The organism is Thioclava pacifica DSM 10166 (assembly GCF_000714535.1).
Lineage (GTDB): Bacteria > Pseudomonadota > Alphaproteobacteria > Rhodobacterales > Rhodobacteraceae > Thioclava > Thioclava pacifica.
In genome coordinates this window covers 336,513-557,545 of the sequence record NZ_AUND01000023.1, presented here as the reverse complement: position 1 = coordinate 557,545, position 221,033 = coordinate 336,513, and the positions used below count along the sequence as shown (strand labels likewise).

Here is a 221,033-nt window from a genome sequence, read left to right as displayed (position 1 = left end):
ACGCGGAGTGATTCCGATCCAGCCGCGCCCCGCCGAGGGGCGACCCGCCCGGATTTCTCGGATGCGCGGGATGCCATCCTGAAGCCGCGTTACCCCGCCGCCCGACGCCGCGATCGCATTGGCGAGGGGTTCGGCGCTGGCGATGGTCTGTTCAAACTCGCGCGGGCTCGCCGGCCCCATCGCCACGACCCGCTCCAGATCGCCATCCTGCAGACGGTAAAGCCCTGCCTCCGGTGCGGTCCAGCGCGCGGTGAACCGCCCCGGTGCGGTTTCGCTCAGCGTGATTTCCTGCGTCGAGCCATCGGGCAGCGTGATCGTGACCGGGGGCACGCTCTCTTCCATCGAGCGGCGGATAATCTGCATCGAGAGTGAACCGGGGTTGATCTCGGCAAACAGCGCCTCTTCCTCAAGCTCGGGTTCCTTCATTTCCCAATGCGCGATGCGGCGCAGCAATTCGAGCTGCGGCCCGCCGCCGTCATAGCCGCGATCCCAGAGCCATGCGTGATCCGAGGCCAGAAGCGCCACGCGCCCCTTGCCTTCGCGCGAGAGCACCAGAAGCGGTTTGCCCTCGGCACCGGACATCACGACCTCGCCCGTCGGGTTGGCGAGTTCGATCTGGCGCAGCCAATGGCCCCAATGCGGGCCTTCATCGTCTCCTTCACCTTCGGGCTTTGGCGCGCCCTTCAGCCCCGCGGTCACGGGATGGCGCAGACCAAGATCGGTTGGGCGCGGCAGGAAGCTTTCCGAGATCACCCGGCCAGTCGGGCGTGCGGGCATGATATCCCCGAGGCTGGTCTGGAACAGGCTCTCGACGGTGGCGAATTCCGGTCCGGCAGCCACGAGGATCGCACCGCCGCGTTCGACGTATTCCTTGATATTGTCGAAATAGGCCGAGGGCAGGATGCCGCGCGCGCCGTAGCGGTCGAAGATGATCAGATCGAACTCATCGATCTTGTCGACGAAAAGCTCCTGCGTCGGAAATGCAATGAGCGACAGTTCAGACACCGGCACGCCGTCTTGCTTCTCCGGCGGGCGCAGGATGGTGAAATGCACCAGATCGACGCCCGCATCGGATTTCAGCAGGTTGCGCCAGGTCCGCTCGCCCGCATGGGGCTGGCCGGAGACCAGCAGCACCCGCAGCCGGTCGCGCACGCCGTTGATCTGCACGGTGGCCACGTTGTTGCGATCGGTCAGTTCGCCCTCGACCGGCGCAAGCGAGAACTGCACCACGTTCTGACCACCATGATCGAGCGTCAGCGGCAGTTCGAGATCACGGCCGGTGCGCACCGTGTAGCTCTTGGGGTCCTTGCCATCGATCGAGATGGTGATCTGGGCCGTGCCGCCGGTCGAGGCGGGTACATCGCCCATATCCTCGATCTTGAGCCGGATCGCGGTCTCCTCGCCGATGATGCCGAAAGCAGGTGCCGTCTCGATCAGGATGCGACGATCCCAGTCTGAGCGCTTGCCGGTCAGCAACACCTGCAACGGCGCGGGCAGCACAGGCGCGAGGGCCGCATCATGGGCCTGCCCGTCGGTGACCATCAGCGCGCCTGCCACCCGCGCACGCGGCTCTGAAGCAAGCGCCTCGGCCAGCGCCGCGCCAAGCTCCGACCCCGCATTGTCGGCGCCATCATGCACTGTGATGCGGCGGGTCTCGATATTGGGCATCGCGGCGAGCTGCGCCTGCAACGCGTTGACCGCCCCATCTGACTGATCCGCCCGGTCCGAGAGCCGCTGCGAAGCCGAACGGTCGTCGATCAACAGAACGATATCGGAGAGCGGCGCCGTCTCTTCGCGTTGCAGAGAGGGCTGCGCGATCGCGGCCAGCAGCACCAGCGCGGCCAGCGCCCGCAACGCCCAGCCGCGCAGGCCCCGCCACAGTGCCAGCGCCAGCAGCACCAGCGCCACCACGCCGGCCCCCGCGATCACGGGCCAGGGCAGAAGCGGTGCGAAGATGACCGATAGCCCGTTCATTGCCCCAGCCTTTCGAGAAGCGCAGGCACATGGACCTGATCGGATTTGTAGTTGCCGGTCAGCACATGCATGATCAGGTTTACGCCAAAACGATCCGCGATCTCGCGCTGACGCTCGCCCGTGCGGCCACGCCCGACCGGGAACATCGGCATGCCGCGCGCGTCGACCGCCCAGGCGCCCGCCCAGTCATTGCCGCCGATCACCACGGGCGTCACCCCGTCATTGAGATTGCGAAACGGCATCCCCTCGGCGCGCTCGGCATCGGCGGGCGGAGCCTCCACCCAGATCGTGCCATCATAGCGGCCGGGGAAATCCTGAAGCAGGTAGAATGTGCGGGTGAGCACGTGATCGTCCGGGATCGGCGCGAGTGGCGGGATATCGAGAGGTGCTGCCAGCGCCTGCAAGCGCTTGCCGGCGGGCGTGGCCTCGCCGAAGCCTGCGATATCTGCATCGCGCGTGTCGAACAGGATCATCCCGCCGCCGCGCAGGTAGCGGTTGAGCTTGGCATATTCCATCGGGCTCGGCGCGGGCTGATCTGCGGTGATCGGCCAATAGATGAAGGTATAGACGGCCAGATCGTCATTCTTGAGATCGACCATCATCGGCGCGGAGGGCTCGACGGTGGTGCGACGGTTCAGCACCTCCGAAAGCCCGGTGAGGCCCGCCATCGAGACCCGGTCGATCTCGGGATCTCCGGTGGGCATCGCGGCCAGAACGACGTTCGAGGCGGCCTCGATCGCGCGAGCCGGATCCATTTCCGCACGCGCCTGCGGAGGCGCGAGCCCCACGAGGACAAGCGCACCGATCATCGCGGCGGCTTTCATTGCGCGCGGCCCCCAAAGCTTGCCCGAGAGCGCGAGCGTCGCGAGGACATCGATCAGAAGCGCCGCGAGCGCCGCCGCGAGCAGCCACCCCTTGAGCGGCATCTCGCGTTGTTCCTCAGCCCCCTCGACGGGCACGCTCGCGGGCCATGTCGCCGGCGACAGCGCAGCATCGCGCGGCAAGGCATTGAGCGCCACGGACCGATCATCGGCGGTGTAGATGCCGGGGCGCAGCTTCGGCCCCGGAATGGCCTTGGCCAGATCTTCGCCCGGAATCCCCGGCGCATCGCCCGCATCCTGCAACCGCCCGAACCCGTCTAGCAGTTTCTGGGGCACCCAGGTCTGCCCTGCCAGATCGGCCGCTTCGGGGGCTGCCGGACGGGCCGAGACCGCAAGCCGTTCGAGCATCTGCGGGAAGAGCAATGAGAGCGGCAGGCTCGACCATTCGGCATTGGCGGTGACGTGGAACAGCACCACCGTGCCCTGCCCCATCTTCGCGCGCGTCACCAGCGGCGTGCCATCGGTCAGCGCGGCGATCGTGTGCTCAGCCAGATCGGGCGAGGGCTCGGCCATGACTTGCGCCTTGACCGTCACATCCTCGGGAATCGCGAGCCCCGCGAAGGGCGAACCCTCAGGGAAGGGCGCCAGCGCGCGCGGGTCGCCCCAGCTCATCGTGCCGCCCAGCGAACGCCCGCCTGCGCGCAGCTGCACCGGCAGAAGCGTATCGGCATCGAGATCGGAATTGGCCATGCGCGGGCCTGCAAAGCGGATCAAGAGCCCGCCCTTTTCAACCCATTCATTCAGCTTGGACTGCTCGGGCAGATCGGCCATGTCCGCAAGAATGATCACGTCCGGGTCGGCGGTGAGCACGTCAGCCAGCGTGCCCTCGATCAGGTCCGCCGTCGGGGCAAGGGCCTGATGCAGGTAATGGGTGGGCGAGAGCAGCTCCAGGCCTTCGCGGTCGCGTGCGGCCGAGAGGATCGCCACCTTTCGCCGCTTCACCGCGTCATCGGTCAGGCTGACGGCTCCCGCCGAGCGCGCGCCGGTGATTTCGATGCGGGAGATGCGATTGCGCAGCTCCGGCGGCAGATCGAAGCGCAGTTCGGCCTCGGTCTTGTCCGTGAAATCGAGCGGCGCGCGGGCGAGCTCCCGCTCGATCCCCGCCGGGTCGCGCCCGATAGCGGCCACTTCACGCGGGCTCGGCAGGGCGGCGGAGGCATAGGCGGGCACGACCAGCGCGCCATCCTCGATCCGGGCTGCGCCAAGGGCCAGAACCGGGAGCTGGGGCTGCCAGACCTTCACCGGGCCATGGCTTTCCAGCGCCTGCAGAAGAGAGGCACGGTCGTCGCGCGCGAGCCCGTCCGAGAGCCAGAGCGTCTCGAAGCTCCCCTCGGGCAAATTGGCCGCATCGAAGTCCTGCGGCGCCCAGGGCTGCGGTTTGAGCCCCGGTAGCGACTGCAACTCGGCCCCGGCATCGGTTAAACTGATCTTCGAGGGCGGAGGATCGGCGAGAGACATCACCGCCGCGGGACGCCCCGCCTGCTGTGCGTCTTGCAAAGCGGTCGTCATCCGCTCGATCCGGCGCGGCCAATCGCGCGCCGAGGCCCAGCTGCCATCGACCACGATCAAGAGCGGCCCCTGCCCCGGCACCGCACGCTGCGGGTTCAGGATCGGCCCGGCAAAGCCGATGATCGCGGCGGCGAGCGCCAGCAGACGCAGCGCCAGCAGCCACCACGGCGTGCGCGCGGCCTCGACCTCTTCATCCTTGAGCCCCAGAAGAAGCGCGACACCCGGGAACCGCCTGCGGATCGGCGCGGGCGGCACCGCGCGCAGGATCAGCCAGATCACGGGCAAGGCCATAAGCCCCAGCAACAGCCAGGGCGCGGTGAAGCCGATGGGGCCGAGCATCCACATCACCGCCCCCTCTCGAGCGCGGAATAAAGCCACAGCAGCGCGCCCTGCGCCGGATCGCCGGTGTGATGGGTCGAGAATTGCCAGCCCGCGCTGCGTGCCAGCCCCGCAAGCTGATCGCGCCGTGCCGCGAGCCTGTCGAGGTAGCGCGCGCGCAGATCGCCCGCCTTGCGCGTCTCATGCACCAGCGCGCCCGCCATCGACTGGAAGATCGTGCGCCCGTCATACGGGAAGGCTTCCTCGTCGGGGTCGAGCACCTGCATCATCACCCCCGACACGCCCCGGTCGGCAAGCTGGCCCAAGGCAGTCTCGATCGCGCCGAGATCGCCGAAGAAATCCGACAGCAGCACGACCCGCGCCTGCGGCGTGACGCCCGCGATCTCGGGCGCGCCGTAATCCTGCACGCCCTCGTCGCGCGACAGCAGGCCCGCCAGTTCCATCAGCTGCGCCCGGCCCGGACGCGGCGGGACCAGCGGCCCGGTCAGCCCGACGCGCTCTCCGCCCCGGATCATCAGCACCGCAAGCGCAAGCCCCAGAACCCGCGCGCGTTCGGATTTCGTCACCCGCGCGCCGCGCCCGCTCTCGGCCCCGGTGAAGCGCATCGAGGCCGCATCATCGACCCACAGATGCACCGATTGCGCGAGCTGCCACTCGCGTTCACGCACATATTGATTGTCCGAGCGCGCCGAGCGCCGCCAATCGACGAAGCGCAACTCGTCGCCCGCATGGGCGGGGCGGTATTGCCAGAATTCCTCGCCCGATCCCGCACGTCTGCGGCCATGCGCGCCCATCTGGACGGTCGCGGCCAGATGCTCCGCCGCGACGAGCAGAGGCGGCAGCGCAGAGGCTGCCCCCTCGGCCTCGCGGCGCAGCCCGAGCGCGCGCATGGGCCCGGAGGCCTCGGTATCGGGGCTGATACTCAAGCGGCGGCACCTGCCGCGCTCGGCCCGGTGATCTCGGCAACGGCGCGGTCGATCAGATCGCCCAGCGTCTCGCCACGCGCGCGCGCGGCGAAGCTCAGCGCCATGCGATGGATCAGCACCGGGCGCGCCATCGCCTGCACATCCTCGATCGTCGGCGCAAGACGGCCATTGATGAGCGCCCGCGCCCGCACCGTCAGCATCAGCGCCTGAGCCGCGCGCGGGCCCGGCCCCCAGGCCAGCGCATCACGGATGAACTCGGGCGCATCGGCCTCGCGCGGGCGGCAGGCGCGCACCAGATCGAGGATCGCATCGACGACCTTCTCGCCCACCGGCATCTGCCGCACAATTCCCTGCGCCTCGATCAGCTCGGCTGGGGTGAAGACGGTATGCGCCCCCTCGGCCACCACACCCGTGGTCGCAAGCAGGATCGAGCGTTCGGTCTCCCGGTCGGGATAATCCACGTCGACCTGCACGAGGAAACGGTCAAGCTGGGCTTCGGGCAGCGGATAGGTGCCCTCCTGCTCGATCGGGTTCTGGGTCGCCAGAACGTGGAAGGGCGGGCCCAGCGGGCGATGCTGCCCGGCGATGGTCACCTCGCGTTCCTGCATCGCCTGCAGCAGCGCGGATTGGGTGCGCGGCGAGGCCCGGTTGATTTCGTCGGCCATCAGAAGCTGGCAGAAAACCGGCCCTTCGAGAAAGCGGAAGGCGCGGCTGCCATCGGGCGCGGTTTCCAGCACTTCACTCCCGAGAATATCGGCGGGCATCAGGTCGGGCGTGAACTGGATCCGGTTCGAATTCAGCCCCATCACCGTCGAGAGCGTCTCGACCAGCAGCGTCTTGCCCAGCCCCGGAAGGCCGACCAGAAGCGCATGCCCACCAGAGAGCATCGCCGAGAGAACAAGTTCCACCACCCGGTCCTGCCCAATGAATCGCCGGTCGATCGAGGCCCGCGCCTGCGCGAGCTTGCCACCAAGGCGCTCGATATCTTCCATCAGCTTTTCGGGCTCGGCCATGACATTCTCCCCGTTGATGCCTATCTTTGCCAGCAAAGCAGATATCCACGCTCCGACCAACGGCAAAACTCGCATGACGGATCACAAACAGACAGTTTCCGCCCATTCCCCCACGGCAGACGGGCTGGCCGCCGCGGCGAAAAAGGCCAGCAAAAAAGGCCCGCCGCCCGTGCATCTGTGGAATCCGCCCTTTTGCGGCGACCTCGATATGGAGATCCGCCGCGACGGCACTTGGTTCTATCTGGGCACGCCAATCGGGCGCGAGGCGCTGGTGCGGCTTTTCGCATCGATTCTGAAACTGGAGGACGGGAAATATTACCTCGTCACGCCAGTCGAGAAGGTCGGTATTCGCGTCGAAGACGCGCCCTTCATAGCGGTCGATTTCACCGCTGAGGGCGAAGGAGACAGCCAGACGATTCGCTTCACCACCAATGTCGGCGATGAGGTTCTGGCCGATGCGGACCATGCGATCCGGGTCGAGCATAGCGAAGATGGCGAGCCCCGCCCCTATCTGCATGTGCGGCGCGGGCTCGAGGCGCTGATCGACCGCAAGAGCTTCTACCGGCTCGTCGATCTGGCGGTGACGCGCGAACATGACGGTCAGGACTGGCTCGGGGTGATCTCCTGTGGCAGCTTCTTCCCGATCCTGCCCGAAGCGGAGCTCTAGCGTGCCGAAATTCGCCGCCAACCTGACCTTTCTCTTCACCGAACTGCCCTTCATGGAGCGGTTCGCGGCGGCCAAGGCAGCCGGATTCGACGCGGTCGAGGTCCTGTTTCCCTATGAATTCTCAGCTCAGGAAATGCGCCACGAGCTGATCCGCAACGATCTGACCTTCGTGCTGATGAACGTGCCGCCTCCGAACTGGGCGGGGGGCGACCGGGGCTTCGCCGCCGTGCCGGGCTGCGAAGACCGCTTCCGGCGCGATTTCGACCGGGCGTTGCGCTTCGCCGATGTGCTCAAGCCCCGCCATATCCATATCATGTCGGGCAAGTCGGAGGGGATGGTCGCGCGAAAGACCTACATCGAGAACCTGACATGGGCGGCGGCGCGGGCGCCGAAACGCTCGCTCACGATCGAGCCGATCAACCCGATCGACATGCCGGGCTATTTCCTCAACAGCTTCGATCTGGCGGCGGAAATTCTCGATGAGGTCGGCGCGCCCAACCTGCATCTGCAATTCGACGCCTATCACGCGCAGATGCTGACCGAAGATGTGGCGGGCAGCTGGGCCCAGCACGGGCGCCGCGCGGTGCATGTGCAATTCGCCGATGCGCCGGGGCGCGGCGGTCCGGGCTCGGGCACGATCGACCTGGAAGCGTTTTTCGCGACGCTCGATGCGCAGGGCTATGCGGGCTATGCCTCGGCCGAATACACGCCGCAGGCGGAGACGCGCGAAACACTGGGCTGGCTGCCGAAACCCTGAGCCCTCAATGCGCCGGGTGATCGGCGCAGCCCAATGCCGCGTTTTCGGGCTCCAGCGTTGCATGGTGGATATCGAAGCGATGCGCCAGCATCTCCTTGGCGCGCGCGATGACCGGCGCGTAATCCTGCCCCTCGGCCAGAACCAAATGCGCCTCGACCGAGATCCGCCGCTCGTCGATCTGCCACAGATGCACGTGATGGACGCTCGCAACTCCCGCGATCTCGCCAAGCGCGCCGCGCACTTCGGTACAATCCTTCTCGGGCGGTGCGCCGAGCATCAGGATGCGCAGCACCGGTTTCAGATCCGAGAAGACGTGCCAAAGGATGAAAAGCGAAATCCCGATGGTCAGGATCGGATCGACCAGCCGCCAATCATAGAGCAGGATCACCACGCCGCCCACGATCACCGCGACCGAGGCCCCCGCATCGGCAAGGTTATGCAGGAACGCCGCGCGAATATTGAGGCTGTGCTTCGAGAGCGCATAGGTCAGCGCGGCCGTCGCAAGGTCGATCACCAGCGCCAGCGTCGCCAGCCACACCACGATCCAGCCATCGACCTGCGGCGGATGGATCATCCGGCCCACCGCTTCCACGATCAGCCAGATCGATATCAGGATCAGCGCGATGTAATTGACGAAGGCCGCGACAACCTCGGCGCGCGACCAGCCGAAGCTCATTGCCGCATCCGCGCCCCGGCGCGCGAGCTTACGCGCCCCGAAGGCCAGCACCAGCGCCGCGGCATCGGAGAAATTATGCACCCCATCCGCGATCAGCGCCATTGACCCCGCGATCGCGCCCCCCACGACCTGCGCCGCGGTCAGAACCACATTCACGACCACCGCCCAAAGCACACGGTTGTCGCTCGCACTCTCGTCGAGGTGATGATGGTGGTGGTGGTGATCGTGGGGCATGCGCGCCTTTCTTGAAACCTTTGCGCCAATGGCGCGGGCGGACGCTCCGCGGGGGATATTTGAAGCAGTTGGAAGCAGGGCGTGGTTTTTCCAACTGCTTCAAATATCCCCGCCGGAGGCTCCGCCAGTCTCACCACCGCGCGCCGCAGAGGTCAATGCGCCCGGTGGGCATGTTTCAATTGCGCAGCCTTACACACGGATCTGTGCGTTGCGCCGAGGCGGGGCGATCACCAAAATGAGAGCCAAACCTCCCCAAGACGACGAGGCCCGTCATGATCCCCGCACGATATTCGCATTTCGTCTTCAGCTTCTTCCTGTCGGGCACGATGTCGCTCCTGGTCTCGGGCATCGCGACCTATCGCGCCTCAGGGCTGCATGAAGGGTTCCATCTGCTCTGGGTCTCAAGCTGGCTGTCGAGCTGGCTGCTCGCCTATCCGGCAGTGCTTCTGGTCGCCCCGATTGCCCGGCGTGCGACCGCGATGGTGACGCGCTGAGGCTCAGTGCGCCTCGGCCCAGCTTGCCCCCTGCCCCGCATCGACGATCAGCGGCACCGAGAGCTTCACCGCCGGCTCGGCCGCGCTTTCCATCACCCGGCGGGCGACCGCGATCAGCTCGTCGACGGCATGATCGGCGACCTCGAAGATCAGTTCGTCATGGACCTGCAACAGCATCGCCGCGGGCAGGTGCATGATCTCGCCGGGCATCCGGATCATCGCCCGGCGGATCACGTCGGCCGCCGCGCCCTGGATCGGCGCGTTGATCGCGGCGCGTTTCGCGAAGCCCGCGGCCGGCCCCTTGGCGGTGATCTCGGGGGTGTGGATGCGCCGCCCGAACAGGGTTTCGACGTATTTGTGTTCCTTGGCGAATTCCACAGTGGCGTCCATGTATCGCCGTATCCCGGGGAAGCGCTCGAAATAGCGGTCGATGAAGCCCTGAGCCTCGGCCCGCGGGATGCGCAGGTTGCGCGCGAGGCCAAAGCCGGAAATCCCGTAGATCACCCCGAAATTGATCGCTTTCGCCTGGCGGCGAATCTCGGGTGTCATCTGCTCAAGCGGCACGTCGAACATCTCGGATGCGGTGGCAGCGTGAATGTCGAGGCCCTCCTTGAAGGCCTCGCGCATTTCCGGCAGGTCCGCGACATGGGCGAGGATGCGCAGTTCGATCTGCGAATAGTCGAGCGAGACGATCTTGCAGCCCTCGCGCGCCACGAAGGCCTCGCGGATGCGGCGGCCTTCCTCGGAGCGCACGGGGATATTCTGCAGGTTCGGATCGGTCGAGGCGAGCCGCCCGGTATTGGCCCCCGAGATCACATAGGACGTATGCACGCGGCCCGTCTCGGGGTTCACATGGGTCTGGAGCGCATCCGTATAGGTCGATTTCAGCTTCGATATCTGGCGCCAATCGAGCACGCGGGCAGCCAGTTTCGCCGCCTGCGGGTTGGTATCCTCCATCGTGGTCACGTCCTCGAGCACATCCGCGCCCGTGCCGTAAGCCCCGGTCTTGCCCTTCTTGCCACCCTCGACGCCCATCGTGTCAAAGAGGATCTCGCCTAGCTGTTTCGGCGAGCCAACATTGAAAGGCTGGCCCGCGATCTGGCCGATCTCGTCTTCGAGCTGCGCCATCTTCTGTGCGAACGCGTTGGACATGCGCGACAGCACCGCAGTCTCGACTTTGACCCCCGCCATTTCCATATCGGCCAGCACCGGGACCAGCGGGCGCTCGAGCGTTTCGTAAACGGTAGTGACCTGTTCGCGATGCAGGCGCGGCTTGAACATCTGCCACAGGCGCAGCGTGATATCGGCATCCTCGGCGGCGTAGCGCGTGGCCTTTTCCACCTCGACCTTGTCGAAGGTGATCTGGTTTTTGCCCGAGCCGATCAGCTCCTTGATCGGGATCGGCTGGTGGTTGAGATAGCGATCCGAGAGCGCATCCATCCCGTGGCCATGCAGCCCCGAGAACATCGCGTAGGACATCAGCATCGTGTCGTCGATCGGGGCCACGCGAATGCCGTGGCGGGCGAAGATCTTGAAGTCATACTTCATGTTCTGCCCGATCTTCAGGATCGCCGGATCTTCGAGTACGGGTTTGAGAAGCTTCAACGCCTCATCGAGATCCATCTGGCCCGCGACACGTTCCGAGCCGCCGAAAAGGTCGTCACCGCCCGAGGTATGCCCCAGCGGGATATAGGCGGCCTTCCCGGCCTCGATGCACAGCGACACACCGACCAGCTCCGCCTGCATCTCGTCCAGCGAGGTCGTTTCGGTATCGACCGCGACCCAGCCTTTCGCACGCGCCTCATCGAGCCATTTCGCAAGCTCCCCGGCATCGCGGATGCAGGTGTAGCTATCGGGGTTGAAGGGAGGCTGCTCAATGTCCTGCGCTTGCGCATCATGGCTCGCGGGCACATCCGAGACCTCGGGCGCGGGCGGCGGCTCGGCGCCGAATTTCTCGGCCACGCGGCGGGTCAGCGTGCGGAATTCCATCCGGTTGAGGAACTCCATCAGCTCTTCGGGGTTCGGCTCGCGGATTTCCAGATCGTCGAGGGTAAATTCGATCGGGGTCTGGTCGTCGAGCGTCACGAGCTGTTTCGACAGGCGGATCTGCTCGGCCTTCTCGATCAACGTCTCGCGGCGCTTGGGTTGCTTGATCTCGCCGGCGCGCGCCAGCAGCGTTTCCAGATCGCCGAATTCGTTAATCAGAAGCGCCGCGGTCTTCACACCGATGCCGGGCGCGCCGGGGATATTGTCGACCGAGTCGCCAGCCAGCGCCTGAACGTCGATCACCTTCTCGGGGGGCACGCCAAACTTGGCCTCGACCTCCTCGACCCCGATCGCGCGGTTCTTCATCGCGTCGAACATCTCGACCCCACCGCCGACGAGCTGCATCAGGTCCTTGTCCGAGGAAATGATCGTCACCCGACCACCGGCCTCGCGGCCCTGGCGCGCGAGCGTGGCGATGATGTCGTCGGCCTCGTAGCCCGCCAGTTCCTCGCAGGCGATATTGAAGGCCTTGGTGGCCTCGCGGGTCAGCGGGATCTGCGGGCGCAGTTCCTCGGGCATCTCCTCGCGATTGGCCTTGTAGAGATCGTAGAGGTCGTTGCGGAAGGTGTGGCTGCCCTTGTCGAAGATCACCGCCGCATGGGTGGGCGCGTCCGAGCCCTTGGCGTCCTCGATATATTTCCACAGCATGTTGCAGAAGCCCGAGACCGCGCCGATCGGGAGCCCGTCGGATTTGCGCGTCAGCGGCGGCAGCGCGTGATAGGCGCGGAAGATGAAGGCCGAGCCGTCGATCAGATGCAGGTGACAACCTTTGCCGAATGCCATTGCGAGGGCCCTCCTTCACGCGTTGGGCCCGGTTGTGCCACAGGGGGGTGCGGAGGGAAAGAGGATCGGGGGCGGCTTGGTGCAAAGGGCCGCGCCCGAGCCTCGGGTGGGCGCAATGATCCGCGCGTGGCCTGGCGCTTTATCTCAAAAGCCCGCAGGCCGCTTGAACTCACGAGACATCGCCAATGCGCCCTCCCGGGGGGAGTGTCGGGCGCGGCCCGGGCTAGACGCCCGTGCCAAAGGATGAGCGCAGAGCCCTTGCCAGCAGCCCTTAAATCCCCCATCTCAATCGCAACCGCAAAGGATCGAACCGATGGATTATTCCAAGATGGGCGGGGCGAAAGCGCCCAAGAACACGCCCAAGCACGCCGAACACAATGCCTATGGCACCGACAAGACGCCCTATGGCAAGAAAGACCCCAAGGCCGAATTGCTGAAACGGATGAAGGCGGCCGCCAAGAAGGGCAAGTGAGGCCGAGGGCTGCGCCCTGCCCTCAGACCTGCTCTTCCAGCGCCTCGACGCCGGCGATCATCTTCGCTGACACCTTGCTGAGAAGCTCGGTCCAATCGGCCTCCAGCTCGGGCGTCCAGAGATCGCCCAGCTTCGCCGCGATCCCTGCGATCACCGCCTCTGAGAGCCAGGTGTAGTACTCCGGCTCAGCCCCGAAGAGCACATGCATCTGGCCGAGACCCGGCAGTTCCAGTTCCTGTTCGTCAGGCGGGTCGAGGGTGGCAAGGATCACCTCCATCATCGCGGCATATTTCAGCTGCTGCCCGCCCTCGCTATTGGGCAGCACCTGATCAAGCTCGGGATGAATCGCGTAGAGCCGCGCGAAGGTGTCGCGAAACAGTGCCGGGTCCTCGAAATCGAGATGTTCGGCACTCGCACGCACCCGCGCCGCCCGCTCGGGCGGCAGGAGCGGTTCAGTGATCGTCATGCGCGTGGTCGCGGTCGATCACGTATTTCTTGTCGCAATAGCCGCATTCGACGAAACCGGTATCACGCGGGATCGACAGCCAGACGCGCGGATGGCCCAGAGCGCCCTCGCCGCCATCGCAGGCGACTTTCCAGGTGGTGACGATCTCGGTTTCCGGTGCCTCGGGGGCATTGGGCGAATGGGTGGCAGTCATGGAAGCTCCGTCTATATAAGGCACGAGAACCCGCGCCTGTCATTCAGGCGCATTCTAGCAATCGCGAAAGGCGGGGCAAGTTGGAACAGCAGGCAATCGAGGTCACCGGGCTGCGCAAGACCTATGCGGGCGGTAAGAAACAGGAACCGAAAGAGGCGCTGAAAGGGCTCGACCTGTCGATCCCGGCGGGTTCGATCTTCGGGCTTCTGGGACCGAACGGGGCCGGAAAATCGACGCTGATCAACATTCTCGCGGGGCTGGTGAAGAAAACCGAAGGGCGCGTGGTGATCTGGGGCTTCGATCAGGATGTGAACCCGCGCCAGTCGCGCGCGGCCATCGGGGTGATGCCGCAAGAGCTGAACATGGACCCGTTCTTCACGCCGCGTGCCGCGCTGGAAATGCAGGCGGGGCTTTACGGCGTGCCGAAATCCGAGCGCTGGACCGATGAAATCCTTGAACTGGTGGGGCTCACGGACAAGGCCGAGGCCTATGCGCGCAACCTCTCGGGCGGGATGAAGCGGCGGCTCCTGCTGGCCAAGGCGCTGGTGCATCGGCCACAGATCCTCGTGCTGGACGAGCCCACCGCAGGCGTCGATATCGAACTGCGCGCGATGCTCTGGCGCAATGTGCGCAAGCTCAACGAGCAGGGGATGACGATCATCCTGACCACGCATTACCTCGAAGAGGCCGAGGAGATGTGCGACGAGATCGCGATCATCAACCACGGCGAATTGATCATCCGCGACACCACGCCGAACCTTCTCAAGCGCATGGATCGCAAGGCGCTGGTCGTCGAGCCGCGCGAGCCGGTCAGCCAAGAGATCCGCCTGCCCGAGGGCGTGAAGATGGAAACCCGCGCGGGCGGGCAGATGGCGTTCTCCTATTCGCGGGAGCAGACCTCGGCCGAGGATATCCTCGACGCGCTGCGCGCTGCCGGGGTTGAGATCCGCGATATCGCGAGCGAACAGCCCGGGCTGGAGGAAGTCTTCGTCTCGCTGACCTCGAACCGTTAGAGCCCGTGGCTGCGGTCATATCGGTTGGGTGCGGGTGGCGCCCAGCCTTCGGGCGCTGACGCGGGGCGGTAGATCTCGACGCCCAGCGGATAACAGGCCGCGGTGTCCGAGCTGTGCTCCGAACTGCAATCCCCGCCCGGGCAGGCCGAGAGCACGCCCAGCAGGTCGATCTCGGCGAAGAATTCGAGGAAATCGCCGGGGCGCACGGGGCTCGCTTTCATGAAATACTGCCCCGTATCGCGGGTGAACCCGGTGCACATGAAGACGTTGAGCACGTCATGCACCAGCGCCTCGGCCTCGCGCGGCGAGAGATTCCGCGCCGCGGCCAGCGCGCGGGTCAGGTTCGAATGGCAGCAATGGTGATACTGCCCGCCATCCGAGAGCAGGCAATGCGTATAGGGATCGCAGCGCGTGCCGATCACGTCATGGACCGAGCCGCCGAACGCGTCGATCCCATACCAGTCGAGCGTATCCTCGGTGATCGTCGCCATGGGCCGCAGCGTGGGAAAGCCCGACCACATCCGGTCGCCCCGGCTCAGATGCGTGCCATGCAAAGCGCGGGTCTTGCCGGAATAGAACCGCTCGGACAGGTCCGCCGAGAACAGGTTCAGATCGCCCACCTGCGGGCCCTCGACCGAGGTGATGCGGAAGAAATGCCCGGCGGGAACCTCGAAAGCCAGCGCCTCGCGCGGGGGCACGCGCAGGCCCGCCACCTTCTCCCAACCCGCGCGCGCGGCCCGGTAGCTTGCCAGATCGGGCGCGGGCAGCGTCTCGACCGGGTAGCAGATCACCGGGGCGATGGATTTGCGCGTCTCGGCATCGTCGGGGGCGGCGTAGTCTGGCGTCGGGTGCATGCAAGGCTCCTGTCTTTCGCGCCATTCTGCCGCCTCGTGCGGGAAAGGGAAGCACCGACGCCGCCTCTCGGGGACTTCCTGCGGTCAAACGCCTCCAAGGCGACGCACAATTGCCTCGACCATTTCGGATTTCCCATGCTTGAGAGGGTCGTTCAGGCTCTCGGTCAGTCCGAACAGGGCAACCAGCCCCAGGACAGACGCATGAATCGCCACTGCGTCGCGCCGCCGAAGCTCCGCCTCCCCCTCGAGCCGGGACGCCAGTGCACCATAGAGCCTGTCGGTGACCGGATGGACCTGTTCCACAAAGACCTTCCCGCCTCCCTGCCCGCTCGCCTTGAGCGTCTGCGGCACGAGATACATCATGCGGAACCGGTCGATGTCCTGAAAATGAAAGTCCGCGACTGCCCGAACGAAGGTCCCTATCGCCTCCGGAGCGTCATTCGCCACGGCGAGCGCGGCATCAGCCACCTCCGCCTCAGCCTCCAGCCAGGGCAGGAACATCGCCCCCAGAAGCGCCTGCTTGGTCGGGAACCAGTAAAGCACCGCCTGTTTCGAACGCCCCAATTCGCGCGCGATCGCATCGAAAGAGACCGCGCCGAGCCCTTGGGTCGCCAAGATCTGGCGCGCGATCTTCAGGATCTGCTCGCTCGTTTTCGTCTCGGGCATCGCGAAACCTCTTGACCGACTTACCGATGGTAAGTTACGAATTTACCAATGGTAAGTAAAGGATTTCCTCTCCGCGCCACACTGCCCCGAAAAGGAGCACCACATGACCGAGCTCGACCTGAATACGCCCGCCTTCACGGCCTATGCCATCGCGGCTTCGCTCATGGTTCTCAAGGTGATGGGTCAGGGCGGGATGACCGTCTATCGCATGCTGAAAAGCAATTCGGGCCTCGCAAGTCCCGAAGATCTGCGCCCTGGGCTGATCAACCGCGCGCCAGATCCGGCACAGCTCGAGATCAATGACTATGTCGATCGCTCCCGCCGCATGCACCGAAACGATCTCGAGAACATCCCCGCCTTCTGGATCGCCGGTCTGCTCTTCGTTGCGACCGATCCGGGCCTTCTGCTCGCTCAGTTCCTGCTCTACGGCTTTGTTCTCGCACGCGCGGCGCATTTCTGGGCCTACGTCACGCAGCAATCTCATGAAACCCGCGCAACGTTTTACACGATCGGATCTCTGATCGTGATCTACATGGCGTTCCATGCGCTATGGAAGCTGCTGAGCTGAGGCCTCAACGGGCCCCGATTTGCCATTCGTTCAAAAAAGAACCCCGGCCAAAGACCGGGGCAGTCGCGACAAAATCGCCTTTCACAACAGTGCTCAGGCGGCGCTGTAATATTCGTACATAAGCTCGACCGCTTCGAGGCCGGTCTCCTTGCGCGGCTTTGCCGACGCAATCATCACGGGCGCGGATTTTTCGGGGGTGTAATAGGCCAGATGCTCTTCAGCGACTTGAACGGGTTGCGCCCCTTTCGGGAACTTGACGATTTCCACCATGGAACTCTCTCCAGTTGCGAGTTCCTCCCTGCGCAGAGACATAGGCTGTTCCACAGAAATTCAAACCCAAAATGCTGCATGCGCGATATGCAATTGCTGCAACGCAGCAAAAAGGGCGACTTGCGCCGCCCTTCTACAATCCATTGGGGCAGCTTATTTGGCCGCCCCTATATGCTCTTTGGTTTACACCACGCGGTTGACCTGCATCCGCTTGATCTCGGCGATCGCCTTGGCCGGGTTGAGGCCTTTCGGGCAGGTCTTGGTGCAGTTCATGATCGTGTGGCAACGATAAAGCTTGAAGGGATCTTCCAGCGCATCCAGACGCTCGCCGGTCGCCTCGTCGCGCGAGTCGATGATCCAGCGATAGGCATGCAACAGCGCCGCCGGGCCGAGATATTTGTCGCCGTTCCACCAGTAGCTCGGGCATGAGGTCGAGCAGGACGCACACATCACGCATTCATAGAGACCGTCGAGTTTCTTGCGATCCTCGATCGACTGGCGCCATTCCTTCTCGGGGCGGTTCGTCTTGGTTTCAAGCCAGGGCATGATCGAGGCATGCTGGGCATAGAAATGCGTCAGGTCCGGGATAAGATCCTTCACCACCGGCATATGCGGCAGCGGATAGATCTTCACGTCGCCCTTGATCTCGTCGAGCCCGTAGATACAGGCCAGCGTGTTGATCCCGTCGATATTCATCGCGCAGGAGCCGCAGATCCCCTCACGGCACGAGCGGCGGAAGGTCAGGGTCGGATCGATCTCGTTCTTGATCTTGAGAAGCGCGTCGAGGACCATCGGCCCGCACTTGTCCATATCAAGGAAATAGGTGTCGATCCGCGGGTTTTCCCCGGTATCCGGATCCCAGCGATAGATCTGGAACTTGCGGACGTTCTTGGCATCCGGCTTCGGCCAGGTCTTGCCGACGCGGATCTTGGAATTCTTCGGAAGCGTGAACTGAACCATGTGTGGTCCCCTTTCCGTCAGTACGAATAGAGCGGCCGCGTGGGCATCCGGCCGGATTTTCTGTAAACGCAGGCGTTGTAGGCCTCTGAGGGATCGCCCTGAACCGTGACGCCGAGATTGAAGTCGAGTTCCATCTTGGAATGGAAACCCTCATTCGTGATGCCCATGCCCGCCGTGCCGGTGATCGGCGCTTTCGGGGCATATTGGGCGTAGCACTGGCGTTCGGCCTGTTCGACCGGAATTGGACCGCAGGCAGCGAGGCCGAACCCCGCCGCCATCAGCCCATATGCCGGTCCGAGGCGCATCAGTAGACCCGCTTCTTCGGCGCGATCTTCTTCAGCTCGATGCCGCCATCGGCTTCGGGCGTCAGCGGATCGAGATGGACCGCGCGGAAGGTGAGTTTCACCTCGTTGCCGTCCACATGCATGATCGAGTGCTTGCGCCAGTTCGCGTCGTCGCGATCCGGGTAATCCTCGTGCGCATGCGCACCGCGGCTTTCCTTGCGAGCCTCGGCGCCGACGATCGTCGCCAGCGCGTTCGGCATCAGGTTCTCGAGTTCGAGCGTTTCCATCAGGTCCGAGTTCCAGATCAGCGAGCGGTCGGTGACCTTGAGATCGTCGAGCTTGGAGGCCACGGCCTTCATCTTCTCGACACCCTCGGCCAGCGTCTTGTCGGTGCGGAACACCGCCGCGTCCGCCTGCATCGTGCGCTGCATCTCGAGGCGCAGCTCGGCCGTGGGCGTGCCGCCATCGGCGTAACGCACCTTGTCGAAACGGTCGAAGATCGCGTCGATCTTGGCCTTCGGGATGATCGGGTTGGAACTGTTCGGATCGACGATCTGACCGGCGCGGATCGCGGCAGCGCGGCCGAAGACCACGAGGTCGATCAGCGAGTTCGAGCCCAGACGGTTCGCACCATGCACCGAGGCCGAGCCCGCCTCGCCCACGGCCATCAGGCCAGGCACGATCGCGTCGGGGTTGTCGGCGGTCGGGTTGATGACCTCGCCATGATAGTTCGTCGGGATACCGCCCATGTTGTAGTGCACGGTCGGCAGAACCGGGATCGGTTCCTTGGTCACGTCGACGCCGGCGAAGATCTTCGCCGATTCCGAGATCCCCGGCAGACGCTCGGCCAGCGCTTCGGGCGGAAGGTGGCTGAGGTTGAGGAAGATGTGATCCTTGTGCTCGCCCACGCCGCGACCTTCGCGGATCTCCAGGGTCATGCAGCGCGAGACAACGTCACGCGAGGCCAGGTCCTTGTAGGTCGGCGCGTAGCGTTCCATGAAGCGTTCGCCTTCGGAGTTGGTCAGGTAACCACCCTCGCCGCGTGCGCCCTCGGTGATCAGACAGCCCGAGCCGTAGATGCCGGTCGGGTGGAACTGCACGAATTCCATGTCCTGCAGCGCGAGGCCAGCCCGCGCCACCATGCCGCCACCGTCGCCGGTGCAGGTATGGGCCGAGGTGGCCGAGAAGTAGGCGCGGCCGTAACCCCCGGTCGCAAGAACCACCATCTTCGCGTTGAAGACATGCATCGTGCCATCGTCGAGCTTCCAGCAGACGACGCCCTGGCACTGCCCGTCATCGGACATGATGAGGTCGATCGCGAAATACTCGATGTAGAACTCAGCGTTGTTCTTCAGCGACTGACCGTAGAGCGTGTGCAGGATCGCGTGGCCGGTGCGGTCGGCAGCGGCACAGGTACGCTGCACGGGCGGGCCTTCGCCGTATTCGGTGGTGTGGCCGCCGAAGGGACGCTGGTAGATCTTGCCCTCTTCGGTGCGCGAGAACGGCACGCCGTAATGCTCAAGCTCGTAGACGGCCTTGGGGGCTTCGCGCGCGAGATATTCCATCGCGTCGTTATCGCCGAGCCAGTCCGAGCCCTTGATCGTGTCATACATGTGCCACTGCCAGCTGTCCGGGCCCATGTTGCCCAGAGACGCGGCGATGCCGCCCTGTGCCGCAACCGTGTGCGAGCGGGTCGGGAAGACCTTGGTCACGCAGGCGGTGCGCAGGCCCTGTTCGGCCATGCCGAGCGTGGCACGCAGGCCCGAGCCACCGGCGCCGACCACGACCACGTCGTAATTGTGGGTTTCGTATTCGTATGCAGCCATTTGCCTCGTCCCGTTATCAGTTGCCCAGCAGAAGGCCGATGAAGACCATCTTGCCGAGTGCATAGAGTGCGGTCGCCATGATCACGTAAGCCAGCGAATGCATCGCGATCTTGAGCGCCTTGCCGGCGGTGCCGTGCACGTAGTCTTCGATCCAGACTTCGGTGCCCTTCGCGAAGTGCTGCATGCCGACGATCACGATCAGCGCGGTCAGGATCGCCGGGAAGGGGCTCGCGAAGGTGGCGATCACGGTCTGCTGGTCAGCGCCCAGCGTGGTGCCGACGATGTAGAGCCAGGTCGGGATCATGAAGGCAAGCGCCACGGCGGATGCCGACATCCACCAGTGATGCTCGGTACCGGTGCCCGAGGCACCTTTGCCAACGGCGCGTTTGCGGTCGGTGAGGTAACGCATCTCGGCCTCCGTTACAGATGAATGATGATGAGGGTCAGCGCGGTCAGCACGACCGAGCCGATGATGCAGACCCAGCCGAGCATCTCGGCGGTCTTGATGTCCATGTAGCGGCCGGTATCCCAGATCAGGTGCCGGATCCCGGCAAGGTAGTGATACCAGACGCCCAGCAGCGACAGGGTGAAGACCAGATCGCCGAACCACGAGGTCGCGATCGCGTTCACGAAGTCGAAATAGGCAGGGCTGGTCGCGGCAGCGAGCAGCCACCAGACGAGCAGCAGCACGCCGACGATGATCCCGTTGCCGGTGATCCGCGTCATGATCGACGAGAACGACGTCATCTGCGGGCGGTAGATTTGAAGATGCGGGGAAAGCGGGCGCTCAACCTGTTTCACTTCAGCCATGATCGGTCCCTTTGTTCGCTGGGCTCGACGCAAGCAGCGCCCCTGAGCGGGGTCCGGGCTTGCGCGGAGCTGGCCGGAATTGGGTTTGTTACTAACGTAATTTTCCCCCAAGTCACGCGCTCAGAGCATGAAAAGCTGAGATTTGCGGTCAAACAGGGGTGAAAAATTCGCTTTGTGATCACATAAATTCTGAGCGTGATCACATGTTACCGCTCGCGGAGACCGCTGTCCCCGCGAGTGAGTCTCCCGCCGCGATCAGATCGGCATCAGTGCCCAGTAATCGAGATCGAGCAGCACTTCGGGGAGGTATTTTCCGTCTTCGCCCTTATAGGCGAACTCGCTCGCACCCTGTTTGGTGGCGACCAGCCGCAGCCGGATCGCCCCGACGCCGGGCACGCCGGTCTCGGCGCGGTCGAGCACTTCCGACCAGGCCTTGACGGTATCGCCCGAGAAGCAAGGATTGGCATGGGCGCCGCCATTGAGCGCCACGATCATTTGCGCGTTCGCCAGCCCGTTGAACGAGAGCGCGCGGGCCATCGAGATCACATGGCCGCCATAGATCAGACGTTGACCGTCTTCACGGAAGGTCGCATCGAAATGCACCTTGGCGGTGTTCTGCCAAAGGCGCGTGGCGATCATGTGCTCGGCTTCCTCGATCGTCACGCCGTCCACATGGTCGATCTTCTCGCCGATCTCGTAATCGCCCCAGCGATGCGGCTCGCCCGCGAGGTCGAAATCATAGCCCTCGAAGGTCAGCCCTTCCGGGATCACAAGATCTTCGGGGGAAACGACCTTCGCCAGATCGGGCAGCACGGTCTCGGGCGCGGGCGCATCAAAGTCGCCTTTGCGCACCATCACCCAGCGCACATATTCCAGCACGACCTCATCCATCTGGTTGAGACCGCGGGTTCGGACATAGACCACCCCGGATTTGCCGTTCGAGTTCTGCTTGACCCCGATCACCTCGCTTTCCGAGCGCAGCGTATCGCCCGGATAGACCGGCTTGATCCAGCGCCCCTCGGCGTAACCGAGGTTCGCCACCGCATTGAGTGAGACATCCGGCACCGTCTTGCCGAAGACGACGTGGAAGGCGATCAGATCGTCGAGCGGCGAGCCCTCGAGCCCGCAGGCAGCCGCGAACTCGTCCGAGGAATAGAGCGCGTGACGTGCCGGATAGAGCGCGTGATAGAGCGCGCGCTCCCCTTCCGCGACAGTGCGCGGCACGGCGTGGCGGATCACATCGCCCACCTTGTAATCCTCGAAGAAACGGCCCGGATTGGTCTTGCCCATCATTGCTCTCCCAGCTTCATGTCGGGGTGATATTCGCCCGCGATTTCCTTTGTGACGGCCTGCGCGCAACGCATCACGCCCTTTTCGGCGTCAAAGGCGTATTGAGGCTCGCCATACAGCGCCCAGCCCTTCGACAGCGCGAGGCTGACCTTGTGGCAAAAGGCCGAGGTGTCGTCTTCGGTGAGCAAGCGATAGATCAGCGCCATATCACGCCCCGAAGACCGGGTAGCCGAACCAGTAGTGGATGCCCGCGATCGCGCCATAGAGGATCAGCGTGCCGACGATCCCGCCGATCTCCTTGCCGATATTGACCTGCGGATTGGGTTTGGCGGGCTTCGACTGCTTGTTGATCAGGATCACCTCCAGCACGGCCCAAGCCAGAAGACCGCCGAACAGGATGATCCCCGGCAGGTTCGGATTGACCAGCAAATGCGCCAGCGCCCAGGTCTTCACCCCGGTCAGCTGCGGGTGACGGATCTTGCCGCTGAGCCACAGTTTCATGCCCGAGACCGCGAACAGGTACACTGCGAACAGCATCAGCAGGTTGTTGATCCCCTTGAGCGCGGCGTTCGGCGTCCAGAGGTAGAAAACCGGATCGGCGGCGCGCCAGCCGATGAACATCAGTACGACGCTGATCAAAACGAGTGCGGCGACCATCGGACGCTCGGCCCCTTTGAGCGCGCGCCGGAAGCCCGGAAAGATCCGTTTTGCCAGATGTGCCAGCGACCAGATCAGGACGCCGAGGATGAGAAGTGCCATTGCGAGTGCCTCTTAGCTGCCAAGCGCGGCAATCGCCTCCGCCTTGGCGAGGATCTGCCGCGCGGTGACGATATGCAGATTCTCGACGATCTTACCATCCACGACCGCAACCCCCTGCCCGGCGGCCTCGGCTTCCTCGAAGGCAGCGATCTGACGCTTGGCGAGGTCAATCTCGGCCTCCGACGGTGCAAAAGCCGCATTGCAGACCGCGAGCTGCGCGGGGTGAATCAGCGTCTTGCCGTCAAATCCCATGTCGCGGCCCTGATCGCATTCGACCTTCAGCCCTTCGTCATCCTTGAACGCGTTATAGACGCCATCGACGATGATCTTGCCATGCGCCTTCGCGGCCAGCAGGCACAGACCCAGCCCGGCCTGCATCGGCAGCCGGTCGGGGCGGAAGCGGCTCTGGAGTTCCTTGGCGAGGTCATTGGTGCCCATCACCATGCCCTCAAGGCGCGGATGCGCTGCGATCAGGTTCGCGTTGAGCATGCCCAGCGCGGTTTCCATCATCGCCCAGAGAGGGACATCGGGGATCATCCGCGCGACCGCATCGAGATCGGCGGGCGTCGAGACTTTCGGGATCAGGATCGCGTCGACCTTGGCGCCGTCCTTGATCGCACGCGCAAAGGTCGCGATATCCTCGGCGCCCCATTTCGTGTCGAGCCCGTTAATGCGCACGATTTTCATCCGCGAGCCGTAATCGGCGCCTGCCAGCGTCATCGCGAGCAACGAGCGGGCATGCTCTTTCTCTTCGATCGCCACGGCATCCTCGAGATCGAAGATGATCGCATCACAGGCCAGCCCCTGCGCCTTTTCCAGCGCACGCTCTTTTGAGCCGGGGATGTAGAGCACGGAACGGGTCGGGCGGGCCATTTGATTCTCCATCTCGCAATTTTCTTTCGCCAGATCGCACAAACGGGACAGAATCGGCAAGACTTGATTTGCCGCATCGCAGAAAAAGCGCTGCGTCGCAGGGGGGCGAGCTGCGCGGCGGCGCGGGGTGTTAACCGTATTTTCGCACCTTGTGGCGCAGGCTCGGGGCTTCGGTGATGAAAGGGCGCGTTATGCTGCACAAGATGATTGGCCTCTCTCTCGGCTTCGTCCTGGTGATCGCCCTTGCGCAACGTGCTCCGGCGGAAACCGCCGCCTGCGGCTTGCGCGCCGATCTCGTGGCACAGCTCCAGACCCGCTATTTCGAGACCCGCCGCGCCATCGCCTTGGCCGAAAACAATGCCGTTTTGGAAATCTTCGCCTCCGAAAGCGGGAGCTGGACGATACTCGTCACGCGCGCGAGCGGGCAAAGCTGCCTGATCGCCTCGGGCGAAGCCTTCGAGACGCTTGCTGAAACCCTGCCCCGTCAGGACACTGCGCTCTAGGTGGAAATCGACTGCTGGATCAGCTTGAGCGAGATCAGAAGCAGCGCCCAAATCACTGCCTTATAGAAGATCTCGGTCGGCATCCGCTTCACCAGCCAGACGCCCAGGAACACCGCCCCCGACGCCGGAACCGCGAGAATCATCGCCGTGCCCAGCGAATGCCAGTTCACCTCGCCCAGCGCGATGTAGGGCCCGAGCTTGGCAAGGTTCACATAGGAAAACAGCACCGTCGCCGTGCCGGCGAAGACCTGCTTGGGCAGGTTGAGCGGGATCGTGTAGGCTTGATAGGGCGGTGCGCCGGAATGGCTGACGAAGCTGGTGACCCCCGCGATCGTCCCCCAGAACAGCCCCGGAGCGACCTTAGCCTCCTGCCGCGCGCCGGGACGATGCCGAAACAGCGCATTGAGCGCGAACAGTGCGCCGATCACGCCCACCATCAGGGTCACCCAGCGCTCGGGCACGACTTCCGCCGTGGCCCAGCCGATACCAATCCCGATCGTCGTGGCCGGCACCATGATCGCGAGCACGCGCCGATCGAACTCCTTGCGATAGGCCCAGAGGCCGAACATGTCCGCGACGATATAGACCGGAAGCAAGAGCCCCGCGGCCGCGACCGGATCCATCACCATCGCCAGCACTGGAACCGAGATCGAGGCCGCCATGGGAATGCCGCCCTTGGACAGGCCGACCATCACGGCGGCCAGAAGCGCCAAGGCCCAACCCGTCACACCCAGTTCCAGCATGAAACGTCCTCCTCCCGGTCGAGAATCGCCCCCCGCGACCGTCGTCCCTGAGTTGCACGGGGGCGGGTCGAAGGAAACAACAGCCCCGCACAGAGTCTGTGTGCCGGAAGGCGAAGCATCCCGTTTTCGGCATACATTTGCATACATTTTTCGCTTACGAGCCCCGCCGCAGCGCAGCACCCTTGCCCTTTGGGAACCAAAGAGCTAGTTGAACCGCGTCAGATTTACCCAATCCACCCACCCGGAGGACCAAATGGCCAGACCCAAGATCGCCCTTATCGGCGCCGGTCAGATCGGCGGCACGCTCGCCCATCTCGCCGCCATCAAGGAACTCGGCGACGTCGTGATGTTCGACATCGCCGAAGGCACGCCGCAAGGCAAAGCCCTCGACATCGCGGAATCGGGCCCCTCCGAAGGCTTCGACGGCACCTTCAAAGGGACCAACGATTACGCCGATATCGCGGGCGCCGATGTCTGCATCGTCACCGCTGGCGTTCCGCGCAAGCCGGGCATGAGCCGCGATGACCTGCTGGGCATCAACCTCAAGGTCATGAAATCGGTCGGCGAAGGCATTGCCGCCCACGCCCCGAACGCATTTGTGATCTGCATCACCAACCCGCTCGACGCGATGGTCTGGGCGCTTCAGCAATTCTCGGGCCTTCCGGCCGAGAAAGTCGTCGGCATGGCCGGCGTGCTGGACTCCGCGCGCTTCCGTCACTTCCTGTCGGTCGAATTCGGCGTCTCGATGCGCGATGTCACGGCCTTCGTGCTTGGCGGCCACGGTGACACGATGGTTCCGCTTGCCCGTTACTCGACCGTTGGCGGCATCCCGCTGCCCGACCTGGTCGAAATGGGCTGGACCACCCAGGAGAAGCTCGACGCGATCATCCAGCGCACCCGTGACGGCGGCGCCGAGATCGTTGGCCTGCTGAAGACCGGTTCGGCCTTCTACGCTCCGGCCACCTCGGCGATCGAAATGGCGGAAGCCTACCTGAAAGACCAGAAGCGCGTTCTGCCCTGCGCGGCTTACGTCAAAGGCGCGCTCGGACTCGACGGTCTCTATGTCGGCGTGCCGACCGTGATCGGCGCCGGCGGCATCGAGAAGGTCATCGACATCAAGCTCAACAAGGACGAGCAGGCGATGTTCGACAACTCGGTCAACGCGGTGAAGGGCCTCGTGGAAGCCTGCAAAGGCATCGACAGCACCCTCGCTTGATCGAAATTCAAGCCTGATCCAGACTTGGGGCGTGCCTTCGGGCGCGCCCTTTTGCTTTGGAGAGTGCCATGCGTCGCCTGATCCTGCCTGCCCTTCTCGCCCTGATGCCTGTTTTCGTCAGCGCACAGGAAAGCACTCCGAAACTGCCGCAGGCCCCTGCCCCCGCCGCCGATCCGATCTCCACCGAGATCGTCGCGAAAGGGCTCGGCCCGGTTCTGGCCGCGCTCAAAGCGCGCCCCGATCCCGAACCAAAAGAGCGGTTCGCTATCGCCGGGCTCGAGTTCCTGTCGGGCATCGAGAGCACCCTGCGCTGGCAGGCGCAGGTCGGGGGCGCGCGCTTCCTGATGCCGTTCCTCGGCAATGTTCCGGGCGGCTTCACACCCAAGACCGAACAGCTCCCCCCCGATGCGATCAACCGCCAGAGCGAGGACCTGCTCGCCAGGATGGGCAATGTGACCGCGTCGCTTGACGGGCTCGCCGAGGGGCCGGAATTCGGGCTTGCGATCAATCTCGACGATCTCTGGTTCGACCTGAACGGCGATCAGATGCGCCAGCCGGGCGAGAGTGCGGTACCGTTGCTCGCTGGCGTCTTCATGCCGCGCGCGCCCTCCGGTTCCGCCGAGGTCACCCGAATCGTGCAGTTCGACAATGCCGATGCGGCCTGGCTCATGGCCTATGCCCATATGGTTTCAGGGAGTTCGGAACTGGTGCTCGCCTTCGATCCGGAACCCGCGATCGCGAAGGTGCTCGGCACCTATGCCCGCATCAAGGACGCGCGACAAAAGGCAATGCAGGACGGCGGCGTCGATATGCCTCTTGCGGGACCCTTCGACAGTTTCATCGACCCTTTCGCGGCGTTGCTCGACACCCTGCGCCATCAGCCCGATCCCACCCGCACCCGCGCCGCGCGCGATCACTGGCTCGAAATGATCGCGCAGAACCGGATCTTCTGGAAATTGCTCGATCAGGAAAGCGACAATCAGGCGGAATGGATTCCGAACGACCGCCAGGTACAGGCCCTCGGCGTCGACTTCCCGGACGGTCTGGGCGTGGTCTGGCTGGGGGTGCTCGACGATGGCGAGGCGCTGCTGACCGGCAAGCGCACCGCTCCGTTCTGGCGCGCGCCGATCGGAATCGATATCGGGGCGTGGTTCGAGAGCCCTGCCCCGCTCGACCTGACCGGGGTCGTGCAAGGCTGGTCACTCGAGCCCTATTTCTCCGACGCGCCCCTGGTCGACCCAGACAATTGGGCGAGGTTCGTCAATCTCGTCGGCGGTCGCACCGGGTTGATGATGTTCACGCTGAACTGACGAGCGGTTCCGGGTCGAAGCCGAACACATCGTGCAGACGCCCGATCAGCTCCGCCTCGTGGCGGATCAGCGCGCGATCGAAGCCTGCGGGACTCAGATCGACCGCATCGCCAAAAAGCGCGCGAGTCTCCTCGGCGATGTCCACCTGCGGGCGGATCAACAGATCATGCTCCGCAAGTTCCTCGGCCTCGTAATCGCGCACACCCTGCACATCCCACCATAGACGCATCAGCTCATGCGGGTCTTCGGCGCGCAAGGCCGCCTCGTTGAACTGTGCCGTGCGCGAATTGACATAGGGCACCGGCTGCCCTTTCACCTTGGTCGTCACCCGGCGCAGCATCTTGAGCAGAAAATGCAGCGGCGTGAGCCCGTCGAAATGCATCAGCCGTGCGTTATAGCTGGGCCGGTAAGGCAGATCGTTGATCGTGCTGTCCCAGTGACTGAGCGGGAAATGCACCCCGATCGCATAGCCGCGCCCCGAGCGCACCACCGGCTTGCCCGCGACATGTCCCGCGAGCCCCTTGTGCAGGTAACGCGCACGCAGACCGTAGAAGAGCAGCCCTTCCTCCGCGAAATCGTCCCAGCGCCGCCGGAAGGCGCCCGCGAAGATATCTGCGCCCGGCGTCTTGCCCAGATAACAGCGCTCGTCCACCTCGAGCCGCAGCCAGGCCTTCTGCTCGCCGGTCTTGGCGAGCTCCCATTCGAGCGGGCGCACGAGGCTCACGAATTCATCCGCATCGCAATGGATAAGCCAGTCGAGATCGGTCTCTGCGAGGGTGCGGGTCGCGTTGTATTTCTGTCGGCCCTGATGGCGCTCGGGCCGCTTCTTGCGCCAGCCGCGCGCCCAGCCATCCTCGCCCGAATGATGCACGAAGACGCCCTCGACCCCGCCGATCAGTGCCTCTGCTTCGGGATTGGGCCGGTCGAAGAACACGTGAACCTCGTTCGCCCCGATCGCGCGATGATGTGCGACATAGGCTGCGACGAGGGCTGCGGGCTCGTCCACGGTGGCCACGACGCCCCAGCGCGGCATCTCTTCACTCTGCGTCATGCGCCTGTCATGCTTCGACTGTTCCTTTCCCGCACCTGACTCGATTTTCGCGAGTCGTGCCAGTGCCCCGATGCCACAGTGCAGCATTTTGCCATTTGTGATCACACATTTTGAGCCTGTGATCACATATGTCGTTTTTTCCGCCCGAGCGAGGCGAAATGTCGCGATTTCGGTTTGTCCGAAGGCCCAAACCGCCTAGAACCCCTGCAAATCGCACCAGCATGGGGTATCCAAGGATGAATATCCACGAATATCAGGCCAAACAGCTTCTCAAGAGCTATGGCGCTCCGGTCTCTGACGGCCGCGTCGTTCTCAAGGCTGAAGAAGCCAAAACCGCCGCGAGCGAGCTCGACGGTCCGCTCTGGGTCGTCAAGGCGCAGATCCACGCCGGCGGCCGCGGCAAGGGCCACTTCAAGGAGCCCGAAGCGGGTGAGAAGGGTGGCGTTCGCCTCGCCAAGTCGGTCGAAGAGGCCGAAACGCTGGCCAAGCAGATGCTCGGCAAGACGCTGGTGACGCACCAGACCGGCCCGGCGGGCAAGCAGGTCAACCGCATCTACATCGAAGATGGCTCCGACATCTCGCGCGAACTGTATCTCGCGCTGCTCGTCGACCGCGTGACCTCGCGCGTCTCGATCGTTGCCTCGACCGAAGGCGGCATGGATATCGAAGAAGTCGCGGCAAACACGCCCGAGAAAATCCTGAGCTTCTCGATCGACCCGGCCACCGGCTATCAGGCCTTCCACGGCCGCCGCGTCGCTTTCGCCCTCGGGCTCGAAGGCCCGCAGGTCAAGCAGATGGTTGCGCTTCTGTCGAACCTCTACCGTGCCTTCGTCGAGAAAGACATGGAGATGCTCGAGATCAACCCGCTGATCGTGATGACCGACGGCAACCTCAAGGTTCTCGACGCCAAGCTCGGCTTCGACGGCAACGCCGTCTACCGCCACTCGGACATCGCCGCCCTGCGCGACGAGACCGAAGAGGACCCGAAAGAACTCGAAGCCTCGAAATACGACCTCAACTACATCGCGCTCGATGGTGAGATCGGCTGCATGGTGAACGGCGCGGGTCTCGCGATGGCCACGATGGACATCATCAAGCTCTACGGCGCCGAGCCCGCGAACTTTCTTGACGTTGGCGGTGGCGCCACGAAAGAGAAAGTGACCGAAGCGTTCAAGATCATCACCTCGGACAAGAACGTCAAAGGCATCCTCGTGAACATCTTCGGCGGCATCATGCGCTGCGACATCATCGCCGAGGGCGTGATCGCCGCGGTGAAAGAAGTCGGCCTACAGGTTCCGCTGGTTGTCCGTCTCGAAGGCACCAACGTCGAAAAGGGCAAGGAAATCATCGCGACTTCCGGCCTGAACGTCATCGCCGCCGACAACCTGTCGGATGGCGCAGAAAAAATCGTCAAAGCGGTGAAGGGCTAAGTATCATGGCAGTTCTCGTCAACGAAAACACCAAAGTCATCTGTCAGGGCTTCACCGGCTCGCAGGGCACGTTCCACTCGGAACAGGCAATCGCTTACGGCACCAAGATGGTCGGCGGCGTGACCCCGGGCAAAGGCGGCCAGAAGCACCTGGACCTGCCGGTCTTCAACTCGGTGCACGAAGCCAAGGCCGTGACCGAAGCGAATGCGACCGTGATCTACGTGCCCCCGCCGTTTGCGGCCGACTCGATCCTCGAAGCGATCGACGCGGAAATGGAACTGATCGTCTGCATCACCGAGGGGATCCCGGTCCTCGACATGATGAAGGTCAAGCGCGCGCTGATCGACTCCAAATCGCGCCTGATCGGCCCGAACTGCCCCGGTGTCATCACGCCGGACGCCTGCAAGATCGGCATCATGCCCGGCCACATCCACAAGCGTGGCTCGGTCGGCGTCGTGTCGCGCTCGGGCACGCTGACCTATGAGGCCGTGAAGCAGACCACCGATATGGGTCTGGGCCAGTCCTCGGCCGTCGGCATCGGCGGTGACCCGATCAAGGGCACCGAGCATATCGACGTGCTCGACATGTTCCTCGACGATCCGGAAACGCAGTCGATCATCATGATCGGTGAAATCGGTGGCTCCGCGGAAGAAGAAGCCGCGGAATTCCTCGCCGAGCAGCGCAAGAAGGGCCGCTGGAAGCCGACCGCTGGCTTCATCGCCGGCCGCACGGCCCCTCCGGGCCGCCGCATGGGCCATGCCGGCGCGATCGTCGCGGGCGGCAAGGGTGACGCGGAAAGCAAGATCGAGGCCATGAAATCGGCCGGGATCGTGGTTGCCGACAGCCCCGCCACGCTCGGCGAAGCCGTGATGAAGGCGATCAAGGGCGAATAAGCCCCTTTAAACAGGAAGCGGAGCCGCGTTCGCGCGGCTCCGGTCTTACGAGGAAAGGACCGGACCCATGCTGCTGCGACAGGCACGGCGCATCACCTGCCCGCTTACGGGGCTGGTCGTTTGCGCCCTGCTGGCAGGGTGCATGGAGAGCCGGTCCGCCTCGGTCGGCCCCGGTGGCACGCTCGCGCCCGCAGGCGCGCAGGCTTCCGATCTGACCGCACATTCCCCTGCCCCTGACGTGCCGCGCGACGAGCGCTCACATGGCATGTTCCAGTCGCTGACCGGCATCAATGGCGATGCGGTTGCCGCCGTTCAGCTCAGCTCGAAACCCGCCTATGTCTGGTTCGATCCGGTCGCTGCAAAGCCCGGCACCGTCGATCAGGCACCGACGCGGATCTGCGCGAAGCGCGGAAGCCTCGTTGAAAACTCCTACATCACGCGTCCGGAGGACAACGCTCCGGGCGTGCAGGTGCTTGTCGTGGAGTGCCTGTCATGATGAGCCCCGCGCAGAGCAGAAACCCCGCCATGCCGCGTACCGCTAACAGCCAGTTTCTCCCGATGGCGCCTGCCAGCCCCCTTGCGATCGCGCAAGGCGGCAACCACGTGACACCCGATATCGCACCCCCGCCCACTCAAGCGGCCCATCCCTGACCGGACCGCCACACAGTTTGATGTTCACCGCACCGAGGTGAGGAAAATGACAGACCAATCCCCCAACGACCAGTTCAATGCCTCGCAGTTCCTGCAAGGCGCGAATGCCGAGTACGTGGAGCAGCTCTACGCGAAGTTCGCCGAGGATCCCTCCTCGGTCGACACCGCCTGGGCCGCCTTCTTCGCTTCGCTTGGCGATCCTGATCAGGATGTGAAGAAATCCGCTTCGGGCGCGAGCTGGGAACGCGTGGACTGGCCGCCGGTCGCCGCCGATGACCTCACCGCCGCGCTGACCGGCGAATGGCCCGTGATGGCCGAGGGCAAGGCCGCCGGCGAGAAGATCAAGAAGAAAGCCGCCGAGGCTGGCATCGCAGTCGATGAGACCGCCGTCAAACGCGCGGTGCTCGACTCGATCCGCGCGCTGATGATCATCCGCGCCTACCGGATCCGGGGTCACCTGAACGCCGATCTCGATCCGCTGGGCATGCGTGAGCACGAGCATCACCCCGAGCTCGATCCCAAGAGCTACGGCTTCACCGATGCCGACATGGATCGCCCGATCTTCATCGACAACGTGCTCGGCCTCGAGGTCGCCTCGATGCGCCAGATCATGGACATCGTGAAGCGCACCTATTGCGGCACCTTCGCGCTGCAATACATGCATATCTCCGACCCCGAGCAATCGTCCTGGCTGAAAGAGCGGATCGAAGGCTACGGCAAGGAGATCACCTTCACCAAGACCGGCCGCCGCGCGATCCTCAACAAGCTGGTCGAGGCGGAAGGCTTCGAGAAATTCCTGCACGTCAAATATATGGGCACCAAGCGTTTCGGCCTTGATGGCGGCGAAGCGCTGATCCCCGCGATGGAGCAGATCATCAAGCGCGGCGGTCAGCTGGGCCTTGAGGAAGTCGTGGTCGGCATGCCCCACCGCGGTCGTCTCTCGGTGCTCGCCAACGTGCTGCAAAAGCCCTATCGCGCGATCTTCCACGAATTCCAGGGCGGCTCGTTCAAGCCCGAGGACGTGGACGGTTCGGGCGACGTGAAGTATCACCTCGGCGCCTCGGCCGACCGTGAGTTCGACGGCAACAAGGTGCACCTGTCGCTGACGGCGAACCCCTCGCACCTCGAAGCGGTCAACCCCGTCGCGCTCGGCAAGGTCCGCGCCAAGCAAGATCAGCTCTCCGATCAGGAGCACCGCACCAAGGTTCTCTCGGTGCTGCTGCATGGCGATGCGGCTTTCGCGGGCCAGGGTGTCGTGGCCGAGTGTTTCCAGCTCTCGGGTATCCGCGGCCACCGCACGGGTGGCACGATCCACATCGTCGTGAACAACCAGATCGGCTTCACCACCGCGCCGCACTTCTCGCGCAGCTCGCCCTACCCGACCGACATCGCCCTGATGGTGGAAGCCCCGATCTTCCACGTGAACGGCGATGATCCGGAGGCCGTCGTGCACGCGGCCCGCGTCGCGATCGAGTTCCGCCAGAAGTTCCACAAGGACGTGGTCATCGACATCTTCTGCTACCGCCGCTTCGGTCACAACGAGGGCGACGAGCCGATGTTCACCAACCCGGTGATGTACAAGTCGATCAAGACCCACAAGACGACGCTCCAGCTCTACACCGAGCGTCTGGTGGCCGACGGGCTGATCCCGGAAGGCGAGATCGAGGACATGAAGGCCGCCTTCCAGTCCCACCTGAACGAAGAGTTCGAAGCGGGCAAGGTCTTCAAGCCGAACAAGGCCGACTGGCTCGATGGCCGTTGGTCGGGCATGGAGCAGGAGAAGGGCGAATACGAGCCCGGCACCACCGCGATCGCGCCCGATACGTTCCAGGAAGTCGGCAAGGCGCTCGTGACCGCGCCTGACGGCTTCGCGATGCACAAGACCGTCGCGCGTCTGCTCGAGAACAAGAAGCAGATGTTCGAGACCGGTACCGGCTTCGACTGGGCCACAGCCGAGGCACTGGCTTTCGGCTCGCTGGTGACCGAGGGTTACCCGGTGCGCCTGTCGGGTCAGGATGCGACCCGCGGCACCTTCTCGCAGCGCCACTCGGCCTTCATCGATCAGAACACCGAAGATCGCTACTACCCGCTCAACAACATCCGTGAGGGGCAGGCGCGCTACGAAGTGATCGACTCGATGCTGTCGGAATACGCGGTGCTCGGGTTTGAGTACGGCTACTCGCTGGCGGAACCCAAGGCGCTCACGCTCTGGGAAGCCCAGTTCGGCGATTTCGCCAACGGCGCGCAGATCATGTTCGACCAGTTCATCAACTCGGGCGAGCGCAAGTGGCTGCGCATGTCGGGCCTCGTCTGCCTGCTGCCGCATGGCTTCGAAGGTCAGGGCCCCGAGCACAGCTCGGCGCGTCTTGAGCGCTTCCTGCAACTCTCGGCGGAAGACAACTGGATCGTCGCGAACTGCTCGACGCCGGCAAACTACTTCCACATCCTGCGTCGTCAGATCCATCGCGACTTCCGCAAGCCGCTGATCCTGATGACGCCGAAATCGCTGCTGCGTCACCCCAAATGCGTCTCGAAGGCCGAGGAGTTCACCACCGGCTCCACCTTCCACCGCGTACTCTGGGACGATGCCGAAATGGGCAATTCGGATCTCAAGCTGAAATCCGATGACCAGATCAAGCGCGTCGTGATCTCCTCGGGCAAGGTCTATTACGACCTGCTCGCGCAGCGCGACGAGCGTGGCCTCGACGATGTCTACCTGCTGCGTCTCGAACAGTTCTATCCGTTCCCCGCGCAGGCGATGACGAAGGAGCTCACGCGCTTCAAGGATGCCGAGATCGTCTGGTGCCAGGAAGAGCCCAAGAACCAGGGCGCCTGGACCTTCGTCGAGCCCTATATCGAATGGGTTCTGGCCAAGATCGACGCGAAACATGGACGTGCGCGCTATACCGGCCGCGCGGCCTCGGCCTCGCCCGCAACGGGTCTGGCCAGCCGCCACAAGGCCGAGCAGGACGCGCTCGTCAACGATGCACTGGAGGGTTGAACCGATGTCCACTGAAGTCCGCGTTCCCACGCTCGGCGAGAGCGTCACGGAAGCCACCGTCGCCACCTGGTTCAAGAAGCCGGGCGATGCGGTCGCCGCCGACGAGATGCTCTGCGAGCTCGAAACCGACAAGGTGACGGTCGAGGTGCCCTCGCCCGCCGCCGGTACGCTCGGCGAGATCGTTGCCGCCGAAGGCGAGACGGTGGGCGTGTCCGCCCTTCTCGCCACGATCGAAGAAGCGGGAGCCGCAGCTGCCGCTCCGAAGAAAGATGACAAACCGGCGGCTGAAACCGCCCAACCCCAATCGAATGAGGGAAAGATGGTCGATGTGATGGTGCCCAGCCTTGGTGAATCGGTCACCGAGGCAACGGTTTCGACGTGGTTCAAGAAGGTCGGCGACACGGTCGCGGCCGACGAGATGCTCTGCGAGCTCGAGACCGACAAGGTCTCGGTCGAGGTTCCTGCCCCCGCTGCGGGCGTGCTGACCGAAATCGTCGCTGCAGAAGGCACGACCGTCGACGCCTCGGCCAAGCTCGCCGTGATCTCCGAGGGTGCCTCGGCAGGGGCCGCAGCCCCCGCGGCCGCCGCTCCGGCTGAAGCCGCTCCGGCATCGGCTGGCGGCAAGGACGTGGAAGATGCGCCCTCGGCCAAGAAGCTGATGGCCGAAAAGGGCATCGACCCGGCCTCGGTTCAGGGCTCGGGCAAGGATGGCCGGATCATGAAGGAAGACGTGGCCAAGGCCGCCGAAGCCCCGAAACCCGCGACCGTCTCCGTGGCTCCGGCCCCGGCGCAGGCCCCGCGCGGTCCGGTCAATGCCGATGATGCCAGCCGCGAAGAGCGCGTGAAGATGACCCGCCTGCGTGCGACCATCGCCAAGCGCCTCAAGGACAGCCAGAACACCGCCGCGATGCTGACCACCTATAACGAGGTGGACATGTCGGGCGTGATGAACCTGCGCAACGAGTACAAGACCCTCTTCGAGAAAAAGCACGGCGTGAAGCTCGGCTTCATGTCCTTCTTCGTGAAGGCCTGCTGCCACGCGCTCAAGGAAGTGCCGGAAGTCAACGCCGAGATCGACGGCAACGAGATCGTCTACAAGAACTACGTCCATATGGGCGTGGCTGTGGGCACGCCGAACGGCCTCGTCGTGCCGGTCGTACGCGATGCCGACCAGCTGAGCTTCGCCACGATCGAGAAGCAGATCGCGGAATACGGTGCACGTGCGCGTGACGGCAAGCTCTCGATGGCCGAAATGCAGGGCGGTTCCTTCACCATCTCGAACGGCGGCGTCTACGGCTCGCTGATGTCCTCGCCGATCCTCAACCCGCCGCAATCGGGCATCCTCGGCATGCACAAGATCCAGGAGCGCCCGATGGTCGAGAACGGCCAGATCGTCATCAAGCCGATGATGTATCTCGCGCTGAGCTACGACCACCGCATCGTCGACGGCAAAGGCGCCGTGACCTTCCTGGTGCGCGTCAAGGAAGCGCTGGAAGACCCGCGCCGCCTGCTGATGGATCTGTAAAGACAGGAGCGAAGGCGGCCTCCCTGCCCCTTCTTCTTGATCCAAATATCTCCGGGGGGTCCGGGGGGCAGGCAGCCCCCCGGTCCGCCTTCTCCACCGGGAGCGCCCCATGACCCCCGAACTCACCACCCTCGCCCTTGCCCTGCTCCTGCATCTCGGCCTGATGGTCGCCTACTCGATCAAGGCCAATCGCGAGCTGGGCACGCGCTACCCGCTGTCGCCGCGCGACAAGACCGCGCCGGAGATGTCCCCCGTTCTGGGCCGGCTCCAGCGCACGGTGAACAACTCCTTCGAGGGGCTGACCCTGTTCACCCCGGCGGTGCTGATCGTAGCGCTCTCGGGACAGGCAAATCAGGCCACGGCGGGCGCGGCGGCCTGCTTCCTGATCGCGCGTATCCTCTACATCCCGGCCTATCTGATGGGGCTCGTGCCCTGGCGCTCGCTCGTCTGGGGCTTTTCGTTTTTCGCAATCCTGGCGCTGGTCGTGGCCGCGCTGATCTGAACACCCGCGCGGGTCTCCGCGCGCTAAAGACTTCTAAGGAGCAAGACCAATGGCAGACTATGATGTGATCGTGATCGGCGGCGGCCCGGGCGGCTATGTCTGCGCCATCCGCTGCGCGCAGCTGGGCCTCAAGACGGCCTGTGTCGAGGGCCGCGAGACCCTGGGCGGCACCTGCCTCAACGTGGGCTGCATCCCCTCGAAAGCTCTGCTGCACGCCACCCACGAGCTGCACGAGGCCGAGCACAACTTCGCCAAGATGGGCCTGAAGGGCAAATCCCCCTCGGTCGACTGGAAGCAGATGCAGGCCTACAAGCAGGAGGTCATCGACGGCAACACCAAGGGCATCGAGTTCCTGTTCAAGAAGAACAAGATCGACTGGCTCAAGGGCTGGGGCTCGATCCCGGCGGCCGGTCAGGTGAAGGTCGGCGACGAGGTCCATAACGCGAAGAACATCGTGATCGCGACCGGCTCCGAGCCCGCCTCGCTGCCCGGCATCGAGATCGACGAGAAGACCGTCGTGACCTCGACCGGCGCGCTGTCGCTCGGCAAGATCCCGAAGTCGATGGTGGTGATCGGCGCGGGTGTCATCGGCCTCGAGATGGGCTCGGTCTATGCCCGCCTCGGCGCGGAAGTGACCGTCGTGGAATATCTCGATGCGATCACGCCCGGCATGGATGGCGAAGTCGCCCGCAACTTCCAGAAGATCCTGTCCAAGCAGGGCCTCAAATTCGTCCTTGGCGCGGCCGTTCAGGGCGTCGAGGTGAAGGGCGGCAAGGCCACGGTGAAATACCAGCTGCGCAAGGATGAGAGCGAAGCCACGCTCGAGGCCGAGACCGTGCTCGTCGCGACCGGCCGCAAGCCCTACACGGACGGGCTGGGGCTCGAGGGCGTGGGCGTCGAGATGCTGCCGCGCGGCCAGATCAAGACCGACGCGCATTGGGCGACCAATGTGACGGGCATCTATGCGATCGGCGATGCGATCGTCGGCCCGATGCTGGCGCATAAGGCCGAAGACGAGGGCATGGCGGTGGCCGAGGTGCTCGCCGGCAAGCATGGCCATGTCAATTACGACGTGATCCCCGGCGTGATCTACACCACCCCCGAGGTCGCCTCGGTGGGCCAGACCGAAGAGGCGCTCAAGCAGGAAGGCCGCGCCTACAAGGTCGGCAAGTTCTCCTTCATGGGCAATGCGCGCGCCAAGGCCGTGTTCCAGGGCGAGGGCTTCGTGAAGCTGATCGCGGACAAGGAAACCGACCGCGTGCTCGGCTGCCACATCATCGGCCCCGGCGCGGGCGACCTGATCCACGAGATCTGCGTGGCGATGGAGTTCGGCGCCTCGGCGCAGGACGTGGCGCTGACCTGCCACGCCCACCCGACCTTCTCGGAAGCCGTGCGCGAAGCCGCACTGGCCTGCGGCGACGGCGCGATCCACGCCTGATCCCCCTTCTGGGAAACGAGAACCGAAAGGCGGCCTACGGGCCGCCTTTTGCGTCTCATAGCCGAGCCAATCCTGTGCACGGCCCCGTGATCGGCCACACGCCCGCAACAATCGCCGGATTCTGGCCGCATTTTGGTCCAGAACGACAACCATATTGGAAACCGCACGCAGCGCATTCTGCGCGCTTCTTTCACTTGGTTTCGGAGGCGATCATGCTGTCCAGAACACTTTCGGCGCTCTTGTTGCTGGTCCCACTGACCACCGGCGCATCCCAAGCAACAGCAGGCACGGGCCTGAGCGATACGCCCATACTCGAATTCATCGCGCCTACGCGCCTGCCTGCACCAAATGGCAACGGCACGATGGCCTTTTGCGCGCTCAAGACCGAGACGAGCCTCTTCGGCTTGCCCGTCTGGTACTCCCCCAAAGGCTACGCGCTCGCCGCGAACCGCTGCACGGCCACGCGGTTCGACGCGCTGAGTTCGGACAAGGTTCTCGCCGGTCAGATCGCGCAGGTCTTCCCGGAAAACCTGCCGGATGTGCCGCCTCTGACGCTGGTGCAGAAATTGACAGGCTATGTATCCTACGCGTTGGCGGCTGTTCTGCTGTTGCTCGTTCTACGCAGTCTGTTCCGCCTGCGTAGTGGCGCGAAGACCCGCGGCGCTGGCCCGCGTGAACTTTCGCTACTGGCGCGACGGATCATCGAAGTCGCCGCGAGCACCGCTATGGCCGATGGCGCGCTCACCGACGAAGATCTGACGCGGATTGCCGATGTCACGGCCCGTGTCACGGGCGAGCCCTGCGATCCGGCCGACATCGTCGACATCGCCGGAAAGGCGCGTGGCACGGTCAAAACGAAGGATTTCAAATCCTTCGCGAAAGGGCTCGACACTCAAAGCAAGGAACAGGTTTTGCGTGCCGCGATGATGGTCGCGATGGCGGACCGCTCGTTCCGGCAGACCAAGATCGCCTTCATCGCCCAGCTCTCCAAGGCCTTCAATATCTCGCCCGAGCGTCGCACCGCACTGCTGCATGGCTCTGCCGTACCTGCGTGACGCCATAGGTTCAGGCAGCGAAAAGGGCGGCCCCGAGGCCGCCCTTTTCGCTTGGAAAAACGATTTGCAGATGCCCTGAGGCTCAATCCTCGTCGTGATCGGCCGCCGCCGCCAGTTTCGCGGCGAATTCCCGGCGCAGCTCGCGGCGCAGTTCGGCCGCGCGCCAGCGGTGCTTTTCTTCCTTCGTCGCTGGTTGCAGCTTCGGCACCTCGGCGGGTTTGCCGCCCTCGTCCACCGCGACCATGGTGAAATAGCAGCTATTGGTGTGCCGCCGCGTGCCCGCCGTGATGTTCTCGGCCTCGACGCGGATGCCGATCTCCATCGAGGTGCGTCCGGTATGGTTCACGCTGGCGCGAAACGTCACCAGCTCGCCCACATGAATCGGCTGCTGGAAGGTCACCTGATCGACCGAGAGCGTCACCGCGTAGCGCTGCGAATAGCGCGAGGCGAGCGAGAAAGCGACCCGGTCGAGCCAGTTCAACAGCGCACCGCCATGAACCTTGCCCGAGAAATTCGCCTGATCGGGCGTCATCAGCACGGTCATCACGAGGCGCTTGCGGTCCTCGAAGCTCAGCGTTTCGGTCATGGATGTCCCTCGTTACTTTCGCGCGATTTGGCCCGAAGCGGGCGACCGGGTCAATCCGGGCAAAAGCGCGCAGTCATTTGCGGGGCTTGGCACGCAGAGTCGGGTCGGCCTCGCGCGGGTCTTCAGGCCAGGGATGTTTGGGGTAGCGCCCGCGCATGTCCTTGCGCACATCGGCATAGGAGCCTTCCCAAAAGCCCGGCAGGTCCATCGTCACCTGAATGGGTTTCTGGCCCGGCGAGAGCAGCGTGATCCGCAGCGGCAGGCGTTTCGGACCGACCGTGGGATGGGTCGTGACCCCGAACATCTCCTGCAGGCGGATCTCGATGCCGGGCGCCTCGCCCGCGTAGTCGATGGGCACGCGACGGCCCAGCGGGGTTTCAAAATGCGCGGGTGCGAGCCGGTCCACCAGCTGCATCTGCTCCCAGTCGAGCGCGGCGCGCAGCGCATCGGTGAGGTCCAGCTTGCGCAGATCGGCCTCGGTCTGGGCCTTGCCGAGATAGGGCAGCAGCCAGTCCTCGGCCGAAGCCAGAAGCCCCTCGTCGGAGAAATCGGGCAGATCGGCCCCCTGCCCGCGCAGCAGTTCGACCCGCGCCTGTAGACGGCGCGCGGCGGGTGTCATCGGCAGCCCGATCTGGCGCAGGCCGGCCAGCGCGCCATGGGCCAGCGCCTCGCGCGGGGCGTCCTTCCAGACGCGATCGTCGAGCACCAGCGCGCCGAAGCGCTCCTGCTTGCGGGCGACCACCCGGCCTTCGCGCTTCGACCAGTCGCAGACGTCAACCCACCCGATCTGATCGGCAAAGAGACGGCGCAGCTCGGCCTCGGAGATCGCGATGCCCTGCCGCACCTTCGCCTCGCGCGGATCGCCGTCGAGATCGCTCACCACGATCAGCCGCTGCGCGCCCAAGGGATCGCCCTCGGCGACCACCGCGCCCTTGCCGCCCGAGAGCACATAGCGCGGCGCATCGCCCTTGCGGCGCAGGCCCACGCGGTCAGGGTATGCGAGCGCGAGCTGCTCGGCGGGGGAATAGCTCTCGCGCGTGTCGGGCGCGAGACGGACGAGGCGTTTGGCCTCGGAGCGGATACGCTCGATCGTGCCGCGATGGGGCGTGTAGGGGTGGCGCACTTCGAAACGTCTGGGATCGTCGATGGCACTCAGGCGCAGCGTCAGATCGGCGGGCGCGCCGCGCAGCGGATCGCGCTCGGCCAGAAGGGCGGCCAGCGGCGCGGCCTCCGCACCCGCCGTCAGCAGCATATGCCCGAGGCGGGGATGCAGCGGGAGCTTCGCGAGCTTGCGCCCGTGGTCCGTAATCAGCCCGGATTTCAGCGCGCCCAATTCCTCCAGCAGCGCGCGCGCCTCGGCCATCGCGGGCGCGGGCGGCGGGGTCAGGAAGGCCAGATCGCCCCCGCCCGAGCCCCAGAGCGCCAGTTCCAGCGCCAACCCCGTCAGATCCGCCACCTCGATCTCGGGCGGGGCGAAAGCGGGCAGCGCGCCCTCCGCGCCCTTGGTCCAGAGCCGATAGCAGATGCCTTCGGCCACGCGCCCCGCACGGCCCCGGCGCTGCTCGGCCTCGGCGCGGCTCACGGGCTCGGTGACCAGCCGCGCCATCCCAGAGCTTGGGTCGAACCGCGCTCGCCGCGCGCGGCCGCCGTCGATCACGACGCGGATATCCTCGATCGTCAGCGAGGTCTCGGCGATGGCTGTCGCCAGCACCAGCTTGCGCCCCGAGGGCGCGGGCGCGATGGCGGCGCGTTGGGCGGCAAATTCCATCGCGCCGAACAGGGGCCGGATCGCGATGTCACTGGGCAAGCGGCCTTTCAGCAGCCCCTCGACGCGGCGGATCTCGCCCTCGCCGGGCAGGAAGGCCAGAAGGCTGCCCTCGCTCGCCCCGGCCGCCTCCACGATCAGCCCCGCCAGTGCCGCTTCGAACCGCATCGAGCTGTCGACCGGACGATCCAGCCAGCGCGTCTCGACCGGATAGGCGCGCCCCTCCGACACCACGATCGGCGCATCGTCGAGAAGCGCCGCCACCGGTTCGGCATCGAGCGTCGCCGACATCACCACCAGCGCCAGATCGGGCCGCAGCGCGCCGCGCACTTCCCAGGCCAGTGCCAGCCCCAGATCGGCATTCAGAGAGCGTTCATGGAATTCGTCGAAGATCACGCAGCCGATGCCCGACAGCTCCGGGTCCGATTGCAGCACGCGGGTCAGGATACCCTCGGTCACCACCTCGATCCGGGTGGATTTGGAAACCTTCGCCTCGCCCCGGATGCGGTAGCCGACGGTCTCGCCCACCGTCTCGCCCAGTGTCTCGGCCATGCGCTCGGCCGCCGCCCGCGCGGCCAACCGGCGCGGCTCGAGCATCACGATCTTGCCCTCGACCTGATCCAGAAGCGCCAGCGGCACGCGGGTCGTCTTGCCCGCGCCCGGCGGCGCCATCAGCACCGCGCGGCCATGCGCCGACAGCGCCGCCCGCAGCTCGGGCAGCACCGCATCAATCGGAAGGGAGAGGTTATCCTGGCTCACCCGGCCCTTATCGCCGAGTGAGACGGCCTTTTCCATAGATCGTGTCGGTTTCGATCCGGTCGACCTGCAAACCGCCCTTCGGGCTCGGGTCGTAATAGAGGGTGAAGGCGAAGCGGCTCTTCTCCTTCATGTCCTTCTCCGAAAAGCCCTCAAGGCGGCGATACTCGCCCGAGCAGACCAGCCCCTTGCCATCGGGCCTGGGGTTGAACAGACGCACCTGAGACCGCCGCGCCCCGTCATACATCTTCACGTCAAGCTTGCAGGCCTCGTCGCGCGGCACGTCGCGCAGCACCGCATAAAGCGCGGTCAGCGGGTCGACCGTGCCGCCCTGTTTCGCCGGATCGACATCGCGGTCCTTGGGCTTGCGCGGCGGCACGCGGCTGACTGAAACCGGGGTGCCATTGTTGTAGATGATCTCATGGCGGGAATCGCGGTTCGGCGCGTCATCCACCTCGGTATATTTGAGCGGAGTGAAGCGGCCATTCGAAAACAGTCCCGAAACGCTCGCGGTGAACTTGATCTTGCGCAGGAAGCCCACGAGCCCCGCTGTCTGCAACACCCCGTTCGCGCCATAGGCGCCCTCGGTGATCTTGCCATTGATCGAAAGTTCGCCCGCGCGGATGCCCTTGAGCTCCACGTCGAAAACGATCCGGTCGCTCTGATCGGCGCGCGCCGGCACGGCGGCAATCGGCGTCGCGAGCATGGCGGCGGCCACGACACCGGCGAGCGGCCGGGAGATGCGGGTCAGAAGAGAGGTCATTGCTTTGTTCACCTCGGGAATTTTCCATTCGCTCTGGACATAGGTCGCAGGGTGAAGGCAAGTAACCGATAAGTCTTCACGTCTCATGTCAGTTTTGACACGAAAGCAAAAAATCAGCGAAAGCCCGCCGATGAGTGACCAAAGCCCCGCCGATCTCGCCACCCGCATCCTCGCCGCAGACCGCAGGGCCCTTGCCCGCGCGATCACACTGGTGGAATCGGGACGCTCCGAGCACCGCGCGAAGGCCACGGTGCTACTGGACGAACTGGCTGGCGAAGGGCGCCAGGCGCTGCGCATCGGGCTTTCGGGCACACCGGGCGTCGGCAAATCGACCTTCATCGAAGCTTTCGGGATGATGCTGACGGCCAAGGGGCTGCGCGTCGCGGTGCTGGCGGTTGATCCCTCCTCGGCGCGCTCGGGCGGCTCGATCCTGGGCGACAAGACCCGGATGGAGCGGCTTTCACGCGATCCCAACGCCTTTATCCGTCCCTCGCCGAGCCAGGCCCATCTGGGCGGCGTCGCGCGCCGCACCCGCGAGGCTGTCAGCCTGTGCGAAGCGGCGGGTTTCGACGTGGTGCTGATCGAGACCGTGGGCGTCGGCCAGTCCGAGACGCTGGTGGCGGAGATGGTGGATCTCTTCGTGCTGCTGATGGCGCCCGCGGGCGGCGACGAGTTGCAAGGGGTCAAGCGCGGCATCATGGAGATGGCCGACCTGATCCTCGTGAACAAGGCCGACGGCGATCTGAAACCGGCTGCAATGCGCACGGTGGCCGATTATGCGGGCGCGCTGCGCCTGCTGCGCAAACGCCCGCAGGACCCGGAAGGGTTCCCCAAGGCGCTGCCGGTCTCGGCGCTCGAGGAAAACGGGCTGGAAAAAGCTTGGGACGAGATGCAGACCCTTGCAGAGTGGCGCCGTGCGAATGGGCATTTCGACAGTCGCCGGGCCGAGCAGGCGCGCCACTGGTTCGAGGCCGAGGTCCGCGAGGGGCTGCTGGCACGGCTGCGCGAAGACCCGCAGATCCGCGCGAAGATGACCGAGCTGGGCGATGCGGTGGCCGATGGGCAGAACGCGCCTTCGGCTGCTGCGGCGACGATGCTGGAGCTGCTGCACGGCTAGGCCGCGCCGAGCTTACATATCGCTTTCGGATTTATTGAGTTGCGGATCGCCATGGGTGATCTCGCCATGGGTCATGCCGCCGTGGCTGATCTCGCCATGGGTGACCGGATCGTCCTGCATCATGTCCTGACCGCGTTCAAGATCGACCGGCACATCGAGCACCATCGTCCCCGCCTTCTCGAAAACCAGCGTCAGGCGCACAAGATCGCCCTGATGGATCGGGTGGCGCAGCCCCATCATCATCACATGATCCCCGCCACGGGCCAGCAGATGCTCGCCATGGGCGGGGACCGGGAAGCCACCCTTCACCTCGCGCATCTGCATCTCGCCATTGGGGCCGACCTGATGGGTATGCAGCTCGACCCGCGCAGCGATATCCGAGCTGGCCGAGACAAGCCGGTCGTCGCGATCGGTGGTGTTGCGGATATCCATGAAGGCCGCAGCCGATTTCGAGACCGGGCTGGAGCTGCGCACATAGGCATCGACGATTTCGATCTCGTCGGCGAAGGCGGGCATGGCGATCGTGCAGGCGGCCGCCAGCATCAGGAATTTGCGGATCATCGGGGTGTCCTCCTCATGGCCCCTCCTCTGCCGGGAGGTGGCCGGTTCGCGCGTCGTCTTCAAGCTAGCGCGTCACGAGCGCGAAGCAAAGGCGGGTCCGGCGCGCCGATGGACGGGACCGCCACGAACGGCAGAAAGCCCCGCAGGAGGCTCCCGCGGGGCTTTCGCAATCTTCTCGGATCACGAGGATCAGGCGGCAGCCTGAGCCTTTTCGATCGCTTTCTTGATCTTCAGCGCCTTCGCCGACAGCTCTTCGTTCTTCGCCTTGGCGAGGAACGCGTCGAGACCGCCGCGATGGTCGACCGAACGCAGGCCGGCCGCGGAGATACGCAGCTTGAAGCTCTGGCCCAGGACGTCCGAGATCAGGGTGACATCGTTCAGGTTCGGCAGGAAGCGGCGACGCGTCTTGTTGTTCGCGTGGCTCACTTTGTTGCCCGTGGTCGGGCCCTTGCCGGTCAGTTCGCAAACGCGCGACATGGCATTCTTCCTTCGTTTCTTTCCCGGCCAGCCCACGCGAATCGCGCTCCGGCCCCAACATCAAAGGGCGCCGACTGGCAGCGCCCGAAAATCTGTTGGCGCGGAATACGGCCAAACCCGCCCCGCGTCAAGTCGTTCAAGCCGTTTTTATGGGGGCATGAGGGGCTTTGATCGCCCTGTTTTACCAGCCCCGCTGCGCCAGATGGCGCAAACCCTGCGTCACATCGGTGCGCACGGCCAGCCGGAGCGCGGGTTCGTCCCCCGCCCTGAGGGCTGCGAGAATCATCCGGTGATGGCGCGGCGGTTCGTTGCGCTGCACCTTATTGTAGAGCGCGCGCATCGTGGGACCGAGCTGCAACCAGACCGTCTCGATCACCGCCAGCATCGCGGGCGCCTGGGCGCGCAGGTAAAGCGTGCGGTGAAATTCCAGATTGGTGCGGATATAGCCCACCGCATCCTGTTTCGCGACGGCCTCGGCATTGGCCACGTTGATCGCGCTGAGGCGGTCGATCAGCGCAAGGTGTGCGCGCGGCAAAGCCCGCGAGGACAGCTCCGGCTCGATCAGCGCGCGCAACGAGGCCAGCTCCTCGATCCGCTCGTTCGACAGCTCCGGCGTGGTCACCCGGCCCGAGCTCGAGAGCGTCAGCGCCCCTTCCGCCACAAGCCGTCGCAGCGCCTCGCGCGCGGGCGTCATTGACACGTTATATTGCTTGCCCAACCCGCGCAGCGTCAGCGCCGTGCCGGGGAGAAGCTCACCCACCATGATCTGCTGGCGCAGGTTCCGGTAGAGCCGGTCATGCGCTGCGGTTTCGATCGGACGGGTGGTAATGGTCGTCATGGCACTTTTGTGATCACGTTGATGGCCTTCCGTCAATCACGAAACCGGATCGCATGGAGCGCGGAGCCCTCGCGCTTGAGCCAGGCGCGCTCGGTCTTGAAGCCCGGCCGCAACCCCGCCACGACGCGCCAGAAGGCGGGTGAATGGTTCATCTCGGCGAGATGCGCGACTTCGTGGGCCGCAACGTATTCCAGCACCTCCGGCGGCGCCATGATCAGCCGCCAGCTATAAGACAGCGCGCCCGAGGCGCTGCATGAGCCCCAGCGCGACCGGGTGTCACGCAGGGTGATCGAGCTGAACGGGCGACCAAGCTGATCCGCATAGCGCTCGCTCGCCGCTTGCAGACGCATCCGCGCGGCATGTTTGAAAAAGGTTTCGAGCCGCACGCCGAGGCGCGCCGGATCTTCCGGCGCGATCAGCCGCTCGCCATCGATGCGCGGCGCGCGCAGAGCGGCGGGTTCGACGCGCAGCGCGCGCCCCTCGAACGGGATCTCGACACCGAATCGCACCGGGCGTGCCGGCGTGATCTCATCGAGCGCCTTGCGCAGCCAGTCGGTCTGCGAGCGTGCGAATGCCAGCGCCGCGCGCTCGCTCGCGCCGCGCGGGATCGTCAGCGCCACGCGCCCGTCGACCCGCGAAACCCGCAGAGAGAAACGCCGTGCCTTGCCTGAGCGGCGCAGCACCAGCTCCAGATCGGGCAGCTCGGGAATGTGCGGTTCGCGGGACAATGTCTCTCCCTTGGGCGGGTCGCGCGGTCGCAGCCCTGAAAAAACGCACGAAAAGGCTTTGACACCCAGCCTGTGCTGTGGCAGTTGGCTGCGACTCTGCTGGATAAGTGTGCAGGAGAATTCCATGCCGAAAGAGGAATGGGGCGTCAAGCGTCTCTGCCCGCATTGCGCGAGCCGCTTCTACGACCTGAACAACGACCCGATGACCTGCCCGGTCTGCAACAACACCTTCACGCTGGAGGCGTTGAACGCCGGCAGTACGCGTACGCTGGTCACCGACAAGACCGCGTCGCAGAAGGAAGAGGAGATCGATCTCGAAGATGACGATCTCGACTCTGACAGCGGCGACGTGGATCTCGACGATGATCTGCTCGAGGATGACGATGACGACAACGTCTCGCTCGATGACATCGCCGATGTCAGCACCGAGGACAAGGAAGACAACTGACCGGGTTACCCCGGACGGGTTTTGATCAAGGCGCGAGGGCTCTCCTTCGCGCCTTTTTCCATGGCCGATGTCCTCCGCCCATGCCGTCTTCCTGACGCCTGGATCCCGCTCCCACGTCGTTTCCTGCCCCCTGCCGCAAGGGAATAATGGAGGACGCGGAAAATCCGCGCGGCGGGCGCAAAATTCCTCTTGCGCCCATCCGGCGCTTTGCCTATACGCCTCCCCACGCAGCCGGGTACGCCCGCGCTGGACCTCCGGTGGGGCCATAGCTCAGTTGGGAGAGCGCTTGAATGGCATTCAAGAGGTCAGGGGTTCGACTCCCCTTGGCTCCACCAATTCTCCTCGAGAGATGAAACGAAGACGACGCGCAAGCTGCAAACTTGCGCGTCGTCTTCGTTTGTCGCGGAATGAACCCGGGTCGAGGATCAGCTTGGCGTGCCTTCGCCGCCCCCTGCCCCCCGGCGCTGTTTCCAGCCGAGCGCGCCGAACAGGCCAAGGCCCGCCAGCATCATCCAGACGCTCGCGGGCAGCGGGACGGTTGCGGGCGTCTCGACCATCATCGCAATGTCATCGAGCGAGACGTTCATTTGCCAGGTTTGCGCTTCAAGGGCGAATTGAACGCCCAGCGTCTGCCCCTGATTGGCCTGCAGCAACGTGGTCAGATCGAAGCTCAGCGTGCTCGCGGTGCCATTGCCGAGCTGAACGCCGCCGGTCGCGGTGGCATAGATCTCCTGCACCACATCGCCCAGTTGATCGACCACCGAGACGCGGAACTGGTGGTCGGGGTCCGAGTAAAGCCCGAACAGCCCCACCCTTGCCGTGAATTCGAACGTTGCGGAGATCACCTCGTCGGGCACGGTGAAGAACTGCGTCAGGGTCGCTACGCCCGAATAGGTCGGCCGGAAAAGCGTGTCATAAAGGCCCGAAATCGGTGCGATGCTACCGCCCCGCGCCTCCGAAGAATTACTGATCGTATCGAGCTTGCTGCCAAGTCCCGGCGGCGGACGGAAGGGGATCCCCTGCGGGTTGTTCACCGGGGTTCCGTCATTGAGGACGAAGGTCTCACCCGCCGAATTGCCGGTCGTGGACCAGCCCGACAGCGTGCCGCTCTCGAAGCCGCCGTTGGTGATCAGGTCGACGCTCAGCGCTTGGGCCGCGCCAGCGGACAGGACGCTTGCCGTAGCAAGCGCGATCACCGCTTTCCAAAGACGTCCCAATGCCATCGTCCCAGTACCTTCTGCTCTGCCTCGGATCGAATCGCCCCAGTTCTTTGCCGGGTACGTGTTCTGCTTAAGGGAGAGTTAACGAGGCAAATCGGGAGAGATTTGGACCGGCTCGGGACAATATGGCGGCGCCGGGACGCTCCGCGCCACAATGTTTCCAAAATCAAAACGCCGCCCAAGAGGCGGCGTTTGATTGGTCAGGCTATGGAAACGCCGGTTTTCAGCGCGCCCAATCCCAGGGAACGGTGAATTCGCCCAGCTTGTGCACCAGCGCCTCCTCGTCACAGGCTCCTTTCGTGGCGAGATGGGCGACGAGGCCGCGCTTCTTGTCCTCGGTGACCGAGATCACATGGGCGGCAATCCCGGCCAGCTCCAGCTCGGCGTTGAGAACCCGCATGATCGCCATCTTGCGCAGATCCGGCTTGAAGATCTTGCCAACGGCCGTTTTCGGCAGTTCGTCCATGACTTCGAGATGTTTGGGCACAGCCGCGCGTTCGTGGATGTTCTTCTTGGCGTGTTCGAGAAGTTCATCGGTGGTGACCGACGCCCCCGCCATGAGCTCGACATAGGCACAGGGCAGTTCGCCCGCGAAACTGTCGGGCTGTCCGATCGCACCGACAAAGGCCACCGCCGGGTGCGAAAGCAGCGCATCCTCGATCTCGGCCGGGTCGAGATTGTGCCCGCCGCGGATGATCAGATCCTTCGCCCGGCCGGTGATCCAGAGATAGCCATCAGGATCGATGCGGCCCAGATCACCGGTGCGAAGGAAGCGGTTCTCGGCAAAGAGGTCGTGGTTCTTATCTGCTTCCGTGTAGGTGGAGCCCTCGAACACGCCGGGGTTGGCCACACAGATCTCGCCCACTTCGTCGCGTGCGCATTCGTCGAAGCTGCCATTGCGCTTCTTGAGGATGCGTACATGGGTGTAAGGCAGCGGGATCCCGACGGAGCCCACCTTCTTCTCGCCATCGACCGGGTTCACCGACACCAGACAGGTCGCCTCGGTCAGGCCGTAGCCCTCGCAGATCTCGACGCCGGTCGCCGCCTTGAAGCGGTTATAGAGCTCGATCGGGAGCGGCGCGGAGCCCGAGATCGCCGTACGCAACGAAGAGATATCGGCATCCACCGGGCGTTGCATCAGCGCCGAGATCGCGGTCGGCACCGAGATCAGGAAGGTCACCTGCCAGCGCTCGACCAGCTTCCAGAAGTTGTCGAACACGCCATCGCCACGATAGCCCGCAGGCGTCGGGAAGACGACATGCGCGCCGCTCGCGATCGCCGACATCAGGATCGGATAGGCCGCGAAGACGTGGAACAGCGGCAGCGGGCAGATCATCACGTCGGTCTCGTCAAACAGCAGCCGGCCGCCAAGCCAGCCATTGTAGATCATGCCGGAATACTTGTGCTGCGCGACCTTGGGCATGCCCGTGGTTCCACCGGTATGGAAATAGGCCGCAACCCGGTCTTCCTGCACGTCCTCGAACATCAGCCGGTCGCCCGGAAGTTTCGCCGCCTCGGCGTTGAAGTCCATCACCTTGGCATGGTGCTTGGTCTCCACCTTCGGGCGCACGAAGGGCACGATCCAGCTTTTGGGCGGGGTCAGGTAGCGATTGAGATCGATCTCCAGCACGGCTTCGACATTGGGCGCGAGACGCACGGCCTCGGCCGCTTTCTGCGCGACATCGGTCTTGGGGAAGGCCTTGAGCGTGACCAGCACTTTCGCCTTGGTCTCGCGCAGGATGCCCGCGATCTGCTCGGCGTCGAGCAGCGGGTTGATCGGGTTCACGATCCCGGCGGTAGAACCCGCGAGCAGCGTCACCGCGGTTTCCAGCGAATTGGGCAGCAGGTAGGCGACGGTATCATTCGGGCCAACGCCGAGATGGCGCAGCAGGTTCGCGGCCTGCGTGACCTTGGCATGAAGCTGCGACCAGGTCAGCGTTTCCGCCTTGTCCTTGGGCCCCGAGAGAATCTGGAACGACAGCGCGGGGCGGTCGCCATGGGCCGCCTTTGCCTCGCTCAGGAACCCATAGATCGTGGCGGGGCGGTTACGCGCCTCCCAAGGTTTTTCCGCCTCGACCGCATCACGGTCGGCAACTGTCGCGAATTTTTGCATTCTTATCCTCCCCAGAGCCGCCCGCTCCTCCGTGTGCGACCCGGAGATTAGGATGCGGCAAAACCGCCACGCGCGGCAAGGGGCGCGCCCTCGCGAAACGTCACGTCATGGCGTTTTTGACGTGGGGAAACGAGGCGCATTCTTCAAGGGAAAGGGCGCCCCGAAAGGCGCCCCTCCGCGTCATGCATCCTGCCCATTCACACTTTGGGAATGCGCAGCACCTGACCGGGATAGATCTTGTCGGGATGTTTGAGCATCGGCTTGTTCGCTTCGAAGATCGCCTGATATTTCGACCCGTTGCCCAGCGTCTTCTCGGCGATCGCCCAAAGCGTGTCGCCCTTCTTCACGGTGTGGAAGGTGGCATCGGCGGTATCGGCATCATCCTCGGTCTCGACGCTGGCCACGCCATCGACATTGCCCACCGCGAGGATGATCTTTTCCTTCGTCTCGGCATCGACCGCCTTGCCCTTGACGATGACCTTGTCGCCCTCGACCGCGAGATCGACCCCGCTGGCGTCCAACCCCAGGTCCTTCAGCTCGGCCTTGAGCGCCTCTTCCTTCGGTGCCTCGCCCGCCTCGGCCTCGCTGCCGAACAGGGACTTGCCCGCATCCTTCATGAAACTCCACAGACCCATGTCACTCTCCTGTCGCAACGGCCGGATCAGCCCCGGCCCTGCCGAAAGGATGCGGCAAGCGCGGGACGGAAGACAGGGGAAAACGGGTGGGGAATTCCACCAGAGCGGGCCGCCCCGCAACGGCGCCGTGACTTAGGCGCCGTCGGTGAATTGCAGCTTCGCCAGCTCCGCATAAAGGCCACCCTCGGCCACGAGGCTGTCATGCGTGCCTTGCGCCACGATCTTGCCCTCGTCGAAGACCACGATACGGTCAGCCTTCTTCACGGTCGCCAGACGGTGCGCGACGATCACCGTGGTGCGGGTCTTGGCCAGCTGATCCACCGCCGCCTGCACCTCTCGTTCCGAGGCCGCATCGAGCGCCGAGGTCGCCTCGTCCAGCAGCAGGATCGGCGCGTCGCGCAGGATCGCCCGCGCAATCGCGATGCGCTGCTTCTGCCCGCCCGAGAGCATCACCCCGCGCTCGCCCACATAGGTGTCGAACCCGTCGGGCAGCGCTTCGAGGAAGTCATAGGCATGGGCCGCACGCGCCGCCTCCTCGACCTCGCGGTCGGAGGCTTCGGGCCGGCCAAAGCGGATATTCTCGCGCGCCGAGGCCGCGAAGACGACCGGGTCCTGCGGCACCAGCGCGATCGCCTGACGGAAATCGTGCCGCGCCATGTCGCGCAGGTCGTAGCCGTCGATGGTGACCTTGCCCGTCTCGGGGTCCCAGAACCGCTGGATCAGCTGGATCACCGTCGTCTTGCCCGCGCCCGAGGGCCCGACCAGCGCCACCGTCTCGCCCGGCGCGATCTCCAGATCGACATGATCGAGCGCGGAGGCCTGCGGCCGCGAGGGATAATGGAAGCTCACATCCTCGAAGCGGATCGCGCCCTTGGCGGGCAGCGGCAGCGGCACGGGATGCTCGGGGTCCTTCACCTGGTCTTCGCTTTGCAAAAGCTCCACCAGACGCTCGGTCGCGCCCGCCGCGCGCTGCAACTCCGACCAGATCTCCGACAGCGCGCCGACCGAGCCCGCCACCATCACCGCGTAGATCACGAACTGCACCAGCTCGCCCACGCTCATCAGTCCTTCGCGCACATCGCGTGCGCCGACCCAGAGCACGCCGACCACGCCGGCAAAGACGAGGAAGATCACGATCACGGTCATCACCGCGCGCGTGCCGATCCGTTTCTTCGCCGAAAGATAAGCCTTCTCGGTCACCTCCGAAAACTGCTCGCGGGTGATCGCCTCATGGGTGAAAGCCTGCACGGTCTGCGCCGCCAGCAGCGCCTCGGAGGCCGAGCCGGACGAATTCGCGATCCAGTCCTGATTCTCGCGCCCCAAAACCCGCAGCCGCCGCCCCAGCACCACGATCGGCACCACGACCACCGGCACCACGAGCAGCACCAGCCCCGTCAGCTTCGCCGAGGTGAAGAGCAACATGATCAGACCACCGATCAGGATCAGCACATTGCGCAGCGCGACCGAGACGGACGAACCGATCACCGAAAGGATCAGTGTCGTATCGGTGGTAATGCGGGAGATGATCTCGCCGGTCAGAATGCGCTCGAAGAAGGCCGGGCTCATCGAGATCACTCGGTCGAACACCGCCTTGCGGATATCCGCGACGACCCGCTCGCCAAAGCGCGTGACAAGGTAGTAGCGCAGGCCCGTGCCAAGCGCGAGCAGACCCGCGATCACCAGAGCCGCGAAGAAATACTGATCGAGCAGCGCCGCACCCTTCTGGAACCCGTCCACCACGCGGCGCACCGCGAGCGGCAGGATCAGCGAGATCGAGGCGGTGGCGATCAGCGCCAGCAACGCCCCGAAGGCAAGCCCCCTGTAAGGCGCAATGAAGGGGCCGAGCCCCTTGAGCGCGCCGATCTTCTTCGTCTTGGGCCGGTCGTCGGCCGGGCCGGTGGGTCTGCGAGCCATGAAATCTCCCTTGCTTGCCTCAGGGTTTAGGGGGCGCGGCCCCCTCGGGCAAGCCTCGATTGCGCGCACGGCCCTCGCGCGCGCGTGCGCACCGCCTCACGAAAGCTCACATTTGCGAAGATCAGGCTACGGGCGGCCGGACTCGAACCGGCACGGGCTAAGCCCAAGGGATTTTAAGTCCCGTGCGTCTACCATTTCGCCACGCCCGCAGCGCGCTCTGGCTAGCGCGCGGGGGCGGGCTTGGCAAGATCGCGGCGCGCTCAGCGGCCCTCGAATTTCGGCGCGCGCTTTTCGAGGAAGGCCAGAACGCCCTCGCGGAAATCATGGCTCTCGCCCAGCCCGCCCTGCAGCTCGGCTTCCAGCTCCAGCTGCTGCGACAGGTCATTGGCATAGCCCTCGCGCAGAGAGCGTTTCACCGCCCGGTAGGCCGCCGTCGGACCATTGGCCAGATGCGCCGCCCGCGCCTGCCAGTGATGGGCAAAATCGACCTCCGCCACGGCCTCCCAGATCATGCCCCAATCGGCGGCCTGCCGCGCCGAGACCTTGTCGGCAAACAACGCCAGCCCCATCGCGCGGGCGAAGCCCACCTGACGCGGCAGCCAGTAAGTGCCACCCGCATCCGGCATTAGCCCGATCCGGGTGAAGGCCTGAATGAAGGACGCCGCCTCCGAGGCGATCACCACATCTGCCGCCAGCGCAAGGTTCGCCCCCGCCCCCGCCGCAGGCCCGTTCACCGCCGAGATCACCGGCAGGGGGCTTTCATAGATCGCCTTGAGCATCGGCTCATATTCGTCGCGTAGCACCCGCTCCAGATCGAGACCTGCCGCCGCGACCCCATCGCCCAGATCCTGCCCCGAGCAAAAAGCCCGCCCGGCCCCGGTCAGCACGATCACCCGCGCCTCGGCCTCGGCGCGTTTCATCGCCTCGAGGATCTCTGCGCGCATCTGCGTGTTGAGCGCGTTCATCACATCGGGCCGGTTGAGTGTGATCACCGCAACCCCGCCCTCGCAGGAATAGTCAATTGCCTGGAACATCGCGCGCCTCCCTTACCTCGCATCGCCGTCACGATAGCGAAGCACGTAAAATGGGAAAGCGGAACGGTGCGTCACAATGCTGAGGGGCGGCGCTGGCGGCCCGGCTGGATGCCTCCGGCGGGGATATTTGAAGCAGTTGGAAGACAAGGCCCATCATCCAACTGCCCGAAATATCCCGGGGTGAATTCGGCAAAGCCGAAGAGGGGCAGCGCCCCTTATTCCCCCATCAGCTCATTGAGGCGCTTCTGTTCGTCTTCCGAGAGCGCGGGCGCGGCCGGGCCTTCGGAGGCGTTGCGGCGCGAGCGGACATAGAAGAAGCCGCCGATCAGCGCGACGATCAGAGCCCCCGGGCCGAGATACCACAGAAGCAGGTTCGCCCCGGTCTTCTCGGGTTCGAAGAGAACATATTCACCATAGCGGTCGGTGACATAGTCGATCACCTGGCTGTCGGTATCGCCCGCCAGTAGTCGTTCACGGACCAGAAGCCGCAGGTCGCGCGACACCGCGGCGTTGGAATCGTCGATATTCTCGCCCTGACAGACGGGGCACCGCAGCACCTTGGAGATTTCGCGGGCCCGCGCCTCGAGGGTCGAATCCTTGAGAATCTCGTCCGGCTGGACCGCGAAAATCGGCCCGGCGACGACGAGAAAGACCAAGGTGACGAGCAGTTTTCTGAGCATGGCTTATTCCGCAGGTGTGGCGTTGGAGGGCACCGCGCGGGTCTTGCGCGCCCCGGCCGCCACCCGGTAGCGACGATCCGAGAGGCTCAGCAAGCCCCCGAGCGACATGATGATCGCACCCGCCCAGATCCAGTCAGCGAAAGGCTTGATATAGGTGCGCACCGCATAGCCGCCATCTTGCTGCGGATCGCCGATCACGAGGTAGATGTCGCCCAGCGGCGTGGTGTGGATCGCGGCTTCGGTCGTGGGCATGCGCTGGACCGGATAGACGCGTTTCTCGGGATGCATCGTGCCGATCAGCTTGCCGTCTTTCTCGACCGTCATCGTGCCGGTGGAGGACATGTAGTTCGGCCCTTTCACCTCTTCGACCTTGGTCAGGGTGATCTGGTAACCGTCGACGGTGAAGGGCTCATTCAGCTTGGCAACGCGGATATCCTCGATCTGGCCGGCGGTCAGAAGACCGATGCCGATAAAGGTGATGCCGAGGCCCGCATGCGCGGTAGCTTTGCCCCAATCGGCGCGCGGCAGGCGCTTGAGACGCCCGAAATTGCGCGCGGCACGCTGCCAGAGCTCGGTTGCGGCACCGAAGACGAGCCAGGAGCCCAGGAAGACGGCGATCAGCGCCAGCATCGAATTGCCGCTCTCGACCGACCAGGCGAGCCCACCCATGGCAAGCGCCAGAACCAGCGCCGGGATCAGCGGTTTCGCCACACGGCCAAGACGCGCGCGTTTCCACGGCATCATCGCGCCCACCGGCAGGATCAGCGCGAGGATCACCATGAAGGGCGTGAAGGCCTGATCGAAGAAGGGCGCGCCGACCGAGAGCTTGCGGCCGAAGAACATCTCGGCGACGAGCGGCCAGACGGTGCCGACGAACACCACGAGAGCCGCGACGGCCAGAAGGATGTTGTTCACCACCAGCGCGGTTTCGCGCGAGACCATCGAGAACACACCCTTGGCCTGCATCGAGGTCGCGCGGAACGCATACATCGTCAGTGCCCCGCCCACGAAGATCGCGAGAATGGCGAGAATGAAGATGCCGCGCTGCGGGTCGGAGGCGAAGCTATGCACCGAGGTAATCACGCCCGAGCGCACGATGAACGTCCCGATCAGCGAGAAGCCGAAGGCCATGATCGCGAGCAGGATGGTCCACGACTTCAGCGCCTCGCGCTTCTCGACCACGATGGCCGAGTGCAGCAGCGCCGCCGCCAGAAGCCACGGCATGAAGGAGGCGTTCTCGACCGGATCCCAGAACCAGAAGCCGCCCCAGCCAAGCTCGTAATAGGCCCACCAGGAGCCGAGCGCGATGCCGATGGTCAGGAAGATCCAGGCGGCCAGCGTCCACGGGCGCACCCAGCGCGCCCAGGCGGCGTCCACGCGGCCTTCGATCAGCGCGGCCACGGCGAAGGAGAAGGCCATCGAGAGGCCAACATAGCCCAGATAGAGGAAGGGCGGGTGGAAGGCGAGACCGGGGTCTTGCAGCAGCGGGTTCATCCCCTCGCCGTTGAAGGGCGGCTCGGCGAGACGCAGGAACGGGTTGGAGGTGAAGATGATGAAGCCCAGGAAAGCGACGCCGATCCAGGCCTGCACCGAGAGCACGCGGGCGCGCAGGCGGGGCGGCAGAGCGCCCCCGAACCAGGCGGCAGCCGCGCCAAACAGCGCAAGGATCAGAACCCAGAGAAGCATCGAGCCCTCGTGGTTCCCCCAGACGCCGGTGACCTTATAGAGCATCGGCTTGTCTGTATGTGAATTCGCCCAGACCAGTTTCACCGAGAAATCCGAGACCACGAACGCATAGGTGATCGCCGCAAAGCTCACCGCGATGAGCAGGAACTGTGCGGTGGCGGCCGGCTCGCCCACGGCCATCCAGCCGCGCCACCCCTTATGCGCGCCCACCAGCGGGACAATGGCCTGCACGATGGCAACGGCAAATGCGAGAATCAGGGCAAAATGCCCGAGTTCGTTGATCATGGGACTCCTCCTGTCGCGACCCGCGATCATAGAGATAACTGTCGGGCAGGCCAAGGAGGATGCGGGGCGATGTCGCAACAATTCACCGCGCCTCACGGGGGCGTGAATGGTCGAGCGCGTCTGGCCGGGGTAAGGGGGACGGGAACCGGGTTGAGATGCGGCCGGGCAAGGGCATCGCGGGCCTGCGACAGGTGCATGTCACGACAGGGAAAAACGGGGGAAAGCGATGCGTGCGATCTTGATCGGAGCGGTTCTGGGCGCGGGGCTGCTGGCAGGCTGTAAGGAAGAGCCGCGCGACCCGCTCGAGGCGGTGGCCCCCAACGTGATCTGGGAAGTGGTCGAGATCGGCGGCAAGCCGGTGCCCGACGGGGTCGAAGTGACGCTTACCCACCCCGAGAAGGGGCTGATCGCGGGTGCATCGGGCTGCAACCGCTATAACGGGCGGATCTCGGAGCATGACGGGCGGGTGCGCATCGGCGAACTCGCGGGCACTAGAATGATGTGTCCCGACGCGATGATGCAGGTCGAAGAGGATTTTCGCTCGAACATCGCCCGCGTCGATGCGGTGAAGATCGCCGATGACCGCCTCGAGCTTCTCTCTGGCGGGGAAAGCGTGATCGTCGCAACGCAATAGGGCGCTTGACCGGCGCGCGCGGCCATGGCCCACTCGCCCCATGTTCCCGTTTCGCGATCACAATCCATCCTATAACACGCCTTGGGTCACCTGGATCCTGATCGCCGTCAACTGCATCGTCTACGTGATGATCGCACCCTGGGGCTTCGACATGCGCAGCTTCTTCATGGAGAATGCGCTCTGGCCCGCGGCAATCACGCAGGGCATCGCCTGGCACGGGCTCGTCACCCATATGTTCCTGCATGGCGGCATCCTGCATCTGGCCGGCAACATGCTGTTTCTATGGGTCTTTGGTGACAATCTCGAGGACAGGCTCGGCCCGTGGCTCTTCCTCGCCTTCTATTTCGCCTGCGGTCTGGCTGCGGCACTGGCGCAGGTCGCGAGCGAGCCTGACGCGATGGTACCGATGGTCGGTGCCTCGGGAGCGATCGCGGGGGTTATGGGGGGCTATCTGCTGCTCTATCCGAAAGCGAAGATCGACGTTCTGTTCTTCTTCATTGTCTTCTTCAAGATCTGGCCCGTTCCGGCCTGGCTGGTGCTGGGCCTGTGGTTCGCGATGCAGATCCTCAACGAGGTTTCCACCGGCACCGGGGCGGGGGTCGCGCATATGGCCCATATCGGCGGCTTCGTGGCCGGGCTGATCCTGATCGTGCCGCTCTGGTATCGCCTTGGCGGCCCGCTCTTCTGGCGCCTGACCCATGGCCACCCGCCCTTCCCCGAGGCGCGGCTCACGACGACCAACATCCCCCAAGTTCCCAGGAGACGCTGATGCTGCCCGAGATCCAGACGCCCCATCGCCTGACCTGCCATTGCGGCGCCGTGGAGATGGAGGTGACGCTCTCGGATGGGCTGAACACGAAGCGGCGCTGCGACTGTTCCTTCTGTCGGCGGCGCGGGGCGGTGGCGGTGTCTGCCCCGCTGACCGGCATCCGCATCGTGAAGGGCGAGGAGAACCTGAGCCTCTACCAGTTCGGCACAATGACCGCGAAGCATTACTTCTGCAAAACCTGCGGGATCTACACCCATCACCAGCGCCGCTCGAACCCGAACCAGTTCGGGGTGAATGCGGCCTGTCTGGAGGGGGTGAACCCGCGCGATCTCGATCCGGTGCCGTGGAACGACGGCGTCAATCACCCGACAGATCGCGTCGAATGAACTCCGCCGCGCGCTCGGCGATCATGATCGTCGGCGCGTTGGTATTGCCCGAGACGAGCTGCGGCATGACCGAGGCATCAACGACGCGCAGGCCATTGACGCCCCGCACTCGCAATTGCGGATCGACCACCGCCATCTCGCCCTGCCCCATCGCGCAGGTCCCGACCGGGTGATAGATCGTATCGGCCCGCGCCCGGATATCGGCCATCAGCGCCGCGTCCGTCCCGTCATGCGGATAGAGCCTGCGCCCACGCCAGGGGCTCAGCGGCTCGGCCTCGGTGATCCGCTCCAACAGACGTGCGGCTTTCAGCATCAGCGCCGCGTCGCGCGGGTCCGACAGGAAGCCCGGATCAATCAGCGGCGCTGCGCGCGGATCAGGTGAGGCGAGCCGCAGCGTGCCGCGCGAGTGGGGCCGCAGCGGACAAATATGGGCCGACCACCCATCGGCCAGATGCGGCTTGCGCATATGCTGATCGACGATGCCCACGACGAAATGGATCTGCAGATCGGGCCGGGTCAGGCCCGGGTCCGAGCGCAGAAATGCGCCCCCCTCGGCCATCGGCGAGGCAAAGAGCCCCTCGCCATGTTTGCGCCAGCCCCCCGCCGCGCGCGCAAGCCGCATCAGCCCGCGCGGGTTCAGCCCCACGACATCGCGCCGGGGCGAGGTATAGCTGAGAATATAGTCGAGGTGATCATGCAGGTTCGCCCCCACCCCCGGCAGGTCGAGGCGCGGTTCGATCCCGTGCTCGCGCAGGTGATCCGCCGGGCCGATCCCCGAGAGCATCAGCAGCTGCGGTGAGCCGAAAGCGCCCGCAGACAGGATCACTTCGCGCGCGGCCTCGATCCGCATCCGCTTGCGCCCCTGCCGGATCACGGCGCCGGTCGCGCGGCCCTCCGCGATCTCGATCTTCTCGGCCCGCGCGCGGGTCAGAACGGTCAGGTTCGCGCGGCCCATCACCGGATGCAGATAGGCGGCGGCGGCCGAGCAGCGCTCACCCTTGCGCGCCCCGTCCCAGAATTGCGTGACCTGATAGAGCCCCGCGCCTTCCTGTTCGCCTGCGTTGAAATCCGCGTTCGGCGGGCATTGCACCGCCGCGCAGGCCTCGATGAAGGCGCGGCTGATCGCACGAGGTCGCCGCTGATCGCCGACCCGCAACGGCCCCTCGCCCCCATGCCAGTCCGTGTCACCGCGCATGTTGCGTTCGGAGGCGAGGAACCACGGCTTCACGCTGTCCCAATCCCAGCCCTCGGCCCCTGCCTCGGCCCAGCCGTCGTAATCCTCGGGCTGGCCGCGCACATAGAGCATCGCGTTGATCGCCGACGATCCGCCCAGCCCGCGCCCGCGCGGCTGGAACCCGCGCCGCCCGCCCAATCCCGGCTGCGGCGTGGTGTGATAGGCCCAATTGTGGATCGGCGGCCGCCCCGCGACCATCGCGGCGACCAGCGCCGGCGCGCGCACGAAGATGTCGCGCGCTTCGCGCCCCGCTTCGATCAGGCAGACGGTGACGGAGGGGTCCTCGGACAGCCGCGCCGCCAGAACCGCGCCCGCCGAGCCGCCGCCCAGAATGAGATAGTCGAACCGCAAGGGCCCCTCCTTCCCCTGTTCGCGGAAAGCCTAGCGGGTTTGCGGGGTTTGGGAAGCGTGACGCGGGGTCGGAAGGGTAAGGGACGCGCCCGAGCCTTGGGAGGGTGCTTTGCTCCGATGGTGGCTTGGCCCTTTATCTCGAAAGCCCGAACGACGCTCGGTATCGCGAAGACATCGCCAATGCGCCCTCCCGGGGGGAGGGTCGGGCGCGGCCCGGGGCTGGTCGCCCCGCGCCAGTGGAAACGCCCGGATCAGCCGCGCAGCGGCCCGGGCAGCGCCCGACCGCCCCCTCGGGCGGGCGCTTGGGGGCGTTTGCGCGGGGATCGAGGTCATCCGGGATTGGCGGGAATAAAGTGACGACCTCTGAGGGCAGCGCGCCCACCCGGCGGTCAGCCCCTGCCCTCGGCTCCACAAAAGAAAACGCCCGGTCCTTGCGAACCGGGCGCTCCGAACTCTCTCGCGAGAAACCTTAGCTGCGCAAAGTGCCGCCGGTGGCCTTGCTCACCTTCTCGACGATCTTCTTGCTCACCGCCTCGATCTCGGCATCGGTGAGCGTCTTGTCGGCGGGCTGCATCCGCACCGACAGCGCAATCGACTTCTTGCCCGCGCCCATCTGCTCCTCGGCTTTCGGGCCGGTGAACTGGTCGAAGACATTGACGCTCTCGATCAGCTTCTTGTCCGCGCCAAGTGCGGCATTCACCGCCGTCAGCGCCTCGACGCCTGCATCCACCACGAAGGCGAAATCGCGCTCGACCGCCTGCAGATCCGAGATCTCCAGAGCCGGCCGCGTCGCGCCCTTCTTCTTCGGGAAGGGGATATTTTCCAGCCGGATCGTGAAGGCGACCGCCGGGCCTTTCACGCCCATCTCGCGCAGCACCTTGGGATGGACCTCGCCGAAGGTGGCCAGCACATTCGGGCCAAGCGCCATATTGCCCGCGCGACCGGGGTGCCACCAGGCGTCCAGCTTGCGGTTGATCTGCGCACGCGCCGGCGCGCCGATCGCGGCCAGCACGGCCTCGGCATCGGCCTTCGCATCGTACAGATCCACCGGACGGCGCGAGCCAAAGGGATCGCGCGGGGCGGAGTAACCGACCAGAAGCCCGGTTGCCTGCAAAACCTGCTCACCCGGCTCGCCGCCCGCGAAGGCGGGGCCGACCTCGAAGAGCGCCAGATCGGCAAAACCGCGCGCCTGATTGCGGGCGGCCGCCTGCAACAGACCGGGCAGCAGGTCGGGCCGCATATGCGTCATTTCCGAGCTGATCGGGTTTTCCAGCTTCGTAGCATCCGCGCCACCGCCGAAGAGCCTGGCCGAGGCCTCGTCGATGAAGCTGTAGGTCACGCATTCATTGTAACCAAGCGCCGCCGTCGTGCGCCGCGCCATGCGCTCGCGCTGCTGCATCGGGGTCAGGATCGCGCCGGGAACACCGGTGGTCTCGCGGGCCATCGGCTTGCCTTCGAGCTTCGTCAGCGAGGCGATGCGCGCCACTTCCTCGACCAGATCGGCCTCGCCCAGAACGTCGGGGCGCCAGGTCGGGGGCGTCGCCATGTCACCGTTCAGCGTAAAGCCCAGAGCTTCCAGCGTCTCGCGCTGCGTGGCTTCGGGGATCTCCATGCCGACGAGCGAGATCACACGAGCCGGATCGAGCCGGTAAGCGCGGCTGACATCGGGCACCGCGCCGTCCTTGATCAGATTCGACACCTCGCCACCGCAGAGATCGACGACCATCTTCGCCGCCAGATCGAGCCCCGGCAGGGTGAAGGCCGGATCGACGCCACGCTCGAAGCGGTAGCGCGCATCCGAGTTGATCTTCAGCGCCCGGCCCGTTGCCGCGATGGTGATCGGGTCCCAGTAAGCGCTCTCGAGGAACACATCGACGGTGTCCTCATCCGCGCCGGAGGCTTCGCCGCCCATGATACCGGCGAGGCTTTCGACACCATTGTCATCGCAGATCACCATGTCGCCCGCGCGCATCGTGTAGGTTTTCTCGTCGAGCGCGAGGAACTCCTCGCCACCCTCCGCAGGCTTGATCACCAGATTGCCCGCCACCTTCTTCATGTCGAAGACGTGGAGCGGCCGGTTCAGGTCATAGGTGAAATAGTTGGTGATATCGACCAGCGTCGAGATCGGGCGCAGGCCGATCGCTTTGAGCCGCTTTTGCAGCCACTCGGGGCTGGGGCCGTTCTTCACGCCCCGGATCACGCGACCGGCAAAGAGCGGGCAGCCCTTGTCCTTCAGCGCGGGGTCGATGGTGACGGAAACCGGCGCGTCGAACGCCCCTTCGACCGCCGGGATCTCCAGCGGCTTGAGCTTGCCCAGGCCCCGCGCGGCCAGATCGCGGGCGACACCGCGCACACCCAGAGCATCGGGACGGTTCGGCGTGATCGCGATCTCGATCACCGGATCCACCGCCTCGGGACGGTTCGCCGCCAGCCAGTCGGTGAACTTCTGTCCGACCTCACCCGAGGGCAGTTCGATGATGCCGTTATGCTCGTCCGACAGCTCCAGCTCGCGCTCGGAGGCCATCATGCCGTGGCTTTCCACCCCGCGAATATTGCCGACCGACAGGGTCACGTCGATGCCGGGCACATAATCGCCGGGCTTGGCGAGAACGACCGTGATCCCGGCGCGCGCATTGGGCGCACCGCAGACGATCTGCTTCACACCCTCATCCGTCTCGACCATGCAGACGCGCAGACGATCGGCGTCGGGATGCTGCTCGGCCGATTGCACCTTGGCGAGCGTGAACGTCTCCAGCTTCGACGCGGGGTTCACGACCTCCTCGACCTCAAGGCCGAGATCGGTGAGCGCCTCGGCGATCTGATCGACGGTGGCGTCGGTCTCGAGATGGTCCTTGAGCCAGGACAGGGTGAATTTCATCGGTCTTCCCTCAGGATGTCTTGCGCTGCGCGAGGTCCTTGTAATCCCCCATCTTGAGGAGTTTCAACTCCCGCCAGAGCCGGATCGAGGGTTTTGCGGCGAAAAGCACCGAGCCGATGAGGAAAAGCCAGGTCGCGGCGAAGGTGAGGCTGTCATAGAAGAAGAAGATCGAACCGATGATGAAACACAGCGCCGCGCCGAAATCGACCGCCGTATAGGCGATCTCGGTGAGCGCGTAGAAGCGGCGCTGCTCGGGCGTGTGTTCGTGGCGGGGGGTGTCGAAGAGGCGGTTCGTCATGGTTTGGCTCCTTGCAGGTCTTCGACCAAGCGAAACCGCTCGCAGACGAGTTCCATTTCCGGGTGAAAACCTCCGTTACGCTCGAAATAGGCCTGATGGCCTTGCCGCCAGCCTTCCAGCGTCTCGTCCTCCCCCTCGGCCAGCGCGAAATCCTCATCGACATCGCAAAACCGCCGGATCGTGACCTCGACGGTCTCGATCATGATCGCGGGCTTGCCGTCCCAGTCGAGCGCGATATCGCGCCGTCCCACCACCGGCATATCCTCGCCCCCTTCGGTGAAATAGGTGAGCGCGCCGCAGGTGGCGGTCTTCTTGCCTTCGCGGATCAGGGTGAGGAGTTCGTCGCAGAGCGCGCGGCTGTCGCCGAAAGTGAAGGTGATGGGGGTGGGCATGGGGCTTCCTTTTTGGGTTGGGAAGCGGGATCGTGGCTCATTTCTCGTTTTCGTAGGCATGAACCCGAAAAACTAAAGCTTTAGGCCCGTCCGATTTTCAATCTGTTGTCGCAAGAGGCCGATAGCGAGCGCTTTGATAACATCGAGCGTTGCACTGCCACCTTCTTTCGCGACAACCTCCTTCGTTTTCGCCCAAATACCCACGTCGCGCGTAGCGTTGAGAAACTCATGTCCAGCGAAAGTTAGTCTGAAATAGCCCATCGTTGGATCTTTACCACTGACCCAACCAGCATCCTTCATGAGAATAAGCTGGTATTCGTCTCCCCCAACGAGTGACGCCTCGATATCTACGAAGCCAACCGCGAGCTCATCTTCAGCTTCCGCCTCTTCAGCGAGGATCAATAGCTCGCGCATGCGGTCTGCATCCATTCGAGGCATTAGCGGCTCAACCCACCAGCCACCGTCGGCAGATCCAGCGCGCTGAACCCATAGTGCTTCAGCCAGCGCAGGTCGCTCTCGAAGAACGCCCGCAGATCCGGGATGCCGTATTTCAGCATTGCGAGGCGGTCGATGCCGATGCCAAAGGCGAAGCCCTGCCATTCGTTCGGGTCGATCCCGGCGGCTTCGAGCACTTTCGGATGCACCATCCCCGAGCCGAGGATCTCCATCCAGTCGTCGCCCTCGCCGATCTTGAGCGAGCCGCCCTCCCAGGAGCAGCGGATATCGACCTCGGCCGAGGGCTCCGTGAAGGGGAAATGCGAGGCGCGGAAGCGCAGCTCGACGCCCTCCACCTCGAAGAAGGCCTTGCAGAACTCCTCCAGCACCCATTTCAGGTTCGCCATCGAGATGTCGCGGCCGATCGCCAGACCTTCGACCTGATGGAACATCGGCGTGTGGGTCTGGTCCATGTCCATGCGGTAGACGCGGCCCGGCGCGATCACGCGGATCGGCGCGCCCTGCTCCAGCATCGCGCGGATCTGCACCGGCGAGGTATGGGTGCGCAGCACATGCGGCGGGCGGTCGTCGCCTTCGTCGCGATGCATGAAGAACGTGTCATGCTCCTGCCGGGCGGGGTGTTCGGGCGCGATGTTGAGCGCGTCGAAATTGTGCCAGTCGTCTTCGATCTGCGGGCCTTCGGCGACCGCAAAGCCCATATCGGCGAAGATCGCGGTGACCTCGTCCATCACTTGGCTGACGGGGTGAATGGTGCCTTGACGGCGCGGGCGGCCCGGCAGCGTCACGTCGAGCCATTCCTCGCGCAGCCGCGCATCGAGGGCGGCATCGGCCAGCGCTGCCTTCTTCGCGCGCAGCGCCGCGTCGATCTCGTCTTTCAGCACGTTGAGCGCTTTGCCGGTGGTCTGACGCTCCTCCGGGGTCATCTTGCCCAGCTCGCGCATCTTCAGGCTGATCTCGCCCTTCTTGCCCAAGGCGGCCAGACGGATCTCTTCCAGCGCGGCCTCGTCGGTCACATCGGCCACGGCGCTCAGGTATTTCTCGCGAAGCTCTTGCATGTCATTCCCCGGGAATTTTCTTGGGTGACGGGTTAGCCGCGCCGCGCCGCCTTTGCAACCTCGGCCTTGCGGGAAAGCGGGGAATGGGACCTCAGCCCGCCCCGCGCGCCTTGATCTCCGCCCGGGGATAGAGCCGCGCCATGGTGATCCCGCGCGTCGCGTTGAGCACCATCAGCCCCGCCCAGAGCCCGTGATTGCCCAGGGCCGGAATCAGCAGGGCCAGCGCGCCGACATAGACCGCGACCGAAAGAAGCATCGCGTTGCGCATCTCGCGGGTGAGCGTGGCGCCGATGAAGATGCCGTCGAACATCCAGCTCGCGATGCCGATCAGGGGGGCAGCCGCGATCCAGGGCAGGTAGGCGCGAGCCTCTTCGCGCACATGCGGGGCCGTCGTCATCAGGTCGATGATCCAGGGTCCGGCAAGGAAGAACACCGCGCCCAGAAGCACCGCGCCGCCCACGCCCCATTGCGAGGAAACCACCGCCGCGCGGCGCAACCTCAGCACCGAATGCGCACCCACCGCCTGCCCCACGAGGCTTTCGGCTGCGAAGGCGAAGCCGTCGAGCGCATAGGCGGTAATGTTGAGGAATTGCAGCAGCACCTGATTGGCCGCGAGCGTCACATCCCCCTGCCCCGCACCGAGGAAGAGAAAGGCGGTGAAGCTCGCTTGCAGCAGGATCGAGCGCAGCATGATATCGGTGTTCACCCGCGCCATCGTGGCGAGTTTCACCCGGTCGAAGATCGCGCGCGCCCGCCACAGCCCGTTCACGAAGGCCGCGCGGCACAGCCAGATCGCAAGCGTGACCCCGGCCACCTCCGAGATCAGCGTGGCGCCCGCCACCCCCGCGACGCCCCAGCCGAAGCTGAGCACGAAAAGCAGGTCGAGCCCCACATTGAGCGCATTCATCGTCACCTGAAGCACCAACACGCCGCGGGTGCGTTCAAGCGCGATCAGCCAACCGGTGAAGGCATAAAGCGAGATCGTCAGCGGCGCGCCCCAGATCCGGATGCCGAGATAGGTCCGCGCGAGGCTTTCCACCTCGTCGCTGGCGGGCGCGATACGGAAAGCGGCCCAGAAAAGCGGAATTTGCAGCAAGATCAGGCCAAGCCCCGCAAGCCCCGCGATGATCAACGCGCGCATCAGCCCCGCCGAGACCTCGGCGCTGTCCCCCGTTCCGTGCGCCTGACTGACGAGCCCGGTCGTGCCCATGCGCAGAAACCCGAAGACCCAGTAGATCGAGGACAGGATCACCGCACCGATCCCCACCGCCCCGATAGGCGCGGGCAGACCAAGCTGGCCCACCACGCCGGTATCGACTGCACCCAGGATCGGGATCGTAGCGTTCGACAGGACGATCGGGCCCGCGATCTTCAGAACGCGGGCATGGGTGATTTCAGCCATCCGAGGGCATGGCATCGCGCGCGGGCATCAGGAAATGCCCGGTCGCCTGCGCGAAGAGCCGCGTGCGATTGTCCTGCCAGGCCTCGACATGGACAGACGCGTAGCGCCGCCCTGAGCGGTTGACCCGCGCCCGCGCATAGGCATCACGCGGCAAACCGGAACGCAGGTAGTCGACGGTGAAATCAATCGTCTTGGGCAGGCGCGGCATCGTTTCGGGATTGAGCTTTCCGGGATCGATCCGGCCTGCCTCGATATCTTCCCACAGATAGGACCAGCTCAGCTCGATGATCGCGGCGACCTCGAGAAAGGCCGCCGTCACCCCGCCGTGCAGCGCGGGCAGCATCGGGTTGCCGATCAGTTTCTGATCGAAAGGCAGGATCGCGGTCAGCTCGTCGCCGCGACGGTCGAAATGGATCCCGAGGAACTGCGTGTAGGGCACGCCCTCGACGAGCATGCGCAGGGCAGCATCACGGCGTTGCTTGACGGCCTGAACGGGTTCGGGCTTCGGACGGCTCATTTACTCTCCTCCCGACGCGTGACGGTGAAGGCGCCGGTGGCGGCAGCGACGGGTAGGCCCTCCTCCTCGTCATGGGCGGTGGCGCGCACGAAGGCGACGGAGCGCGTGACATGATAGCATTCGGCACGCGCGGTGATGCGCTGGCCGGGCTTGGCTGGGCGCATGTAGTCGATGCGCAGATCAAGCGTCGCGGTGATCGCCCCTGCGTCGGGATGGCTCATCACGGCCGCGCCCGCGCAGGTATCCATCAGCGCCGAGACCGCGCCACCGTGAATGACGCCGGTGCGCGGGTCGCCAACGAAACGCGTATCATAAGCCATCGAAAGCGAGGCCGTGCCCGGCCCGATCGAATCCATTTGCATACCAAGGGCATGGGCATGGGGGATCGCCTCGATGAACTGGCGGGCCTGTTTGAGGATTGTGTCGTCGGAGGTGCTCATGGACCTGTCCGCTGGTTTGGGTCGCTCAGACTATCGACGAGGGGGCGAAGGGGATCAAGGGGCGACGCGAGGGCGTCTTGCCCAACGCCCGGAATTAAGACGCCTTGGGCACGCGCCTCTGGCCGCGCCTCTCATCCCCGATCCGCGCAAAGGCACGGAACGCGGCTCACCCCTCTTGCGACCGGGGCGTCGTTGCGTATAAAGCGCCTCAATTTGCGCAGCGATCAGAGGGGATTCCCATGCCGAAGAGAACAGACATCTCGTCCATCCTCATCATCGGTGCCGGACCCATCGTCATCGGGCAGGCCTGCGAATTCGACTATTCGGGCGCCCAGGCATGCAAGGCGCTGCGCGAAGAAGGCTACCGCGTCATCCTCGTGAACTCCAACCCCGCGACGATCATGACCGATCCGGGGCTGGCCGATGCCACCTATATCGAACCGATCACGCCGGAAGTGGTCGCCAAGATCATCGAGGCCGAGCGCCCCGATGCGGTGCTGCCGACGATGGGCGGCCAGACCGGCCTCAACACCGCGCTTGCGCTGGCCGATATGGGCGTGCTGGAGAAATTCGGCGTCGAGCTGATCGGCGCGAACCGCGACGCCATCGAGATGGCCGAGGACCGCAAGCTGTTCCGCGAGGCGATGGACCGGCTGGGCATCGAGAACCCGAAAGCCACGATCATCACCGCGCCGAAACGCGAAGACGGCCGTTTCGACATCAATGAAGGCGTGCGTCAGGCGCTGGTCGAGCTGGAGCATATCGGCCTGCCCGCGATCATCCGTCCTGCCTTCACGCTGGGCGGGACCGGTGGCGGCGTCGCCTATAACCGCGAGGATTACGAGCGTATCTGCCGCTCGGGCCTCGATGCCTCGCCGATGGCGCAGATCCTCGTCGATGAAAGCCTGCTGGGCTGGAAGGAATACGAGATGGAGGTCGTCCGCGACAAGGCGGATAACGCGATCATCGTGTGTTCCATCGAGAACGTCGACCCGATGGGCGTGCACACGGGCGACTCGATCACCGTAGCTCCCGCACTGACGCTGACCGACAAGGAATACCAGATCATGCGCAACGGCTCGATCGCCGTGCTGCGCGAGATCGGCGTGGAAACGGGCGGCTCGAACGTTCAATGGGCGATCAATCCCGCCGACGGCCGCATGGTCGTGATCGAGATGAACCCGCGCGTGTCACGCTCCTCGGCGCTGGCCTCGAAAGCGACCGGCTTCCCGATCGCGAAGATCGCCGCGAAACTGGCCGTGGGCTACACGCTCGACGAGCTGGACAACGACATCACCAAGGTCACGCCGGCCAGCTTCGAGCCGACGATCGACTATGTCGTCACCAAGATCCCGCGTTTCGCCTTCGAGAAGTTCGCAGGCTCGAAGCCCGAATTGACCACCGCGATGAAATCGGTGGGCGAAGCGATGGCCATCGGCCGGACCTTCCACGAATCCGTGCAAAAGGCGCTGGCCTCGATGGAAACCGGCCTGACCGGCTTCGACGAGATCGAGATCGAGGGCGCGCCCGAGAAGGCCGCCGTGATCAAGGCGATCTCGGCCCAGACCCCCGACCGCATCCGTCTGATCGCGCAGGCGATGCGTCACGGTCTGACCGATGACGAGATCCAGCACGCGACCGCTTTCGATCCGTGGTTTCTCGCCCGCATTCGCGAGATTGTGGAAACCGAGGCCGAAGTGCGCAAGCACGGCCTGCCGCTCGACGAGAAGGGTCTGCGCAAGCTCAAGATGATGGGCTTCTCGGATGCGCGCCTGGCCAAGCTGACCGGCCGCGACGAGGCGCAGGTTCGCCGTGCGCGCCGCAATCTCGGTGTCACCGCCGTGTTCAAGCGCATCGACACCTGCGCGGCCGAATTCGAGGCGCAGACGCCCTATATGTATTCCACCTATGAAGCCCCCGCGATGGGCGATGTGGAATGCGAGGCGCGCCCGTCGGATCGCAAGAAGGTCGTCATTCTTGGCGGCGGTCCGAACCGGATCGGCCAGGGGATCGAGTTCGATTACTGCTGCTGTCACGCCTGTTTCGCGCTGACCGATGCGGGCTACGAGACGATCATGATCAACTGCAATCCCGAGACCGTGTCGACCGACTATGACACCTCGGACCGGTTGTATTTCGAACCGCTGACGCTGGAGCACGTGCTGGAAATCCTGCGCGTCGAGCGTGACAACGGCACGCTGCATGGCGTGATCGTGCAGTTCGGCGGCCAGACGCCCCTGAAGCTCGCGAATGCTCTGGAAGCCGAAGGCATCCCGATCCTCGGCACCACGCCCGACGCGATCGACTTGGCCGAAGACCGTGAGCGGTTCCAGAAGCTGCTCAACGATCTGGGCCTGAAACAGCCGGTCAACGGCATCGCGCATTCCGACGCCGAGGCTTTCGAGATCGCAGGCCGCGTCGGCTATCCGCTGGTGATCCGCCCCTCCTATGTGCTGGGCGGCCGCGCGATGGAGATCGTGCGCGACCTCGACCAGCTCAAGCGCTACATCCGTGACGCGGTCGTGGTTTCGGGCGACAGCCCCGTCCTGCTCGACAGCTATCTCGCGGGCGCGATCGAGGTCGATGTGGATGCGCTGTGCGATGGCGAGAACGTCCATGTCGCGGGCATCATGCAGCATATCGAGGAAGCGGGCGTCCACTCGGGCGACTCGGCCTGCTCGCTGCCGCCCTACTCGCTCAGCGCCGAGACCGTGGCCGAACTGAAAGTGCAGACCGAGAAAATGGCCAAGGGCCTCAACGTGGTCGGCCTGATGAACGTGCAATTCGCGATCAAGGATGGCGAGATCTACGTTCTCGAGGTCAACCCGCGCGCCTCGCGCACCGTGCCCTTCGTCGCGAAAGCCACCGACTCGGCCATCGCCTCGATCGCCGCGCGGCTGATGGCAGGCGAGAAGCTCTCGGCCTTCCCGGCGCGCCCGCCCTATCCCGAAGGCGTCGGCCCCGACACTCCGCTGCCCTTCGCCGATCCGCTCACGCTGGCCGATCCGCAAACGCCCTGGTTCTCGGTCAAGGAAGCGGTGCTGCCCTTCGCGCGTTTCCCGGGCGTCGACACGCTGCTCGGGCCGGAAATGCGCTCGACCGGTGAAGTCATGGGCTGGGATCGCGACTTCCCCTCGGCGTTCTGGAAGGCGCAACTCGGTGCGGGCACGATCCTGCCCGAGGGTGGCCGCGTCTTCTTCTCGATCAAGGACTCCGACAAGTCCGACGAGCTGGCTCAGGCCGCGCGCGACCTGATCGAGATGGGCTTCTCGATCATCGCCACCGGTGGCACCACCGCATGGCTCGCCGGGCATGGCGTGAAAGCCGAGAAGGTGCTCAAGGTCTATGAGGGCCGCCCGAACATCGTCGACCGGCTGAAGAACGACGAAATCGCTCTGGTGTTCAACACCACCGATGGCAGCCAGGCGATCTCGGACAGCCGCGACATCCGCGCCGTCGCGCTCTATGACAAGATCCCCTACTTCACCACTGCCGCCGCCTCGATCGCGGCCGTGGCGGCGATCAAGAGCGCCAAGGACGGTGAAATCCACGTGCGTTCGTTGCAGTAAGCGCCTGACAGATCGACATTTTGCGGCCCCCGAAACACAAGTTTCGGGGGCTTTTCATTTTTACGCAAACTTCGGTTGAGCGGCGATCGTCCCCGGCATGACAGGCGCGAGAGTAAGAAAACCAAAACCGAGCAGGACAGATGAAAAGCACTCTCGTCGCCGCGGCCCTTGTCGCTCTCGCCCCGCAGGTCTCCACCGCCGCCGAGCTTGTGGGCGGCACGGTCGCGCTGAGCTATTCGGACCTCGTCGATACGGCACCATCGGCCATTTCGATCAGGGCTATGCGGGCCCATCGGATTTCATCACGGTGGGGGCGAAATTCACCCTTGGCCCGAACAAGCGCGCGACCTTCAAGCAGCGCGATCTGCTGAATTATATGCCGGGCCTGGGGGCGCCCCTGGCCTGATCGCGCGATGCGGGTTCCCAGATGACAAGGGCGGCACGGGGCCGCCCTTTTTTCACCCTCGCTGCGCCCTCCGCGAGAGCCAGCCCTCCCAGGCACCGGGAGATCCCGCGAAAGCGTTCATATCGACCGTGCCGGGCACACCGGGCACGACGCCGGTGCCGCTATACTGCCAGAAGCTCCATTGCGCGCCGGGATAGCGCTCCATCGGATGTCCCGCGACCGAGCGCAGCCAGAACTCGTAGCCCGAAAATTGCTCCAACCCGTTGTCGCGCCAGAAATCGACCGTGGTGTAGATCACGGGCCGCGTGCCGTAATGCTCGCTCACGATGGCCAGGAAACGGCGCATCTCGGCGCGGACTTCGCTGGCGGAGGGGCGGCGGCGGCAGCTTGGCGAGGTATGGTTCCACTCGATATCGAGCACCGGCGGCAGATCTCCCGCACGCTTGGGAACATTGCGGATATACCAGCGCGCCTGCTCCTCGGGCGAGCGGCAGAAATAGTAGAAGTGATAGGCGCCGACCGGCACGCCCGCACCGCGCGCCCGCGCGGCATTCACGCGAAAGCCCGGATCGGAGTGATCGCCCCCTTCCGTCGCCTTGAGCCAGGCGAAGGAAACCCCCGCGCCACGCGCCCGATGCCAGTCGATCTCGCCCTGATAACGCGCCGCGTCGATGCCGTGCACCGGCAGGCTCGCGGGCGTCAGCCCGTCCCAGCCATGCGGATCGGTATCGCCAAACCGTGCGGGAATTCCGTCGGCACGATAGTTCGAGGCCGCGAGCATCGCGGGCCGCATCAACTCTGCCTGCTGGCCACGCGGCGCCCCGCATCCAGCAAGGCTTAGCGCCGCCCCGGTCACGAACAGCCTGCGCGAGAGTCCCATGCTCACCTCCTCGTGATTTTTCTTCAGCCTCTCATGCAAAGGCCCGGCTGTCACCTGTGACAACCGGGCCAATGAGAGCGATCGGCAAAGCCTTGCCGGGGGCCGTTTCCGAAGGGGAGTCGCGGCGATCAGTTACCGGGGCCGAAATCTGCCTCGGTGATCGCCCCGTCGCCATTACGGTCGCGCATGCGGAACCAAAGATCGGTGCCCGCCACGAATTCCTGGCGCGAGATCACCCCGTCACCATTCGTGTCGAAGATCATCAGCCCTTCGGCAGCCGGCGCGTCGAAACCCGCGATCGAGGCCGCATTACCGCCCGGCCCGAGACCGCGGCCCTGACCGGGGCCTTGGCCCATCCCTTGCCCCATGCCTTTCCCGGGGCCCATTCCGCCCTTGCCGGGACCTTGGCCGGGGCCCATCCCTTTTCCGGGACCCTGGCCCATGCCCTGACCCTGACCGGCCTGCATGCCTTCGGGGAGCTGGTGACCCGGACCTTTGCCAGCCTCGCGTTCCAGTTCCTTGTGCTCGTCGATCATCGCGATTTCGTCGGCGGAATATTTGTCATCCTCGTTCTGGTCGAACATGGTGAAGATGTCGCCGCGACGTTCGCGCGCCTCTTCCAGCGTGACTTTGCCATCGCCGTTCAGATCCCATTGCGCCATGAATTCCACTCCCGGAACCGGGGCGTCCTGAGCGAAAAGCGGGCCCGCCGCGAGAGCCATGGCAGCGGCGAGAGGGGCAAGAAATTTCATCGGTCCTGTCCTTTGAGAAAATCCATTCTGGCCTTGAAACGTAGCGGCCCGCAACTTCCGCTGCGGGCCAGACAACTTGTCGCACTCGAAAGATGAGCAGGGCTCAGGCTGCGGCCAGTTCGTCCCAGCAGCCGAGCGCATGACCGGCATACATCACCGCCGGACCGCCGCCCATCTGGATCGCCATGCCCAGCACATCGCCCAGCTCCTCACGGGTCGCACCGGCCTTCATCAACGCCTCGACATGGAAGTTGATGCAAGGCTCGCAGCGCAGCACGATCGCCATACCGACAGCCAGAAGCTCCTTGGTCTTCACGTCGAGCGGGCCATTTTCCTTCACCGCTTTCGACAGCGTACCAAAGCCCGCGGTGGTGTCGGGAATCGCCCGGTACATTGCGCGCAGCTCGTTGCGCATCTCATCGATCTTGGCCTTGTAGCTCATGGGAGGTCTCCTTGCGTTTCCTTTGTCAGAGCAAGTGCCATGCCCCCGCAAAAGCGGCCTTGACCTGCATCAATCGGTGCGCGCAATCCCGCCCTGTCTCCCGAGCAACCCATGGAAAAATCAGGTCTTCACATATCGGTCGCAAGGCCCGTTCGCCTTTCGAACCGGCATAACGGACCCGGGGCAAGGGCGCGCCGGAAAAGGGCGGGCCGCCCCCGGTTCGGAGCGGTTCAGTCACCTCCATGCGCGTCGACCAAGTCGCGACAGGCGCACCGGATGTCGTTTCGGACGCCGACAAGTTTTCGCGCGCGCGGAAACTTGTCGGCAAGGTGCGGGATTCCTTTCGGTCTTTGCGCCCGCTTGTCGCAACCTGCCCCCGGCCCTCCCCGCCGGTTCCTACGGAGACCTCCCATGCTGCGCGACCCGGATGTCCTTTCCCTGCTGATGCGCCGGAAACCGGCCCATTCCCTGCCCCAGGCGCTCTATTGCGATCCGGGCGTATTCCAGTCGGATCTTGAAAACCTCTGGTATCGCGAGTGGCTCTTCGTGATGCCCGCCTGCGAGATCCCGAAAACCGGCGATTATGTCGTTTACGAGCTCGGCGCCTATTCGGTTGTGATCGTGCGGGGCTCGGATGGCGTGATCCGCGCCTTCCACAATTCCTGCCGCCATCGCGGCTCGGTGCTGTGCAAGACCCGCAAGGGGACCAATCCCAAGCTCGTCTGCCCCTATCACCAATGGACCTACGAGCTTGACGGCAAGCTGCTGTGGGCGCGCGACATGGGGCCCGATTTCGACGCCTCGAAACACGGGCTGAAGACGGTGCATTGCCGCGTGCTCGCAGGGCTCGTCTATATCTGCGTGGCCGAGAACGCCCCCGATTTCGACACGTTCGCCAAGCTCGCCGAGCCCTATCTCGCGCCGCATGATCTGACCAATGCGAAGGTCGCGTATCAATCGACGATCATCGAGGAAGGCAACTGGAAGCTCGTCTGGGAGAACAACCGCGAATGCTATCACTGCGCGGGCAACCACCCGTCGCTGTGCCGCACCTACCCGGAAGATCCGACGATCAGCGGCGTCAGTGCAGATGGCAACTTCCCCCCGATGATCGAAAAGCATTTCCAGCGGCTCGAGGCAGCCGGTGCGCCTTCGCGCTTCCGGCTCGACCCGGCGGGCCAGTATCGGCTGGCGCGGATGCCACTGCTCGACGGGGTGGAGAGCTACACGATGGACGGCAAGCCGGCGGTGGCGAAACGGCTCGGCCGGATCACCGAACCCGAAGCGGGCACGCTGGTGAAATTCCACTACCCCTCGACCTGGAACCATTTCCTGGGCGATCACTCGATCACCTTCCGCGTTACCCCGATCAGCCCGATGCAGACCGAGGTGCAGACGACTTGGCTGGTGAACAAGGATGCCGTCGAAGGGGTGGATTATGACCTTGATCGTCTGACCGAGGTCTGGCTCCACACCAATGACGAGGATCGCGAAGTCGTCGAGAACAACCAGCGCGGCATTCGCTCGCCCGCTTACGAGCCCGGCCCCTATTCGCAAAGCCACGAAGACGGGCTGATCCAGTTCTCGAACTGGTATGCGGACTCGATGATCCGCGCGATTACCGGTCGGGACATGGGTCGCTCGACCCTCGCAGCGGAGTAAGGCGATGAGCGAGCATGTCGAAATGAGCGCCATGGACGATGCCGGGATCTGGACCGATGCCGAACCGCTCGAATGCTGCGCGGTGGTGCCCGAGGCGCCCAATACCGTCACGTTCAGCTTCGTCGCCCCCTCGGGGGCGATGTTTCGCTACCTGCCGGGGCAGTTCCTGACGCTGGAACTGCCGGTCCCCGGTGGCCCGCTCTGGCGCACCTACACGATCTCGTCCTCGCCCTCGCGCCCGCTCGGGATCACGATCACTGTGAAGGCGCAGGACGGCAGCCTCGGCACGCGCTGGATGCTCGACAAGCTGAAACCGGGCATGAAGATCAAGGCGATGGGCCCGGCGGGTGTCTTCACGCTGCCGCCGAAAGAGCGCAAGAAATACCTCTTCATCTCGGCCGGGTCGGGCATAACGCCCACGCTGTCGATGACCACTTACCTCTATGATCGCGGCACCGATATCGACGTGTGTTTCGTGAGCTGCGCGCGCCGCCCTTCCGAGATTATCGCTCGGAACCGGCTGGAAAACATGGCCGCGCGCGTGCCGGGGCTGAAGCTGCATTTCATCGTCTCCGAGGAGGATCCCTATCAGGTCTGGACCGGCTATCGCGGGCGGCTCAACCAGATCATGCTCGGTTTGATGGCAAGCGATTACCTTGAACGCGAGGTCTATTGCTGTGGACCCGAAAGCTTCATGACGGCGGTGCGCGAGATGCTGATCGGGCTCGGCTATGACATGGATCGCTACCATCAGGAGAGCTTCGCGGCCCCCGCCGAGACCGCCGACGAGGTGCCGGAAACCGACGATCTCATACCGGACAAGACGGCAAGCGCGCAGCTGCATTTCGCGCGTTCGGGCGTGACGGCGCAATGCACCGAAGCCGATACGGTTCTGGGCGTCGCGCGCCGGGCCGGTATCGTCATCCCCTCGGGCTGCACCTTCGGGGTCTGCGGCACCTGCAAGACCCGCAAGCTCAAGGGCGAGGTGCACATGGTCCACAATGGCGGCATCTCCGAAGACGACGTAGCGGCGGGCTATATCCTCGCCTGCTGCTCGAAGCCGATCGGGGAAGTAGAGGTCGAGGTCTGAGACCCGAGCGATAATCTGCCCGGGTCCGCCGCAAGCAACCCGGGCAGCGTCCGCCCTTCGCCCTACAGCCCCTTCACCAGCCGCAGCGCATCGTAGATCGCGGCGTGCGTGTTGCGCGCGGCCACCGCATCGCCGATCCGGAACAGCCGGAACGCGCCCTCGGGATTGGGTCGCAGCGCCTGCGCCCCCCCGGTCGAGAGCGCGTCGTAATCCACCTCGCCCAGGTTCGACGAGAGCGGCTTGAGATCGAAATACAGCTCATCGAGCGGCCGCGTGCCGTGATTGACCACGACCTGATCGACCAGCCGCTCGCGGGTGAAACTCCCATAATCGCTGCCGAGTGTCGCGCGCAGCCGGTTGCCCTCGCGCTTCACCGAGGTTAGCCGCCAGGTCACGGTGAAGGTCGTGTCGCGCCCCTGCAGGTTGCGCATGTAAGGCACGAGGTTCATCGCCATCACTTCGGGCGCAAAGGCCCGGTCCGGCGTCACGATCTCGACCTTCGCCCCGGTCGCGGAGATCCTGTCGGCCGCCATAAGCCCCGGATTGTCTCCCGCATCGTCGAAGATCAGCACGTCCTGCCCCGGCTTCACATCACCCGAGAGGATATCCCAGGCCGACACCACCAGATCATTCCCCTCGGTGAGCACCTCCGTATGCGGCAGCCCCCCGGTCGCGACGATCACCTCGTCGGGCTCGGTCGCAATCACGTCCGCCGCTTCGGCGAATTCGTTGAAACGGAAGGTGACGCCAAGCTTCGCGCATTGCTCGTAGCGCCACTGGGTGATCGAGATCATCTCGCGGCGGCGTTCGTCCAGCGCGGTCAGACGGATCTGCCCGCCGGGCTGATCGGCCGCCTCGAAAACGGTGACGGCATGGCCGCGCTCGGCAGCAACGCGGGCGGCTTCCAGCCCGCCCGGCCCTGCGCCGATCACGGTGACACGTTTGCGCTCGGGTGCGGGATCGACCCCGTGCCCGACCTCCAACTCCCGCCCCGTCGCGGGGTTGTGCAGGCACAGCGCCATGCCTCCCTGATAGATCCGGTCGAGGCAGTAATTCGCGCCCACGCAGGGCCGGATATCGTCTTCACGCCCCGCGATCAGCTTGGCGACCAGATGCGGGTCGGCCATATGCGCGCGGGTCATCCCCACCATGTCGAGCTTGCCGGACGCAATAGCATGGCGCGCGGTGGCCACGTCGGGGATCTTCGCCGCGTGGAAGGTCGGGAATTGCGTCGCGGCCCGGATCTCGCCCGCGAAATCGAGATGCGGCGCGTAGCGCATCCCCTGGATCGGGATCGTGTCGGTCAGGCCCGGATCGGTGTCGATATGGCCCTTCACCACGTTGAGAAAATCAACCATGCCGCTATCGCGCAGCCGTCGCGAAATCTCCAGCCCGTCGGCCTTGGTCAGCCCGCCCTCGAGGTCTTCATCGCCGGTATAGCGCACGCCCACGATGAACTCCGGCCCCACCCGTTTGCGCACCGCCTCCAGCACGTCGAAGGTGAAGCGCAGCCGGTTCTCGAGCGAGCCGCCATAGGGCCCGTCGAGATCATTGGTCAGCGGCGACCAGAACTGGTCCATCAGGTGCCCGTAGGCCTGCAACTCGATCCCGTCGAGCCCCGCCGCCTGCATCCGCTCGGCCGCATCGGCGTAATCCTCGATGATCCGCGCGATGTCCCAATCCTCGGCCTTTTTCGGGAAGGCCCGGTGCGCCGCCTCGCGCTCATGTCCGGGCGAAACGACCGGCAGCCAGTCAGCCTTGTCCCAGCGCGTGCGGCGGCCCAGATGCGTGAGCTGGATCATCACCGCGCAGCCGTGATCGTGGCATTCGTCGGTGAGCTCCTTCATCCAGCCCACGACCTCGTCTTTCCACGCGAGGATATTGTTGAAAACCGGCGGGCTGTCACGCGCCACGGAGGCCGAGCCCGCCGTCATCGTCAGCGCGACCCCCGCCTTCGCCCGCTCCGCGTGATAGGCGCGGTAGCGCGCTTTCGGCATTCCGTCTTCCGGATAAGCGGGCTCGTGACTGGTGATCATGAACCGGTTGCGGAGCGTGAGGTGCTTGAGCTGATAGGGCTGAAGGAGCGGATCGCTGGACATGGGGAATCTCCTGATTACGCGGCCAGTCTGACAAAATGTTCACATGTGTCAAGTTTAGGTTCATAGGTGAACATTTTCTTGAGGGCGCCGCGCGAAACGGCTAAACTGCCGTTATGGACACCACTTCCGATCCCGAAAAAGACACCGGCTGGCGCGGCTCACGCGAGGGCTGGCTGGAGGCCGCGAAAGCCGCGCTGATCGAGGGCGGGGTGGATGCGGTGAAGATCCAGCCTCTGGCCAAGGGGCTCGGCTTGTCGCGCACGTCCTTCTACTGGTTCTTCAAGGACCGCGAGGCGCTGCTCGACGCGCTTGCGACCGCTTGGGACGCCGCGACCACCGCGCCGCTTCTGGCCGCCACCCGCGCCTATGCGGAGACCGAGGCCGAGGCGATGCTCAACGTTCTGGCCTGTTTTCTTTCGGGCGGGTTCGATGCGGGACTTGAATATGCAGCGCGCGCCTGGGGGCTGAGCGATCCGACGATGGCCGCACGGCTGGCGCAGGCGGATGCGGAGCGGTTAGAAGCCTTGCGCGCGATGCTGATCGCGCATGGCCATGACGTGGTGGATGCCGATGTCCGCGCCCGCACGATCTACCTCGTTCAGATCGGCTATATCTCGATGCGCACCGAGGAAACCCTTGAAACCCGACTTTCGCGCATTCCGCATTACGTCGAGATCTACACAGGCCGCAGCCCGAGCACCGGCGAGCTGGCACGGTTCGAGGCCGGGCTGCGCCAAGCGGTTCCGACGCCTGGCTGATCCCCCAAAACGAAAAGGGCACGACCCGAGATCGCGCCCTTCCGTTTGTTGCGGACCGCCCGACCGATCGTCGGGCGCATCTCTTACATGTTCGGGTAGTTCGGCCCGTCGCCACCCTGCGGGGTGGTCCAGTTGATGTTCTGGCTCGGGTCCTTGATGTCACAGGTCTTGCAGTGGACGCAGTTCTGGAAATTGATCTGGAACTTCGCCTCGGCCCCCTCGCCGATCACCTCATAGACACCCGCCGGGCAGTAGCGCTGCGCGGGCTCGGCGAATTTCGGCAGGTTCACCGAGATCGGAACCGACGGGTCCTTCAGCTTCAGGTGGCAGGGCTGGCTTTCCTCGTGGTTGGTGAACGAGAAGCTCACATTGGTCAGACGATCAAAGCTGAGCTTGCCATCGGGCTTGGGATACTCGATTTCCTTGAAGTTCTTCGCCTCGCCGGTCGCTTTCGCATCGGACTTGCCATGTTTGAGCGTGCCGAAGAGCGAGAAGCCAAAGAGATCGTTCGTCCACATGTCGAGCCCGCCGAAGACGAGGGACGGGATCATCCCCCATTTCGACCACATCGGCTTCACGTTGCGGACCTTCTTGAGATCGGTCGCGATCGGGCCCGAGCGCAGATCGGCCTCGTATTCAGTGAGCTCGTCGCCCGAGCGCCCGCCCTTGATCGCCGCCGCCGCCGCTTCCGCCGCCGCAATGCCGGAGAGCATCGCATTGTGGTTGCCCTTGATGCGCGGCACGTTCACGAGCCCCGCCGAGCAGCCCAGCAGCACCGCGCCCGGCACGGTCAGCTTCGGGATCGACTGCCAGCCGCCCTCCGAGATCGCGCGCGCGCCATAAGCCACGCGCTTGCCGCCCTCGAGAAGCTCCGCGACCATCGGGTGATGCTTGAAGCGCTGGAACTCCATGTAGGGATAGAGATAGGGGTTCTCGTAGTTCAAATGGACGACGAAGCCGACGTAAACCTGGTTGTTCTCGAGATGGTAGATGAACGACCCGCCGCCCGCATTGCTGCCCAGCGGCCAGCCCATCGTGTGGGTCACGGTGCCTTCGCGATGCTTGGCCGGGTCGATCTCCCAGATTTCCTTCATGCCGAGACCGAATTTCTGCGGGCAGTGACCGTCCGAGAGGTTGTGCTTTTCCATCACCACCTTGGCGAGAGAACCGCGCACGCCCTCGGCGATCATCACATATTTGCCGCGCAGCTCCATGCCCGGCTCGTAGCCCGGACCTTCCGAGCCATCGGCTTCCTTGCCGAACTCGCCCGCGACGACACCGGCCACCCGGTCGCCATCCCAGACGATCTCGGACGCGGCCATGCCCGGGAAGATCTCGACGCCCAGCTCTTCGGCCTGCTCGGCCATCCAGCGGCAGACATTGCCCATCGAGACGATGTATTTGCCGTGGTTCGACATCAGGGGCGGCATCGGCCAGTTCGGGATGCGCATCGCCCCGGCCTCGCCCAGCATGTAGAAGTTGTCCTTCTTCACCGGGACGGTGATCGGCGCGCCCTTGTCCTTCCAGTCCGGGATCAGCTTGTCGAGACCGCTCGTGTCGAGCACCGCACCCGAGAGGATATGTGCGCCCACTTCCGAGCCTTTTTCGAGCACGACGACCTCGAGCTCCGGGTCGATCTGCTTGAGACGGATCGCCGCCGAGAGGCCTGCCGGCCCCGCGCCCACGATCACCACATCATATTCCATCGACTCGCGCGTCACTTCGGTCATGTCCCAAACCCCTTGGCTTGCCATTCCAGCTTTGCCGACTGACTAGCCTACCTTGCGTAACGAGGCAATTGTTACGCTGCGATGCCGCGCAATAATATTGCGCCTGCATCCTCGCCGAATCCGGGGAAAATCGCGCTGTCCACTTGACTTCGGGTGGGCAGACCAGATTTAGATGCCCTGAATTGGGGACAGTTCCGAATTCGGGAGCCTTCCATGGAAAAAGTGCCGATGACGCGCGCGGGTTACGACGCGCTCAGTCAAGAATTGAAAAAACTCAAGTCCGAGGAACGCCCGGCGATCATCGCGGCGATCGCGGAAGCGCGCGAATTGGGCGACCTTTCGGAGAATGCCGAATACCATTCCGCACGCGAGAAGCAGGGCTTCATCGAAGGCCGGATCAAGGAAATCGAGAGCCTTCTGGGCCGCTCGGAGGTGATCGACCCGACGAAAATGACGGGCGCGGTGAAATTCGGCGCGACCGTGACCATCGTCGACGAGGATACCGACGAGGAAAAGACCTACCAGATTGTGGGCGAACCCGAAGCTGACCTCGAAAAGGGCAAGCTGAACATGAAATCGCCGCTTGCGCGGGCACTGATCGGCAAGGACGAGGGCGACTCGGTCGAAGTGCGCACGCCGGGGGGTGACAAGGCCTACGAGATCCTCAAGATCGACTTTGTCTGAGACCCGTCTCGACAAGACGCCACGGCACGGAAGGGGGCTATGGGAAGACCCGCGGATCGGCTCAAGGAGAAAATCTCCGTTCTCGGCGCGCAGACACCCTCTGCGCCCGCGCCCGCCGAACCCTCGGGCCGCGGCCCCGGGCGCGTCGAATGGATCGCGCTCGGCCTGACGCTTCTGTGGCTCGCGATGGTCGCGGGGTTCTGGTTCTTCGCCCCCGGCGTGGCCTCAACGGCCTCTCTGTTCAACACCGTGAGCCTGCTCGTCGGCATGGCGCTTCCGATCGCGATGATCTGGATCGCCGCCGTAACCGCCCGTGCGAGCCGCGAAATGCGGGCCGAAGCGGCCGCCCTGAAGCAATCGGTCGAAGCGATGCGCATGGCCTGGCTCAACCAGCAGGCACTGCGCAGCGACCAGAATGTCGAGAAGAAGCTCGAGGAAATCGCAGCCGTCACCCGCCAGGCCGAGACCACGATCGCAACTTTTGCTTCGCGCCGCGACGCGCAGGCAAGCCAACCCTCGGCCGATCGCAAAGCGGCGCTGGTCGCGCCTCCGCCCGCTCGTTCTGATGACAGTGAACCAATGCTCGCTCTCGGCACCCCGGCCGAGGAATTGCGCAGCCCGATCTCGGTCGCCGATTTCGTCCGCGCCCTCAACTTCCCCGATTCGCCCGATGACGCGGACGGCTTCCGCGCGCTGCGCCGCGCACTCGAGGATCGCGCCACGGCAAAACTGCTGCGTTCGGCGCAGGACGTTCTCAACCTGCTCGCGCAGGACGGCATCTACATGGACGATCTCAAGCCCGACCGCGCTCGCCCCGAGCTCTGGCGCCGTTTCGCCCAAGGCGAGCGGGGCCGCGAGATCGCCTCGCTTGGCGGCATCCGCGACCGCTCCTCGCTCGCTCTGACCGCCGGCCGGATGCGCGGCGATACGATCTTCCGCGACGCCGCCCACCATTTCCTGCGCCAGTTCGACCGCACCTTCGCCGAGTTCGAGAAGAACGCCTCCGATCAGGAGATCGCTGAAATGGCCGAAACCCGAACCGCCCGCGCTTTCATGCTGCTGGGCCGCGTGACCGGCAGTTTCGACTAAAGGGGCTCCGCCCCCGGCTCCTTGCGGAGCCTCCCCCGAGATATTTTCGTCAAGAAGAAGAGGCGGCGAGACGCGCTTTGCTTCTTCTTGATCCAAATATCTCGGGGGAGCGCGTCAGCGCGGGGGCAGAGCCCCCATTTCATAGCCTGCGGCGCATCACCTGTACCGAACGGAAGTCGAAGACGATCCGGGTCAGGGTCGAGCTGCGGCGCCCCGTCACCTCGAAGCCAAGCCTCTGGTAGAGCGCGCGGGCGCGCAGGTTCTCGTCGATCACGTCGAGGCAGAGCGAGTCATAGCCGCGGTCGCGCGCTTCCGCGACGAGGCTTTCGATCAGCGCCTCGCCAACCCCAGTGCCGCGACGGTCCGGGCGCACCGCGATGCCGTCGATCATCATCACCTTCGGTGCCAGCTCATGGGCGAGCAGATGCAGGCAAGCCGCGCGCCAGAGCGCCCCCGCCCGGCCGTATATGGCGACGAGGTCGCCCCAGCTTCCGCCCACGAAGGAGCCGCGCGGCGTGCGAAAGCCGATCACGCCGATCAGTTCGCCGCTTTCGTCGAGCGCACTGATCGCGTGGCTTTGCTCGATCACCCGCGCGATGAAGCGCAGCGCGCGGGGTTCGGGCCCCATGACGCGGCCGAGCTTGCTGCCGAAGGCCTGCCAGTAAAGACGCGCGGCCTCGGCCCGGTGACCGGGGTCGAGCCCGTGGCGCAGGGCGATACTCATGGTACGCCTTTCGCAAGAATCGCTTCGGCGGCGCGCAGATCCTCGGGTGTGTTGAGGTTGGTGAAGGGGTCGTGGGCGGCGTCGAAGACGATCTCGCGCGCGCCCTCGGCGGCCACGCGCAGGCGGCGCTCGCCTTGGGCGAATAGACTCTCGATGCGGGGACGCAGGCTCACCGGCCAGAGCGCCACGCTGGGATGGGCACGGCCCTGGGAGCAGGCGATCGAATGGCCTGCCCCGGAAAGCCGCGACACGAGATCGCCGGGCAGGAAGGGCGTGTCGACCGGCACGCTCAGGACCGAACGCGCGCCCAGCTCCTCAGCCCAATAGAGCGCGCTGAGAATACCCGCCAGCGGCCCCTCGCCGCGCCGCGCAGGAGGATCGGGCAGGACCGGGATCGGCGCGAACAGCAGAGGGTCGCCATTGGCGGAGATCGCGAGCTGTGTCACCTGCGGCCCTATCCGCGCCGCGACATGGGCAAAGAGCGGGCGCCCGGCAAGCGACAGCATCGCCTTGTCGGTGCCGCCCATTCGGCGCCCCTGCCCTCCGGCGAGGATCACTGCGACCACCTGACGATCCACCCTTGCGATTGCCTCCATTACAATCTCGCGCTTTGCCTTTCCACGCGGCCCCGCCTATCTGTCCCGCAACTGGGTTCGGGAGACAAGTATCATGTCCGAAAGCGCCGCAATCAGGGACGCCTATTGGCGTGGAGTTCGCCACGGGCTGCCTTTCCTGCTCGTCATCGTGCCTTTTGGGCTCCTGTTCGGCGTGGCCGCGACGAAAGCGGGGCTCGATCTGGCGCAGGTGATGGGCTTCTCGATCATGGTGATCGCGGGGGCGGCGCAATTCACCGCGCTTCAGCTGATGGGCGATCATGCCCCCGTGGTGCTGGTGCTGGCGGCCTCGCTTGCAGTCAACTTGCGCATGGCGATGTATTCGGCGGCGCTCACCCCGCATCTGGGCAAGGCGAAGACCTGGCAGAAGGCGCTGGTGGCCTATTTCATGGTCGATCAGGCTTACGCTCTGGCCGCCAATGAATACGAGAGCCATCGCGAGATGAGCCGCGCTGCGAAGCTGGCCTATTACGCGGGCGTCTGCACCCCGGTCTGTCCGAACTGGTATGTCGCGACGCTGGTGGGCGCGTTGGTGGGCGCGCAGATTCCGCCGGAATTCGCACTCGATTTCGCCGTGCCGATCACCTTCCTCGCGATGATCGGTCCCGCACTGCGCACGCTGGCCCATGTCGCAGCGGCGCTGGTCTCGGTGGTGGGGGCGCTGGCGCTGAGCTTCCTGCCCTCGGGCGTGGGCCTCATGATCGCGGCCCTCGCTGCGATGGTGACGGGCGCGCAGGTGGAGCTCTGGGTGGCACGCAGAAAGGCGGTGCAGGGATGAACGGCTATTCGGATGCACTGGTCTGGGGGATCATCGCCGCGCTTGGCGTCGGCACCTTCTACCTGCGTTTCTCCTTCCTCGGGTTCCTGGGCGACCGGCAATTGCCGGAATGGGCGCTGCGCTACCTGCGCTACACGCCCGTAGCAGTGCTGCCGGGGCTGGTGGCGCCGCTCGTGCTCTGGCCTTCGGGGACCGGCGGCGAGACCGACCCTGCACGGCTGATCGCGGCCTTTGCCGCTCTTGGGGTGGGGGTGATGACGCGCAATACGCTTTGGGCGATCCTTGGCGGGCTCGGCGCGCTCTACCTGTCGCTTTGGCTGGTGGGGTAAACTGCGGTCTGCGCTGAAAGCGTGGATCGGAGGGGCTGTGGGGCGAACGCGGATTGCGCAGGCAATGCGCCGACGTTTCAACGGGACCAGCACCTTAAAGCACCGCTCTCCACCAAGGACCGTCCTCTACCCCAACCAAATTCTCGTAGCCTCGATCCGCCTGCTGGTAGCGCCGCAGCGCCCGCCTGAGGCGGCGGTCAGGAACTGCCCATGCCGAGAAGGCACATCCCAGAACCACAAAAGAAAAAAGCCGCGCCCGGAGGCGCGGCCCTTATCCCGTCAAGTCAGGCGATCTTACTTGATCTTGCCTTCCTTGTATTCGACATGCTTGCGAACGACCGGATCGTATTTGTTCACGGTCATTTTTTCAGTCATGGTGCGGGCATTCTTCTTGGTCACGTAGAAGTGCCCGGTGCCCGCCGTCGAGTTCAGACGGATCTTGATCGTCGTCGGCTTCGCCATTGTCTATCTCCTAGCTCCGGGCACCAATGCGCGCACCCGCGGAATCCTTGAAGCCCGCCTTTTAGCGATGCGCCATGCGGAGTCAACCGAGAAACCGGACAGGGCGTTGAAATTTATTTTCCGCCCTGCCGGAAAGGCCTCTCACGGCCCGATCAGATCAGCGGTTTGCCCATTGCCTCGTGGATCTGCGCGACCTTTGCGGTCTCAAGACCCAGCGCGGCGGCGAGATTCGCGAGATATTGCTTCTCGGCCTCGGTATCGACGGTGATCGGCATCAGCGCCGCGGAATAGACCTGCGCTTTCATGTGATCCGCCGTGGAGGCGGCCAGCGCGGTCACATCGACATCGGCTTCAAGCTCGGATTTCACGAAGGCGATCTCCTCGTCGGAGGCATCACTGAGATGATCGAGAATGGTCTGGCGCTCGCTCTCATCGATCTCGCCATCGGCTTTGGCCGCCTGGATCATCGCACGGATCATCAGCTTGGCCTGATCTTCCATCATCGCGTTGACCGGCGTGCCCGCGGTCACCGCGCCGAGCATGTCCGATATCCCGCTCGCGCCGGTCTTGGCCGCCCCCGTCATAGCGCCGATCAGCGCGCCGAGGCCAGCCTCAGTCGCTGCGGTCGCCGAGGCTGCCTGATTGCCGAACTGGGTGAACATGCCCCGCACGGTTTCCTTGCCGCCGGGCATCCCCATCTTCTCGGCCCAATCGCCCATCTGATCGGCCACACCGCCGGGTTCGCCCGCCTTGCCGAGCGCATCCTTCATCCCGTCGAGACCGCCCATCTTGTTGAATTTCTCCACGCCCTTCGCAGCGGCAAAGCCGACCGCAAGAGTGGCCAAGGTCTTCACGAAGCTCATGGCATTCCCCCGAAGTTGAGTTACGTCGAGGTCAGCTTTGCGCGTCTCGCCCGCTTTGGCCAGAGAAATTTCAAGGCACGATCAAAGCCCCGCGATCACCTCTGCGAGCATCTGGCGCACCTGGCTCGCCACCTCGACGAGATCATCGTTCTCGACGGCCAGCATCGAGGCGACCGGATCGACCGCCGAAACCGCGATGCCCTCATCGGTTTCGCGCAAGATCACGTTGCAGGGCAGCATCACGCCGATCCTGGGCACATGGCTGATCGCCTCGAAGGCCAGCTTGGGATTGCAGGCGCCCAGGATCTTGTAGCGCGGCATATCCTTGTCGAGCTTGGCCTTCATGGTGGCCGAGACATTGATCTCGGTGAGCACGCCGAAACCCTTGGCGGCCAGCGCCTCGCGCACCTTCGCCTCCACCGCGTCGAAGTCTCCGCTCAGCACCGTGTCGATCGTGTAGCCCATGGTCGCAAATCCTCTCCATTCGTCACGTCTTGTGATCCAGAAGGGTGGTCGAAATATCGCCGAAGGCAAGTCACGAAGCTGCAGAGCCGTTGTGCGTGATGCGCGATCAGCCAGGCACCGAGGGCGGCCCCGCCTTGCCGGGCTGGATGTAGAACCACAACAGCACGAGACTTCCCACGATCGGGATCAGCCCGATCAGCAGCCACCAGCCGCTGCGTCCCGTATCATGCAGCCGCCGCACGGCGACCGCCAGCGAGGGCAGCAACAGCGCCAGCAGGACGATCATGCTCAGAGGCTGCCCGTCCTCGCGCTGGATCGCATCCGCCCCGAGCATCGGCATCACCACGGCATAGTCGATGATCCGCGTGACGATGAGGACGAGGAAGACAAACAGGGTCCACCACCAGAACTCGGGCCGCGCGGCCCGCCCCGAGAAGGTGGCATATTTCGAGAAAACGGTTTGGATGGCACGCAACATGGCCCGAACGCTCCGGATACTGGCACGGAAGACCAGCGTAACACGGGCGGCACGGAGCCCCGTCTGAAAAATCGAGGAATTTGCGCGGATGGCCTGTAAGCCGGATTCTGTCCCGGGGCTTGCGCCCCATGGATGACCATTCCTCTCGCCCCGCGATTGCTCACGGGGTCCAGCCGCCAACCCGGACCGCTCGGGGCGAAGCTCCCCTGCCGTCACCCGTTGCCGAGCGCGGCGCGCGATCCCTATTCGGCGTTGCTCCCGGTGGGGCTTGCCGTGCCGGTCCTGTTGCCAGTCCCGCGGTGGGCTCTTACCCCACCGTTTCACCCTTACCCTGCCATAGCAGGGCGGTTTCATCTCTGTGGCGCTTTCCGTCGGGTTGCCCCGCCCGGGCGTTACCCGGCACCGTCGCTTCATGGAGTCCGGACTTTCCTCGGGCCCCCGACTACCCGCTGGACGCGGGGTTACGGGCGCTCGCGGTCATCCGGCCATCCGCGCGGCTCAGCAGATAGGCAATCGCGCGAGAGCCGTCAATCACGCTCTTAGTCGGCGACCTGCGCCGCTCCCCGGCCCGTCCCGCGGCGGATGTCGCGCAACAGCAGCACGATCGCGATCAGACAAAGCGTCGCCACGATCCCGGCAAAGCCGAGACTGGTCGCGCGAAGCCCGAATTCTGCACTCGCAACCCCCACCCCCACCACGGGCAGCGAGATCGCGACATAGGCCACGGTGAAGAAGGTCGAGGTCACGCCCGCGCGTTCGGTCTCAGGCGCCGCCTGCGCGACATTTCCAAGCCCCGCGCGCAATCCGATGCCATGACCGAACCCCGCCACCATCGCACCGAGGAAGATCAGCCACAGATGCGCCAGCCCGAGCCCCGCGGCGAGGATCACCACGCCGCTGAACAGGATCGAGACCCCGATCGGCAGGCGCAGACGCTCGGGCAGGACCCCCACCGCCAGCTGCCCCACGACCGAGGAGATCAGCAAAGAGGCCACGTCGAGCCCGATCAGGAAGGGACTGTGACGGCCCAGGACCTCCCCCAGATAGGCGGGAGAGACAGCGGTGAAGAACCCCGCCACCATGAAGCCAGCGAAGGCGGCGACCGCGGCGGGCACAAAGACCGGCACGACCTCGCGCGGCAGGCTCAGACGCTGAAATTGCAGTCGTGGGCGCGAGGGAATGCGCACGGTCTCGGGGGCCAAAAGGATCAAGAGCACCGCAAAGCCCGCGAGGGCGAGATGCGAAAGGTAGGGGGCGGCCAGCGGACCGGGCAGCAGCGCCACCATGGAGGCGGCAAAGAGCGGCCCGATCCCGAGCCCGCCCAGATTGGCCGCGATGGCGGCGAACGTGCCCGCCTCGCGCAGCCGCGGCCCGGCCAGCTCGATCACCGCGACCGTCGCGGCTCCGGTATAGATCCCCGCCGACAGCCCCGAGACGAACCGCCCCGCCAGAAGCCAGCCCAGCCCCTGCGCCTGCCAGAAGATCAGATCGCTCGCGCCCGCGCAGATCAGCCCCAGAAGCAGCATCGGTCGCCGCCCGATCTGGTCCGACCAGCGCCCGGTCGCCAGAAGCGCCGTGATCACGCCGCCTGCATAGACCGCGAAAATCACCGTGATGATCACCTCGGAGAACCCGAATTCCTGCCGGTAGAGCGGGTAGAGCACCGTCGGCATCGTCGTGCCCACCATCACCGTCAGAAAGGCGAAGACCGCCCCGGCAAGCCCCAGCAGGCGGCGAAGCGAAGTCATCTCGGCCATCGTTACTCTCCTGTCGTACTGCCCTGCGGGCGCACCGCCCGAACATGATCAAATGCTGCACACGCGAAGAGTGCCAATTCACGACTACGTGAGAAGCCAAGGGGGTGGAGCGCGCTTTTTCTTGATTTTCATGCGAGTCGGGCGGAGGCTGAAACTTCATAATGTGAAAGGGAGATCACATGCACAAGGGAGGAACCCGCCTCGGGCTGGCGCTCGCGGCGGCACTTTGGGCGATGCCGGCCCTCGCGACCGAAAAGATCGCGATCCAGGTCAACAGCAGCGATCCGCAGGTGATGAACATCGCGCTCAACAACGCGATGAACCTCATCGAGTATTACAAAGAGCAGGGCCAGGACGTGAATATCGAGCTCGTGACCTACGGGCCCGGTCTGAACATGCTGCGCTCGGACACCTCGCCGGTGAAAGCCCGGATCGAGGAAATCGCGATGACCGAACAACCGATCCATTTCCGCGCCTGCGCCAACACGATCGCGGGAATGACCAAGAAACAGGGGGCTGCCCCGCCGATGCTCGAAGAAGCCGAGGTCGTCCCCTCGGGCGCGGCCTATCTCGTCGAGCTGCAAAAGCAGGGCTACAGCTATATCAAGCCCTGACGCGTTGAGGGGGCGCTGCCCCCTCGCGCTCACGCGCTCACCCCCGAGATATTTGGATCAAGAAGAAGAACAAAACGACCGGCCCCTTCTTCTTGATGGAAATATCTCGGGGGTGAATTTGCGCAGCAAAGAGGGGGCGGCGCCCCCCTATCCCGCGCGCCACGCTCCGCCATCATCACCGAAACGCAGTGCGAGATCGGCAACAAGCGCCATGTCGCGCGTATCGAGCGGGCCGTCATGGTGCGGGCGGAAGCGCAGGCGGAAGGCGAGCAGAAGTACCGAGAGCGGCGCCTCGGGATAGCCGAAGCTCTGGGCAAGTGCGCAGAAGGTTTCGGGATCCGGTTGCGGGGCGCTGCGCGGCTCAGGCCAGATCGAGAGCCCCTGCCGCGCCAGCCGCAGCCAGTCGAAACGCGGCCCCGGGTCAATCTTGCGGCCCGGTGCGAAGTCGGAATGTCCGAGCACATTTTCCGGCGGGATCGCCCAGCGCGCCATGATCTGCGGCAAAAGACGCTCCAGCGCAGCCATCTGCGGCTCGGTGAAGGGGCGCTCGCCTAGATTGTCGAGCTCGATCCCGATCGAGCGGGAATTCACGTCCCCATGCCCGCGCCAGCTGCCCAGACCCGCATGCCAGGCACGCATCTCTTCGGGCACAAGTTGCTCGGTCGCCCCGTCTTCCCCAATCAACCAATGGGCCGAAACCTCGGCCTCGGGCAGGCAGAGGCGCGTGCGCGCGGCGGCACAGCTCGACATCGCCGTGTAGTGGATCACGATCAGCTCGGGCACCGCGCCATCGCGGCGCGGGCCGAAATTAGGTGAAGGCCAGCCCGCGTTCACTGCCGCGCGGCTTGGAAAGGGGTCGGATCCCAGCCACAGGCGAAGCCATCGCCATCCGGGTCGAGATTGAGCTTGTCACGCTCGGGACCACCTGCTGCAAGGAAAGCAAGCTGCGCCTGATCAGCCGAGACATATTTGGCGCAGGCCTTCTCGGTCGAGGTCAGATGCATGCCGCCACGCTTGTAGACGGACTGGCCCGGACGGTTATGCACCGAGAGCGCATAGGCCGCGAGGTTCGGGCCGGAGCTGTCCTGGGCCGTGATCGGCTGCTGGGCGATCGGCGCGGGCGCGACGGGTGTGGGCTGGGAGCCCGCAGGCGCGGTCTGTTGCAGCGCCTGCATCGCTTCGGCGCCGATCGTGGCACCGGAGTTCGTATCGCCCGGCATCGGCGGCGCGGGCACCGACGGGTTCGCACCGACCGTGCCATCGGCATTGATCGTGGGCGCCGAGAGCGCATCGGTCGATCCGGGCAGTGCCGTGCCGGTGGCATTCAGCGGCGCGCCGGGGGGCGACGGGTTGGGCAGCGTGCCCGGCGCGTCGGGCATCACGTTTTGCGCCGAAGGCGGCAGGATGGGCTGGCCACGAAGCTCGGCCTCGCGACGCGCGGCGGGCCCGCTATCGGGGATCGTCGAGATACAGCCCGAAAGGGCGAGAACACCACCGAGGATCGCGAGCGCCTGTTTCATCTTACCACCATTTCTCCGGTTTCGCCGCGAAGCCCGCGGCTTGTTCGAGCACATGGGCGTGGTTGAGCAGATCGCCCTCTTCCCAGGGACGTCCGATCAGCTGCAGCCCGAGCGGCAGACCTTTCGAGTCCAGCCCGCACGGCACGGAAATGCCCGGAAGGCCCGCAAGGTTCACCGTCACGGTGAACACATCATTGAGATACATCGCGACCGGATCGGCATCGGCCATCTCGCCAAGGCCGAAGGCCGAAGACGGCGTCGCGGGCGTCAGGATCGCGTCGATCCCTTGGGCGAAGACCTGCTCGAAGTCGCGCTTGATCAGCGCGCGGACCTTGCGGGCGCGGTTGTAATAGGCGTCGTAGAAGCCCGCCGACAGCACATAGGTGCCGATCATCACGCGGCGCTGGACCTCGGGGCCGAAGCCCTCGGCGCGGGTCTTTTCATACATGTCCACGATGCCCTCGCCCGCGGCGAGCTTGGCGCGGTGGCCATAGCGCACCCCGTCATAGCGCGCGAGGTTCGAGGACGCCTCGGCGGGCGCCACGACGTAATAGGCGGGCAGCGCGTATTTCGTATGCGGCAGCGAGATATCGACGATCTCGGCGCCCGCATCCTTCAGCATCGCGATGCCGTCATCCCAGAGCTTGCCGATCTCGGCGGGCATGCCGTCGAGACGGTATTCCTTCGGGATGCCGATCTTCTTGCCGCGAATGTCGCCGGTCAGCGCCGCCTCAAAGTCCGGCACCGGGATATCGGCCGAGGTCGAATCCTTCGGGTCATGCGAGCACATCGTGCCCAGCATGATCGCCGCATCGCGCACCGATTTGGTCATCGGGCCCGCCTGATCGAGCGACGAGGCAAAGGCCACCACGCCCCAGCGCGACACCCGGCCATAGGTCGGCTTGATGCCGACGATGCCGGTGAAGGCGGCGGGCTGGCGGATCGAGCCGCCGGTATCGGTGCCGGTCGCCGCGAGGCAGAGGTCAGCGGCCACGGCGGCAGCCGAGCCACCCGAGGAGCCGCCCGGGGTCAGTTGCCGCTCATCGACTTTCCACGGGTTCACCACGGGGCCGTAGCAGGCGGTCTCGTTGGAAGAGCCCATCGCGAACTCGTCCATCGAGAGCTTGCCCAGCATCACCGCGCCCGCGTCCCACAGGTTCTGCGTGACGGTGGATTCGTATTCCGGCTTGAAGCCCGAAAGGATGTTCGAGGCCGCCTGCGTGGCGACGCCCTTGGTCGCAAAGAGATCCTTGATCCCCAGCGGGATGCCGCACATCGCGGGCGCGTCGCCCGTCTTGATGCGGGTATCGGCGGCCTTGGCCTGCTCTAGGGCGATCTCGGGGGTCTTGTGCACGAAGGCGTTGAGCGCCCCGGCTCCCTCGATCTCGGACAGGCAGGCTTCGGTTAGCTCGACCGAGGTCACATCGCCCGATCTCAGCGCATCGCGCGCCGCGGCAATCGTCAGTTTGTTCAGGCTCATTCGACCACCTTCGGCACGGCAAAGAAGCCCTCGCGGGCATCGGGAGCGTTCTTGAGGATCTTGTCCTGGTAACCGCCATCGGTCACCTCGTCGACGCGGCGCTTGAGGCGCATCGGCGTGACCGAGGTCATCGGCTCGACGCCCTCGACATCGACCTCGTTGAGCTGCTCCATGAAGGTCAGGATGTTGGACAGTTCCTGCGCAAGCTCCGGCAGGTGCTCTTCGGGCACCCGGATCCGGGCCAGATGCGCCACCTTGCGGGCGGTGTCGATATCAATGGACATATGCTTCTCCGCTTGTCTTGGGAGGCGGTTTAGCCCGACCCAGTGGGGCTTTCAAGCGCCCCGCCCATTCGTGAGGTCCTCCTCCCCTTTCGCGCGCGGATTTGCGCCCTACACTATGGGCCAGCAAAGGAGGACTGACACATGAAACTGATCTGGCTCGGCCATTCCGGCTTTCGCATCGAATCCGGCGATGCGGTGATCCTGCTCGACCCGTTCCTCACCGGCTCGCCCGTCTTCCCGGATGACAAGCGTGGCGAGGCGATCAAGGGTGCGACCCATGTTCTGCTGACCCATGGCCATGGCGATCACGCAAGCGATGCCGCCCCTATCGCGAAGGAGCTCGGCATTCCCGTCTACTGCATCCACGAGATGTCGATCATCCTCGGCAAGGACGGGGCCGAAACCGTGGGCTTCGGCAAGGGCGGCACGGTCGATCTCAACGGGGTGAAGGTGACGATGGTCAACGCCACCCATTCGGCCTCCATCGACTACAAGGGCGGCGACCCGATCTATGCAGGCCAGCCTGCGGGCTTCATGATCGAGGCCGAGGGCCACACCATCTACGTCACCGGCGACACCGACGTGATGGCCGACATGGAGTGGATGGGTGAGCTGCATAACCCCGATATCGGGATCCTCGCAGCAGGCGGCCATTACACGATGGACATGAAGCGCGCGGCCTGGGCGGCGAAGAAGTATTTCAACTTCAAGACCGTCATCCCCTGCCATTACAAGACCTTCCCGCTCCTCGAACAGACGGCCCAGCCGCTGATCGACGCGTTGCCGGGGGTCGCGGTGATCGAGCCGGAGATCCTCTCGGCGATCGAGATCTGAGCACCCTGCCCCGAGCGGCGCGCTGCATCGCTTGCAGCTTGCCGCCCGGCACGCTAGCTTCACGATCCAACGGGAGGCCGATCATGTCCGAGTTGCTGTCATTCAAGGAAATGTGCGAGCGGTTCGACGTGACCGCGCGCACGCTGCGCTATTACGAATATATCGAGCTCCTGAATCCCCAGAAGGAAGGCCGTTCACGCTTCTATGGCCCGCGCGAAGTTGCCCGGATGACGTTGATCCTGCGTGGCCGCCGCTTCGGCTTCTCGCTCGAGGAGGTGCGCCAATGGCTCATGATCTACGACCAGAAGGGCACCGAAGAGCAAAACAAGGTCTGGATCGAGATGGCCGACCGCCAGCTGGGCGTTCTGGACCAGCAGAAGCAAGAACTCGAGGCCGCGATCGAAGACCTCCGACAATTGCGTGATCAGGTGCAGGAGACACTTGATTCCTGATTGCAAAATGCATTCCTTAGCGTCAGCGCGGCCCTGACCGGGGCAAGCGGGCTTGACGATTATTACTGGTTTCAGCGAAAGAAACTTGCTTTACCGAGTGGTAAAAATTCCCTGACATTACGTCACCGAATTCGTGACGCCACGTTACGGTGACGTGCACGTAAAGATCTCTTGTAATGTGGAGGCGGACAGACGATCTGCCCCTTCGCATTACCTTAAGGAAGCGACGAGGCCGAGAGTATGACCGAGACTGTTATGACGATCCGCGAGATGTGCGACGCGTTTGACGTGACGCCGCGCACCCTGCGGTTCTACGAGAGCAAGGAGTTGCTGTTTCCCATTCGCGAGGGACAGAAGCGGCTGTTTACGCGACGTGATCGCGCCCGGCTGAAACTGATCCTGCGCGGCAAACGTTTTGGCTTCAGCCTGGAGGATATCCGTCAGCTGCTGGACCTCTACGAGATGGGCGACAAGCAGAAGACGCAGCTGAGCGAGACGATCAAGCTCGCGCAGCAACGTCTGGAGGAAATGAAACGCCAGCGCGACGAGCTGGGTCAGGCGATTGACGAACTGGCCGGGCAGATCGACTGGGCGGAACAGGAACTGGAGAAGGCTCGCCACGACGACGCGGCCTGATCCGCGACGACGACCAAAGGGAGCGAACAATGTCGAGCTACACCGCCAACACCAAGGATATGCAGTTCGTACTGCATGAGGTCCTGAAGATCTCGGAGGCCGGCGTGCCGGGCTACGAAGAGCTGGACCGCGACTTCACCGAAGCTGTGCTGGACGCCGCCGGAAAGGTGTCCTCCGAGGTTCTGGCCCCGCTGAACGAAGTGGGCGACAAGGAGGGCTGCGTGCTCGAGAACGGCGTGGTCCGCACGCCCAAGGGCTTCGACGCGGCTTTCGAGGCAATGAAAGAGGGCGGCTGGACCGCGCTCGATTGCGACCCGGACTATGGCGGTCAGGGCATGCCCTACCTGCTCAACTGCGCGGTGGGCGAGATGTTCGTGTCCTCGAACATGGCCTTCAACATGTATCAGGGCCTGACCCACGGTGCCTATTCGGCGATCCACGCCCATGGCACCGACGAGCAGAAGGCGACCTATCTTCCGAAGATGGTCACCTGCGACTGGACCGGCACAATGAACCTGACCGAGCCGCATTGCGGCACCGATCTGGGCATGATGCGCACCAAGGCCGAACCGCAGGACGATGGCTCCTACCTGATCACGGGCACCAAGATCTTCATCTCGGCAGGCGACCATGACCTGTCGGAAAACGTGATCCACCTCGTTCTGGCCAAGGCGCCGGGCGGCGGTGAGGGCACCAAGGGCATCTCGCTCTTCATCGTGCCGAAGTTCCTGGTGAACGAGGACGGCTCGCTCGGTGAACGCAACGGCGTCTCGGTCGGCAAGCTCGAAGAAAAGATGGGCATCCATGGCAATGCCACCTGCGTGATGAACTATGACGGCGCGAAGGGCTGGCTGCTGGGCGACCTGCACAAGGGCATGCGCGCGATGTTCACGATGATGAACGAGGCGCGACTGGGCGTAGGCCTGCAGGGCTACGCCGTGGCCGAGGCCGCCTATCAGGAAGCCGTGGCCTACGCGAAGGACCGCATCCAGGGCCGCGACGTGACCGGTGCGAAAGCGCCCGAGAAAGCCGCCGACCCGATCATCGTGCACCCCGACGTGCGCCGGATGCTGATGGACCAGAAGAGCTTCGTCGAGGGCGCCCGCGCCTTCACCTTCTGGGGCGCGCATCTGATCGACCGGGCGCATAAGCTCGACGACAAGGAGGCCGACGGGCTGATCTCGCTGATGACCCCGGTCATCAAGGGGTTCCTGACCGACAAGGGCTTCGAGACTGCCGTCTCCGCGCAGCAGGTCTTCGGCGGCCACGGCTACACGGAAGACTGGCCGATGTCGCAGCATGTGCGCGATGCGCGTATCGCAATGATCTACGAGGGTGCGAACGGCATTCAGGCGCTCGATCTCGTGGGCCGCAAGCTCGCGCAGGACGGTGGCAAGCACGTCATGGCCTTCTTCGAGATGGTCAAGGCCGAGTGCAAGGCGCATGACGATGACGAGCGCATGAAGCCCTTCACCGATGCGCTGAAGAATGCCTCGAAGCAGCTTCAGGCGGCGGGCATGTTCTTCATGCAAAACGGCATGAAAAACCCCAATGCGGCGCTCTCAGGCTCGTATGACTTCATGCATCTGATGGGCCATGTCTGCCTCGGCCTGATGTGGACGCGGATGGCGAAAGCCGCCTTTACCGCGCTCGACAACGGGGCGTCCGACAAGGACTTCTACGAGGGCAAGATCGCCACGGGCCGCTACTACATGGCCCGCCAGCTTCCAGCCTGCGCGATGCACCTCGCGCGGATCGAGACCGGCGCCGATCCGGTCATGGCGCTGGCCGACGATCAGTTCTGATTGAACAGGCAAGAGACGAGAAAGGGCGCGGATTTCCGCGCCCTTTTGGTTTGGGACTGAGGTATTGCCCCTGCGCCCGGGCGACCAGCCCGGGCAGCGCCCGACCCTCCCCCCGGGAGGGCGCTTTTTCACGCTCATCGCGCGCTCAGGGGTCGGGCGGACTGTGACACGATAAAGCGCGGACCACACAGGTCGCGCCCGCGCCCACCCAGGCTCGGGCGCTGCCCTTCGTGTCCTGCCGGAAAGTATCGGCTCAGAAATGCGCCTTCGGCTCATCCGGCTTGCCCGCGGCCAGTGCCAGCACACCGCCCAGCAGCAAAAAGCCAATCGGGAACATGGTGAAGACGCCGAAGCCGAAGGCGTAATAGACCAGACCGCCCGCGATCAGCATCAGCGCGCCACCCCAAAGCGCCCGGATCTTCGCCATCGCTCCTCCGGCAATCGCCAGAATCGGCGCAAAGAAACTCGCGAAGCGGATCAGTTCGGGCCTGTCGAAATTACCGAACATCTCGCCCACCTCGGAATGGCGCTGGACCACCTCGGTATAGCCATAGCCGAAGAAGCCGACGAGCATGGCGATCAAGCCGCCGATTATCCCGAGCATCAGTGCCGCGTTGCGCATTTCGCTGCCTCCCCGGACGGTTGTCCGTTCACTGTGTGAGTTTCGAAATAGAACCTCCGCACCACAAGGTTCAAGGGGAGAGATCGTGTTTTCTTCTCACTGGTCAGTGCGCCATAGGCCCGATACGCTGCGCCGAACCGCCCCGGAACCGCACCCCGAACCACCCCGAGGAAGCCCGCCTTGACCGACGCCCCGCAAGACCATCCGCAGACCCAAGGCGGCTGCCAATGCGGGGCGATCCGCTTCACCATCACGGCCGGTCCCGGCAAGGCCGGGCTCTGCCATTGCCGGATGTGCCAGCGCGCCACCGGCAACGCCTTCGCGCCGCTCTACGAGGTTCCGGCCGCCCGCGTCTTCTGGGAAGGCGCGGCACCGACGGAATGGGCCAGCTCGAACATCTCGCAGCGCGGCTTCTGCCCGACCTGCGGCACCCCGCTCTACCTGCGCACCGATGACACCTTCGAATTCATGGCCGGGTGCCTGAGCCCGGACTTCCCGTTCCGTCCGCAAGATCAGGGCGGGATGGAGGCCCGCAAGGGCTGGCTCGACGCGCTGCCCTCCCTGCCCGCCCATACCACCCGGCCGGAATTGCTCGCCGTGGTGGTCTCGCACCAATCCAAGGAAAACTGATGCCCAAACGCCTGCGCCTGACGCGCCGCTTTCCGGTCGCGATGACGAATGACGCCTATCGCCAGCTCAACCGCTTTGCCCAGGAGGCCGGGATCACGCCCGACGAGGCGCTGACTTTCCTCTTCGAGCATTTCAACTCGGTCACCGATCACGAAAACCTCAATCACCGGCTGCGGCTCTTCAAGGCCGAGCTCGACGCGCGCAAATCCTGATGGAAGGCCCGACCATGCCCCGTTTCTCCCTTGTCCTCGCCCTGATCCTCGCCTCCGCCCTGCCCGCCGCGGCCTTCGACGCCGCTGATCGCAACGCGGTCACGCAGGAGGTCGCGGGCTTTGAAAAGGCGGTCGAGAAGAAGGATTACGCCGTCTTCTTCGACACTGTTCCGCCGAAGATGATGCAGGTGATCGCCGATCAGGCCGGGATGCCGATCGAGGCGCTCGAGGCGGCGATGTCCAAGCAGATCACCGAGGCGATGGCCACGGTGAAGATGGACAGCTTCAAGATGGATACCGCCGCGATGGAGACGGGCGAAACCTCCTCGGGCCGCGCCTATGCCAAGATCCCGACTGAGTCGGTGATGGAAGCGCCCAATGTCGGCAAGATCCGCGCGACGAACACCACGCTGGCGCTGAAGGATGGCGAGGAATGGTATCTCGTGCGCATCGACAGCCCCGCGCAACTTGCCGTCCTGCGCAAGGTCTATCCCGATTTCGAAGGGATCACCTTCCCCTCGGGCACGATGGAGGCGGTGAACTAGACCGCCACCACCCGGCTTTCGCACCGTTCACCCTGCCGTCACCTCCCGCGACGGAACGCGCGCCTTGCCCTCGCGTTGAACGCAACGTCGTGTTCGAATGACGTTGCGGCGCGAAGCCCGCAAGGGGCTTACGTTCGCGTCACTTAGGGGCCAGATTGGGCCCAGGATCAGGGAGGTCTGTGACGATGGTGGCAAAGCTTTATTGCTTCGGCGAGTCCGGCAATGCCTATAAGGCGGCGCTCACGATGGAGCTTGCGGGCTACGATTGGGAGCCCGTCTATGTCGATTTCTTCAACGGCGAGGCGCGCAGCCCCGAATATCAGGCGCTCAACGAGATGGCCGAGGCGCCGGTGTTCACCGAGGGCGATCTGACGCTGTCGCAGTCCTGCGTGATCCAGCTTCATGTGGCCGAGAAGACCGGGAAGTTCCTTGCGGACGACCGGCAGGAGATGATGCGCTGGCTGTTCTGGGACGCGCAGAAAGGCACGGGCCAGCAGGGCTCGCTCCGCTTCCTGATGAACTTCCTGCCCGAGGCGAAGCGCCCGCAGGAGGCGATCGGCTGGCTGAAGGGCCGCGTGCTGACAGCACTGAAAACTTTGGAGCGCCATATGGAGGGCCGCGACTGGGTTGTGGGTGACGCCCCGAGCCTCGCCGATTTCGCCTGCTGCGGCTACCTCTACTACCCCGAACCCTTTGGGTTCGACCGCAAGGATTTCCCCAATCTCGACCGCTGGCTGGACGGCATCGCCGCCCTGCCCGGTTGGAAACACCCCTATGATTTGATGCCCGGCAACCCTTCCGACCGGGCGTGAGGAGGAACTATGACGGAAGCCTATATCTATGACGCAGCCCGCACGCCGCGGGGCAAGGGCCGCAAGGATGGCTCGCTGCACGAGGTCAGCTCGGTCGCGCTGTCGGCGCGGCTGCTGAACGCGGTCAAGGAGCGCAACGGCCTCGAAGGTCACGCGGTCGAGGACGTGATCTGGGGCAACGCGACCCAGGTGATGGAACAGGGCGGCTGTCTGGCGCGCTCGGCGGTGCTGCTGTCGGATCTCGACGAGCGCATTCCGGGCCTCTCGATCAACCGCTTCTGCGCGAGCGGCATGGAAGCCGTGAACCTCGCCGCGAACCAGATCAAGGGCGGCGCGGGCATGGGCTATATCGCGGGCGGCGTCGAGATGATGGGCCGCGTCGCGATGGGCTCGGACGGGGCGGCGATCGCCGTGGATCCGACGCTGGCGATGAAGACCTATTTCGTCCCGCAGGGCATCTCGGCCGATATCATCGCCACCGAATACGGGTTTAGCCGCGAAGACGTGGACGCGCTCGGCGTGGAATCGCAGCGCCGCGCGGCTGAGGCGATCAAGGACAACCGTTTCGCCAAATCCATCGTGCCGGTGAAGGACCAGAACGGGCTCGTGATCCTCGATCACGACGAATTCGTGCGGCCGGGCACGACGATGGACAGCCTCGGCGCGCTCAAGCCCTCGTTCAAGGACATGGGCGAGGTGATGCCGGGCTTCGACAAGGTCGCGATGCTGAAATACCCCCATCTCGATCATATCAACCACGTCCACCACGCGGGCAACTCGTCGGGCATTGTGGACGGGGCTGCGGCGATCCTGATCGGCAACAAGGAATTCGGCGAGGCCCACGGCCTCAAGCCGCGCGCGCGCATCCGCGCCACCGCGAAGATCGGCACCGATCCGACGATCATGCTGACCGGCCCGGTTCCGGTGACCGAGAAGATCCTGGCCGATAGCGGCATGTCGATCTCGGATATCGACCTCTTCGAGGTGAACGAGGCGTTTGCGGCTGTCGTGCTGCGCTTCATGCAGGCCTTCCAGGTCGATGCCGACAAGGTCAACGTCAATGGCGGCGCGATCGCGCTTGGCCACCCGCTCGGCGCCACCGGCGCGATCATCATCGGCACGCTTCTGGATGAGCTGGAGCGCCGCGACCTGTCGACCGGTCTGGCCACGCTTTGCGTCGCGTCCGGCATGGGCGCCGCGACCATCATCGAGCGCGTGTGAGGGAGGAACAAATGGCTGATTTCAAATACGAACTTGGCAGCGACGGCGTTGCCGTCATCACTTGGGACGTGCCCGAGAAGTCGATGAACGTTATGAGCATGGAGGGCTTCGCGCTTCTCGACAGCTTCATCGACACCGCGCTGGCCGATGACGCCGTGAAGGGCGTAGTCATCACCTCGGGCAAGCCCGATTTCGCGGGCGGCATGGACCTCAACGTCATCGCCGAGATGCGCAAGGGCGGCGCGCAGGCGATCTTCGATGGCGTGATGCAGATGCACCATGTCCTGCGCAAGATCGAGCGCGCGGGCATGGATCCGAAGACAAACAAGGGCGGCAAGCCGATCGCGACCGCGATCCCGGGCACCGCGCTTGGCATTGGTCTGGAACTACCGCTGTCCACGCACCGCATCTTTGCCGCCGACAATCCGAAGGCGAAGATCGGCCTGCCCGAGATCATGGTCGGCATCTTCCCCGGCGGCGGTGGCACGACGCGCCTCGCGCGCAAGCTCGGTGCGATGGTCGCGGCGCCCTTCCTGCTCGAAGGAAAGCTCTCGGACCCGAAGAAGGCGAAAGCCGCGGGCCTGATCGACGAGGTCGTCGAAGATCCGCTCGCGGCCGCGAAAGAATGGGTTTTGGCCGCCAAGGACGCCGATCTGGTGAAGCCGTGGGATGCCAAGGGCTACAAGATGCCCGGCGGCGCACCCTATCACCCGGCGGGCTTCATGACCTTCGTCGGCGCTTCCGCGATGGTGCATGGCAAGACCGCGGGCGTCTATCCGGCGGCCAAGGCGCTGCTGTCGGCGGTCTATGAAGGCGCGCTCGTGCCCTTCGATCAGGCGCTGAAAATCGAGGCGCGCTGGTTCACCAACGTTCTGATGAACCCGTCCTCGACCGCGATGATCCGGTCGCTCTTCATCAACAAGGGCGCGCTGGAGAAAGGCGCGAACCGCCCCGACGTGCCCGATCAGAGGGTGAAGAAGGTCGGTATCCTCGGCGCTGGCATGATGGGCGCGGGTATCGCCTATGTCTCGGCCAAGGCTGGCATCGAGGTCGTGCTGATCGACAACAGCCAGGAAGCCGCCGATCGCGGGAAGTCCTATTCCGAGGGCATCCTCGACAAGGGGATCTCGCGCAAGAAGGTCACCGAGGAAGGCAAGGCGAAGGTGCTGGGCCTGATCAACGCGACCACCGATTACGCCGCGCTGGAAGGCTGCGACCTGATCGTGGAGGCGGTGTTCGAGGATGTCGGCGTCAAGGCCGAGGTCACCAAGAAGGCCGAGGCCGTGATCCCGGCTGACGCGATCTTCGCGACCAACACCTCGACCCTGCCGATCACCGAACTGGCCAAGGCCAGCGCGCGTCCCGAGCAGTTCATCGGCATCCACTTCTTCTCGCCCGTCGACAAGATGATGCTGGTGGAGATCATCAAGGGCGCGCAGACCGGCCCGACAGCCGTGGCGAAGGCGCTCGATTTCGTACGCCAGATCCGCAAGACGCCGATCGTCGTGAACGATGCGCGCTTCTTCTACGCCAACCGCTGCATCATCCCTTACATCAACGAGGGCATCCGCATGGTGTCTGAGGGGGTGAACCCAACGCTGGTGGAACATGCCGCGACGATGGTGGGCATGCCGCTGGGGCCGCTGCAACTGGTCGATGAGACCTCGATCGACCTCGGGGTGAAGATCGCCAAGGCCACCAAGGCCGCGATGGGCGATGCCTACCCGGATGGCGCGGTCGATGACGTGCTGTTCTGGATGGCCGATGAGGGTCGGATGGGCCGCAAGTCCAACGCGGGCTTCTACGACTATGACGAGAAGGGCAAACGTCAGGGTCTCTGGGACGGTCTCGACGCGCAATACCCGCGCGCCGACGAGCAGCCCGATGTGCATCACGTCCAGCATCGCCTGCTGATGGCGCAGGTGCTGGAAGCCGTGCGCGCGTTTGAGCAGGGCGTTCTGGAAGACATCCGCGAAGGCGATGTCGGCGCGATCCTCGGCTGGGGCTTTGCGCCGTGGTCGGGCGGCCCGTTCTCCTGGCTCGACATCATCGGCGCTGGCAAGGCCGTGGAAATCTGCGAGGCGCTCACCGCCCAATACGGGCCGCGCTTCGAGGCCCCGGCCCTGCTGCGCGACATCGCAGCCAAGGGTGAGACCTTCTACGGCCGCTACGGCGAGGGTCAGGCTGCGAAAGCCGCCTGATCGCGGAAGATGGCGGCTCGCGCGGGGCGACGGTTCCCTACCGCCGCGCGGGCCTATTCGAGGCGCCGGGGTCGCAAGGCTCCGGCGTTTTCGGTTTCAGCGGTGGATCGCATGCCAGGTTCTTGCCGCAAATGAGAAACGCCGCGCCCCGAAGGTCACGGCGTCCTGTCTCTCTGCTCGGCCTGTTGGGCTCCTGCGTCTCGCCCGATCACTCCGCCGCGTAGGCGTAAGCGTGCGCGGTCTCCTCCTCGTCGATCAGTCCCGACACGATCGAACGCGCCATCTCGAGCGGCAGCGCCTCATAGCTCGGCATCTCCTCGTCGAAGAGAGCGGCAATCCCGTCTGCATGAACGGAGGCGCAATGGATCAGGCCCGAACCGTTGGCGTAGATCACCTCGTCCTCTTCGAATTCCAGCACCACGACCTCGACGCGCTGGTGCGGCGTGATGCGGTCGATGCCGCGATAGCCTACGAGCGCCGCGGCCGGGATCAGCGCGAAGGGGTCGCCATAGACCGCTTCGGCCATGTCGCTTTCGACCAGCACGCTCTGTTCGGGCAGCAGCAGCATCGCGGTCTTGTTGCCAAGCGCCCCCACCGGAACCGCGAGCGGCTGGAGATGCACCGGGCAAGAGCCGCCACCGATCCAGAGCTGCGACCGCTTCACTCCCGCGACCGGGCGCATGCCGTGATCAAAGGTCATCACCTCGTCGCCCACCGCGATCGCCTCGACCGGACGCCAGCCCATATGGGTCGCGATCCGTGTTCCCGCGACGATCCCCTCGGCGAGGCCGATCTCAGGGCTCTCCGCACCAAAGGCCTCCGCCGCGCGCAACCCATGGGCGATTTTCGCTTCCAAAGCCTTGGCGGTTTTACGGAACATGAGCGTCTTCCTTCTGAAAGGCCTGCTGGGCCACGTTTTCCCGTAATCCCTACTCGAAATGATTCCCGCGCAATTTCCGGGGCCAAAAAAAGGCAGAAACGTGGCAAAGCTAACTTTTAGACAGTAATCGACCTCACGAGACTGTGATTGGTCCGTGAGTCCGTCGCAATTCGCGAAAAACCTTCAGGAAAGCGAGAATCGATAGCCGAAACGCGCGATATCGCCTGCGCAGAGGCGTAAAATCAGCTCCGCATCGGCATCGGAGTAGTATTTCCGCCAGTCGCGATCGCGCTCGGAGACGTTGCAACGCGCAAAGGGCGCGACCGAAAAGCCCAAATGTGTCTCCAAATGGGCGGCGTCCTCGACCTGATTCTCCAATCGGATGAACAGATCGCAGCGCTCCTCTCCCTCGGGGAGAGTCACATAACTCGTATAAGGCGAGTTAACGAGTGCAGCCTGCGTCATGGGATGGTGCAGGAAAGCCGAAAATCCATGCGCCTTGGCCAGCCCAACCGCCGGGTGATCAAAGCTCTGCTCGCGCAGCCAATGGTAATAGCTCACCACCCGGTCCCAGGGGTTGCGCACAAGGGTGAAGGTGAAGAACTCCCGCGCCTCCTGCTCGGTATAGAGCCCCAGCCCGTCGGCCAGCGTCGAATGTTTCCACAGCCGCCCCGCCGTTTCGATCCCCTCGAGCCGCCGCTTGCGCCGGCGTGCCTTCGGCGTATCGCCCACGAGGATATCCTCGGCCATCGCCCGCGCCTCGAGCGCCAGAGCCAATGCCGTGCCGCCGGTTTTCGGGATATGGACGAAGATGAAGCGGCGACCGCGCGAAAGGATCATGCGCGCGAGACTAGCCGTCGCGAAAGATTGCGCAATCCCTCTTCCCTTTCCCCGCGCATGCCCCGAAGATGCGCATCGAATTGAGACGGAGGAGGTTTTCATGGGCTGGCTTGCCGACGAAACGGGTCTGGAGAAATGCGCGGCGAATTTCGTGCCGCTCACGCCGCTGTCGCATCTCAACCGCGCGCTGGAGGTCTTTCCCGAGCGCACGGCACTGGTCTATGGCAAAACGCAGCTGAGCTATCTCGACTACCACGCCCGCGTCAGCCAGCTCGCCTCTGCCCTCAAGGCGCGGGGCGTCAACCCGGGCGACGTTGTCGCCACCATCCTTCCCAACACCCAGCCCCAGATGGAGGCGCATTTCGGTGTGCCCGCCTGTGGCGCGATCCTCAACGCGATCAACACCCGTCTCGATGTCGACACCATCGCCTATATCTTCGCGCATGGCGGCGCGAAGATCGTGCTGTGCGATACCGCCTTCCTGCCACTCGCCGAAGAGGCGGTGAAAAAGATGAAGGGGCCTGCCCCGCAGATCGTCGAGGTGGCCGATCCCCAGCACGGGTTCGACCCCACCGGGCATTATCTCGAATATGAAGAGCTCGTGGCCGAGGGCGATCCGATGTTTTCCTGGATCATGCCCGAAGACGAATGGGAAAGCATCGCGCTCAACTACACCTCCGGGACCACGGGGCGACCGAAGGGCGTCGTCTATCACCACCGCGGGGCCTATCTGTCGACGCAGGCCAATGCGATCTCGTGGCGGATGCAGCTTTACCCGGTGCTGCTGACCATCGTGCCGCTCTTCCATTGCAACTCGTGGACGCATGGCTGGATGATCCCGATGATGGGCGGCACGGTCGTGTGCTGCCGCGATGTGACCGCGAAGGCGATCTATGACGCGATCGCCGATCATGGGGTCACGCATTTCGGCGGCGCCCCGATCGTGCTCAACACGATCATCAACGCGAAAGAGGAGCACCGCCGCCCCTTCGATCATATCGTCGAGGTCTTCACCGCCGGCGCACCGCCGCCCGCCTCGACGCTCGCCGCGATCGAACCTCTGGGCTTCAACGTCACGCAGGTCTACGGGCTGACCGAGACCTACGGCCCGGCCGTCGAATGCACCTGGAAGCCCTCCTGGGAAAGCACCACCGGCGAGGAACGCGCCGATCTCAAGGCGCGCACCGGGGTCTCGATGCCAATGCTCGAACAGGTCACCGTGCATGATCAGGGCCATGAGGTCGCCCGCGACGCCCAGCATCTCGGTGAGATCGTGTTCCGCGGCAACATGGTGATGAAGGGCTATTACAAGAACCCGCAAGCCACGCAGGAAGCCTTCGAGGGCGGCGTGTTCCATTCCGGCGACATCGCCTTCATGCATCCCGACGGCTACATCAAGATCACCGATCGCGCGAAGGACATCATCATCTCGGGCGGCGAGAACGTCTCCTCGGTCGAGGTCGAGGGCGTGATCGCGGCCCACCCGGCGGTCTCGCTGGCCTCCGTGGTCGCCAAACCGGACGAGAAATGGGGCGAGGTGCCCTGCGCCTTCGTCGAACTGAAAGAAGGTGCGGAAGCCAGCGAAGACGAGATCATCAAGTTCTGCCGCGAACGGCTCGCAGGCTTCAAGACCCCGAAACGCGTGGTCTTCGCCGAGCTTCCCAAGACATCCACCGGCAAGATCCAGAAATTCGAGCTGCGTGCGGTGGCCAAGCTCCTCGACCAGTAAGGGGGGCGCCACCCCCGCGCCGGCACGCTCCCCCGGGATATTTCGGACAGTTGAAAAAAGACGTGGTCTTGGTTTCCAACTGCTCCAAATATCCCGGGGGTGAATGGCCGTGAGGCCAGAGGGGGCAGCGCCCCCTGATCCCGCCCTTGAAGGACCCACTCCAGAAGGATTCCGCATTGAGCGACTGGATCATCTCCGTTGCCGGGACCGAGACCGGCAAACATCTCGCCCTCAGCCTCGCGCTGCTCGCAGCCTTCCTGCATGCGCTCTTCGGCGCGTTGCAGAAAGGCCGGCACGATCCCTGGCTCAGCCGGGCGGCGATCGATGCGAGCTATGGCATTATCGCGGCGCCCTTCGCGCTGTTCGTTGTGCCCTGGCCCGAGCCCTTCATGTGGCCGATCTTCGTTGGCGTGTTCTTCATCCATGTCGGCTACAAGCTGCTGCAGGCGATGAGCTATTCGCGCGGCGCCTATACCGTGGTCTACCCGGTGGTGCGCGGCACCGGTCCCCTGTTCGCGGTGATCGGTGCCGGGATCATCTTCGGCGAGCATTTCACGCTGGGGCAATGGGCGGGCGTCGCGGTGCTGCTCTCGGGGATCTACGGTCTTGCGCTTTACAACCTGCGCACCATCACCGTCGATCGTGAGACGATGGTGCCCGCGTTGATGCTGGCTGTGGCGACCGGGGCGTTCGTCGCTCTCTATACCACCTATGACGCCTACGGGATCCGCGCGACCGCCGATCCTTTCACCTTCCTTGCGTGGTTCTTCTTCATCGATGGCTGGTTCATGCCGATCATCACAGCGCGACGCTGGACGAAGCTGCCCAGCTCGGAAATCGTGCCCTTGATGAAAAGGGGTGTTATTGGCGCGATCGTCGCCTATTTCTCCTTCGGAGCGATCATGCTAGCGACCCGGCTCGACAAGGTCGGCGAGGCGGCGGTGCTGCGCGAGACCTCGACGGTCTTTGCCGCGCTCATCGCCTGGCTCGTTCTGGGCGAGAAGGTCGGGCCGCGGCGCACAGCATTGATGGGATTGATCGCCGTGGGCGCGGTGATCGTGGAAATGGCAGGACAATAGGGCAGATGGCAGAAAAGAAGATTTCCCCCTGGGTGAAGGCAGGCCTCGACTGGGGGCCATTGATCGTGTTTTTCATCGCCTTCAACCGGCTCAAGGATGGCAGCTACGAGATCCTCGGGCGGGAGTATTCCGGTTTCGTCGTCGCGACCGCCCTGTTCATCCCGCTCATCGCGTTTTCGACGCTGGTACTGTGGCGGCTGACGGGCAAGCTTTCGGCGATGCAGATCGCGACGCTGGTGCTGGTTCTGATCTTCGGCGGGCTCTCGGTCTGGCTCAACGACCCGACCTTCTTCAAGATGAAGCCTACGATCATCTACCTGCTTTTCGCGGGGATTCTCGGTGCGGGGCTCTTGCGCGGCAAGGCGTGGTTGCAGCTCGTGATGGAGGAGGCCCTGCCGATGGAGCACGCGGGCTGGATGATCCTGACCAAGCGCTTTGTCGGGCTATTTCTCGCGCTCGCGGTCGCCAACGAGGTCGTCTGGCGCACGATGTCGGACGAGATCTGGGTCGATTTCAAGACCTTCGGCCTGCCGATCATCCTGATCGGCTTCATCATGGCGCAGGCGAAGCTCTTCGAGAAATACGGAATCGACAAGGCCGAAGAGGACGGGGCGGAAGAAAAGTGAGGAGGGCCGCGCCCGAGCCTTGGGTGGGCGCTTTGATCCGCATTTGGCTTGGCGCTTTATCTCAAAAGCCCGGAAGTCGCTTGAACCCGCGAGACATCGCCAATGCGCCCTCCCGGGGGGAGGGGTGAGCCGGGACAAAGCGGCCTTCCAGTGGAAGGACGACCCGGCGAACGCCTGAGCATCGCGAAGGCCGGACGGGCGCGGCCCGGGCTGGTCGCCCGAGCCAGACCCAAGACAGTGCTTAGCGCTTGAACAGAACCTTCTGCGCCTCTTTCGATTGCGTGCCGCCGCGGCGATCGGCGGCCAGCGCGCGACCCTTCTGCACCGCAGGGCGCGCCGATAACTCATCGAGCCAGCGCTTCAGGTTCGGTTTGTCATCCAGCGTCTGCTGTTGGCCTTCCCAGAGCGACGCCCAGCCCCAGGCCGCCATATCCGCGATCGAGTAGAAATCGCCCGCGAGATAGCGGGTCTCGGCCAGTTTCCGATCCATCACGCCGTAAAGACGCCCGGTCTCGGTCCGGTAGCGATCCTTGGCATAGGGCAGGTCCTGCGGCGGCTCCAGCCCCGGCGCGTATTTCAGGAAGTGATGCGCCTGTCCCGCCATCGGGCCGAGCCCGCCGACCTGCCAGAACAGCCATTCCTCGACCGCGATCCGTTCGCGCGCGGTCTCGCCGTAGAACTGGCCGGTCTTGCGCGCGAGATATTGCAGGATCGCGCCGCTCTCGAAGATCGAGATCGGCGCGCCATCGGGCCCGTCCGGGTCCACGATCGCAGGCATCCGGTTATTCGGCGAGATCTTCAGAAACTCGGGTTTGAACTGGTCGCCCGCGCCGATATTGATCAGATGGGTCTCATAGGGCAGGCCCATCTCTTCCAGCGCGATCGAGATTTTCCAGCCATTCGGCGTCGGCCAGTAATAGAGATCGATCATGGTCCCTCCGCAGTTGCGTGTCGGGGATCAATCTGCACCGCGCTGGAGCGAAGGCAAGGCGAAGCGCGCTGTGCGTTTGCGCGCAAAAAGTCGTGACCAGCGCGGCGTCTGAGCCTTGGGAAGAGCCTCGGCGAGGAAGGGCAGCGGCAGCCGCTCGGGCTGGCGCAGCACCTGACGGTAGAGATCGAACAGCCCAGAGCGCATGTAGCAGGAGAAATGGCAGATGCGTTTTTCCGGAGCTGCAACGGGGTAGCCCAGACCCTCCAGCACCGCTATCACCTCGGGCGCGTCGATCTGCAGGTCGAGCCAGTTGCGCCGCGGTGCGGACAGGCCATTGCCAAGGCTTTTCTCACGCCCGCGCGCCACGCCCAGTTCGAAGAGGAAATCGAACAGGTCGTTCTCGCGGCTGGTGACGTTGAGCACCTCGCAGCTGCGCCCGGCGGGGCTGTCCATTGCCTCTTCGGCGCGGCTCTGGAACTCGGCCGCGGCGAGCAGCACCATCCGCGCGACCTGCCCGGAATGGGCGTGGCGCAGCGCCCGCAACGCGACCCGGCACCCCATAGAATGGGCGATGATCCCGACCGGCCGCCCGGAGGCCGCATGCAACGCCGCGATCAGCCGGGCAAGGCGCTGCGCCGTGATTTCGGCCATGTCGTAAATCCGGCTCAGCCGCCCCGTCGATTGCCACGAAAAGGCAATGCCCAGCCCCTCGCCCGGATTGCTGCCCGCAAAGCCCAGAGCACGTGGCCAGCTCACCGCGGTGTGCAGGTGATAATTGGGATCGAGCGAGAGGATATGGTCATGCGGATCGCGCCCCTCGACCCCGGCCGCATAGCCGTAGCCGTGGATCATGATCACGATCGGCGCGTCTTCGGGCAGGGCCGCAGCCCGCGCGATTACCTCGGCGGGGAGTTCGGTGCTGGCTTGGACCTCGATGAGCGGCATGACAGAACTCGGATTTCGGGCTCGCGCGGATGCGCTTGGGAAAACTGAATAGCCAACGCAGTTTTCTTTCTCCGGGTTCCCACGGGCTTAAACGCCCGAACGCACAGGGATCTGTGCGAACGGGTATTGAAGCGATCGCCGCGCACGACAAACGGATCCGCTATGCGTTGACCCTGTCTCGCGCCCGCGTTATCGCAACGGCAAGCCGCGACAGAGAGCCGCAGGAGGCATCCATGACCGAGCGCAAGATCCGCACCAAACTCGTCCATGACGGCATTCGCCGCAGCCAGTATGGCGAGATGGCCGAGGCGATGTTCCTGACGCAGGGCTTCGTCTACCCCTCGGCCGAGGCCGCCGAGGCGCGTTTCCTGGCCTCGGGTGATGACGAGTTCATTTATGCGCGCTACGGCAATCCCACGACGCGGATGTTCGAGGACCGCATGGCCGCGATCGAGGGCACCGAGGACGCTTTCGCTTGCGCTTCCGGCATGGCCGCGATCAATGGTGCGCTGACCTGTCAGGTGACGGCGGGTGATCACATCGTCGCCGCGCGGCAGATGTTCGGCTCCTGCCTGCATGTGCTCAAGGTGCTTCAGGGCTTCGGCGTCTCGGTGACGCTGGTTGACGGCACGCAGCTCGATGAGTGGCGCGCCGCGATGCGCCCCGAGACGAAGATCTGTTTCTTCGAGAGCGTCTCGAACCCCGGCCTTGAGGTGATCGACATTGCAGGCGTGGCCAAGATCGCGCACGAGGGCGGCGCAAGCGTCGTGGTGGACAATGCCTTCGCCTCGCCGATCTTCTCGCGCGCGGTGGAGCTGGGCGCAGATGTCATCGTCTATTCCGCGACCAAGCATATCGACGGCGGCGGGCGTGTGCTTGGCGGTGTGGTCTGTGGCACGAAGGAGTTCGTCCGCGGCCCGCTTGAGATGTATCTCAAGCATACCGGCGGCGCGATGAGCCCGTTCCACGCCTGGGTGCTGCTGAACGGGCTGCAGACACTCGATCTGCGCGTGCGCGCGCAAGCGGGCAATGCGGCAGCGGTGGCGGCGGCGGTCGCGGGCCATGAGAAGCTCGCGCGCACCGTCTATCCCGGCCTGATGGATCATCCGCAGCACGGGCTCGCGATGGACCAGATGGGCTCGGGCGGCACGATGCTCGCGCTGGACCTGAAGGGCGGCAAGGAGGCGGCGTTCCGTTTCCTCAACGCGCTGCAGATCGTGTCGATCTCGAACAACCTCGGCGACGCGAAATCCATCGCCACCCACCCGGCGACGACGACGCACAAGAACCTGTCGGACGAGGAGCGCGCCGCGATCAAGATCACGCCGGGTCTGGTGCGGATTTCGATGGGGATCGAGGATGGCTCGGATCTGGTCGCCGATATCAGGCAGGCGCTCGACGCCGTCTGATCCGGTGAACCGATTGCCGCATTTGCACGTATTTCCTTGGACAAAGCCCCTATAACGCCCATATCAGGCGGGACCGGGCCGACCGGAGGACAGGATATGAACGTGCAAGGCAGGATCGAGACCCCCGATAATGACGAGGCCCGCGAGGCGCTCGAGACCTTGCGTGCATGGGCCGCGCAGGCCGATCCCGTCGAGGTGGCGCAGCTTGATCCGGCGATCGCGCGGCTTCTGCCGGGTCATGCCGTGTCGAACTATCCCGATCTTTCGCGCGAGTATGACGAGAGCTTCACCGTCGATCCCGCCTACAAGGCCTCGCTGCCCGATCTGCAGAACGGCCCGTCCTCGCTGATCGTGGGCGCCCATACCCGGATCGAACATGTGGGGATCTCGAATTTCCGCCTGCCGGTGCGCTTCAAGACACGCGACAATGGCGATCTGACGCTGGAGACCTCGGTCACCGGCACGGTCAGCCTCGAGGCGGACAAGAAGGGCATCAACATGAGCCGCGTGATGCGCAGCTTCTATGCCCATGCCGAGAAGAGCTTTTCCTTCGAGGTGATGGAAGCCGCTCTCGACGATTACAAGGACGATCTGGAAAGCTTCGATGCGCGGCTGATGATGCGCGTCTCCTTCCCGGTAAAGCGCCCTTCGCTGCGCTCGGGGCTGGAGGGCTGGCAATATTACGACCTCGCGCTGGAAGTGATCGACGTCGCGGGCGTGCGCACGAAGGTGCTCCATCTCGACTACGTCTATTCCTCGACCTGCCCCTGTTCGCTGGAGCTCTCCGAACACGCGCGTGCCACGCGCGGCCAGCTTGCGACGCCGCATTCGCAGCGCTCCGTCGCGCGGATCTCGGCGGTGGTGGAGCCCGGCAATATTCTCTGGTTCGAGGATCTCATCGACCTTGCCCGCGCCGCCGTACCGACCGAAACGCAGGTGATGGTGAAGCGCGAGGACGAACAGGCCTTCGCCGAGCTGAACGCCGCGAACCCGATCTTCGTCGAGGATGCCGTGCGCGCCTTCGCCGAGCGTCTGCTGGCCGAGCCGCGCGTTGGCGATTTCCGCGTTGTCGCGAGCCATCAGGAAAGCCTGCACAGCCACGACGCGGTGGCGGTGCTGACCGAAGGGCCGACCTTCGCCAGCGCGAGCCTCGATCCGAAGCTGTTCGGCACGCTGATCCATCAGGGCTGACATATCGCTATCACAATGGAAAAAAGGGCGGCCCCTCGCGGAGCCGCCCTTTTTCGATCCTGCTTGGTTCGCTCCAAAGGTGACACGGAGCGCCGATGGCCCGAGCCCCTCAGCCCTTGGCGCGCACCTTGTGCAGAAGCGGCATCAGCTCGCCCATGTCCGGCCCGTGATCCATGCCGGTCACGGCCTTGCGCAGCGGCATGAACAGCCCCTTGCCCTTGCGCCCCGTGGCGTCCTTCACCGCCGAGGTCCAATCCTTCCAGGTGGTCTCGGTGTAAGGCGGCTCGGGCAGCAGGGTCATCGCCTGCGCGATGAACTCGCGATCCTCCTCGGCAATCGCGGGCTCGGCGCCGTTCAGGCACAGATCGGCCCAGCCGGCCAGATCGTCGAGCGTGTCGATATTCTGCGAAGCCACGGCCCAGAAGCGCTCGCGCTGATCCTCGGGGATACCCAGCGCCGCGATGCGGTCGGCCACCACCGAGAAGGGCAGATGCTGGTTGCGCGCGCGGGTCAACGGGATCAGGTCGTTGCGGTCGAACTTGGTGGGGGCCGAGCCGAACTGGCTCAGCTCGAACCCGTCGGCCAGCTCGTCGATCGACATCTTCAGCTCGATCGGCTGGCTCGAGCCCAGACGCGCCATCATCGACAGCAGCGCTTCGGGGGCGATCCCTTCGGCGCGCAGATCGCGGATCGAGAGCGCACCGAGGCGCTTCGACAGCTCTTCACCCTGCGGGCCAGTCAGAAGCGAGTGGTGCGCGAAGGCCGGGACCTTGCCGCCGATCGCTTCGATGATCTGGATCTGGGTCGCGGTGTTGGTGACGTGATCGCCACCGCGCACGATATGGGTGATGCCCATATCCGCGTCGTCCACTGGCGAGGCGAAGGTATAGAGCACCTGCCCCGAGGCCTTGATCAGCACCGGGTCCGACACCGAAGCCGCGTCAATCGACAGATCGCCGAGGATGCCATCGGTCCACTCGATGCGCTCGAGTTCGAGCTTGAAGCGCCAGTAGCCTTCCTTACCCTCGGCGCGCAGCGCCTCTTTCTCGGCTTCCGACAGATGCATCGACGCGCGGTCATAGACCGGCGGCTTGCCCATGTTGAGCTGCTTCTTGCGTTTGAGGTCCAGCTCGGTCGGGCTCTCGAAACACTCGTAGAGCTTGCCTGCCGCCTTCAGCTCTTCGGCCACCTCGGCGTAACGCTCGAGACGCAGCGACTGGCGCTCCTCGCGGTCCCACTCGATGCCGAGCCATTCGAGATCCTGCTTCAGCGCGTCAATATATTCCTGCTTCGAGCGTTCCTGGTCGGTATCGTCGAGGCGCAGGATGAACGTGCCGCCGGTCTTGCGGGCGATCAGGTAGTTCATCAGCGCGGTGCGCAGGTTGCCGACATGGATATAGCCGGTGGGCGACGGGGCGAAACGGGTAACGGTGGTCATCTGGGCAAACTCCTGTTGGCGCCTGCTCTTTCACAGAGCGGCCCGTTTGTCCATATGAGGGGCTATGCGGAGCATGCAGAACGGCTTGGAGAACACGATGGGCGAGAGCGACGATTGGCAGGATGTAATGGCCCCGGGCATCGAGGAGATCGAGGCGCTGGCCGAGGCCGCGCGCGCTGCCCTTCCCGAAGCCTTTGCCAAGGCCGCCGAGGGCGTGGCGGTCCGGGTCGAGGATTTCGCCTCCGAGGAGATGCTCGCCGAACTCGGGATCGAAGACCCGTTCGAACTCACCGGGCTTTATGACGGCATTCCCCTAACCGAGAAATCCGTGATGGATCCGGGCGGGCATGCGGATGTGATCTGGCTCTTCCGCCGGCCGATCCTCGACGAGTGGGTCTCGCGCGGCAACGAGAGCCTCGGCACGCTCGTCACCCATATCTTCGTGCATGAGCTGGCCCATCACCTGGGCTGGTCGGATGAGGATATTTCCGCGATCGACCGCTGGTGGGAGTGAACCAATTCCGCTCACGCTGCGTTCACGACTCTGTAGAAGCGGCGCGATGCGCTAGACTTCGACCATGGGAGACCCAAAACCAACAGGGAGAGACGAGATGACCCGGAGCTTCATGACCCGCCGAACCGCGCTGAAGACCGCCGCCCTCCTGCCGGCAGCCCCCGCCCTTCTCACGGGTAGCGGTGCCGCCGCGCAGACCGGCGAGGCCCCGCCCGCCATTCCGCGCTACCGCCGGATGCAACTGGGCGATCTGACCGTGACGACCCTGCTCGCAGGCACGCGCGAGCTGGAAAACCCGCAGACGATCTTCGGCATGAATGCGAGCCCCGAGGATTTTGCGGCCGTCTCGGAGGCCGCCTATATCCCCGCCGACAAGTCGCTGAATTTCTTCACCCCCACGCTGGTTGAGACCGGCTCGGAAAAGATTCTCTTCGATACGGGCCTCTCGCCCGATGGCATCACCTCGGCGCTCGCCGCCGCGGGTCACTCGGCCGACGAGATCACCCATGTCGTGATCACCCATATGCATGGCGACCATATCGGCGGACTGATGGGAGAGGGTGGCGCGACCTTCGCCAATGCCGCCTATATCACCGGCCAGACCGAATTCGATCACTGGGCCGCCGCGGGCAATGACAATTTTGAGGCCAAGGTGCGCCCGCTGGCCGAGAAGATGAGCTTCCTCAAGGGCGGCGATTCGGTCGTCTCGGGGATCACCGCGGTCGAAGCCTTCGGCCATACGCCGGGCCACATGGCCTTCCGGCTCGAGTCGGGTGGCAAGGGGCTGATGCTCGCGGCCGATACGACCAATCACTATGTCTGGTCGCTTCAGAAGCCCGATTGGGAAGTCAAATTCGACATGGACAAGGAAGCGGCGGCGGCAACGCGCAAATCGCTTCTGGGCATGGTCGCGGCGGATCGGCTGGCCTTCATCGGCTATCACATGCCCTTCCCCGGCGTCGGTCACCTCGAGGCCAAGGGCGACGGGTTCCACTTCCACCCGATGACCTATCAGCTCAATGTCTGAGCGGGACGCATAAGCTCCGAGCAGGCGCGCCGCGCGATCTTCGTGCGGCGCGCTTGTGTTTTCACAACCCTGTCTGCGCCCTTGATCATGGGCGCACAACTGCGATGATCCGGGGCAACCTCAGCCGCGGAGCGCGTAATGACCTCGATCCTGACGATCACGCTGAACCCGACCGTTGATCTCGCGATCGAGGCCGACATGGTGACGCCCGAGCGAAAGCTGCGCTGCACCCGGCCGCTCACCGATCCGGGCGGGGGCGGGCTCAATGTGAGCCGCGCGATCTCCGCGCTCGGGGGCAACTCCACCGCCTTCGTGGCGCTCGGCGGGACCACTGGCGACAAGGTGATGCGGCTTCTGGCAGAGGCCGGGATCGGCCTTTTCCCCTTCCCCGCGCCGGGCGAAACCCGGATGAGCCTGACCGCCACCGATCAGGCCACTGGTGAGCAATACCGCTTCGTCATGCCCGGCCCGGACTGGGGCTCGGCCGATGTCAACAAGGCTCTCGGCCGGATCGCGCGGGCCGCGCCCGAAGGCGGGATCGTGGTGCTTTCGGGCAGCCAGCCGCCCGGCGTGCCCGATGATTTCCCCGCAAGGCTCGCAACGCGGATCTCTCGCACCCGCGCACGGCTCTTTCTCGACACCTCCGGCAAGGCGCTGCACAACCTGCTCAGCGCCGAGGCCAAACCCGCCGACGTGCTGCGCATGGACGATCTGGAGGCCGAGGAACTGGCCGGGCGCACCTTGCCCGAGCGCGCCGACAGCGCGGATTTCGCGCAAAGCCTCGTGACGCGCGGGCTCGCCCATGCGGTGATCGTGGCGCGCGGCGCGGATGGCAATGTGCTGGCCACCCGCGAGGGGCGTTGGTTCGCCAAGGCCGCCCCGGTCAAGGTCGTCTCGAAGGTCGGGGCGGGCGACAGTTTCGTCGCCGCCTTCACGCTGGCGCTCGCGCGCGGCAAATCTCTGCCCGAGGCGCTTCAACATGGCGCCGCAGGGGCCTCGGCCGCCGTCACCACGCCCGCGACCGATCTGTGCAGCGCCGCGATGGTGCGCAAACTGCTGCCCCAGTGCCCGGTCGAGGCGCTCTGACCCCCCTTTGCCTTCGGCGGGCCGCACGCTATGAAGGCGCCAAAGGAGCCCGCCCATGCTGAAGACCCGCATCATCCCCTGCCTCGACGTGGCCGATGGCCGCGTGGTCAAAGGCGTGAACTTCGTCAACCTGATCGACGCGGGCGATCCGGTCGAGGCCGCGAAAGCCTATGACGCGGCGGGCGCCGACGAGCTGTGCTTCCTCGACATCCACGCGACCCATGAGAACCGCGGCACGATGTTCGATCTGGTGACCCGCACCGCCGAGCAATGCTTCATGCCGCTGACCGTGGGCGGCGGGGTGCGCACCCATGACGACGTGCGCGCGCTGCTGCTGGCGGGCGCCGACAAGGTCTCGTTCAACTCAGCCGCCGTGGCCGATCCGAACGTGATCACCGAGGCCGCCGACCGCTTCGGCTCGCAATGCATCGTCTGCGCGATCGACGCCAAGACGGTCGAACCGGGCCGCTGGGAGATCTTCACCCATGGCGGCCGCAAGCCCACCGGCATCGACGCGGTGGAATTCGCCCGTACCGTGACCGCGAAAGGCGCCGGGGAAATCCTGCTGACCTCGATGGATCGCGACGGCACACGCGCGGGGTTCAACCTCGAACTGACGAAGGCGATCTCGGATGCCGTGGACGTGCCGGTGATCGCGAGCGGAGGTGTAGGCAATCTCGACCATCTGGTGGAAGGCGTGACGAAGGGCGGGGCCTCGGCCGTGCTCGCGGCTTCGATCTTCCATTTCGGTGAATACACGATCCGCGAGGCCAAGGAACACATGGCCGCCGCGGGCATCCCGATGAGGCTGCAATGAGCATTCTGGACCAACTCGCCGCGACCATCGAAAGCCGCAAGGGCGCTGACCCCGAGACCTCCTGGACCGCGAAGTTGCTCGCCAAGGGGCCGGAGAAATGCGCGGAGAAATTTGGCGAGGAAGCGGTGGAAGCGATCATCGCTGCTGCGAAGAATGACCGCGAAAACCTCACCTATGAGGCCGCGGATGTCCTCTATCACCTGCTGGTGATGCTGGCCGCGCGCGACGTGGCGCTGGCCGATGTGCTGGCCGAGCTGGAACGTCGCGAAGGCACCTCCGGCATCGCCGAGAAAGCGGCGCGCGGCTAAGGGGCGCTGTCCCCTCTGGCGTCACCATTCACCTCCGGGAGATGGGACGCCGTTGACGGCAGGGATCTGCCCAGCTTCCAATTGCCCGAAATATCCCGGGGGGAGCGCGTCAGCGCGGGGGGCAGCGCCCCCCTTCCTTCGTTCAGTCCTCGAGCCCGACGAGGGCCTGGGCGAACTCTTCGGGATCGAAGGGGGCGAGGTCGTCGATCTGCTCGCCCACGCCGATCGCATGGATCGGCAGTCCGAACTTGTCAGCCAATGCGACGAGCACGCCACCCTTCGCGGTGCCGTCGAGCTTGGTCATAACGAGACCCGAGACATCCGAGATCTTGCGGAAGACCTCGACCTGCTGAAGCGCGTTCTGACCCGTCGTCGCGTCGAGTACGAGGAGCGTGTTATGCGGCGCGCTCTCGTCGACCTTGCGGATCACGCGCACGATCTTGGCGAGCTCCTCCATCAGGTCGGCGCGGTTCTGCAACCGCCCGGCCGTGTCGATCATCAGCAGATCGGCCCCATCGGCCTCGGCCTTTTTCATCGCGTCAAAGGCAAGCGAGGCGGGATCCGAGCCCTCGGGCGCGGTCAGCACCGGAACGCCCGCGCGGGTGCCCCAGACCTGAAGCTGTTCGACGGCCGCCGCGCGGAACGTGTCGCCTGCGGCGATCACCACCTTCTTGCCCGCGGCGCGGAACTGAGAGGCGAGCTTGCCGATCGTGGTGGTTTTGCCCGAGCCATTCACGCCGACGACCAGCACCACCTGCGGCTTTTTGGGATAAAGCGGCAGCGGCTTGGCAACGGGTTCCATGATCCGCGCGATCTCCTGCGCCAGAAGCCCCTTGATCTCGGTCACCGACAGCTTGCGGCCCATCCGTCCTTCCGCGAGGTTGGCGGACACGCGCAGTGCCGTATCCACCCCCATATCGGACGCGATCAACAGCTCTTCGAGGCTTTCGAGCATCTCGTCATCGAGCACCCGGCGCGGCTCGGAAGCTTTCGTCTCGCCGCCGAAGATACGCCCGAAGAGGCCCGGCTTTTTCGGCGAGGGATCGGGGAGTTCCGGGGCGGGCTCGATATCGAGCGGCGCCTTGGCGATCTGCGCGTTTTCCTCTTCGACCGGCTCGGTCACCGGCGCGGGCACATAGCCCGGTGCGGGCGGCGTCGGATCGGGAAGATTGACCGTCTCGGGGGCTGCGGGCAGCTCGGCTTCGGGCGTCTCAGCCTCATCCTCAGGCGCGGCATTCTCCGCCACGATGTCCTCGAGCCCTTGCTCGAGCTTCGAGGAGGAACGCGTCAGGCGCGATTTGAGCTTCTTGAAAAACGACATGGACCAAGCCTTTCCTTCCGTTTTCACCTAGTTCATCGCAGGCAAGGATGGAAGGCTTATCCCGCATTCAACGAAGCCCCGGCGCCCCAGCCGATCAGCGCCTGCCCGCCCCAGTAGAGCACCCAGAGCGCCCTCGAGGCGAACCGCTTCAACCGCGCATCGCGCAGCACGAAAAGTTCGAGCGCAAGAATGAAATCGGACGCGACAAAGGCGACACTGCCCGCAATCACCGGCCAAAGGCTTCCCGGCAAGCCCAGGGCGGCAGCCACCATCGCAACGATGATCCAGATATAACCGCGCACCGGCCAGCACAGCCCACCCGTGCGCGGCAGTAGCCAGAACTCGGCCGAAAGCCCCAGCGCGATCAGCGCGATCGTCCAGCCCGAGGGCATCGCGCCGAGTTCCAGAAAGCCCCAGAGATAGGCGAGATGCCCTGCGGCGAAACCCGCCATCCCGATGAGGAAAGCGCGCTGGCCGTCGCGTGACAGCGCGAAATCGCCCAGTGCTCCGAGGGCGAGCCCGACAAGGATTGGCAACGGCGCTCCGGCCAGCCCCGCCATCGGCACCAGCGCGACCACCGCAGCCGTCTTGCTCACGCTCTTGGCGCGGCTTTGCGGCCCACCTGCATGGCGAAAAAGGTAGATCAGCGCGAAAATAGCGGCGAGCGCGAGACAGATCAGAACAGCGGACATCATTCTCACAACAGGGTCAGTTTTTTCCACAGCCCGCAAGCCCTGCCACAAAAAGGTCGAAATCGCGAGGACAATGCGGGGAAAACGCAAGAGACTGTCATGACGATCGAACCGGACTTGAGGCAGATGCAGGAAAACAAGGAAAACGTAAGGCGCTCCCGCCTGCCGGGGCCGCTTGCGACGCTGTTCGGGTTGCGCCGGGAGATCCCCGAAGTCGATACCTTTGCGATCGTGACTTTCCTGCCGGTACCGCTGCTGATCCTGGCCGGCATCTTCGGCGGGATCGCCGCCTGGGCCGCGCTGATCTGGATCGCGCTCTGCCTCTTCGTGCTCGACGAACTTCTCGCTCGCCCCAGCCCCGACGCCCCCGAGGGCTCGGAATTTCCGGCCGCGGATGCGCTCTCTCTGGCGCTTGGCGGGGTGCATTTCGTACTCCTCTTCCTCGGCGTCGCGGCGCTGTCTGGCTACACGCTGCTCGAAGGGCCGAGCTGGATTGCGGTGCTGCTCGCCTTTGGGCTGTTCTTCGGGCAGGTGTCGAACTCCAACGCGCATGAGCTGATCCACCGCTCCGACCGGCGGCTCTTCGTGCTGGGGAAATGGATCTATATCTCGCTGCTCTACGGCCATCACAGCTCGGCGCACCGGCTGGTGCATCATCGGTTTGTCGCAACCCCGGACGATCCGAACTCGGCGCAGCTGGGCGAGAGCTACTGGGCCTTCCTGCCGCGTGCCTGGGCCGGCAGCTTCATCGCCGGCTACGAGATGGAGCGCGACCGCGCCGCGCGCCTGCCCGAGCCCAACCCGCGCGCGCCTCTGGGCGACCGGGTGCAGGCGTTGCTCGCGCGGATCGGCCCCTACCCGTCCTACGTGATGGGCGGGCTGTGGTTCGTGATGCTCTTCGGCATCCTGTTCGGACTGCGCGGCGCGCTCGCCTACCTGGCCCTTTGCGCCTATGCGCAGTTGCAGATCCTGCTGGCCGATTACGTCCAGCATTACGGGCTCGCGCGCGACCGGCGCGGCGACGGCAGCTATGAGCCGGTCGATAGCCGCCACAGCTGGGATGCGCCTCATCCGGTGACCTCGCTCTGGATGCTCAATGCCCCGCGCCATTCCGACCACCACGCCCATCCGGGGCGCGAATATCCGGCGCTGCGGCTTGGCGATCTCGACGGGCAGAAACGCCCCGTACTGCCGCGCTCGCTACCCGCAATGGCGGCGCTCGCGCTCTTCCCGCCACTCTGGCGCCGGGTCATGGACAAGCGCGTAATGGCTCTTGGCCAGGGCAAGAGCGCGACCTTGCGTCTCTAGGCAAGCGCGGTCCGATCTGGCAGGCTGGCCTTATCGTTACCGAGGAAGCCTTCCCCCATGCGTTCGATTTCCGCCCTCGCCCTCATCCTCTTTCTGCCCGTCTCGGCCCTGGCGCAAGACGCTCTCGGCCCGCCGCTCACCGCCGAGCAGTTCGACGCGCGCACGGTCGGACGCACCATTACCTATTCCGCCTATGGAAAGCCCTACGGGATCGAACAGTACAAACCCGGCCAGAAAGTGATCTGGGCCTTCACCGAAGATGAGTGCAAGGAAGGCGACTGGTACCAGAGCGGGCAATATATCTGCTTCGATTACGGCGAGCAGATCCCCCTGCAATGCTGGACCTTCTATGACGGGCCGCAGGGCCTGGTGGCAAAGTTCAAGGGCGATACCGCCAGCGAGCCGCTCGTTTCACTGAGCGAGAGTCACGAGCCGCTGAGTTGTCAGGGGCCTGATGTCGGCGTCTAGGCGCCAACCGGGATGGCCTTCTTCTTGATGAAAATATCTCGGGGTGAATGGCGCAGCCAGAGGGGGCAGCGCCCCCTGTCTTGCCAATGACAGCCGACTTCCCCCGACTGAAAGGCACCGCCACCGCCCTCTTTGCCAAACGAAAAAGGCCGCCCCGATCGGAGCGGCCTTTCCCAAATCTCTTCGCCTGAGCGATTACGCAGCAGCGGCGGCTTTCGCCTGCTCGACGATCGCGCCGAAAGCTTCGGGCTCGTGCACGGCGAGATCGGCGAGAACCTTGCGGTCCACTTCGATCCCGGCCTTGCCCAGGCCGAAGATGAACTTCGAGTAGCTCAGATCCGCATCGACGGCGCGCACGGCGGCGTTGATACGCTGGATCCAGAGGGCGCGGAAATTGCGCTTGCGGGCCTTGCGGTCGCGCGTGGCGTACTGGTTCGCCTTGTCGACAGCCTGGGTCGCGGTGCGGAAGTTGCGCGAGCGGGCGGCGTAGTAGCCTTTCGCCTTCTTGAGCACTTTCTTGTGCGAGGCGTGGGTGACCTTACCGGATTTGACGCGTGCCATTGTTCAAGTCTCCCGAAATCAGCGGTTATACGGCATGTATTTCTTGACGATCTTCGCGTCCGACTCGCTCAGCACCATGGTGCCAGCGGTCTCGCGGATGAATTTCGTCGAACGTTTGATCATGCCGTGACGTTTGCCGGCCGGACCCACCTTGACCTTGCCGGTCGCAGTGAACTTGAACCGCTTCTTGGCAGCGGATTTCGTCTTCATCTTGGGCATTTACAGCTCCTTTGCAGGGTGTGAAAGCGCGACTCGGCATGCCACATTGGCCGGCCGCGCGGGTTAGAGCGCGCCTGATAGACGGCGCGCGGCTGTTTGGCAAGGGGGAAAACCCCGTTTCGGCCTAGTAATTCGACACCCGCGCGATCGTGCCCGCGATCGCTTCGGGGATCGTGTCGAACCGGTATCCGCCCGGTTTCGACAGCAACGCGAGCAGCACGAGCCCCAGCGCGAGCACCATCGCCACCGAGGCCACGCGCGGTGGGCGTTCATCGGCGAAGGCCGAGAAGGCTGCGGGGATCGCGAAGATCGCGATCCCGAGACCGATCGTCAGGATCAGATCGCTTTCACCGGCGGCGAACTCCATCGCGCGCTCCCTGAAGCAGGTTTCCCGAAGGAAAGCTTACTCGGGGTCGGTGCGATAGATCAATCGCTCGTCGCAGGGCGCCACGCGCAGGATGTTCGTCGTCCCCTGCACGTTGAAGGGCACACCGGCGGTGACCACGATCTGCTGCGTCTCATCGGCGAAGCCGAAATCGCGCGCCGCGCGGGCGGCGTTGACCACGGCCTGCTTGAAGCGTTCGAGCTCGCCGCAATGGACCGCATGCACGCCCCAGTTCAACGAGACCCGGCGCAGCGTCGTATCGATCGGCGAGAGCGCGATGATCGGCACGCGCGGACGCTCGCGCGCGATCAGCGCGACGGTCTTGCCCGATTGCGTATAGGCGCAGATCGCCGCGATGTCGGTGGTCTCGGCGATCTCGCGGGCGGCGGCCACGATCCCGTCGGCGACGGTCTGGCGTGCGGCCGAGCGCGAGGCCTCGATGATCTCGCGATAGGTCGGGTCCTTCTCGACCGAGACGGCGACATTGTTCATCGTCTCGACCGCTTCGACCGGGTAATTGCCCGCCGCGGACTCCGCGCTCAGCATCACCGCATCGGCGCCTTCATAGATCGCGGTCGCCACGTCCGAGACCTCGGCGCGCGTCGGCATCGGGCTCTCGATCATGCTCTCGAGCATCTGCGTCGCCACGATCACCGGTTTGGCCGCGGCGCGGGACTTGCGGATCAGCTGTTTCTGGATCGGCGGCACGGCCTGAACCGGCAGTTCGACGCCCAGATCGCCACGCGCCACCATCACCCCGTCGGAGACCGCGAGGATCTCGTCGAAGCTGCGCACGGCCGAGGGCTTCTCGATCTTCGAGAGCACCGCGGCGCGGCCATTGGCCAGCATCTTGGCCTCTTCCACATCCTCGGGACGCTGCACGAAACTCAGCGCGAGCCAGTCCACGCCCATCTCGCAGGCGAATTCCAGATCCTTGCGGTCCTTGTCCGAGAGCGCCGCGAGCGGCAGCAGCACGTCAGGCACGTTCACGCCCTTGCGGTCCGAGATCGTGCCACCCACCGTCACCACGCAATTGGCGAAATCGGGTCCGCAATCCTCGACCTGAAGGCGGATCTTGCCGTCATTGACCAGAAGCTCCGACCCCTTCTCGAGGGCTGCGAAGATCTCCGGATGCGGCAGGCGCACGCGATGATTGGTGCCCGGCTCCTCCACCAGATCGAAGCGGAAGGCATCGCCCTCCTCCAGATCCGCGGCGCCGGCGGCGAAAGTGCCCACCCGCAGCTTCGGACCCTGAAGATCGGCGAGGATCGCGATCGGGCGGCCATGTTCGGCCTCGAGCTGGCGGATGATGGCATGACGGGCGCGATGCTCGTCATGGGTGCCGTGGCTCATGTTGAGGCGGAACACGTCCGCGCCCGCCACGAACAGGGCTTTGATGCTGTCATAGTCCGAAGAAGAAGGGCCCAGCGTAGCCACGATCTTCACGTTGCGAAGGCGTCTCATGCGTCCTCGTTTTCCGTTCAAAAAGTTGTCATGTCGTGGGCCAAGTAAGCGTATGGCGCAATTTGTCGCGGGCCGCAACTGGCGCCTGCCATTCTTTGCCGTTATCCCGGCGTTATCGACAAAGCGTGAAGAGAAAATGACGCAAAAGGCAGCATATACGATTAGTGGAGAGGCGCGCCCTGCACGTTGGCTCGTCACTTGCGATCATGCGCGCAATACCGTGCCCGACTGGGTGAACGGGGGCGATCTGGGGATTTCGGCCGAGGATATGGCGCGTCATATCGCCTATGACGTGGGCGCGCTGGGGCTTTCGGAGGCGCTGGCCGAGCGGCTCGACGCGCCGATGATCGCCACGGATTTCTCGCGACTGGTGATCGACCCGAACCGCGGTGAGGACGACCCGACGCTGGTGATGAAGCTCTATGACGGCACGATCATCCCCGCGAACCGCCATGCCGACACCGCCGAGGTGGAGAGACGCCTCGACCGGCTGCACCGCCCCTATCACGACGCCTATGAACGGCTCGCCGCGCGGCGCGACGACACGGTGATCTGCGCGATCCACTCCTATACCCCACAGCTGCGGGGCCGCGCGCCGCGCCCGTGGCAGGTCGCCATTCTCCATGCCCCCGCCGATCCGCGCCTTGCCCTGGAGGTGATCGCGGCGCTCGAAGCCGAGGGCGATCTGTGCGTGGGCGACAACCAACCCTATCTGGGCCATCTGGAGGGCGACTCGATCGACCGCCATGCGCTGTCCAAAGGCCGTCCGAACGTGCTCATCGAGGTCCGCAACGACCTGATCGCGACCGAGGCGGGCCAACGCGAATGGGCCGAGCGCCTCGCCCCGATCCTCACACGCGTTCTGGACGAGAGCGGTCTCTGATCGCGGACAATCCGCACTTTGCGTAGCGCATTGTTGCGCAAGGAAAAACGTGAACACACATTCGTGCCATAATCGTTGACGCGTTCGTGAGGGCGCGTGATATCCAATGGTTAATATTTCCATTGGGGGTTTTGGGATGTTCGCGATTCTTCTTCTTTCTTTTCTACCGCTTGCCTTGGTTGCAGTCGCTTTCAACGATGATGATTCCGATCACGAAAATGACGACGAGAACCGTGACGACACCGATCAGGAAACTGGCGAGGGCGAGGAAATCCAGGTCGACGCGCCTGACCAGGTGACGATGGGCACGAATGGCGACGACACGATCCGCGGCACCGACGGCACGGATTTCGTCTTCGGTCTCGCAGGCGAGGACGACATCTATCTCGGCGACGGCGACGACATGGGAACGATCTCGCCCGAGGCCGAGGACGCGATGTGGAATGCCACCACGGCCGAGGAATTCATCGACGCCTACGAAAACTCGGGCTTCTTCGGCGCGGTCGGCGGCACGGGCGACGACTATATCGACGGGGGCCACGGCAATGATGCGATCACCGGCAGCCAGGGCGATGACGTCCTGCGCGGCAATCTCGGGGCCGACACGCTGATCGATTTCGAGGGCTCGAATGAGCTTTATGGCGGCTATGGCAACGACGCCCTGATCGCCAGCGATACCGATCACGCGCCGGACCTGCTCGATGGCGGGGCCAATGACGACTACCTCTATGGCAATGACGGCGACACGATGACCGGCGGCACCGGCTCGGATTTCTTCAGCATCTGGTGGACCGGCGGCGAAGATCCCGTCTCGATCACCGATTTCGGCGATCTCGGCCCGAACCCGGCCCCAGGCACGCCGGGCGAGTTCCTCTCGATCGAGGTGGACGATCTCTCCGCGGTCTCCAACTTCTCAGTCAGCCCGAGCGACTCGGGCGCCGAGGTCTCTCTCAACGGCCAGACCGTGGCTCAGATCGAGGATGTCGATTACGCGGCACTCAAGGCGGCGGGCGCGATCTATGCCGAGGATCTCTACGGCAACGCGATGCTGCCCAGCTACGCGTAAGACGCGAAGCGACCGAATCAAACCCGTAAGAGGCCGCGCCAGACGCGGCCTTTTTCGTGGCAGTCAGCAGCGCCTCCACCTCGCCCCTCTTCGCCCCGCGCGTCAATCCCCCACCCCGCCGCGAATGGTTAACCAGCGATGAACAATCGCGCCGATTCCGCGCCACAAACGCGTTGCCTTGCCGGGTCCGCGTGGGAAGACTTGGAGGCAGGATAGGGGTGAACGATTATGCTTGGACTTTTCATAGCCGTGACGATGGCTCTCTGCCTGCTGAGCTGGGCCGAGCAAATCCCGAATGGGGCGGGATTGGCCAATCCCGAGGCGCGCGCATCAAAGCGTGAGGCGACTGCGCCGACCGCCGCGCCGCGCCGATCGAAATTGGCACTGCCGCGCCTGAAGCTGCGCCTGCCCAAATTCCGGCGCAAACCCGTGGCCGCCGCGCAGGAGCAGGCCGCGCGGATCGCTCCGGTGGCACCGCTCGAAGAGGCGCGTGCCCTGACGCCGCAAGAGGCGGCCGCCGAAGCCCGTGACGCCGAGATCCTCTCGCGCATCTCGGAGATGCTCGCGGCGCCCGATTACATGCCCAAGCCGCGCTACGAAGAGCCGGCCAGCGCCGCGCCGGAGGCCGCAGCTGCACCTGCCGCCGAAACCGCGCCGCCCCAGCGCAGCTTCCCGGAGCTGCCGGTCATCGAGGGCTTCGCGCCCGGCGACGTGATTGCGCTCGAACTGATCGGTCCCGCGCCGCGACCAGAGGATATCCGCTTCTCGCCCTGCGCCAATGGCGCGCTGGTCGAGATCGAGGGCGAGCCCGCCCTGATCATCGCCGATGCCGCACCCGAGGTGCTTGGTCCCGGCATCTTGCAATTCCGCGCTCACGTGGCGGCCTGAGAACCTGCCGACCACGTGAGAGGAAAACGCCCCGGCTGGGCTGGCCGGGGCGTTTTTCGTTTCTCGGAAAGGATCGCGGCCGATCAGATCGCGGCCTTGAGGCTCTCGTCGAGATAGATTTCGCGCAGGCGCGCCGCCACCGGCCCGACCTTGCCCGTCCCGATCGCTTCGCCATCCACTTCGACCACCGGCATCACGAAAGCCGAGGCCGAGGTATAGAAAGCCTCATCGGCCGACTGCGCCTCTTCGATGGTGAAAGGACGCTCCTCGATCTCCATCTGGCTTTCGGCCGCGTATTTCAGCAGCGAGGCACGGGTGATCCCGTGCAGGATATCGTGCGAGAGCTGGCGGGTGATGATCTTGTTGCCCTTCACGATATAGACGTTGTTCGACGAGCCTTCGGTGACGAACCCGTCCTCGACAAACCAGGCATCGTTCTTGCCCGCCTTCTCGGCCGCCATCTTCGCCATCGACGGGTACAGAAGCTGCACCGTCTTGATGTCGCGGCGATGCCAGCGCAGGTCGGGCAGCGAGATCACCTTGATGCCCACCTTCGCCTTCGGATCGTCGGCCAGGTTCTCCTTGGCCTGCGTGTAGAGCACCACGGTCGGCGGCGTGCCTTCCGGCGGATAGTGGAAATCGCGATCGCCCGCATTGCCGCGCGAGACCTGCAGATAGACCATCCCCTCGTCGATATTGTTGCGCTTGATCAGCTCGCGGTGAATCTCGACCCATTCGTCGCGGGTCAGATCGCAGGTCATTTCCAGCTCGGCCATCGAGCGGGCGAGGCGGTTCATGTGACCTTCGAATTCGAGGATCTTGCCGCCGAGGACCGAAGTCACCTCATAGACCGCATCGCCCATCACGAAGCCGCGGTCGAAGATCGAGATCTTCGCCTCCTCTTCGGGCAGATACTCCCCGTTCAGATAGACAATCCGGCTCATCTCGATCTCCTTAGAACTCTCAACCCCAGAGCGCAGGCTCGGGAGGCAAAACCTCGCTGCCGCGATAACGCAACGGCACGTCGCGGTCTTCGGCCAGAAGAAGCGGCCCGTCAAGATCAACATAGTCCGCCCCCTGCGCCACCAGCGTCGCAGGCGCCATGGCAAGGCTCGAGCCGACCATGCAGCCCACCATCACGCCGAACCCTTCGGATCGCGCGATCGCGCGCAGCCGCAGCGCCTCGGTCAGCCCGCCGGTCTTGTCGAGCTTGATGTTGATGACGTCATATTTCCCGCGCAGGTCCAGCAGCCCCTCGCTCGTATGGCAGCTCTCATCGGCACAGATCGGCACCAGCCGTTCGATCCCCGCCAGCGCCTCATCGGCCGCCGCGGGCAGCGGCTGCTCGACCAGCGCCACCCCCAGAGCTTTCAGCTCGGCCTGAATGTCGAGAAAGGTCTCGATCTCCCAGCCCTCGTTGGCGTCCACAATGATGCGCGATGTCGGCGCGCCCTCGCGCACCGCACGCAGCCGCGGCAGATCCTCGGGCGTGCCGAGCTTGATCTTCAACAGCGGTCGCGCCGCCTGCTTCGCCGCCGCCTCGCGCATCTTCTCGGGCGTGTCGAGCGACAGCGTGTAAGCCGTGGTCAGCGAACCGGGTTTCTCGATCCCGGCCAGTTCCCAGACCGGAACGCCTTTCGACTTGGCCTCCCAATCCCACAGCGCACAATCGAGCGCATTGCGCGCCGCCCCCGCGGGCAGTGCCTCCTGCAGCTCGGCGCGCGTGATATCGACGGGCACGCTCTCGATCTGACCCGTGACGCTGTCGAGGCTCTCGCCATAGCGTGCGTAAGGCACGCATTCGCCCCAGCCCTTGACCCCGTCGCGCTCGACCGAAACCGTGACGACCTTCGCCTCGGTCCGCGATCCGCGCGAGATGGTGAAAACCTGCGCGAGCTTGAACGTATCGTGCTGCACCCGGATCATCGGCGCTCCCCCTTCGACTTGGTCTCAAAATCCCCGCCGGAAGCATCCGACGGGGCTCATTGACGAGACAATCAGATCGCGGCGAGCGCGTCCACCAGCTTGCCTGCGCCAAAGCGGAACGGGTCGGTTGCGGGCAGGCCCATCTCGTCCTCGACCTTCGCCAGATAGGCCTTGGCCTCATCTTCACCCATCTTCTGGGTGTTGACCGAGATGCCCACCACCTGACACTCGGGATTCGCCACTTTCGCCAGCGCCAGCGCCATGTCGCGCAGCGCCTCCAGCGAGGGCAGCTGATAGCCCGGAAGCCCGCGCATATTGGCCCGCGTCGGTTCGTGCGAAAGGATCAGCGCGTCGGGCTGACCGCCATGGATCAGCGCCATCGTCACGCCGGAATAGGAGACGTGGAACAGGCTCCCCTGCCCCTCGATCAGATCCCAGTGATCGGCCTCGTTATCGGGCGTCAGGTACTCGATCGAGCCCGCCATGAAATCCGCGATCACCGCATCGAGCGGCACGCCGTCGCCGGTGATCAGGATGCCGGTCTGGCCGGTGGCGCGGAAGGTGGCCTTCATGCCGCGATCGCGCATCTCGCGCTCGAGACACAGCGCGGTATACATCTTGCCGACCGAGCAATCCGTGCCCACGGCGAGGCAACGCTTGCCTTTGCGCTTCTCGCCATTGGCGATCGGGTATTTCACCGCCGGGATGCGCACGTCATGCAGCTGACGCCCGCAGGCCTCGGCCACCGCGACCAGATCGGGCTCGTCGCGCAGCAGGTTGTGCAGCCCCGAGGCCAGGTCGAGCCCCTCTTCGAGCGCTTCGACCAACACCTTCTTCCAGGCTTGGCTGATCACCCCGCCGCGGTTCGCAACGCCGATCACCAGCGTCTTGCAGCCCGCCGCGATCGCTTCTTTGATGTCGAGATCGGGAATGCCCATATCCGCCTGGCACCCCTCCATGCGGTATTGCCCGATGGCAAATTCGGGACGCCAGTCCTTGATCCCCTGCGCCACTTTCGCGGCCAGCGGGTCAGGGGCATCGCCCAGAAACAGCAGATAGGGGGTGTCGATCAGCGCCATGGTGAGCTCCCTGTTTTCTCGTTGCAGAAGATATTAGGGCGCGGCCGGAAAATTTCTTGGGGATTTCCGTGCGTTATTTTGCCCTTTGTGGGAGAATCTTCACCAAAATGCGCCCGAGGCCGAAGATTTGTGCAGTCTGCGTGAAATCAATGCTGCAACGCGGCTCGCGATTCTGCGCCCGCAAAATCGCCTTGCATGAGCGCGCGCAACAATATACCCAATCCGCAACCAAAAACGTAACTTCATTGCGAAAGGCCCGCGCCGATGAGCTTCCGTCTGCAACCGACCGCCCCCGCCCGTCCGAACCGCTGCCAGCTCTTCGGGCCCGGCTCGAACACCAAGCTCTTCCCGAAGATGGCGGCCTCCGCGGCTGATGTCATCAACCTCGACCTCGAGGATTCGGTCGCCCCGAACGACAAGGCTCAGGCGCGCCGCAACATCATCGCCGCCAGCCACGAGATCGACTGGAACACCAAGTATCTCTCGGTCCGCATCAACGGGCTCGACACCCCCTATTGGTATCGCGACGTGGTCGAACTGCTCGAGGAAGGCTCCGAGCGCATCGACCAGATCATGATCCCGAAGGTTGGCTGTGCGGCCGATGTCTATGCCGTGGATGCGCTGGTCACCGCGATCGAGACCGCGAAGGGCCGCACCAAGAAGATCTCGCTCGAAGTGATCATCGAGAGCGCCGCGGGCATCGCCCATGTCGAAGAGATCGCCGCCGCCTCGCCCCGCCTTCAGGCGATGAGCCTCGGCGCGGCCGATTTCGCAGCCTCGATGGGGATGCAGACGACGGGTATCGGCGGGACTCAGGAAAACTACTACATGCTGCGGGATGGCGCCAAATACTGGTCGGACCCCTGGCACTGGGCGCAAGCCGCGATCGTCGCCGCCTGCCGCACCCATGGCATCCTGCCGGTCGACGGCCCGTTTGGCGATTTCTCCGACGATGATGGCTTCCGCGCCCAGGCTCTGCGCTCGGCGACGCTCGGCATGGTCGGCAAATGGGCGATTCACCCGAAGCAAATTGCCCTTGCAAATGAGGTCTTTACGCCTTCTGATGAGGCCGTGACCGAAGCCCGCGAGATCCTCGCCGCAATGGAAGAGGCCAAGGCACGTGGTGAAGGTGCGACCGTGTACAAGGGTCGTCTTGTCGATATCGCTTCGATCAAACAGGCCGAGGTGATTGTCAGACAGGCCGAAATGATTAAAGATTAAGCCCCGTGCGAACGAATCACGGTAAGGTTTGATATCCCGGAGCGGTTGGGAGGGGAGGCCCGACCGCATGAGGGAAGAGGAACGCCCCGGCCCATGGCTGGGGCGTCTCCGTTTCGGCAGCCTGACGTAAACGTCAACCTGCTGCGCCCGTCTTCAGAAGCACGAAACCTCGGACCGCCTCTCACCCCTTCAGCGGCAAGCGGATTTCGGTCAGCAGATCCTCGGGCTTCGTATTGGCGGGGTCGTTGAGATAAACCTCATAGGCTGGCAAGTCACGATGGCGCTGGCCCGAGGCTGGGAACCACTCCTCCGAGAGCCAGCGATAGGCCTCGGGAAGCAGCGAATAGGGCCCTTTCACCCGCATCACCGCGTAATTTCCCGCCGGATAACGGATCTCTTCGAGCGGCGGGAACATCGCAAACCCTTCTCCAACGAGGAAACAGGCATGAGAGCGCAACTCCTCGGGTGCGACCTCGCGCGGATCGTCATGCCCGATCATCGCCGCGCCTTCGACCTCGACCCAGGACGGCTCCGGGATCAGCCCGGCCAGTTCCTGAAAGATCGGACCAATCGTCGGATAAGGCCCCTTGTGGGGCAACCCTGCGAGCCGCACCGAAGGCAGGTGCGTCAACTCAATCTCGAATGCCATCTTCACCCCCATCTGTCGGAGTGCGCGTATCCTGCGATTGCAGCATAGCACCGGGCAGGCATTTCGCAATTGCGGCATGTGTCGCACTGTCCCGCGCGGCCAGTTGCATTTCCCCCCCGACCACGACATACAGTCCCGAGTTTCGGATGCGGAGTGATCCATGACCTATCTTGAATTCGAAAAACCCCTGGCGGAAATCGAAGGCAAGGCCGAAGAGCTGCGTGCGCTCGCCCGGCAGAACGAGGAGATGGATGTCGAGAAAGAGGCCGTGGCCCTCGACAAGAAGGCCGAGCAGATGCTGCGCGACCTCTACAAGGACCTCTCGCCCTGGCGCAAATGCCAGGTCGCGCGCCATCCCGACCGTCCGCATTGCAAGGATTACATCGACCAGCTCTTCACCGAGTTCACGCCGCTCGCAGGCGATCGCAACTTCGCCGACGACCATGCGGTGATGGGCGGGCTCGCACGGCTGGGCGACAAGCCGGTGATGGTGATTGGCCATGAGAAGGGCCATGACACCGCCTCGCGCATCGAGCGTAATTTCGGCATGGCCCGCCCCGAGGGCTACCGCAAGGCGATCCGCCTGATGGACATGGCCGCGCGTTTCGGCCTGCCGGTCGTGGCGCTGATCGACACCCCCGGCGCCTACCCGGGCAAGGGCGCGGAAGAGCGCGGCCAGTCCGAGGCGATCGCCCGCTCGACCGAGAAATGCCTGCAGATCGGCGTCCCGCTGGTCTCGGTGATCATCGGCGAGGGCGGCTCCGGCGGCGCCGTGGCCTTCGCGACCGGCGACCGCGTCGCGATGCTCGAACATTCCGTCTATTCGGTGATCTCGCCCGAAGGCTGCGCCTCGATCCTTTGGAAGGATGCCGAGAAGATGCGCGAAGCCGCCGAAGCGCTGCGCCTGACCGCGCAGGACCTGAAGAAGCTCGGCGTGATCGATCGGATCATCAAGGAACCGATGGGCGGCGCACAGCGCGACAAACAGGCGGCCATCGCCTCGGTCGGCTCGGAAATCTCGCTGATGCTGGCCGAGCTCGAAGGCAAGAAACCCGCCGAGCTGATCAAGGCCCGGCGCAAGAAATTCCTCGACATGGGGTCTCAAGGCCTGTCGTCCTGATCGCCAACCCGCTTACCACATCGTCTTCGCGGCGCGGCCCGGCCAGTCCCGGTCATAGCTGGCGCCGTCGAAATCGCCTTGGGTGATCTCGCGCAGCATATCGCCCACGCTCGGGAGACCCTCTGAAAGGTCGCCATCGCGCCACAGCCCCGCCCGCATCACTGCGCGGGCGCATTGCGAATAGACCTCGGAAATCGCGATCTCGATCACCGTGCGCGGCCGCTTTCCCTGCCGCTCGAAGGAGGCCAGAAGCTCCGGATCGGCCGAGATCCGCGCCCGCCCGTTCACCCGCATCACCGTGTCCGACCCCGCGATCATGAACATCAGCGAGATCCGCGGGTCGCGAAGGATATTGCGCAACGTGTCGATCCGCTCATTGCCGCGCCAGTCGGGCAGCAGCAGGGTCCGCGCATCCGCGATGCGCACCACCGGACCGTCATCGCCGCGCGGGCTGCCATCCGTCCCCTCGGGTCCCACCGTCGAGAGCACGCAGAACCGCGCCCGCTCGATCCAGGCCCGGTAGGCCGCCGTCAGATACGGCGTGACCTTCACCGTCGCGGCCTCGCCCGGCACCCCGTATAGCGCCTCGAGATCTTCCATCCGCGTCAGGTAATGCATGACCTGCCCCCCTTCTTCTTGATGAAAATATCTCCGCCGGAGGCTCCCGCCCGCTGGCCCAGCTCAGGCCTCGGGCAGCTTGAACCCGGCTTCCGCCATCAGCGCATCCGATTGCGGCTCGACCACCGCCTCGATCGCCTTGAGCATCTCGGGCGCGCCGCCGCCCGGCTCGATCGGGTCGAGGAACTCGGTCACCGCCACGCCCGACAGGATCGGCCAGCCGCGCTTCGACCAGAACAGCCCCGCATTGGTCGCGACCGGCACCACCGGCAGACCCGTCGCCTCAGCGATCACGCCCGCGCCCTGCTTGTAGCGACGACGCTCGCCGGGCGGCACGCGGGTGCCCTCGGGATAGATGATGAGCTGGCCAAGCCCATGGCTTGCGCGCGCTTCCTCGACCGCTTCGAGCATCACCTTCATCGCTTCCGAGCCTTTCGAGCGGTCGATCGGGATACAGCCCGCCTTATGCGCGAACCAGCCCATGATCGGCACGCGCAGCAAGACCTTCTTCATCACGAAGGCCCGGCGCGGCAGGTGATTGGCAAGGATCAGGATGTCGAAGAAGCTCTGATGTTTGGCCGCCACGATGCAGTCGCCCGTGGGCGGGGTGCCGCGCAGCTCGTAGCGCAGGCCCAGATAGATCCGCGCCATGTCGAGCAGATGTTTCGTCCAGATCCCCGCCGTGCGATGCACCCCTTCGCGACCGCGCGGCAGCACCTGGAACAGCAGCCCCCAGGTGCCGATCAGCACCGTCGCCAGCGCGATATGGACATAATAGAGCGCCGTCATCACATAGGTCACCGGCGTTGCCTTCCCGGGAAGGCGCGATTTGTCGGCCATCAGCGTATCCTCCTCAGCATCCGCAGCGCGGCGAAACGCGTTGCGGCAAAAGCCACGATTGCGGCGATCGGCGGAATGATCAATGGCCAGAGCCAGCTGAGCCCCGAAAAGCCCAAGCCTGTCAGGAAGCCGCCCGCCGCCTCCGCCGAAGGCAGAAGCGCAATCGCCACCATCCCCAGCACCGTGCCCGCCACCGCGCCAATGAGCCCGCGCGTCGTGAAACGGCGCACGAAGGCGCGCGCGATGAAAGCGTCTTTCGCACCCACCAGCCGCAGCGTCGCGATCACCTGCCCGTTTGCTGCGAGCGCCGCTTGCGCAGCCAGTGTGATCATTCCCGCCATCGCGCCGAAGATCAGCACCAGCGACATCAGCCCCAGCATCCGCAGGCGCTCGGCGGCTGCCACCAGCGGGCGGCGCCAGCGAGTATGGTCATCGAAGATCGCGCCGGGCGCCTCGGCCTGAAGCCGCAGCCGCAGCCCCTCGGCATCCAGGCCATCAGCCGTCTCCGTCACTGCGATCAGCTTCGGCAGCGGCAATGCATCGACCGGCAGGTCGGGGCCGAACCAGGGCTTCAACAGCCCCTTCATCTCCTCGTCGCCCAACACCCGCGAGCTTTCCACCCCCGGCGTCGTCTTGAGTACCTCCTGAACGGCCGCGACCTGCGCCTCCATCTGCTCGGGCGGGGCCGAGATCCGGATCGTGGCAGAGCGCGCGAGGCTGTCAGCCCAGCGATCGGCGAGCCGTCCCGTCGCCAGCGAAAGAGCCAGCGCGAAGACCGCAAGGAAGGCCATCGCCGCGGCGGTAAACAGCGTCAGTCGTGCGGTAAAGCCAGTGGGCGGCACCACGCGGTCGGGGCCGGTCGTCTCGGCGGTCAGGATCGACAGGGTCGCGCGCATTACAAATCGGCCCCCGCCGCCTGCAGATGACGGTTCGCGATCCGCAGAACCCGCGCCGAGACCTGCGCCTTGGCCTGCCGGATCAGGTTCAGGTCATGGGTCGCAATCACCACCGTCTTGCCCATCTTGTTCAGCTCCACCAGCAGCGACAGCAGCCGCAGCGACATCTCCCAGTCGAGATTGCCCGTCGGCTCGTCGGCGAGGATCACATCGGGCGACATGATCACCGCGCGGGCCAGAGCCGCGCGTTGCCGCTCGCCGCCCGAAAGCTGCGGCGGGCGCGCATTCGCCTGATGCTTGAGCCCGACCCAGTTCAGCAATTCGCGCAGCTGATCCATGTCGGGCGCGCGGCTCGACACCGTCATCGGCAGCGCCACGTTCTCTTCTACAGAAAGATGATCGAGGAACTGGCAATCCTGATGCACCACCCCGATACGCTGGCGCAGCCCCGCGATCTCGTCGCGGCTCATCGCGCGCACATCCTTGCCAAAGAGCGACAAATGTCCCGCCGAAGGCAGCAATTCCGCGTAGCACAGTTTGAGAAATGTCGTCTTCCCGGCACCCGAGGGGCCGGTCAGGAAATGAAACGACCCGGGGGCCAGACGCAGGCTCATATCGCTCAGGAGCTCCGCTCCGCTATAGCTCATCGCCACATTTTGCAGCTCGATCACTGCCAGCCCCTTTATTTGGTGCGCGTTTCGCGAATATCCCGCCCGTTTTGCTTGGACATTCGCCCCGCGCTTGCTACAACATAAGATAACTATTGGCCAGAACAGCAAACGGCCAACATGGGCAGGGATGGGACAGGATGCGGTTGGTTTGCCCCAATTGCGGAGCGCAATACGAAGTCGATGACGCGGTCATCCCCGAAGGTGGGCGCGATGTGCAATGCTCGAATTGCGGGCACGGCTGGTTTCAGCCGAGCAAATCCATGCTGGAGGCCGATGCCGATCCGGTAAGCCCCGATCCGGTGCCCGACGAATGGGATGTCGAGCCGGAACCAGAGCCGGAACCGGAAGTCGAGCCCGAACCGGAAGTCGAGCCGGAACCGGAACCGATCGCTGCCACCCCTGAGCCTGAGCCTGAGCCTGAGCCTGAGCCTGAGCCTGAGCCTGAGCCTGAGCCTGAGCCTGAGCCTGAAGAAGATGAGGCCGCCGCGGCCATCTCGGCAATGCTGGGCAACCAGCCCGCGCCGGCGCTCGATGTGCCACCGGAGCCGGACGAAATCGACGAGGAAGACGACCTCTCCCCGGCCCCGCAGCCCGGCGCGACTCCGCGCAAGGCGCTTGATGACGGGCTGCTGTCGATCCTGCGCGAAGAGGCCGAGCGTGAGGCCGCCCATCGCCGCGCCGAGGGCGTGAGCGAGCTCGAGACGCAAGAAGAGATGAACCTCGAAGAGGGCGAAAGCTCTGCCGATGCCGAACAGGCGGCGGCCGCCGCCGCAGCCCAGCTCGCACAGGCGCGCAAATCGCGCTTCGATTTCAGCGACCTGAGCGAAGAGACCGAAGAGGATCGCGTCGCCAACCTCCTTGCCGAGGAGGAGGAAGACCTTCGCGCCGCCCGTGGCCGCGAACGCCTGCCCAATATCGACGAGATCAACTCGACCCTCACCGCCACCTCCGATCGCGAGGGCGACAGCGTGGCCGAATTCTCGCCCGAGATGGCCAAGCGCCGGCGCAGCGGGTTCAGCGCGGGGTTCCTCTTCGTGATGGTGATCGCGTTGCTTCTCGCCGCGCTCTACATCTTCGCGCCGACGATCGTCGCCCGCGTCCCCGCGCTCAAAGCGCCGCTTCAGACCTATGTCGTGACGGTGGACGAGGGGCGGATCTGGCTCGATCTGCAGCTGCGCGGAGCGATCCACCGGCTCCAGCCCGATGACGGAAAGCCCCGGCTGACCGAGTAAGCCCCCAAGCTGTGATCCACCGCGGGCTGCGAAAGCGTCGGGCCGCGCATAAGCTCTGCTTATATTTCGGCGCTGCGCATAAGCTCTTCTTATCGAGCGGCTTCGAAACGCTGCGCCTCAGCCCGCATTCCCGAACTGGTCGAGCAGCCGCTTGAGATAGTCGAGCTCTTCCTCGGGGCGCAGCCGGTCGGCGGAGCGACGGCGGATCTCATCAAGCAGATCCTGCGCCCGGCGATAGACATCCTCGCCCTGCAGCATGTCGCGATCCGTGCCGACCCGGCTCCCATCGCCCTGTGCACGGCCCAGCGGATCGCGCGGCATCTCGCGTCCGCCCATCTGGCCCTGCTGCCCCGCCTGCTGCTGGCCGGATTCGCCCGGGGTGCCCTGCTGACGCGCCTGATCCTGGCGCATCGCCTGACCGAGCGCACGCATGCCTTCGCGCAGCGCCTCGATCGCATCGGCCTGCCGGTCGATGGCGCGGCTATTGTCGCCTTCGCGCAGCGCTTCCTCGGCCTGATCCATCGCACGGCCCGCCTCGTCGAAGCGCTGCTCGGCCTGCTGGCCCGCCTCGTTGCCGAAACCCGGCAACAGGCCGCGCTGGCGGTCGAGCTCGCGGCGCAGGGCGCGCTGGCGATCGGCGAGGCTCTGGCCATCCACGCCGCCCTGCCCGCCTTCGAGACCGGGCTGATCGCCCTGCCCCTGACCGTCGCGCTGCGCCTGACCGTCCTGCCCCTGGCCCTGACCCTGCTGGTCGCCCGGTTGCTGGCCTTGGCCCTGTTGGCCCTGCCCCTCCTGGCCCTCGCCCTGCGGCATTCCCTGACCTTGTTGGCCCTGACCTTGCTGCTGCCCTTGGCCCTGCTCGGCCTGACGCTGGCGCTCCTCGGGCGTCATGAACTGGTCCTGCAAATCGCGGAACGCGTCATCGGACAGCTCCTGCTGCTTGCGCAGCGTGTCCTGCATGTCGCGCATCGCCTGACCGCCGGGCATGTCGCCCTGACCGCCCTGGCCCTGCTGGACCTTGAGGTTCTCCATCATCCGCGCGAGCTGATCCAGCAGCTCTTGCGCCTCGGCCATCCGGCCCTCCTCCATCAGCTTCTGGATCTGGTCCATCATCTGCTGGATCTGGTCGCCGGTGATCTGCTGGCTCGGTTGGTTCTGCTGACCGAATTGCGGGCCTTGATCCTGCTCCTGCGCGCGCTCGGCAAGCATGCGAATGTAATTGTCGGTGGCCTCTTTCAACTCCTGCATCAGCTTTTCGATCTCGTCCTGCGAGGCGCCGTTGCGGATCGCCTCCGAGAGCTTTTGCTGCGCCTGTTGCATCGCGGCCAGCGCGTCGGCGAGCCCGCCATCCTCGATCAACTCGGCGATTTTCCACAGCGCCTCGGCGATCTCGTCGCGCGCCTCGGGGCTCAGGTCGGGGTCGTCCAGACGGCCGATCACGAGGCGGATCATCATGTAGACCTCCTCGCGCTTGATGAAGCCCTCATGCCGGTTCGAGATCGCGCGCAAGAGCTGATCGGAGACGGCGCGGTTGTCGCGCGACCAAAGGAGATCGCGGCGCACCTCGATCAGGGCCGCGGCGAGCGGGTCGAAGAAGCGCTTGCCGGGCAGGATGATTTCCTGAACGCCCGAGCTGCCGGTCTGGCCGCGCCCGTCCTCGACCTCGAGCGTCAGTTTCACCGGCAGGTTCGCCCAAGGATGCTTGGCCGCGTCCTCGACCAGCGTCTCGGTGAACTCGGCGCGCGAGCCCGAGATCGGCAGCGGCAGATCATAGATGAGATCGTCGCGCGGCTCGGGATCGATCTTGAGACCGTAGCGGCGATCGACCTTGGCCAGATCGAGCGAAATCAGCGCCCGGCCCGAGGTCACGGCGTAATCGTCCTGCGCGCTGAAAGGCAGGCTCAGCTTGCCATCGGCGCGACGCTCAGGCGTCCCAGCGAGGCTGACCGAAGGTGCGGTGTCGGGGCGCACGGCGACGTGGAAGGTGCGGCCCGCCGGACCCTTCATCGCAATCAGCCCGCTGCGCACCGCCTCGAATTCGCGGGTCTCGATCCCAGCGGTTTTCTGGGCGGCGCCCTGTTCGGGCAGCGCCGCGGGGTTCGAGACGCTTTCGGAGAAGCCGATCGCGCCCGCCGAACCGTAAAGCCGGATCGAAAAGCGGGTCCCTTCGGGCACGATCACCTCGTCGCCCTCGACCTTGTTGAGATAGAGCCCCGGCTTGCCTGTATAGCGCGGCGGCGAGGCCCAGCCTTCCCAGCTCGGCCCCATCGCAGCCTCGGCCGAACCGCTCGCGCCGGGCAGCCCCTCGGTCGGGTTCAGAAGCCGCTGCGGCACGCCGAAAATCACCGCGATCACCAGCGCCGTCAGCGCGGTGATGCGCAGCGCATAAGGGTCACGGCGGGCGAGATCGGGATCAGGGCGCGGCGCGCGGGCGGCTTTGGCGGCCCTCGTCATACGTTGCAGATGCGCGGCCCAGAGCGCGCGGGCGGCCGGGTCATCCTGACCGAGCGCCATCTCGTCGGTGAGCGCGGAGAACGGCCGTCCGGGCAACGTCGCATCGAGCCGTGCGATCGCCTCGGCACGGCTGGGCCAGCGCAGCTTCCACACCCCCCATCCCAGCGAGATCAGAACCGCAACGAGCGCAACGAGCCAGAACCAGCGCGATAGCGTGCCCAGATAGGCGGGCAGCGCGAAGGCGATCGCGGTGGCGATCAGGGCCAGAAGCGACAGGAGCGGCCAGAAGGCGCGGAGCGAGCGTTCGAGCATCACCCCCGCATGGGTCAGGGCGATCGGACGCGCGAAGGGTATGAGCATCAGCTCCCCTTCCACCACCGTCGCCTGCTTGCGCGGCCCGCGTCTGAACCAGTTCCTGACCGGCATGTCTCCCTATCCGTCGGCCCCGATTCCCTGACTACGGATCAGAGCCACTCAGGGATCGTATCGCGGGAGAGCATTTCCTCAAAGCTCGGTCTTGCCCGGATGAGTGCAAATTCGCCACCTTTGACCAGCACTTCGGGGATCAGGGGGCGGGAGTTGTATTCCGAGGACATGACCGCGCCGTAAGCGCCCGCCGAGCGGAAGGCCACGAGATCGCCCGGACCAAGCGGGGTCAGGTTGCGCGCCTTGGCGAAGGTGTCGCCGGTCTCGCAGACCGGGCCCACGATATCGAAAGGCGCGGATTCGGTGCCGGGCGCGGGCTCGATCACCGGGATGATGTCGTGATGCGCGCCATACATCGAGGGCCGCACGAGATCGTTCATCGCCGCGTCGAGGATGAGGAAATCGCGCCCCTCGCCTTCCTTCAGCCAGATCACCGAGGAGACGAGCAACCCGGCATTGCCCGAGATCAGGCGGCCCGGTTCGATCTCGATCTCGCAGCCCAGATCGCCGACCGCGCGCTGGATCACCTGCCCGTATTCGATCGGCAGCGGCGGCGCGGAGTTCGAACGCTCGTAGGGAATGCCAAGCCCGCCGCCAAGATCGAGACGGCGGATGTCATGGCCGTCTTCGCGCAGTGCGAGCGTGAGATCGCGGACCTTGAGGAAGGCGGCCTCGAAAGGTTCGAGATCGGTCAGCTGCGAGCCGATATGCACGTCGATGCCCACGACTTCGATGCCCGGAAGCTTCGCGGCCTCGGCATAGACGGCGCGGGATTTGGCGATCGGGATGCCGAACTTGTTCTCGGACTTGCCGGTCGCGATCTTCTCATGGGTCTTGGCGTCCACATCGGGGTTCACGCGCAGCGCGATCGGGGCGGTGACGCCCATCGCCGAGGCAATCTCCGAGATCGCCAGCAGCTCCGGCTCGGATTCCACGTTGAACTGGCGAATGCCGTTTTCGAGAACGTAAGCGATCTCCTCGCGGGTCTTGCCGACGCCCGAGAACACCACCCGATCGCCCGGCACGCCTGCGGCCCGCGCCCGGCGATATTCGCCCCCCGAGACCACATCCATGCCCGCGCCCAGATCGCCGAGCGTCTTGAGAACGGCGAGGTTCGAGTTCGACTTGATCGCGAAGCAGATCAGGTGATCGGTCCAGCCCAGAGCCTCCTCGAACAGCTTGAAATGGCGCTCCAGCGTGGCGGTCGAATAGACGTAGAACGGCGTGCCGACAGCGGCCGCGATCTCGGGGATCGGCACGTCCTCGGCATGGAGGATACCGTCACGATAGAGGAAATGATCCATGGGAGGTCTCGATTACTGGGACTGAGGCGTCTGGGACTGGGCGCTGTCGGCTTCGGACGGCGGGACGGGCGGGCCGTCGACACCGCAGGCGGCGAGCGCGAAAAGGGCGAGAAGGGCGAGCGTGGCGGCTTTGCTCATGGCGTCACCGACAGCGTCACGATGCCGACCCGCGCGGTCGCGGCCGGAGTGACATGCACCCCGTCGCGATTGAGGCCGATATTGGTGTGCAGTTCGGGATCGGCGGCGCAGGCGCCGAGCAGGCCAATCAACGCGAACGGTGCGAGGGCTCTCATCCAAGAAGGTCCTTCCAGCGGGCAACCTGGGCGCGCACCTGATCGGGTGCGGTTCCGCCGTAAGATTGCCGCGAGGCGACCGAGTTGTGAACCCCGAGCACGTCGAAGACACTCTCGGTGATGGCGGCGTTGACGGATTGCATCTCGTCTAGGCTTAGATCGGGCAGATCGCAGCCCTTCTCCTCGGCCATCGCGACGAGCGAACCGGTCACGTGGTGGGCGTCGCGGAAGGGCAGCCCCGCCTCGCGCACCAGCCAATCGGCCAGATCGGTCGCGGTCGAGAACCCGCCCGAGGCCGCGGCCTCCAGCTTGTCGGCATTGACCACCATGTCGGAGATCATCCCCGCCATCGCGGCGAGCGCCAGCATCAGGTTGTCGGCGGCGTCGAAGACCTGCTCCTTGTCTTCCTGCATGTCCTTGGAATAGGCGAGCGGCAGGCCCTTCATCACGGTGAACAGCGCGACCGAGGCGCCGAGGATGCGGCCGATCTTGGCGCGGATCAGCTCGGCCGCGTCGGGGTTGCGTTTCTGCGGCATGATCGAGGAGCCCGTCGACCACTTGTCCGACATCGCAACGAAGCGGAACTGCGCGGAGGACCAGATCACCAGCTCTTCGGCGAGGCGCGACAGATGCACCGCGCAGATCGAGGAGGCCGACAGGAATTCCAGCGCGAAATCGCGATCCGAGACCGCATCGAGCGAGTTTGCCATCGGCCGGTCGAAGCCAAGCGCCGCCGCGGTCGCGTGCCGGTCGATCGGGAAACCGGTGCCGGCCAGCGCCGCCGCCCCCAGCGGGCATTCGTTCATCCGCTTGCGCGCGTCTTCAAAGCGGGATTTGTCGCGCGCGAACATCTCGACATAGGCCATCATGTGATGGCCGAAGGTCACGGGCTGCGCGGTCTGCAGATGGGTGAAGCCGGGCATGACCCAATCGGCGCCCTCCTCGGCCCGGCCCAACGCCGCGCGGATCAGCGCGTCGAGCCCGGTGATCGCGGCGTCGCATTGCTCGCGCACCCAGAGCCGGAAATCGGTCGCGACCTGGTCATTGCGCGAGCGCGCGGTATGCAGCCGCCCCGCCGGTTCGCCGACGATTTCCTTCAGCCGCGCCTCGACATTCATGTGGATGTCTTCGAGCGCGGTCGAGAAGGGGAAATCGCCCGCTTCGATTTCTGACAAAACCGTGATCAACCCTTCCCCGATCGCCTCGGCATCCTTATCAGTAATGATGCCTTGCGCAGCGAGCATCGCGGCGTGGGCCCGGCTGCCGCGGATATCTTGCGCGTAGAGCCGCTGGTCGAACCCGATCGAGGCGTTGATCGCCTCCATGATCGCGTCGGGCCCTGCGGCGAAACGCCCGCCCCACATCGCGTTGGAGGCCTTGTTCTCTGCGGTGTCGTCGGTCATGGTTCGGGCCCTTTTACGGAGGCGATATGTTACGATTTCTCGTCCTTTATACGGCGCTGGCGCTGGGTGCAAATGTTGCGCAGGCCGCCGATCTCGATGCGGTCAAGGATGGGCAGATGGAGTCGCTCGTCACCTATTCGAAGCCTCTGCCGCTTCCGCCCTTCTCATTCACCGACGAGACCGGGGCCGAGCATTCGATGAAAGAGTTCGAAGGCAAGGTCGTTCTGATCAACTTCTGGGCCACCTGGTGCCCGCCGTGCCGCGAGGAAATGCCCTCACTGAACGCGCTGCAAAAAGCATTCGGGCCCGACGATTTCAAGGTTCTGACGATCGCGACGGGTGGCTCGAATTCGCCCGCGAAGGTCGCGTCTTTCTTCGACAAGGAAGGCATCGACGCCCTGCCGCGCTTCCATGACGATGCGAATTTTGCCGCGCGCGCGATGGGGGTTCTGGGCCTGCCGGTCTCGGTGCTGATCGACCATAACGGCCATGAGGTCGGGCGGATGATCGGCGGGGCGGAATGGGATTCTCCCGAGGCCAAGAAGGTCATCCAGGCGCTGATCGACGACAAGTAAGCCCTTGGCAGAGCGGGCCTTGGGAGACGGTTCACCGCTGGTGCCATAGCCCGCTGCGAATCCTGAGGGAGCGCGCAGGTCGGCTGGAATGCGCGGAGATTGGACATCTCCGGATCGAAGACGCGAAGGCCGACCCTTCGCGAGGCCACCTTCTCATCCTGTCTCTCGATGTGCTGGTCTATCCGGTCTCTCGATGTGCTGGCGCGGCGCTCCCGCGGGACTTAGCGGACCCGCCTGCCGCCCCGTCGCCTCTGGGGTGCGCCGCGACGCTAGGCCGCGGCTTGTTCAAGCCGCAGATAGCGGGTGAGCGAATGTTTCACCACCTCGGACAGGCGCATGATTGCCTCGAGCCGCGACTTGATATCGTCGTGGAAGCTGTCGAGCTGATCGATCGTGGCGCTCAGCCCTTCGCTCGAATCGCGCATTCGTCCGCATTCGACCCGCCCGAGAACCCGGATCGTGTCGAGCCCGAGCATCTGGCGCCGGATATCGCGGCTTTGCTGAGTCATCTGGGCTGCGAAATCAGCGGCCGATAGCATTGCCGCGCGCGCATCGGAAATCCCCTTCACCTCGAGCTGCGCCAAAAGCGTCCGCTCCTCGGCGAAGTCGATCTTCTCATGCGTCTCTTCTTCGCGGAACTCACGATTCATCTCGGGCAGGACTCGGCTGCACCCGAGCAGGAAGAGTGCGCGCGCCACCTGCCAGGCCATTTGCGCGCAGAGATTGTCGCGCCCGGCCACGAACTGGCGCAACCGCTCGGAAATCACCACCGAAGAGGCTTTGTAATTTTCCGAAATCGCCGAGACCGGGCCGCCGGAGGGTTCGAGCCTCGACGCCACGATGCGCATATTATTGGGCACCGACTGCAAGGCCTCGAAACTGCGCAGCAGTCCAATCTGTTCCTTCGTCAGCTTGGCCATGGCTTCGTTCATCTCGCCGAGCATGCTCGTGCGCGCATCGACCGCGCGCCGCAACTGGCGGTCGCGTTCCGCCAGTTCAAGCGACAGCGCATAGGCCATGAAAGCGGTGTAACTGGCATAGCCGCTGGCTTCTGCCTGGGCGCGCAGGATCGCAACCGACTGCTCCGGATCGAGCGTCTCATCGCGCTCGCGGGCCGAGAGTTCGCTGTAGAATTTTTGAATCCGGCCCGAAAGCTCGCTGACCGGCTTGAGCCGCACCGAGAGATATCCCCCGTCGATCGGCAGCAAGACCGCGAAAACCCAATACCAGCCACCGTTCTTCGCGCGGTTCTTCACATAGGCGCCCATCGGATGGCCCTTCTGGATCGCGTCCCAGAGCAACCGGAACACGCCTTTGGGCGTATCGGGATGGCGCACGATCTTATGCGGCGCGCCAATCAGTTCGGACCAGTCGTAACCCGACACCCGACGAAAGATCTCGTTTCCCGCCTGGATCACTCCGCGCGGATCGGTGCGGGAATAGAAGAGCTCGTGCAGCGCGAACGGCACTTCGTCGCCGAAGCGGTCGTGCGGATCGGTTTCAAGGTTCATGATGCGCGGCATCCTCCCGCCAATGGATTCGCCCCGATCCTAGCGCCCGCATCCTTACGAATTCCTTTAGACCGATGCGCTCAGTCGCTCATTAACCATGGGATGACCCGACCGATACCTCTTTACCGCTTCTTAGCGGCTTGGCGCGATGGTGAGCGACAACGGTGTCGGTCGGAGGGACAGATGACGAATCGCGGCGCGCATACAGCCACGGGGATCAGCCCCGATCTCGACAGCCCGCTGAGCTACGCGGTGGCGGAACAGGATCGTGCGACCATCGCCATGGTCCGGCGCGCGATCGAGCACCGCGAGGTCATGCTGGCCTACCAGCCGGTGATCCAGACCCGACGGCCCGAGCAGCCCGCTTTCTACGAGGGGCTGATCCGCGTGCTCGACGAAACGGGACGGATCATCCCGGCCAAGGATTTCATCGAGACCGTCGAAATGACGGAGCTCGGTCGCAAGCTGGACTGCCTCGCGCTCGAAATGGGATTGCAGGCGCTGCTCGAACAGGAGGATCTGCGCCTCGCGGTCAATATGTCGGCCCGCTCGATCGGATATCCGAACTGGATGAAGACACTCAATCGCGGCCTGGCGATCGACGAAACCATTGCCGACCGGCTGATCCTGGAAATCACCGAAAGCTCGGCCATGCACATGCCCGAACTGGTGACGGTCTTCATGGAGGATCTGCAAGCCCGCGGGGTGAGCTTCGCGCTCGATGATTTCGGCGCCGGCTACACCTCGTTTCGATACCTGCGCGATTTCTATTTCGACATTCTCAAGATCGACGGGCAATTCATTCGTGGTATCGCGATCGACCCCGACAATCAGGCGCTGACGAAGTCGCTGCTCGATATCGCGCGCCATTTCGAGATGTTTACCGTGGCCGAGGCGGTCGAGAGCAGTGCCGATGCCGAATATCTCGCCGCGTTGGGGGTCGATTGCATGCAGGGATACTATTTCGGCGTGCCGACAGTGCATCCACAATGGGAGGCAAAATCGGGGTCGGGACGCAAGACTGCATGAGTTTGAGTGCCCATTTGCGCAATAAAATTACGCTAACAATCGCCTGATACGCGTGATTCGACTTGACCTGACGTCCGCTTTCGCCATGCTGCGCGGCAGCAAGCAGGCGCGTATTGGCGCCGGCTCTCTGAAAGTGATGAGGAGGTTCCCATGACAAATGTCGTCATCGTCTCGGCCGCGCGCACGCCCGTCGGCTCGTTCCTTGGGTCGTTCGCGAACACCCCGGCCCATGACCTGGGCGCAGCGGTGCTCGAGGCGGTCGTCGCCCGCGCCGGGATCGAGAAAGGCGAAGTTTCGGAAACCATCCTCGGTCAGGTCCTGACCGCCGGGCAAGGCCAGAACCCCGCCCGCCAGGCCCATATCAATGCCGGTCTCCCGATCGAATCCGCCGCCTGGTCGATCAACCAGGTTTGCGGCTCGGGTCTGCGCACCGTCGCGCTCGGCGCCCAGCACATCCTGTGCGGCGACGCGGATATCGTGATCGCGGGCGGTCAGGAAAGCATGTCGCTGTCGCCCCATGTCGCGCATCTGCGCGCGGGCCAGAAGATGGGCGACATGAAGATGATCGACTCGATGATCAAGGACGGGCTGTGGGACGCTTTCAACGGCTACCACATGGGCCAGACCGCCGAGAATGTCGCGAACCAGTGGCAGATCTCGCGCGAGATGCAGGACGAATTCGCGCTCGCCTCGCAGAACAAGGCCGAGGCCGCGCAGAAGGCCGGCAAGTTCGCCGACGAGATCATCCCCTTCACCGTGAAGACCCGCAAGGGCGAGACGGTTGTCGATCAGGACGAATATATCCGCCACGGCGCGACACTGGAATCGATGCAGAAGCTGCGCCCGGCCTTCACCAAGGATGGCTCGGTCACCGCGGGCAACGCCTCCGGGATCAATGACGGCGCGGCGGCCGTGCTGCTGATGACCGAAGAAGAGGCCGCCAAGCGCGGGCTGACCCCGCTGGCGCGGATCGCCTCTTACGCGACCGCCGGTCTCGATCCGTCGATCATGGGCTGCGGCCCGATCCCGTCCTCGCGCAAGGCGCTGGAAAAGGCGGGCTGGAAGGCCTCGGATCTCGATCTGATCGAGGCGAACGAAGCCTTCGCAGCGCAGGCCTGCGCGGTGAACAAGGACATGGGCTGGGATACCGACAAGGTGAACGTCAATGGCGGCGCGATCGCCATCGGTCACCCGATCGGCGCGTCTGGCTGCCGCATCCTGAACACGCTGCTGTTCGAAATGAAGCGTCAGAGTGCGAAGAAAGGCCTCGCCACGCTGTGCATCGGCGGCGGCATGGGCGTCGCGATGTGCATCGAAGGGCTCTGATCAAGACGGTCAGCGCGTAATAAATTGCTGCAAAAGCAAAAAAGGCGCGCAACAATGTTGCGCGCCTTTCTCATTTTCGGTAACAGCATTTCAACGGAATTTCACCTGGAGGAGGAATCATGTCCAGAGTTGCATTGGTCACCGGCGGATCGCGCGGCATCGGCGCCGCCATCTCGAAAGCGCTTCAGGCGGCGGGCTACACCGTCGTCGCGAACTATGCCGGCAATGACGAGGCCGCAGCCAAGTTCACCGCGGAAACCGGCATCAAGACCTACAAATGGTCGGTCGCCGATTACGACGCCTGCGCCGCGGGCATCGAGCAGATCGAAGCCGAAGTCGGCCCGATCGACGTGCTGGTCAACAACGCCGGCATCACCCGCGACGCGCCCTTCCACAAGATGAGCCGCGAGCAGTGGAACGAGGTGATCGACACCAACCTCAGCGGTATCTTCAACATGACCCACCCGCTCTGGACGAAGATGCGCGACCGGAAGTTCGGCCGGATCGTGAACATCTCCTCGATCAACGGTCAGAAGGGTCAGTTCGGTCAGGCCAACTACTCGGCGGCGAAGGCGGGCGATCTGGGCTTCACCAAGGCGCTGGCGCAGGAAGGCGCGCGCGCGGGCATCACCGTGAACGCGATCTGCCCCGGCTATATCGCGACCGAGATGGTGATGGCGGTGCCGGAAAAGGTGCGCGAGGCGATCATCGGCCAGATCCCGGTCGGCCGTCTGGGCGAGCCCGAAGAGATCGCACGCTGCGTGGTCTTCCTTTCCTCGGACGATGCGGGCTTCATCACCGGCTCGACGATCACCGCGAATGGCGGTCAGTATTTCGTCTGATTTCGCCTCTTGGCAATCGGACCCGAGGCCCGCATCTTGCGGGCCTCTTTCATTTCGCGGGGACGGCATGACGCGCGGCAAGGCAACCTCCATCGGCTTCACCGCCGTCCTGCTCTGGGCGCTGCTGGCGCTGTTCACCGTGGGCTCGGCCCCGGTGCCGCCGCTGTTGCTCAATGCGCTGTGTTTCGCGGTGGGCGGGGCGATCGGGGTGGTCTGGCTGATCGCGACGGGCAGCATCGGCCAGCTGCGCACGGTGTCGTGGAAGGTCTATGCGGCGGGGACAGCGGGGCTCTTCGGCTATCACCTGTTCTATTTCTCGGCGCTGCGTCTCGCGCCCCCGGCCGAGGCCGGGTTGATCGCCTATCTCTGGCCGCTTCTGATCGTGTTGTTCTCGGGCCTCTTGCCCGGCGAGCGGTTGACGCTTTGGCATATCGCGGGGGCGGCGATGGCGTTTGCGGGCGCGGCGCTGATCCTGGGTGGCGGGCTCTCGGCGGATGCGAGCGCCCTGCCCGGCTATGCGCTCGCGCTGGTCTGCGCGCTGACCTGGTCGAGCTATTCGCTGCTCTCGCGTCGGTTCGGCACGGTGCCGACGGCGGCGGTGGCGGTCTATTGTCTGGCGACCTCGGTGCTGTCGGGGCTGGCCCATCTGGTGCTGGAGCCGACGGTCTGGCCGGAAGACGCGCTCGGCTGGGCCTCCGTTCTCGCGCTGGGGCTGGGACCGGTGGGCTTGGCCTTCTACACTTGGGATCTGGGCGTGAAACGAGGAGATATCCAGCTTCTCGGCACAGCTTCCTATGCGGCGCCTTTGGTCTCAACGCTGGTGCTGGTGGCGGTCGGGATCGCACCGGCAAGCCCGACCCTGCTGATTTCGGCGGCGCTCATCGCAGGCGGTGCAGGGCTGGCGGCGCTTGGCGGGCGGCGAAAGATGCGCCCCGAACCAGGCGTCTGAACACCCCCCTGAAATGCCACGGGCCGCCCCGAAGGACGGCCCGGAAAATTCGTGAGAGGGGCCTCTTTAGGCCGATTCGAGTCGGTTGATCTCCTCTTTCAACCGAAGCTTCTGCTTCTTCATCTGGGCGATTTCGAGATCGTCGATGCCAGGGCGGCGCGCGGCGCGCTCGACCTCCATCGACAGAGCCTCATGTTTTTTGCGAAGTTCGTGGATATGCGAACCAAGCGACATGGCAGTCTCCTCTCTAGTTGTCAGCCTCAATATTGCAGCACAGGATTTGAGTCGTGTCACGGAATTGTCGCAAAAACTCGGGTTATCCCCAGATTTTTCGCGAAATCTTGCGAAAGCGTTAACGCTCGATCGGCAAGATTTGAGCATCGCGCAGGATTGCGCGCGCAATATTCGTTAAATCCTCCGCATCCCGTGAATGCGCGGGCTCTGCATGCAGCACAAAAGGCGCAAGCAGCTTCAGGGGCGTTTTCGCGCCCTTGCGGGCCGTGACAATGACCCGCCGCGCCGCGCGACCTTCGCGCGGGGCTATAGGAAGAATCGTGGTGGCTCCGGCCCGCGATTTCAAGCCGTCGAGCAGATCTCCGAGCCGGTCGGCCTGCTGAATGATGGTGATCCAGCCCTCGGGCTTGAGCCGTTTGAGCCCCGCGTCGATCCAGTCCGAGATCGGGGTCGCCTCGCGCTGCGCCCGCTCGCGGCCCGCGTCAGTTGCGGGCGTGCCGTCGGACGCGCCGAAATAGGGTGGATTGGCAATGACATGGTCGAAACTGCGTGCGCGCAGATCGGGCGGCATCCGAGACAGATCGCCCTCCATGACCTCGAATGCGATCCCGTTGCGCGCGGCATTCTCGCGCGCCAGCGCGGCATAGGCCGGTTGCAGCTCGAGCCCGGTCAGCGCGACACCCGGCACGCGGCAGCCAAGGCACAGACTCGCCACCCCTGCCCCGCAGCCCAGTTCCAGCACCGACTGGCCGGGGCGCGCATGACAGGCCGCCGCCAGAAGAACCGGATCCATCGCCGCGCGATACCCCGCGCGGGGCTGGGCGATCCGCAACCGCCCGCCCAGAAAGCCGTCCTCGGTCAGCTCGTCAGGGGAAAAGGGCGCGACCTGCATCAGTCCGACCGGATCTCGTTGTCGCGCAGAACCGCCTGCGCCATGAACAAATCGCTGTCGCGCACCATCAGCCGGCGCGGCAGAATGCCCAAGGAGCCCTCGAGCACGCTCGTATGGACGTCGAGCTGAAAGGTGCTTATACCCTCGCCCTCGAGAAGGGCGGTGGCCATGGCCAGTTTCACCGGGTCGGTGCTGCGCAGGAGCTCTTTCATATCCCTCACTTACGGCCCCTTGAGAGGGCTGTCGAGATGAGGCAGAGCGAAGGGATGACAATGAGCCTCGACGACAAGGCGGTGAAACCGCATGACAGGCTGGCCGAAGCGCTGGCGAGCGATATGGCGGCTGTGGATGCGCTGATCCTTGAGCGGATGGCCTCGCGCCACGCACCGCGCATCCCCGAAGTGACCGCGCATCTGGTGGGCGCGGGTGGCAAGAAGCTGCGCCCGATGCTGACTGTGGCCGCGGCGCGGATCTGCGGCTACGAGGGCACGCTGCATCACAATCTGGCCGCCGCGGTCGAGTTCATCCACACCGCGACGCTGCTGCATGACGACGTGGTCGACGAGAGCAAGCAGCGCCGGGGCCGCCCGACCGCGAACCTGCTCTGGGACAACAAGTCGAGCGTTCTGGTGGGCGATTACCTCTTCGCCCGGTCCTTCCAGCTGATGACCGATACCAACAATCTGCGGGTTCTCTCGATCCTGTCGAGTGCGAGCGCGGTGATCACCGAGGGTGAGGTTCTGCAACTGAGCGCCGCGGAGGACATGAAGACCTCCGAGGAGACCTATTACACGGTGATCCGCGGCAAGACGGCGGCGCTGTTCTCGGCCTCGACCGAAGCGGGGGCGGTGCTTGCAGGCGCGACGGAGGATCAGGTCGAGGCACTGCGCGATTACGGCGAGGCGCTCGGGATTGCCTTCCAGGTGGTCGACGATCTGCTCGATTATCTCAGCGACGCGAAGACGATGGGCAAGAACGTCGGTGACGATTTCCGCGAGCGCAAGCTGACCCTGCCGGTGATCAAGGCGATCTCGAAAGCCGGTGACGAGGATCGCGCCTTCTGGACCCGTGTGATCGAGAAGGGCGACCAGCGCGAGGGCGATCTGGAACATGCGCTGGATCTGATGCAGGCCAATGGTGCGCTTGACGAGACCCGCGCGGCGGCGCTCGACTGGGCCGATCGGGGTCGCGCGCGTCTGGCGGTTCTGCCCGAGAGCGACCTGCGCGAAATGCTCGACGATCTGGCCGATTACGTGGTGGCGCGGCTGCGCTGAGCGGCGATCGCACGGGGCGTTTCACCCCCGTCGCCGATTGGTTCTCGAACCGATGGGCGCACCGATCGGCGCCACCCGGTGAGATATTTGGATCAAGATGAACAGGCGCGGCTTTGGGGCTGCGCCTTTTGCGTCTGATCGCCGAGGCTCCCGGACGCGATCCACCAGCCGGGATGTTCTGCGGCGAGGCGCGCTTCGGCGGCTTGCGCGGCGTCTTGCGTCTCGAAGAGCGCAAAACAGGTGGCGCCCGAGCCCGACATTCGGGCAAGCCGGCATCCGGGAAGGGCGTCGAGTGCGGTGATGACATCCGCGATCACAGGTGCGGTGGCGATGGCCGGCGCTTGCAGATCGTTGCGCTGCGTGGCCAGCCAGTCGATGCAGTCGGACGCAGCTGAGAAGGTCGGAAGGGTCGCCGGCATGGCCGGGTTATCCTTGCGCGCGAGGGCCTTGAAAACGGCGGGTGTCGGCACCTCGACACGCGGGTTCACGAGAAGTGCGGGCAAAGACGGCAGCTGGGCAAGCGTGAGCTCCTCACCGATGCCACCCACTCGCAGCGGCTGCGGGACCATGCACATCGGCACATCCGCCCCCAGCGTCGCCAGCCCGCCAGAGAGCCCCGCAAGACGGGGCAGCATCTCTGCCAGAAGCGCCTGTTGTTGCGCCGGGTCATGCGCGCACGCCACGAGCGCGGGGGCAAGATCGGCCTCGGGCGAAAGCTCCCAGAAATCCATCAGCCCCCGGATCGCCGCCGCCGCGTCGGACGAGCCGCCACCGATACCCGAGGCGGGCGGCAGGCATTTGTCGAGAAGAAAGGACGCGCCACGTGTCTCTTCCGCCCGCTCGGCCAAGAATGCTGCAGCCTTCAGAACGAGGTTCGACATGTCGGCAGGCACGCCCGCGGCCTCCGGCCCCTCGACGGTCAGCGACAGCGCATTACCGGGCTGGATGACCAGCCGGTCCCCCACCGGCGCGAAGACGACGAGGCTGTCGAGCAGGTGATAGCCATCCGCCCGCTGACCGGTGACATGAAGCGTGAGGTTGATCTTCGCCGGCGCGAAGACGCTAGTTGCTCGCATCGGCACCCTTGCTCGGCCCCAGATCCTTGAGCGGCGGCAGCCCCTCTTCCTCGCGCACCTGGTCCAGACCCACTTCGATCTTGCGGCGGATCTGATCGGGATCGAGCTCTTCGGTGGTCTCGGCATCATCGGTCGCGAAGGAGAGCGCGCGGCGCCACTGGAACTCGGCCTCGCGCTTGCGCCCGACCGCCCAGAGCACATCGCCCAGGTGATCGTTCAGCAGCGGATCACGGGGTTCGAGCTCGACGGCGCGCTCCATCTCGTCGGCGGCTTCCTGGTAGTGGCCCAGCTTGAAGAGCGCCCAGCCGAGACTGTCGATGATGAAGCCCGCATCGGGGCGTTCCTCGGCCGCCTTTCGGATCATCGCGAGCGCCTCGTCGAGGTTCTCGCCCTTGTCCACGTAAGAATAGCCGAGGTAGTTGAGTACCGAGGGCTGGTCGGGCGAGAGCTTGAGCGCTTCGCGGAAGCCCTTTTCGGCCTCGGCCCAATCGCCCGAGCGCTCCTGCGCAATGGCACGCGAATACCAGACAAACCAGTCGTTGGGCTTGGGCTCGCCCAGAAGCTCAATCGCCTTGTCATAAGCCTTGGCGGCCTCGGGGAAGCGGCTCTCGCGGCGCAGCGTATCGCCCAGTGCCGTCCAGACACCGACGAGGTTGGGCCGGATCCGCGACAGGTTCTCCAGCACCTCGATCGCCGCATCGTTGCGGCCCGCGCGCACCATCGATTCCGCGCGGCCGATCTCGGCAGCATGGTAGATCGGGCTCTCGGGCGAGATCGCGGCATAGGTGGAGATCGCCAGGTCATATTGCTTCTGCTGGTCGAGAAGCGAGGCCGTCAGAAGGTTCGAATCGTCGAGACCCGGCGCGACCAGATTGGCCAGACGCGAATGCATCAGGGTGAAGGTATCGGGCGCATCGCCCACCAGCGCCTGGGCGACCGAGTAATAGACCTCGGCCACGCCATCGGTGGCATTGCGCACGATATCATAGGGCAATGTTTCGCCCTTGAGCAGCTTGGCATGCATCGCCTCGAGCTGCGGATCGAGATCCGGACCGAAACTGTCTTCGATCAGTTTCGCCGCCGCGTCGCTCTTCTCGAGCTGCGAGAGGATCTCGGCATGGGCGATCACGCCGCGCCGGGTCGAGGTGATGGTGCCGCCATGCTCGCCGGTGAAGATCTTGTCCGCGCCTTCGTAATCGCCAACCAATGCCAGTGCGAGCGCCTTGTGGAAATCGGCGAACGCGCCGAGGCCCTTCTCCTCACCGACCTTGTCGAAGGCGGCAGCGGCATCTGACATCTTGCCCTCGCCCACCAGCGCCCAGGCCCGCGAAAGCCCCCCCACCAGCGGGCCGGGATCGGCATCACTGTCGAGCAGCTTGAGCGCGCCGGCCCAATCCTTGTCATGCGCCCGCTGCGCGAGGATCGCGAGCGCTGCAATCTGGCTCCCGGTCTCGGCCTCGATCATCTGCTGTGCCAGAGGCACGGCGCTGTCGAAATCGCCGATCGCGATTTCCGAGACCAGAGTCGCCTCGGCGGTCGCCGCGCTGGTATCGCCGCTCGCCATCAGCTTGCGGTAATAATGCGCGGCTTCCGCGAAATCGAATTGTTGCGAGGCGATGCGCGCGGCGAGATAGGCGCCAGCCTCCTGCGGGCTCGGATCATTGGACGTGTCGCCCGCCGCCTGCGCCGCCGCAGCGGCATCGGCCGCATCGGCGGCAGCCTCGGGGCTGTCCGCCTTCGGCGCGTCTTGCGCATGAAGCGGCAGGGCAGCGGTGGAGCCCATCAGGAAAGCAATCAGCGCAAGGCGCAGCGGGGTCGGAAAACTCGGCACGAAACGGTCCTTTCGATCGGTTCGGCGCGAGGGTAACGGGGCGCCCCCGGCAAGGCAATGCGGCGCGCGCTCCCGCGCGGGAAGCCGCCGGTGAGGACACGGCGTTGTGACTGGCGGTGGCACGAGAAAGGGGGCGCCGCCCCCTCTGGGCGGGCGGCCATTCCCCCCCGGGATAGTGGATGCCGTTGAAGGTCAGATACGCTCATCTTCCAACTGCACGAAATATCCCGGGGGGAGCGCCGCGAGGCGCGGGGGGCAGCGCCCCCCCCCTCTCGCTTAGCCGTCGACGCGGATGCGTGCGTTGGTGGGATCGTGCGGGCTGTCCTCGGCCACTTCGGCCGGGTAATCCGCGCCGAGGATACGCACGCTCAGCTTCGTGCCGGGCTCGGCCAGATCGGGGCGGACATAGCCCATGCCGATCTGCTTGCCGAAGGCGACCGACCAGCCGCCGGAGGTCAGACGACCGACGCGCTCGCCATCAAGCTTGATCACTTCCTTGCCCCACGGGTCCGCATCCTCGGGCCCGTCGATCAGCAGCGTCACGCATTTCGAGCGAATGCCGGTGTCGAGCATCGCCTGCTTTCCGGTAAAGTCTTTCTCAAGGTCGATGAAGCGGTCGAGACCGGCTTCCTGCGGGGTGGCGTCGCGTCCGAGCTCGTTGCCGAAGGCGCGGTAGCTCTTTTCCTGACGCAGCCAGTTCTGGGCGCGCGCGCCCACGAGCTTGAGCCCGTGCTTCTCGCCCGCCTTGACCAGCAGTTCCCAGAGGTAGCGCGACATCTCGACGGGGTGATGCAACTCCCAGCCAAGCTCGCCCGTATAGGCCACGCGCACCGCGCGCACCGGGCACATGCCAAGCTCGATATTGCGCATCGACAGCCACGGGAAGCGTTTGTTCGACAGCACGGTTTCCGGATAGGCGTCCTTGACCACCTCCTGAAGGATGGCACGGGCATTCGGCCCCGCCAGCGCGAAGACACCCCATTGCGTGGTGATGTCATGGCAATCGACATAGTCGCCGCCCGCCGCGCGGAAATCCTCGATCGACTTACGCAGGAAATCCCCGTCGTAATCGGCCCAGGCCCCGGCCGAGATCAGGTAATACTCGTCCTCGGCCAGACGCACGATGGTGTATTCGGTGCGCGTGGTGCCCGCTTCGGTCAGCGCGTAGGTCAGGTTGATCCGGCCCACTTTCGGCAGCTTGTTGCAGGTGAACTGATCGAGGAAAGCGGTCGCGCCGGAGCCGCGCACGAGGTGCTTGGCGAAGGCGGTCGCGTCGATCAGACCGGCGGTCTCGCGGATCGCGCGGGCCTCGGCCTCGGCATATTGCCACCAGGCGCCCCGGCGGAAGCTGCGGCTGTCATGATCGAAGCTCGACGGCGCATCCTTGGGCCCGTAATAGTTCGGGCGTTCCCAGCCGTTGACCTGCCCCATCTGCGCGCCCTCGGCGATCTGGCGGTCGTAGTTCGGCGCGGTGCGCAGCGGACGGCAGGCTTCGCGCTCTTCATCGGGGTGGTGCAGGATGAAGACGTGCTCGTAGCATTCCTCGTTCTTGCGCGCCGCGTATTCGGTCGTCATCCACGAGCCGTAACGCTTGGGATCGAGCGACGCCATGTCGATCTCGGCCTCGCCGTTCACCATCATCTGCGCGAGGTAATAGCCGGTGCCGCCCGCGGCGGTGATGCCGAAAGAGAAGCCCTCGGCCAGCCACATGTTGCGCAGCCCCGGCGCGGGGCCGACGAGCGGGTTGCCATCGGGCGTGTAGCAGATCGGGCCGTTGAAATCGTCCTTGAGGCCGACGGTCTCGGAGGTCGGCAGACGATGGATCATCGACATGTATTCTTCCTCGATCCGCTCCAGATCGAGCTGGAACAGGTCGGCGCGGAAGCTCTCGGGCACGTCATAGCAGAACCGCGCGGGCGCGTTGCGCTCGTAAGGGCCGAGGATCCAGCCGCCGCGCTCTTCGCGGACATACCATTTCGCATCGGCGTCGCGCAGAACCGGGTGTTCGGGATTGCCTTCGGCGCGCCATTTGACCAGCGCGGGATCAGGCTCGGTCACGATGAACTGGTGCTCGACCGGGATCGCAGGGATCTTGATGCCCAGCAGGCGCGCAGTGCGCTGCGCGTGGTTGCCGGTGGCAGTCACCACATGCTCGGCGCGGATCTCGATCTCTTCGCCCGAGCCCACGAGGTTGCCGCCCTTCTCGATCATCTTCTCGAGCGTGACGACCCATTCCGAGCCGGTCCAGCGATAGGCGTTGACCTGAAGCTTGCGCGCGATCTCGCAGCCGTGCTGGCGCGCGCCCTTGGCCATCGCCTGGGTCACGTCGGCGGGGTTGATATAGCCATCCTGCGGGTGGAACAGCGCGCCCACGAGGTCTTCGGTGTTCAGAAGCGGCCAGCGCTCCTTCATCTGCGCAGGCGTCAGGAACTCGTGATAGACCTCCGCCGTGTCGGCGACCGAGGAATAAAGCTTGTATTCGTCCATCCGCGCCTGGGTCTGCGCCATGCGCAGGTTGCCGCAGATCGAGAAGCCCGCGTTCAGGCCGGTTTCCGCCTCAAGCGTCTTGTAGAAATCGACCGAGTATTTGTGGATATGGGTCGTCGCGTAGCTCATGTTGAACAAGGGCAGCAGACCGGCCGCGTGCCAGGTCGAGCCCGAGGTCAGCTCATCGCGCTCCACCAGCAGCGTATCCCAGCCCGCCTTGGCCAGGTGATAGGCGATGCCGCAACCGACCGCGCCGCCGCCGACGACCAGAGCTTTGACATGGGTTTTCATCGGGCTGTCTCCTTGAGGATGTCCGAGCACAGATTGCCCCGTTCAGGGCTCCGAGCAATCCGATCCGGGCGACATTCGCGCGACAAAAACGACATTGCGCCATCTGCGCGATGCGCCAGACCGAAACCTGCGGGGTCTCGGGACGCGCGATTGCGCGGCGATCCGCCGGAGGTGGCGAGGGGCGCGCCTGCGGTTTGGGCAGGTTCCCGCCACTTTCCGGCACGGGATATGTCCTGCGACAAACCCAGCCTCGCGATGACGAAAATCCGGCTTCGGTTCCCTGAAAATTGAAAAATATTTGCTGCCTGCACACAGGAACTGCACGGCCTCGCAACGGGTTTGAACACCATCTGACGGCGGCACGCCTTGAGCGACATGAACCGCCCGAAATCGCAAACACTAAGGGAGACGAGAATGAAAAACCTCATCACCACGACGGCCATTGGTCTGATGCTGGCGCTGCCGGCGGCGGCTGAAACGAAAACCGATGTTCAGGTGACCTCGCCGACCGATTCGGCTCAGGTCACCGTCGAGCAGGGCTCGGCCAATGACACTTTCTTCAAGGCGATCCCGCACTCGATCAGCGCTTCGGGGATGATCGGCAAGCGCGTCTATGTCTCGGAAACCGCGATGGACCCGAGCAAGGCGGTCAAGGCCGCCGATCAGAACTGGGAAGATATCGGTGAAGTCAGCGATGTCGTGATCGGCATGGACGGCAATGTCGATGCGGTGCTCGTCGATGTGGGTGGCTTCCTCGGCATTGGCGAGAAGACCGTCGCGATCTCGATGGGCTCGTTGCGCCTGATCCCCGATGGCGACACCGAGAACGCCTATTTCGTCGTCGTGAAGGGCGACAAGGCGATGCTCGATCAGGCGCCCGCCTATGAGGGCGACATGCAGACCAGCTGGGCCGATGTGAGCGAGACCGAGGCCATGAAGGTCAACAACTCCGCCGAAGCGGCGATGCACAAGGCCGGCGATGCGGCCAAGGCCTCGGCGGCGGCTGCGGGACAGGCGATGGATAATGCCGCCGAGGCGACGAAGCAGGCAGCTTCGGATGCGGCCGACAAGACCAAGGCGATGGCCAAGGATGCCGCGCAAAGCACCAAACAGGCGGCCAATGAGGCCGGTCAGGCGATCGACGAGGCCGCTGACAAAGCGGGTGCCGCGACCAAGGAAGCCGCGGCCAAGACCGGCTCGGCGATCGACGACGCGGTCGACAGCACCGCGGCGGCCGTGGGTCAGGTCGGTCAGGCCTCGGCCGAGGACGGCCAGCAGGTTGATATCGCCTCGGTCGATCCCGATGTGCTGCGCGGCGAAGGCGTCTATGGCCCGAACAATGACAAGGTCGGCGATGTCTCGGCGCTCGTGACCGGTTCGGACGGCTCGGTCCAGGGCGTGGTGATCGATGTGGGTGGTTTCCTCGGCATTGGCGCCAAGCCGGTCGAGATCGACACCAACCAGCTTACCGTGCTGCAAGACAACCACTCGATCACGGTCCATACCGGCCTGACTGAGGAACAGCTCAAGACGATGCCGAAATACGAAGGCTGATCGGCGAAAGCGTGACGGAGAGCGGAGGCTTTCCCGCCTCCAAGACGAAGGCCCCGGGGTTCACCCGGGGCCTTTTGTCCTTCACACCATCGAGGGCACGACCAGATCCGGCGGGCGGTGCCCGTCGGCGAAAGTCTTGATATTGACCAGAACCTTTTCGCCCATCTCGATGCGCCCCTCGACCGTGGCCGAGCCCATATGCGGCAGCAGCACGACATTGGGCAGCTCGCGCAGGCGCGGATTGACCTCCGAGCCATGCTCGAACACATCCAGCCCCGCCCCGGCCAGCTCGCCCGCGCGCAGCGCCCGCGTCAGCGCGTTCTCGTCAATCACCTCGCCGCGCGAGGTGTTCACGATCACCGCCTCGGGTTTGAGCATCTTCAGCCGCCGCGCATTGAGCAGATGGAAGGTCGAGGGCGTGTGCGGGCAGTTCACCGAGATCACGTCCATCCGGCTCACCATCTGGTCTAGGCTGTCCCAATAGGTCGCCTCCAGTTCAGCCTCGATATCGGGGTGAACCTTGGTGCGGTTGTGATAGTGGATCTGCATCCCGAAGGCCTTGGCGCGCCGCGCCACCGCCTGCCCGATCCGGCCCATGCCGAGGATCCCCAGCCGCTTGCCGCCGATGCGATGCCCCATGAAGGCCGTGGGCGCCCAGCCCTGCCAGTCGCCCGCCTGCATATGCGCGAGCCCCTCGGGAATGCGCCGCGTCACCGCGAGCATCAGCGCGATCGTCATGTCGGCCGTGTCATCGGTCACCACGCCGGGCGTGTTCGACACCAGAACGCCGCGCTGACGGGCCGAGGACACGTCGATATGATCCACACCGGCGCCGTAATTCGCGATCAGCTTCAGCTTCTCGCCCGCCTGCGTGATCATCGAGGCCTCGATCTTGTCGGTCACGCAAGGCACCAGAACATCCGCGCGTTTCATCGCGTCGACGAGCTCGTCGCGGCTCAGTTTGCGGTCGTCGTGGTTGAGCTCGACATCGAACAATTCCTTCATCCGGGTCTCGACAACCTCGGGCAGGCGTCGCGTCACGACAACACTCAGGCGCGGTGCGGGCATCTCGGGCCTCTCCTCTCTTCCATCGCTGGGCTCTTGGATGCAAACTGCCCATCAACGCGGGCAGGCACAAGGCCCGGAACGAGCAGAAATGGCCCGAATCGACATGAAGGCGCAATTTTATTGCGCGCAGAATGTCGAAGAACCGCGAAGGGCGCGGGATCGGGCCGGGGACATGGGGCAAGCTATGACGGTCAGCAAGATCTTTGCGGCGGTTTCCGGTATCGCGATTCTGGTCGGGGCCGCCTGGAGCGTCTCGGGCAGCAACGCACAGGCGACATCCAAGACGCAAGCCGCGCCACCGACGGAAGAGGCCGCGATCGCGCCTGCGCAGCAACCCAAGCCCCAAGCCAAGCCGACCTCGGTCGCCCCCGCACCGCAAGCGCCACAGGTGCAGCTCTCGACGCCGGTCGCGCGCGGTCCCGTCACCCATCTGCCGATCCCGCGCTATGTCTCGCTCAAGGGCGGCAAGGGCAATGCGCGCCGCGGACCGTCCCTGTCGCATCGTATCGACTGGGTCTTCACCCATCCCGGCATGCCGTTGCGCGTCACCGCCGAGTTCGGCCATTGGCGCCGGGTCGAGGACAGCGAGGGCCAGGGCGGCTGGATTCATTACACGCTGCTTTCGGGCGTGCGCCATGTGATCGTCACCCAAGACATGGTTGACCTCCACGCGCGGCCCGACGAAAAGGCCGAGGTCACCGCCAAGGCCCAGATCGGCGCGATCGCGCGTCTCGGCGCGTGCAATCACGACTGGTGCGAGATCGAAGGCGGCGGGGCCGATGGCTGGCTGCCCAAGGCCGATCTCTGGGGCGTGGACCCCGACGAGACGCGTGACTGACCCGGGCAGCCGCGCTAGGTAAAGCTGCGGCAAGGAGCCCGAACGGACGATGGCCTATAGCGATCAAGAGCAACGGATGAACGCCTCGGCGGGGCTTGCCTCAGTGGGCACGGCCAGCTTGCTTGTCGCGCTCAAGGCCTGGGCGCTGTGGCAGACCGGGGCGCTCTCGGTGGGCGCCTCGCTGGCCGATAGCGCGGTCGATCTGGTGATCTCGGCGGCCGGGCTCGTGGCGATTCTCTATGCCGCGAAACCCGCCGATGACGATCACGCTTTCGGGCATAGCTCGGCCGAGGATCTCGCAGCCCTCGGGCAGGCGCTGATCGTTCTGGGTTCGGCCGCGGCAATCGGGATCGCCGCGATCCGGCGGCTGCTGTCGCCCACCCCGCCCGAACTTGCCGCGCAAGGCGCAGGCATCGCCGTGATGATCGCTTCGGCCCTGATCACCGCCGCGCTGATCTGGTGGCAGGGGCGCGTCGCACGCTCGACCGGCAACAAGGTCGTGGCGGCCGACCGGCTGCATTACGTGGGCGACCTGCTGCCCACGCTGGGCGCGATCCTCGCGCTCTGGCTCTCGCATGATTTCGGCTGGAGCGATGTCGACAGTATCGTTGCACTGATCGCGGCGGCAATCATGCTTTCGGGCGCGGGCAAGATAGGCCTGGGCGCCTGGAACGCGCTGATGGATCGCGCCGCGCCCGATGACGTGGTCGAGGGCATCGCCGCGATTGCGCACGACTGGCCCGGCGTGCGTGGTTTTCATGACCTCAAGACCCGAACAGCGGGGGCGCAGATCTTCGTGAACCTCCATATCGAGCTCGATGGCGATCAGACCCTGACCGAAGCCCACGATATCGGCGCAGCACTCAAACGCGCCATCGTCGAGGCCTATCCGCAGGCCGATGTCATCATCCACAAGGATGTGTATCACGGCTGAGCCCGGAGGGGGCGCTGCCCCCGCGGCTTCCGCCGCCCCCCGGGATATTTGGAGCAGTTGGAAAGCAGATCGCCTTGCTTCCAACTGTCTTAAATATCCCCGCCGGAGGCTCCGGGACCTGCCATCGGCTCAGGCGGCGGGATCGAGCAGCCCACGGCCTTTCAAAAGCGGCTCCACGCCGGGCATCTTGCCACGGAACTCGGTATAGAGTTCTTCGGGCGGGCGCGAATTGCCCGCCGAGAGGATGAAGCGTTCGAGCTTTCCAGCAGTCTCTGGGTCGAACACGTCGCCCGCCTCCTCGAAGGCTTCGAACGCATCGGCATCCATCACTTCCGACCACATGTAGCTGTAATAGCCCGCCGAATAGCCGTCGCCCGAGAAGACATGTGAGAAATGCGGGGTCGCGTGGCGCATCCGGATCGCATGCGGCAGGCCGATTTCGTTGAGGATCTCGGCCTGTTTTGCCATCGGATCTTCCGGGGCCGCGCCCTCGTGGAAGGCCAGATCCACCAGCGCCGAGGCGAGATATTCCACCGTCGAGAAGCCCTGATCGAAAGTCGCTGCCCCTTTCAGTTTTTCGCGCAGCTCCACCGGCATCGACTCGCCCGTCTTGTAGTGGCGGGCATGCTTCTCGAGCGTCGCGGGCACGTCGAGCCAATGTTCGTAAAGCTGACTCGGCAGTTCCACGAAATCGCGCGCGACGGAGGTGCCCGAGAGGAACTGATAGGTCACGTTCGACAGCATCTGGTGCAGCGCATGGCCGAATTCGTGAAACAGCGTGCGCGCATCGTCATGGCTCAGAAGCGCTGGATCGCCCTTGGCGAAGTTGCACACATTGACCACGATCGGTACGGGCGCACCGCCGAGCTTGCGTTGCGAGCGCATCGCCGAGCACCATGCGCCCGAGCGTTTCGAGCCGCGCGCGAAATAATCGCCCAGGAACACCGCCAGCACCTCGCCTTTGCGCGAAACCTCCCAGCCGCGCACATCGGGGTGGTAGAACGGCCCGTCGATCTCCTTGAACTCCAGCCCGAAGAGCCGGTTCGCGGTGTCGAAGGCCGCGCCGATCATCGCGTCGAGCGACAGGTAAGGCTTGATCTGCCCCTCGTCGAAATCATGCTCGGCCACGCGGCGTTTCTCGGCGTAGTAGCGCCAGTCCCAGGGCTCGAGATCGCCATTGACCCCATCCTCGCGCATCATCGCGGTCAGTATTGCGGCATCGGACTCAGCCGCCGCCTTCGCGGGCGCCCAGACCCGCATCAGCAGATCGCGCACGGCCTGCGGGGTCTTCGCCATCTCGGGCTCGAGCTTGTAGGCGGCGAAACTCTCATAGCCCAAAAGCGTCGCGCGTTCCTCGCGCAGCTTCAGGATCTCGGCGGCGATCTCGCGATTGTCGGTCTCGCCGCCATTCGCGCCGCGCGCGGTCCAGGCCTCATAGGCGATCCGGCGCAGCTCGCGATTGGGCGAGAATTGCAGGAAGGGCACGATCAGCGAGCGCGAAAGCGTCAGCACCGGGCCTCCCTCTCCGCGCTCCTCGCCCGCCGCGCGCGCGGTGTCGATGACGAAATCGGGCAGACCTTCGAGCTCGTCTTCGGCCAGCGGGCGGAACCATCCGCTTTCATCGGCGAGCAGGTTCTGGCTGAACTGCGTGGTGATCGAGGCGAAGCGCTGCTTGATCTCCTTCATTCGCTCGGCCGCCGCACCTTCCAGCCCCGCGCCCGCACGGGTGAACATCTGGTGATACTGCTCCAGAAGCCGCGCCTGCTCGTCGCTCAGAGCTAGGCTCTCGCGGGATTGCCAAAGCTGGTCGATGCGCGCGAACAGCGCCTTGTTCATCGTTATCTCGGAGGAAAACACCGCGAGCTTCGGTGCCAGATCGCGCATCAGGGCCTGCCGCGCGGGCGTCGCATCGGCGCCTGCGAGATTGTAGAAGACGCCCGCCACCTTATCGAGCGCGCCCTCGGCCAGTTCCATCGCCTCGATCGTGTTGGGGAAGCTGGGCGGTTCGGCATTCTCGGCAATCGCGGCAATGTTGGCGCGCGCCTCGCTCAGCGCGGCATCGAATGCGGGCGCGAAATCTTCGTCGGTGATCGCGGCGAAAGGCGGCAGTTCGTAGGGGCCGGTCCAGTCGGACAGAAGCGGGTTGGTCATGGCGGGTCTCCTTTGACGGAGAAGCTAGGGCCTGCCCTCAGGAATGACCATCCCCCGCCGCGTGACCCGCGCCGCAAACCGCGCAATCGGCCCGGCGCTTGACGCCGATCTGGCGGCTTTCGCCCCAGAGCGCGTCATAGATCATCAGCCGTCCGCGCGCGGATTGGCCCGCGCCGGTGATCTCCTTGATCGCCTCGGCGGCCATCATCGCGCCGATAACGCCCGGCAACGCGCCCACCACCCCGGCCTCGGCACAGGACGGCGCAAGCCCCGGCGCGGGGGCTTGCGGGAAGACGCAGGCATAGCAGGGCGCCCCCTTCGCGGGATCGTAGAGCGACAGCTGCCCCTCCCATTGCGTGATCGCGCCCGAGATCAGCGGCTTGCCTGTCGCCACGCAGGCGGCGTTCACCAGATAGCGCGTGTCGAAATTGTCGGTGCCGTCGAGGATCAGATCATGCTCGGCGATCAGCGCCTCGGCATCTGCGGCACTCAGACGGCGGTTATAGGGACGCACTTCGATATGCGGGTTGAGCGCAAGCATCGCCTTTTGCGCCGAGAACACCTTCGGCATCCCAATATCGGCGTCACGGTGGATCACCTGCCGCTGCAGGTTGGAATTCGACACCACGTCGTCATCCACGACCCCGATCCGCCCAACGCCTGCCGCTGCGAGGTAAAGCAGCACGGGCGAGCCCAGCCCCCCCGCCCCGATCACCAGAACTTTCGCCTGTTTGAGCCGCTTCTGCCCCGGCCCACCGATCTCGCGCAGCATGATATGGCGCGCATAGCGGTCAAGCTCGGCCTCCGAAAACGCACCGGGGCGCGGCGGTGTTTTCGGTTCAGGTTCCGCAGCGCGGTCGCGGATGGCGCGCAAGACCTTGCGATAGGCCAGAACGAGCGCGGCCAGCACCCCAAGCCCCAGCCAGGCCGCGAGCGAGCCCCCCAGAACCCGGCTGATCGGCACGAAACCGGGCAGCGGCAGATGCGCGAGCACAAGAGCCGCCCAGACCAGTACGAGCATGCCGAACATCGCGCGCGCGGAGGCCTTGAGCACCAGCCCAAGCCCCACGATCGCCGCCATGAGGAGCAACCCGAGCATGGCTCAGCCTTTGCCCGTCGAGCCGAACCCGCCCGCACCGCGCGCGGTCTCGCCGAGCTCTTCCGTGATCTCGAAGCGCGCCTGCACCACGGGCGCAATGATCGCCTGGGCGATGCGCGCGCCATGTTCGATCAGGTAGGGCTCACGTCCAAGGTTGATCAGCAACACCCCGAGCGGCCCGCGATAATCGGCATCAATCGTGCCGGGGGTGTTGGGCAGGCTGATCCCATGCTTCAATGCGAGCCCGGAACGCGGCCGGATCTGCATCTCGAAACCTTCGGGGATTTCGACGCGCAGCCCGGTCGGCACGATCACGCGCTGCATCGGGTAAAGCGTGAAGCCGCTGACGCGATCCTCTGGTGCCAGATTGGCGCGGATATCGGCGCCCGCCGCCCCATGGGTCTCATAGCGCGGCAGCGCGATCTCGGGATCAGCCCAATCCTCGCGCAGAACCTTGATCGTGGGTGTGTTCACTGTCGCTCTCCTGCCCCGCCGCGCGCGGGTGTCACTTGCGGATGCCTCCGGCGGGGATATTTCGGGCAGTTGGAAACTGGGCGCGCAGTCTTGCCTCCAACTGCTCCAAATATCCCCCGCGGAGCGTCCTCACTCTCCAACGGTGCCCAGCGCCCGCGCGATGCGCGCGGCAAGCCCCCGGGCCACTTCGGTCTTGCTCATCCGCTCCCAGGTTTCGGCGCCTTGCGCGTCAATGATCGTCACCGCGTTTTCCGATCCCCCCATGATGCCGGTCGCGGGGCTCACGTCATTGGCGACGATCCAGTCACAGCCCTTGCGGGCGCGTTTTTCGGTGGCGTGGCGGGTAACCTCATGCGTCTCGGCGGCAAAGCCCACGACGAGACCGGGGCGCCCGGTTTCCATCTGCGAGATCGTCGCGAGGATATCGGGGTTCTCGGCGAATTCGAGCGTGGGCAGCTTGCCCGAGCCGTCTTTCTTCATTTTCTTCTCGGCGGCGTTGGCAACGCGCCAGTCGGCGACGGCGGCGGCGAAGATCGCGGCATCGGCGGACAGCGCGCCCTGCACGGCCTCAAGCATTTCACGGGCGGTTTCGACCTTGATCACCTTGACGCCATAGGGCGGCGGCACGGTGGCGGGGCCGGTCACGAAACTCACCTGCGCGCCGAGATCGCGCAGCGCCGCTGCCAGCGCCGTGCCCTGCGCCCCCGAGGAGCGGTTCGCGATGTAGCGCACCGGGTCGATCGGCTCGTGGGTGGGGCCGGAGGTGACGAGGATATGGCGGCCTTTCAGGGGGCCGTCGGCCAGCGCGTCCTCGATCGCGGCGAGGATCTGCGCGGGTTCGACCATCCGGCCCTCGCCGAACTCGCCGCATGCCATGTCGCCCTCCGTCGGGCCGACGAAAAGCACACCATCGGCTTTCAGCGTGGCGATGTTGCGCCGGGTCGCAGCATGCTCCCACATCCGCACGTTCATCGCGGGCGCGATCAGCACGCGTTTGTCGGTCGCGAGCAGCAGGGTCGAGGCAAGGTCATTGGCCAGCCCGTTGGCCATCTTCGCCATCAGATCCGCGGTGGCCGCGACCACGACGACCAGATCAGCGGCGCGCGACAGCTGGATATGGCCGATCTCGGCCTCGTGGGTCAGATCGAAGAGATCGGAATGGACCGCCTCGCCTGCCAGAGAGGACACCGTCAGCGGCGTCACGAATTCGGCCCCGGCCTTGGTCAGGACCGGGCTGACAGTCGCGCCCGCGCCCCGCAGGAGCCGGATCAGCTCGGGCGCCTTGAAGGCGGCGATGCCGCCGCCGATGATCAACAGGATGCGTTTGCCCGCAAGCATTTGCCCCTCCGCGTAAACTCTTCAAAGGGATAAGCGCCGGGGTGGCTCGGCGCAAGGATCACTTGAAGGCGGCGCAGGGGTCTTCGCGTGGCGTGGGGGGGGTTACGATCCACAGATCATAGGGCAGCGCGCCGGGATCGTCGCCCGGCTCGGCCTCGACCTGACCCAGAGCGACCACCTTCGCCGCAGGATCGGCCTTGCGGATCAGGGCCGGCACGGCGAGGTCGGTCCTGGCATGGCCTGAACCGGTGATCACCGCGACCGGGCCACCGGTCTCCTTGAGCGCCTGCACCGCGACGCGGGCGAAGGCGGCATCGCGGAAGCGTTGGGCGGCGACCATGCCGGGCAGCATCGCGGGCGGAAGCGCGTTGCAATGATCGACTTGCGCCTCCTCCTCGAGCTGTTTTTGCAGAGCCTCGGGATAAGGCTGGTCGAGCCCGTAGGCTGCCGCGTCGGCACCGAAAACCTCCGGCAGTGGTTTGCTCATCGCCGCGCGCACCACGTCGCGCGGCTGGGCTGCGCCATAGATCTTCGCGTCGCCCAGCGCGGCGAAAATCGGATAGTAGATCGCGAAGTCAGGCCAGCCAGCCTGTTCCCACCCCAGCGTCATGCCCAGCGCTTTCTCGTCATTCAGAAGCGCCGGCGTAATCTTGGCCGCCTGCCCCGGCGTGAGCTGCTCGAAGACCACGGCTCTGGGTTTCAATGACCGGATCGCGCGGGCCTGATTGAGGTGATGCAGCGGGTTGTCGTGAATCTCGCCCAACACGACGATATCGCCCGAGATCGCATCAAGCGCCTCGGGCGTGACCTCCTCGGCGAGAGCCGGGTAGGCAAAAGCAATTGTGAGAAGACCGAGGAGAAGCCGCTTCATACGAAGAAGCTTTGCACCTCGCCCTGATGCGTTTCAAGGGATTTGCGCATCTTGCCGAAGGCCTGCGCCTCGAGCTGACGAATACGCTCTTTCGAAAGACCCAGTTCGTCGCCGAGGCTTTCCAAGGTGCGCGGATCGTCGATCAGACGGCGTTCGGTGACGATGTAACGTTCCCGATCGGTCAACCCTTGCATCGCTTCGCCGAGCCAGACCCGCATCGTTTCGCCGTCATGGGTCTCGGCCACGGCCTCTTCGGGGCTCGCACCATCATCCTCGAGCGTGTCGACCCATTCGCGACCCTCTTCATCGCTCGACTGGGTGGCGTTGAGCGAAAAATCCGAGCCCGACAGGCGGCCTTCCATCATCTCGACATCGGCGAGCGGGACGCCGATCACTTCGGCAACACGCTGGCGCAGCTGCATCGCATCGAGTTGCTGGCCATCTTGCGCCGCTTCGCGCGACAGCTGTGCCTGCACCCGGCGCATGTTGAAGAACAGCGCCTTTTGCGACGAGGTCGAGCCTGTCCGAACCATCGACCAGTTGCGCATCACGAATTCCTGGATCGAGGCCTTGATCCACCACACTGCATAGGTCGAGAAGCGCACGCCGCGTTCGGGGTCGAACTTGTCGGCCGCTTTCATCAGCCCCAGCGAGGCTTCCTGAATCAGGTCGTTCATCGGAGCGCCGTAGCGACGGAACTTGGAGGCCATGGAGATGGCGAGACGCATATAGGCGGTGACAAGCCGGTGAAGCGCCTGTTCATCGCGTCGATCGCGCCAGGCCCGGGCGAGTTCCGCCTCGGTTTCCGCATCGAGAAACTCCGCGCGCATTGCTTCGCGAGGAAGGGTTTCGTCGGTCATACCATCAAGTGCCATTTACCAATCTCCCTGGGTCTCCCGCCCATTTGGACGCAGCCTAATGCGAGTGGCTGCATTGCTCTTACAATGCGCTTCTCATGAAAAGGTTCCTCACGGAAATGTTGATTTTGAGCTGTAACTTTGTGCATCCCCTGCCCTTGACGCGCGAATTTCGGAAAAAACAAAGAAATTTCAAATTCATAAGCCAAGCTTATCACATGATCTTGAGCGACACATATCGTAAGCCTGCTCACGAACTCTTGACTGACTGTAACGCTGCGGTGCCGAAACTTGCGCAAGAATGCGAAAACCGATGTGCAATCGCGCGCAATATCAAGCAATTGGAGTCTCTCGGCCGGATCGCGCCCTCGGGGTGCGAGAGAGTGAGTCGTGCCAAGAGTCACCCTCACGGGCGCCTTATCAAGCGTTAACCTTTCCTCAACCATGCTCCTCTAGCTCTGGGGTCAGCACCCGGAGGGGATATGGTCAGCCAGAGCTACACGGTCGCATTCGAGGGGGTGGAGGCCCGGCTGGTCGAGGTGCAATGCGCGCTCTCCGACGGGCTTCCGGCCTTCGCTGTCGTCGGCCTGCCCGACAAGGCGGTGCAAGAGGCGCGCGAACGGGTGCGCGCGGCACTCGGCGCGCTGGGCGTGGCGCTTCCGATGCAGCGCATCACCGTCAATCTCTCGCCCGCCGATCTGCCCAAGGAGGGGTCCCATTTCGACCTGCCGATCGCGCTGGCGCTACTGGGGGCAATCGGGCTTGTGCCACGCGACAAGTTGGAAAACCTCGTCGCGCTGGGAGAGCTGTCGCTCGACGGCCGTTTGCTGGCGGTCGCAGGCGCCCTGCCCGCCGCGATGGCCGCCGCGACCAGCGAGCGCAGCCTGATCTGTCCGAAAGGCTCCGGTGCAGAGGCCGCCTGGGTCGGCGCTGCCGAAGTCATCGCGCCCGCCACCCTCTCCGCCGCGATCGACCATCTGAGCGGGCGTACCCCGCTCGATCCGGCCAGTCCCGGCCTCATCTCGCCTGATCCGCACCCACGCGACCTGCGCGACGTGAAGGGGCAGGAACGCGCCAAGCGCGCGCTGGAGATCGCCGCTGCAGGCCGCCACCACCTGATGATGATCGGCGCGCCCGGCTCGGGCAAATCCATGCTCGCCGCGCGACTGCCCTCGATCCTGCCCGAGATGAACCCGGAGGAGATGCTGGAAACCTCGATGATCCACTCGCTTTCGGGGCTGATCGACGAAGGCGGGATTTCGCGTGCACGCCCCTTCCGCGAGCCCCACCACACTGCCTCGATGGCCGCGATGATCGGCGGCGGCCGCGGCGCGCGGCCCGGCGAGGTGAGCCTTGCCCATAACGGGGTGCTGTTCATGGACGAGTTCCCCGAATTTCCGCGCGCTGTCCTCGAGACCCTGCGCCAGCCGATCGAGACCGGCGAGGTCGTCGTCTCACGTGCCAATGCGCATATGCGCTACCCCTGCCGTTTCCTTCTGGTTGCGGCGGCGAACCCGTGCAAATGCGGCTATCTGGGTGATCCCGAACGGGCCTGTTCGCGCGCGCCATCCTGTGGCGAGGATTATCTTGCGCGGATCTCGGGGCCCCTGATGGACCGGTTCGACCTGCGCCTTGAAGTGCCGCCTGTGCGTTATGCCGATCTTGATCTGCCTGCATCGGGCGAGCGATCGGGGACGGTCGCGGCACGCGTGGCGCAGGCCCGTGCGCTGCAATCGCGGCGCTTTGCACACGCCCCGAACGTGCGTGTCAACGCCGAGGCGGAAGGGGCGTTGCTTGAAGAAATCGCGATGCCCGATACCGAAGGGCGCGCATTGCTATCGCGCATGGCCGAACGTGTCGGGCTCTCCGCGCGCGGCTATCACCGGGTGTTGCGGGTCGCACGCACGATCGCAGATCTCGACGGAGAAGATGAAGTGCGTCAGCCCCATATCGCCGAAGCCCTGAGTTATCGGATCACCGCGCAGGCAGGTTGAGCATCGCGCGCGCGGCCTTCGCCGCATCTTCCAGCGCGGCCCGTGCCTCGGGCACGCGCCCATCGAAGAACTGCCAGACATGGGGCGCGTCGGGCCAGCTCTGCACCGTCACCTCGGCATCGAACGCACGAAGCCGATCCGCCATGCGCAATGCATCATCGGCGAGAATCTCCGTCATCGAATGCTGGATCAGAACCGGCGGCGCATTGGGGAAGGTCGCAAAAAGTGGCGAGGCTTCGGGATCGCTGGCGGGATGACCTTGCAACACCAGATCGACCGTGTCCCCGATCCGCTCGACCGGCAGGAGCGCGTCTCTCTTCGCATTCGTGCGCAGGCTGGCCCCCGAACAGGTGAGATCCGTCCAAGGTGAAAACGCGATCACGCCCGCGGGTGCCCGCCCTTGCCCGCACAGCCGGCCCAGAAGTGACAGCGCCAACCCGCCGCCCGCACTGTCGCCCGCCAGAACGATGCACCCGGGCTCGTAGCCCGCAGCAATGAGCGCGTCGAAGCCCGCCTCCGCATCCTCGAGCGCCGCCGGAAAGGGCGCTTCGGGGGCGAGCCGATAGTCGGGGGCGACCACCTCAAGCCCGCTCAGTTGCGCCAAGCGCGCGGCGAGCCCGCGATACATCCAGGGCGAACCCGCGACATAGCCGCCGCCATGGAAGTAAAGGATCACAGCGCCCTGGGCTGTCGGACCCACCCGAAGCGAAAGGGCGGGCCGCTCCCCGAGCCGAGTCTGCAAGAGGCACAGGCCTTTGGGCTCGCGCACCACCCAGCTCGCCATCCGCTCCATTTCGCGCCGCGTCGCAACCGGGTCACGAAAGCGCCGCACCATCGGCTTGGCCGCGATCCGCAGCCAGGCGTTCAGGTATGTGAGCCGGATCGACATATCAGCCTCGCTTCGCCTCGATGGCCTCCCAGATCCGCGCCGCGATGTTCACACCGTCGAACCGCTCGAGCTCCTGGATGCCGGTCGGCGAGGTCACGTTGATCTCCGTGAGCCAGTCTCCGATCACGTCGATCCCGACGAAGATCTGTCCCTTCTCACGCAAAACCGGCCCGATCGTCGCACAGATCTCGCGATCACGCTCGGTCAGCTCGACCTTTTCGGGCCGCCCGCCGACATGCATGTTCGAACGGGTCTCGCCCTCGGCGGGTACCCGGTTGATCGCGCCGACCGCCTCGCCATCGACGAGAATGATCCGCTTGTCGCCCTTCGAGACCGCGGGCAGGAACTTCTGTGCGATCAGCGGCTCGCGATTGATGCCCATGAAGAGCTCATGCAGCGAGGAGAGATTGCGGTCGTTCGGGTCAAGCCGGAACACCCCTGCCCCCCCATTGCCGTAGAGCGGCTTGAGGATGATGTCGCCATGCTTGGCCTTGAAATCGCGAATCACGGAAAGATCCCGTGCGATCAGGGTCGGCGGCGTGAGATCGGGGAAATTCAGCACCAGAAGCTTCTCGGGCGAGTTGCGCACCCAGAACGGATCGTTGACGACGAGCGTCTGCGGATGGATCCGCTCGAGCAGATGGGTCGTGGTGATGTAGCCCATATCGAAGGGCGGGTCCTGACGCAGCCAGACGACATCCCAACCCGCCAGATCGACCTCGATTTCCTCGCCAAGCGTGAAATGATTGCCCCGCTCGCGACGGACCGTCAGCGGCCAGCCTCGTGCAAGAATCCGCCCCTCGCGATAAATCAGCCGGTCAGGCGTATAGTAGAACAGCTCATGTCCCCGCGCCTGCGCCTCCTCGGCGATGCGAAAGGTACTGTCGGCCCCGATATCGATCGCTTCGATCGGGTCCATCTGAATTGCGACTTTCAAACCCATTCGCGCCCCCTTTCATTGCAGCCTTGATGCAATGTGGCGCGCGCCAATGCAATCTCAACTCACATTCCGAGATAGGCATTCTCCAGAACCCGGATCTGGCCAACCTCGTCGACCAGCGCCAGATCGAAGCGGACCTTGCGGTTCGTATTGGCCGGAACCGGATGGCGCATCAGGTATTCCTCGACCGAAACGCAGATCCGCCGCATCTGACGCGGGCTCAGGCGTTCGGCCGCCCGGGCATGGCTGCGCGATTTCTTCACTTCGATGAAAATCAACGTGTCACCGTCGCGCGCGATCAGGTCGATCTCGCCCCCGAAACGACCACGCCAGCGATGTGCGGTCACCTCGCGGCCACCGCGCTCGTAAAGACGCGCCACCTGCTCTTCGGCGGCGAGCCCGGAATAGTAGGACAAAGCTCCGCTCATTGTTCTTTCTCCAGTGCCAGCGCGGCTTGATAGACCTTGCGCCGTGGCAGCCCGGTCTGGGCTACAACCTCATCGACGGCATCGCGCAGGCTTGCCTGCGCCATGACTTCGCGCAGCCGTGCCTCAAGCTCTTCCTCCCCGATCTCCACCGCATGGGCACGATCGATCACGAGGACGATTTCGCCCTTCACCGGGGCCTCAGCCAAACTTTGAGAGATCTCGCTCAGGCTGCCCCGGCGTACCTCTTCGAAGCGTTTGGTCAATTCGCGACACAACGCCGCTTGCCGTTCTCCACCGAACACTTGCACGCAATCCCCTAACATTTCGCGAATGCGTTTGGGGCTCTCATAAAATACCAGCGTCGCGGGGATCGGCTTGAACTCCGCAAGCCAGTTGCGCCGTGCGCCACGTGTGTTCGGGGCGAAACCCGCGAAAAGGAACCGGTCGCTCGGCAGGCCCGAGAGTGTCAGCGCGGTCAGCACCGCCGAAGGCCCCGGGGCGCTGTGCAGCGCAAATCCCGCCTCGATCACCGAGCGTGCGAGCTGATAGCCAGGGTCCGCGACCAGCGGCGTGCCGGCCTCCGAGGCATAGACGACGCTGCGACCCTCTTCGATCGCGCGCAGGATTTTCGGGCGCATCGCCGCCCCGTTATGGTCGTGATAGGCGAGCAGCGGGCGCCCGGCGAGCGACACGCCGTGGATCTCCATAAGGTGGCGCAGGCTGCGCGTGTCTTCGGCAGCCAGCACATCCGCCGAGCGCAGCAGGTCAAGCGCGTGCAGGGTGATGTCGCGCGCGGCCCCGATGGGGGTCGCGATGAAGTAGAGCCCGGGTGCGAGCCCGCCATTGCCGCGCGTTTGCACCTCACCGCTCGGCATGGTCTTGCCGGTTTTGTCTGGCTCCTGCATGGGCCCTCTCATCCGCTGCCTGGATCGTTTACTTCGCGCCGGGTTATGCGTAGGCTCTGGCGCGCGCTGCAGCGCGTTGCGAACCAGTTTTCCCGAACGCCCATAAAGGACGTAGCATGTTTGATCTTCTCCGTAACCCCCGTGCCCTCGCCGCCCGAATCGTCGCAATTTTCGCGCTGTTCTGGCTTGCTGCCTGTCAGCCCGGAGGCACCGGAAATACCGGCCAGCGCATTGACACGAACGCGCCGGTGAAGGTCGCACTGCTGGTGCCGGCAGGGTCGGGCAATGCCGGGGACGAGACGCTTGCCGCCCAGCTGCGCAATGCCGCGAATATGGCGATCGCGGATCTGCAGGGCGTGAAGATCGACCTTCAGGTCTACAACACCGCCGGCAGCCCGGCGCAGGCCGCAGCGATGGCGAGCAAGGCGGTCGATGAGGGTGCGAAGATCATCCTCGGGCCGGTCTATGCGGAATCGGCCAATGCGGCAGGCCTCGCGGTTGCCTCGCGCAACGTCAACGTGCTCGCCTTCTCGAACGTCACCAGCGTTGCCGGTGGCAATGTCTTCGTGCTTGGCCCGACCTTTGAGAATACCGCGAACCGGCTCGTGTCCTACGCGGTGCGTCAGGGCAAGCGTCGGATCATGGTCGTGCACGAGCAGACCACCGCGGGCGAGATCGGCGCACAGGCGATCCAGACCGCGATCTCGCGCCGGGGCGGGTCGCTCGCGGGCGTCGCGTCCTATCCGTTCTCGCAGCAGGGTCTCGTTGATGCGACGCCGCAGATTGCGGGCCGCGTGAAAGCGGGAGATGTGGATGCGGTCTTCATGACCGCCGATACCGCGGGTGCGCTGCCGCTGCTCACGCAGCTGATGTCCGAACAGGGCGTCAACCCGCAGACGACGCAATATATGGGCCTCACGCGCTGGGATATCCCGCCGGCGACGCTGGCGCTTCCGGGCGTGCAGGGCGGCTGGTTCGCCAAGCCCGATCCGGGTCTTCAGGCGCAATTCGCTTCACGCTACCAAGCCGCCTACGGCTCGGCGCCGCTCGCGATCGCAGGGCTCGGCTATGACGGCATCGCTGCGATCGGCGCGCTCGTCAAATCGGGCAACGCGAACGCGCTGACCAAGCAGGCGCTAACCCAGCCCTCGGGCTTTGTCGGCGTGAACGGCGTGTTCCGCCTGCTGCCCGACGGCACCAATGAACGCGGGCTTGCCATCGCGCAGGTCCAGAACGGCCAGGCCGTGGTGATCGACCCCGCGCCGCGCAGCTTCGGTGGGGCCGGGTTCTGATCCCGCGCCCTTCCATATCAGCAGAGGGCCCGAGAAGGGACGAGACCGAGCAGTGAGCACCAAGACCGACATCGCCCCGGACCTTTCCGGGGCGCCCCTCCTTCTGAAGGACGACCTTCTTTTCGACGCGCTCGACACCGCGATCGGCGATCTGAGCGAACCGCGCGAGATCCGCGCCGCGACAGTGGCCTTCCTTGCCGAAGAGCGCGCCCGCGCCAATGACTGGATCGAGACGGACTTCCTGACCCATCCGCGTGCTGCGCGCGCCACTGTTGAGGCCTATGCGCAGATGACCGACGGCATCGTGCGCTCGGTGCTGCGGGTCGCCACGACCCGGCTGCACCGGCTGGGCACGCCGACCGAGGCCGAACGTTTTGCGGTGCTCGCGGTGGGCGGGTATGGCCGCGCCGAAATGGCGCCCCATTCCGATGTCGACCTGCTGTTCCTCACCCCTTACAAGATCACCCCCTGGGCCGAGAGCGTGGTCGAATCCATGCTCTACATCCTGTGGGATCTGAAGCTGAAGGTCGGCCATTCCTCGCGCACGCTCGACGATTGCATCCGGCTCGGTCGCGAGGACATCACGATCCGTACCGCCCTTCTCGAACATCGCTGCGTGGGCGGTGACGAGAAACTGGCCGAGGCGCTTTCGCTGCGGCTGCGTCACGATCTTTTCGAGGGTAGCGAGGCCGAGTTCATCGAGGCGAAACTGGCCGAGCGTTCACAACGCCACCGCCGTCAGGGTGGCCAGCGCTACGTGCTCGAACCCAACGTCAAGGAGGGCAAGGGTGGCCTGCGCGACCTGCAAACCCTCTACTGGATCGGCAAGTATATCCACCATGTCGGCCGCGCTCGCGAGCTGATGGAAATCGGCGCATTCTCGCCCGAGGAATACGACACTTTCCACGATGCCGAAGATTACCTCTGGGCGGTGCGCTGCCATCTCCACCTGATCGCACACCGCGCCGCCGATCAGCTCACCTTCGACATGCAGGTCGAGGTGGCCGAGCGCATGGGCTATCGCGATCTCGCGGGGCGCCGCGCGGTCGAGGTCTTCATGCAGGATTATTTCCGCCATGCGACCGCCGTGGGCGATGTGACGCGGATCTTCCTGACCAAGCTCGAAGCCCAGCACGTCAAGAACGCTCCCGTGCTGCAACGGATCTTCCGCCGCCGGCGCAAGCTCAAGGCACCTTATTTCGAGGAAAACGGGCGCATCAATGTCGCCGATGAAAAGGCTTTCCTCGCCGATCCGGTGAACCTGCTGCGGCTTTTTGAGGAAGGCTTGCGCACGGGGATGCTGATCCACCCCGATGCGATGCGTCTGGTTTCGGCCAATCTCGATCTGATCGACGAAGATATGCGCAACGACCGCGAGGCGCAGCGGATCTTTCTCGATCTGCTGCTGAAACACGGCAACCCGGAGCGCGCGCTGCGGCGGATGAACGAGTTGGGCGTGCTGGCCGCCTTCATCCCGGAATTCGAGCCGATCGTGGCGATGATGCAGTTCAACATGTATCACAGCTACACGGTGGACGAACACACGATCCAGGTCGTCTCGACGCTGGCACAGATCGAGCGGCGCGAGCTGATCGAGGACCTGCCGCTGAGCTCGCATATCCTCGAAGAGGGGATCAATCGCAAGGTGCTCTACGTGGCGCTGCTGCTCCATGACATCGGCAAGGGCCGACCCGAGGATCACTCGATCCTGGGGGCCAAGATTTCGCGCAAGGTCGCGCCGCGGCTTGGGCTCAATCAGGAGGAATGCGAGACGGTCGAATGGCTGGTGCGCCATCACCTGCTGATGTCGGACGTGGCGCAGAAACGCGACCTTTCGGACCCGCGCACGATCCGTGATTTCGCGCGGCAGGTGAAGTCGCGCAAGCGGCTCGATCTGCTGACCGTGCTGACCGTCTGCGACATTCGCGGCGTTGGGCCGAACGTGTGGAACAACTGGAAGGCGACGCTGCTGCGCAAGCTCCATGCCGAGACATCGCTTGCGCTCGAGCACGGGCTCGAGGCGGTCAATCGCGAGCAGCGCACCGACGAGGCCAAACGTGCGCTGCGCGAGGTGCTCGATACGCTGGGCGATTGGGATGCGCGCGAGATCCGCGCCGAACTCGGGCGCCATTACGATCCCTATTGGCAATCGCTCAATACCGCCAATCACGAGATCTTCGCGCGGCTGTTGCGCGGGCTGGGCGATGACGAGATCCGCATCGACCTGCATCCCGATGACGATCACGACGCCACGCGGGCCAGTTTCGCACTGGCCGACCACCCCGGTATCTTCTCGCGTCTTGCGGGCGCGCTGGCGCTGGTCGGGGCGAATGTCGTCGACGCGCGCACTTATACGTCGAAGGACGGCTATGCGACGGCGGTGTTCTGGATTCAGGATGCCGAGGGCCATCCCTACGAGGCCTCCAAGCTGCCCCGCCTGCGCGGCATGATCGAAAAGACGCTGAAGGGCGAAGTGGTCGCGCGCGATGCGCTCAAGGATCGCGACAAGATCAAGAAGCGCGAGCGGGAGTTCAAATTCCCGACCCATATCACCTTCGACAACGAGGGCTCGGATATCTACACGATCATCGAGGTGGATACGCGCGACCGCCCCGGCCTGCTCTATGACCTGACGCGGGCGCTGGCTTCGAACAACATCTCGATCTCCTCGGCGGTGATCGCGACCTACGGGGCGCAGGTGGTCGACAGCTTCTACGTCAAGGACATGTTCGGTCTGAAACTGCATTCACAGTCGCGCCAGGAGGCGCTGGAAAACCGTCTGCGCGACGCGATCGCCTCGGGTGCGAAGCGGGCGGGCAACTGAGATGAAACCGATCCGCCTGGTGCGCGGCTTCATGACGGTGGGCGGCTGGACGATGGCGAGCCGCGTGCTTGGCTTTGCGCGCGACATGATGATCGCGGCTTTCCTGGGCGCGGGCCCAGTGGCCGAGGCCTTCCTCGTGGCCTTCTCTCTGCCGAACCTCTTCCGCCGCTTCTTCGCCGAGGGCGCGTTCAACACCGCCTTCATCCCGATCTTCTCGAAGAAGCTGGAGGGCGGCGAGAACGCGCAAGGGTTTGCGCGCGAGGCGATGGGGGGGCTCGCCTCGGTGCTGATCGTGCTGACGCTGGTGGCCTCGGCCGCGATGCCGTGGCTTGTGCTGGCGATGGCCTCGGGCTTTGCCGCCGATGAGCGCTTCGAGATCGCCACGACCTATGGGCGCATCGCCTTTCCCTATATCCTGTTCATCTCGCTCGGGGCGCTGCTGTCGGGCGTGCTGAACGCGGCCGGTCACTTTGCCGCTGCCGCCGCCGCGCCGGTGCTGCTGAACGTGGTCTTCGTGCTGGCGATGGTGCTGGCCGATCATTTCGGCCTGCCGGTGGGCGATGCGCTCGCGTGGTCCGTGCCGCTTGCGGGCGTGGCGCAGCTGGCGCTGGTCTGGGTGGCGGCATGGCGCGCGGGCTTCAAGATCATCCCCGCCCGGCCCCGCCTGAGCCCCGACATGAAGCGCCTGATCCGCATCGCGATCCCGGCCATGCTCGCGGGGGGCGTGGTGCAGATCAACCTGCTGGTGGGCCGTCAGGTCGCCTCGCATTTCGACGGCGCGATCGCCTGGCTGAACTATGCAGACCGGCTTTACCAGCTGCCGCTCGGCGTGGTGGGCATTGCGATTGGCGTGGTGCTGCTGCCGGACCTGTCGCGCCGCCTGCGCGCCCATGACATGGCGGGCAGCCGCTATTCCTTCTCGCGCGCGGGCGAGTTCGCGCTACTGCTGACCGTGGGCCCCGCCGTGGCGCTTCTGGTCGCCGCGCAGCCCATCGTCTCGGTCCTGTTCGAGCGCGGCCAGTTCACCCATGACGACACCATCGCCACCGCTTGGGCCACCGCGATCTACGGGCTCGGCCTGCCCGCCTTCGTGCTGCAAAAGGTGCTGCAACCGCTCTATTTCGCCCGCGAGAACACCCGCACGCCGTTCAATTACGCGCTGGTCGCGATGGTGGTGAATGCGGTGCTGGCCATCGGACTTTCGCCTTTCATCGGCTATCTCGCCGCCGCCTGCGGCACCACCTTCGCCGCTTGGGCGATGGTCGGGCAGCTCTGGCTCGGCTCCCGGTCGATGGGAGAAGCTGCGCATTTCGATCACCGCTTTCATCGTCGTCTGCCGCGCATCGTGATTTCCGCGGTGGTGATGGGGCTGGCGATCTGGGTCGCGACCTGGGCCATGCCCGGCCTCTTTGCCGTGCCGGGGCTGCGCGCATTGGCGCTGCTGGGGCTCGTGCTGTTCGGAATGGCGGTCTATTTCGGCACCGCGATCGCAATCGGGGCGATGCACATGGCCGATCTCAAGGGTGCGGTGCGCAAGGGGCCGGGCGGCGCCTGACCCCACCCCTCAACGCAGCCAGAGCTTTGCGCGCTTGATCCGGTTGCGCAGCATCTTCTCGGTGCGCGGCATGCCTTCCTCGGCGATGAGCGCGCGCAGCTTGCGGCCCTTGCCCTGATAGATCAGCTTCTTCGCGGGCTCGTAGGCCTTGAGAACCTTCTTGATCGGGTTGGGGGCCACAACCGCCTCGACCATCTCGATTGCCGCATCGCTCTCGCGCGCATAGAGTAACGGCAGCGCGCGGTAATGACAGCTCACCGAACCATCGAGCCCGTCAAGCTCCGGCCCCGGCCGCCCTCCCCCGAAGGAATGGATCACCAGCGGCAGCGCCACCTGATCGAGCCAGGGATCGAGCGACTGGCAGGCCAGTTCGTCAGGCGCCTCGTCGCGGATCTCGCGCGCATAGCGCAGGAAGCGCGCGCCGAACTCTGCCGGGTCCGCCCCGAAGAACCAGCCCGCGTTGAAATACATGTAGCGCCGCCAATACTCGTCGGGCTGGCTTAGATCGAGCGTGTCTTCGAACCCGTCCAAGCCGAACTTATCGTAGAGCGATTTCCAGATCGCGGTATAGCCGGGCCCGTAGAGCGGCGGCTCGGGCCAGGTTCCGGTGCGGCGCATCGAGGCGGAGGGCTTCGTGAAATCGAACCCCACCTCCGAGAGCGCCCCGGTGAAGACCGTATCGGTATCGAAGAAGACAAAAGGTTCGCCCGCGGGCAGCGCCGCGAGAGCCTCGATCTTGTTGCCATAGGGGTAGGACTGGCCGAAGACCTTGCTCTCGAAAGGCACGATCTCGGCCCCCGCCGCTTCGAGAATCGCACGCACCGGCCCCGAGATTCGTACCTCCTCGGACCAGCGCGATCCGGGCTGCGGTTCAGCGACCAAGAGCCGGCCGGCGAAATCGGGATTTGCCGCGCGGAAACTCAGTACGAAAAGGATAGCCTCGTATTCCAGACGACCCGATTGTGCGATGCAGAAGACGTTGAAGGGTTGAGATTTCAGGGGTTTCACCGTCATACTGCCGCCTAGGGAGGATTTTTGCGCAGTATAGCGACAAAGCCCGGGGGTGAAAGTGATGAGCGTGCGGAAGTTGAGCGGGGCCGTTCTGGCAGCGATGCTGGGAGCGGTACCGGTGGCGGCGCAGAATTTCACCACCGCCGCGGAAGTCCGTCCGATCCTCGACATGACGCGCAATTCCTGGGTCGCGATCCGTGAATATGGCGACAATGATCTGGTGTATTTCACCCATCTTCTCGCGTGGCGCTGCGGGCTGAGCGAGATCCGCTACGGCTTCAACGGTGCCGCACCGAAATCGAAGTTCAAGATGGAGAAGTGCCACGAAGGCAGCGCCCAGCCCAATGCGATCGCGGGTGACAACGTCTTCGTGTCGCAACCCAAGGGTTCGGTGAAAGATGTCCGCGTGAAGCTGATCTACGACGATGGCAGCACCGAGGAAGCCCGCTTCAAGCGCAATGCGGTGCTCTCGCGCTAAGATATCTGCAAACCCCGGAGGCTTGCCAGATCACCAGTTCCGAAAAGGGGGAAGTGGTGGGTGACCCTGGAATCGAACCAGGCATGGGTCTCCCCGGCGGAGTTACAGTCCGCTGCCGCACCTTGCAGCACGTCACCCGACGCTGGGCGGGAGATACAAAAGGGGGCGGGGGGCGTCAAGAGCCGGATTTGCGAAAATTCACCCCCCGAGATCGCGGCTTGCCAAAGCCCGGCTTTGCGCGCAGGTAGGGGCCAAAGGAGAGCGCCATGAAAAAACCGGCCTGGGTGATCGAGAAGGAACGTGCCAAGCGCGCGGCGGCATCGGAGACGGTGTGGCTGTTCGGCCTGCACGCGGTGCGCGATGCGCTCCAGAATCCGATGCGCGAGCGGTTGCAGCTGGTCTGTTCCAAGAATGCCGCGGACAAGCTGGCCGACGCGATCGCGGCTTCGGGCATGGAGCCCGAGATCGTCGATGTGCGCAAGTTCGACAAGCATGTGCCGATCTCGCAGGATTCGGTTCACCAAGGGGCCGCGCTCGAGGTCAAACCGCTCGACTGGGGCGCGCTGAAGGATGTCTGCTATGATGCGCGCATCGTGGTGCTGCTCGACCGGGTGACCGACCCGCATAACGTGGGCGCGATCCTGCGGTCAGCCGAAGTCTTCGGCGCAGCCGCCGTAATTGCCCCGCATCGCCATTCCGCGCCCGAGACCGGGGCGCTGGCCAAGACCGCAAGCGGCGCGCTGGAGCGGCAGCCCTATCTGCGCGTGAAGAACCTCTCCGACGCGATGGAGGAGTTGCGCGCGATGGGCTTCCGCCTGGTGGGGCTTGCGGGAGAGGCGAGCATGAGCCTGCAAGACGGGCTGAGCGAAGCGGGCGTGGAGCCGGTGGCGCTGGTGCTCGGCGCCGAAGGTCCGGGCCTGCGCGAAAAGACCCGCGAGACCTGCGACCGGCTGGTGCGCATCCCCTTCGCCGGGGAGTTCGGCTCGCTCAACGTCTCGAATGCGGCGGCGGTATCGCTCTATGCGGCGGCAAACCGCTGATTTTCACAAACACGCGAGCTTTTGTCGCAAAGGTCTTTAAGACCGGCGAGGGCCTCCCTATCTCTTTAACAGAAGCGCCGCTCCGGAACCGCAGCGCTTCTAGTTCACTGTCCCTCGTTCCGCCACTTATGCGCCCCTGCTTCATGCTCGGGCGCATTTTTCTTGGCCTGGGAAGGTGCCCGGCCTATCGCATGAATGCCTTGCCCGATACGCGTTCTTGAAGCGATCCGGCATTTCTCCCTATATCGGAACGGCAAGACAGGAGGGCCCCATGCAAGACGAGATTCGCGATATTCTGCGCGAGGCGAAGGTGATCGCCGTGGTGGGGATTTCGCACAAGCCCGAGCGCCCGTCCTACGATGTCGCGCGCTATCTGCAATCGAAGGGCTATCGGGTGATCCCGGTCAATCCCGGCCTCGCGGGGCAGGAATTGCTGGGCGAGACGGTCTATGCCGATCTCGGCGCGATCCCGGATGAGATCGAGGTCGATATGGTCGACGTGTTCCGCCGCTCCGAGGCCGTGCCCGAGGTGGTCGAGGACGCGCTGGCCCATCTTCCCAAGCTGCGCACGATCTGGATGCAGCTCGGCGTCCGGCATGACGAGGCCGCGGAAAAGGCCCGTGCAAAGGGCGTGCGCGTGGTGATGAACCGCTGTCCGAAGATCGACTATCCGCGCCTGATGATGGGCTGAGGGGGCAAGCCGCCCCCTCCCATTTCGATCAGCGCGAGCGGATCATCCCCATGATTTCAAGCGTCTTGCCGAGGATCGGCTGCGCGATCTCGTCGGCACGGTTCGCGCCATCGCCGAGGGTCCGGTCGATCTCGGCGGGGTCGTTCATCAGCCGGGTCATTTCGTCCGAGATCGGCGCGAGTTTCGCGACTGCGAGGTCCGCCAACGCCGGTTTGAACTTGCCGAAGCCCTCGCCACCGAACTCGCCCAGCACCTGGTCCGGCGTCATGTCCGCCAGCGCCGCGTAGATGTTCACGAGGTTGCGTGCCTCGGCCCGGTCCTTGAGCCCGTCCAGCTCGGAGGGCAGCGGCTCGGGATCGGTCACGGCCTTGCGGATCTTCTTCGCGATCGTGTCGGCATCGTCGGTCAGGTTGATGCGGCTTGCATCCGAGGGGTCGGATTTCGACATCTTCTTCGTGCCGTCGCGCAAGGACATCACGCGGGTCGCGGCGCCCTCGATCAGCGGCTCGGGCGATGGGAAGAACTCGGTCTTGAAGTCATGGTTGAACTTCGCCGCGATGTCGCGGGTCAGTTCGACATGCTGCTTCTGATCCTCGCCCACCGGCACCATCGTCGCGTGATAGAGCAGAATGTCAGCCGCCATCAGCGCGGGATAGGCGTAAAGGCCAAGCGAGGCTTTCTCGGCATTCTTGCCGGCCTTGTCCTTGAACTGGGTCATCCGGTTCATCCAGCCCAGACGGGCGACGCAGTTGAGCGCCCAGGCCAGTTCGGCATGGGCCGAGACCTGGCTTTGGTTGAACAGGATCGAGCGCTTCGGGTCGACGCCCGAGGCGATGAAGGCGGCGGCGGCTTCGCGGGTGTTGCGGCGCAGCGCTTCGGGCTCTTGCCAGACCGTGATCGCATGCAGGTCGACGAGGCAGTAGATCGTCTCGATCCCTTCGTCCTGCTTCTGGGCGAAACGCTTGAGCGCGCCCAGATAGTTGCCCAGCGTCAGCCCACCCGAGGGCTGGATGCCGGAGAAGATCCGCGGTTTGAAATTGGCGTTCGGGGTCTGCGCTTGCTCGCTCATCTGATGCTCCTGATCTGCGGGGGGTGGAAGCCCGCCGTAAGGATCTCCCGGGGTGGAAATCCGCTCCCCGCTCGCTTATCGCTAAAGCGCAAAGGGCGCAACTGAGCCCGCGAGCAGGAGAGGCCAGATATGCGCGACGGTTATGACGAACACCCGGTGAACCCGCTCCCCCCGGTGGTCTGGCTGCTCGCGCTGCCGATCATCGCGACCGAACTGTTCTTCGCGATGGGCGGAAGCGGGCTGATCGGCGGGCCGGGCGCTGCGGGCTGGCGGCTCGATGCGCTCCAGACATTCGCCTTCTCGCCGCAACTGATGCGCGCGATGGTCGAGACCGGGCAATACCCGCCAGAACAGCTGATGCGACTGGTGACCTATCCCTTCGTGAACGCCTCGGTGACGCAGGCGATTTTCGTACTCGTTTTCCTGCTGGCGCTCGGCAAGATGGTGGGCGAGGTCTTCTCGAACCTCGCGGTGGCCGTGGTGTTTCTCGGTTCGAGCATCGTCGGCGCGCTGGTCTATGCCGCGCTGCCCTTCACCGAGATCGGGCTCTATGGCGGCTATCCGGGCGATTACGGGTTGATTGGCGCTTTCACCTGGATCCTGTGGACGCGGCTCGGGCAGGAAAACGCGAACCAGATGCGGGCCTTTTCGCTGATCGGCGCGCTGATGGGGATCCAGCTGATCTTCGCGATGATCTTCGGCGCGCGGCCTGACTGGATCGCCGATCTCGTGGGGTTCGCGACCGGCTTCGTGCTGAGCTTCCTCGTCGCTCCGGGGGGAATGAAACGCACGTTGCAGCGGTTGCGGCGGCGCTAAGCCAACCGGACGCGCGCTACCGTCAGTATCCAAGCCAAGCCAGCCGCCCGGCCTCCCATTGCCGAAAACGAATGTGTTTGAAGCCCCTCGGGCGCACCGCTAACGTCGCGCCCGAGAACAGAGGAGCCCCGAGATGTCCGACTACAAATTCGACACGCTTCAGATCCACGCCGCCGCCGCACCCGATCCGGCGACCGGCGCGCTGCAGGTGCCGATCTACCTGACCACCGCTTACGCCTTCAAGGATGCCGACCATGCGGCGCGGCTCTTCAACCTCGAAGAGGTGGGCTACATCTATTCGCGCCTGACCAACCCGACGGTGATGAAGCTCGCCGAGAAGGTCGCCGTGCTCGAAGGCGGCGCGGGCGGGGTGGCCTGTTCCTCGGGACACGCGGCGCAGATCATGGCGCTCTTCCCGCTGATGGGACCGGGACTGAACGTCGTCGCGTCGACCCGGCTTTATGGCGGTACGATCACCCAGTTCAGCCAGACGATCAAACGCTTCGGCTGGTCGGCCAAATTCGTCGATTTCGACGATCTCGACGCGCTGGAAGCGGCGGTGGACGAGAACACCCGCGCGATCTTCTGCGAGTCGATCTCGAACCCGGGCGGCTACATCACCGATATCCCGGCAGTGGCAAAACTGGCCGACAAGCTCGGCCTGCCGCTGATCGTCGACAACACGCTCGCCACGCCCTACCTGTGCCGGCCGATCGAGATGGGCGCGACGCTCGTCGTCCATTCGCTGACGAAATATATGACCGGCAACGGCACCGTCACTGGCGGCTGCGTGATCGACAGCGGCAAGTTCGACTGGTCGGCCTCGGACAAGTTCCCCTCGCTCAGCGCCCCCGAGCCCGCCTATCACGGCCTGAAGTTCCACGAGGCGCTGGGGCCGATGGCCTTCACCTTCCACTCGATCGCGGTGGGCCTGCGCGACCTCGGCATGACGATGAACCCGCAAGGGGCGCATTACACGATGATGGGCCTCGAGACGCTCAGCCTGCGCATGGACAAGCATGTCGCCAACGCCAAGGCCGTGGCCGAATGGCTCGAGAACGATCCGCGCATCGATTTCGTGACCTATGCCGGGCTCGAGAGCTCGCCCTGGCACGATCGCGTCGCCAAGGTCTGCCCGAAAGGTGCCGGCGCACTTTTCACCGTCGCGGTGAAGGGCGGCTATGAGGCCTGCGTGAAGCTGGTGAACAATCTCAAGCTTTTCAGCCATGTCGCGAATCTGGGCGATGCCCGCTCGCTGATCATCCATTCCGCCTCGACCACGCACCGCCAGCTGACCGAGGCGCAACAGATCGCCGCAGGAGCCGCGCCGAACGTGGTCCGGCTCTCGATCGGGATCGAGAATGCCGAAGATCTGATCGCAGATCTCGATCAGGCGCTGGCAGCGGCAACCGCCTGATCCGCAAGGGTCCGAGCGCAGATTTTCACAATTTGGCCCGCCCCGGATCCGCTCCGGGGCGGGTTCACTGTGGAAAACCGGCAATCTGCCGCTCGCCCCCTCCGCGACGCTTTTCAGGGGGCGCAAACTACTTTACGAAGATGTGAGTATCCCGCGTTCCTGACGGCCCAAGCCCATCGAAATGAAACCCGATTTTGCATTGATCCTTTCGCATGACGGCATCGCCTTGGTGCATCGCGCGAAGGAGGGTTGGCGGCTTCTGGGCGAGGTTTCGCTGGAAGGCGACGATCCCGGCCCCGCAATCGAGGCACTGCGCGACAAGGCGCGCGCAATCGCGCCGCGCGGATTTGCGACCAAGCTCGTCCTGCCGGATTCTCAGATCCTCTACAGCGCGATCTACGCGCCCGGCCCCAGCCCCGCGCAGCGCCGCCGCCAGATCGAAACCGCGCTTGAAGGCATGACCCCTTATCCGGTTTCGGATCTGGTCTATGATTTCGCGGGCGGCGGGCAGACCGTGCAGGTCGCTGTGATCGCGCGCGAGACCTTGGGCGAGGCGGAAGGCTTCGCGGAAAGCTACGGCTTCAACCCGATCAGCTTCGTCGCGGCGCCCGAGCCCGCGGATTTCCCTGCCGAGCCGCATTTCGGCCTGACCTCCGTCGCCGCGCGCTACATACCCGAAGGCGCGCGCGTCGATCCCGACCCGCAGGTCATCGTGCTGCTGCCGCCCGAGCCCGCTGCGGCCCCCGCGCCTGCGCCGGAGCCCGCGCCTGCGCCGGAGCCCGTCCCGGAGCCAAACACCCCATCCGTTGCGGAGACGCCCGAGCCCGCCGCCCCTCTCGTTCTGGAGGCGGAAACCGGCAAGGACATACCAGCGCCCGCGCCGGTCCTTGACGCCGATGGTGCATCCGATCAGGAACCTGCGCCGGAAACTCTCGAAACAGAGCCTGAGCCTGAGCCTGAGCCTGAGCCTGAGCCTGAGCCTGAGCCTGAGCCTGAGCCTGAGCCTGAGCCTGAGCCTGAGCCTGAGCCTGAGCCTGAGCCTGAGCCTGAGCCTGAGCCTGAGCCTGAGCCTGAGCCTGAGCCTGAGCCTGAGCCTGAGCCTGAGCCTGAGCCTGAGCCTGAGCCTGAGCCTGAGCCTGAGCCTGAGCCTGAGCCTGAGCCTGAGCCTGAGCCTGAGCCTGAGCCTGAGCCTGAGCCTGAGCCTGAGCCTGAGCCTGAGCCTGAGCCTGAGCCTGAGCCTGAGCCTGAGCCTGAGCCTGAGCCTGAGCCTGAGCCTGAGCCTGAGCCTGAGCCTGAGCCTGAGCCTGAGCCTGAGCCTGAGCCTGAGCCTGAGCCTGAGCCTGAGCCTGAGCCTGAGCCTGAGCCTGAGCCTGAGCCTGAGCCTGAGCCTGAGCCTGAGCCTGAGCCTGAGCCTGAGCCTGAGCCTGAGCCTGAGCCTGAGCCTGAGCCTGAGCCTGAGCCTGAGCCTGAGCCTGAGCCTGAGCCTGAGCCTGAGCCTGAGCCTGAGCCTGAGCCTGAGCCTGAGCCTGAGCCTGAGCCTGAGCCTGAGCCTGAGCCTGAGCCTGAGCCTGAGCCTGAGCCTGAGCCTGAGCCTGAGCCTGAGCCTGAGCCTGAGCCTGAGCCTGAGCCTGAGCCTGAGCCTGAGCCTGAGAACGCTGCGGCTGACGCAGCCGCCGAGCAAGAGCCTGTCGAACTCGTGGAGCCCGAAGAAGACGGGATCGCGCCAGAGGAATTGGCCGAGCTTGGCGCGCTCGATCTGCCGCCCGAGCCTGTCGCGGAACTGCCGCAGGAAGCCGACATGCTGGACGGTCTGCTCGACGAGCCGGCGCCAGAGGACGCGCAGCCTGAGATCGTCGACCGCGAAATTCCCTCGTCGCAGGCCAGCGACGCCCCTTCGAGCGACAACGCTGCGTCCGAGACCACGCCTTCGGACACGCCTGACGAGGCCGTCTCCGATCGCGCCGAGGATCTGCCGCCCAAGCCGCCCGAGAAACTTATTGCCGCCTTTGCGACGCGCCGCGAAGGGGACGCCGCTCTGGATGAAACTGTGGCCCCGCGCCTCGGCGGCGTTGGCCGCCTGAGCCCGCCGCAGCCCGACCGCAAGAAGATCCTGACCGGCGAGGCCGGGATCACTGCGCCCAAGCTTGATCTGCCCGAACCCGATCCGCGCTTTGCCCCGCCTGAACCCAAGGTGGCGGAAAAGGCCGCGAAGGCGATGGGTCGCGCCGCGCGCAAGGGGCTTGGCGGCACAGCGGCCCTTGGCCAGAAAACCGCGAATGCTTTGGCCAAATCGCGTCCGGCGAAGCCCGCGCAAGCACAATCGGCTGCCGAGGCGCAGCCGGAAAAAACCGTCTTTGGAGGCGAGAAACGTGCGCCCGTGGGTGGCAAACCGCGCTATCTCGGGGCGATGCTCACCGGTGCGCTGGTGATCTTGCTGGCGATTATCGCGCTCTGGTCAAGCCTGCTCAAAGATCCGGTCGGCCCCGAAGAGATCGCGCAGATCCCCGCTGCACCAAGTGCACCGCCCGAGGTCTCGCAGCCTGTCGACACCGCAACCGCGCCGGAAGCGACCTCACCCGCTGAAACGACGCCCGAGCCGGAACCTGCGACGCCTGAACCCGCGCCGCAGCCCGAGGCCGAAGCTCCTGCGCCCGAGCCGGACACGCCGCCGGCCGAGATGCCCGCGCTTCCGCAGGTCACGCTCGCCCCCCCGCAGCCAGCAACTGCCCCCGAGGCCGCAGCGGAGCCCGCGCCGCAAGCCGAGCCTGCCGCGGATCCTTCCGGCACTCTGTCGACGGCGAGCCCTACGACCCTGCCTCCCTTCGACGCGACACCGCTGCCGCCGCCGGTGGCCGAACCCGCGCCCGAACCGGAAGTCACCCCCACGCCCGAGGGCACCGAGATGCCGGGCGGCTTCACGCTTTACGCGGGCAAACCTGACATCGTGCCGGCACCGCGCCCCGATGTGGTGAGCGATGCCTATGCCGCGACCTTGCCGCCAACACCCGAAGCGACCTTCGAGGCGCTCCCGGCACTCAGCGGTTTCACCCCGAAGCCCCGGCCGGATGATCTGACCGGCGCGGCACCCGACGCGACCCCGGAACCCGCCCCGGCGACGCCTCCGGCGGATCAGACCGCCCCACCGACCCCCACGCCGCCGGTCGATCAGGGCGCGCTCGATCCCGCGCTTCAACCGAACCCGGAGCTGCAAGACACGCGCCCGACGGCGCGCCCCGAGGACGTAACCCGGCTCGCGGCAAGCCAGGCGCCGTCCGCAGAACCGGCGGCCGCCGCCAATCCCGAACTCGCCGCCGTCCGCCCCGAGCGTCGCCCCGCGACGATTCAGGATGCGGTTCAGGGGGCGGTCGCCGCGCAGGATGCCGCTGCCGCTGCCAATAGCGACCCGTTTGCAGGCGCGACCACACTCGCCGTCGCCCGCTCGGCCAATCCGCCGGAGAAACCGCGCAACTTCTCGCGCTCGGTCGAGCGCGCGCTGGCCGCGGCGATCGCAGCCGAGCCCGCGCCCTCCGTCGCCGTAGCGGCAGCCGCAGCCCCCGCCCCGGCCCCCAAGGCCCAGCCGGTCGAGATCGACGAGCCCGAGCCCGTTGCGCCCGCGCCAAAACTGCCGACCTCGGCCTCGGTCGCCAAACAGGCCACCGAAAAGAACGCGATCAACCTGCGCAAGATCAACCTGATCGGGCTTTACGGCTCCTCATCGAACCGTCGCGCGCTGGTGCGCCTGTCCAACGGGCGCTTCGTGAAGGTGGGTGTGGGCGACCGGCTCGATGGCGGTAAGGTCACGGCGATCGGCTCGGGCCAGCTCACCTACAAGAAGGGCTCGCGCAGCTACACGCTCAAGCTGCTCGAAGGCAGCTGACGCAAGGCCGCCCCGCAACCGCTGCATGCCCGGCGACGCCGCGCCCTCTTGAACCCGCCCGCCCCGAAGCTAGGCTAGGATAAACCGTTATTTCTCCGGGCGCGCATCGCGCCCCAACCCGAGGATGCAAGCCCCGCGATGGAAAGCTTCCTGTTCCAAGCCACGCTCTATCTCGTCGCGATGGTCATCGCGGTGCCGCTGGCCTCGCGTGCAGGGCTCGGCTCGGTGCTTGGTTACCTGATCGCGGGGATCCTGATCGGCCCCGTTACCGGGCTGTCGGGCTCCGAGATGAGCGACTTGCAGCATTTCGCCGAGTTCGGCGTGGTGATGATGCTTTTCCTGATCGGGCTGGAGCTGGAACCGCGCGCGCTCTGGGCGATGCGCGACAAGCTGCTGGGCCTCGGCGGGATGCAGGTACTGATCACGATGGTTCTGGTCACCGCGATCGTGATGGCGATGGGCGAGGATTTCCGCGTCTCTTTGGCGATCGGGATGACGCTGTCGCTGTCATCTACCGCGATCGTCCTACAGACGCTCAATGAAAAGCAGCTGATGCAGACGGCGGGCGGGCGGTCCTCTTTTGCGGTGCTGCTGACGCAGGATATCGCGGTGATCCCGATGCTGGCGCTGATGCCGCTTCTGGCGCTGCCGGGGGCGCGGGCGGTCGCGAAGGCCGATCACGGTGATCACGTCGTCGCGCGCCTGATCGACGCGCTGCCCGCCTGGGGGGTGACGCTGATCACGCTGGCGGCGGTGGTCTTCACGGTACTGATCGGTCACTACGTGGTGCGCCCGCTGTTTCGCTTCGTTCAGGGCGCTCGGCTGCGCGAGATCAACACCGCGATGGCGCTGCTGATCGTCGTCGGCATCGCGAGCTTGATGAACCTCGTGGGACTTTCGCCCGCGCTTGGCACCTTCCTCGCCGGGGTGGTTCTCGCGGACAGCGAGTTCAAGCACGAGATGGAATCCGACATCGAGCCCTTCAAAGGGCTCTTGATGGGGCTCTTCTTCATTACCGTCGGAGCGGGTATCAACTTCGCTGTCATCACAGCCCAGCCCTGGAACATCTTCGCGCTCGTGGCGCTGCTGGTCGGTCTGAAATCGGCTATCCTTTATGGCCTCGCCCGTGTCTTCAAGCTGCGCGGCAAGGACCGATCTCTGTTCACGCTAAGCCTCGCGCAGGCAGGTGAATTCGGCTTCGTGCTCGTCTCCTTCGCGGTCGGGCAACGCATCCTGCCCAATGCGCTTGCCGAGAAGCTGCTGGTGGTCATCGCGCTGTCGATGCTGATCACGCCCCTGCTGTTCATCCTGCACGAACAGATCGGCAAGCGGCTGCGCAGCGCAGACGCCCCCGATCCCGACGCGATCGACGAACAGCAGCCGATCATCATCGCGGGCGTCGGCCGGTTCGGCCAGGTGGTGAACCGGCTGGTGACCATGTCCGGGCTGCGCACGACGGTTCTGGATTCCGACCTCAAGACGATCCAGCTGATGCGCACCTTCGGCTTCAAGGGCTATTTCGGGGATCCGACGCGGCCGGACCTTCTGGCCGCCGCCGGGATCAATCAGGCGCGGGTTCTGGTGGTCGCGCTCGACGGGCGCGAGCAGACTACGAAACTGGTGGAATACGCCCGCCGGATCCGGCCCGATCTGCATATCGTGGCGCGGGCGCGCGACCGGACGCATGTGTTCGATCTTTACCGGGCCGGGGCGAACGATATCGTACGGGAGATGTTCGACAGCTCGCTGCGCGCGGGCCGCTACGTGCTGGAAAACGCGGGCCTGTCGGAATTCGAGGCCGCAGAGCTCGAGAAGCTGTTCTTCAAGCTCGACCGGGCGGCCGTGCGCGACCTTGCGAAACTGTGGAAGCCGGGTGTGCCGATGGAGCAGAACACCGATTACATCGCGCGCACGAAGGAGCTGAACGCCGATCTCGAAGCCGCGATGATGGAGCAGTTCCGCCGCCGCGGCGAGCGCGACGAGAGCGACCGGGAGACGCCGGGAACCGTCGAGGGAGGCCCGGACGCGTGAAGTCCGGCTGAGCACGCGCCCCTTATCGCCTAAAACCGAAAAGTCTCTTTGCAATAAGAAACGCGAGGCCCGAGAGCCTCGCGTTTCAACATTTCATCTGTCGTCGAATCAGGCGGCGCGGCTGACCAGAACTTCGTCGACGGTCTTCGCGGCGCGGGCCTCATCGGTGCCCGACACGGCAGCGACTTCGCGGGTCAGACGCTCGAGCGCGGCCTCATAGAGCTGACGCTCCGAGTAGGACTGTTCGCGCTGATCATCGTTGCGGTGCAGATCGCGCACCACTTCGGCGATCGACAGCAGGTCGCCCGAATTGATCTTCTGTTCGTATTCCTGAGCCCGACGCGACCACATCGCACGCTTGACCTTTGCCTTGCCCTTCAGGGTCTCAAGGGCCTTGGTCACGATATCGGGCGAGGACAGGCTGCGCATGCCCACTTCCGTCGCCTTGTTCGTCGGGACGCGCAGGGTCATCTTGTCCTTCTCGAAAGAGATCACGAACAGCTCGAGCTTAAGCCCGGCAATTTCCTGTTCTTCGATGGACATGATTTTACCCACCCCATGCGCCGGATAGACGACGAAATCATTGGGGCGGAATTCGGTCTTCTTGGTCTTGGTCATGCGGTTCGTTTCCTTGCAGCCGGCTTCGAACCTCGGTATCAGGCGAGCATAAGACGCCCACGGGGCGCCTTGGCTCCGCGTTCGTCTATTCATCGCGAGATCGCATTCGCAGGCGAGCAGGTCACTGCGAACGGTGGGGTCGAAACTCTTATATGACAGAAATATAGCAGAAAACGCATGTATTTCAAAGCGTCATGCGCTCGCGCTTCGGTGAGCGCCTTGTTTCCCAATGGGTTAGTCGCCAAAACCCGTCAAGATGCCGCAGCGTCACCTGACCCGGAACACCTCGAATCGACCCCGGAACGCCAGAATCAGGGGATCAGCCGTCGCCCTCGCCCGGGTTCTCCGAGAAGTATTTCTCCAGCTTGCCCGTCTCGCCGTCATATTTCTCGGCCTCAGGCATCGGGTCTTTCTTCTGGGTGATGACCGGCCAGAGCTCGGAATATTTCCGGTTCATCTCGACCCAGCTTTCCATTCCCGGCTCGGTATCGGGACGGATCGCATCGGCGGGGCATTCGGGTTCGCAGACGCCGCAGTCGATGCATTCGTCGGGATGGATCACCAGCGTGTTCTCACCCTCGTAGAAACAGTCCACCGGGCAGACTTCGACACAATCGGTATATTTGCAGTTGATGCAGTTATCGATGACGACATAGGTCATTGCGAAACCCCGGTTTGTCAGCTTCCTGACCCGTCCTAGCGGGGGAAGCGCCGCGTTTCAAGGGAGCGTGCGGCCTTTTCGCTGCGGCATGGCGCGCAGGGTTCAAACCTCGGGCGCGATCTCCTCATAGAGCCCTTGCGCCTCGCTGGCCGGACCGCGCCGTGTGCCGCATTCAAGGATGCGCAACACCCGCACATGCGCCCCGAGCCGCACCGTCAGAACATCGCCCGGGCCGACACCGCGGCCCGGCTTCTCGATGCGCTGTCCGTTCAGACGCACCTTGCCGCCCTGCACCGCATCCTGCGCGAGGCCGCGGGTCTTGCAGAACCGCGCCTGCCAGAGCCACTTGTCGATGCGGATGCGCTCGGGCGCGTCCATGTCCGGAACTTACTTCTTGTCCTTGAGGGCTGCGAGCACCGCGAACGGATTGTCCGGATCGATCGGCTTGTCCTTCTTCGGCGGGCGCGCCTCGAAGTTGCGCGCGCCTTGCGGCTTGCCGCCTTTCTTCCCGCCCTTGTGACCGTCGCGCTTGCCGTGCGGCTTGCCGCCCCCTTTGCGCTCGCCACGTTCACCGCCGGGCTTGCCGCCCTGCCCCGCTTCGCGGCGCGGCGGGCGATTGCCGCGCGGACGTGGGGCCCAGGTGAAGGTGTAGAAGGTCTCGATCTCGTCGCCTGCAACCTCTTCGGCCGAGATCATGTCGCCGCCCGCCTCGGCAGCGGCTTCCGCTTCGGGATGGATCTCGGCGGTCTCGTCGCCACCACCAGCCTCGGCCTTCGCCTCGTCGGCCAGCTCGGCCTTCAGCGCCTCGGCGCCAGCGGCCTCCTCGGCCTTCTCGATATCGGCGGCTTTCACCTTCGCGCGCTCGCCCTTCTCGGCCTTGTAGCCGAGACCTTCCATCAGGTCGGCAAACTGCTCGAGCGTCATGCCGGTGATCGAGAGCATATCCGGGTTTGCCTCGAACCCGCCCCGGCTGTCCTGCCCGCGCAGCAGATCGGCCAGACGTTCGAGCATGTCGATGCGGATCGCGCGCGAACCCGAGGGGCGGTAGCCCGACAGGCGATAGGTCTCGGCATCGAACGTATCGATATTGGGAATGGTCACGAGGCCCGGAGGCGGGCTTTCGGGGAATTCGTCCGCGCCCGACCAGAGCGAAGCCAGCACCAGCCGCAGTCGGGTCGGCGCGGGCTTCAGAAGCGCGGGCATGAAGATCGTATATTGGCCGAAACGCACGCCATGCTTGCGCAGGGAGCCGCGCGCGTCCTGATCGAGGTCTTTCACCTCGGCGGCGATCTGCTCGCGCGGGATGATGCCGAGAGCTTCGACCATGCGGAAGGCGAAACCACGCGCAAGGCCCGTGAGCGCCTCGTCACGGCTCATCGCGAGGAGCGGCTCGAACAGGGCCGCGACCTTGCGGTCGATGAAATGCTGAAGGCGGCGGGTGACCTTCTCGGCCACATCCGAACCGGCCTCTTCGTCGACGAAGGCCTGGACCGAGGGACGCAACAGATCGGCGCCCTTCACCAGCTTGCCCACGGCGAGTTCGCCCCACATCAGGCCGCCCTGTTCGGTGAAATCCATCTCCGTATCGGGGGCGTTGTAGAAGCGATCCGCACGCAGAGAAAACTCGGGCGCGAGCGCCTCATAGGCCGCGCGGGCAAGCATCTTCGCCTCGTCGGGCGATCCGGTTTCGTCCTGCTTGAAGCGGAATCCTTCCAGACGGCCTGCGAATTCGCCTTCAACCGTCACTTCGCCCTTGTCGTTCACCTCGGCCACGAGGGTCTCCTTCTGCTTGAGCCGGCGCAGCAACACCGATGTGCGCCGGTCCACAAATCTTTGCGTCAGCGCGCCATGCAGCGCATCCGACAGGCGGTCTTCTACAGCGCGGGTCGCCTCGCGCCAATGACTTTCGTCATCGACCCAGCCCTTGCGTTGCGCAACGTAAGTCCAGGTGCGGATGAAGGCGAGACGGCGGCTCAGCGTATCGATATCGCCGCCCGTCCGGTCGATGCGCTCGATCTGGCGCGCGAGCCAGTCCGAGGGCACGCCTTTGCCCGTTTGCAGAAACTCGAAGATGCGCGCGAGAAGCGTGGCATGTTCGGCCTCGGAAATCGAACGAAAATCGGGGATTCGACAGACATCCCAGAGAAGCTGCACATCCTTTGGGCTGTTGACCCGGTCGCGGATCGCCGGATCGTCGCCCAGCATCTTGAGCGCGCGCAGATCGTCGGCCTCGCGCCCCTTGGTCAGCCATTCGCCTTCCGGCCGCGCCTCGAGCGAGGCGATCAGCCGGTCGAGCGAGCCGAATTCAAGCCGTGCGCTGCGCCATTGCAGGCGCTGGAGCGGCGCGAACCGGTGGTTCTCGATCGCCTCGATCACCTCGGGCTGGAGGGGGCGCGCCTCGCCTGTCACCCCGAAGGTGCCGTCCGAAGTATGCCGCCCTGCCCGGCCCGCGATCTGCGCCAGCTCATGCGGGAAGAGCGCGCGCATCCTGCGCCCGTCGAATTTCGAGGTGGCCGAGAAGGCGACATGGTCAATATCGAGGTTCAGCCCCATCCCGATCGCATCGGTGGCCACCAGATAATCCACGTCGCCATTTTGATACATCGCCACCTGCGCGTTGCGGGTGCGGGGCGACAGCGCCCCCATCACCACTGCACAGCCGCCCTTCTGGCGGCGGATCAGTTCGGCGATGGCATAAGTATTCTCGACCGAAAAGCCGACGATGGCCGAGCGCGGCTTCATCCGGGAAATCTTCTTCGAACCGGAATAGGTCAGCTCCGAGAACCGCTCGCGCTTGGTGAACTGCACCTTCGGCACCAGCGCGGCAATCGCGCCCCGCATGGTTTCAGACCCAAGAAACAGCGTCTCATGCAGCCCGCGCGCGTGCAAAAGCCGGTCGGTGAAGACATGGCCCCGCTCGGGATCGCCGCAAAGCTGGATCTCGTCGATGGCCAGAAAATCCGCGCCGATCCCCGTCGGCATCGCCTCGACCGTGCAGACCCAATATTGCGTGCGCTCGGGCACGATGCGCTCTTCGCCTGTGACAAGCGCCACCACCGAGGGCCCGCGCTGCGCCACGATCCGGTCATAGACCTCGCGCGCCAGAAGCCGCAAAGGCAGACCGATAACGCCGGTGCGATGTGCCAGCATCCGCTCGATCGCGTAATGCGTCTTGCCGGTATTGGTCGGCCCCAGAACGGCCGTGATCCGCCCGCTTTGCATCGCTGCTCCGTTCCGGCCTCAGAGAGCCGTACCCTGATGCGCCTTCTCGAGACGCGCAATGGCGTCTTTCACATCCTGTTGATGCGGGTTCAAGGCGAAAGAGGCGCGGTAGGCTTCCAGCGCACGCGCGTCATCGCCCATCTCCTCGAGAATCGCACCGAGGCCTGCGAGCGCGCCCCAGTGGCGCGGTTCCAGCTTCAGCGTATGCGCGATATCGGAGGCCGCGGGGCCATAGAGACCAGCCATGAAATAAGCCGTGGCGCGCCCGTTCCAGCCCGCCGCGAAATCCGGCGCATGATCGGTGAGCGCGGTAAAATGCTCGATCGCGGCATCTGCATCGCCATCGTCAAGCGCCTGTTCCCCGCGCTTGAGCAGCAGATCCATCGTTGCCGATCCCGAACGCGACCACGCCCTACGGATATCGGCTTCGGCGCGCGCCCAGCCCTGTTCGGATGGGTCGGCAAGCTCCTTGAAATAGGGTTCGAGCCCCTCCGTCTCGGCCCGGGCGGGGAAAGCCGCCATTGTCGCAAGCGTGAGGCTTACGCAAAATGCCGTGACGACACATTTGTATCTGTGAATTCGGTGCCACATAGTCTCGACTGTAACGCAAATGCCGGAGAAAGCGAGAGCCCGGCCATCAAAACTGGAGGACTTCCATGAGCGAGGTGATCGACAAGGCTGTCGAGGCGCTGCAGGCGAAATTGCCGGACGGTTTTTCGTCCACCGCGAAATTCGTGATCGAGGATGAAGGCTCGATCATCGTCGATGAAGACGGCGTGCGCGCCGGCGACGACGAAGCGGAAGTGGTGCTGACCGCTGACCGCGACACGTTCGAGGGCATGCTCAACGGCGATGTGAACCCGACGGCGGCCTTCATGTCGGGCAAGCTGAAGATCGACGGCGCGATGGGCCTCGCAATGCAGCTGGGTGCGGCGCTGGCCTGATGGAGCGCGCGCCCTTTTACGAACAGATCGCGCGCGGCCCCGAGGGCGGCGCGGCCTATTGGCTGACAGCACGCGACGGCGTTCGCATCCGCTTCGGTCACTGGCCCAGCCCCCCTCAGCCACGCGGGACCGTGTTCCTGTTATGCGGGCGCACCGAGTATGTCGAAAAATATGGACCTGCCGCGGCGGATTTCGCCGCGCGGGGCTATGCGATGCTGGCCATCGACTGGCGCGGCCAGGGACTGGCCGATCGCATCCTGCCCGACGCCCCCGAAAAAGGGCATGTCGGCGGGCTTCAGGATTACCAGTGGGATCTGCATGCGGTGATTGACGCCGCCGATGAGCTGGGCTTGCCGCAGCCCTATTTCCTGCTTGGCCATTCGATGGGTGGCGCGATCGGGCTGCGCGCGATCGAGCACCAGAATCACCGTTTTGCCGCCGCCGCCTTCTCTGCTCCGATGTGGGGGATCAAGGCACCTGCGCTGCTGCATCCGTTCCGCATCCTGCTCGCGCAGCTTCTGGGAGACTCTTTCCTTGCAGAGGCCTACCCGCCCGGGATGAACGGGACGACCTATGTCTATCGCGACAGCTTTCTCACGAACCGGCTGACGCGCGATCCCGAGATGTGGGCCTGGCTGATCGAGCAAGCCGCGAAGCATCCCGAACTGACGCTGGCTGGCCCCACGATCCACTGGGTCGCCGAGAGCCTGCTGGAATGCGAGGCCCTCGCCTCGTTGCCTTCACCCGATCTGCCCTGTTATTGCGGGCTCGGGGCTGAGGAGAAGATCGTGCATTGCCCGGCGGTGCATGACCGGATGAATCGCTGGCCCAAGGGCAGGCTCGACCTCATCCCCGGGGCTGAGCACGAACTCATGATGGAAATCCCCACCACCCGCGCACGGTTCTATGACGGCTGCGCGGCGCTGTTCGATGCAGCCGGCGGGCTCGAGGCCCGCGACAAACTCACAGCTGAATCTGCGTGAACCCTTCGCGCAGCGCGTTCGACCACGCTTCGGACATGCGCGCGAAATCGGGATCGCCCGCCTCGATCCGGCGGCGCGCACCGATCGTGCATTCATCCTTGCGGATCACCGCAAGATCGAGCGGCATCCCCACCGAGAGGTTCGAGCGCAGCGTCGAATCCATCGACAGCAGGACCGCCTTCTGCGCGTCTTCGAGGCTCGTTTCGGGGCGCACGACACGATCGAGGATCGGCTTGCCGTATTTGTGCTCACCGATCTGGAGGAAGGGCGTGTCCTCGGTCGCTTCGATGAAATTGCCTTCCGGGTAGATGAGAAACATCCGCATCTCGCCGCCGGCACGCTGGCCCGCGACAATCATCGAGGCGGAGGTCGAGACCCGCTCTGCATCCATGCGGCTGACGATATCCTTGCGCACGCCCGCCATCGTATTGCCGATGATCTCGGCCACTTTCAGCATCGTCGGCGCTTCCATGATCGAGGTCTCGCCGGTGGCGTCGGATGCATCGACCGCTTCGCGCAGCCGCGCCAGCGTCGTCTGCGTGACCGAGAGCGAGCCTGCAGTCATGATCGCGATGACGCGCTCGCCGGGATCTTCGAAGGTGAACATCTTGCGATAGGTCGCGATATTATCGAGCCCACCATTCGTCCGGGTATCGGACAGCAAAACCATGCCTTCATTCAGCAGAAGGCCCACACAGTAGGTCATCTTTGTCCCCTGGATCCCTGACAGGCGCGCAATCTATTGCTGGAGCTGTTCTAACGCAACTGTGACGTCCAGTCGCTCCTCGCCCGCGCCCTGGGTGATGCCGCGGATCGGTGCGGCCTCGCGCGCATCAAGCCCGGAGCCAAGGCGGATATAGCGCTCGTCGGGGCAGCATTCATTGGCCGGGTCGAAGCCGATCCAGCCGATCCCCTCAACCCAGATCTCGGCCCAGGCATGGGCGGCCTCGTGCGGCGCGCCATCCTCGGTCGCAAACAGATAGCCCGAGACGTAGCGCGCAGGCATATCCACCGCACGCGCTGCGGCGACCAGCGCGTGAGCGTGGTCCTGACAGACCCCCTCCCCCTGCGCCAGCGCCTCGGCGGCGGTGGTGTGGGTATGGGTCACGCCGGGCTTGTAGGCGATCGCCTCGGCGACAGCCGCGCTGAGCCGGTGCGCCCGGTCGAGCATGTCAGAGGCACCCTCAATTGCACTTTCGCCCAGCTCCTGAAGCGCGTCGTCGATCCAGGTGGCGACGGTCTCGCGCAGATAGGCCATCGGGTGAACGAGCTCACGATGGCCGCGCAGCACGCCCGAGGTATCAAAGGTCTCGACCTGCCCGGTGACGGTGATGGTGACGGCCTCGACCGGCGGACGGATCGACCACCCCTCGACCCGGTCGCCCGCGCCATCGCGGAACGAGCCGCCTTTGACGCCGCCTTCGACAGCCACCGACCAGTCGATCGTGCGCTGCCCGTCGAAGCGCGACGGGAAGAGGCGCAGCGATTGCACTGCGGTCCCCATCGGCGCGTCGTAATCATAGGTGGTGACGTGATTGACAGTGAGGATCATCGCGCATCTCCCGACAGGTAGTTGCGTTGCACCATCCCCGCCAGATCACCGATATCGCCGATGAAGCGGGTCAGGAACTCGTGAAGGCCTTCGTCGAAAATCTCGGTCACCTGGGTCTGATCGAGCTCGCGCACGAGGCCGCGCGCGCGCAGCTGAACCGGGCCCGTGGCCCCTTCGTCGCCGTAGAAGCGCGCGATATTCTCGAGATGATGCAGCGCCTTGCGCATGGCCGACATCAGCGAGCGCGGGCTCGCCGGGTTCAGGATCAGGAAATCGACAATCTTCGAAGCGGTGATGTCACCGCCATAGGCCCAGTGGAAGGCACGGTAGGATTGCAGGGCGCGCAGCAGCACCTGCCATTGGTAATTGTCGAACCCGGTGCCGACCATTTCGACCGAGGGCAGCAGCACGAAATACTTTACGTCGATGAGGCGTGCGGTGTTGTCGGCCCGCTCCAGCGCATAGCCGAGATTCATGAAGAAGAACCCGTCATTGCGCAGCATCGTCGCGTCCATCGCCCCGCGCATCATCGCGGATTGACGCGCGACCCATTCGCAAAGCTCCGTCGTCTCCCATTCCGAGCGCGGCTGACGCTCGATCTGGCGGATTTCCTGAAACGCGGTGTTGAGCGTGTCCCAGACCTGCCCAGTGATCGCGGTGCGCACGATGCGCGCATTCTCGCGGGCGCGCTCGATACAGGAGATCACCGAGGAGGGGTTGTCGCGATCGAAGAACAGGTAGCTCTCGATATTGCGCTGTACCGGGTCGCCATATTTCTCGGCAAAGCCCTCGGCCGTGCCCGAGGCCTGCAAGAGGCTCTCCCACTCCGAGCGATAGCCGTGCCCCGCCGAGGGGGTCAGCGCGATCCGGGCACCCACCTCGAGCAGGCGCGCCATGGTTTCCGCGCGCTCCATGTAGCGCGCAATCCAGAAGAGGTTTTCCGCCGTCCGGCTCAGCATGTCACAATCACTCCGCCAGAACCCAGGTATCTTTGACCCCGCCGCCCTGCGACGAGTTCACCACGAGCGAGCCTTCGGTCAACGCAACGCGCGTCAGCCCGCCCGGCACCAGCTCGACCTTCTCGCCCACGAGGCAATAGGGCCGCAGGTCGACATGGCGCGGTGCCACGCCCTCCTCAACGAAGGTCGGTGTCGTCGAGAGCGCCAGCGTCGGCTGGGCAATGTAGTTCACCGGGTTTTCCTTGATCTTGATGCGGAAGGTCTCGATCTGCTCCTTCGTGGCTTTCGGGCCCACCAGCATCCCGTAACCGCCCGATCCGTGCACTTCCTTCACCACCAGCTCGGGCAGGTGATCGAGCACATATTTCAGATCATCGGGCTTGGCGCATTGCCAGGTCGGCACATTCTCCAGCAGCGGCTCTTCGCCGAGATAGAAACGCACCATCTCCGGCACGAAGGTATAGATCGCCTTGTCATCGGCCACGCCCGCGCCCGGCGCCGAGCAGATCGTGACGCCGCCCGAACGGTAGACATCCATCAGCCCCGGCACGCCCAGCATCGAGTCGGGACGGAAGCAGAGCGGGTCGATGAAAGCGTCATCGATCCGACGATAGATCACGTCGAGTTTCTTCGGGCCTTCGGTTGTGCGCATCCAGCAGAAGCCGCCTTCGCAGAACAGATCCGCCCCCTCGACCAGTTCGACCCCCATCAGGTCGGCGAGGAAGGAATGTTCGTAATAGGCAGAGTTGAAATGGCCCGGCGTGAGGATCGCAATCGTTGGCTCGCGGTCACATTTCGCAGGCGCCACCGAGGCCAGCGTGCGGCGCAGCGCATCGGGATAACCATCGACCGGCTCGATCCGGTTCTCACGGAAAAGCTGCGGGAACATGCGCATCATGATCTCGCGATTTTCCAGCATGTAGGAAACGCCCGAAGGCGTGCGGCAGTTGTCTTCCAGCACGTAGAACTGGTCCGGCCCGGTCCGGACGAGGTCAATCCCGACGATATGGCTGTAGATGCCGCGCGGCGGGATGAAGCCCGAAACCGCGCGCTCATAAGCCTCGTTCTGATAGACAAGCCGCGCGGGGATACGCCCGGCACGCACGATTTCGCCCCGACCATAAACATCGAGAAGGAACGCGTTAAGCGCGCGCGCACGCTGCTTGATGCCGCGCTCCAGCTTGCGCCATTCGGTCTGGGTGAAGACACGGGGGAACATGTCGAAGGGGATCAGGCGATCCGGATCTCCGCCCTCGCCATAGACGGCAAAGGTGATCCCGATCCGTCGGAACAGCGCCTCGGCCTCGGCCTGCTTCATCGCGCGCAGCTCTGCCGGCATATCGCGCATCCAGCCGTCGAGCCCACCGTAAGGCTGGCGGACTTTCCCGCCATCGAACATCTCGTTGAAATACTCGGTCATCGCGAACGCATTCACTCCCCTGCTCTTTCCTCATCTCTAGGTCGTGATTGCGGCGAGGAAAAGCCGATCCCCAATGTTAACGTTCCCAATCCCGTCAGGGAAACGTCATTTGACAGGCATTGCCTAAAATTTGTGCGCCCCATTGCGCTTGCCTTGCCCTTGCCAGTCCGGCCTCGCTGCCCCTATCTGATTGGTAACGCAAAACGCCAAGAGGATAGCATGACCATTTCGCCCCGCCGCCCCGTCTTCGATGCCAACGCAAACTCAGGCGCGTTCGGAGATCTGCCCGAGTGGGACCTCAGCGACCTCTACACGGCCCCCGACGCGCCCGAACTGGCCGAGGACATGGCGTGGCTGGAGAAAGCCTGTGCCGCCTTCGCTGCCGATTACGAAGGCAAACTCGCCGATCTCGATGCCGCCGGCATGGCCGAGTGCATCGCCCGCTACGAGGCGATCGACGAGAAAGCCGGTCGCGTGATGTCCTATACCGGCCTGCGTTATTACCAGAACACGGTCGATGCGGGCCGGGTAAAACTGCTGTCGGATGCGCAGGACAAGATCACGACTTACACCACGCCGCTCGTCTTCTTCAGCCTCGAATTCAACCGCATCCCGGATGAGACCTACGAGGCCGTCTTCGCCGATCCGAAAGTGTCGCGCTACAAGCCCGTCTTCGACCGGATGCGCGCGATGAAGCCCTACCAGCTCTCCGACGAGCTGGAGAAATTCCTGCACGATCAATCGGTCGTGGGCGCGGCCGCCTGGAACCGGCTGTTCGACGAGACCACCGCGGCGCTGGAATTCGAGGTGCAGGGCGAGACGCTCTCGCTCGAAGCCACGACGACGCTTCTGTCCGATCACGACCGCGCCAAACGCGAAGCGGCGGCGCACGCACTCGCCAAGGTCTTCGGTGAGAACATCCGCACCTTCTCGCGCATCCACAACACGCTGGCCAAGGAAAAGGAAATCGAGGATCGCTGGCGCAAGATGCCGACCCCGCAAACCGGTCGGCACCTGTCGAACGATGTCGAGCCCGAAGTGGTCGAGGCGCTGCGCAATGCCGTGGTCACCGCCTATCCGCGCCTGTCACATCGCTACTACAAGCTGAAGGCGAAGTGGCTCGGCCTCGACACGCTGCAGATCTGGGACCGCAACGCGCCGCTGCCGACCGAGGCCCCGCGCGACATCCAGTGGGACGAGGCGAAAGAGACCGTGCTCGACGCCTATGCGGGCTTCGATCCGCGCATGGCCGAGATCGCCCAGCCCTTCTTCGAGAAAGGCTGGATCGACGCGGGCGTGAAACCGGGCAAGGCGCCGGGCGCCTTCGCGCATCCGACCGTGACGACCGTGCACCCTTATGTGATGCTCAACTATCTGGGCAAACCGCGCGACGTGATGACGCTCGCGCATGAGCTGGGCCACGGCGTCCATCAGGTGCTGGCGGCGGGTCAGGGCGAGATGCTCGCCTCGACCCAGCTGACGCTCGCGGAAACCGCGTCGGTCTTCGGCGAGATGCTGACCTTCCGCAAACTGCTCGCCGCCGCGAAGACCAAAGAGGAGCGCAAGACCCTTCTCGCCGGCAAGGTCGAGGACATGATCAACACGGTCGTCCGGCAAATCGCCTTCTACGATTTCGAATGCAAACTGCACGCGGCGCGCGCCCAGGGCGAACTGACGCCCGAGGATATCAACGCGCTCTGGATGTCGGTGCAGGGCGAAAGCCTCGGCCCGGCCTTCGAATTCATGGACGGCTACGAGACCTTCTGGTCCTACATCCCGCATTTCGTCCACTCGCCCTTCTACGTCTACGCCTATGCTTTCGGCGACGGGCTGGTGAATGCGCTCTACGCCGCCTACGAGGCCGAACCGCAGGGTTTCCAGGACAAGTATTTCTCGATGCTGGAAGCCGGTGGCTCGATGCATCACAAGGAACTGCTCGCCCCCTTCGGCCTCGACGCCTCGGACCCGGCCTTCTGGGACAAGGGCCTGTCGATGATCGAAGGCTTCATCGACGAGCTGGAGGCGATGGAAGAAGCCTGATCGCCGCTTCTTCTTGATCCAAATATCTCGGGGGTGAGGCGCATCGCGCCGAGGGGGCGGCGCCCCCTTCGCCTACCCCCTAAAAAACAAACGCCCGCGCTTGGATCATCGGCGCGGGCGTTCTGTATGCTCGGCTGCCCGGACAGGGGTCAGATCAGCATTTCCTCGACCTCGAACCGGGTCAGGCGCGGCGCGCAAAGCGGGCCGAAATCGCGCAAACGTTCGATTTGCGGGAAAAGCGCGGTGAACAGCTCGGCCATGCGCGGGTCGATCATTCGCTCGATCCCCTCGCCGGGGTGATAGCTCTCGATCTCCATACCGCCGACCTTGAGCGAGCCGTGACGCTCGAGCACGACGTGATAGGCGCTGACCGGCGAAACCGGCGAGACCTCGATCACGCTGACACCGTCGACGAACCCCGCGATCGGCGCATAGGCGGCCTCGATTCCCATCCGCGCCCGCAGTCTCGCATCGCGCAGGCAAAGCCGTGCATGCGGGCCCAGCACGAGATCAGGCATCGGGCGGCCATGGCCGAAGGCTTCGGCGGTGACACGGATCAGCTTGTGCGCCTCTTCGGCCGAAGCCGGGAACAGCGTCATCGAGCCAATCCAGGTCACGGTTTCGACGCGCTCGTCAGCGGTGATCACCCGCATCCCCGGCACGAGATCCTCGACGGCGACCGGGCCGTCCTCGGTTGCAAGAACGGAGCCGCGCGCCAGCGCGGAGAAGGCTTCCTCGAACAGAGGGATCGCCGGGGCGATGCGAAGTTCTTCCTCAATGAGCCCGGTGGGACCGAGCCACATCGTGGAGTAGCGCCGCGTCATCGCCGAAGCGCGCAGCGTGCGCTTCGGCGAAGGCGGTGTGGCACGCAAGACGCGAGGTGCCTGCGTGTCAGTCGCAGTGCGGAGAGAACCTGCCTCCGCGGACCGGTGGGTCATATTCATGCGATCAGCCTTTCGGTCTGGTCACATCTGCTACGGCCCCCACCGGTTGCAGAGAGACGCCCCCAACATGCGCAGCGCAGGGCTTTCCGTCAAATTTTCTCGATTATTGTCCCCGTGTGGCCAGAGAGTCTGCGGCCCACCCCTGCGAGTGTTTCCCCAGCGCGAACGCGCGGCCACAGTCTCGACACACTCCAGATACGAATCACCCGCGCCTCGGGAGCAGACCGGGACGCGGGTGACGGTGGTCGGACTTGGCAGCGTCCGACCGGGTCTCGCCCCGCCCACCGGCATGACCAAAAGCGGTGCGCGGACGAGGTTCGGATCAGCGTGCGGCGGAGCGCGTGCGCTGCGGCCGCTCGACGGCGCGGCGCTCGGCCAGCGGCTTGCGGGTGGCGCGCGCCCAGGGCATGGGCGTTTCGCAGCGGGCGGCTTCGGCCAGCACCGATTTCATCCAACGGCGCGTCGGGTTTTTCTGGGTCATTGCTCTATACCTCGTCTTCGGACCGGCTTGATCCGGCTCGACCCTGTTATCGCGATCCAATGGGGCCAGCGTGAGGCGCAGGGATAAATTTTTGCGCGCCGCGCAGGCGTGGATTGTGGCGTCGACGCATTGTTTCAAATTCCCGTGAAATCAGAGGGATTTCGGCCGGTTTGGCGTCAGACCCGTCACAAGTAGGGCGTCATTCGGACCGCTGAGCCCGCATTCGCGCCTCAATCACAGTCGAATCGCAGAGATCAGGCGACCGTAATCAACCTCGCCCGCATGGGTGGTCCGGCGATAGGAATAGAAGCGGTCGGGATCGCGATATGTGCACTGGCGGATCCATTCCGCCTGGCCCACGCCCGCCGCGCGCAAGCGATCGAGCGAGAAGCTCGGCAGATCGAAATGCGGCTTCCCGCTTGGCCCGCCCGAGAAGAACCGCGCATAGGCCGGGTCTTCGATGATGAAGCGCTCCATGAACTCCTCGCCCACCTCATAGGCATGCACGGAGATGCAAGGCCCGATAACCGCGACCGTATCCTCGCGATGCGCGCCAAGCGCCTCCATCGCGTCGAGCGTGTTCTCGAGCACCCCTTCGAGCGCCCCGCGCCAGCCCGCATGAGCCGCGCCGATCACGCCTGCCTTGGCATCGGCAAAGAGAACGGGCTGGCAATCGGCGGTCAGTACGGAAATCGCAACACCCGGCGTGGCGGTGACGATCGCGTCGGCCTCGATCGGCCCGACAGGCGGGCCGTCAAGCGTCGCGACATCGGGGGAATGAACCTGATTGACACCAAGCAGCGCCTCGGGGGCAACGCCCAATGCATCGGCGGCGCGGGCGCGGTTGGTGCGCACGGCTTCGGACTGATCCGACGATCCGGGCCCGCAATTGAGCCCCGAAAAGATCCCGGACGATGCTCCGCCACGGCGCGTGAAGAAGCCGTGCCGAACGCCGTTCAGCGCAGGGGAGGTCAGGATTTCGAGCGTAGTCGCCATCGCGTCCTCTCGGGCTCAGGGTCGGGCGGGATCGAATCCGGGCGGCAGCGCCGCACCCGGCGCAACGATCGCCAGAGACTGAAACAGGTGACCCATTTCCTCGGGGTGGGTCAAGCGGCGATGCGCGGCGATATGGCCCTCAAGCGCCGCGCCGTCCAAGCTTTGAGCAAGCGCCTGCGCCCGTGCCGTAATCCCGAGCCGCTCGAGCAGGACGCCTTGCGGCGTCATCGCGGAAACCTGCGCGCCAGCTGCGCGCGCGGCCGAGGCGAGCGGCTCGAAATCGACATGGGCCGTCAGATCCGCTTCACCGGGCGCCTCAAAGGGATCGACGGGCTGATGCGCCTTGAGCGCCTGGAACGTATCGCCAAGGCTGTGCCAGTTGCCGTAATCGATCAGCAGCGCCGCGCCACCCTGCGCGGCAATCCGGGAGGCCAGCGTTTCGGCAATGCTCACCGCGGGGGCACAGGTCTCGACCACGTCACCGAATTGCGTGTCGGCGATGCGCGGCTCCAACGCCTCAAGCCGCACGGGCGGGGCGAGACCGGGCACAAGCACGCGATCAGGGCCAAGACCCACCTGACGCTCGGCCCAGCCCTTTTCAACCCGCTGGAATTGCCGGATCGGCAGCGCGTCGATAAATTCGTTGGCGACGAAAAACAAAGGCGCTGCGGGCAATGTGTCGATGCTGTCGTGCCATGTGACCTTGTGCCCTTCGAGCCGCGCGCGCTGGATCTCGCGCAGGGTGGCAGAGGCCTCGATCAGGTGGACCCGAGCTGCCTCGAGCATTCCCGGCACCGAGCGCATCGCGCGCAGCATATCGGCCATCAGCGTGCCCCGCCCCGGCCCGGCCTCCGCCAGCACAAACGGCTCGGGCCGCCCCTGATCGAGCCAGGACTGCGCCAGACACAGGCCCAACATCTCGCCGAACATCTGCGAAATCTCGGGCGCGGTGATGAAATCGCCCTGCCCCCCGAACGGATCGCGGGTCGCGTAATAGCCATGCTCGGGATGCAGCAGGCACGCGCCCATGTAGCGGTCGAGCCGCATCGGCCCTTCGGCGGCGATCTGCGCCGCGAGTATTTCGCCCAGCGGTGTCACGAGGCTTTCGGCGCGCGCAGCGCCCGGATCACGAAGAACAGCCCCACCGCGATCATTGGCAACGACAGCACCTGCCCCATCGTCAGCCCCAGCCCATCGGTGAAGCGGATCACGTGGCCATAGGGATTGTCGACGGTCACGAACTGCGCATCTCCTTGGCGGAACAGCTCAACGAAGGCACGCGCGGCCCCGTAGCCCATCAGGAAGATCCCGAGGCTCAGGCCCGGACGTTTGAGCGAGCGCGCGAACCGCACCAGTCCCCAGAGGATTACCCCGAGAAGCAGCCCTTCCAGCCCCGCTTCGTAAAGCTGCGACGGGTGGCGGGCACAGCTGCCATCCACCTGCCCCGCGATGCCCAGACAAGTCTGCGCCGCATCGCCGGGGAATATAACGCCCCAAGACACATCGGTTGGGCGCCCCCAAAGCTCGGGCTTGATGAAATTCGCGATCCGCCCGAGGAACAGCCCGATCGGCGCGACCAGCGCCATCGCGTCGGCCAGTTGCAGCTTTGGGATCGCGTGGCGGCGTGCGAACCACCAGCCCGCGACCAGCGTGCCGAGGAAGCCGCCATGGAAGGACATGCCGCCCTCCCAGACCTTCAGAATGTCGAGCGGATGCGAGAGATACCAAGCAGGCTCGTAGAACAGAACGAAGCCGAGCCGTCCGCCCAGCACGACCCCGAGGATCACCGCCGTCAGCAGATCCTCGACCTTGCCCGCCTCCATCGGTGCGCGGTCGCCAGGCCAGAGGCCGGGGCGCTTCATCAGCGCGACAATGATCCGCCAGCCCGCCACCAGCCCCGCGATATAGGCCAGCGCATACCAACGGATCGGCAGGCCGAGCCCTGGAATGGTGAAGGCAACCGGATCGAATTGCGGAAAGGGGATGGCAAGGGGCAGCACGCTTGTCTCCTGTCATGGGCCGCGGCGAGAAAGCCCTGCGCGGGTCGGGAAGTCAACCTTGCCTCCGCCGCGCGCACAGCCCATATAAGCGGGGAACCTGAATTTGACCGCGAGGGGATGGACATGCAGCCGCCCAACAAGATTTTCGATGAGATGTCCAAGCTGATGACCAACGCGATGGGCGTGGCCCAGGGCGCGAAGGACGAGGCCGAGACCGCGATGAAGAGCTGGATGGATCGCTGGCTCGCCGATCGTGACTTCGTTACCCGCGAAGAATTCGACGCGGTGCGCGCAATGGCCCAGAAAGCCCGTGAGGAAAACGAGGCGCTGAAGGCCCGGATCGAGGCGCTCGAAGGCAATAAAAAGGGCTAACCTTTGCCCCCTTTGGAAATTTGAAACGCCCGGTCGCGATGACCGGGCGTTTTTCATTGCAGCCAGCGACCGGCGAGCCGTTCTCCCCCTTGAAGGCTCCTCAGTAGGTATGCGGAGCGCGGTCTGATAGACTGTCGGCGTGACGTGCCAAAATTCGGCGAAGCTGGCTTGGTGGTTCGATGACAATGACTGCCCGACGATATCTGCTGCGAACTTGCTCCGGGTTTCTCGCCGTACTGCTGCTGGCCGGTGAAATATCTGCGCAGACCTTTGATGCGGGACAGGCCGCTTACGAGGCGGGGCAGTATCAAGTCGCAATCGAGAACTGGGAGCCCTTGTCGGAACAGGGCGATGCGAGGGCTCAAGCCAGTCTCGGCCTGATGTATGCGAAAGGCCTCGGCGTCGAGAGAGATGACAAGCGGGCCATCCAGTTGTTCCGGCTCTCGGCAGAGCAGGGCTTTGTGGATGCTCAGTACTATCTCGGCATCGGCTATCGCAACGGGCTTGGGGTGCCGCGGGACGACTGGGTCGCCGGTCTGTGGTTTCGGCGCGCAGCCGATCAGGGACATGCCAAGGCCAGTGCTGTCCTCGGCTATCTTCTGCTCGCGAAAAAGCTTTTGCCGGTTGATGAAAACGAGGCCTTCACGCGCATAAGCTTTGCGGCGAAGGCGGGCGAGCCACCGGCGCAATTCAACCTTGGGCTCATGCACGCTGGCGGAGATGGCGCCCCGCAGGATTTCGTTACGGCCTATATGTGGATCGAGATCGCGAAGGCGAACGGTCTGGAGGACACCGACACCTATCTGCGCAGGATCGAGAACGAACTCTCTGCCGAAGAGCTGGAGGACGCAAAGGCGCGGGCGGTCAGATGCAGAACTTCGGATTACGCGGATTGCGAGTGAGATCCGGTGCGTTTTCGATCAGCGATCCGGCCAATCCTCATAGCCAAACCACACCTTTTCGCCACAGGACGGGCATTTCCCGAAGGTCCGCTTGCGCCTCGATTTCGCGCCCCAGCGGATCCCTCCGGCATCCCAGACGGATACCGAGTAACTGCAACTCGGGCAGGTGATCTTCCAGTCCTGTGAGGAGCGATAAAGGCTCTCGCCCCAGCGCGCTGGCAGGAGCGAGAGGAAGAGCCGCTGGACGGCGTTATTCGGCTTCGGCCCTGTCATAGGCCTCGATCACCTTGGCGACCATCGGATGGCGCACCACGTCCTTGGCGGTGAAGTAGTTGAAGCTGATCCCCTCGACAGCGCCCAGGATCCGCTCGGCATCGGCCAGCCCCGAGGGCATGCCGCGCGGCAGGTCGACCTGAGACCGGTCGCCGGTGATCACCATGCGCGAGCCTTGGCCCAGGCGGGTGAGGAACATCTTCATCTGCATCGTGGTCGCGTTCTGCGCCTCGTCGAGCACCACGAAGGCGTTCGACAGCGTCCGACCCCGCATGAAGGCGAGCGGCGCGATCTCGATGCGCTTTTCCTCCATCAGCTTCGCAAGTTGCTTGGCGGGAAGGAAGTCGTTCAGCGCGTCATAGAGCGGCTGCATGTAGGGGTCGACCTTCTCCTTCATGTCGCCGGGCAGGAAGCCCAGACGCTCGCCCGCCTCGACGGCCGGACGGCTCAGGATGATCTTGTCGACATGACCGCCCACCAGCATCGTCACGCCGACGGCGACGGCGAGATAGGTCTTGCCGGTGCCTGCCGGGCCGATCCCGAAGGCCAGCTCGTTCTCGAACAGATGTTTTACGTAGGCTTTCTGCGCCTCGGTGCGGGGCTCGACCTGTTTCTTGCGGGTGCGGATCTCGTATTTGCCGGCTTCGAACATCTCGAGCTGTTCGTCCATCGAAGTCCCGGCCCCGCCCAGATCAGCCATGCGCAGCGCGGCGTCCACCTCTTCGGCGTCGATCGGCTTGCCCTGTTCGAGCCGCTGGTAGAGCTGATGGAGGACCGAGGCTGCCTGAAGCTGGGCCTCTTGCTCGCCGACCACGGCCAATTGGTTGCCACGTCGCAGGATGTGCACCTGAAGCTTGTGCTCTATCTGGGCCAGGTTGCGGTCAAATTCACCGCAAAGGTCGATCAACAGCCGGTTGTCGGGGAACTCAAGAAGCGTCTCGTGAGCATCCTGAGTGCGGGGCGGGGGTGTGATCGCGCTGAAGCCCAAAAACAGTGTCTCCCTAGCTGGTATGGTAAAGATATGGTGCCTGCGACCGGAGATTCACGCAAGCACTGGTTTCGTGAGCTCACGCCAACCGAGCGCAGATTTCATCAAACTGAAACGAAAAGGCCCGCGCGAGGGTTCGCACGGGCCTTTTGCACAAATTTTGTGCAGAACCATTTCCGCTCAGAGCGGATCGCCGATCGAAGAGCCGGATTTGAACGGTCCGACGGCGGTGTCGACCGGACCCGCGCCCGAGCAGATCGGGCGGCCGTAATCGTCCACACGCGCGGTCAGGTAGCCCTCGACGCCATCGTCGATGATCCAGTGATCGCAGCCTTCGGGGTCGATCCAGACCCCGGCCTTGAGTTGGCTAAGATGCTTGGAGTCGAGGCCCCGGTCGATGGATTTGTCGGGGCCCACATCGCCCAGATCGAGCGCCGCACAACCCGAGATCGAAAGCGCAGCCGCGGCCAGCGTCAGGTATTTCACAATTGCCATGTCCCCAGCCCTCACTTCACGCAGATGATCTCGACCCGGCGGTTCTGGGCCATGCCCGCCGCCGTCTTGTTGGTCGCACGCGGCATCCGCTCGCCATACCAGTTCACGGCCAGAACCGATGCACCGACCGATTTGGCCACCGAGGCGACCGCCTCGGCCCGACGCTTGGACAGGCGCAGATTATACTCGTCCGAGGCGCGGCTGTCGGTATGGCCGGTGATGATGAAAGCGCGTGCCTGCGCGGTGCTGAAGAACTTGCGCAGATAGTCGCGCCCGGAAGCCGAGATCGCCGAACGATCGGTCGCGAAAAGCTGGTCGGTCGGGACGATGCCGCAGACGTTACGGTGACACACCGGACGACCGTCGCGGGTCTTGCGCGCATCCATATAGCCCTCGGCGCCGTCATCCATCACCCAATGCTCGCACCCATCGGGATCAATCCAGATCGTCGGCTTGTAGGTCTCCGCGGTTGCCCCCATCTGCTGCGCCGCAACCGGCAGCGGCGCTGTTGCGAGCGCGACCATGGCCACCCCCAACACACCCGCAAAACGCGTTACAAAGGAAGAAAATATCATATCCGCGAGCGTCCCTTGCTACGAGAGCCCGCGCGGCAAAATACGCGCTGCTGGCCCCAAATTGTTAACTCTCGATATTGTAACGAAATTTTGTGAACAAGGAAGGAATAATCTCCAGATATTGTGTTCGAGTCGGCGCGAGGCGCGACACTCAGGTCACAGGGCATCCGGGCAGAGCTGTGTCACTCATGCGCCGATCATTTCCGGTGCGGCGAGCGAATCGCGCAGGCCGCGCCGGAAATCGCCTCTCGCGCGGCGAAAATTCAGGTGCGCAAATGCCTCAAAATTCACCTTATACGGGAAAACTGTCGCCGGTCGAAAAACATCGCGCCGATTTGATCAGCATTGTTCCCCGAAGAGACCCAAATACCGACAAAGTCTCGCCAAATTGGAAAAATAGCGGAAGAATATGAAGGATGGCGCCTGCGCTTCAGGGGTGAAGGGTGCTGGGATTATTTTCGCTGCCCGAAAGAGGGCTGCCCGACCAGGAGAGTCTCTGAGATGAAGTTCATTGCAATCACCGCTTCCGTGCTGTTGTCCGGCATGGTGCTCGCCGACAGCGCGCAGGCTGGCTCGAGCTGCTATACCGGCCCTGTCGGGCGCGAGCACGCCAACAACGTCACCGCCTGCGGCCCGGTGCGCAAGCAGCCCATTCACATCGACTGCTTCCGCGGCCCCTGGCGAGAGACGATCTGGGATCACCCGCAGGGCAGCTTCGTCAATGACCTCGTGAAATTCGGTTACGATTACGGCGACGCGATGGGGATCGCGACCGATATCTGCAAGAACGTCGATCTCGTGGGCGATGCCGAGGGGCTGCGCCGCGCGCTCATTCAGGCGATCGCGGCCGACCCGCCGGGCTCGAAGTAAAACTGACGCCGCGCGGCGGGCTCAGACGAGCTCGCCGGCGAGCGAATTGGGGGCCGATGCGGTGATCCGCACCCGTGCCAGAACGCCCGGAGCCAACCCCTCGCCGGTCACATGGACGGCCTGAAGGTAATCGGATTTCCCGACCCACTGGCCTTCCAGCCGACCCGGCTTTTCAAACAACACGCCGACTTCTCGTCCGACCATCGCACTCTGGCAGGCGCGTTGCTGCTCGGTCAGCAGCGCCTGAACGTCTTGAAGCCGCGCATCGGCGATCTCGGACGGCACGGCGCCCTTCGCACCGGCCGCGGGTGTGCCAGGGCGCGGCGAATATTTGAACGAATAGGCCATGCCGTAATTGACCTCACGGATCAGCGCCATCGTGTCGGCGAAGTCCTGATCCGTCTCGCCCGGGAAGCCCACGATGAAATCGCCCGAGATCACCATATCGGGGCGCGCGGCGCGGATACGTTCGATCAACCGGATATAGTCTTCAGCAGTGTGCTTGCGGTTCATCGCCTTTAGGATCTTGTCCGAGCCCGACTGCACCGGCAGATGCAGGTACGGCATCAGCTTGGGCTCTTCGGCATGGGCCGCGATCAGATCGTCTTCCATGTCATTCGGGTGCGAGGTGGTGTAGCGGATCCGCTCCAGCCCGTCGATCTTCGCAAGTGCGCGGGCGAGCCGTGCGAGCGACCAGTCGCCCCCCTCCCCTTCCCCGTGATAGGCATTGACGTTCTGGCCCAGCAGAGTGATCTCGCGCACGCCTTTTTCGACCAGTGCCCGCGCTTCGCGCAGGATCTTTTCTGCAGGGCGCGACACCTCGGCGCCGCGCGTATAGGGGACAACGCAGAAGGCACAGAACTTGTCGCAGCCTTCCTGCACGGTGAGAAACGCGGTCGGGCGCGCCTGCACGGGACGCGCGGGCAGGTGATCGAACTTGTCCTCGGCGGGAAACTCGGTCTCGACGGGACGCGCGCCATTGTCGGTCCGCGCGACCAGCTCCGGCAGCTTGTGATAGCTTTGCGAGCCCACGACCAGATCGACCAGATCCGAGCGGCGCAGAATCTCCTCGCCCTCGGCCTGTGCGACACAGCCCGCCACACCGATCTTCAGGTCGGGCTTGGCTTCCTTGAAGGGGCGCAGACGACCCAGATCCGAATAGACCTTTTCAGCCGCTTTCTCGCGGATGTGGCAGGTGTTGAGCAAAACCATATCCGCCGCCGCCACATCATCAGTCAGCTCATAGCCCTTGGCGCCCATCGCCTCGGCCATGCGCTCGCTGTCATAGACATTCATCTGACAGCCGTAGGTCTTGATATGCAGCTTTTTCGGAGCGTCGCTCATCGCCAGTCCTCGCGCGTCTTTCCAGCGGGCCTGATACAGCCAAAAGCCCCTTTGCCGCAAGGCCGCGCGGAGAAGCCAGGCCTAAACGCTTGATTTCGCGCGGGGCTTACCCGATCCTGCGGCGAAAGACCCCGCGAAAGGGCCGGATCGGGCATGAAACACACCTCTCTCAGCGAGTTTCTCAATCTCCATAGGGCCGCCTTGGCGAAAGGTCCGGTCGGCATCATTCTCGCTGAGGACGCGGTCGAGCTGGAGGGCACGATCCGCCATCACCTCAAGCTCGGCTTCCCGGTGCTTCTCGTGATCGGTCGCGCAGCGATGGCTCTCGACGAAAGCCTCTTCGCGGAGAGCCCCGCAAAGCTCCATTGCATCGACTTCAATCTCGCACGGCGCGATGCGGCGCCGATGGCGCTCAATCCGATCATCGCGGCGCTGCCCGAGGGGACTTGGGCCTATTACTGCTTCAACGCGGAATATCTGTTCTTCCCGTTCTGCGAGACTCGCTCGATCGGCGAACTGCTGACTTTCCACACCGAGGAGCGCCGCTCGGCGATGCTGAGCTATGTGATCGATCTCTATGCCGGCAACCTGGAAACGCATCCGGGCGGGGTCGATGTCGAGGACGCGATGTTCGACAAGGCGGGCTATTACGCGCTCGCGCGCCCCGATCCGGACAACCACAACCACCCCAAGGAGCGGCAGCTCGATTTCTTCGGCGGGCTACGCTGGCGATTCGAGGAGCACGTCCCCAAACTGCGCCGCAAGATCGACCGGATCGCACTGTTCCGGGCCAAGCGCGGGCTGGTGCTGCGCAACGACCACACGTTCAACGACGAGGAGTACAATACCTACTCCTGTCCCTGGCACCACAACCTGACCTGCGCGATCGCGTCCTTCCGGGTCGCCAAGGCGCTGAAATTCAACCCCGGCTCGACCTATGATGTCCAAAGCTTCACCTGGGTGAATTCGGCGCGGTTCGACTGGTCGAGCCAGCAGTTGATGGATTTCGGGCTCATGGAACCCGGCCAGTGGTTCTGATCATCCCCCGCCGCTCTGTGCATCGGCGCAGAGGCTTCCGTGCAAAATCCGACTGAAAGAATCAACTTTACAATCCCGATCATTTCACTCAGGTTATTCGCATCAGCCAGTCGATCCCCGACCAGCCCGATGCAATGAAGGAGACCGGAGATGAAACGCGCCCCCATTCCCGGCCCCCGTTTCGGGGCCGACCCTTATCACGACACCGAACCGCCGCTGAGCCTGCGCGATATCGTCGATGCGCTGTGCTGCGGGTTGAACCCTGCCCCGAGCGCGCTCGAAGCCGCACTCGACCGGATCGAGGGAGCCTGCAGATGAGCATCAACGAACAGTTCACCTCTGCCCTCCCCGTGCATGACGCGCTGGCACTGACGGGTCAGGGAAATCTCGCCCATATCGTTCTGGGTGGACAGGTCTACACCCTGCGCATCACCAAGGCTGGCAAGCTGATCCTGACGAAATGAGATCGGGCCGCGCGCGTCCCTCGTCCCAATCACCGCGCGCCCGCCACGAGAAACCGCCCGGGAAGTCCCCCCGGGCGGTTTCTTCATGCCGATCACCGCGCGAAGGCAGCCTCTGCGCAGATTATCCGGCGATGTCTCGGGAAGAGTGGAGCGGGTGATGGGAATCGAACCCACGTCTTCAGCTTGGAAGGCTGCGGCTCTACCATTGAGCTACACCCGCACTCTGGCCTCTCCTTAGCGGCCCGCGCGGCAGCGTTCAAGCGGGATTGGCAAGCGGCTCGCGCAAACCCGGCCCCGAAGCCCGGTTGGAATTGACCTCCGTGCCCACCCGCCAGGCCTGCAAGACCCCTTCGGGCCGCGGCGTCATCAGAAGCGCCGCGCCACGGCCTTCCTCGCCCAACCATTTCGCCCAATCCTCTTTCTCGAGCACCAGCGGCTCGCGGTGGTGGATCGGCGCGAGCGTCGGTCCCGCCTCGACCGTGACGATCGCGCAAGTGGTGAGCAACTCACCGCCCCGCTCCCAAGCCTGCCAGAGCCCGCCAAAGACCATCGGCGCGCCATCACGGCGCGAAACGTAGAAGGGCAGCTTGGCCTCCCCCTCGCGGTGCCATTCGTAAAAGCCATCGGCCGGGATCAGGCAGCGCCGCGCCCGGATCGCATCGCGGAAGGCGGGCTTCTCCGCCACCGTTTCGGAGCGCGCATTGATCAGCAGCGGCCCATCCGTCGGGGTCTTGTACCAATGCGGAACGAAGCCCCAGCGCATCGCGCGCAGCTGGCGCTGGCCTTCGGACGAGACGCAAACCGGCAGGCTCTCGGTCGGACAGATATTGAACCGCGCGCCATCCGGCACGTCATTGCCCGGCACGGCCTTGAATAGCCGCGCCATCGCATCGACGGGAAGGGTATTGGCCATGCGTCCACACATGGGCCTCAGCCTATCCCGGGCGAGGCGCCGCTTGAAGCCCCGCGCTTGACCGGACGCCCCCTTTTCGGGCATGGGAAACCCATGCTGATCTACAAGATTTTCCGTCGCCCCGAATGGGATGCGTTTCGCGAGGCCGGGCACACTCTCGGTGCGCCTGTCGATCTGGCCGATGGCTATATCCATTTCTCCACCGCCGAGCAGGTCGTCGAGACTGCCGCCAAGCATTTCGCCGGTGAATCCGACTTGGTGCTTGTGGCCTTCGCGCCCGAGGCGATGGGCGCGGACCTGAAATGGGAGCCCTCGCGCGGCGACCAGCTTTTCCCCCATCTCTACCGCCCGCTCCAAATGAGCGAAGTGGTCTGGGATCACGCCCTGCCCCTTGGGGCGGCGGGCCATATCTTTCCGAAGGAAATGTCGTGACCTCCCTGATCGAGCGCGCGGGTCTCGCCGCCCTTCACAAGATCGACCCCGAAACCGCCCACGGCCTGTCGATCCGCGCATTGCGCATGGGGCTGGTGCCCCTGCCGGGGCCCATTTCCTCGTCGCGACTGAAAACCGATCTGGCGGGGCTGGCGCTGCCCAATCCGGTGGGCCTTGCCGCGGGCTTCGACAAGAATGCTGAGGCGGTGGCGCAACTGATGCGCGCGGGCTTCGGCTTTATCGAAGTCGGCGCCGCCACGCCGCGTGCGCAGGAAGGCAACCCGCGCCCGCGGCTATGGCGGCTTACGCCCGACCGCGCCGCGATCAACCGCTTCGGCTTCAACAACCAAGGCATGGAGCCGATCACCAAGCGGCTGGCTGCGCGCCCGCAAGGTATCCCCGTTGGCCTCAATCTCGGCGCCAACAAGGACGCCGCCGATCGCGCGAAGGATTTCGCGACCGTGCTGGCCCATGCGGGGGCCCATCTCGATTTTGCGACCGTCAACGTCTCCTCGCCCAATACCGAGAAGCTGCGCGACCTGCAGGGCAAGGCGGCGCTCTCCGCGCTGCTCGCCGGCGTGATCGAGACCCGCGATACCCTTGCACGTCGCATCCCGGTCTTCCTGAAGATCGCCCCCGATCTGGGCGCAGAGGAACTGGCCGAGATTGCCGAGGTCGCGCTGGAAAGCGGCATCGACGGGATCATCGCGACCAACACGACGCTCTCGCGCGAGGGGCTGACCTCCCCCAGCCCGTCCGATCAGGGCGGTCTCTCGGGCGCGCCCTTGTTCGAGAAATCGACCCGCGTGCTCGCGCAGCTCTCCAAGCTCACCGAAGGCAAGTTGCCGCTGATCGGCGTGGGTGGCGTGGGCTCGGCGGAGCAGGCCTATGAGAAAATCCGCGCCGGGGCCTCGGCCGTGCAGCTTTACACCGCGATGGTCTTCTCGGGGCTCTCGCTCGCCGCCGAGATCGCGCGCGGCCTCGATGCGCTTCTGGAACGCGACGGGTTCGCCAGCGTGGCAGATGCCGTCGGCACCGGGAGGGACGCATGGCTCTGACGATCTGGCACAATCCGCGCTGCTCGAAATCGCGCCAGACGCTGGCGCTGCTGCAAGAGCGCGGGCTCGACCCGGTGATCCGCGATTACCAGAAAGAGCCGCCCACCATGGCCGAGCTGCAAGACGCAATGATGAAGCTTGACCAGCCCGCGGCGGCCCTGATGCGCTGGAAGGATACCGACCTTTCGAAAGACGCGGGCGAAAACGCGATCCTCTCGGCCCTTGCTGCCAATCCCAAACTGATCGAGCGCCCGCTTGTGCTGACCGACACCGCCGCGCGGATCGGCCGCCCGCCCGAGGCGGTTCTGGAAATCCTCTGAGATCAGGGGCGCTGCCCCTCTTCGGCTTTGCCGAATTCACCCCGAGATATTTCTCTCAAGAAGAAGAAAAATCGCGCTTCTTCTTGAGAGAAATATCTCGGGGGGCCCGAAGGGCGGGGGCAGAGCCCCCTAGTCGTTCAGATCCTTGATCAGCCGCCCGTGCTTGCGCAGCTCCGCGACCAGATCGCCGAAGGTGGTCAGGCCACGCGCCTGAAGCGCCGGCATCATCTTCAAGAACGCATCCGCTGTCGCCACAGTATCGCCGATTGCCGTATGGCGCGCCTCTTCCGGGATGGTGATGCCGAGCCGGTGGGTCAATGCATCAAGCGTGTGGGTTTCCGACTGCCCGAAGACCACCGCAGAGAGCAGGACCGTGTCGAGGATCGGATGCTCGAACCGCTCGCCGATCACGCTTTCCTTGCGATGCAGGAACTCCATGTCGAAGGGTGCGTTATGGGCGATCAGAACCGCCCCTTCCGCGAATTTGTGGAAGTTGCGTCCCACCTCGGCGATATCGGGCGCACCCTGCACCATCGCGTTGGAGATCCCGTGCACCTCGGTCGAGCCGGGCGGGATCGGGCGCTTCGGGTCGACGAGCGTGTCGAAGACCTCGGTGTCGATGCGACGCCCGTTGACGATGCGCACGGCGGCGATCTGCACGATCTCATCACCCTCGGTGGGCAGGAGCCCCGTCGTTTCGGTGTCGAAAACGACATAGGTCAGATCGGCCAGCGGCGTATCGGCGATCTCGGCCACGCGCTCACGGCCCAGCAGATCGAAATCATAGACCACGGCGCGCGGCACCGGTTTCGGGCGCTTCGTGACATGGCGCGCCTCGCGTAGCGGCAGGCAGAGCCTTGCACGGGTTTCGCTCAGCTTCTCGGGCCATATCTCGGCGGCATGGGTTGTCAGTACCCGGTGCCCCGTGACGTCCTCGAGCCCCACGTCGAGTGGCTGATCGAGCCAGCTCTCCAATTCCGTGATGGGGACGGGTGCGCCTTCCCATTCCAGAGCGATCAGGGCGCCGGGGCCGTCCTCGGTGATCTCGAGGCGGAAATCGTGGCGACCCTTGAGATTGCGCACGAGCCCGGCGAGAAGCGCGACCATTTCGAACCCCTCGCAGCGCAGCATCAGCGCGGCGGCCACAGGCAGGATCTTGCCCCCTTCGGCCTCGACGCGCGCAGCCACGGCCTGCCCCAGATCGGAGGCGCGGATCATCGCGAGCGGCCACCAATCGGCGCGGTTGGCCTCGTGGCGCTCGAAGAATTCGTGGATCGCGGCGGAGAGATGGATCGCCTCGGAATTGGCGGCCTCGCGCACGCGGTCACGCTCGGGGCCCGGGGCGGGACCATCATCGGCCGTCAGCACCCCGATCAGCGATTGCAGCGCGGCGGCGGGGCGGCGGATGCGGTCGAAAAGCTCGTCCATGAGCTGCTCGCGCTGCGCGTGAGACGCCATGTCACCTGACACATCGCGGAGCGTCAGAACGTAGCCGGGGCGGGTCGCGAGGTGATGATCCTCGCCCTCGGACAGAAGTCGCATCCGCGCCGCCAGCACCCGGCCATCGGCCTTGGTCGAACAGAGCAGATCCGAGGCCGCATCGGGGTCTTCGGTCGCCAGAAGCCGGTCATAGGCATGGGCGATCGGCGGTTGGTTGAGATAGTCGAAGACGCGGCGGTCGAGCCCCGGTGCATGGGCCGATCCGAGCAGTTCCACCGCCTGCCCGTTATAGAAGGCCAACTGGTGATCGGAAGTGCAGAGCAGCACGCCCACGGGCACATCCGACAACAGCGCCTCGAGCCGTTCCTTTTCCTGCGCGAGCCGCGTGGTCTCGCGCTGCACGGCCTCGGTCAGGGCGTTGCGGGTTTCCGACAGGTGCCGTGTGACAGATGCGGCGGCGGGAGCGAGATCGCCAAGGTAGCGGGCGATGTCTTCGTCCATCTCGCCTTCGATCTCGGCGGTGGTGCGGGCGCGCAGAAGGCCCGAGAGACGCTCGATCGGCTTGGCGACGTTTTCATCGAACAGGAACCAGACCCAGACGATCAGGCCGAGGATCACGAAACCGGCGACCGCGCCGCCGATCACCATTGCATTGAGGATCTGCGGATCGCCAATCCGGGTGAAACCGAACCACAACCCCGCCACGAGCGCCACCAGATTGCCAACCGCCAGCGCGGCGAAGAAGAGGAACACCCGGGTGCGAAGGGAAAGCCGGGTGAGGTCCATCAGGCTGTCTCCCCGTCGAGAATGCGATGCACCTCCTCGCGCAATTCACGCAGTTCGAAGGGCTTGGCGATGAAACCATCGGCACCCAGTGCGAGGCCCTTGCGGCGCTCCATCGCGGAGCCGCGCGCGGTCATCATCAG

The 221,033-nt window shown here is 64.8% G+C and carries 218 protein-coding genes, 4 tRNA genes and 1 other RNA gene (2 of these 223 cut by a window edge); 92 read left to right on the top strand and 131 right to left on the bottom strand.

Annotated features, from left to right (window positions below):
- The 4 genes in view from TP2_RS11975 to TP2_RS11960 are tightly spaced (at most 32 nt apart) and all read right to left on the bottom strand, a layout consistent with a single transcriptional unit that may run on beyond the window.
- Positions 1 to 1,974, bottom strand: partial view of a membrane protein gene (locus tag TP2_RS11975; RefSeq protein WP_038077559.1) — the 5' portion only. It extends 144 nt beyond the left edge of the window; the window shows 1,974 of its 2,118 coding nt (coding positions 1-1,974); it begins with the start codon at positions 1,972 to 1,974; the stop codon falls past the left edge of the window.
- The gene (locus TP2_RS11970; protein ID WP_038077555.1) at positions 1,971 to 4,709 is read right to left on the bottom strand and encodes a DUF4159 domain-containing protein; all 2,739 of its coding nucleotides are present in this window, start codon (positions 4,707 to 4,709) and stop codon (positions 1,971 to 1,973) included. The genes TP2_RS11975 and TP2_RS11970 overlap by 4 nt, the downstream gene beginning before the upstream one ends.
- On the bottom strand, positions 4,709 to 5,593 hold the full coding sequence (locus tag TP2_RS11965) for a DUF58 domain-containing protein (protein ID WP_038077552.1): 885 nt from the start codon (positions 5,591 to 5,593) through the stop codon (positions 4,709 to 4,711). Before TP2_RS11965 ends, TP2_RS11970 begins: the two co-directional genes overlap by 1 nt.
- A 32-nt stretch (positions 5,594 to 5,625) precedes the next feature.
- Positions 5,626 to 6,642, bottom strand: coding sequence for an AAA family ATPase (locus TP2_RS11960; RefSeq protein WP_038077549.1), 1,017 nt, complete (start codon positions 6,640 to 6,642; stop codon positions 5,626 to 5,628).
- Positions 6,643 to 6,715: 73 nt separating this feature from the next.
- Between TP2_RS11960 and TP2_RS11955 the strand changes: the two genes are divergently transcribed.
- Together TP2_RS11955 and TP2_RS11950 are read left to right on the top strand one after the other, a co-directional pair.
- A complete protein-coding gene (locus TP2_RS11955) occupies positions 6,716 to 7,309 on the top strand; it encodes a DUF1285 domain-containing protein (protein WP_038077546.1) in 594 nt (197 codons plus the stop codon).
- Position 7,310: 1 nt separating this feature from the next.
- Positions 7,311 to 8,066 (top strand): hydroxypyruvate isomerase family protein, encoded by a 756-nt coding sequence (locus TP2_RS11950; protein WP_038077543.1) that lies wholly within the window; start codon positions 7,311 to 7,313, stop codon positions 8,064 to 8,066.
- Positions 8,067 to 8,070: 4 nt separating this feature from the next.
- Here TP2_RS11950 and TP2_RS11945 read toward each other — a convergent pair whose 3' ends face one another.
- Positions 8,071 to 8,976 carry a cation diffusion facilitator family transporter gene (locus TP2_RS11945; protein WP_038077541.1) on the bottom strand — a complete coding sequence of 302 codons (906 nt, stop codon included), beginning with the start codon at positions 8,974 to 8,976 and terminating at the stop codon, positions 8,071 to 8,073.
- Positions 8,977 to 9,248: 272 nt separating this feature from the next.
- Here TP2_RS11945 and TP2_RS11940 point away from each other — a divergent pair, with 272 nt between their 5' ends.
- Positions 9,249 to 9,470 carry a DUF2798 domain-containing protein gene (locus TP2_RS11940; RefSeq protein ID WP_038077540.1) on the top strand — a complete coding sequence of 74 codons (222 nt, stop codon included), beginning with the start codon at positions 9,249 to 9,251 and terminating at the stop codon, positions 9,468 to 9,470.
- 3 nt (positions 9,471 to 9,473) lie between these two features.
- Here the strand turns inward: TP2_RS11940 and polA are convergent, their stop codons facing one another.
- The gene (polA, locus tag TP2_RS11935; protein WP_038077537.1) at positions 9,474 to 12,299 is read right to left on the bottom strand and encodes a DNA polymerase I; all 2,826 of its coding nucleotides are present in this window, start codon (positions 12,297 to 12,299) and stop codon (positions 9,474 to 9,476) included.
- 313 nt (positions 12,300 to 12,612) lie between these two features.
- Here polA and TP2_RS18655 point away from each other — a divergent pair, with 313 nt between their 5' ends.
- Entirely contained in the window at positions 12,613 to 12,771 is a 159-nt protein-coding gene (locus TP2_RS18655) for a hypothetical protein (protein ID WP_038077535.1), read from the top strand.
- Positions 12,772 to 12,793: 22 nt separating this feature from the next.
- Here TP2_RS18655 and TP2_RS11925 read toward each other — a convergent pair whose 3' ends face one another.
- Both TP2_RS11925 and TP2_RS11920 read right to left on the bottom strand, forming a co-directional pair.
- Positions 12,794 to 13,237, bottom strand: a complete 444-nt coding sequence (locus TP2_RS11925; RefSeq protein ID WP_038077534.1) for a globin domain-containing protein — start codon at positions 13,235 to 13,237, stop codon at positions 12,794 to 12,796.
- Positions 13,224 to 13,430 (bottom strand): zinc-finger domain-containing protein, encoded by a 207-nt coding sequence (locus TP2_RS11920; protein WP_038077533.1) that lies wholly within the window; start codon positions 13,428 to 13,430, stop codon positions 13,224 to 13,226. The genes TP2_RS11925 and TP2_RS11920 overlap by 14 nt, the downstream gene beginning before the upstream one ends.
- A gap of 80 nt (positions 13,431 to 13,510) precedes the next feature.
- Between TP2_RS11920 and TP2_RS11915 the strand changes: the two genes are divergently transcribed.
- Entirely contained in the window at positions 13,511 to 14,443 is a 933-nt protein-coding gene (locus tag TP2_RS11915; protein ID WP_038077532.1) for an ABC transporter ATP-binding protein, read from the top strand.
- Here TP2_RS11915 and TP2_RS11910 read toward each other — a convergent pair.
- Positions 14,440 to 15,297, bottom strand: coding sequence for an urea carboxylase-associated family protein (locus TP2_RS11910; protein ID WP_038077529.1), 858 nt, complete (start codon positions 15,295 to 15,297; stop codon positions 14,440 to 14,442). The genes TP2_RS11915 and TP2_RS11910 overlap by 4 nt on opposite strands.
- Positions 15,298 to 15,381: 84 nt before the next feature.
- Positions 15,382 to 15,963: a TetR/AcrR family transcriptional regulator gene (locus TP2_RS18040; RefSeq protein WP_051692532.1), complete on the bottom strand. Its 582-nt coding sequence runs from the start codon at positions 15,961 to 15,963 to the stop codon at positions 15,382 to 15,384.
- Between the two features lie 103 nt (positions 15,964 to 16,066).
- On the opposite strand from TP2_RS18040, the gene TP2_RS11900 reads away from it, so the two are divergent.
- Positions 16,067 to 16,531, top strand: a complete 465-nt coding sequence (locus TP2_RS11900) for an MAPEG family protein (protein WP_038077527.1) — start codon at positions 16,067 to 16,069, stop codon at positions 16,529 to 16,531.
- 93 nt (positions 16,532 to 16,624) lie between these two features.
- Here the strand turns inward: TP2_RS11900 and TP2_RS18540 are convergent, their stop codons facing one another.
- From TP2_RS18540 to TP2_RS11855, 10 genes are all read right to left on the bottom strand, one after another.
- Positions 16,625 to 16,801 carry a hypothetical protein gene (locus TP2_RS18540; protein ID WP_157617110.1) on the bottom strand — a complete coding sequence of 59 codons (177 nt, stop codon included), beginning with the start codon at positions 16,799 to 16,801 and terminating at the stop codon, positions 16,625 to 16,627.
- Positions 16,802 to 16,984: 183 nt separating this feature from the next.
- Entirely contained in the window at positions 16,985 to 17,761 is a 777-nt protein-coding gene (locus TP2_RS11895) for a succinate dehydrogenase iron-sulfur subunit (protein ID WP_038077522.1), read from the bottom strand.
- Between the two features lie 17 nt (positions 17,762 to 17,778).
- Complete coding sequence (locus TP2_RS11890; RefSeq protein ID WP_051692531.1) at positions 17,779 to 18,066, bottom strand: hypothetical protein; 288 nt, start codon at positions 18,064 to 18,066, stop codon at positions 17,779 to 17,781.
- Positions 18,066 to 19,871 (bottom strand): succinate dehydrogenase flavoprotein subunit, encoded by a 1,806-nt coding sequence (gene sdhA / locus TP2_RS11885; RefSeq protein WP_038077521.1) that lies wholly within the window; start codon positions 19,869 to 19,871, stop codon positions 18,066 to 18,068. Before sdhA ends, TP2_RS11890 begins: the two co-directional genes overlap by 1 nt.
- Positions 19,872 to 19,887: 16 nt before the next feature.
- Positions 19,888 to 20,280, bottom strand: coding sequence for a succinate dehydrogenase, hydrophobic membrane anchor protein (gene sdhD / locus TP2_RS11880; protein WP_038077518.1), 393 nt, complete (start codon positions 20,278 to 20,280; stop codon positions 19,888 to 19,890).
- Positions 20,281 to 20,291: 11 nt separating this feature from the next.
- Positions 20,292 to 20,681 (bottom strand): succinate dehydrogenase, cytochrome b556 subunit, encoded by a 390-nt coding sequence (gene sdhC, locus TP2_RS11875; protein ID WP_038077515.1) that lies wholly within the window; start codon positions 20,679 to 20,681, stop codon positions 20,292 to 20,294.
- 255 nt (positions 20,682 to 20,936) lie between these two features.
- Entirely contained in the window at positions 20,937 to 21,971 is a 1,035-nt protein-coding gene (locus TP2_RS11870) for a MaoC family dehydratase (protein ID WP_038077511.1), read from the bottom strand.
- Entirely contained in the window at positions 21,971 to 22,177 is a 207-nt protein-coding gene (locus tag TP2_RS11865; RefSeq protein WP_038077508.1) for a DUF1737 domain-containing protein, read from the bottom strand. Before TP2_RS11865 ends, TP2_RS11870 begins: the two co-directional genes overlap by 1 nt.
- Before the next feature lies 1 nt (position 22,178).
- Positions 22,179 to 22,730, bottom strand: coding sequence for an NnrU family protein (locus tag TP2_RS11860; protein WP_038077506.1), 552 nt, complete (start codon positions 22,728 to 22,730; stop codon positions 22,179 to 22,181).
- A gap of 12 nt (positions 22,731 to 22,742) precedes the next feature.
- On the bottom strand, positions 22,743 to 23,603 hold the full coding sequence (locus tag TP2_RS11855) for an HpcH/HpaI aldolase/citrate lyase family protein (RefSeq protein ID WP_420804613.1): 861 nt from the start codon (positions 23,601 to 23,603) through the stop codon (positions 22,743 to 22,745).
- 176 nt (positions 23,604 to 23,779) lie between these two features.
- On the opposite strand from TP2_RS11855, the gene TP2_RS11850 reads away from it, so the two are divergent.
- Positions 23,780 to 24,106, top strand: a complete 327-nt coding sequence (locus TP2_RS11850) for a hypothetical protein (RefSeq protein ID WP_240473752.1) — start codon at positions 23,780 to 23,782, stop codon at positions 24,104 to 24,106.
- Here the strand turns inward: TP2_RS11850 and TP2_RS11845 are convergent.
- Positions 24,103 to 24,849, bottom strand: coding sequence for a sulfite exporter TauE/SafE family protein (locus TP2_RS11845; RefSeq protein WP_038077499.1), 747 nt, complete (start codon positions 24,847 to 24,849; stop codon positions 24,103 to 24,105). The two genes, TP2_RS11850 and TP2_RS11845, sit on opposite strands and share 4 nt — an antisense overlap.
- Positions 24,850 to 25,102: 253 nt before the next feature.
- Between TP2_RS11845 and mdh the strand changes: the two genes are divergently transcribed.
- Positions 25,103 to 26,065, top strand: coding sequence for a malate dehydrogenase (mdh, locus tag TP2_RS11840; RefSeq protein WP_038077498.1), 963 nt, complete (start codon positions 25,103 to 25,105; stop codon positions 26,063 to 26,065).
- A gap of 68 nt (positions 26,066 to 26,133) precedes the next feature.
- Positions 26,134 to 27,375 (top strand): hypothetical protein, encoded by a 1,242-nt coding sequence (locus TP2_RS11835; protein WP_038077495.1) that lies wholly within the window; start codon positions 26,134 to 26,136, stop codon positions 27,373 to 27,375.
- Here TP2_RS11835 and TP2_RS18035 read toward each other — a convergent pair.
- Positions 27,362 to 28,426, bottom strand: coding sequence for a glycosyltransferase family 2 protein (locus TP2_RS18035; protein ID WP_051692528.1), 1,065 nt, complete (start codon positions 28,424 to 28,426; stop codon positions 27,362 to 27,364). The two genes, TP2_RS11835 and TP2_RS18035, sit on opposite strands and share 14 nt — an antisense overlap.
- Before the next feature lie 236 nt (positions 28,427 to 28,662).
- Here TP2_RS18035 and sucC point away from each other — a divergent pair, with 236 nt between their 5' ends.
- From sucC to TP2_RS11790, 8 genes are all read left to right on the top strand, one after another.
- Positions 28,663 to 29,856 carry an ADP-forming succinate--CoA ligase subunit beta gene (gene sucC / locus TP2_RS11825; protein WP_038077493.1) on the top strand — a complete coding sequence of 398 codons (1,194 nt, stop codon included), beginning with the start codon at positions 28,663 to 28,665 and terminating at the stop codon, positions 29,854 to 29,856.
- A 5-nt stretch (positions 29,857 to 29,861) separates the two neighbouring features.
- Positions 29,862 to 30,749, top strand: a complete 888-nt coding sequence (gene sucD, locus TP2_RS11820) for a succinate--CoA ligase subunit alpha (RefSeq protein ID WP_038077491.1) — start codon at positions 29,862 to 29,864, stop codon at positions 30,747 to 30,749.
- Between the two features lie 67 nt (positions 30,750 to 30,816).
- The gene (locus tag TP2_RS11815) at positions 30,817 to 31,245 is read left to right on the top strand and encodes a hypothetical protein (RefSeq protein WP_038077489.1); all 429 of its coding nucleotides are present in this window, start codon (positions 30,817 to 30,819) and stop codon (positions 31,243 to 31,245) included.
- A gap of 201 nt (positions 31,246 to 31,446) precedes the next feature.
- On the top strand, positions 31,447 to 34,401 hold the full coding sequence (locus TP2_RS11810; protein WP_038077486.1) for a 2-oxoglutarate dehydrogenase E1 component: 2,955 nt from the start codon (positions 31,447 to 31,449) through the stop codon (positions 34,399 to 34,401).
- Between the two features lie 4 nt (positions 34,402 to 34,405).
- Positions 34,406 to 35,926, top strand: a complete 1,521-nt coding sequence (gene odhB, locus TP2_RS11805; protein WP_038077485.1) for a 2-oxoglutarate dehydrogenase complex dihydrolipoyllysine-residue succinyltransferase — start codon at positions 34,406 to 34,408, stop codon at positions 35,924 to 35,926.
- Positions 35,927 to 36,035: 109 nt separating this feature from the next.
- Positions 36,036 to 36,428, top strand: a complete 393-nt coding sequence (locus TP2_RS11800; RefSeq protein WP_038077483.1) for an MAPEG family protein — start codon at positions 36,036 to 36,038, stop codon at positions 36,426 to 36,428.
- Between the two features lie 49 nt (positions 36,429 to 36,477).
- Positions 36,478 to 37,866 carry a dihydrolipoyl dehydrogenase gene (gene lpdA / locus TP2_RS11795; RefSeq protein WP_038077480.1) on the top strand — a complete coding sequence of 463 codons (1,389 nt, stop codon included), beginning with the start codon at positions 36,478 to 36,480 and terminating at the stop codon, positions 37,864 to 37,866.
- Between the two features lie 212 nt (positions 37,867 to 38,078).
- Positions 38,079 to 38,921, top strand: coding sequence for a tellurite resistance TerB family protein (locus TP2_RS11790; RefSeq protein WP_084714208.1), 843 nt, complete (start codon positions 38,079 to 38,081; stop codon positions 38,919 to 38,921).
- Between the two features lie 82 nt (positions 38,922 to 39,003).
- Here the strand turns inward: TP2_RS11790 and TP2_RS11785 are convergent, their stop codons facing one another.
- The 3 genes from TP2_RS11785 to TP2_RS11775 all read right to left on the bottom strand — a co-directional run bounded on the left by TP2_RS11785 (position 39,004) and on the right by TP2_RS11775 (position 42,791).
- Positions 39,004 to 39,507 (bottom strand): acyl-CoA thioesterase, encoded by a 504-nt coding sequence (locus tag TP2_RS11785; protein ID WP_038077475.1) that lies wholly within the window; start codon positions 39,505 to 39,507, stop codon positions 39,004 to 39,006.
- A 73-nt stretch (positions 39,508 to 39,580) separates the two neighbouring features.
- Positions 39,581 to 42,067: an ATP-dependent helicase HrpB gene (gene hrpB, locus TP2_RS11780; RefSeq protein ID WP_051692527.1), complete on the bottom strand. Its 2,487-nt coding sequence runs from the start codon at positions 42,065 to 42,067 to the stop codon at positions 39,581 to 39,583.
- The gene (locus TP2_RS11775) at positions 42,039 to 42,791 is read right to left on the bottom strand and encodes a DUF3108 domain-containing protein (protein ID WP_240473751.1); all 753 of its coding nucleotides are present in this window, start codon (positions 42,789 to 42,791) and stop codon (positions 42,039 to 42,041) included. Before TP2_RS11775 ends, hrpB begins: the two co-directional genes overlap by 29 nt.
- A 130-nt stretch (positions 42,792 to 42,921) precedes the next feature.
- Between TP2_RS11775 and meaB the strand changes: the two genes are divergently transcribed.
- On the top strand, positions 42,922 to 43,908 hold the full coding sequence (gene meaB, locus TP2_RS11770; protein ID WP_038077473.1) for a methylmalonyl Co-A mutase-associated GTPase MeaB: 987 nt from the start codon (positions 42,922 to 42,924) through the stop codon (positions 43,906 to 43,908).
- Between the two features lie 12 nt (positions 43,909 to 43,920).
- Here the strand turns inward: meaB and TP2_RS11765 are convergent, their stop codons facing one another.
- The 4 genes from TP2_RS11765 to TP2_RS11750 form a co-directional block, all read right to left on the bottom strand.
- Positions 43,921 to 44,469, bottom strand: a complete 549-nt coding sequence (locus tag TP2_RS11765; protein ID WP_051692525.1) for a copper chaperone PCu(A)C — start codon at positions 44,467 to 44,469, stop codon at positions 43,921 to 43,923.
- Positions 44,470 to 44,658: 189 nt separating this feature from the next.
- A complete protein-coding gene (rpmB, locus tag TP2_RS11760; RefSeq protein ID WP_038077471.1) occupies positions 44,659 to 44,946 on the bottom strand; it encodes a 50S ribosomal protein L28 in 288 nt (95 codons plus the stop codon).
- Positions 44,947 to 45,127: 181 nt separating this feature from the next.
- Positions 45,128 to 45,784 carry a GntR family transcriptional regulator gene (locus tag TP2_RS11755; protein WP_038077469.1) on the bottom strand — a complete coding sequence of 219 codons (657 nt, stop codon included), beginning with the start codon at positions 45,782 to 45,784 and terminating at the stop codon, positions 45,128 to 45,130.
- 32 nt (positions 45,785 to 45,816) lie between these two features.
- Entirely contained in the window at positions 45,817 to 46,512 is a 696-nt protein-coding gene (locus TP2_RS11750; RefSeq protein WP_038077467.1) for a M48 family metallopeptidase, read from the bottom strand.
- Positions 46,513 to 46,636: 124 nt separating this feature from the next.
- On the opposite strand from TP2_RS11750, the gene TP2_RS11745 reads away from it, so the two are divergent.
- On the top strand, positions 46,637 to 46,960 hold the full coding sequence (locus tag TP2_RS11745; protein ID WP_038077465.1) for an FYDLN acid domain-containing protein: 324 nt from the start codon (positions 46,637 to 46,639) through the stop codon (positions 46,958 to 46,960).
- Positions 46,961 to 47,219: 259 nt separating this feature from the next.
- Positions 47,220 to 47,295: transfer RNA gene (locus tag TP2_RS11740), tRNA-Ala, on the top strand.
- A 90-nt stretch (positions 47,296 to 47,385) separates the two neighbouring features.
- On the opposite strand, the gene TP2_RS11735 is transcribed toward TP2_RS11740, so the two are convergent.
- From TP2_RS11735 to TP2_RS11700, 8 genes are all read right to left on the bottom strand, one after another.
- A complete protein-coding gene (locus tag TP2_RS11735; RefSeq protein WP_038077462.1) occupies positions 47,386 to 48,183 on the bottom strand; it encodes a PEP-CTERM sorting domain-containing protein in 798 nt (265 codons plus the stop codon).
- Between the two features lie 220 nt (positions 48,184 to 48,403).
- Positions 48,404 to 50,293, bottom strand: a complete 1,890-nt coding sequence (locus TP2_RS11730) for an acyl-CoA synthetase (RefSeq protein WP_038077460.1) — start codon at positions 50,291 to 50,293, stop codon at positions 48,404 to 48,406.
- 197 nt (positions 50,294 to 50,490) lie between these two features.
- Positions 50,491 to 50,928, bottom strand: a complete 438-nt coding sequence (lysM, locus tag TP2_RS11725; protein ID WP_038077458.1) for a peptidoglycan-binding protein LysM — start codon at positions 50,926 to 50,928, stop codon at positions 50,491 to 50,493.
- A 132-nt stretch (positions 50,929 to 51,060) separates the two neighbouring features.
- A complete protein-coding gene (locus tag TP2_RS11720; protein ID WP_038077453.1) occupies positions 51,061 to 52,842 on the bottom strand; it encodes an ABC transporter transmembrane domain-containing protein in 1,782 nt (593 codons plus the stop codon).
- Positions 52,843 to 52,969: 127 nt separating this feature from the next.
- Positions 52,970 to 53,051, bottom strand: a tRNA-Leu gene (locus TP2_RS11715).
- 51 nt (positions 53,052 to 53,102) lie between these two features.
- Entirely contained in the window at positions 53,103 to 53,876 is a 774-nt protein-coding gene (locus tag TP2_RS11710) for an enoyl-CoA hydratase-related protein (protein ID WP_038077451.1), read from the bottom strand.
- A gap of 215 nt (positions 53,877 to 54,091) precedes the next feature.
- Positions 54,092 to 54,556, bottom strand: a complete 465-nt coding sequence (locus TP2_RS11705; RefSeq protein WP_038077446.1) for a cytochrome c-type biogenesis protein — start codon at positions 54,554 to 54,556, stop codon at positions 54,092 to 54,094.
- 3 nt (positions 54,557 to 54,559) lie between these two features.
- Positions 54,560 to 56,527: a heme lyase CcmF/NrfE family subunit gene (locus TP2_RS11700; protein WP_038077443.1), complete on the bottom strand. Its 1,968-nt coding sequence runs from the start codon at positions 56,525 to 56,527 to the stop codon at positions 54,560 to 54,562.
- Between the two features lie 226 nt (positions 56,528 to 56,753).
- On the opposite strand from TP2_RS11700, the gene TP2_RS18030 reads away from it, so the two are divergent.
- From TP2_RS18030 to TP2_RS11685, 3 genes are read left to right on the top strand one after another with little or no spacing between them, the layout of a single operon-like run.
- Complete coding sequence (locus TP2_RS18030) at positions 56,754 to 57,161, top strand: META domain-containing protein (protein ID WP_051692523.1); 408 nt, start codon at positions 56,754 to 56,756, stop codon at positions 57,159 to 57,161.
- A gap of 40 nt (positions 57,162 to 57,201) precedes the next feature.
- On the top strand, positions 57,202 to 57,930 hold the full coding sequence (locus TP2_RS11690; protein ID WP_038077441.1) for a rhomboid family intramembrane serine protease: 729 nt from the start codon (positions 57,202 to 57,204) through the stop codon (positions 57,928 to 57,930).
- Positions 57,930 to 58,316 carry a GFA family protein gene (locus TP2_RS11685; RefSeq protein ID WP_038077437.1) on the top strand — a complete coding sequence of 129 codons (387 nt, stop codon included), beginning with the start codon at positions 57,930 to 57,932 and terminating at the stop codon, positions 58,314 to 58,316. Before TP2_RS11690 ends, TP2_RS11685 begins: the two co-directional genes overlap by 1 nt.
- Here TP2_RS11685 and TP2_RS11680 read toward each other — a convergent pair.
- The 9 genes from TP2_RS11680 to TP2_RS11640 all read right to left on the bottom strand — a co-directional run bounded on the left by TP2_RS11680 (position 58,288) and on the right by TP2_RS11640 (position 67,339).
- A complete protein-coding gene (locus TP2_RS11680; protein WP_038077435.1) occupies positions 58,288 to 59,901 on the bottom strand; it encodes a GMC family oxidoreductase in 1,614 nt (537 codons plus the stop codon). The two genes, TP2_RS11685 and TP2_RS11680, sit on opposite strands and share 29 nt — an antisense overlap.
- Positions 59,902 to 60,370: 469 nt before the next feature.
- On the bottom strand, positions 60,371 to 62,779 hold the full coding sequence (pheT, locus tag TP2_RS11675) for a phenylalanine--tRNA ligase subunit beta (RefSeq protein ID WP_038077434.1): 2,409 nt from the start codon (positions 62,777 to 62,779) through the stop codon (positions 60,371 to 60,373).
- Positions 62,780 to 62,789: 10 nt separating this feature from the next.
- Entirely contained in the window at positions 62,790 to 63,077 is a 288-nt protein-coding gene (locus tag TP2_RS11670; protein WP_038077431.1) for a YrhK family protein, read from the bottom strand.
- The gene (locus TP2_RS11665; protein ID WP_038077428.1) at positions 63,074 to 63,469 is read right to left on the bottom strand and encodes an ASCH domain-containing protein; all 396 of its coding nucleotides are present in this window, start codon (positions 63,467 to 63,469) and stop codon (positions 63,074 to 63,076) included. Before TP2_RS11665 ends, TP2_RS11670 begins: the two co-directional genes overlap by 4 nt.
- Positions 63,470 to 63,541: 72 nt before the next feature.
- Positions 63,542 to 63,898 carry a DUF2513 domain-containing protein gene (locus TP2_RS11660; RefSeq protein WP_051692521.1) on the bottom strand — a complete coding sequence of 119 codons (357 nt, stop codon included), beginning with the start codon at positions 63,896 to 63,898 and terminating at the stop codon, positions 63,542 to 63,544.
- A gap of 8 nt (positions 63,899 to 63,906) precedes the next feature.
- Entirely contained in the window at positions 63,907 to 64,980 is a 1,074-nt protein-coding gene (gene pheS / locus TP2_RS11655; protein WP_038077426.1) for a phenylalanine--tRNA ligase subunit alpha, read from the bottom strand.
- Positions 64,981 to 65,071: 91 nt separating this feature from the next.
- Complete coding sequence (locus TP2_RS11650; protein ID WP_038077421.1) at positions 65,072 to 66,382, bottom strand: MATE family efflux transporter; 1,311 nt, start codon at positions 66,380 to 66,382, stop codon at positions 65,072 to 65,074.
- Positions 66,375 to 66,899 (bottom strand): PaaI family thioesterase, encoded by a 525-nt coding sequence (locus TP2_RS11645; RefSeq protein ID WP_038077420.1) that lies wholly within the window; start codon positions 66,897 to 66,899, stop codon positions 66,375 to 66,377. The genes TP2_RS11650 and TP2_RS11645 overlap by 8 nt, the downstream gene beginning before the upstream one ends.
- On the bottom strand, positions 66,896 to 67,339 hold the full coding sequence (locus TP2_RS11640) for a PaaI family thioesterase (RefSeq protein ID WP_038077416.1): 444 nt from the start codon (positions 67,337 to 67,339) through the stop codon (positions 66,896 to 66,898). The genes TP2_RS11645 and TP2_RS11640 overlap by 4 nt, the downstream gene beginning before the upstream one ends.
- A gap of 239 nt (positions 67,340 to 67,578) precedes the next feature.
- Here TP2_RS11640 and carB point away from each other — a divergent pair, with 239 nt between their 5' ends.
- Complete coding sequence (carB, locus tag TP2_RS11635; RefSeq protein ID WP_038077409.1) at positions 67,579 to 70,908, top strand: carbamoyl-phosphate synthase large subunit; 3,330 nt, start codon at positions 67,579 to 67,581, stop codon at positions 70,906 to 70,908.
- Between the two features lie 458 nt (positions 70,909 to 71,366).
- Here carB and TP2_RS11630 read toward each other — a convergent pair whose 3' ends face one another.
- The 3 genes from TP2_RS11630 to TP2_RS11620 all read right to left on the bottom strand — a co-directional run bounded on the left by TP2_RS11630 (position 71,367) and on the right by TP2_RS11620 (position 73,388).
- Entirely contained in the window at positions 71,367 to 72,194 is an 828-nt protein-coding gene (locus TP2_RS11630) for a glycoside hydrolase family 25 protein (RefSeq protein WP_038077407.1), read from the bottom strand.
- Positions 72,195 to 72,322: 128 nt separating this feature from the next.
- Positions 72,323 to 72,946, bottom strand: a complete 624-nt coding sequence (locus TP2_RS11625) for a hypothetical protein (protein WP_038077405.1) — start codon at positions 72,944 to 72,946, stop codon at positions 72,323 to 72,325.
- A 103-nt stretch (positions 72,947 to 73,049) separates the two neighbouring features.
- Positions 73,050 to 73,388 (bottom strand): carboxymuconolactone decarboxylase family protein, encoded by a 339-nt coding sequence (locus TP2_RS11620; protein WP_038077404.1) that lies wholly within the window; start codon positions 73,386 to 73,388, stop codon positions 73,050 to 73,052.
- Positions 73,389 to 73,799: 411 nt separating this feature from the next.
- On the opposite strand from TP2_RS11620, the gene TP2_RS11615 reads away from it, so the two are divergent.
- Complete coding sequence (locus tag TP2_RS11615) at positions 73,800 to 75,050, top strand: aromatic ring-hydroxylating oxygenase subunit alpha (RefSeq protein ID WP_038077398.1); 1,251 nt, start codon at positions 73,800 to 73,802, stop codon at positions 75,048 to 75,050.
- Positions 75,051 to 75,072: 22 nt separating this feature from the next.
- Positions 75,073 to 76,140, top strand: coding sequence for an FAD-binding oxidoreductase (locus TP2_RS11610; RefSeq protein WP_038077780.1), 1,068 nt, complete (start codon positions 75,073 to 75,075; stop codon positions 76,138 to 76,140).
- Positions 76,141 to 76,202: 62 nt separating this feature from the next.
- Here the strand turns inward: TP2_RS11610 and hpbA are convergent, their stop codons facing one another.
- Positions 76,203 to 78,239 carry an N-methyl-L-proline N-demethylase HpbA gene (gene hpbA / locus TP2_RS11605; protein ID WP_038077395.1) on the bottom strand — a complete coding sequence of 679 codons (2,037 nt, stop codon included), beginning with the start codon at positions 78,237 to 78,239 and terminating at the stop codon, positions 76,203 to 76,205.
- A gap of 113 nt (positions 78,240 to 78,352) precedes the next feature.
- Here hpbA and TP2_RS11600 point away from each other — a divergent pair, with 113 nt between their 5' ends.
- Entirely contained in the window at positions 78,353 to 78,997 is a 645-nt protein-coding gene (locus TP2_RS11600; RefSeq protein WP_038077391.1) for a TetR/AcrR family transcriptional regulator, read from the top strand.
- Positions 78,998 to 79,080: 83 nt separating this feature from the next.
- On the opposite strand, the gene TP2_RS11595 is transcribed toward TP2_RS11600, so the two are convergent.
- Positions 79,081 to 80,727, bottom strand: a complete 1,647-nt coding sequence (locus TP2_RS11595) for an electron transfer flavoprotein-ubiquinone oxidoreductase (protein WP_038077388.1) — start codon at positions 80,725 to 80,727, stop codon at positions 79,081 to 79,083.
- Positions 80,728 to 80,940: 213 nt separating this feature from the next.
- Between TP2_RS11595 and greA the strand changes: the two genes are divergently transcribed.
- On the top strand, positions 80,941 to 81,411 hold the full coding sequence (gene greA / locus TP2_RS11590) for a transcription elongation factor GreA (RefSeq protein WP_038077387.1): 471 nt from the start codon (positions 80,941 to 80,943) through the stop codon (positions 81,409 to 81,411).
- Between the two features lie 39 nt (positions 81,412 to 81,450).
- A complete protein-coding gene (locus tag TP2_RS11585) occupies positions 81,451 to 82,500 on the top strand; it encodes a hypothetical protein (RefSeq protein WP_038077384.1) in 1,050 nt (349 codons plus the stop codon).
- Between the two features lie 139 nt (positions 82,501 to 82,639).
- Here the strand turns inward: TP2_RS11585 and TP2_RS11580 are convergent, their stop codons facing one another.
- Together TP2_RS11580 and mobA are read right to left on the bottom strand one after the other, a co-directional pair.
- Positions 82,640 to 83,224: a GNAT family N-acetyltransferase gene (locus TP2_RS11580; RefSeq protein ID WP_038077382.1), complete on the bottom strand. Its 585-nt coding sequence runs from the start codon at positions 83,222 to 83,224 to the stop codon at positions 82,640 to 82,642.
- Positions 83,221 to 83,820, bottom strand: coding sequence for a molybdenum cofactor guanylyltransferase MobA (mobA, locus tag TP2_RS11575; protein WP_038077381.1), 600 nt, complete (start codon positions 83,818 to 83,820; stop codon positions 83,221 to 83,223). The genes TP2_RS11580 and mobA overlap by 4 nt, the downstream gene beginning before the upstream one ends.
- A 73-nt stretch (positions 83,821 to 83,893) precedes the next feature.
- On the opposite strand from mobA, the gene TP2_RS11570 reads away from it, so the two are divergent.
- The gene (locus tag TP2_RS11570; RefSeq protein ID WP_038077380.1) at positions 83,894 to 84,616 is read left to right on the top strand and encodes an AzlC family ABC transporter permease; all 723 of its coding nucleotides are present in this window, start codon (positions 83,894 to 83,896) and stop codon (positions 84,614 to 84,616) included.
- The gene (locus tag TP2_RS11565) at positions 84,613 to 84,945 is read left to right on the top strand and encodes an AzlD domain-containing protein (protein WP_038077379.1); all 333 of its coding nucleotides are present in this window, start codon (positions 84,613 to 84,615) and stop codon (positions 84,943 to 84,945) included. The genes TP2_RS11570 and TP2_RS11565 overlap by 4 nt, the downstream gene beginning before the upstream one ends.
- A 294-nt stretch (positions 84,946 to 85,239) precedes the next feature.
- Here TP2_RS11565 and rpmG read toward each other — a convergent pair whose 3' ends face one another.
- From rpmG to TP2_RS11540, 6 genes are all read right to left on the bottom strand, one after another.
- Positions 85,240 to 85,407: a 50S ribosomal protein L33 gene (gene rpmG, locus TP2_RS11560; RefSeq protein WP_011750518.1), complete on the bottom strand. Its 168-nt coding sequence runs from the start codon at positions 85,405 to 85,407 to the stop codon at positions 85,240 to 85,242.
- Positions 85,408 to 85,559: 152 nt separating this feature from the next.
- Complete coding sequence (locus TP2_RS11555; protein ID WP_038077378.1) at positions 85,560 to 86,270, bottom strand: tellurite resistance TerB family protein; 711 nt, start codon at positions 86,268 to 86,270, stop codon at positions 85,560 to 85,562.
- Positions 86,271 to 86,351: 81 nt separating this feature from the next.
- The gene (locus TP2_RS11550; protein WP_038077377.1) at positions 86,352 to 86,735 is read right to left on the bottom strand and encodes a DUF302 domain-containing protein; all 384 of its coding nucleotides are present in this window, start codon (positions 86,733 to 86,735) and stop codon (positions 86,352 to 86,354) included.
- 106 nt (positions 86,736 to 86,841) lie between these two features.
- The gene (locus TP2_RS11545) at positions 86,842 to 87,213 is read right to left on the bottom strand and encodes a DUF805 domain-containing protein (RefSeq protein WP_038077375.1); all 372 of its coding nucleotides are present in this window, start codon (positions 87,211 to 87,213) and stop codon (positions 86,842 to 86,844) included.
- Between the two features lie 80 nt (positions 87,214 to 87,293).
- Positions 87,294 to 87,706: RNase P RNA component class A (gene rnpB / locus TP2_RS18050), an RNA gene on the bottom strand.
- A gap of 46 nt (positions 87,707 to 87,752) precedes the next feature.
- The gene (locus TP2_RS11540) at positions 87,753 to 88,970 is read right to left on the bottom strand and encodes an MFS transporter (protein WP_038077374.1); all 1,218 of its coding nucleotides are present in this window, start codon (positions 88,968 to 88,970) and stop codon (positions 87,753 to 87,755) included.
- A 179-nt stretch (positions 88,971 to 89,149) separates the two neighbouring features.
- Between TP2_RS11540 and TP2_RS11535 the strand changes: the two genes are divergently transcribed.
- Positions 89,150 to 89,584, top strand: a complete 435-nt coding sequence (locus tag TP2_RS11535) for a DsrE family protein (protein WP_038077372.1) — start codon at positions 89,150 to 89,152, stop codon at positions 89,582 to 89,584.
- 147 nt (positions 89,585 to 89,731) lie between these two features.
- On the opposite strand, the gene TP2_RS11530 is transcribed toward TP2_RS11535, so the two are convergent.
- From TP2_RS11530 to gatC, 4 genes are read right to left on the bottom strand one after another with little or no spacing between them, the layout of a single operon-like run.
- Positions 89,732 to 90,367, bottom strand: coding sequence for an N-acetylmuramoyl-L-alanine amidase (locus tag TP2_RS11530; protein WP_240473750.1), 636 nt, complete (start codon positions 90,365 to 90,367; stop codon positions 89,732 to 89,734).
- Positions 90,368 to 90,414: 47 nt separating this feature from the next.
- Entirely contained in the window at positions 90,415 to 91,104 is a 690-nt protein-coding gene (locus TP2_RS11525; RefSeq protein ID WP_051692518.1) for a hypothetical protein, read from the bottom strand.
- Position 91,105: 1 nt separating this feature from the next.
- Positions 91,106 to 92,584, bottom strand: coding sequence for an Asp-tRNA(Asn)/Glu-tRNA(Gln) amidotransferase subunit GatA (gene gatA / locus TP2_RS11520; RefSeq protein WP_038077368.1), 1,479 nt, complete (start codon positions 92,582 to 92,584; stop codon positions 91,106 to 91,108).
- Complete coding sequence (gene gatC / locus TP2_RS11515) at positions 92,581 to 92,868, bottom strand: Asp-tRNA(Asn)/Glu-tRNA(Gln) amidotransferase subunit GatC (protein ID WP_038077367.1); 288 nt, start codon at positions 92,866 to 92,868, stop codon at positions 92,581 to 92,583. Before gatC ends, gatA begins: the two co-directional genes overlap by 4 nt.
- A 141-nt stretch (positions 92,869 to 93,009) precedes the next feature.
- Between gatC and TP2_RS11510 the strand changes: the two genes are divergently transcribed.
- From TP2_RS11510 to TP2_RS11495, 4 genes are all read left to right on the top strand, one after another.
- The gene (locus TP2_RS11510) at positions 93,010 to 93,702 is read left to right on the top strand and encodes a metal-dependent hydrolase (protein ID WP_038077366.1); all 693 of its coding nucleotides are present in this window, start codon (positions 93,010 to 93,012) and stop codon (positions 93,700 to 93,702) included.
- Positions 93,703 to 93,785: 83 nt separating this feature from the next.
- Positions 93,786 to 94,154: a MerR family transcriptional regulator gene (locus TP2_RS11505; protein ID WP_038077362.1), complete on the top strand. Its 369-nt coding sequence runs from the start codon at positions 93,786 to 93,788 to the stop codon at positions 94,152 to 94,154.
- Positions 94,155 to 94,394: 240 nt separating this feature from the next.
- Complete coding sequence (locus TP2_RS11500) at positions 94,395 to 94,790, top strand: MerR family transcriptional regulator (protein ID WP_038077361.1); 396 nt, start codon at positions 94,395 to 94,397, stop codon at positions 94,788 to 94,790.
- Positions 94,791 to 94,819: 29 nt separating this feature from the next.
- Positions 94,820 to 96,595, top strand: a complete 1,776-nt coding sequence (locus TP2_RS11495) for an acyl-CoA dehydrogenase C-terminal domain-containing protein (protein ID WP_038077359.1) — start codon at positions 94,820 to 94,822, stop codon at positions 96,593 to 96,595.
- Positions 96,596 to 96,848: 253 nt separating this feature from the next.
- Here the strand turns inward: TP2_RS11495 and TP2_RS11490 are convergent, their stop codons facing one another.
- The gene (locus TP2_RS11490; RefSeq protein WP_038077358.1) at positions 96,849 to 97,217 is read right to left on the bottom strand and encodes a hypothetical protein; all 369 of its coding nucleotides are present in this window, start codon (positions 97,215 to 97,217) and stop codon (positions 96,849 to 96,851) included.
- A gap of 180 nt (positions 97,218 to 97,397) precedes the next feature.
- On the opposite strand from TP2_RS11490, the gene TP2_RS11485 reads away from it, so the two are divergent.
- The 6 genes from TP2_RS11485 (at position 97,398) to TP2_RS11460 (ending at position 102,838) form a co-directional block, all read left to right on the top strand.
- On the top strand, positions 97,398 to 97,847 hold the full coding sequence (locus TP2_RS11485; RefSeq protein ID WP_038077357.1) for a GFA family protein: 450 nt from the start codon (positions 97,398 to 97,400) through the stop codon (positions 97,845 to 97,847).
- On the top strand, positions 97,847 to 98,059 hold the full coding sequence (locus tag TP2_RS11480; protein WP_038077356.1) for a hypothetical protein: 213 nt from the start codon (positions 97,847 to 97,849) through the stop codon (positions 98,057 to 98,059). Before TP2_RS11485 ends, TP2_RS11480 begins: the two co-directional genes overlap by 1 nt.
- 14 nt (positions 98,060 to 98,073) lie before the next feature.
- Positions 98,074 to 98,604 carry a hypothetical protein gene (locus TP2_RS11475; protein WP_038077776.1) on the top strand — a complete coding sequence of 177 codons (531 nt, stop codon included), beginning with the start codon at positions 98,074 to 98,076 and terminating at the stop codon, positions 98,602 to 98,604.
- A 185-nt stretch (positions 98,605 to 98,789) separates the two neighbouring features.
- On the top strand, positions 98,790 to 99,416 hold the full coding sequence (locus TP2_RS11470) for a glutathione S-transferase family protein (RefSeq protein WP_038077355.1): 627 nt from the start codon (positions 98,790 to 98,792) through the stop codon (positions 99,414 to 99,416).
- Positions 99,417 to 99,425: 9 nt separating this feature from the next.
- Complete coding sequence (locus TP2_RS11465) at positions 99,426 to 100,637, top strand: acetyl-CoA C-acetyltransferase (protein WP_038077353.1); 1,212 nt, start codon at positions 99,426 to 99,428, stop codon at positions 100,635 to 100,637.
- An 11-nt stretch (positions 100,638 to 100,648) separates the two neighbouring features.
- Entirely contained in the window at positions 100,649 to 102,838 is a 2,190-nt protein-coding gene (locus TP2_RS11460; RefSeq protein ID WP_038077352.1) for a 3-hydroxyacyl-CoA dehydrogenase NAD-binding domain-containing protein, read from the top strand.
- Positions 102,839 to 103,046: 208 nt separating this feature from the next.
- Here the strand turns inward: TP2_RS11460 and TP2_RS11455 are convergent, their stop codons facing one another.
- Positions 103,047 to 103,718, bottom strand: a complete 672-nt coding sequence (locus TP2_RS11455) for a Hint domain-containing protein (RefSeq protein ID WP_051692514.1) — start codon at positions 103,716 to 103,718, stop codon at positions 103,047 to 103,049.
- Positions 103,719 to 103,901: 183 nt separating this feature from the next.
- The gene (locus TP2_RS11450) at positions 103,902 to 104,558 is read right to left on the bottom strand and encodes a sulfotransferase family 2 domain-containing protein (protein WP_038077351.1); all 657 of its coding nucleotides are present in this window, start codon (positions 104,556 to 104,558) and stop codon (positions 103,902 to 103,904) included.
- A 100-nt stretch (positions 104,559 to 104,658) separates the two neighbouring features.
- Here TP2_RS11450 and TP2_RS11445 point away from each other — a divergent pair, with 100 nt between their 5' ends.
- From TP2_RS11445 to TP2_RS11435, 3 genes are all read left to right on the top strand, one after another.
- Positions 104,659 to 106,287, top strand: a complete 1,629-nt coding sequence (locus TP2_RS11445) for an AMP-binding protein (protein ID WP_038077349.1) — start codon at positions 104,659 to 104,661, stop codon at positions 106,285 to 106,287.
- Positions 106,288 to 106,463: 176 nt separating this feature from the next.
- Positions 106,464 to 107,366, top strand: a complete 903-nt coding sequence (locus TP2_RS11440; RefSeq protein WP_038077348.1) for an EamA family transporter — start codon at positions 106,464 to 106,466, stop codon at positions 107,364 to 107,366.
- 5 nt (positions 107,367 to 107,371) lie between these two features.
- Positions 107,372 to 107,992, top strand: coding sequence for an inner membrane-spanning protein YciB (locus TP2_RS11435; protein ID WP_038077347.1), 621 nt, complete (start codon positions 107,372 to 107,374; stop codon positions 107,990 to 107,992).
- A 241-nt stretch (positions 107,993 to 108,233) separates the two neighbouring features.
- On the opposite strand, the gene TP2_RS11430 is transcribed toward TP2_RS11435, so the two are convergent.
- A complete protein-coding gene (locus TP2_RS11430; RefSeq protein WP_038077346.1) occupies positions 108,234 to 108,923 on the bottom strand; it encodes a glutathione S-transferase N-terminal domain-containing protein in 690 nt (229 codons plus the stop codon).
- 27 nt (positions 108,924 to 108,950) lie between these two features.
- Positions 108,951 to 109,868 carry an alpha/beta fold hydrolase gene (locus TP2_RS11425; RefSeq protein ID WP_051692512.1) on the bottom strand — a complete coding sequence of 306 codons (918 nt, stop codon included), beginning with the start codon at positions 109,866 to 109,868 and terminating at the stop codon, positions 108,951 to 108,953.
- Between the two features lie 233 nt (positions 109,869 to 110,101).
- Here TP2_RS11425 and TP2_RS11420 point away from each other — a divergent pair, with 233 nt between their 5' ends.
- Together TP2_RS11420 and folE2 are read left to right on the top strand one after the other, a co-directional pair.
- On the top strand, positions 110,102 to 111,277 hold the full coding sequence (locus TP2_RS11420; protein WP_038077345.1) for an aminotransferase class I/II-fold pyridoxal phosphate-dependent enzyme: 1,176 nt from the start codon (positions 110,102 to 110,104) through the stop codon (positions 111,275 to 111,277).
- Positions 111,278 to 111,373: 96 nt separating this feature from the next.
- Complete coding sequence (gene folE2, locus TP2_RS11415; RefSeq protein WP_038077344.1) at positions 111,374 to 112,468, top strand: GTP cyclohydrolase FolE2; 1,095 nt, start codon at positions 111,374 to 111,376, stop codon at positions 112,466 to 112,468.
- A gap of 109 nt (positions 112,469 to 112,577) precedes the next feature.
- On the opposite strand, the gene gltX is transcribed toward folE2, so the two are convergent.
- Complete coding sequence (gene gltX / locus TP2_RS11410; protein ID WP_038077343.1) at positions 112,578 to 113,906, bottom strand: glutamate--tRNA ligase; 1,329 nt, start codon at positions 113,904 to 113,906, stop codon at positions 112,578 to 112,580.
- Between the two features lie 73 nt (positions 113,907 to 113,979).
- Here gltX and TP2_RS11405 point away from each other — a divergent pair, with 73 nt between their 5' ends.
- The 5 genes from TP2_RS11405 to TP2_RS11385 all read left to right on the top strand — a co-directional run bounded on the left by TP2_RS11405 (position 113,980) and on the right by TP2_RS11385 (position 117,658).
- Positions 113,980 to 114,420 carry a metallopeptidase family protein gene (locus TP2_RS11405; RefSeq protein WP_240473749.1) on the top strand — a complete coding sequence of 147 codons (441 nt, stop codon included), beginning with the start codon at positions 113,980 to 113,982 and terminating at the stop codon, positions 114,418 to 114,420.
- Between the two features lie 97 nt (positions 114,421 to 114,517).
- Entirely contained in the window at positions 114,518 to 115,447 is a 930-nt protein-coding gene (locus TP2_RS11400) for an MBL fold metallo-hydrolase (protein WP_038077342.1), read from the top strand.
- A 138-nt stretch (positions 115,448 to 115,585) separates the two neighbouring features.
- Entirely contained in the window at positions 115,586 to 116,533 is a 948-nt protein-coding gene (locus tag TP2_RS11395; RefSeq protein ID WP_038077340.1) for a 1-phosphofructokinase family hexose kinase, read from the top strand.
- A 55-nt stretch (positions 116,534 to 116,588) separates the two neighbouring features.
- Positions 116,589 to 117,350, top strand: a complete 762-nt coding sequence (hisF, locus tag TP2_RS11390; RefSeq protein ID WP_038077339.1) for an imidazole glycerol phosphate synthase subunit HisF — start codon at positions 116,589 to 116,591, stop codon at positions 117,348 to 117,350.
- On the top strand, positions 117,347 to 117,658 hold the full coding sequence (locus TP2_RS11385) for a phosphoribosyl-ATP diphosphatase (RefSeq protein ID WP_038077338.1): 312 nt from the start codon (positions 117,347 to 117,349) through the stop codon (positions 117,656 to 117,658). Before hisF ends, TP2_RS11385 begins: the two co-directional genes overlap by 4 nt.
- Positions 117,659 to 117,800: 142 nt before the next feature.
- On the opposite strand, the gene ftsY is transcribed toward TP2_RS11385, so the two are convergent.
- Both ftsY and TP2_RS11375 read right to left on the bottom strand, forming a co-directional pair.
- Positions 117,801 to 118,979: a signal recognition particle-docking protein FtsY gene (gene ftsY, locus TP2_RS11380; RefSeq protein WP_038077336.1), complete on the bottom strand. Its 1,179-nt coding sequence runs from the start codon at positions 118,977 to 118,979 to the stop codon at positions 117,801 to 117,803.
- 56 nt (positions 118,980 to 119,035) lie between these two features.
- Positions 119,036 to 119,671: a lysoplasmalogenase family protein gene (locus TP2_RS11375; protein WP_038077765.1), complete on the bottom strand. Its 636-nt coding sequence runs from the start codon at positions 119,669 to 119,671 to the stop codon at positions 119,036 to 119,038.
- Between the two features lie 99 nt (positions 119,672 to 119,770).
- Here TP2_RS11375 and TP2_RS11370 point away from each other — a divergent pair, with 99 nt between their 5' ends.
- Both TP2_RS11370 and TP2_RS11365 read left to right on the top strand, forming a co-directional pair.
- Complete coding sequence (locus TP2_RS11370; protein ID WP_240473748.1) at positions 119,771 to 120,979, top strand: alkane 1-monooxygenase; 1,209 nt, start codon at positions 119,771 to 119,773, stop codon at positions 120,977 to 120,979.
- A gap of 57 nt (positions 120,980 to 121,036) precedes the next feature.
- On the top strand, positions 121,037 to 121,447 hold the full coding sequence (locus TP2_RS11365; RefSeq protein ID WP_038077334.1) for a hypothetical protein: 411 nt from the start codon (positions 121,037 to 121,039) through the stop codon (positions 121,445 to 121,447).
- A 195-nt stretch (positions 121,448 to 121,642) separates the two neighbouring features.
- On the opposite strand, the gene rplT is transcribed toward TP2_RS11365, so the two are convergent.
- From rplT to pyk, 4 genes are all read right to left on the bottom strand, one after another.
- Positions 121,643 to 122,008 carry a 50S ribosomal protein L20 gene (gene rplT / locus TP2_RS11360; protein ID WP_038077331.1) on the bottom strand — a complete coding sequence of 122 codons (366 nt, stop codon included), beginning with the start codon at positions 122,006 to 122,008 and terminating at the stop codon, positions 121,643 to 121,645.
- Positions 122,009 to 122,026: 18 nt separating this feature from the next.
- Positions 122,027 to 122,227 (bottom strand): 50S ribosomal protein L35, encoded by a 201-nt coding sequence (gene rpmI / locus TP2_RS11355; RefSeq protein WP_038077328.1) that lies wholly within the window; start codon positions 122,225 to 122,227, stop codon positions 122,027 to 122,029.
- A gap of 124 nt (positions 122,228 to 122,351) precedes the next feature.
- Entirely contained in the window at positions 122,352 to 122,594 is a 243-nt protein-coding gene (locus tag TP2_RS11350; RefSeq protein WP_038077327.1) for a hypothetical protein, read from the bottom strand.
- A gap of 36 nt (positions 122,595 to 122,630) precedes the next feature.
- Positions 122,631 to 124,076, bottom strand: coding sequence for a pyruvate kinase (gene pyk / locus TP2_RS11345; protein ID WP_038077326.1), 1,446 nt, complete (start codon positions 124,074 to 124,076; stop codon positions 122,631 to 122,633).
- Between the two features lie 136 nt (positions 124,077 to 124,212).
- Here pyk and TP2_RS11340 point away from each other — a divergent pair, with 136 nt between their 5' ends.
- The 3 genes from TP2_RS11340 to TP2_RS11330 all read left to right on the top strand — a co-directional run bounded on the left by TP2_RS11340 (position 124,213) and on the right by TP2_RS11330 (position 126,913).
- Positions 124,213 to 124,959: an N-formylglutamate amidohydrolase gene (locus TP2_RS11340; protein ID WP_038077324.1), complete on the top strand. Its 747-nt coding sequence runs from the start codon at positions 124,213 to 124,215 to the stop codon at positions 124,957 to 124,959.
- A gap of 136 nt (positions 124,960 to 125,095) precedes the next feature.
- The gene (locus tag TP2_RS11335; RefSeq protein WP_038077323.1) at positions 125,096 to 126,025 is read left to right on the top strand and encodes a calcium-binding protein; all 930 of its coding nucleotides are present in this window, start codon (positions 125,096 to 125,098) and stop codon (positions 126,023 to 126,025) included.
- A 228-nt stretch (positions 126,026 to 126,253) separates the two neighbouring features.
- Entirely contained in the window at positions 126,254 to 126,913 is a 660-nt protein-coding gene (locus tag TP2_RS11330; RefSeq protein ID WP_038077322.1) for a hypothetical protein, read from the top strand.
- Positions 126,914 to 126,996: 83 nt separating this feature from the next.
- Here the strand turns inward: TP2_RS11330 and TP2_RS11325 are convergent, their stop codons facing one another.
- The 3 genes from TP2_RS11325 to dgcN all read right to left on the bottom strand — a co-directional run bounded on the left by TP2_RS11325 (position 126,997) and on the right by dgcN (position 129,912).
- On the bottom strand, positions 126,997 to 127,857 hold the full coding sequence (locus TP2_RS11325; protein WP_038077321.1) for a D-amino-acid transaminase: 861 nt from the start codon (positions 127,855 to 127,857) through the stop codon (positions 126,997 to 126,999).
- 19 nt (positions 127,858 to 127,876) lie between these two features.
- On the bottom strand, positions 127,877 to 128,839 hold the full coding sequence (dgcA, locus tag TP2_RS11320; RefSeq protein WP_038077320.1) for an N-acetyl-D-Glu racemase DgcA: 963 nt from the start codon (positions 128,837 to 128,839) through the stop codon (positions 127,877 to 127,879).
- Positions 128,840 to 128,910: 71 nt separating this feature from the next.
- Positions 128,911 to 129,912 carry an N-acetyltransferase DgcN gene (gene dgcN / locus TP2_RS11315; protein WP_038077759.1) on the bottom strand — a complete coding sequence of 334 codons (1,002 nt, stop codon included), beginning with the start codon at positions 129,910 to 129,912 and terminating at the stop codon, positions 128,911 to 128,913.
- A 270-nt stretch (positions 129,913 to 130,182) separates the two neighbouring features.
- Here dgcN and TP2_RS11310 point away from each other — a divergent pair, with 270 nt between their 5' ends.
- Positions 130,183 to 131,139 carry an L-malyl-CoA/beta-methylmalyl-CoA lyase gene (locus TP2_RS11310; protein WP_038077318.1) on the top strand — a complete coding sequence of 319 codons (957 nt, stop codon included), beginning with the start codon at positions 130,183 to 130,185 and terminating at the stop codon, positions 131,137 to 131,139.
- Positions 131,140 to 131,320: 181 nt separating this feature from the next.
- On the opposite strand, the gene TP2_RS11305 is transcribed toward TP2_RS11310, so the two are convergent.
- Positions 131,321 to 131,788, bottom strand: coding sequence for an AraC family transcriptional regulator (locus tag TP2_RS11305; protein WP_169739526.1), 468 nt, complete (start codon positions 131,786 to 131,788; stop codon positions 131,321 to 131,323).
- 160 nt (positions 131,789 to 131,948) lie between these two features.
- Between TP2_RS11305 and TP2_RS11300 the strand changes: the two genes are divergently transcribed.
- Positions 131,949 to 132,908 carry an acetyl-CoA carboxylase carboxyltransferase subunit alpha gene (locus TP2_RS11300; RefSeq protein WP_038077316.1) on the top strand — a complete coding sequence of 320 codons (960 nt, stop codon included), beginning with the start codon at positions 131,949 to 131,951 and terminating at the stop codon, positions 132,906 to 132,908.
- Positions 132,909 to 132,920: 12 nt separating this feature from the next.
- Here TP2_RS11300 and TP2_RS11295 read toward each other — a convergent pair whose 3' ends face one another.
- The 4 genes from TP2_RS11295 to TP2_RS11280 all read right to left on the bottom strand — a co-directional run bounded on the left by TP2_RS11295 (position 132,921) and on the right by TP2_RS11280 (position 135,933).
- The gene (locus TP2_RS11295; RefSeq protein WP_038077313.1) at positions 132,921 to 133,526 is read right to left on the bottom strand and encodes a pyridoxamine 5'-phosphate oxidase family protein; all 606 of its coding nucleotides are present in this window, start codon (positions 133,524 to 133,526) and stop codon (positions 132,921 to 132,923) included.
- 63 nt (positions 133,527 to 133,589) lie between these two features.
- Positions 133,590 to 134,366, bottom strand: a complete 777-nt coding sequence (locus tag TP2_RS11290; RefSeq protein WP_038077310.1) for a lysophospholipid acyltransferase family protein — start codon at positions 134,364 to 134,366, stop codon at positions 133,590 to 133,592.
- The gene (locus TP2_RS11285) at positions 134,366 to 135,262 is read right to left on the bottom strand and encodes a cell division protein FtsX (RefSeq protein WP_051692506.1); all 897 of its coding nucleotides are present in this window, start codon (positions 135,260 to 135,262) and stop codon (positions 134,366 to 134,368) included. Before TP2_RS11285 ends, TP2_RS11290 begins: the two co-directional genes overlap by 1 nt.
- Positions 135,262 to 135,933 carry a cell division ATP-binding protein FtsE gene (locus tag TP2_RS11280; RefSeq protein ID WP_038077303.1) on the bottom strand — a complete coding sequence of 224 codons (672 nt, stop codon included), beginning with the start codon at positions 135,931 to 135,933 and terminating at the stop codon, positions 135,262 to 135,264. Before TP2_RS11280 ends, TP2_RS11285 begins: the two co-directional genes overlap by 1 nt.
- 137 nt (positions 135,934 to 136,070) lie before the next feature.
- Here TP2_RS11280 and TP2_RS11275 point away from each other — a divergent pair, with 137 nt between their 5' ends.
- Entirely contained in the window at positions 136,071 to 137,165 is a 1,095-nt protein-coding gene (locus TP2_RS11275) for a zinc-ribbon domain-containing protein (RefSeq protein ID WP_038077296.1), read from the top strand.
- A 117-nt stretch (positions 137,166 to 137,282) separates the two neighbouring features.
- On the opposite strand, the gene TP2_RS11270 is transcribed toward TP2_RS11275, so the two are convergent.
- The 4 genes from TP2_RS11270 to argH form a co-directional block, all read right to left on the bottom strand.
- Positions 137,283 to 140,045: a DUF4175 domain-containing protein gene (locus TP2_RS11270; RefSeq protein WP_051692504.1), complete on the bottom strand. Its 2,763-nt coding sequence runs from the start codon at positions 140,043 to 140,045 to the stop codon at positions 137,283 to 137,285.
- A 38-nt stretch (positions 140,046 to 140,083) separates the two neighbouring features.
- Positions 140,084 to 141,349 (bottom strand): diaminopimelate decarboxylase, encoded by a 1,266-nt coding sequence (lysA, locus tag TP2_RS11265; protein WP_038077293.1) that lies wholly within the window; start codon positions 141,347 to 141,349, stop codon positions 140,084 to 140,086.
- Between the two features lie 134 nt (positions 141,350 to 141,483).
- Positions 141,484 to 141,642 carry a hypothetical protein gene (locus TP2_RS18530; RefSeq protein WP_157617107.1) on the bottom strand — a complete coding sequence of 53 codons (159 nt, stop codon included), beginning with the start codon at positions 141,640 to 141,642 and terminating at the stop codon, positions 141,484 to 141,486.
- Positions 141,639 to 143,045 carry an argininosuccinate lyase gene (gene argH, locus TP2_RS11260; protein ID WP_038077292.1) on the bottom strand — a complete coding sequence of 469 codons (1,407 nt, stop codon included), beginning with the start codon at positions 143,043 to 143,045 and terminating at the stop codon, positions 141,639 to 141,641. Before argH ends, TP2_RS18530 begins: the two co-directional genes overlap by 4 nt.
- A gap of 26 nt (positions 143,046 to 143,071) precedes the next feature.
- Between argH and TP2_RS11255 the strand changes: the two genes are divergently transcribed.
- A complete protein-coding gene (locus TP2_RS11255) occupies positions 143,072 to 143,620 on the top strand; it encodes a TlpA family protein disulfide reductase (RefSeq protein ID WP_038077289.1) in 549 nt (182 codons plus the stop codon).
- A gap of 269 nt (positions 143,621 to 143,889) precedes the next feature.
- On the opposite strand, the gene TP2_RS11250 is transcribed toward TP2_RS11255, so the two are convergent.
- The gene (locus TP2_RS11250; protein ID WP_051692502.1) at positions 143,890 to 145,131 is read right to left on the bottom strand and encodes a PAS domain-containing protein; all 1,242 of its coding nucleotides are present in this window, start codon (positions 145,129 to 145,131) and stop codon (positions 143,890 to 143,892) included.
- Between the two features lie 183 nt (positions 145,132 to 145,314).
- Between TP2_RS11250 and TP2_RS11245 the strand changes: the two genes are divergently transcribed.
- The 4 genes from TP2_RS11245 to yddG all read left to right on the top strand — a co-directional run bounded on the left by TP2_RS11245 (position 145,315) and on the right by yddG (position 149,277).
- Positions 145,315 to 146,160: an EAL domain-containing protein gene (locus TP2_RS11245; RefSeq protein ID WP_051692500.1), complete on the top strand. Its 846-nt coding sequence runs from the start codon at positions 145,315 to 145,317 to the stop codon at positions 146,158 to 146,160.
- A gap of 150 nt (positions 146,161 to 146,310) precedes the next feature.
- Complete coding sequence (locus TP2_RS11240) at positions 146,311 to 147,486, top strand: acetyl-CoA C-acetyltransferase (RefSeq protein WP_038077285.1); 1,176 nt, start codon at positions 146,311 to 146,313, stop codon at positions 147,484 to 147,486.
- Positions 147,487 to 147,605: 119 nt separating this feature from the next.
- Entirely contained in the window at positions 147,606 to 148,328 is a 723-nt protein-coding gene (gene phbB / locus TP2_RS11235; RefSeq protein WP_038077284.1) for a beta-ketoacyl-ACP reductase, read from the top strand.
- Between the two features lie 67 nt (positions 148,329 to 148,395).
- Complete coding sequence (yddG, locus tag TP2_RS11230) at positions 148,396 to 149,277, top strand: aromatic amino acid exporter YddG (protein ID WP_038077281.1); 882 nt, start codon at positions 148,396 to 148,398, stop codon at positions 149,275 to 149,277.
- 66 nt (positions 149,278 to 149,343) lie between these two features.
- On the opposite strand, the gene TP2_RS18320 is transcribed toward yddG, so the two are convergent.
- The 3 genes from TP2_RS18320 to TP2_RS11220 form a co-directional block, all read right to left on the bottom strand.
- Complete coding sequence (locus tag TP2_RS18320) at positions 149,344 to 149,511, bottom strand: YdcH family protein (RefSeq protein ID WP_084714196.1); 168 nt, start codon at positions 149,509 to 149,511, stop codon at positions 149,344 to 149,346.
- Positions 149,512 to 149,629: 118 nt separating this feature from the next.
- Positions 149,630 to 150,403, bottom strand: coding sequence for a tRNA1(Val) (adenine(37)-N6)-methyltransferase (locus TP2_RS11225; protein WP_038077280.1), 774 nt, complete (start codon positions 150,401 to 150,403; stop codon positions 149,630 to 149,632).
- Complete coding sequence (locus TP2_RS11220) at positions 150,403 to 150,615, bottom strand: putative signal transducing protein (RefSeq protein ID WP_038077279.1); 213 nt, start codon at positions 150,613 to 150,615, stop codon at positions 150,403 to 150,405. The genes TP2_RS11225 and TP2_RS11220 overlap by 1 nt, the downstream gene beginning before the upstream one ends.
- Positions 150,616 to 150,675: 60 nt before the next feature.
- Between TP2_RS11220 and TP2_RS11215 the strand changes: the two genes are divergently transcribed.
- Positions 150,676 to 151,677: a polyprenyl synthetase family protein gene (locus tag TP2_RS11215; RefSeq protein ID WP_038077278.1), complete on the top strand. Its 1,002-nt coding sequence runs from the start codon at positions 150,676 to 150,678 to the stop codon at positions 151,675 to 151,677.
- Between the two features lie 92 nt (positions 151,678 to 151,769).
- On the opposite strand, the gene TP2_RS11210 is transcribed toward TP2_RS11215, so the two are convergent.
- The 3 genes from TP2_RS11210 to TP2_RS11200 form a co-directional block, all read right to left on the bottom strand.
- Complete coding sequence (locus TP2_RS11210; RefSeq protein ID WP_038077277.1) at positions 151,770 to 152,753, bottom strand: 4-(cytidine 5'-diphospho)-2-C-methyl-D-erythritol kinase; 984 nt, start codon at positions 152,751 to 152,753, stop codon at positions 151,770 to 151,772.
- Positions 152,740 to 154,584 carry a tetratricopeptide repeat protein gene (locus tag TP2_RS11205; protein WP_051692498.1) on the bottom strand — a complete coding sequence of 615 codons (1,845 nt, stop codon included), beginning with the start codon at positions 154,582 to 154,584 and terminating at the stop codon, positions 152,740 to 152,742. Before TP2_RS11205 ends, TP2_RS11210 begins: the two co-directional genes overlap by 14 nt.
- Positions 154,585 to 154,860: 276 nt before the next feature.
- Positions 154,861 to 157,362 (bottom strand): GcvT family protein, encoded by a 2,502-nt coding sequence (locus TP2_RS11200; protein WP_038077276.1) that lies wholly within the window; start codon positions 157,360 to 157,362, stop codon positions 154,861 to 154,863.
- A 414-nt stretch (positions 157,363 to 157,776) separates the two neighbouring features.
- Here TP2_RS11200 and TP2_RS18025 point away from each other — a divergent pair, with 414 nt between their 5' ends.
- Positions 157,777 to 158,916: a PRC-barrel domain-containing protein gene (locus tag TP2_RS18025; RefSeq protein ID WP_051692496.1), complete on the top strand. Its 1,140-nt coding sequence runs from the start codon at positions 157,777 to 157,779 to the stop codon at positions 158,914 to 158,916.
- A gap of 81 nt (positions 158,917 to 158,997) precedes the next feature.
- On the opposite strand, the gene TP2_RS11190 is transcribed toward TP2_RS18025, so the two are convergent.
- Positions 158,998 to 159,984, bottom strand: coding sequence for a 2-hydroxyacid dehydrogenase (locus TP2_RS11190; protein ID WP_038077275.1), 987 nt, complete (start codon positions 159,982 to 159,984; stop codon positions 158,998 to 159,000).
- A gap of 184 nt (positions 159,985 to 160,168) precedes the next feature.
- Between TP2_RS11190 and TP2_RS11185 the strand changes: the two genes are divergently transcribed.
- Both TP2_RS11185 and TP2_RS11180 read left to right on the top strand, forming a co-directional pair.
- A complete protein-coding gene (locus tag TP2_RS11185) occupies positions 160,169 to 160,822 on the top strand; it encodes an SH3 domain-containing protein (protein WP_084714224.1) in 654 nt (217 codons plus the stop codon).
- A 49-nt stretch (positions 160,823 to 160,871) separates the two neighbouring features.
- Positions 160,872 to 161,756: a cation diffusion facilitator family transporter gene (locus TP2_RS11180; protein WP_038077274.1), complete on the top strand. Its 885-nt coding sequence runs from the start codon at positions 160,872 to 160,874 to the stop codon at positions 161,754 to 161,756.
- A 129-nt stretch (positions 161,757 to 161,885) separates the two neighbouring features.
- On the opposite strand, the gene TP2_RS11175 is transcribed toward TP2_RS11180, so the two are convergent.
- The 6 genes from TP2_RS11175 to TP2_RS11150 all read right to left on the bottom strand — a co-directional run bounded on the left by TP2_RS11175 (position 161,886) and on the right by TP2_RS11150 (position 168,564).
- Positions 161,886 to 163,907, bottom strand: a complete 2,022-nt coding sequence (locus tag TP2_RS11175) for a M3 family metallopeptidase (protein WP_038077273.1) — start codon at positions 163,905 to 163,907, stop codon at positions 161,886 to 161,888.
- Between the two features lie 37 nt (positions 163,908 to 163,944).
- Entirely contained in the window at positions 163,945 to 165,006 is a 1,062-nt protein-coding gene (locus TP2_RS11170; RefSeq protein WP_038077272.1) for a HesA/MoeB/ThiF family protein, read from the bottom strand.
- A 3-nt stretch (positions 165,007 to 165,009) separates the two neighbouring features.
- Positions 165,010 to 165,480 (bottom strand): dUTP diphosphatase, encoded by a 471-nt coding sequence (gene dut / locus TP2_RS11165; protein ID WP_038077271.1) that lies wholly within the window; start codon positions 165,478 to 165,480, stop codon positions 165,010 to 165,012.
- Positions 165,481 to 165,609: 129 nt separating this feature from the next.
- Entirely contained in the window at positions 165,610 to 166,818 is a 1,209-nt protein-coding gene (gene coaBC, locus TP2_RS11160) for a bifunctional phosphopantothenoylcysteine decarboxylase/phosphopantothenate--cysteine ligase CoaBC (protein WP_038077270.1), read from the bottom strand.
- A gap of 58 nt (positions 166,819 to 166,876) precedes the next feature.
- Positions 166,877 to 167,689 carry a ChaN family lipoprotein gene (locus TP2_RS11155; protein ID WP_038077269.1) on the bottom strand — a complete coding sequence of 271 codons (813 nt, stop codon included), beginning with the start codon at positions 167,687 to 167,689 and terminating at the stop codon, positions 166,877 to 166,879.
- Complete coding sequence (locus tag TP2_RS11150; protein WP_084714190.1) at positions 167,686 to 168,564, bottom strand: RNA polymerase factor sigma-32; 879 nt, start codon at positions 168,562 to 168,564, stop codon at positions 167,686 to 167,688. Before TP2_RS11150 ends, TP2_RS11155 begins: the two co-directional genes overlap by 4 nt.
- Before the next feature lie 464 nt (positions 168,565 to 169,028).
- Here TP2_RS11150 and TP2_RS11145 point away from each other — a divergent pair, with 464 nt between their 5' ends.
- Positions 169,029 to 170,540: a YifB family Mg chelatase-like AAA ATPase gene (locus TP2_RS11145; RefSeq protein WP_038077268.1), complete on the top strand. Its 1,512-nt coding sequence runs from the start codon at positions 169,029 to 169,031 to the stop codon at positions 170,538 to 170,540.
- Here the strand turns inward: TP2_RS11145 and TP2_RS11140 are convergent.
- The 4 genes from TP2_RS11140 to rsmI are packed head-to-tail and all read right to left on the bottom strand — an operon-like array spanning position 170,521 to position 173,672.
- A complete protein-coding gene (locus tag TP2_RS11140) occupies positions 170,521 to 171,429 on the bottom strand; it encodes an alpha/beta hydrolase fold domain-containing protein (RefSeq protein ID WP_038077267.1) in 909 nt (302 codons plus the stop codon). The genes TP2_RS11145 and TP2_RS11140 overlap by 20 nt on opposite strands.
- Before the next feature lies 1 nt (position 171,430).
- Positions 171,431 to 172,372 carry a glutathione synthase gene (gene gshB / locus TP2_RS11135; RefSeq protein ID WP_038077266.1) on the bottom strand — a complete coding sequence of 314 codons (942 nt, stop codon included), beginning with the start codon at positions 172,370 to 172,372 and terminating at the stop codon, positions 171,431 to 171,433.
- Positions 172,373 to 172,431: 59 nt separating this feature from the next.
- Positions 172,432 to 172,797: a YraN family protein gene (locus tag TP2_RS11130; protein ID WP_038077265.1), complete on the bottom strand. Its 366-nt coding sequence runs from the start codon at positions 172,795 to 172,797 to the stop codon at positions 172,432 to 172,434.
- The gene (gene rsmI / locus TP2_RS11125; protein WP_038077735.1) at positions 172,794 to 173,672 is read right to left on the bottom strand and encodes a 16S rRNA (cytidine(1402)-2'-O)-methyltransferase; all 879 of its coding nucleotides are present in this window, start codon (positions 173,670 to 173,672) and stop codon (positions 172,794 to 172,796) included. The genes TP2_RS11130 and rsmI overlap by 4 nt, the downstream gene beginning before the upstream one ends.
- Positions 173,673 to 173,818: 146 nt before the next feature.
- Between rsmI and TP2_RS11120 the strand changes: the two genes are divergently transcribed.
- The 3 genes from TP2_RS11120 (at position 173,819) to murJ (ending at position 179,373) form a co-directional block, all read left to right on the top strand.
- Positions 173,819 to 174,994 carry a penicillin-binding protein activator gene (locus TP2_RS11120; protein WP_038077264.1) on the top strand — a complete coding sequence of 392 codons (1,176 nt, stop codon included), beginning with the start codon at positions 173,819 to 173,821 and terminating at the stop codon, positions 174,992 to 174,994.
- A gap of 103 nt (positions 174,995 to 175,097) precedes the next feature.
- A complete protein-coding gene (locus TP2_RS11115; protein ID WP_240473754.1) occupies positions 175,098 to 177,818 on the top strand; it encodes a [protein-PII] uridylyltransferase in 2,721 nt (906 codons plus the stop codon).
- A 1-nt stretch (position 177,819) separates the two neighbouring features.
- Positions 177,820 to 179,373 carry a murein biosynthesis integral membrane protein MurJ gene (gene murJ / locus TP2_RS11110; RefSeq protein ID WP_038077262.1) on the top strand — a complete coding sequence of 518 codons (1,554 nt, stop codon included), beginning with the start codon at positions 177,820 to 177,822 and terminating at the stop codon, positions 179,371 to 179,373.
- A gap of 9 nt (positions 179,374 to 179,382) precedes the next feature.
- Here the strand turns inward: murJ and TP2_RS11105 are convergent, their stop codons facing one another.
- A complete protein-coding gene (locus TP2_RS11105) occupies positions 179,383 to 180,387 on the bottom strand; it encodes a hypothetical protein (RefSeq protein ID WP_206198340.1) in 1,005 nt (334 codons plus the stop codon).
- Positions 180,388 to 180,445: 58 nt separating this feature from the next.
- Here TP2_RS11105 and TP2_RS11100 point away from each other — a divergent pair, with 58 nt between their 5' ends.
- Positions 180,446 to 180,862 (top strand): hypothetical protein, encoded by a 417-nt coding sequence (locus TP2_RS11100; RefSeq protein ID WP_051692556.1) that lies wholly within the window; start codon positions 180,446 to 180,448, stop codon positions 180,860 to 180,862.
- 54 nt (positions 180,863 to 180,916) lie between these two features.
- Here the strand turns inward: TP2_RS11100 and TP2_RS11095 are convergent.
- Positions 180,917 to 181,000: transfer RNA gene (locus tag TP2_RS11095), tRNA-Tyr, on the bottom strand.
- Positions 181,001 to 181,128: 128 nt separating this feature from the next.
- Between TP2_RS11095 and rlmB the strand changes: the two genes are divergently transcribed.
- Positions 181,129 to 181,902, top strand: a complete 774-nt coding sequence (rlmB, locus tag TP2_RS11090) for a 23S rRNA (guanosine(2251)-2'-O)-methyltransferase RlmB (protein WP_038077261.1) — start codon at positions 181,129 to 181,131, stop codon at positions 181,900 to 181,902.
- A 271-nt stretch (positions 181,903 to 182,173) separates the two neighbouring features.
- Entirely contained in the window at positions 182,174 to 182,593 is a 420-nt protein-coding gene (locus TP2_RS11085; RefSeq protein WP_038077260.1) for a CoA-binding protein, read from the top strand.
- A gap of 28 nt (positions 182,594 to 182,621) precedes the next feature.
- On the opposite strand, the gene trpS is transcribed toward TP2_RS11085, so the two are convergent.
- Positions 182,622 to 183,662 carry a tryptophan--tRNA ligase gene (trpS, locus tag TP2_RS11080; protein ID WP_038077259.1) on the bottom strand — a complete coding sequence of 347 codons (1,041 nt, stop codon included), beginning with the start codon at positions 183,660 to 183,662 and terminating at the stop codon, positions 182,622 to 182,624.
- Between the two features lie 129 nt (positions 183,663 to 183,791).
- Here trpS and TP2_RS11075 point away from each other — a divergent pair, with 129 nt between their 5' ends.
- On the top strand, positions 183,792 to 184,478 hold the full coding sequence (locus tag TP2_RS11075; protein WP_038077258.1) for a rhomboid family intramembrane serine protease: 687 nt from the start codon (positions 183,792 to 183,794) through the stop codon (positions 184,476 to 184,478).
- 133 nt (positions 184,479 to 184,611) lie between these two features.
- Positions 184,612 to 185,895 (top strand): O-acetylhomoserine aminocarboxypropyltransferase/cysteine synthase family protein, encoded by a 1,284-nt coding sequence (locus tag TP2_RS11070; protein WP_038077257.1) that lies wholly within the window; start codon positions 184,612 to 184,614, stop codon positions 185,893 to 185,895.
- A gap of 127 nt (positions 185,896 to 186,022) precedes the next feature.
- Here the strand turns inward: TP2_RS11070 and TP2_RS18650 are convergent, their stop codons facing one another.
- On the bottom strand, positions 186,023 to 186,535 hold the full coding sequence (locus TP2_RS18650; protein ID WP_169739521.1) for a hypothetical protein: 513 nt from the start codon (positions 186,533 to 186,535) through the stop codon (positions 186,023 to 186,025).
- A gap of 1,158 nt (positions 186,536 to 187,693) precedes the next feature.
- On the opposite strand from TP2_RS18650, the gene TP2_RS18645 reads away from it, so the two are divergent.
- Complete coding sequence (locus TP2_RS18645) at positions 187,694 to 189,772, top strand: hypothetical protein (RefSeq protein WP_169739520.1); 2,079 nt, start codon at positions 187,694 to 187,696, stop codon at positions 189,770 to 189,772.
- Between the two features lie 138 nt (positions 189,773 to 189,910).
- Positions 189,911 to 191,803: a monovalent cation:proton antiporter-2 (CPA2) family protein gene (locus TP2_RS11055; protein WP_038077255.1), complete on the top strand. Its 1,893-nt coding sequence runs from the start codon at positions 189,911 to 189,913 to the stop codon at positions 191,801 to 191,803.
- A gap of 108 nt (positions 191,804 to 191,911) precedes the next feature.
- Here the strand turns inward: TP2_RS11055 and TP2_RS11050 are convergent, their stop codons facing one another.
- The 5 genes from TP2_RS11050 to TP2_RS11030 form a co-directional block, all read right to left on the bottom strand.
- Positions 191,912 to 192,421, bottom strand: a complete 510-nt coding sequence (locus TP2_RS11050) for a CarD family transcriptional regulator (RefSeq protein ID WP_038077253.1) — start codon at positions 192,419 to 192,421, stop codon at positions 191,912 to 191,914.
- Between the two features lie 319 nt (positions 192,422 to 192,740).
- Complete coding sequence (gene fdxA / locus TP2_RS11045; protein WP_038077251.1) at positions 192,741 to 193,082, bottom strand: ferredoxin FdxA; 342 nt, start codon at positions 193,080 to 193,082, stop codon at positions 192,741 to 192,743.
- A gap of 102 nt (positions 193,083 to 193,184) precedes the next feature.
- Positions 193,185 to 193,460 (bottom strand): RNA-binding S4 domain-containing protein, encoded by a 276-nt coding sequence (locus TP2_RS11040; protein WP_038077249.1) that lies wholly within the window; start codon positions 193,458 to 193,460, stop codon positions 193,185 to 193,187.
- Between the two features lie 9 nt (positions 193,461 to 193,469).
- Positions 193,470 to 196,304: a helicase-related protein gene (locus TP2_RS11035; protein ID WP_038077246.1), complete on the bottom strand. Its 2,835-nt coding sequence runs from the start codon at positions 196,302 to 196,304 to the stop codon at positions 193,470 to 193,472.
- A gap of 18 nt (positions 196,305 to 196,322) precedes the next feature.
- Positions 196,323 to 196,826, bottom strand: a complete 504-nt coding sequence (locus TP2_RS11030; protein WP_240473747.1) for a tetratricopeptide repeat protein — start codon at positions 196,824 to 196,826, stop codon at positions 196,323 to 196,325.
- A gap of 134 nt (positions 196,827 to 196,960) precedes the next feature.
- Between TP2_RS11030 and TP2_RS11025 the strand changes: the two genes are divergently transcribed.
- Both TP2_RS11025 and TP2_RS11020 read left to right on the top strand, forming a co-directional pair.
- Positions 196,961 to 197,248: an SCP2 sterol-binding domain-containing protein gene (locus TP2_RS11025; RefSeq protein ID WP_038077242.1), complete on the top strand. Its 288-nt coding sequence runs from the start codon at positions 196,961 to 196,963 to the stop codon at positions 197,246 to 197,248.
- Positions 197,248 to 198,231: an alpha/beta fold hydrolase gene (locus TP2_RS11020; RefSeq protein WP_038077240.1), complete on the top strand. Its 984-nt coding sequence runs from the start codon at positions 197,248 to 197,250 to the stop codon at positions 198,229 to 198,231. The genes TP2_RS11025 and TP2_RS11020 overlap by 1 nt, the downstream gene beginning before the upstream one ends.
- Here TP2_RS11020 and TP2_RS11015 read toward each other — a convergent pair.
- Genes TP2_RS11015 through TP2_RS11000 form a run of 4 tightly spaced genes read right to left on the bottom strand, consistent with a single transcriptional unit; the run spans position 198,212 to position 202,162 of the window.
- A complete protein-coding gene (locus TP2_RS11015) occupies positions 198,212 to 198,937 on the bottom strand; it encodes a proteasome-type protease (RefSeq protein ID WP_038077237.1) in 726 nt (241 codons plus the stop codon). The genes TP2_RS11020 and TP2_RS11015 overlap by 20 nt on opposite strands.
- Positions 198,938 to 198,970: 33 nt before the next feature.
- Positions 198,971 to 199,783: a transglutaminase family protein gene (locus tag TP2_RS11010; RefSeq protein ID WP_038077234.1), complete on the bottom strand. Its 813-nt coding sequence runs from the start codon at positions 199,781 to 199,783 to the stop codon at positions 198,971 to 198,973.
- Positions 199,780 to 200,742, bottom strand: coding sequence for an alpha-E domain-containing protein (locus tag TP2_RS11005; RefSeq protein ID WP_038077233.1), 963 nt, complete (start codon positions 200,740 to 200,742; stop codon positions 199,780 to 199,782). Before TP2_RS11005 ends, TP2_RS11010 begins: the two co-directional genes overlap by 4 nt.
- A gap of 7 nt (positions 200,743 to 200,749) precedes the next feature.
- The gene (locus tag TP2_RS11000; protein WP_038077725.1) at positions 200,750 to 202,162 is read right to left on the bottom strand and encodes a circularly permuted type 2 ATP-grasp protein; all 1,413 of its coding nucleotides are present in this window, start codon (positions 202,160 to 202,162) and stop codon (positions 200,750 to 200,752) included.
- 219 nt (positions 202,163 to 202,381) lie between these two features.
- Between TP2_RS11000 and TP2_RS10995 the strand changes: the two genes are divergently transcribed.
- Positions 202,382 to 204,202: a M3 family oligoendopeptidase gene (locus TP2_RS10995; protein ID WP_038077232.1), complete on the top strand. Its 1,821-nt coding sequence runs from the start codon at positions 202,382 to 202,384 to the stop codon at positions 204,200 to 204,202.
- A 149-nt stretch (positions 204,203 to 204,351) separates the two neighbouring features.
- Here TP2_RS10995 and TP2_RS10990 read toward each other — a convergent pair whose 3' ends face one another.
- The 5 genes from TP2_RS10990 to lgt all read right to left on the bottom strand — a co-directional run bounded on the left by TP2_RS10990 (position 204,352) and on the right by lgt (position 208,623).
- A complete protein-coding gene (locus tag TP2_RS10990) occupies positions 204,352 to 205,074 on the bottom strand; it encodes a Hint domain-containing protein (protein WP_169739525.1) in 723 nt (240 codons plus the stop codon).
- Positions 205,075 to 205,468: 394 nt separating this feature from the next.
- Positions 205,469 to 205,627: a hypothetical protein gene (locus tag TP2_RS18520; RefSeq protein ID WP_157617105.1), complete on the bottom strand. Its 159-nt coding sequence runs from the start codon at positions 205,625 to 205,627 to the stop codon at positions 205,469 to 205,471.
- 234 nt (positions 205,628 to 205,861) lie between these two features.
- The gene (gene pgeF / locus TP2_RS10985) at positions 205,862 to 206,623 is read right to left on the bottom strand and encodes a peptidoglycan editing factor PgeF (RefSeq protein ID WP_038077228.1); all 762 of its coding nucleotides are present in this window, start codon (positions 206,621 to 206,623) and stop codon (positions 205,862 to 205,864) included.
- A gap of 15 nt (positions 206,624 to 206,638) precedes the next feature.
- The gene (locus tag TP2_RS10980; RefSeq protein ID WP_038077226.1) at positions 206,639 to 207,721 is read right to left on the bottom strand and encodes a class I SAM-dependent methyltransferase; all 1,083 of its coding nucleotides are present in this window, start codon (positions 207,719 to 207,721) and stop codon (positions 206,639 to 206,641) included.
- Positions 207,718 to 208,623 carry a prolipoprotein diacylglyceryl transferase gene (gene lgt / locus TP2_RS10975; RefSeq protein WP_038077224.1) on the bottom strand — a complete coding sequence of 302 codons (906 nt, stop codon included), beginning with the start codon at positions 208,621 to 208,623 and terminating at the stop codon, positions 207,718 to 207,720. Before lgt ends, TP2_RS10980 begins: the two co-directional genes overlap by 4 nt.
- 123 nt (positions 208,624 to 208,746) lie before the next feature.
- Here lgt and TP2_RS10970 point away from each other — a divergent pair, with 123 nt between their 5' ends.
- A complete protein-coding gene (locus tag TP2_RS10970; RefSeq protein ID WP_038077222.1) occupies positions 208,747 to 208,995 on the top strand; it encodes an accessory factor UbiK family protein in 249 nt (82 codons plus the stop codon).
- 185 nt (positions 208,996 to 209,180) lie between these two features.
- Positions 209,181 to 209,897, top strand: coding sequence for a tetratricopeptide repeat protein (locus TP2_RS10965; RefSeq protein WP_038077220.1), 717 nt, complete (start codon positions 209,181 to 209,183; stop codon positions 209,895 to 209,897).
- A 250-nt stretch (positions 209,898 to 210,147) separates the two neighbouring features.
- Here TP2_RS10965 and TP2_RS10960 read toward each other — a convergent pair whose 3' ends face one another.
- The 3 genes from TP2_RS10960 to TP2_RS10950 all read right to left on the bottom strand — a co-directional run bounded on the left by TP2_RS10960 (position 210,148) and on the right by TP2_RS10950 (position 212,177).
- Positions 210,148 to 211,158, bottom strand: a complete 1,011-nt coding sequence (locus TP2_RS10960; RefSeq protein WP_051692492.1) for a PhoH family protein — start codon at positions 211,156 to 211,158, stop codon at positions 210,148 to 210,150.
- Positions 211,159 to 211,338: 180 nt separating this feature from the next.
- Positions 211,339 to 211,653, bottom strand: a complete 315-nt coding sequence (locus tag TP2_RS10955) for a hypothetical protein (protein ID WP_038077216.1) — start codon at positions 211,651 to 211,653, stop codon at positions 211,339 to 211,341.
- 11 nt (positions 211,654 to 211,664) lie between these two features.
- Complete coding sequence (locus TP2_RS10950; protein WP_038077723.1) at positions 211,665 to 212,177, bottom strand: OmpA family protein; 513 nt, start codon at positions 212,175 to 212,177, stop codon at positions 211,665 to 211,667.
- Positions 212,178 to 212,729: 552 nt separating this feature from the next.
- Here TP2_RS10950 and TP2_RS10945 point away from each other — a divergent pair.
- The gene (locus TP2_RS10945; RefSeq protein ID WP_038077214.1) at positions 212,730 to 213,098 is read left to right on the top strand and encodes a hypothetical protein; all 369 of its coding nucleotides are present in this window, start codon (positions 212,730 to 212,732) and stop codon (positions 213,096 to 213,098) included.
- 21 nt (positions 213,099 to 213,119) lie between these two features.
- Here the strand turns inward: TP2_RS10945 and miaB are convergent, their stop codons facing one another.
- A complete protein-coding gene (gene miaB / locus TP2_RS10940) occupies positions 213,120 to 214,442 on the bottom strand; it encodes a tRNA (N6-isopentenyl adenosine(37)-C2)-methylthiotransferase MiaB (RefSeq protein WP_038077212.1) in 1,323 nt (440 codons plus the stop codon).
- Between the two features lie 153 nt (positions 214,443 to 214,595).
- Between miaB and TP2_RS10935 the strand changes: the two genes are divergently transcribed.
- The 3 genes from TP2_RS10935 to hemP all read left to right on the top strand — a co-directional run bounded on the left by TP2_RS10935 (position 214,596) and on the right by hemP (position 215,944).
- Positions 214,596 to 215,480, top strand: a complete 885-nt coding sequence (locus TP2_RS10935) for a hypothetical protein (RefSeq protein WP_038077210.1) — start codon at positions 214,596 to 214,598, stop codon at positions 215,478 to 215,480.
- 150 nt (positions 215,481 to 215,630) lie between these two features.
- Positions 215,631 to 215,798, top strand: a complete 168-nt coding sequence (locus TP2_RS18515; RefSeq protein WP_157617104.1) for a hypothetical protein — start codon at positions 215,631 to 215,633, stop codon at positions 215,796 to 215,798.
- Entirely contained in the window at positions 215,795 to 215,944 is a 150-nt protein-coding gene (gene hemP / locus TP2_RS18310) for a hemin uptake protein HemP (RefSeq protein WP_084714183.1), read from the top strand. The genes TP2_RS18515 and hemP overlap by 4 nt, the downstream gene beginning before the upstream one ends.
- Positions 215,945 to 216,090: 146 nt before the next feature.
- On the opposite strand, the gene TP2_RS10930 is transcribed toward hemP, so the two are convergent.
- Together TP2_RS10930 and TP2_RS10925 are read right to left on the bottom strand one after the other, a co-directional pair.
- Positions 216,091 to 216,164 (bottom strand) — tRNA-Gly (locus TP2_RS10930).
- Positions 216,165 to 216,200: 36 nt separating this feature from the next.
- The gene (locus TP2_RS10925) at positions 216,201 to 216,869 is read right to left on the bottom strand and encodes an SOS response-associated peptidase (protein ID WP_038077208.1); all 669 of its coding nucleotides are present in this window, start codon (positions 216,867 to 216,869) and stop codon (positions 216,201 to 216,203) included.
- 81 nt (positions 216,870 to 216,950) lie between these two features.
- Between TP2_RS10925 and TP2_RS10920 the strand changes: the two genes are divergently transcribed.
- From TP2_RS10920 to arsC, 3 genes are read left to right on the top strand one after another with little or no spacing between them, the layout of a single operon-like run.
- The gene (locus TP2_RS10920) at positions 216,951 to 217,289 is read left to right on the top strand and encodes a DUF952 domain-containing protein (RefSeq protein WP_038077206.1); all 339 of its coding nucleotides are present in this window, start codon (positions 216,951 to 216,953) and stop codon (positions 217,287 to 217,289) included.
- Positions 217,286 to 218,347 carry a quinone-dependent dihydroorotate dehydrogenase gene (locus TP2_RS10915; protein WP_038077205.1) on the top strand — a complete coding sequence of 354 codons (1,062 nt, stop codon included), beginning with the start codon at positions 217,286 to 217,288 and terminating at the stop codon, positions 218,345 to 218,347. Before TP2_RS10920 ends, TP2_RS10915 begins: the two co-directional genes overlap by 4 nt.
- On the top strand, positions 218,338 to 218,667 hold the full coding sequence (gene arsC / locus TP2_RS10910) for an arsenate reductase (glutaredoxin) (protein ID WP_038077203.1): 330 nt from the start codon (positions 218,338 to 218,340) through the stop codon (positions 218,665 to 218,667). Before TP2_RS10915 ends, arsC begins: the two co-directional genes overlap by 10 nt.
- A gap of 129 nt (positions 218,668 to 218,796) precedes the next feature.
- Here the strand turns inward: arsC and TP2_RS10905 are convergent, their stop codons facing one another.
- Together TP2_RS10905 and TP2_RS10900 are read right to left on the bottom strand one after the other, a co-directional pair.
- Complete coding sequence (locus tag TP2_RS10905; RefSeq protein WP_038077202.1) at positions 218,797 to 220,893, bottom strand: 3'-5' exonuclease; 2,097 nt, start codon at positions 220,891 to 220,893, stop codon at positions 218,797 to 218,799.
- Positions 220,893 to 221,033, bottom strand: the end of a protein-coding gene (locus TP2_RS10900) for a response regulator transcription factor (protein WP_038077201.1). The gene runs 249 nt beyond the window's last position; only the last 141 of its 390 coding nucleotides appear in the window; the start codon falls outside the window, past its right edge — the gene reads right to left on this strand; its stop codon occupies positions 220,893 to 220,895. Before TP2_RS10900 ends, TP2_RS10905 begins: the two co-directional genes overlap by 1 nt.

What these genes read in the sequence shown, in the direction of transcription:
- trpS (WP_038077259.1), bottom strand. Translation starts at nt 183,662, where the DNA reads ATGAGCGAGCAAGCGCAGACCCCGAACGCCAATTTCAAACCGCGGATC.
- TP2_RS11965 (WP_038077552.1), bottom strand. Translation starts at nt 5,593, where the DNA reads ATGCGCGCGCTCGGGCTGCGCCGCGAGGCCGAGGGGGCAGCCTCTGCG.
- TP2_RS11385 (WP_038077338.1), top strand. Translation starts at nt 117,347, where the DNA reads ATGAGCATTCTGGACCAACTCGCCGCGACCATCGAAAGCCGCAAGGGC.
- TP2_RS10955 (WP_038077216.1), bottom strand. Translation starts at nt 211,653, where the DNA reads ATGGCAATTGTGAAATACCTGACGCTGGCCGCGGCTGCGCTTTCGATC.
- TP2_RS11705 (WP_038077446.1), bottom strand. Translation starts at nt 54,556, where the DNA reads ATGCTCAGAAAACTGCTCGTCACCTTGGTCTTTCTCGTCGTCGCCGGG.
- rpmG (WP_011750518.1), bottom strand. Translation starts at nt 85,407, where the DNA reads ATGGCGAAGCCGACGACGATCAAGATCCGTCTGAACTCGACGGCGGGC.
- TP2_RS11005 (WP_038077233.1), bottom strand. Translation starts at nt 200,742, where the DNA reads ATGCTGAGCCGGACGGCGGAAAACCTCTTCTGGATTGCGCGCTACATG.
- TP2_RS11050 (WP_038077253.1), bottom strand. Translation starts at nt 192,421, where the DNA reads ATGACCAAGACCAAGAAGACCGAATTCCGCCCCAATGATTTCGTCGTC.
- TP2_RS11860 (WP_038077506.1), bottom strand. Translation starts at nt 22,730, where the DNA reads ATGGCACTTCTCATCCTCGGCGTCCTGATCTGGTCGCTGGCACATCTG.
- TP2_RS11210 (WP_038077277.1), bottom strand. Translation starts at nt 152,753, where the DNA reads ATGCGAGCAACTAGCGTCTTCGCGCCGGCGAAGATCAACCTCACGCTT.
- TP2_RS11555 (WP_038077378.1), bottom strand. Translation starts at nt 86,270, where the DNA reads ATGAGCTTCGTGAAGACCTTGGCCACTCTTGCGGTCGGCTTTGCCGCT.
- TP2_RS11105 (WP_206198340.1), bottom strand. Translation starts at nt 180,387, where the DNA reads ATGACGGTGAAACCCCTGAAATCTCAACCCTTCAACGTCTTCTGCATC.
- yddG (WP_038077281.1), top strand. Translation starts at nt 148,396, where the DNA reads ATGACGCGCGGCAAGGCAACCTCCATCGGCTTCACCGCCGTCCTGCTC.
- TP2_RS18540 (WP_157617110.1), bottom strand. Translation starts at nt 16,801, where the DNA reads ATGGTGGAAATCGTCAAGTTCCCGAAAGGGGCGCAACCCGTTCAAGTC.
- TP2_RS11350 (WP_038077327.1), bottom strand. Translation starts at nt 122,594, where the DNA reads ATGGAGTTCGCCGCCGGTGAAAGCGATCTGATCCTGACGATCGGTCTC.
- TP2_RS11735 (WP_038077462.1), bottom strand. Translation starts at nt 48,183, where the DNA reads ATGGCATTGGGACGTCTTTGGAAAGCGGTGATCGCGCTTGCTACGGCA.
- TP2_RS11710 (WP_038077451.1), bottom strand. Translation starts at nt 53,876, where the DNA reads ATGTTCCAGGCAATTGACTATTCCTGCGAGGGCGGGGTTGCGGTGATC.
- greA (WP_038077387.1), top strand. Translation starts at nt 80,941, where the DNA reads ATGGAAAAAGTGCCGATGACGCGCGCGGGTTACGACGCGCTCAGTCAA.
- TP2_RS10945 (WP_038077214.1), top strand. Translation starts at nt 212,730, where the DNA reads ATGAAGTTCATTGCAATCACCGCTTCCGTGCTGTTGTCCGGCATGGTG.
- gshB (WP_038077266.1), bottom strand. Translation starts at nt 172,372, where the DNA reads ATGGGTTTGAAAGTCGCAATTCAGATGGACCCGATCGAAGCGATCGAT.
- TP2_RS11650 (WP_038077421.1), bottom strand. Translation starts at nt 66,382, where the DNA reads ATGGCTGAAATCACCCATGCCCGCGTTCTGAAGATCGCGGGCCCGATC.
- TP2_RS11010 (WP_038077234.1), bottom strand. Translation starts at nt 199,783, where the DNA reads ATGATCCTCACTGTCAATCACGTCACCACCTATGATTACGACGCGCCG.
- TP2_RS10920 (WP_038077206.1), top strand. Translation starts at nt 216,951, where the DNA reads ATGCTGATCTACAAGATTTTCCGTCGCCCCGAATGGGATGCGTTTCGC.
- TP2_RS11465 (WP_038077353.1), top strand. Translation starts at nt 99,426, where the DNA reads ATGACGGAAGCCTATATCTATGACGCAGCCCGCACGCCGCGGGGCAAG.
- TP2_RS11185 (WP_084714224.1), top strand. Translation starts at nt 160,169, where the DNA reads ATGACGGTCAGCAAGATCTTTGCGGCGGTTTCCGGTATCGCGATTCTG.
- TP2_RS11070 (WP_038077257.1), top strand. Translation starts at nt 184,612, where the DNA reads ATGTCCGACTACAAATTCGACACGCTTCAGATCCACGCCGCCGCCGCA.
- TP2_RS11430 (WP_038077346.1), bottom strand. Translation starts at nt 108,923, where the DNA reads ATGATCGATCTCTATTACTGGCCGACGCCGAATGGCTGGAAAATCTCG.
- TP2_RS18530 (WP_157617107.1), bottom strand. Translation starts at nt 141,642, where the DNA reads ATGAGAGCCCTCGCACCGTTCGCGTTGATTGGCCTGCTCGGCGCCTGC.
- TP2_RS11250 (WP_051692502.1), bottom strand. Translation starts at nt 145,131, where the DNA reads ATGAACCTTGAAACCGATCCGCACGACCGCTTCGGCGACGAAGTGCCG.
- TP2_RS11615 (WP_038077398.1), top strand. Translation starts at nt 73,800, where the DNA reads ATGCTGCGCGACCCGGATGTCCTTTCCCTGCTGATGCGCCGGAAACCG.
- TP2_RS11610 (WP_038077780.1), top strand. Translation starts at nt 75,073, where the DNA reads ATGAGCGCCATGGACGATGCCGGGATCTGGACCGATGCCGAACCGCTC.
- TP2_RS10965 (WP_038077220.1), top strand. Translation starts at nt 209,181, where the DNA reads ATGACTGCCCGACGATATCTGCTGCGAACTTGCTCCGGGTTTCTCGCC.
- TP2_RS11960 (WP_038077549.1), bottom strand. Translation starts at nt 6,642, where the DNA reads ATGGCCGAGCCCGAAAAGCTGATGGAAGATATCGAGCGCCTTGGTGGC.
- lysM (WP_038077458.1), bottom strand. Translation starts at nt 50,928, where the DNA reads ATGGGTCTGTGGAGTTTCATGAAGGATGCGGGCAAGTCCCTGTTCGGC.
- argH (WP_038077292.1), bottom strand. Translation starts at nt 143,045, where the DNA reads ATGACCGACGACACCGCAGAGAACAAGGCCTCCAACGCGATGTGGGGC.
- TP2_RS11545 (WP_038077375.1), bottom strand. Translation starts at nt 87,213, where the DNA reads ATGTTGCGTGCCATCCAAACCGTTTTCTCGAAATATGCCACCTTCTCG.
- TP2_RS11140 (WP_038077267.1), bottom strand. Translation starts at nt 171,429, where the DNA reads ATGTCGATCCGGCTCACATACCTGAACGCCTGGCTGCGGATCGCGGCC.
- TP2_RS11600 (WP_038077391.1), top strand. Translation starts at nt 78,353, where the DNA reads ATGGACACCACTTCCGATCCCGAAAAAGACACCGGCTGGCGCGGCTCA.
- TP2_RS11405 (WP_240473749.1), top strand. Translation starts at nt 113,980, where the DNA reads ATGCAGAACGGCTTGGAGAACACGATGGGCGAGAGCGACGATTGGCAG.
- TP2_RS11570 (WP_038077380.1), top strand. Translation starts at nt 83,894, where the DNA reads ATGTCCGAAAGCGCCGCAATCAGGGACGCCTATTGGCGTGGAGTTCGC.
- TP2_RS11305 (WP_169739526.1), bottom strand. Translation starts at nt 131,788, where the DNA reads ATGGCATTCGAGATTGAGTTGACGCACCTGCCTTCGGTGCGGCTCGCA.
- TP2_RS11510 (WP_038077366.1), top strand. Translation starts at nt 93,010, where the DNA reads ATGAAACTGATCTGGCTCGGCCATTCCGGCTTTCGCATCGAATCCGGC.
- TP2_RS10995 (WP_038077232.1), top strand. Translation starts at nt 202,382, where the DNA reads ATGACCATTTCGCCCCGCCGCCCCGTCTTCGATGCCAACGCAAACTCA.
- TP2_RS11665 (WP_038077428.1), bottom strand. Translation starts at nt 63,469, where the DNA reads ATGCCCACCCCCATCACCTTCACTTTCGGCGACAGCCGCGCGCTCTGC.
- TP2_RS11850 (WP_240473752.1), top strand. Translation starts at nt 23,780, where the DNA reads ATGAAAGGGCGCGTTATGCTGCACAAGATGATTGGCCTCTCTCTCGGC.
- pheS (WP_038077426.1), bottom strand. Translation starts at nt 64,980, where the DNA reads ATGCAAGAGCTTCGCGAGAAATACCTGAGCGCCGTGGCCGATGTGACC.
- TP2_RS11670 (WP_038077431.1), bottom strand. Translation starts at nt 63,077, where the DNA reads ATGACGAACCGCCTCTTCGACACCCCCCGCCACGAACACACGCCCGAG.
- TP2_RS11755 (WP_038077469.1), bottom strand. Translation starts at nt 45,784, where the DNA reads ATGACGACCATTACCACCCGTCCGATCGAAACCGCAGCGCATGACCGG.
- TP2_RS18035 (WP_051692528.1), bottom strand. Translation starts at nt 28,426, where the DNA reads ATGACGCAGAGTGAAGAGATGCCGCGCTGGGGCGTCGTGGCCACCGTG.
- TP2_RS11395 (WP_038077340.1), top strand. Translation starts at nt 115,586, where the DNA reads ATGACCTCGATCCTGACGATCACGCTGAACCCGACCGTTGATCTCGCG.
- TP2_RS11970 (WP_038077555.1), bottom strand. Translation starts at nt 4,709, where the DNA reads ATGTGGATGCTCGGCCCCATCGGCTTCACCGCGCCCTGGCTGTTGCTG.
- TP2_RS11620 (WP_038077404.1), bottom strand. Translation starts at nt 73,388, where the DNA reads ATGAGCTACAAGGCCAAGATCGATGAGATGCGCAACGAGCTGCGCGCA.
- TP2_RS11730 (WP_038077460.1), bottom strand. Translation starts at nt 50,293, where the DNA reads ATGCAAAAATTCGCGACAGTTGCCGACCGTGATGCGGTCGAGGCGGAA.
- TP2_RS11400 (WP_038077342.1), top strand. Translation starts at nt 114,518, where the DNA reads ATGACCCGGAGCTTCATGACCCGCCGAACCGCGCTGAAGACCGCCGCC.
- TP2_RS11810 (WP_038077486.1), top strand. Translation starts at nt 31,447, where the DNA reads ATGACAGACCAATCCCCCAACGACCAGTTCAATGCCTCGCAGTTCCTG.
- TP2_RS11300 (WP_038077316.1), top strand. Translation starts at nt 131,949, where the DNA reads ATGACCTATCTTGAATTCGAAAAACCCCTGGCGGAAATCGAAGGCAAG.
- TP2_RS10950 (WP_038077723.1), bottom strand. Translation starts at nt 212,177, where the DNA reads ATGGTCGCGCTCGCAACAGCGCCGCTGCCGGTTGCGGCGCAGCAGATG.
- TP2_RS11000 (WP_038077725.1), bottom strand. Translation starts at nt 202,162, where the DNA reads ATGACCGAGTATTTCAACGAGATGTTCGATGGCGGGAAAGTCCGCCAG.
- TP2_RS11460 (WP_038077352.1), top strand. Translation starts at nt 100,649, where the DNA reads ATGGCTGATTTCAAATACGAACTTGGCAGCGACGGCGTTGCCGTCATC.
- TP2_RS10970 (WP_038077222.1), top strand. Translation starts at nt 208,747, where the DNA reads ATGCAGCCGCCCAACAAGATTTTCGATGAGATGTCCAAGCTGATGACC.
- TP2_RS11190 (WP_038077275.1), bottom strand. Translation starts at nt 159,984, where the DNA reads ATGCCCGCACCGCGCCTGAGTGTTGTCGTGACGCGACGCCTGCCCGAG.
- TP2_RS11640 (WP_038077416.1), bottom strand. Translation starts at nt 67,339, where the DNA reads ATGAGCACCTCCGACGACACAATCCTCAAACAGGCCCGCCAGTTCATC.
- TP2_RS11180 (WP_038077274.1), top strand. Translation starts at nt 160,872, where the DNA reads ATGGCCTATAGCGATCAAGAGCAACGGATGAACGCCTCGGCGGGGCTT.
- phbB (WP_038077284.1), top strand. Translation starts at nt 147,606, where the DNA reads ATGTCCAGAGTTGCATTGGTCACCGGCGGATCGCGCGGCATCGGCGCC.
- TP2_RS11255 (WP_038077289.1), top strand. Translation starts at nt 143,072, where the DNA reads ATGTTACGATTTCTCGTCCTTTATACGGCGCTGGCGCTGGGTGCAAAT.
- sdhA (WP_038077521.1), bottom strand. Translation starts at nt 19,871, where the DNA reads ATGGCTGCATACGAATACGAAACCCACAATTACGACGTGGTCGTGGTC.
- TP2_RS11310 (WP_038077318.1), top strand. Translation starts at nt 130,183, where the DNA reads ATGAGCTTCCGTCTGCAACCGACCGCCCCCGCCCGTCCGAACCGCTGC.
- TP2_RS11920 (WP_038077533.1), bottom strand. Translation starts at nt 13,430, where the DNA reads ATGACTGCCACCCATTCGCCCAATGCCCCCGAGGCACCGGAAACCGAG.
- TP2_RS11540 (WP_038077374.1), bottom strand. Translation starts at nt 88,970, where the DNA reads ATGGCCGAGATGACTTCGCTTCGCCGCCTGCTGGGGCTTGCCGGGGCG.
- TP2_RS18030 (WP_051692523.1), top strand. Translation starts at nt 56,754, where the DNA reads ATGCGTGCGATCTTGATCGGAGCGGTTCTGGGCGCGGGGCTGCTGGCA.
- TP2_RS11425 (WP_051692512.1), bottom strand. Translation starts at nt 109,868, where the DNA reads ATGCCGCTCATCGAGGTCCAAGCCAGCACCGAACTCCCCGCCGAGGTA.
- TP2_RS11270 (WP_051692504.1), bottom strand. Translation starts at nt 140,045, where the DNA reads ATGCCGGTCAGGAACTGGTTCAGACGCGGGCCGCGCAAGCAGGCGACG.
- TP2_RS11475 (WP_038077776.1), top strand. Translation starts at nt 98,074, where the DNA reads ATGCCCCGTTTCTCCCTTGTCCTCGCCCTGATCCTCGCCTCCGCCCTG.
- TP2_RS11745 (WP_038077465.1), top strand. Translation starts at nt 46,637, where the DNA reads ATGCCGAAAGAGGAATGGGGCGTCAAGCGTCTCTGCCCGCATTGCGCG.
- TP2_RS11625 (WP_038077405.1), bottom strand. Translation starts at nt 72,946, where the DNA reads ATGAAATTTCTTGCCCCTCTCGCCGCTGCCATGGCTCTCGCGGCGGGC.
- TP2_RS11955 (WP_038077546.1), top strand. Translation starts at nt 6,716, where the DNA reads ATGACGGATCACAAACAGACAGTTTCCGCCCATTCCCCCACGGCAGAC.
- pyk (WP_038077326.1), bottom strand. Translation starts at nt 124,076, where the DNA reads ATGAGACGCCTTCGCAACGTGAAGATCGTGGCTACGCTGGGCCCTTCT.
- TP2_RS11910 (WP_038077529.1), bottom strand. Translation starts at nt 15,297, where the DNA reads ATGCACCCGACGCCAGACTACGCCGCCCCCGACGATGCCGAGACGCGC.
- TP2_RS11500 (WP_038077361.1), top strand. Translation starts at nt 94,395, where the DNA reads ATGACCGAGACTGTTATGACGATCCGCGAGATGTGCGACGCGTTTGAC.
- TP2_RS11480 (WP_038077356.1), top strand. Translation starts at nt 97,847, where the DNA reads ATGCCCAAACGCCTGCGCCTGACGCGCCGCTTTCCGGTCGCGATGACG.
- TP2_RS18520 (WP_157617105.1), bottom strand. Translation starts at nt 205,627, where the DNA reads ATGACCCAGAAAAACCCGACGCGCCGTTGGATGAAATCGGTGCTGGCC.
- TP2_RS11120 (WP_038077264.1), top strand. Translation starts at nt 173,819, where the DNA reads ATGTTTGATCTTCTCCGTAACCCCCGTGCCCTCGCCGCCCGAATCGTC.
- sdhC (WP_038077515.1), bottom strand. Translation starts at nt 20,681, where the DNA reads ATGGCTGAAGTGAAACAGGTTGAGCGCCCGCTTTCCCCGCATCTTCAA.
- TP2_RS18040 (WP_051692532.1), bottom strand. Translation starts at nt 15,963, where the DNA reads ATGCCCGAGACGAAAACGAGCGAGCAGATCCTGAAGATCGCGCGCCAG.
- TP2_RS11865 (WP_038077508.1), bottom strand. Translation starts at nt 22,177, where the DNA reads ATGGCGCTGATCTATCGCTTGCTCACCGAAGACGACACCTCGGCCTTT.
- rlmB (WP_038077261.1), top strand. Translation starts at nt 181,129, where the DNA reads ATGAAAAAACCGGCCTGGGTGATCGAGAAGGAACGTGCCAAGCGCGCG.
- TP2_RS11145 (WP_038077268.1), top strand. Translation starts at nt 169,029, where the DNA reads ATGGTCAGCCAGAGCTACACGGTCGCATTCGAGGGGGTGGAGGCCCGG.
- TP2_RS11585 (WP_038077384.1), top strand. Translation starts at nt 81,451, where the DNA reads ATGGGAAGACCCGCGGATCGGCTCAAGGAGAAAATCTCCGTTCTCGGC.
- mdh (WP_038077498.1), top strand. Translation starts at nt 25,103, where the DNA reads ATGGCCAGACCCAAGATCGCCCTTATCGGCGCCGGTCAGATCGGCGGC.
- TP2_RS11790 (WP_084714208.1), top strand. Translation starts at nt 38,079, where the DNA reads ATGCTGTCCAGAACACTTTCGGCGCTCTTGTTGCTGGTCCCACTGACC.
- hisF (WP_038077339.1), top strand. Translation starts at nt 116,589, where the DNA reads ATGCTGAAGACCCGCATCATCCCCTGCCTCGACGTGGCCGATGGCCGC.
- TP2_RS11285 (WP_051692506.1), bottom strand. Translation starts at nt 135,262, where the DNA reads ATGCGCGCGACCCTGTCGATCCTGACCGCCGAGACGACCGGCCCCGAC.
- TP2_RS11170 (WP_038077272.1), bottom strand. Translation starts at nt 165,006, where the DNA reads ATGCTCGGGTTGCTCCTCATGGCGGCGATCGTGGGGCTTGGGCTGGTG.
- TP2_RS11030 (WP_240473747.1), bottom strand. Translation starts at nt 196,826, where the DNA reads ATGGCGGCTTTCCCCGCCCGGGCCGAGACGGAGGGGCTCGAACCCTAT.
- TP2_RS11290 (WP_038077310.1), bottom strand. Translation starts at nt 134,366, where the DNA reads ATGGCCGACAAATCGCGCCTTCCCGGGAAGGCAACGCCGGTGACCTAT.
- ftsY (WP_038077336.1), bottom strand. Translation starts at nt 118,979, where the DNA reads ATGTCGTTTTTCAAGAAGCTCAAATCGCGCCTGACGCGTTCCTCCTCG.
- TP2_RS11445 (WP_038077349.1), top strand. Translation starts at nt 104,659, where the DNA reads ATGGGCTGGCTTGCCGACGAAACGGGTCTGGAGAAATGCGCGGCGAAT.
- TP2_RS11690 (WP_038077441.1), top strand. Translation starts at nt 57,202, where the DNA reads ATGTTCCCGTTTCGCGATCACAATCCATCCTATAACACGCCTTGGGTC.
- TP2_RS11330 (WP_038077322.1), top strand. Translation starts at nt 126,254, where the DNA reads ATGCTTGGACTTTTCATAGCCGTGACGATGGCTCTCTGCCTGCTGAGC.
- TP2_RS11940 (WP_038077540.1), top strand. Translation starts at nt 9,249, where the DNA reads ATGATCCCCGCACGATATTCGCATTTCGTCTTCAGCTTCTTCCTGTCG.
- TP2_RS11075 (WP_038077258.1), top strand. Translation starts at nt 183,792, where the DNA reads ATGCGCGACGGTTATGACGAACACCCGGTGAACCCGCTCCCCCCGGTG.
- TP2_RS11365 (WP_038077334.1), top strand. Translation starts at nt 121,037, where the DNA reads ATGCGTTCGATTTCCGCCCTCGCCCTCATCCTCTTTCTGCCCGTCTCG.
- polA (WP_038077537.1), bottom strand. Translation starts at nt 12,299, where the DNA reads ATGGCATTCGGCAAAGGTTGTCACCTGCATCTGATCGACGGCTCGGCC.
- TP2_RS11200 (WP_038077276.1), bottom strand. Translation starts at nt 157,362, where the DNA reads ATGAAAACCCATGTCAAAGCTCTGGTCGTCGGCGGCGGCGCGGTCGGT.
- TP2_RS11215 (WP_038077278.1), top strand. Translation starts at nt 150,676, where the DNA reads ATGAGCCTCGACGACAAGGCGGTGAAACCGCATGACAGGCTGGCCGAA.
- dgcA (WP_038077320.1), bottom strand. Translation starts at nt 128,839, where the DNA reads ATGATCCGGGTGCAGCACGATACGTTCAAGCTCGCGCAGGTTTTCACC.
- TP2_RS18650 (WP_169739521.1), bottom strand. Translation starts at nt 186,535, where the DNA reads ATGCGGCTCGGCAGGGAAATCCGCGGGCTCGGGCGCCGCGACGAAGCT.
- hpbA (WP_038077395.1), bottom strand. Translation starts at nt 78,239, where the DNA reads ATGTCCAGCGATCCGCTCCTTCAGCCCTATCAGCTCAAGCACCTCACG.
- TP2_RS11815 (WP_038077489.1), top strand. Translation starts at nt 30,817, where the DNA reads ATGCTGCTGCGACAGGCACGGCGCATCACCTGCCCGCTTACGGGGCTG.
- TP2_RS11335 (WP_038077323.1), top strand. Translation starts at nt 125,096, where the DNA reads ATGTTCGCGATTCTTCTTCTTTCTTTTCTACCGCTTGCCTTGGTTGCA.
- TP2_RS11035 (WP_038077246.1), bottom strand. Translation starts at nt 196,304, where the DNA reads ATGCAAAGCGGGCGGATCACGGCCGTTCTGGGGCCGACCAATACCGGC.
- TP2_RS11245 (WP_051692500.1), top strand. Translation starts at nt 145,315, where the DNA reads ATGACGAATCGCGGCGCGCATACAGCCACGGGGATCAGCCCCGATCTC.
- TP2_RS10905 (WP_038077202.1), bottom strand. Translation starts at nt 220,893, where the DNA reads ATGGACCTCACCCGGCTTTCCCTTCGCACCCGGGTGTTCCTCTTCTTC.
- TP2_RS11100 (WP_051692556.1), top strand. Translation starts at nt 180,446, where the DNA reads ATGAGCGTGCGGAAGTTGAGCGGGGCCGTTCTGGCAGCGATGCTGGGA.
- hemP (WP_084714183.1), top strand. Translation starts at nt 215,795, where the DNA reads ATGAGCATCAACGAACAGTTCACCTCTGCCCTCCCCGTGCATGACGCG.
- TP2_RS11275 (WP_038077296.1), top strand. Translation starts at nt 136,071, where the DNA reads ATGCGGTTGGTTTGCCCCAATTGCGGAGCGCAATACGAAGTCGATGAC.
- TP2_RS11835 (WP_038077495.1), top strand. Translation starts at nt 26,134, where the DNA reads ATGCGTCGCCTGATCCTGCCTGCCCTTCTCGCCCTGATGCCTGTTTTC.
- rplT (WP_038077331.1), bottom strand. Translation starts at nt 122,008, where the DNA reads ATGGCACGCGTCAAATCCGGTAAGGTCACCCACGCCTCGCACAAGAAA.
- pheT (WP_038077434.1), bottom strand. Translation starts at nt 62,779, where the DNA reads ATGAAATTCACCCTGTCCTGGCTCAAGGACCATCTCGAGACCGACGCC.
- lysA (WP_038077293.1), bottom strand. Translation starts at nt 141,349, where the DNA reads ATGGATCATTTCCTCTATCGTGACGGTATCCTCCATGCCGAGGACGTG.
- TP2_RS11435 (WP_038077347.1), top strand. Translation starts at nt 107,372, where the DNA reads ATGGCAGAAAAGAAGATTTCCCCCTGGGTGAAGGCAGGCCTCGACTGG.
- TP2_RS11925 (WP_038077534.1), bottom strand. Translation starts at nt 13,237, where the DNA reads ATGACGATCACTGAACCGCTCCTGCCGCCCGAGCGGGCGGCGCGGGTG.
- TP2_RS11325 (WP_038077321.1), bottom strand. Translation starts at nt 127,857, where the DNA reads ATGAGCCGGATTGTCTATCTGAACGGGGAGTATCTGCCCGAAGAGGAG.
- rpmI (WP_038077328.1), bottom strand. Translation starts at nt 122,227, where the DNA reads ATGCCCAAGATGAAGACGAAATCCGCTGCCAAGAAGCGGTTCAAGTTC.
- TP2_RS10935 (WP_038077210.1), top strand. Translation starts at nt 214,596, where the DNA reads ATGAAACACACCTCTCTCAGCGAGTTTCTCAATCTCCATAGGGCCGCC.
- TP2_RS18025 (WP_051692496.1), top strand. Translation starts at nt 157,777, where the DNA reads ATGAAAAACCTCATCACCACGACGGCCATTGGTCTGATGCTGGCGCTG.
- TP2_RS11015 (WP_038077237.1), bottom strand. Translation starts at nt 198,937, where the DNA reads ATGACCTACTGTGTGGGCCTTCTGCTGAATGAAGGCATGGTTTTGCTG.
- TP2_RS11580 (WP_038077382.1), bottom strand. Translation starts at nt 83,224, where the DNA reads ATGAGTATCGCCCTGCGCCACGGGCTCGACCCCGGTCACCGGGCCGAG.
- lpdA (WP_038077480.1), top strand. Translation starts at nt 36,478, where the DNA reads ATGGCAGACTATGATGTGATCGTGATCGGCGGCGGCCCGGGCGGCTAT.
- TP2_RS11130 (WP_038077265.1), bottom strand. Translation starts at nt 172,797, where the DNA reads ATGAGCGGAGCTTTGTCCTACTATTCCGGGCTCGCCGCCGAAGAGCAG.
- TP2_RS11685 (WP_038077437.1), top strand. Translation starts at nt 57,930, where the DNA reads ATGCTGCCCGAGATCCAGACGCCCCATCGCCTGACCTGCCATTGCGGC.
- TP2_RS11025 (WP_038077242.1), top strand. Translation starts at nt 196,961, where the DNA reads ATGAGCGAGGTGATCGACAAGGCTGTCGAGGCGCTGCAGGCGAAATTG.
- TP2_RS10925 (WP_038077208.1), bottom strand. Translation starts at nt 216,869, where the DNA reads ATGTGTGGACGCATGGCCAATACCCTTCCCGTCGATGCGATGGCGCGG.
- TP2_RS11225 (WP_038077280.1), bottom strand. Translation starts at nt 150,403, where the DNA reads ATGCAGGTCGCGCCCTTTTCCCCTGACGAGCTGACCGAGGACGGCTTT.
- TP2_RS11720 (WP_038077453.1), bottom strand. Translation starts at nt 52,842, where the DNA reads ATGGCTCGCAGACCCACCGGCCCGGCCGACGACCGGCCCAAGACGAAG.
- TP2_RS11800 (WP_038077483.1), top strand. Translation starts at nt 36,036, where the DNA reads ATGACCCCCGAACTCACCACCCTCGCCCTTGCCCTGCTCCTGCATCTC.
- folE2 (WP_038077344.1), top strand. Translation starts at nt 111,374, where the DNA reads ATGAACGTGCAAGGCAGGATCGAGACCCCCGATAATGACGAGGCCCGC.
- murJ (WP_038077262.1), top strand. Translation starts at nt 177,820, where the DNA reads ATGAAACCGATCCGCCTGGTGCGCGGCTTCATGACGGTGGGCGGCTGG.
- TP2_RS11900 (WP_038077527.1), top strand. Translation starts at nt 16,067, where the DNA reads ATGACCGAGCTCGACCTGAATACGCCCGCCTTCACGGCCTATGCCATC.
- TP2_RS11340 (WP_038077324.1), top strand. Translation starts at nt 124,213, where the DNA reads ATGACGCAAAAGGCAGCATATACGATTAGTGGAGAGGCGCGCCCTGCA.
- TP2_RS11660 (WP_051692521.1), bottom strand. Translation starts at nt 63,898, where the DNA reads ATGGATGCAGACCGCATGCGCGAGCTATTGATCCTCGCTGAAGAGGCG.
- sdhD (WP_038077518.1), bottom strand. Translation starts at nt 20,280, where the DNA reads ATGCGTTACCTCACCGACCGCAAACGCGCCGTTGGCAAAGGTGCCTCG.
- coaBC (WP_038077270.1), bottom strand. Translation starts at nt 166,818, where the DNA reads ATGCTTGCGGGCAAACGCATCCTGTTGATCATCGGCGGCGGCATCGCC.
- pgeF (WP_038077228.1), bottom strand. Translation starts at nt 206,623, where the DNA reads ATGGCGACTACGCTCGAAATCCTGACCTCCCCTGCGCTGAACGGCGTT.
- TP2_RS11845 (WP_038077499.1), bottom strand. Translation starts at nt 24,849, where the DNA reads ATGCTGGAACTGGGTGTGACGGGTTGGGCCTTGGCGCTTCTGGCCGCC.
- TP2_RS11870 (WP_038077511.1), bottom strand. Translation starts at nt 21,971, where the DNA reads ATGGGCAAGACCAATCCGGGCCGTTTCTTCGAGGATTACAAGGTGGGC.
- TP2_RS11420 (WP_038077345.1), top strand. Translation starts at nt 110,102, where the DNA reads ATGACCGAGCGCAAGATCCGCACCAAACTCGTCCATGACGGCATTCGC.
- TP2_RS11765 (WP_051692525.1), bottom strand. Translation starts at nt 44,469, where the DNA reads ATGATCCGCAAATTCCTGATGCTGGCGGCCGCCTGCACGATCGCCATG.
- TP2_RS11645 (WP_038077420.1), bottom strand. Translation starts at nt 66,899, where the DNA reads ATGAGCCGTCCGAAGCCCGAACCCGTTCAGGCCGTCAAGCAACGCCGT.
- TP2_RS11595 (WP_038077388.1), bottom strand. Translation starts at nt 80,727, where the DNA reads ATGACCGAAGTGACGCGCGAGTCGATGGAATATGATGTGGTGATCGTG.
- hrpB (WP_051692527.1), bottom strand. Translation starts at nt 42,067, where the DNA reads ATGGAAAAGGCCGTCTCACTCGGCGATAAGGGCCGGGTGAGCCAGGAT.
- rpmB (WP_038077471.1), bottom strand. Translation starts at nt 44,946, where the DNA reads ATGTCGCGCGTTTGCGAACTGACCGGCAAGGGCCCGACCACGGGCAAC.
- TP2_RS11630 (WP_038077407.1), bottom strand. Translation starts at nt 72,194, where the DNA reads ATGGGACTCTCGCGCAGGCTGTTCGTGACCGGGGCGGCGCTAAGCCTT.
- TP2_RS11700 (WP_038077443.1), bottom strand. Translation starts at nt 56,527, where the DNA reads ATGATCAACGAACTCGGGCATTTTGCCCTGATTCTCGCATTTGCCGTT.
- TP2_RS11505 (WP_038077362.1), top strand. Translation starts at nt 93,786, where the DNA reads ATGTCCGAGTTGCTGTCATTCAAGGAAATGTGCGAGCGGTTCGACGTG.
- TP2_RS11375 (WP_038077765.1), bottom strand. Translation starts at nt 119,671, where the DNA reads ATGTCCGCTGTTCTGATCTGTCTCGCGCTCGCCGCTATTTTCGCGCTG.
- gltX (WP_038077343.1), bottom strand. Translation starts at nt 113,906, where the DNA reads ATGACCACCGTTACCCGTTTCGCCCCGTCGCCCACCGGCTATATCCAT.
- sucD (WP_038077491.1), top strand. Translation starts at nt 29,862, where the DNA reads ATGGCAGTTCTCGTCAACGAAAACACCAAAGTCATCTGTCAGGGCTTC.
- TP2_RS11370 (WP_240473748.1), top strand. Translation starts at nt 119,771, where the DNA reads ATGACGATCGAACCGGACTTGAGGCAGATGCAGGAAAACAAGGAAAAC.
- rsmI (WP_038077735.1), bottom strand. Translation starts at nt 173,672, where the DNA reads ATGCCGAGCGGTGAGGTGCAAACGCGCGGCAATGGCGGGCTCGCACCC.
- TP2_RS11455 (WP_051692514.1), bottom strand. Translation starts at nt 103,718, where the DNA reads ATGTTCCGTAAAACCGCCAAGGCTTTGGAAGCGAAAATCGCCCATGGG.
- meaB (WP_038077473.1), top strand. Translation starts at nt 42,922, where the DNA reads ATGAGTGACCAAAGCCCCGCCGATCTCGCCACCCGCATCCTCGCCGCA.
- TP2_RS11495 (WP_038077359.1), top strand. Translation starts at nt 94,820, where the DNA reads ATGTCGAGCTACACCGCCAACACCAAGGATATGCAGTTCGTACTGCAT.
- TP2_RS11490 (WP_038077358.1), bottom strand. Translation starts at nt 97,217, where the DNA reads ATGCGCAACGCGGCACTGATGCTCGGGATAATCGGCGGCTTGATCGCC.
- TP2_RS11785 (WP_038077475.1), bottom strand. Translation starts at nt 39,507, where the DNA reads ATGACCGAAACGCTGAGCTTCGAGGACCGCAAGCGCCTCGTGATGACC.
- mobA (WP_038077381.1), bottom strand. Translation starts at nt 83,820, where the DNA reads ATGGAGGCAATCGCAAGGGTGGATCGTCAGGTGGTCGCAGTGATCCTC.
- TP2_RS11295 (WP_038077313.1), bottom strand. Translation starts at nt 133,526, where the DNA reads ATGCATTACCTGACGCGGATGGAAGATCTCGAGGCGCTATACGGGGTG.
- TP2_RS18645 (WP_169739520.1), top strand. Translation starts at nt 187,694, where the DNA reads ATGCTGGACGGTCTGCTCGACGAGCCGGCGCCAGAGGACGCGCAGCCT.
- TP2_RS11890 (WP_051692531.1), bottom strand. Translation starts at nt 18,066, where the DNA reads ATGCGCCTCGGACCGGCATATGGGCTGATGGCGGCGGGGTTCGGCCTC.
- TP2_RS11020 (WP_038077240.1), top strand. Translation starts at nt 197,248, where the DNA reads ATGGAGCGCGCGCCCTTTTACGAACAGATCGCGCGCGGCCCCGAGGGC.
- arsC (WP_038077203.1), top strand. Translation starts at nt 218,338, where the DNA reads ATGGCTCTGACGATCTGGCACAATCCGCGCTGCTCGAAATCGCGCCAG.
- carB (WP_038077409.1), top strand. Translation starts at nt 67,579, where the DNA reads ATGCCGAAGAGAACAGACATCTCGTCCATCCTCATCATCGGTGCCGGA.
- TP2_RS11175 (WP_038077273.1), bottom strand. Translation starts at nt 163,907, where the DNA reads ATGACCAACCCGCTTCTGTCCGACTGGACCGGCCCCTACGAACTGCCG.
- TP2_RS18655 (WP_038077535.1), top strand. Translation starts at nt 12,613, where the DNA reads ATGGATTATTCCAAGATGGGCGGGGCGAAAGCGCCCAAGAACACGCCC.
- TP2_RS11895 (WP_038077522.1), bottom strand. Translation starts at nt 17,761, where the DNA reads ATGGTTCAGTTCACGCTTCCGAAGAATTCCAAGATCCGCGTCGGCAAG.
- TP2_RS11565 (WP_038077379.1), top strand. Translation starts at nt 84,613, where the DNA reads ATGAACGGCTATTCGGATGCACTGGTCTGGGGGATCATCGCCGCGCTT.
- miaB (WP_038077212.1), bottom strand. Translation starts at nt 214,442, where the DNA reads ATGAGCGACGCTCCGAAAAAGCTGCATATCAAGACCTACGGCTGTCAG.
- TP2_RS11240 (WP_038077285.1), top strand. Translation starts at nt 146,311, where the DNA reads ATGACAAATGTCGTCATCGTCTCGGCCGCGCGCACGCCCGTCGGCTCG.
- TP2_RS11150 (WP_084714190.1), bottom strand. Translation starts at nt 168,564, where the DNA reads ATGGCACTTGATGGTATGACCGACGAAACCCTTCCTCGCGAAGCAATG.
- TP2_RS11450 (WP_038077351.1), bottom strand. Translation starts at nt 104,558, where the DNA reads ATGATCCTTTCGCGCGGTCGCCGCTTCATCTTCGTCCATATCCCGAAA.
- TP2_RS11855 (WP_420804613.1), bottom strand. Translation starts at nt 23,603, where the DNA reads ATGGCCCGCCCGACCCGTTCCGTGCTCTACATCCCCGGCTCAAAAGAG.
- gatC (WP_038077367.1), bottom strand. Translation starts at nt 92,868, where the DNA reads ATGTCCATTGATATCGACACCGCCCGCAAGGTGGCGCATCTGGCCCGG.
- TP2_RS11055 (WP_038077255.1), top strand. Translation starts at nt 189,911, where the DNA reads ATGGAAAGCTTCCTGTTCCAAGCCACGCTCTATCTCGTCGCGATGGTC.
- TP2_RS11945 (WP_038077541.1), bottom strand. Translation starts at nt 8,976, where the DNA reads ATGCCCCACGATCACCACCACCACCATCATCACCTCGACGAGAGTGCG.
- gatA (WP_038077368.1), bottom strand. Translation starts at nt 92,584, where the DNA reads ATGAGCCTGAACAAACTGACGATTGCCGCGGCGCGCGATGCGCTGAGA.
- TP2_RS11085 (WP_038077260.1), top strand. Translation starts at nt 182,174, where the DNA reads ATGCAAGACGAGATTCGCGATATTCTGCGCGAGGCGAAGGTGATCGCC.
- TP2_RS11535 (WP_038077372.1), top strand. Translation starts at nt 89,150, where the DNA reads ATGCACAAGGGAGGAACCCGCCTCGGGCTGGCGCTCGCGGCGGCACTT.
- TP2_RS11470 (WP_038077355.1), top strand. Translation starts at nt 98,790, where the DNA reads ATGGTGGCAAAGCTTTATTGCTTCGGCGAGTCCGGCAATGCCTATAAG.
- TP2_RS11525 (WP_051692518.1), bottom strand. Translation starts at nt 91,104, where the DNA reads ATGAAACAGGCGCTCGCGATCCTCGGTGGTGTTCTCGCCCTTTCGGGC.
- TP2_RS11220 (WP_038077279.1), bottom strand. Translation starts at nt 150,615, where the DNA reads ATGAAAGAGCTCCTGCGCAGCACCGACCCGGTGAAACTGGCCATGGCC.
- TP2_RS18515 (WP_157617104.1), top strand. Translation starts at nt 215,631, where the DNA reads ATGAAACGCGCCCCCATTCCCGGCCCCCGTTTCGGGGCCGACCCTTAT.
- TP2_RS11040 (WP_038077249.1), bottom strand. Translation starts at nt 193,460, where the DNA reads ATGGACGCGCCCGAGCGCATCCGCATCGACAAGTGGCTCTGGCAGGCG.
- sucC (WP_038077493.1), top strand. Translation starts at nt 28,663, where the DNA reads ATGAATATCCACGAATATCAGGCCAAACAGCTTCTCAAGAGCTATGGC.
- odhB (WP_038077485.1), top strand. Translation starts at nt 34,406, where the DNA reads ATGTCCACTGAAGTCCGCGTTCCCACGCTCGGCGAGAGCGTCACGGAA.
- TP2_RS18320 (WP_084714196.1), bottom strand. Translation starts at nt 149,511, where the DNA reads ATGTCGCTTGGTTCGCATATCCACGAACTTCGCAAAAAACATGAGGCT.
- TP2_RS11775 (WP_240473751.1), bottom strand. Translation starts at nt 42,791, where the DNA reads ATGACCTCTCTTCTGACCCGCATCTCCCGGCCGCTCGCCGGTGTCGTG.
- TP2_RS11155 (WP_038077269.1), bottom strand. Translation starts at nt 167,689, where the DNA reads ATGAAGCGGCTTCTCCTCGGTCTTCTCACAATTGCTTTTGCCTACCCG.
- TP2_RS11550 (WP_038077377.1), bottom strand. Translation starts at nt 86,735, where the DNA reads ATGGGCTACACGATCGACACGGTGCTGAGCGGAGACTTCGACGCGGTG.
- fdxA (WP_038077251.1), bottom strand. Translation starts at nt 193,082, where the DNA reads ATGACCTATGTCGTCATCGATAACTGCATCAACTGCAAATATACCGAT.